The following is a 230,686-nucleotide window of genomic DNA, read 5'->3' on the forward strand; positions in this document are numbered from 1 at the left end:
TGAAGGAATAGGCGTCGTAGATCCGGTCGAGGAGCGGCACGTCGACCTTCGAGAATTCGAGGCAGAGGAAGCGGCCGCCGGGCTTCAGGACCCGGTGCGCCTCGCGAAGCGCCGCATCGATGCGCGGCACGTTCCGGATGCCGAACGCGATGGTGTAGGCGTCGTAGGTCGCGGATTCGAGCGGCAGCTCCTCCGCATTGGCCTCGACGAAATCGATGCGGCCCTCGTAGCGGTGGCCGGCCCGTTCGGCCCCGACCTTGAGCATCTCGCCGTTGATGTCGAGCACGGTCACGCGGGTCTGCGGGCCGCTCTCGTCCAGGATGCGGAAGGCCACGTCGCCGGTGCCGCCGGCCACGTCGAGATGGCGGAACGGCCGGTCGCGGGGCGGGCGCAGGGTGGACACGAGGGCATCCTTCCAGACCCGGTGGAGCCCGGCCGACATGAGATCGTTCATCAGGTCGTAGCGGCTCGCCACGGAGCGGAAGACCTCGTTGACCTTGCCCTGCTTCTCGCCGAGCGGCACGGACTGGAACCCGAAATGGGTGTTCTCGTCGGTCATGACCTTCACCAAATCTCTCGTCACCTCGAGCATCGGACCCGACGGGCCACGACAGAAAAAGCCGGGCCCGGCTTTGCGCACGATGCACCAATGTCGCGATCCATAGCGGAAGCGGGGCGGGATGGCTATGTAAGAGGTCTCAAGAAGCCGAGAGATGGTTGATGCCCGAACTGCCCGAAGTCGAGACCGTTCGCCGCGGTCTGGAGCCCGCCATGGTCGGCGCCCGCTTCACCAGGGTGACCCAGCGCCGGCCCGACCTGCGCTTTCCCTTCCCGGATCGGTTCGCCGAGCGCCTGGAGGGCCAGGAGGTCACGGCCCTGGGCCGGCGGGCCAAGTACCTCCTGGCCGATCTCGCGTCCGGCGAGGTGCTGGTAATGCATCTGGGCATGTCCGGTCGGTTTCTGGTGACCCGGCACGGAGCCACCCGCATGCCGGGGGAATTCCATCACGAGCACGGCGGCCTCGGGGCCCATGACCATGTGGTGTTCCAGTTCTCCAACGGGGCGACCGTCACCTACAACGACGCCCGCCGCTTCGGCTTCATGGACCTGGTGCCCCGCTCCGCGATCGAGACGTCGAAGCACTTCGCCGGCATGGGCATCGAGCCCCTGGGCAACGAGCTCTCGGGCGAGACCATCGCGAGGCTCTTCGCGGGCAAGCGCACGCCCCTGAAGGCCGCCCTCCTCGACCAGCGCCTCATCGCGGGCCTCGGCAACATCTATGTCTGCGAGGCCCTGTTCCGCACCGGGCTCCATCCGGAGGCGGCCGCGGGATCGCTCGCGACCAAGACCGGTCAGCCGACCGACAAGGCGCACCAGCTCGCCGGCGTCATCCGCGACGTGCTGGCCGAGGCCGTGGAAGCCGGCGGTTCGACCCTGCGCGATCATGCGCAGGTGGACGGCTCGCTCGGCTATTTCCAGCACTCTTTCCGGGTCTACGACCGCGAGGGACAGGCCTGCGTGACTCCCTCCTGCACCGGAACGGTGGCCCGGCTCGTGCAGTCCGGCCGCTCGACCTTCTACTGCCCCGAGTGTCAGAAGCGCTGGCGCGCATGAGCGCGCCCACGGCTTTGCCGAAAGGAGGGGGCAGGGCTTATCGGATTTGCTCTTGCCGCATCGACCGGCCTCGCCTACCGGTGTCTCATCCAGCGATGAGGAGACGCCGGCATGGCTTTTGAGACCATTCTCGTTGAGACGCGCGGCAAGGTGGGGCTGATCACCCTCAACCGCCCCCAGGCCCTGAACGCCCTCAATACGGCTCTGCTGAACGAGGTGAACCAGGCTCTCGACGCCTTCGAGGCGGACCCGGCCGTCGGCTGCATCGTCATCACCGGCTCGGAGAAGGCCTTCGCGGCGGGCGCCGATATCAAGGAGATGGCGCAACTCACCTATCCGCACACCTACATGGCCGACTTCTTCTCCGGCTGGGAGAAGGTGTCGGGCCGCCGCAAGCCCATGATCGCCGCAGTCGCGGGCTTCGCGCTGGGCGGCGGCTGCGAGTTCGCCATGATGTGCGATTTCATCATTGCGGCGGACAACGCCAAGTTCGGCCAGCCCGAGATCAAGCTCGGCGTGATGCCGGGCATGGGCGGCACGCAGCGCCTGACCCGGCTCATCGGCAGGGCCAAGGCCATGGAGATGTGCCTGACGGGCCGGACGATGGGCGCCGAGGAGGCCGAGCGGTCCGGGCTCGTCGCCCGCGTGGTGCCGCTGGCCGATCTTCTGAACGAGGCTCTGAAGACCGCCGACACCATCGCGTCCATGTCGCTGCCCATCGCCATGATGACGAAGGAAACCATCAACCGCGCCGACGAGGTGTCGCTGTCCGAGGGCATTCGCTTCGAGCGGCGCCTGTTCCACGCCATGTTCGCGACCGCCGACCAGAAGGAAGGCATGACGGCCTTCGTCGGGAAGCGCGCAGCCGAGTTCAAGAACCAGTAGATCGTGCTCACCATCGGATTCGACGCGATCGCGGCTCTCGCCGCGGTCTCCTTCCTTGCGGGCTTCGTGGATTCCATTGCCGGAGGCGGAGGGCTCATCACCGTGCCGGCTCTTCTGCTCGCGGGCCTCGATCCCGCCCAGGCGATCGCCACCAACAAGGTCCAGGGCTCGGTCGCGGCGGCCTCCGCCACCTATACCTTCGGGCGCAAGGGGCTGATCGAATGGCGCAAGGCCTGGGGGTTCACCCTGGCGGCGTTTCTCAGCAGCATCGCGGGAGCGCTCTGCGTGCAGTTCCTGCCGCGTTCCGTGCTCGAGGGGCTGATCCCGCTGCTGCTGGTCGCGATGGCTGTCTATTTCGCGCTCTCGCGCAAGATGAAGGACGAGGACGCGCAGGCCCGGATGACGGCTCTCGCCTTCGGCCTCACGGCACCGGTCGCCATCGGCTTCTACGACGGGATCTTCGGCCCGGGAGCAGGCTCCTTCTACATGCTCGCCTTCGTGACGCTCCTCGGCTACGGGGTGGTGAAGGCGACCGCTCATACCAAGCTCGTCAATTTCGCCAGCAATTTCGGCAGCCTTCTTCTCTATGCGTCGACGGGCGCGGTGGTCTGGCCGGTCGGCATCGTCATGGCAGGCGCCTCCTTCCTGGGAGCCCAGGCGGGATCGCGGCTCGCCATGCGGCTGGGCTCCCGGATCATCCGCCCGCTCCTGGTCGTGGTGTCGGGCCTCATGGCGCTCAGGCTCCTTCTCGACCCGGCCAATCCCTGGCGCCAGGCCCTGCAGAAGGCCGTCCTGGCGCTTTTTTGACGCGCAAAGGCCCACGGACGTTGACGTTCGCGGGCATCGCGTCTATAAGCCGCCTCACATGAGCCCGCGCGTCCCGCGGGCTCTTCGGTTTCCATGCAATCAACCGATCGCTGCCGGAGTTCTCGATGGGCTCGAGCTTGGCGCATCGGGATTTTAAAGAACGAGGATGGGCCATGGCCAACACCGTGTCCGCCAAGAAGATGACCCGCAAGATCGCGAAGCGCACCGCGATCAACAAGTCGCGTCGCAGCCGGATGCGGACCTTCGTCCGCAAGGTCGAAGAGGCGATCGCCGCCGGCAACCAGACCGAGGCCGTGGCCGCTCTGCGCGCCGCCGAGCCGGAGATGATGCGCGCCGCCCAGAAGGGCATCGTGCACAAGAACACCGCGTCCCGGAAGGTCTCGCGCCTGGCGAGCCGCATCAAGACGCTGAGCGCCTAAGAAGCAGCCTCCACCGCTGACTTCCATCATCGATCAGACCCGGCCTCGCGGCCGGGTTTTTTCGTCTCTGAGCCCCGATTCCGCGGTCAAATTTTATCCACACCGCAGCTTGACTTTATCCCCGCCTGACAGGGTGAAAGCTCCACAGAGCAAATTCAAACTGCACATAAAACATCCAGTGACATCAAGAGCTTAGCAGGCAAAGCATCGCGAAGCATCAGAATCACCTCCCGAGTCGCGGCGAATCGGTTCTGAATCAAGGTTGCGCAAAGACTCTTTTTTCAGGCTCGGGACAGGCTGTGGTGGAACAGTGAATCAGTTGAAGAGTCAGGACTTTAAAGCCCAGATTCAAAAGCTGTGGACGAGGCTGTGAACGCAACAAAGGGCTTGCAGCCCCCCGTGACTCGACTCGGCCGTATTGCACCCCGTCCCGCACCCTGTGTAAGGTCAATTCGCTTCAACGGCTCGCCGTGAAGTCATTCACTCAAAGCTCGAACTAAAGACACCATGTGCGGGGATCAGTCGTTGTTTCATTCTCTCCAGAAGCAAGCGAAGGCTCATCCTTTACCGAGAGGTAAACTTGATAGACCTTGAGTGAAGACGAAGGAGACGGCAGTCAGCGACCGTCTCCACTTAAAAGCGTTCAAATAATCTTTAGTACAATTGGGGGCGCCGCGTTTTGGATAACCTGTGAGGCCTTTGTGCCTCGGTGTTCGAAACGGGTCATGCGTGGGGGTTTCCGACCTTAAAGGAGGCGGAACCTCGTGGAGGAACATTGATGTATCGCAGCGAAGATCACCGCACCTTTGCCGCTCCCAGCGAGAACGGCATGGAGTCCCCGGGCGAGCAGACGGCATCGGATGTGTGGACGCGCGTCAAGCGCCGTCTCCGGGCCGAACTGGGGGAGGATATCTTCGCGAGCTGGTTCGGACGCCTGGAGCTGGATTCGGTGATCGAGGGCTGCGCCTATCTCACCGTTCCCACCCGCTTCCTGAAAAGCTGGATCGAGTCCCACTATGCAGACCGGGTGCTGGCGGTCTACCGCTCCGAGGCCGGCGACGTGGAGCGCGTCTCCATCGGCGTGCGCAACACGCTCGGACGCGATCCCGCGGCCCAGCGCCGGGTCACCGAAGCCCCACGCCCGGCTCCGACCGCCTCCATGGCGATGCCGAGCCTGGCCGGGGAGATCAAATCCCCCTCGGCGGCCGCTCCCCAGGAGGAGCGGGGCGAGAACGGCGACCTCGGCGGGGCTCCGCTCGATTCCCGCCTCACCTTTGAGAGCTTCATCGTCGGCCGCTCCAACGCGCTCGCTCATGCGGCCGCGGACCGGGTGGCGCACGCGCAGAACGGTCAGGCCATCTACAACCCGCTTTATCTTCATGCGGGCGTAGGCCTCGGCAAGACGCATCTCCTCCATGCCATCGGCCATGAGGTGCGGGCGCAGGGCCGCCGCGTCATCTATCTGACGGCCGACCGCTTCATGTACGGCTTCGTCGCCTCCCTGAAGGCGCAGACGTCCCTGGCCTTCAAGGAACGCCTTCGCGGCATTGACCTGCTCATCATCGACGACGTGCAGTTCATCCAAGGAAAGCAGATCCAGCAGGAATTCGGGCACACGCTGAACGCCCTCATCGATGCGGGCCGCCAGATCGTGATCGCCGCCGACCGGCCGCCGGCGGATCTCGAAAACCTCGACGAGCGCGTGCGCTCGCGCCTCGCAGGCGGCCTCGTGGTGGAGGTCAGCGCCCTCGACGAGGCACTGCGCACCTCCATCCTCACCACCCGGGTCGACGCCCTGAAGACAATCCATCCCACCTTCGAGGTGGGCCCGAACGTGATCGCCTACGTGGCCCGCGCCATCACGGCGAACGGACGCGACCTCGAAGGCGCCGTGAACCGCCTGCTCGCCCACGCGACTCTCACCGGCTCCGCCATCACGCTGGAGACCGCCGAGACCGCGATCCGAGACCTGGTGCGCAACCGGGAACCCAAGCGGGTAAAGATCGAGGACATCCAGAAGCTGGTGGCCTCCCGCTACAACGTCTCCCGCTCCGACATCCTCTCGGAGCGCCGCACCGCCGCCGTGGTGCGGCCGCGCCAGATCGCCATGTACCTGTCCAAGGTGCTGACGCTGCGGTCTCTGCCCGAGATCGGCCGCCGCTTCGGAGGGCGCGACCACACCACCGTGCTCCATGCGGTGCGCAAGATCGAGAAGGCCCTGGGCGAAGACCACGCCCTCTCGGACGAGGTCGAGCTCCTCAAGCGGATGCTGCAGGAATAGGCCTTCGGATCCGGCCGCCGCGGGCGGACAGGGCCGGGCATCGCCCGGCCTTGCTTTCTCAGGCGACAAACGCCAACATTGCTGCCCTGCTTGTCCCGTCCGAAGCTCGTCCTTCGCGGGCACGAGCCAAGAATTTCACCGAAACCAGGTGCTAGGTTATGAGAGTTACCGTTGAGCGCGCCGCTCTGCTGAAGGCGCTGGGGCATGTGCACCGCGTCGTCGAGCGCCGCAACACCATTCCGATCCTGTCCAACGTCCTCCTGCGCGCGGACGAGGGATCGCTCCGCCTCAAGGCCACCGACCTCGACATCGAGGTCACGGAGACGATCCCGGCCGAGATCACGGAAGCCGGCTCGACCACGGTGCCGGCCTACATGATCTACGACATCGTGCGCAAGCTCTCCGACGGCGCCCAGGTCTCGCTCGAAATGACCCCCGATATGGGCCAGATGCAGATCCGCTCCGGCCGCTCGCGCTTCATGCTGCAGGCGCTGCCGGAAAGCGATTTTCCGGATCTCGCCGCCGGCGACCTGCCGCACCGCTTCACGCTGGCCGCCGCCGATCTCAAGCGCCTGATCGAGAAGACGCAGTTCGCGATCTCCACCGAGGAGACGCGCTACTATCTCAACGGAATCTATCTCCACACCCTGGATGCGGGCGGCGCCATTGTCATGCGGGCTGTCGCTACGGACGGCCATCGCCTCGCCCGGGTCGAGATCCCGGCCCCTACGGGTTCGGAAGGCATGCCCGGCGTGATCGTGCCCCGCAAGGCCGTGGCCGAGATCGTCAAGCTCGTGGAGGACGGCTCCGAGACCATCACGGTCGAGTTGTCCTCCGCCAAGGTGCGGCTGACCTTCGACGGCGTGGTGCTGACCTCCAAGCTCATCGACGGCACCTTCCCCGACTACCAGCGCGTCATTCCCGCCGGCAACGACAAGGTGCTCGTGGTCGAGCGCGCCGATTTCTCCAAGGCCGTCGACCGCGTCTCCACCATCTCGTCCGAGCGCGGCCGCGCGGTGAAGCTCGCGCTCAACGACGGGCGCCTGACGCTCACGGTCAACAACCCGGATTCGGGCAGCGCCACGGAGGAGATCGAGGTCGATTATGATGCGACCCCGATCGATATCGGCTTCAACGCCCGCTATCTCCTCGATATCACGGCCCAGCTCGACGGCGACACCGCCCTGTTCAAGCTGGCGGATCCCGGCTCGCCGACCATCGTCCAGGACCGGGAAGGCGCATCGGCGCTCTACGTCCTGATGCCGATGCGCGTCTGATCGGCCCATGTCCAATCCGGGGCTGCAAGGCAGAACCCCGGATCGTACACAGGACGAAGCCCCCGTCATCGCCGGCCATGTGCCGGCGATCTCGGACAAGAGGAGCTTGTCCTGCATGCAGCCCGCCATGATCCCGAACCGCTTCGGCGGCGCTTGATCTTTCGCGTCCGCTCCTGAATGAAGGGGGCGCATGTCCTCCTCGCCCGTTGCCGCCTCCCGAATCGCCCGCCTGATCCTCCAGGATTTCCGCACCTATGCGAGCCTGGATCTCACCGTCTCGCGCCCGCTCGTGGCGCTCGTGGGCGAGAATGGTGCCGGAAAGACCAACGTGCTCGAGGCGATCTCGCTCTTCATGCCCGGGCGGGGCCTGCGGCGCGCCGAGCTCGGCGAGATGGCGCGGAACGAGGGGCCGGGCTCGTTCGCCGTTTCCGTGACCCTCGACGCGCCCTATGGCGAGCATCGCCTCGGCACGGGAGTGGAACCTCAGCATGAAGGCTCCCGTGCGTCGCGGGTCTGCCGCATCGACGGCATGCCCGCCTCCTCGCCGACGGCCTTCGCCGAGTATCTGCGCATCGTCTGGCTCACGCCCGACCTCGATGCCCTGTTCCGCGGACCCGCCGGTGACCGTCGGCGCTTCCTCGATCGTCTCGTGCTCGCGGTCGACGCGGAGCACGGGACGCGGGTGAATGCCCTGGAGCGGGCGCTCCGCTCCCGCAACCGGGTGCTCGAGGACAATCCGGACGACCGCCTGTGGCTCGACGCGCTCGAACGCGAGGTGGCGGAACTCGCCATCGCGGTCGTCGCCGCCCGCCGCGAAACCGTGGAGCGGCTGGCGAGCCTCATCCTCGAAACCCGCGAGGAGGAATCCCCTTTCCCCTTCGCCACGATGGGTCTGGAGGGCGAACTCGATGCGCTCGTGGCCACCCTGCCGGCGGTCGATGCCGAGGACCGCTACCGGGCGATCCTGCGGGACCACCGGCACCGCGACCGGGCAGCCGGGCGCACCCTCGTCGGGCCTCAGGCCTCGGATCTGCTCGTGCGCCATGGGCCCAAGGACATTCCGGCCAACACGGCGTCCACGGGCGAGCAGAAGGCGCTGCTGATCGGGCTCGTGCTCGCCCATGCCCGGCTCGTCGCGAGCATGAGCGGAATCGCCCCCTTCGTGCTACTCGACGAGGTCGCGGCCCATCTCGATCCCCGCCGCCGGGCGGGTCTCTACGACGCGCTCGAATCCCTCGGCGGGCAGGTCTGGATGACGGGAGCGGATCCTGGCCTGTTCGCCGGGCTGCAGGGCCGGGCCGATCTGCTGCAGGTGTCAGCCGGCGTGATCGAACCCATCACAACTCCTTGATGGCCTTCGAGGCCGCCTGGCCTTATGCTGGCGGCAACATTGTCTCTCCGGGCGTCACGACCATGGACCTTGCAGGCCTGCTGCTCTTCTCCTCCGCCCTCTTCATCGCTGCCGCGTCGCCGGGCCCCGGGGTCGCGGCCATCGTCGGACGTGTCCTCGGCCGCGGGCCCAAGGAGACCGTGGCCTTCAGCATCGGCGTGGCCCTCGGCGACGTGGTCTGGCTGACCTGCGCGATCCTCGGGCTCGCGGCCCTGGCCCAGGCCTTCCACGAGGTGTTCCTGGTCATCAAATATGCCGGCGCCGCCTATCTGCTCTACATCGCCTACAAGATCTGGACGGCCCCGGCGCTCGCCAAGGACGTTCGGGCGGACAGGCGGGCCGAGCACCCGGCCAAGCTCCTCCTCGGCGGGCTTGCGCTCACCCTGGGCAACCCGAAGACGATCGTCTTCTACCTCGCGCTCCTGCCCACGATCCTCGATCTCACCCGGATCTCGCTGCTGGGCTATGCCGAACTGGTGGCCGCGACCCTGACCGTGCTGGGCGTGGTCTTCGCCGGCTATATCGTGCTCGCCGCCCGGGCCCGGCAGCTCTTCACCACGCCGCGGGCGGTCCGGATCCTCAACCGCACCACGGGCGCCCTGCTGGCCGGGGCGGCGGCCGCCGTTGCGTCACGGTGAAGGTCCCCGCGGCCTGAGGCCATGGACCGCTCCTGAAACGGCCCGATTCGGCGGTTTTTGGTGGATTTTTCCGCCCCGTGACGCGCGCGCGTAGGCCCATGGGGGTGAAATTTCAACCATTCATCCCTAAATAACTGATCTGACGAATCAAAACCCGGGCGCGCCTGCCCCTTTTTCCGCGCGTCTTGAAGGATCCCAAATGGCCGAACCTGCTATCAACGTGAATGCCGACGCCTATGGCGCGGAATCGATCAAGGTGCTCAAGGGCCTTGATGCGGTGCGCAAGCGGCCGGGCATGTATATCGGCGATACCGATGACGGCTCGGGCCTGCACCACATGGTCTACGAGGTGGTGGACAACGCCATCGACGAGGCGCTCGCCGGTCACGCAACGGAAGTCACCGTCACGCTCAATGCGGACGGCTCGGTGACCGTCACCGACAATGGCCGCGGCATCCCCACCGACATCCATCCGGGCGAAGGCGTCTCGGCCGCCGAGGTCATCATGACCCAGCTCCATGCGGGCGGTAAGTTCGACCAGAATTCCTACAAGGTCTCGGGCGGTCTGCACGGGGTGGGCGTGTCGGTGGTGAACGCCCTCTCGACCTCGCTGAAGCTGCGCATCTACCGCAGCGGCAAGGAACACTTCATGGAGTTCCGCCACGGCGACGCGGTGGCGCCGCTCGCCGTCGTGGGCGATGCGCCGAACAAGCGCGGGACGGAAGTGACCTTCACGCCGAGCCCTGAGACCTTCACCATGGTGGAGTTCGATTACGCGACCCTCGAGCACCGCCTGCGCGAGCTGGCCTTCCTCAATTCGGGCGTGCGCATCATCCTCACCGACAAGCGCCATGCGGAGCACAAGCGCGAGGAGCTGATGTACGAGGGCGGCGTCGAGGCCTTCGTGCGCTATCTCGACCGCGCCAAGACCCCGCTGATCCAGCAGCCGGTCATGATCCGCTCCGAGAAGGACGGCATCGGCGTCGAAGTGGCCCTGTGGTGGAACGACTCGTACCACGAGAACGTGCTCTGCTTCACCAACAACATCCCGCAGCGCGATGGCGGCACGCACCTGGCGGGCTTCCGGGCGGCGCTGACGCGCCAGGTGAACGGCTATGCGGAATCCTCCGGCCTCACGAAGAAGGAGAAGGTCTCCCTGACCGGTGACGACTGCCGCGAAGGCCTTACCGCCGTCGTGTCCGTGAAGGTGCCCGATCCCAAATTCTCGTCGCAGACGAAGGACAAGCTCGTCTCGTCCGAGGTGCGCCCTGCCGTCGAGAACGTCATGAACGAGGCGCTCAACAACTGGCTCGAGGAGCACCCGCAAGAGGCCCGCACCCTCGTGGGCAAGGTGGTGGAAGCCGCCGCCGCCCGCGAGGCCGCCCGCAAGGCGCGCGAGCTCACCCGCCGCAAGGGTGCGCTCGACATCGCGTCGCTGCCGGGCAAGCTCGCCGATTGCCAGGAGCGTGATCCGTCCAAGTGCGAATTGCTCCTCGTGGAGGGCGATTCCGCCGGCGGCTCCGCCAAGCAGGGCCGCGACCGCGCCTTCCAGGCGGTTCTTCCCCTGCGCGGCAAGATCCTTAACGTGGAACGTGCGCGCTTCGACAAGATGCTGTCCAGCCAGGAGATCGGCACGCTGATCACCGCCCTCGGCACGGGCATCGGCCGCGAGGAGTTCAACCTCGACAAGCTGCGCTACCATCGCATCATCATCATGACCGATGCGGACGTGGACGGCTCGCACATCCGCACCCTGCTGCTCACGTTCTTCTTCCGGCAGATGCCGGACCTGATCGAGCGCGGACACCTCTACATCGCCCAGCCGCCGCTCTACAAGGCGACCCGCGGCAAGTCCTCGATCTACCTGAAGGACGAGCGCGCCCTGGAAGACTACCTCATCGGCGAAGGCGTCGAGAGCGCCGCGCTGCAGCTCGAAACCGGCGTCTCGTTCCAGGGCGATCAGCTGAAGGGCCTCATCGACGAGGCCCGCCTCGTGCGACAGGTGCTCAACAGCCTGCACACGCGCTACGACCGCAAGGTGGTCGAGCAGGCGGCGATCGCCGGGGCGCTTCGCCCCGATGTGGTGGACGATCCGCAGAAGGGACCTGCCGCTGCGGCCTACATCGCCCAGCGTCTGGACGCGATCTCGGAAGAACTCGAACGCGGCTGGACCGGCGAGGTGCATGAGGGCGGCTATGTGTTCTCCCGCACCGTGCGCGGCGTGAAGCAGACCGCGACCCTCGATCAGGCCCTCATCGCCAGCCAGGAAGCCAAGAAGCTCGACGAGCGCGCCACGACCCTGCAGGACGTCTACGCCAAGCCGGCGAGGCTCGTGCGCAAGAACGACGAGATGCAGATCGACGGCCCGCTCTCGCTGTTCCAGTCGGTGCTGTCCGCCGGCCGCAAGGGCCTGCAGCTCCAGCGCTACAAAGGCCTTGGCGAGATGACCGCCCAGCAGCTCTGGGAGACGACGCTCGACCGCGACGTGCGCTCGCTGCTGCAGGTCAAGGTGAAGGACACCACCGACGCGGACGACCTGTTCGTCAAGCTCATGGGCGACGTGGTCGAGCCGCGTCGCGAGTTCATCCAGGAAAACGCCCTCTCGGTGGCGAACCTGGACGTCTGATCGCGTCCTGTTGTGTTCCGGAAACCAATTAGACCCCAAAAGAAACCAGTTAGGGTTCGTTTGAGAACTGATTAAGCTGGTTTTTGGACCATTAGCCAAATAAGGCGAAGTTTCCAGAAATCTCCCGAAAAGGTCTGGCATCAAGCAAATAGCACGGGATTTGAATTGCCACGGTGCGCCCTCTAAAGGCGCGCCGTTCTGTTATTCAAGGGAAGAGTTAGGCACGGATCTCACCGCGGAGACAGTCGCTCAACAGCGACGGCTTCACACCAATGCGCCTAAACGCTATTACATGTTACTGAGCCGACTTGGGTGCAGTTGAGAGATAAGGCGGTCATGGATGGGGCCGGCTATCCGGCCAAGCTCTGGCACAGTTCAAGATCACCCAAGCCGTCTCAATAATTATGCAGCTTCTCAGGAGGGCTACGAACCTATCGTCGTTCCTAGAGCAACGGCGGTTCTGACAGAGCCAGTGCGATGACACTATCTCTTTGTCCCAGAAGCACTTCCCATCGCGAATCGTTATCCAATGCTGGGCGCGTTGCTCTAGCGACATAGTTGATCCTGCCGACAACCCAATTTTGCGCAGTGCTTTGCACGATTCCCAACAAACTACATTCCACGAATGGATAAAGTAACCGCAATGCGCTAATGCCAATCACTGTGCCGATTACGATTGGGAGCGTATCCTGGCTCATCTCATCCCAAAGACTACAAACTTTGACGACGTGCATACGCACGTGCTGTTTTTGCATGGGCTGCGCGGCAAGATCGAAGAAACTTGGATGACGTCCGGCCGCAACCCGGAGTTATGGGCCACTTGGCTTCAGTCCGACCGAAACGGAGTTGCCGTATGGATGGTCGGATATGATGCGCCAGCAACGAGATGGGGCGGCACCGCAATGCATCTCGCAGATCGGGCCGATAACATCCTCGCCCGTCTCTTGGCCGAACCCGCGCTCCGAGTTGGAAACATTATGTTCGTGGCGCACAGCTTGGGTGGCTTGGTTGTCAAACAAATCCTGCGCAATGCAGAGCGCAGATCCAAGAACGAACCGGATGTTGAGCAATTTCTGCATCGTGTCCGGCGCGTGGCATTCCTTGGTACGCCACACTCCGGAGCGGACTTAGCCGGGGTCGCGAATCTTCTGAAACTGATTGTTCGCCCATCGGCGGCAACCTTAGGCCTAAAGCGCAACGATCCCGCTTTGCGGGACCTTAACCTCTGGTACCGTGCCTACGTGCGCAAAAACGCACTCGATAGTTTAGTTCTTTTCGAGACGAGGCGAATGGGACTCTTTGGCACAGTAGTAAAGGCAGATAGTTCTGATCCTGGCTTGCCAAGCGATCCCATACCTGTCGATTGCGATCACGATGCCCTTACTAGGCCCAAGGATCGTGGGTCCGATGTCTATATACATATCCGAGACTTCGTCTCGCGGCCATTGGCTGGGGAACACCGTGACATGGTGGTGGAGGCGCAGCTTCGTGCACTGACTAATGAGACACGTGTACAAGGCGAGCAATTTGCCAGGTCCCTCGAGACCATGGCTCATGCACTAGGCTCTCAGGCAGAAGCTCTGTCCCGCGCTGGAGCAATAGCGCCGCAGCCAATTGGCATCATTGATACAGAAGCGCAAAAGCGGCTCGAGAGACTGCTTAAATCTCGGTTCTACGGCGAATTTAATTCATCTGAAGAAGCGGATAGGCTTGCTAACGCTGTATTAGGTGGTGAACTGTCCTCCCTCGCTCCAGATCGCAAGGTCGAAATCCTTAGCTGGTGCGCACGTATCCTTGCCTTCAAATCGATGGAGAAGGCCGGAGATTATTTAGAGCACGCCCGCATCCTTGGAAGTTCTGCGCAGCTAAACATAGCTGAGGCTATACTCTTATCCACGATGGACGAGAGTAGAGCCCTTGAGCGCTTGGCTTGCTTCGACATGCCAGAGGCTCGAACCGGCGGGTTGGTTATACTAATAAATAAGCACGGATCAAAAAGGGCCTTGGCATGGCTGGCGGGGGCAAACATCCCAATACGGGACTTGGATTCCGAGGGAAAATTCTTTGTCATCCACAGTCAGCTGGAAAATGAGGATTGGGAAGCTGCGCTGACAGCAGCTAGCACGCTCTCGGACGCAGATTACGAGCGTACACCAATCTTACTGCACGTGGCCGCAAGTGCCCATTTAGTTCAAGCCGTGCCAGAAGAGCTTAGGGCTTTATCTCTCCAACAGTTGCCCTTCGATGCTCGATCGTTTCCACTATCCGCTGAAGTGAACGCACTTGATCGTCGCCGCGAGGCAAGGGATTTATACTCGAAGTCTGCGGAGGCGGCTCGATCCCTAGGATTGGAGTACTTCGCGAAGGGCGCTGAGGATACAGCACTTTGGCTAGGACTGCGCGATCCTGAAATGCAGCTAGCAGCGCGATCAGAGCTCGAGATTAGCATGCGTTCTGTAGCTGACTCACTTCGGCGCCTGCCTCTCGCTTTGCAGTTTGACGTTAAGGTCGATCTTGGTGCGGTCGAACGAGAGATAGATCGCCAGACGATTCTCTCTGCTGGAACATCAATCGATGCAGCCGTCGCTCGTCTCGCCTTGGCTTTTACTCAAAAGAACCCTGCTGGAGTGGCAGACTATATCGCCCATCATCGAGATCAACTAGAGCGTCATATCAGGGGAATCGACCTCTTGGAGGTTGATATGCTCGTACAGTCTGGTCAGAGGCAACGGGCTGAGCAGCGTCTCGACGAACTAACAAGGGCAGGTCTCTCGCACGCGCGAGATACGGCGCTTCGTCGAATAATTGCAGAGTCTACATCTAGCGATCTGGTGGAACAGCGCGAAGCGGAATTCGTACGCTCTGGGTTGATTGGAGATCTAGTCAAACTCGTGGATGCGCTGGAGGAGCGCAAAGATTGGCACCGGCTTAGCGAGTTTGCACAACTACTTTTTGAAAGAACACAGGATCTATCAGACGCAATACGTGTCTCTAGAGCTCTCTACGAAGACGGCCAGTATGATCAGCTAATTGAATTTACTACCCGGCACAACAATCTTATTACTCAGTCTGAGGTGTTGCAAACCTTCCGGTGTTGGTCGTTGTACCAGAGTGGCGCATTAGTCGATGCATATGAACTACTGAAGGACCTTCGTTCTAAGCGTGATGATCCTAGCGATCGCCAGATGTTGGTCAGCATCGCCATTGCGTCAGGGAATTGGGAGGCATTACTCGCCTTCGTCGAAGAGGAGTGGAATCACCGGGAAACTCGGAGTGCAGAGGAACTTGTGCGGGCTGCACAGCTAGCCAAGGCACTGCGATCCTTGCGGCTGAAGGATCTTCTGTACGAGGCCGCTAGGAAGGGAGCAGATGACCCAGCGGTATTAGTTGGATGCTACTCTATCGCCATAGAAGCAGGAGTCGACGAAACAGCTGATATTGCAAGCTGGATCCAAACTGCGGCGAAATTCTCAGGCGAGAATGGACCCGTTCGCCAAGTGTCATTGCGAGATATGCTCGACATGAATCCCGGCTGGGAGAAACACGAACGCGAGACGTGGACAAAACTCGAAGCAGGCGAACTTCCACTGTTCGCGGCAGCGAAACTTCTTAATCGCACTCTCGTAAGCCTCGTCCTCCAGCCAGCTCTGGCAAACCGCATTGAGCCCGATCCGCGCAGGCGATCTCTTATTTATGCAAGGAGCGGAGCAAGGCCTGTCTCCTCCTCTACCGAAGGCAAAGTAGTCGCGATCGATCCGACATCGCTTTTAACATTGGGAGCATTAGAGCTTCTAGATCCGGTCGAGCAACAATTCGACTGTATAGTAATCGCCCACTCGACTCTGGGCTGGCTCTTTGAGGAACAACAGCGAATTGCGTTTCATCAACCCAGCCGAATTCGCGATGCGCAGGAACTAAAGCAATTCATAGGTGATGATGCAATAAGCGTACTCGAGCCGTCAGTTGCCCCAGACGTGGTTTTAGCGAACGATGTCGGAGACGATCTCGCCACGCTCCTAGCCGAAGCCCAAGTGGATAGGGGTGCGGACGCCAGGCAGTGGATCGTGGTTCGACCGGCACCGGTTCACCGTATGGGCTCGCTGATGGAGGAGGAAGCAGATCTCTCTCAATATCGTACCAGCCTTTGCGGCTGTCGCGAGGTTGTGGAGAAGCTACGGTCGACGGGCGCAATAACCGCAGCCGAGGAGCGCAAGGCACTCTCCTATCTTGCGCTCCAGGAAAAACCGTGGCCACACCGGCCCGTCATTGAGGACGGGGCTGTCCTATTAATGGATGATCTTGCCGTCACCTATCTCCAACATCTCGGTCTACTGGGAAAGGTTCGCTCGGCTGGTCTGCGCGCCATAGTTTCGAATAAGATTAACGCAGAAGCAGATCAGCTGATTCGATATGCAGCGAATATAGGTCAAGTAAGCGAGGTACTCGGGAGGCTGAGACGTTGGTTATCCGAGGGGATCAGGAGCGGTAAAGTTCGAGTAGGTCCCCGGCCGCGGGAGGTGGATGGCGACGAAGAGGAAGTTCGGATGCATCCCAGCGTCGGAATAGTCGACCTTATGAAGATCAGTGACTCGGCCATTATCAATGACCGCTATTTCAACCAGCATCCCGTCATAAATGCTGACGTCGGAATGAAGCCTCTGTACTCGGTTGTCGAACTGGTCGAATCCTTGCACCTAACTGGCCGCACAAGCGAAGCAGAACTCTTGGAGCATCGCACTACGATGCGTCGTTTCGGGTTTGTATTCATTCCCGTCGACGCTGGTGAAATTCAAACATATCTCTCTGTCAGTGATGTGGCTGGCGGAAACATAGTTGAGAGTGCGGAACTACGTGCAATCCGCGAGAACATACTACGCGTTAGAATGACAGACACGCTACAAATACCCACAGAATGGGAATGGCTTAACAACACGCTCGACGCTCTTCTGCTAGCAATCAAGTCACAGTGGTGCGAGGGCTCAGACGAGGAAGTATCAAGAGCAAGATCGAATTGGCTTTGGGCCGCCATTGATGCGCGCGGCTGGAGCCATCGAGATCCATCTCCAGATGAAAGCATTGTCACGACAAAATTCCATGGTCAACTCCTGTCGCTATTAGATGCACCTGACAATGTACCACCTCAAGTAAAGGAAGCTTACTGGCAGTGGTTGACGGATGTTGTGCTTTCCCCTTTGAACGAGGAAGAACCACAAGTTTTCGAGCATCTATTAGCTGAACTGAAAGCGCTCATTGATGCCGCAGTTGAAGAGCATGCGCGAGGAGCCGGAGAGAAATGAGAGAGACGTTGTCTCAATCGCAAGTCGCCGAGATCATGTTGTCTCTGGTGCCTCCGCCGGTACAGGCCGCGCTCCTCAACGACTTGGAATTCCTCACACGCTATGGCTTAGCAACAGAGGCAACTGTTACTTTCGGCGGATCTCCGCCATTCTCTCGTTCATTGCTATTCCAAGCAATTAGGGAGGCCTTTGGGGCAGATACATCTAGCTCTAAAATTGCTGCTGAAGATGGCTCAGTTTGGCATCTGTCCGTGCACGATAAGGACGGACAACGAGTGTTGCGATTTTCTGCCGGAGAACACGGTTTCATAGCGTCACAGTTCTGGCCGCTCTCACCATCCCGGGAAGATCGTATGATCGGCTTCAACAGGGAAGCTGAAGCAATTGGGCTCACAGACAGTGCGGCAGAACATTGGCGCGCTAAGCTCTCAAGCAGCGCAGTAAGCGACGATGAATTCGACAAACTGCAATCGGAATTCAACAACACCCCGGTTCGGTCTGTATTGCGCATAGAAGCAGAACTTCGCGCCCGCTCGGTCAATATTAGTTCGTTGGTGCCCATTGAGCTTCGCTACTACGAGCGGTTGGTTGGCGCGTGTGAGCCAGACATGACGTTGAGTGCGTTCGTAGCATCAATGGAAGCGGAACATCTTAGTTCTCTGATGCGCTGGCGCAGAATTGAAGTCCTTAGGTCCGGCTTGCTTTTGTCCTGGCACTCGTCCCTTGTAGGTAAGTTTCCAACCTTCGATCTGGCGGAGGAGGATATCCAGTATCTATATGCGTGGCTCCTACAAAAAGGTGATTTAGTCTCGTGTCTTGGCGCGATTGAATTCAGCCTAGCCCACCTTGATCGTTTTCCACGGATAGAGTCTAAATTGCCAGAACTCATTGATAAACTTTGGCGAGAAGCTGATGATAATGAGAGCGGCCGCTTCAATCTTTTATCGTGTCTATGCTGTTTAGTCTTAGGTGAAATGGCCCGCAGAGGAATCGGGAGGGATCGGCCTCCATTTTGGCGCAGACTAGCGGCATTTGCACAAGCGTCTTTGATCGAGCGAGCTGTTATTGCGACCGGACTAGACATAAGTTCGTTTGCAGAGTGGGCTCTTAAGGCACGAGGCCAAATTTTCTATCTGCAGACGATGGTGGACCTACGAAGAGAGCCCCGCTGGCTGCCCGACTTTATTTCTTCCGACCAACTAAAAGCAGAGTTTCTCGGACGCATCAGCGCTGTAGCCCGTCGCAACGAATTCAAGATCACCGACCCGATGCTACGGGAGCGCCTCTTAGGCGACAGTGGGCTTCAGCGCGACGTACAGTTCCCGTTTTCTTACCTTCCGGGACCGATGGAGGGAGGCACGGAGGCGGTTGCAGAGCTACCGCATGACTTAGTAGAGACGCTGGAACAGCAACTCTCGTCAGATGTTCTGGGACCGAACTCATTTGCTCCGCTTCTGAACTCGACACTGCTGTATCGGATAACGCCGGATCATGCACAGCTGGCGGCGGATGCTCTTCGTCGCGTAAAGTATCAGATAATGCAGATTGGTGATGAACGGACGCTATTCTCGTTGTTGAGTGGGCTCGCAACTGTTGGAGCAGTCACAAGAAGCCAACAGTTAGCTGATGAAGTTCGGGTTCTCGCAAGAGTGATCAGGCGGCGGTCGGGCCCGAAGTTGCCTCGCGACAATGAATTGCGAGTAGCGCTTATAGCGGCTGCGAGCTACTTGGACGCGGGAGAGTGGGCTTGTTTCCTGGGTGATTGGTTGACTGAAATGGCACAGGAACCGTTAACAGCAACTATGGCAACTAGCCTCTACGCCCACATTCGCCATCTTCAGAATATCGAGCCGATACTTCGGAGATCGTGTGCAAAGGCTGACGCGGCTCTGCTAGCCACAGCTAATCAGCTCAATAGCAACATGTAACCCCATCATAGCAGATACGATTCTAACCGAATCGGGTTCGAGGCTGCAGTCCTGATCTCCAGAGCCGCAAACTGTGCGAATAGAACCTAGAGCATCGGACGGTTAAACGGACGCATATCCGGCGGCCTTGAGGTAGTTCCAGCATTCTCGCGGCTCAAACAAATCACAGATGTCCCCGAGCGCCCGCCAGAGTGCGTCGAACGTTCGGGCTTCAGCCTTGCGCAGGTGTGCCTTGATCTTGGAAAAGGCTTGCTCGATCGGGTTCAAATCGGGCGAATAAGCGGGCAGGAACAAGAACCAGGCGCCTCTTTGCTTCAGACACTGCGCCGCCTTGTCGCTCTTGTGAGCGGCCAGATTGTCGAGGATCACCACGTCGCCCTGGTGCAGGGTCGGGGCGAGTTGTGTCTCGATGTAAGCCTCGAACGCCAATCGAGTAATCGGACCATCGATGATCCACGGGGCGCTCAACTCGCTGCACCGCAGCCCGGCCAGAAAGGTATGGGTCTGCCAGTGGCCAAAGGGAGCGCTCATGCGCAGCCGCTGGCCTTTGCCCGAGCGCCCGCGCAGGCGGGCCATCTTGGTGTTGACGTAAGTTTCGTCAAGAAAGATCAAGCGGTGAGGCTCTTGGCACATGCGCGGCTGACGCTGAGCGTGCCAGACCCGGCGCTCCTCACGCACATCGGCGCGCGCGCATTCCGCTGCCATCAGGGCTTTTTTTATAGCTGAAGCCGTGCCGGCACAGAAAGCGCGAGAGCATCGCGGGAGCCGCCACGATCCCGTGCTCGTCCAGCAGCCTTGCGGCGAGCTCGGGCATGGTGATGGCCGGCCTCGCCTCGACCGTCTGGATCAGGAAAGCCCCATAGGGCACCAGCTTGCCGCCACCCGGTGGACGGCCTTGCCGGGCTGGCGCCGGCGAGCCGGTGCTCCGCGTTCGCCGCACGAGCTTGGTGGCGAAACTCTCACTGACGTCAAAGTGCTGGGCTGCCGCCCCGCAGGAATGGCCCGCCTCCACGAAAGCTGCGACCCGCACTCGGAGATCAAGAGAATAGCAGTGACCCATGATCCACCTCCCGTTCAACCAAGTGAATCACAGGTTACATCAGCCCAAAAGCCCCGGAGTCCAATTTCCAGTCCGATGCTCTAGAGTGCGAGGGCAGGGTTATCGACCCATATTGCCGTTGTGGGCTTGAGTAAGCGCTACAGCATCGGACTAAAAGGCGGATCCACAACGCCCCACCTCTCTCCACTAGGCAGAGAGAATCGGGAGGGTCCGACAAATCGTCCGATGCTCTAAAAAGTCACCAGGATGCTCAAAGCCGATGGCACAAGAGCATTCTGATATCAAAAACTACGTAGCTCGCTAAGAGCGTGTAGGCTTGGGTTGAAGTCGATAATAGCTTTAGGTCTCAGCTCGTGAATAAGCACTGCCGTTGTAATATCCCAGGCCTGTACACGCATGTGGGCCAGTTCCCGCAAACTGCCCGCATAGCGGAGTGGTGGCAGATCAACGACTATGGCCCGCCCCTTCATCACAAACATCTGCAGCGGCTCAGCAGAAGTCCTTACGTGCAGCTATATCAGTGTCTGTTCATCCGGCAATAACTGACATCCAGTCTAGTAAGCCGTTACTGGCTTCTCAGTTCTTACGATGAGAACACGCCTGACTCGACCACTCGCCTCGAACTCGGCCTCATCCTCCTCAGTCAGACCGATTAATTCTCTTCCGAGCGGGGAGTGTTCAGCAAGGAAGCCGTTCGGTAGATCGTCGTGGGTAGAGCTCAGGGTGAATGTCGCTGTCTTGTTGTCATCGAGATACCTGATAACGACTCGGTCGCCGACACGGATTCCGTTTGAAGAAGTCGCTAGCTTTTCTGCTTCTTTGAGCTCTGCCGCGATGCGTTCGTGAACCTGTGCTCTGGATTGCTGGTCGACCCTGTCTGCCCCATACCCATCACATTCGGTGCCTGCCGCCGGCGCTGTGATGTGGGTTGTGAACCCCCCACCGCTGACAGTGCCGTCGCTTGGCTCAATTCCATGCCGTTCCAGGGTCGCAAACAGATCGTCCATGCAGCCATCGGGATCGAGCGTGAAACTTGAGGCCCAGCAGCGCCAGAAGCGCCAACCAACCCGCTCCAGAATGCGCTGACGGCGCATGTCATCCGCCCAGCGCTCCGGACCATGGTACTGATCCCCATCACACTCGATGGCTAGGCGCCGTCCGTTTGCTCCCTCGACGACGAGATCGATGCGGTACCCCATAGCTCCCACTTGGGGAGTGACTCGATAGCCGCGTTCCAGCAGACGCCGCAGCACCTCCCGCTCGAAGTTCGACTCACACATTGCCTCAAGGTCACCCGTGGGCGTAGCAGCACCGGCCATCGGGTCACGGAAATGGCGGATCACCCGCGCCTTCAGATCTTCGGGCTTGAGTTCTTCCTCTCGGACTGAGCGGACGAGCACGAGACGATCGCGGGCACGGGATAGCGCCACGTTGAACCGCTGCTCGAACTGGGCTGCCGTCTGAGCCTGCTTGCTGTTGGGATCAGCAATCATGGACAGTAAGACGATATCGCGCTCGTTGCCCTGGAAAGTGGCGCTGTCACCGCAGGCGATGCGGTGGCGCATCATCACATCCTCCCCAAGCTCATCGAGAAGCATGCGGTTGATGAGGGCGGCCTGCTTTGCACCAATCAGCGACACCACGCCGATCGTGCGCCAGCGGTCCTGTGCCTCAATGCGGGCAAGGCTGGGATCGTCAACAATCTTGCGGATCTCACTGACGATGACTTCCGCCTCCCGTGGGTTCTGCTTATCCCCCTTGCGGCGCCCGTCCGGCACGTAGATGTCGACGAGCGGCGGATCGAGCCGTTCATGCGCCGTTGGCACCCGCAACGGCACCAGCGGCTCAGGGTAGAACTGCATCGAGAACCGAATAATCGGCTCGACGCACCGGAAGTGCTCCTTGAGCATGACCAGCTTGTCCGGGAACATGACCTTGGCGAGGTCGTAGAGCGAGGCTCCCGGCAGCAGCAGCGTCTTGAACGGCTGCCCTTTGAGGAAGCCGTGCTCCAAGCGGTCGATCTTCGCATTCTCGATGAAGGCAGCCGTCGGGCTCACCTGCTTGTCGTCACCGACCACGAGGATCTTCTTGCCGCGAAGGAGTGCCGGAACCTCACGGATGTCGGACTGGGAGGCCTCGTCCATGATGACGAGGTCGAACGAGCCAACCTCGCCAGGCAACTGCTCCGCAACGCGCCATGTCGGCATGATCCAGCACGGAATGGCATTATAGCACTGGGCCATGGCGCTGCGGGCGTCGCGGCGGTGCCGGACGGCTCCCTTGCCGGTGCCTTTGCCGGTCTTGCGCAGGGCTGTGGCGAACATCATCAGGGCAGACCGTACCGGCCCGGACATGGACCGACCAAGCTCATAGAAGGTTCGCTCGCGCACCACCCGCTCGAAGGTCTTTCTGATTTCAGCATCAAGGCGGACCCGTTCCTCGGCCAGGCTACGCAGCCGGTTCCGGTCGTCGATCCGCGCCAGATAAGCCGAGGCTGCGGCCCAGTCCCATGCCTCACGCCAGTCGACGGGGATCAAGGCATCCGTATCGCCTTCGACTGGTTCTGTGGCCAGACGACGGCTCCAGAGAGGAGCCCCCGCTTCGCGGATCCGACCTGTCACGGTACGGACAAGCGCCAGATGGTTCTTGTGCTGGTTCAGATCATCGATCTGGCGCCGCAAGGCCCCCCAGAGGCGGGCAATGGTCTCCGTCTCGATATTGGATCGGCCAATTGCCTCGCCTAGGAGGTCGCGGGCCAGTTTTCCGATCTTGCCTGATGCATCCGAGAAGAGCCCTTCGAGCCGGGACACTTCAACGCGCGCGGCGGCGAGCTGTGCAGAGGCCACCGCATTTCGAAGTGCCTCCTCGGCATGTTCCATCCGAGCAGGATCGCGCCAGAGATCCCGAGGCGAGCTCGCCCCAGGTACGACTTGGCCGAAGACCTCCTCGAGCGTGCGCATGGCGCCAGCTCCCTCCACGAGAATGGTATTCAGGAGGCCAACGAGTTGTTCGATCTCTCGCGCCGATCCTGCAGACGGAGCGCCGATCTCCTCGGCCAGCGCCCGCCACCGGACGCTCAGTGAAGTAACTTGCTCCCGCCAGATGAGGTATTGGCGAATGTGATCCCAGTCCTCACGAGCAGCCGGCACGCGCCCTTGCACCTTGATGGCCTGTACGACCGGTCGGAGGGCCTTCTCGCGAAAGGCAAAGAAGCCAAAGACCTCCTCGCCGCTGGCGAGGCGGCCAATCAACGTGGTTGCCTCAGCGGCTGCTGGCTCGAAGGTATCAGGCAGTTCCACCGGCTGGGCCAGGTAGCGCTTGCGCTCCTCGACAATCGGCTTTGCGTCTTCCACGAACCGCAGGAGCAGATCGAGCGCGCCGGCTCCTCGCTCACCAGCAATCGCATGTTGAGCCACCGGCTCAAGCCATGGATTCGCCTTGGCGAACGTCTGAACACGCTGGAGGGTCTCAAGGGCGTCGGCTCCTCGCAGCGCCTGCCCGATGGCACCAACTGAGCCGATGCGGATCGTCAGCAAGCCATCCCGTGCGGCCGCCTCCGCGAAGCGCTCAGACCGGACGAGGTCCTCATGCAGCCGGGCAATGACCTCCCCGTCGGGCAGATCCTCAACCGACGGGAGCACCGCATCCAGGTGCTCGAGTCGGGAACCAAGGGTCACACGGGCCGCTCGAAGGGCGGAGATCTCGTCGTCTGACAGACCAGCATCCTGCGCAGGCTGCTCCGGACGATCCTCGAACCACCTGTATTGCTCTGCCGAGGAGACAATCCGTTTTGCAAGCTCCGCCGGCCGCTCACCAGCCGCGGTCAGGGCGAGTTGCAACAGAGCGAACCTCTCGATCTCCCTGTCGACCTCCTCAAGTCGGGTCCGGAGCCCGACCACGGAGGCTTCCAGGTCACGGATCAGACGCGATTGCTCGCTGGGCTTGATGCTCTCGACCACCGACTGCAGGAGGCGAACGGCCGTCTCGAGCTGCTTAAATCCTTCTCGCTCCGTCGCCGTGATGCTGATCGCGAGATCCCGGACGCCTTCGGGTAGCTGGTTTCGCAGGACCGCAAGGGCGGGCTCACCATGCGACACGACCAGCACCCGCCGGCCCGTGGCCATGTAATGGCAGATGATGTTGGAGATCGTGTGTGTCTTGCCGGTACCGGGCGGGCCCTGGACGACGATGCCATCGGTGCCTTCCAGACGGCGGACGATCTCGATCTGGTCATCATTGAAGGGCTTGGGGAAGAAGAGGTCCATCGCCTCAGGTTGAGGTGCCGCCTCGGCTGTCCCGCCGACGGTCTCGCCGACGCGATTGCCTAGCGGAGTCCAGATATTATCTGGCTGCGCGGTGGATGGCCCCATCACGAGGGTCTGGGCCGGGCCCGGCAACGAGCCATCTTCGGCTGCCTTCTCGACCGACTTCTTCAGGTTCTCGAGGTCGGCCAGGATGAAGCTGTCGGATCGTCTCCGGGCAAACAGAACCCAGCGGTCCGAGACGGTCAGGTGCTCGCCGGCCGACGGCACCGGCTGGTCAGGTGCCAATGCCTGGCGATCGGGCAGATAGGCGCCTTCGGCATCCAGACGGGCCTGACAGGCTCGAAGGATAGGCTCGAATCCCTCGTGCCGATAAGGTGAGACACCCTCATCCGCATCGACGGCTGCGATCGCCCGACGAGACGCGTCCAAGGCCAGGGAAGCCCCTTCGACACCGAGTTCTTCAAACGGGCGCATGTTGACGCTGGCTGTCGCGGCGCGGGGGCGAACTTTGATCTCACCGCCGGCAAGATCATCGATCTCGATTTCCACGAGACGCTCAACCAGAGGCAGGTCGACCTCATTGCCATCCCTCAGCCAGCGGGAGAGGCCCATACCCCAAACAAGTTCGAAGGATTTGTCGCCTCCTCCGAGTTCGGCGAGTTGGGTGACCTCAAACAGTCTCTGATACAACGCCAGCGATCGGCGGACCGGACGTTCCGTCATCGACCAGGGCAACCATTGTTCGGTGATCCACGTCTCGGCGGCGGCTTTGACGTCGGGGCGATCCTCCAGGCGCAGGCGCACATCCCAGCGGGGAATGGTCTCGTCCTTTTTGATGGCTTCCGCCACATCCTCCGGTCGCACGGCTCCAGAGGCCAGAAGGTCATCCCGTTCGGTCTCCGTTACCGTCCGAAGCAGGTAATCCCGGAGTTTCGGCTCGCGCTCGGGATCAGGGGAGATCTCCAGCCAGTCCGCGGCTTGTTCTGGCGGTATGGGAGGATCACTGCGCCGGAGCCGCTCCACGGCCAGCCACACCGGGCCATCCTCGTCCACCAGGTCGTGACGAATCCCAGGTATGGCATGCAGTTCATGCTGATGCAGCACAAAGGACTGCCCGGTTGGAAGGCGGTGCTCGGAGAGGCGCAGGGCTGGCCGCTCATCCAGCCGAACCACTTGCTCGACGTATCCCAGGAGATTGTGAAGGCGCTCAGCGGCAGGTGCGACGGTATCAGGTGCAGACATCATGTTCTTTGGTTTGCTTCGTCCCTAGCCCCTCGAACGAAGCTTTGTTGCTAAGAGACTCATCTGAGCGTCCGGCATCGGTCAAGCCTAAAGTGTTGGTCCCTTAGCGTCACAGTGACCTCGGCGAGACGATAGGACGGACAGAGCTCCTCGCCCGCACTCCCGAGCAGTGACTGTCAGCCTGACGCTTGATAGTCCCGATCGGCGTCCATCGACACTGACAGTATTCAAGATGATAAATTATGATTTCGAGGCTGTGCGTCACTGCCGCAGTGACAATGATCTTAGCGCATCCAGCAGCCACAGAGTCAAAAGCGATTCTCGCAGAGTCAAGGCAGAACTTTTATCTTTCTATCGACTCGCCGCTTCCGGCCTCAAGAATCCTGCGGATTCAGTTTTCCAATGCGAACTGCGTTAACAATCGCTCAATCATTTCAGATTGACTCCACACGCAACATCGAATCAGCCATTTCTTGAAAGGTTGCGAGAAGAGCGGGTGCGCAGGCGCCAGTTCTTTGCGCCACAAAAGCAGCGCTCCCACAGGCCTATCGCCCGATAGGTCGGTGGGAGCCTGACGTGTTGGCGCTCACGAACGTCGATGGCGGGACCAACGTCCTCACTGGAGGCTCCGTCCGCCTAGGCAGTCTACCCCCGAAACTCCCGCAGCCCTCTTCGAACAGGAGAAGCAACCCGTGAACTAAGGCCAGGCAAAGCAAAAGGCCCACGAAGCTGGAAACTTCGAGGGCCTTTGGAGTCCCACCGAGGGGTGGGCGTATGGAAACTTAAGCACCTTCCTTATGCCATCCCGACAAGCTGACTGTCAAGAACATCGGTTCCGGTGAACGCTCCCGCTTTGCCCTCACATTGGAGGGACGCGATGCAGATCGCATCGTCAGGAGGCCGGCGGCTGAGACATGCTGCTCTGGCCGCGAGAAGACTTGTGCTCAAGACCGAGCAAGTTGTGACACGCAAGGAACTCTCGGCTGCCGCTCGGGACGCCGAAAAGGCGCTTAGGCTCAGCGCCACCCAGCGCATAGTACTGGGTCAGCTGGTGGCATGCTGGGGGGAGCAGAAGGCAGACCGGCTTCTGGTGTGGCCGTCCAATGCCCGCTTGGTGGCGACCACTGGCCTATCCGAGCGGGCGATCCGCAACGCTATTCGCACCATGATTGAACTGCGGCTCGTGATCCCAAAGGATTCGCCGAATGGCAAGCGCTATGCCATCCGCGATGAAGCTGGTGCGGTTATTGACGCATTCGGCTTCGACCTGACGCCAGTCCATGCCAGGCGCAAAGAATGGGCGGAGATCGTTGCAGAGCAAAAGCGGCTTAAGGAGTTTCTCAAGCGGAAGTTCGACGAGATCACAATTTGCCGGCGTGCATCCGAAGAAGCCTTGAGTGCCCTTGCCCAGCACTACCCTGGCGTTGATCGGTCGGATCTGGAGCACCGCCTGGTGACTCTGAAGGCCAGAACTCCAAAGAGGTCTGGAACATCCCTCCCTGACGGCTTGGTCGAAGAGTGGAGAGTGGCAAGGCACCTTGCTGAAGAAGCTTTCTACGAGGCAGGCTGTGACGGCACAAAATGCCGGCACATTGAAGCAGAGAACGGGTTTCCTAGTAAAACTTGTGACAATGCTCCTCACGCGCCTGCCCATGACGTAAGCGTTTCATCGAGCTCTTCGCAGATCGCACCAGGATTGGTCGCCGAAGCTTGTCCCGTGGTCTCCTACTATGGGCGTCCAATCAGAGACGCTGCCGATGTTGTTTCGGCTGGCCGCTACCTGCGAGCTTCGTTAGGAGCCCATCTCAGTACCTGGGATGAGGCTGTCGGGACCATTGGTGATTTCAAAGCGGCGATCGCGGTCATCTACGTTCTGCAACTCTACGACGATGATGTTGCGAGCGGGCGATACCGCATCCGTAATGCCGGCGGATACTACCGGTCGGTTGTGCGGATGATCGGGAGAGGAGAAATCGATCTTCAGGTGGTCCTCTTGGCGATGCGAAAACGAAAGCTCGTGTAACGTAACCCATCTTATCTCTGCTCCGAGAAATGCTGACCCGCATTTGCGATGAGGCGCGTGGCGTGTTTCACTGAGGGATAAGGCGCTGTTGATGCGAGGCAGGGTGTTAGCATGGTGGATCCGATCAGGCTAAAATGAGAGGAAGTGGATATGAAATCCTTCTGGACGCTCGAGTAACGCGACAAGCGCGACAGCATGACAATCTACCGCTGCCCGTATTGTGCTGTCGACACAGGTGGCTTCCGGTCTCTCTGGGCCCACATCGTCAAGCGGCACAAGCTTCCGTACGATTTTGATCTCGTGCTGGCCGAGGCTGGGGATCGTTTCATTGTCAAGCGACTACCAAAGCGATCGAAGGAGGCAAGGACGTCCGCCCAGTCCTTGGCGCTGATGCAGTCCAAGGAAGCACCGGCACAGGCCCCTTCTCCGCCAAAGAAGCCGACCGGGGTCAACCGCGCGTTCTACGTGATGCATCGTGGCGACGCTTTAAGGGCTCAAAAGCACACCTGCTTCTACTGTTATTGCCCGCTCCAAGTCGGCGTGGCGACAGCCGATCATCGGATCGCGCAGGCGAAGGGCGGAAAGCACAGCCGAGACAACCTGGCGGCCGCGTGCGTAGACTGCAATGGCTTGAAAGGCGCCCTGAGTGAGGTCGAATTCAAGCGGTTAATCAAGGTTCCGCAGGCGGGCGCCTCTCTGCCGCTCTTACGCGCTTGGTCCCGGCGGAGGACTTGGCTTGCCACCCATCGAGCCACTAGGCGGCTGTCGCGCCTATTTGGACTACACTATGACGGCCCGTCGATCGGACGGAACTAAGTGCGACGGAGCATAGAGTAGGCTTCAAAGCACTGGTGAATTCTCTCATGGTCTTGCTTATCAAAGCGATCAGAATATTTGGCGGCACAACTTGAGCGCCATCTTCTGTACAAGCGCGGCAGCATCGGTGGGGACGCCGACAGTCATTCATCGAAAGAAGGAGCAAGCCTTCGAAAGCTGCGGTGGTTCGTCCTCCAATGTCCAACTGCACCATTCGTAGTGATCTGAACAGCCACAATAGTCAGCAAAGGGTTAGGGGCCGAGATTCCTGATTCTTTCTGAACGTCTGCTCACGTGAGGATTGCTGCCCTTCGGCTACCCCCTAGACCTTGATACTTGCTACTGGTGCTCGTTTCTTAAGCGAGTTACGCCATCCTCCGCTAACCTTCGGTCGAAGAACAGTTGGCGGCATTCAGGTGGACCAATAACCGGCTTAATACCAGCTGCTAAGAGCTTAGGTGCGAGGTGCCGAGGTGACGTTCCAAGGGCCCTCGCCACTTCGACACCGCTCATGTGCTTTGTGCGAAACCGACGCAGTCCTACCGGATCTATACCTCGTCGCGTCCCGTCGGCGAGAACCGGAAGATATCGCCGAGCGACTAAGAAGCGTGCGACTTCATGGTGAATACCGAGCTCCCGAGCAGCTGCCTCCACAGTCAGAGACGTTTCCCTGTCTGTGGCTCGACGTAGATCGGCTGGATAGATCAGAACTCCACTAACCCCAACTGATCCGTCCAAAACGCCAATTGGCGAGATTCTGCCGTCAAGGATGAGACCCAGGGCAACCTCAACGCGGATGCCGACCGAACGGCAGGCGGAAGGCAACGTAGCTGCCCGAGCGGGAATAGAGCAGCGTTGCGGTCCCCCCTGCCGCACACGTGCGACGAAATCGCGAGCCTCATTCAAGGGGAACCGTCCCGCGTCGATCTCATTGGGACCTCCTGCCTTAGCCTTTACCAGCCCGGCGCCTACGATCCTCCTCGTCTGAGTCTTTCCAAGACCTAACAGGCAACGAAGCCCACCCATACCGATAGTGCGCTCGTAAGCCGCCTTGATTTCCGAGACCCGACTGACGCTAAGAGGCGCCGCGACACCCCGCCGAGCCCCCCTCGGCAATAGCCCGGCCCGGTCAAGCGTATGCCTCATTCTCTTATAGCTAATGCCCATAGCTCGCGCCGCGTGGGTGATGTTAATTACGTCGGAGACCCCTTGCTGCCCAAGCAAGCTCTCGCCCTTTGCAACAACCCCGTTTGCAATCGCATGCTGGTGCAAGACTGCCTTGATCTGTGTCCCAAACGTATCGTCAGGGAGAGTTGAAACCCAGTGCTCATAGATCCAGCCGTATGTACCAATCATCCCCCTAGGGGCCTCGCGTGCTCGGGCCTCCGCCACCAACCTGTCGAGAGCCGCCAAGAATGGCGTCTCCCAAGCTAATGCAACCCGCATCCCTTCCATACGAGCGGCTTTGGCTTCCGTCTTCGTCACGACAGGCTTAGGGCCACTCCAAGGCTTCAGAATTGCAAGCCCGAGACGTTCAATACCGCAAATCGCATCCTTTAGGGGAATGTGGTCCAGCAATGGCACTGGTGGGTGGTGAGTTCCTGTCAACCGAGCAACAAGGTACAGGTCATCGGGGCAGTCGCACCTGGTCTCATGATCTTGAGACGAGGCAAGTGAACGTCCACAGGCACAAAGATGAATCGGCTGGCCGCGCCACGCGACCGAACCTCCGCATTCTGAGCAGTTCTCCTCGAGCGGCCCACCGTGTAATGGGCAGTTACCGATCACTTTTACATCCCACCAAAACCGATGAAAGGTGGCCGTATCTATGCGATGTCCAAAATCGACTGCCCATCTCAGATCCTCGTGCAGGCACCTGGGACACCAGCGCCGTCCCCGAGGTGACCAATCACTGAGCCGAACAACCTCGTTTCCGAGTCGCACAGTTCGCGCGGCAGCATCAATTTGCGGCGATACCAGATACAAGGGTTCCGCAGGTAGCCCTGCAATAAAGGCGAGGGTATCCAGATCATGGCCGAGGGCAACACGGTCGAAGGATAGGCTGCGATCGGCCGCAAAACTCCCGATGTCAGCCTCCTCATGCCGCGCTGCAAGTCGAGCGAGGAGGCCATGGCCTGGCTCACCAGCTCTGTAGGGCACGCGCAGCGGAAGTCTGGAGACTACGCACCTCTTCATGCAAAGACCTTAGGCTCTCCCCGGGTACCCTTGAATCGGGTCTCACGCGAGTTTCGGCGTTTAGCTGCTTTGACCATCTCGTCACGTTTGTCCTTCATCACCATCCAGAGTACCTTTAGTTCGGCATTGGTAGCGAGGAAGGGATTGCCTGCAGTTCGTTTCTTTTGCGATTTCTTCGCTCTCGGCTTTGCGTCAAAATCGTCCAAGAGTTCATCATTGTCCTCGTCTTGATCTTCAAAAGCCGCATACACCTCAGCAAGCAGTTCCAGGTCTAATACTTCTTTGCCCTCGTCTATCGCACGCTCAAGTGCCTCGCTTAGATACTTCGACACGAGTCCGATGTGCCCACCAGTTGCGCAGTAAATTCGCTTAGCGACCTCATGGTCAGCGAGATTGGAAGACATCGGCAGCGCTGCCTGCTCCTCGAACTGTGTGAGTACTGCTAAGAACTCGGCGCGCCCTTCAAGAGTAGACCAGTTGTAAGGCCGCAGCTGAACGGGCGCCTGGAGACGGCGCTTGAGTTGTTTGTACTCTCTCAGCTTTAGCAAGCTTGGCAATCCGGAGAGAACAATTTGAACCCGACATCGATTCAGAAGCGATTTGATGAACTCAGAAATGTCCTCTTCAGCGTCCTGCTTCTTACCTTCAACGATGTGATGGGCCTCATCAATCAGCAAAACTTGAACCTGCAACTCTCTGCAGTAGTAACTGATCTTCCGGATAATTTCACTGGTGTCCCAATCGTCTTTGACCTTATAGCTCAGTTCGCCCATTATAGCTGCGACGAATTGGCGACGACCTGGTTGCTGTGGCACCTCGACCATTACAACTGGTCGAATGTCACCATCCTCGGATTCAGCCTCTGCCAACGTCTTCGGCTTATTGTGCTCAAAATAACTTTCAAGCACCGTCGACTTCCCTGATCCCGACTCGCCGACGAGTAGTAGCGCACGAGCTTTCAACTGCGGCTGTCCCGGCGGTCGATAGCGACTCTGCAGCTTGCGGATAGTCCCTTCTGCGTTCTCAAGGGCTTTGTGAGGGATGATACTGTTCTCGAAGGCTACAATGCGGTCCATTGTAGCGTCCGATCCCGCCTCCTGTTCCGTTGACGCGTCTGGGATACTCTCCTTGTTATGCATCACGATAGCGAGGTCCATCATCCAGTTCTCCGTGATTTCATATACGCAAGGCGCTCGGCCAGGAGTGCCTGCATGTCGTCCTCTGTCGCTACATCCGGTGGAGACGCTACTTTCTCAGGCGGGGGCTCTTGGCGAATTTCGGGAAGTTCAGTGGCATCTTGTGTTACAGGCGGCTCATCGTCATTGCTGGCAGCAATTCCAGTCTCACCAGCAACGGGGGTGAAGTATTGTCCGTTGGGAACTCTATACCGACCTACCCGCGTAGCAGTGGTCCCTGCGTTCTCATCCGCGAGAATGGCCTCACTTTCCTCCTTTGCCTTGCGACGCATCGCAAGGAGATCATCTTCATCGATCCTCCGGCCGCCGATTGCCTTTTTCGCCGCCTTGATGTGAACCCCTGACTGATGAATGGTGACCCCGACTGCAAGCTCAGGCCGATCGCATGGGATGTCGATCCAGCGCTTATCCACATGATCTAAGAGAGACACTTCCCCAATGTTGTATGGATCTGCTCGAATCTCATAGCGAGGATTACCGCCACGACGACGGAGATCCGTGAGGTCCTCGTGCCAGTAATACAAACCGAACAACCGAACTCCGTTCTTGGTGATCGGCCGCAGGAATGTAGCTCCAGTCAGGCGACGGATATGCTCGAAATCGGGTACACCACGAACCCCTTCGGGATCAGTCTTCTGATACCATGCCTCCAGTGGCGTGTTCATACTGCCTGGAAGTCCTTTAAGACCCTCATGAGACGTCACGTGGTAGTCGTCAACAATCCATTTGGTGAGCTTCGAACGGAGCTCGTTGAGTGAGATCCGCGCCTTCCCAACTGAATCGTAGTCTTTACGTTTCTGCGTATTCGAGAATGTCTTGCCGTCTTCGTGATTCAGCACCTGTGCATTCATCGTTCCGAAGAAGCGCTCTACCTTTCCCTTCAGCCAGGGTGAGCGGCCTGGCAACTGGATCACAGAAAAGCCCAGTGCTTCCTCGGTCCGCTTGAGACTACGAGAGAGAAATTCGCGTCCATTGTCAGTAAACACTCGCTTGGGTATGCCTTCGCAGGGCCAGTCGTGCTTTAGATCCAGTCCTGTGAGGTCCTTCGGCCAAAAGGCATGTGCTAGACACCGTTGCAGTGATGCGTAGCTTGGAACTTCGAAGGACAAATGGACGCCAAGGATCATGCGCGTCGCTCTATCCAGAGCAACCGTAAGCCACGGGCGGCCAATTGGTCGTCCTGACCGCTCGTCAACGACAATCAGGTCAATCAAGCAATGGTCGATTTCTATTTCATCCAAGGCGTAATCCGGCGAGCGAATACGGCGGAACACGTCGTGCTTTAGCATCGCCTTCCTAAAGCCAATGAGTCCCACATCCTCCTCGAACTTGGTATATTTCCTAACTTTGTATTTGCGGAATCCTGCATAGCTTACATACAAATTGTGGGCCTTGAGCTCCTTTTCTAGTTGTCTGTGGGCAAACCTTAGCGAGTTCTGCTTTTTGTTCTTTTTATCTGGATCGAAGTAAAAGTTGTGAATGTAGAAATCCATTCGCTCATAGATATTAATCTCCCCTCCTTTAAGCCGAGGCGTCCGGTCGCCACGCTTTGAATAGAGCGGGATCAGGATCCTGCGATCCCTGTCGACCTTGACCCACAACGTGTACCAAGTCTCAAGCGTACTTGGGCGAGGCTTCTCGATCTCGGGGCTCCGCGTTTTCTCAGCCCTGATTTCCTCGGGAACTTGGCGACGTTTTTTGTGATCTGCCTCTCGGATCAGCTCGATGTCTCGTGCTTCTTGCTCCCAGCGGGCCTTGTTCTCCGGATACACCTCGTTGCAGGCTCGTTCGTAACAGTCATCGAACGACAGCTTCGTGTCGCGCAACTCGTCGACCCGTCGGCAGTATGCGAGCTTGATGTCTGCAACAAGTTGGTGTTCTGGCTTGTGAGCGTCCCATGCCTTTCGCAGTAACTCTGCGTGTTCAGGGGATAACCCGTATCGGTTCCCAGGATGGTGCTCGAGATGGCGCTTGCACCGAAGGACGCGAATATTGTCATCATCAAAGGTTTTCGTGTCCCCGCCCGTAACGGGTACAAGCCGCCATGCCTTCCCATCGCGCTCGATGACGCGCCAAAGCACTCCAATTCCCTCTTCGTCCTTAATCAGGACATGCTCGCCCTTGTGCCAGTTGAGACGGGTAGCGGTCACCTTGGAAGATCCTTAAATGGAGGCGAACTCGGGGAGTGAATTGTAATGCCCCATTGTCGAATTCAGCGTGTTTGCGAAGTGGGTAGAACGTGCCTGCCGGCATGATATGCTTGGCGGTCACCGGGCGTTGGTTCGGATACAGATCTCGTCCTCTGTCCAGAACTCAAATCGCGCACCGCGCGTGGCACACTCTTGTTCGATCCGCGGTAGCCTTCCGCCGAGATTGGGATCACGTTTCCGCTGCTTCTTCAGTTTCACCTCCCGGTAGACCCGTGTTCCGTCGACCTTGAGAACGAGAAAGTCCGGAGTGTACCGGCGGCAGCGGCCAGCCTCATCGCGCCACCGGAACGTTTCAGGTTGTGCCCAGTACCTCGCGATTTCCAGATCCTTTTCCATGATCACGACAAGATCGCCCTCAAGCAGGCTCTCGAAGGGCACTAGGACGCCGTTCTTCTTTGAGGGGTAATCCCCAGCACAACTCCGGGTGCGCCGACCAGTTAAGATCTTTCGAACCGGGCCTTCAGGATAATCTCCGTATGTCCGCACCGTCTCTGAGGTAGGCTTCTTCTTCGCCAATTGGTTTCTCCACCGAAATTCCTTCAGCGGACCGTTCGTTACTACCCAGCATGCCGACAGGCTCATCCGATCCGATCCTCCCGCTGCGGTAATCAGGCTCGACAAGCGTTTGGTCGTGAGCTTCGCAAGCCGCGGGTTGTATCTCGGCCCAGATCGGAAACCTTTATACCGGGGCGATTGCCGATTATCCATTACAGGACCTGTGATAGCTGTGGGGAGTCTGATTTTTCCCGATAGCTTGTGCCCATCAATGTTTTGGTTTTGGGAACGAAGTGGCAGCCATCCTGGGCTGAGGCGCCAAGCGGTGCCCTTGATGATTTAGCCAGCCTCTGGACCGTTTCTCGGAGTACCCCTTCTTCCAAGATCTGGGTTCCCCGTTTGCCCGCGGCTCCCCCAAGTTTAGTTGTTTAGCAAGTGAGAAGCGCGATATCTGCAGTGCCCGCCACATACTGATCGGCGAGCCTTAGCTTCGGTTGCGGCCGGAGAATAGGGCGGGCCGCCGGATGCCTTACTAACCGAGGCGTCCTGCTCTTCGGTCTCAACTCTTTCCCGGATAGAAGCGACCTGCCTCCTGACATTGCATCTTAGGGGTGGCACGTCCTTTTCGGCAGCAGGAGGTAACTGCTAGGCGGTTTAGCCCGCCTGCAAATTAGTCCCGACTGCCCGCCTTCGACATGTGATCACCAGGAATCGCTTAAGAGGTAGGTAATTTACCGGTTTCCGCCCGATACGTCGTAAGACCTCGAGAATTCGATCATTGAGCGTGTCTTCGGCGGCCTCTAGAGCTGCAGTCTCACCGAATATGGATTTCGGCACCTTCATCAGCAGGCAGACGCCTGCTTACCAGGCCACTCTTTCCTTCGGACCCTACAGCGGCCCGCGCTAAGTTGCTGGGCTGAGTTCCTTCAATGCTCCTTACGGGTCGTACATGGTCAGGTAGCAAGGAGACCCCGCTGCCTGAGAGAGCAGCACCTGTGTTTGGCGATCAGCAAGGCGAAATCTTGGTGCCCCTCAGATGACGAAGTTCGAGGGCGTGAGAACGACCTTGGCGGCGGGCTGCCAAGAATGATCCGGGCAGTCTCCGAAATGGTCGAGTACGGGCAGCACGCGACGGAGGCCGCCTCAAGATGATCTCATCGGGAAAGCCTATCGCTATCGAGCCCTTGCTTGTGTCAATGGCAAGCTCGATTCCCGGCATGAGTCTTCCTACACCAAGGAACATTGGCATTTGAGAGCCTATCGGCTGAACCGCGTTATAGGCGATACCGTTGATCGTGACAGCTCTCTTGGTCACAACACATTGGACATCGCGCTGCACTGCTACACTGTCCGATTTGAGATCTCTGAGCATCAGTATCCTCCTATGATTTCAATTGACCGGACCGGGAGATGGGATCGCTCGTTTAAGCCTCAATGACTAAATTCGATGTAGACTCCGGTAATAGCTTTAGACACTCGGTTGCGAACAACCGTCAGGCAAGGACGTCCGAGGTCCGTTAGTACATCGAGCTGAGTACGGTCGGTGTAGCAGCATGAAGCGACAGCCAGGAACGTCTTGGCTTCTGCCTCTAGGCTAAGTCGGTCTTCTAACCATAGCTTCTTGAGCTCTCCGGCAGCGAAGACGAGAGTGCGATCAGCTATTCTGTCATGGAGGATAAATTTTCCGAGGCGTGGGCTTTTCACGAGATATGGCCGACCGTCGATGCAGATGACTCTCCCAGTCAGCCAGTGAAGCCGTCTTTGGTCTTCAAGGCTCGGCTTGGGAGGGGATAGATCTTGCACTTGGTTTTGCTTAAGAGGCATGATTATTCACTCCTCACAGGTTGCAAACTGAGTTTTGATCACGAACGGTAGCCCTGGAAACTAGGTAATTCGCTCGCGCTGTAACGATCCGGATCGGGGATACGACGCCCCAGCATGGGCCCCGAAAGATTCTCTATTCTGCGTTACCGCTTCGGCCCCGCGGAGCAGCTATTTAACCTTCGCTCAGATCTATGTGAAATCATCCGACCGAGTCTTCTTCTCTGTGTGAGACATTTGCGGTTCCGGAGCAAAAGCAACTCAAACGATGGCTTCGAGCCGTAAGCTCGAGCCGCACGAAGCGCCGTGCGTTGCTCGGATAAGTTCAACCCATGAGCTCCAGGGTACGAGCTTGCTACAATTTCTGCGAAACCATCGGGATGCAGGACTACTGCGGTTCCGAGGTCAGTCGGGTTGATGGCGATATGGACCATTTGTGGATTGTCGGTCCTTCGACCTCGGGCTCCTCGCGAGCAAGTGCGCTCGTAAAGGGCTCGGAGACGAGGCGACTGGTATGTAATTCCAAATACGCACACGCCCTTATGGGTAACAAGCCGTTCATATACAGGCGCAGCTGAGGGCGACGGGGGAGCAACAAAAAATTTGATCATGCCTATCTCCTGGGAGCTCTGGTTTAGGTGCCGATCTGACCGTTTAGGCGAGAAAGCTTGTCGAAGAGAGTTTCAATGCTTCGTTGCAAATGCGGCCCGGGCTTCTGTGATGGCATTTATAATCCGGCCCAACTTGCGCAGTGAGCCCCCATCCCACGTGCGCGCAATCAGATCGAGTTCTGAACTAGTCAGCGGCTCAATCCATCGGAGATCCCACCCCTTATGTTTACACACATCCTCGAGGAGCCTGGGTGCAAGAATAGGCAAGTGTTCGCGTGTGGGTGCTGGGTATTCAACGACTCGAAAGCGGTCGAGAAGCGGGGTCGAGAGCCCTTGAACGGAATTTGCAGTTGCAATGTAGTTTACACACGACAGATTGGCGGATGCACCAAGGTAAGAGTCTGCGTAGGTTGCGGCAGTCTCTGGTTCAAGGAGACCGTGGAGGGCATCGTGAAGGCAGCCGCCAGATCCGCGTCGATGTCCTCCAGCCTTTTCGATTTCATCGAGCACAACGCCGGGATTTGCTATCCGCCGTCGACGGATTAGTTCCAGTGGCACCGACGCCTCGCCAGTGCTCCATCGACGTGGTGTGCCAGCAAAAGAGTTGTCGCTTATGCCGTCGCAAGGATACCGGTGAGCTGGAACACCAAGAACCTCGAATATACGGAGAGAAAAGCGACTTTTCCCAATGCCGGCAGGTCCCAAGAGTAGCACAGGGCTAAACCGAACCGAGGCGCGTCCAACAAGTTCGCTGAGTAGTACGTCAATGGCTTTGCAGGCATTGGGAAACTCTGCAAGGAGCTCTCGGCGCGCGGCGGTGAGGTCAGGCACGGGAACGAGAGGTAGCTCTTTCCCCACGATCTCCTCAAACGACTTAATTGCCTCGCGTCCGGCTTGTGGGTTCTCTATGCCGCTGAGTTCTCTGATAACAAGGCACCGTTCATGCTGGTCTGTACCTCCTGCCGGGGTCGCTTCCGTGCTGATGTAGTTTCCACCTGAACTCTGAGCGAGTTCGATTATCTTGCTTTTGGTCGATTCTCTCTGTTCGAATCCGTCGACTTCAGCGGCAGTCTTTTGCCCTTGGGCAATTTCGTGGGTTAACTTTTCGCCTATCGTAAGCGCCCGAGCGCAGAGATTGTCCCGGCGTGTCAGTCTCGTTTGCGAGCCTACCTGATGGTCAGATGCAACGATAGTCCAACCTATCATTGCGGTGATCATTCGCTCGCGAACCTCGTCTTCGTTGTCTAAGCGCTTGTATGCCCTGTTGGCGGTATAGTGGGCGATTTGTCTTGCCGCGTCGATCGATCCTAGTCCAGCTGCATAGATGCGACATCTCAAAGCTGCATCAGTATCATCGGTGTAACGGTGAAGACCCTGGGTGCTCTCAAGCACGTGAGCAGTCTTCAGAAAAGTATCAGCACTGCACGGGACCGTGAGGGCCTGCAGGGCCTTGATGACTCTGTTCCCGACTTTCGCGGAAAGGGTTACCTCAAGTCGCTCGGCCCAAGCCTTAGCATCGGTAAGGACGTGTCCGGACAAGAATGGCATGCCGCGAAGGAGTTCCGTGGTCGTCGGCAGGTGACGGCCGCTTTGAGCAGCGCGGTTGCGCCGTCGATATTGGCGCTCACGGATAGCTCTAGCTCGCAGCACAAGGTCGTCGTCGAGTTCGAAGTCATCGACTATGTTCATCGGATTCACCTTGTCTGATTGGTATGTCTGGAGTTTTCTTGGCTGGTGGAGGAATGAGCCCGGGCAAGGGCAAGGCGGACGACGGTCTCCGCTGTGAGAACCCCCGTAGCCTCAAGGACGCTAAGCTTCTGGATAATTGGATCGTCCATGCCGGTGAGGACGCTTAGGCGGATGCATATCACTCGATGTGCATCATCGACCGATGACGGGATGTCGAATCTACTGGCGCAGTACTCGACCAACGAATCCACACTTCGTGGCGGCAATGAGAGTTTCTGGATGATTGAATTTGTCAGCTCATGCAGTGATGGCGGGCCGATGTCGGGCCTGGTCTCTGCGACCGGATTAACATGGATCAGCATAGGTGCTCCTCATGGTAGAGACGCAGCAAGTTGGGCCAGGGGAATTGAGTGACCGCGAAGATCGGGTTGTGCAGGATCTTTAGTGTCAGGAGACACGCTTCTCGGTCGCTGATAAATTGGCGTGAGGATATGACGAAACGCTTGGCAAAGTACTCTGCGTGCCCTCAGGTGTAGTTCCGCTGCCTTCTAGCTTTCTTGCATCGACTTCGCTTCTTGCAGCGAAAAGAAGTGCCCATGCCAGCAGCGTTCCAGCCCTGCGGGCAGCCGGTAATGGGTTTCCTTCCAGCAGTGACGCACGTTCGACTCGGCTGAGCGCCGGTATTTGGTAAGGCAAGGTACGATAGAAGACGGATAGACGTTTGCTGATTGCTACATGCTCGACCGCGGTTTGTTGCGTCCAGGCCGCCCTTCCACGGTTTTGGCGCCCGCAGGTCAGTAGCCACATAGGGTCGCGATCTAGAGAATTGTCATCTGGCTTTTTCCGCGGTTCGATCAATTTCCGCAGAAGAGGCCCATTCCGGTCAAAAAATTCATGAGCGGGTGACGATAAAATAGGGATTACTCGGAGATCTATGGCCGTACCGGTGTCAGATTCCACAAATGTATCAAGGGGAATATCGAGTACGATGTGTCGATTTTCAGCGGCGCCCTTACCGTTGTCCAAGAGGGCTGACAGGCTTATAAATTGCTCTATGGAGCCTTCGACGGTGTACAAGGATTGGTGAGCATTTCCTTCTCGCACGCCAATCTGCATACGATCTCGCCCGAGGATGCGGATATACGTTGTAGGCTCCCCGAGCACAGAGAAGCCATGAGCAGATAGTAGGGCAGCTGTATTGATATGATTGTTTTCGCTGGTCCTATAGAAAACGAAAGTACCCATTATTTGGCCCTCCGCCTGCGGGAGGCATTAACCACCACCGCATGTGACCCACATTCATCTTTCTACTGGTGCGCCGCTATTTACTTCCTTCCATGCACCATTGAAGATGCCATTTACGATACATGATGTGTAATGCGAGTCAAACGACATGTCCGGAAATACAGACATAACAAGCTTTATGGGGATAAGCTTGTGATAACTGCTCTCGCTCAAGATCAAAGTATCAGCGGAATTGCGTGTCGAGGCGCGAGAACGATGCTCGGTCTGAGTCAGGAGCAAGTCTGTGCACAAGCCGGTTGCGGCCGCAAACTGCTCAATGATTTTGAGAATGATATTCGGGTCCCGAGCCTAGAGAAGATCCTCGATATCCGGCGTGCACTGGAGCAGAGTGGAGCACAGTTTTTCCTGACGGAGGTTGGGATTGCGGTTGGTGTCCGCGCGGGAAGTGCGTCGGCGAAGTCGGCGCGCGCAAGAGGTTTTTCATCCGCTCAATAACGCGCCGTAGTACTAAGCTGGCCTGGGAAGGTGCTGATGCTCTCGATATGGTGGCACCGCTGCGAAAAGCACCGGGTTCCACTTGATCGCTGATAGCCCACTGGGAGGACTGGCCAAGGTTTGCGGACTCCGCGCAAGCCTTTGTTCTCATAGGCGGGGCAGCACCATACGTTCTATTGTTCTCAACTTTGATCCTGGTTCTGGTCCTCGCACAGGCAACCAAACCAACCGGCTTGCGTGTCCGTCACTGAGGTGTTACCGACATCTCAATAGTTATTGAGATATTGAAATATGGACGAACAGCAGGCTCTTAGTGCTTTTGCGGCGCTCTCACAAGAGACGCGCCTGAAGATTGTACGCCTGCTAGTTCAGGTCGGTCCGGATGGAATGGCGGCCGGTGCGGTCGGCGAAGCGGTCGGCGCGTCCTCTTCCAACCTGAGCTTTCACCTTGGCCATCTTGAGCGTGCTGGACTGGTCCGAGCCCGGCGTGAGTCTCGTTCCATAATTTACAGCGCATCGGTAACTGGTCTCGGCGAACTCATCCGCTTTCTCTTGCAGGACTGCTGCCAAGGGCATCCCGAAATCTGCGCCCTTGTCTTGGATCCACTTACCAACCCTTGTGCATGCGAACCGGAGCCCGCAGAAGGCTGATCGTACCTACAACGTCTTGTTTCTCTGCACAGGCACCACCGCCCGCTCGATCCTGGCCGAAGGCATACTTCGGAAAGACGGCGCCGGTCGCTTCAACGCATACTCGGCAGGGAGCCAACCGAAGGGAACGGTCAATCCGTTCGCCCTGAAGGTGCTCCGCAGTTTCGAATATCCGACCGACGGCTACCGCTCGAAGAGTTGGGACACGTTCACTGGGCCGGATGCGCCCGTGATGGACTTCATCTTCACGGTCTGCGACAGCGCCGCCGGCGAGGCATGTCCGGTGTGGCCTGGCCACCCGGCCTCCGCCCACTGGGGGATCGAGGACCCCGCAGCGGTCCAGGGCACTGACATCGAGAAGGAACGCGCCTTCGTCCAAGCCTTCCGCTACCTGAAGAACCGGAACCTCCTCATCAAACGGTCGCCGTCAGCGGGAACCTTATCCATAAAGAATGCGTGTTCCTGCCCGGAGGTGCGCCTCGCCCCTCTTCCAAACCGCCTTGCAGTGGGACACCTCTGAAAACACTGACGCCTCCGCGGATGTATCACCCAGCAGTGCCCGAAACAGGATCATCGCTCGATCGTCTGCACCCGTGCGGGTCAGACGGATCGCGCCTTTCTCCGGCAGATAAAGCCCGTGAGGTCGGCCCTCCCGGCGGAACAGCATCTCACTGCGACCGAGGTTGCGGGTGATAGCGCTTGTGCGAAGGGCATTGGGATCCAACCCAGAACAGCCGTGGCTGGATCATAGCGGGAGCTCAGTGATGCAGCGAGGCTTGTCCGATTGGATTCGTTGCGCGCCAGGCCCTTGAATAAGCCTCTTGACCTTGCCATCATTGGAAGGATTACACCTCTCCTGAGCTGAGTATTCCAAGGAGACGCTGCGATGGCGACAGCTACTGTAAAGCGCATGAATCAGGTCGGTGAGACCCTCTCCCTGCCCGTCGAGGGCATGACCTGTGCCTCGTGCGTCAGGCGGGTCGAGAAGGTTTTGACGAGCCTGCCGACGGTTGCAGCGGCGAATGTGAATCTCGCCACCGAGCGTGCCGAGGTGACCTTCCGCGGTCCCATGGATGCGGCCGGAGTGGCTCAAGCCATCGAGAAGGCTGGCTATTCCGTGCCTGAGGAAACAACCGAACTCGCCATTGAGGGCATGACCTGCGCCTCGTGCGTGGGCCGCGTCGAGAAGGCGCTCAAGGCGGCACCGGGTGTACTCCAGGCCTCGGTCAACCTGGCGACAGAGAAGGCTACCATCCGCCATCTCGCCAGTGTCGCGACGCCGACCATCCTGGAGCAGGTTGTCCGCAAAGTTGGTTATGAGGCCCGCCGTATCGGCGACGAGCCCGCGACGGACCGGGAGCGGGAACACCGCGAGCGGGAATACAGTGCACTGAAGCGGTCGCTTGCCTTGGCGGCAATCCTGACCCTGCCGGTGTTTGCTCTGGAGATGGGCTCCCACTTCATCCCAGGCATCCACGAGTGGGTCATGGAGACGATTGGGCATCGTGAGAGCTGGTACCTACAGTTCGCACTAACGACCCTTGTCCTGTTCGGACCGGGCCTACGCTTTTTTCAAAAGGGCATCCCTGCCCTGCTTCGCCTGGCGCCTGACATGAACTCGCTCGTGGCTCTGGGGACCACAGCGGCCTATGGATACTCGGTTGTCGCGACCTTCGCCTCCGCGATCCTGCCCGCCGGCACCGTAAACGTCTATTACGAGGCGGCCGCTGTCATCGTCACTCTTATCCTGCTTGGCCGCACGCTCGAGGCGAAGGCCAAGGGTCGGACTTCCGAGGCGATCAAGCGCCTGATGGGGCTACAGGCCAAAACCGCCTACGTCGTTCGCGACGGGAACACGGTCGAGATCCCGCTCGAACAGGTACGCGCCGGGGATCTCGTGCAGGTGCGCCCCGGAGAAAAGGTCCCGGTCGACGGCGAAGTGGTTGAGGGATCATCCTTCGTGGACGAGTCGATGATCACGGGCGAACCCGTTCCCGTGCAGAAGGCTGAAGGAGCCGAGGTAGTCGGCGGCACGATCAACAAGACCGGCAGCTTCACGTTCAAGGCGACCAAGGTCGGGGCCGACACCGTCCTCGCACAGATCATCCGCATGGTCGAACAGGCGCAAGGGTCCAAGCTTCCAATTCAGGCGCTTGTTGACAAGGTGACTGCGTGGTTCGTGCCCGCTGTGATGGCGGCGGCCACCCTCACCTTCCTTGGCTGGTTGGTCCTCGGGCCAGACCCAGCCATGACCTTCGCCCTGGTCAATGCGGTCGCCGTCCTCATCATCGCCTGCCCGTGCGCCATGGGCCTGGCCACCCCGACCTCCATCATGGTCGGCACCGGCCGCGGGGCCGAACTGGGCGTCCTCTTCCGCAAGGGCGAGGCGCTCCAGAGCCTAAAGGGTGTTGGAGTCGTGGCTCTCGACAAAACCGGTACCCTGACCAAGGGCCGTCCGGAGCTCACCGATCTCATTGTTGCCTCCGGCTTCGACGAGGCTGAGGTACTCGGTCTGGTGGCGGCGGTCGAGACCCGCTCCGAACACCCGATCGCGGAGGCGATCGTCGAAGCCGCCAAGCGCCGCGGTCTAAATCTTGCTCCCGTGGATGGCTTCGATGCGGTTCCCGGCTATGGCGTCACGGCGACCGTCCTGGGCCGGAAGGTCGAGGTTGGTGCCGACCGTTACATGGTGAAGCTCGGCTTCGACGTGGCGGCTTTCGCTACATCCGCCGACCGGTTGGGCAGTGAGGGTAAGAGCCCGCTCTATGCGGCCATCGACGGCAGGCTTGCCGCTGTCATCGCGGTCGCCGACCCGATCAAGTCGTCGACGCCCCAGGCTATTGCTGCCCTCCATGCCCTTGGGTTGAAAGTAGCGATGATCACCGGGGATAATCGCCGAACGGCGGAGGCCATCGCTCGCCAAGTCGGCATCGACGAGGTCGTGGCCGAGGTCCTGCCCGACGGCAAGGTCGATGCGGTCAAACGCCTCCGTGAGGGGGGACGCCATGTGGCCTTCGTGGGCGACGGCATCAATGACGCTCCTGCCTTGGCCGAGGCGGATGTCGGCCTTGCGATCGGCACCGGCACAGACATCGCAATCGAAAGTGCGGACGTAGTGCTGATGTCGGGCGACCTGCGGGGCGTCGCCAACGCCATCGCCCTGTCCAAAGCGACAATCCGCAACATCAAGCAGAACCTGTTCTGGGCCTTCGCCTACAACGTGGTGCTGATCCCTGTGGCGGCCGGTGTCCTTTATCCGGTTGACGGAACCTTGCTGTCCCCAATCGTGGCGGCCGCCGCCATGGCGCTCTCGAGCGTGTTCGTCCTCGGCAATGCGCTGCGGCTTCGGGGCTTCCAAGCCCCGGTCGCGGATGCCACCACCCCGTCGACTGCACCCGCTCTCGCGACGAACTGAAACAACTCAGCCCGAATAGAGGGAGTATGACATGAACATCGGACAGGCCGCCGAAGCCTCAGGTGTCTCGGCCAAGATGATCCGTTACTACGAGTCGATCGGGTTGATCCCGAAGACAGTGCGCACCGAAGCGGGATACCGCGTGTATTCAGACAATGACGTCGCCACCCTCGGCTTTATCCGGCGGGCCCGCGACCTTGGCTTCTCCGTCGAGCAGATCGCGGAACTCGTCGCCCTGTGGCGTGACCGTGACCGGGCCAGTACCGACGTGAAGAGAATCGCCCTGGAGCACGTAGAGGTTCTGGAGCGGAAAGCACGCGAGCTGCAGGAGATGGCCGCAACCCTCAAGCATCTCGCGAAGCACTGCCATGGCGACACACGCCCGGAGTGCCCGATCATCGAGGGGCTTCAGACCGGTGGCGGCACAGGCTCGATCGACCTCCACTCGTCTTCCCAGTTCGGAGCCGTCGGTCTCCGTTCCGCACATCGAGACACAGCGCCAAAGAGGGTGCGCAGCTAGCTCAGGGCTTCGCGCCGTTGGGGCCCTTGCCGCCATGCAATCGAAGATTCCGCCCGGCGAGAGCTGAACGAAGACCACGACCTTCAGATACCATCGAAGGTACTGGAGCCATGGATCTAGAGGCGAATGAGGTGAGGAAGTCATAATGATTAATCTCGCCGGGGCGGTGCCATTCCTGGGCACGTTCGGAGCCGCGCCCCTGCCGGATCGCGTGGCCGCCTCTCTGCGCCTTGAAGAGCAGGAAGGGCTGCGCCTCGCCGCCAAGGTCCGCATCGTGCTTCTCGCCGTAGCCTTCGTTTGGCTCGGGCACGACCTATTCCACGTCGGCTGGGCGGCCGTGTTCAACCTCGCGGCGGTGGGAGCGGTCCTCGCCTCCGGCCTGGCCGAGTTCGCAATCCTGAAGCGACACCGCCATCCGCGCGGCATCGCCATGGCATTTGCCCTGCTCGACAGCGTCATCCTCGGGGTCGTCCTGGCCCTGCCCAACCCCTGGCTCGACGGCACGATCCCGGTCACCGTGACCCTCAAGGGCGGCCTGGTGCTCTGGTTCGTGTTCCTGCTGGCCCTGCGCACCTTTGCCCTCGATCCCCTCCTGCTGCTGTGGTCCGGGGTCTGTGCGGTGCTGGGTTGGTCCATTCCCCTCGCCGTTGCCGCCTTCGACCCCGGCATCCGCATCGGCGTCCCAAGCATGTCGGGGAGCCTCGCCGCGAACGCCGTCGAGGCGTTTCGCGATCTCGCCTTCGTGCATATCGGGCAGTGGTACACCGAAGCTCTCGTGCTGCTTCTGGTAGCGGCAGCACTCGCGGCGGCGGTTGAACGCTCACGCCGCCTGGCGCTCACCCGGGCCAGCGCCGAGCGCCGGCAAGCCAACCTCGCGCGCTACTTCTCGCCCCGCGTGGTGGAACGGCTTGCCCGTTCCGACCAGCCATTCGGCGGGGATCGGCGGCAGGAGGTGGCCGTGCTCTTTGCCGACATCAAGGGCTTCACGACACTGTCCGAGCAACTTGCTCCCGAGGAGGTCATGCAGCTCCTGCGCGGGTTCCATGCCCGGATGGAGGAGGTCGTCTTCGCCCATGGCGGCACCCTGGACAAGTTCATCGGCGATGCGCTCCTGGTCACGTTCGGGGTTCCCGATCCCGCTGCCGACGACGCCGTCCGGGCGCTCGCCTGCGCCCAGGCCATGCTGGCTGAGGTCGAACGGTGGAACGACGAGCGTGCGCGGAGTGGCCAGGACGCCATCGGGATCGGCATCGGCCTTCACTACGGCCCGGTCGTCATGGGTGACCTCGGCTCGGAGCGCTCGATGGCGTTCACGGTTGTCGGTGACACGGTCAACACGGCCAGCCGCCTCCAGGGCATCACGCGTGAGCTGGGCTGCGGGGTCGTCGCCAGCGAGGCCTTCATGGCAAGGACCCGCGAGGCGGCAGGCGACCTGTCCGCCATCGATGCCCTTCGGCCCGTCGGCCCCCGCAACCTGAGGGGCCGCAGTGCCCCCATCGAGATCTGGTGCGGGTAGCTGCGCCTCCAAGCGCTGCCATCGCAGTCGGAAGGGCTGCCTGTCCGTGCTCTTCGCCCAGCCTTTCGGCTGACGAAACCGCCGCCGGGTACCTGCGCCATATCCCGTCGGATCCAAGGTCACGGGATAGAGGCGGAAATCGTCCATGGACCACAAGGCCAAGACCTCTGCCTGAGGCACCCCCGGATCGACGCAATTCAGCGAATCTGCGCGATAAGGTAGGATCTGCCATTAGGCAGTTGCCCCCTTTGGGAGGGCCGCTTCATGGAAATCAACGCAATCAGCTCTCGGCATGACTTTGAAGAGGCGCATGCGCTCATCAATGCCATGGGCCAATGGGACGCCGAGCAGTCCCGCAGGTTCGGAGTACCCGATGTTGAATTGATAGAATTCAACTACGGACACACTGTAGAAACCCTGATGGAAAAGTTCAGCCAGCGCGGCGCGGCATTCTTCTTAGCCCGCGTGGACAAAGATGTTGCCGGATGGGTTAGCTATTCGCAGTCAGATGACAGTGTTGCTGAACTACAGAAAATGTACGTCCGCGCCGAGGCGAGAGGCAAAGGCGTTGCGAAGGGCCTGATGACCGCCTGCCTGGATCGAATGCGCGGGGACGGAAACGCTAGTGTGCGATTGGAAACCGTGACGTTTATGACGGACGCCATAGCGCTGTACGAGGCCTTTGGCTTCACGCGAAGGCCCCCTTTTCCGAGCGGTTCCCCTAAGCTTGCAGCCCATCACGATTTTCATGGAGAGGAAGATCTAGGGACCGAATCCTGGGCGAACCGCCTTCCTGCCAGGCGAACGGGATAAGCCTTTCCCATGCTGCCGCGTGCCGTGGCCTGATTACTCCGCAGCCAGCTTGCTCTCCGCCAAATCCGTATCGGCGCCGATCTCCGCGTCAGCCCACCTGGGAAGGCCGCGTCCCTTGGCAATTCCGTAGATTGCCGGGATCACGATCAGGGTCAGCAACGTCGACGAGACCATGCCTCCGATCATCGGCACGGCGATCCGCTGCATGACCTCGGATCCGGTGCCCGTGCTCCACAGGATGGGCAGCAGGCCCGCCATGATCGCGACCACCGTCATCATCTTGGGCCGGACGCGCTCGACCGCGCCGACCATGATTGCCTCGTAGAGATCGGCCCGGGTGAACCGACGCTCTTGGGCTGCCCGCTCGGCCTTCAGGTGCTCCAACGCCTGGTCGAGGTAGATCAGCATGACGACCCCGGTCTCGGCCGCGACGCCGGCGAGCGCAATGAACCCGACGGCCACCGCGACCGAGAGGTTGAACCCGAGCCACCACATCAGCCAGACGCCGCCGACGAGAGCGAAGGGCAGCGACAGCATCACGATCAGGGTTTCGGTGATCCGGCGGAAGTTAAGGTAGAGCAGCAGGAAGATGATCAGGAGCGTCACCGGCACCACGATTTTTAGCCGCGCTTCCGCCCGCTCCAGGTACTCGAACTGCCCGCTCCACTGGACGTACGTCCCGGGCGGCAACTTCACCTCGTTGGTGACCGCCTGCCGGGCCTCGTCGACGTAGCCACCAAGGTCACGGCCGGCGATGTCGACGAAGATGTAGACTGCGAGCTGCCCGTTCTCCGTGCGGATCGAGGTCGCACCCTGCGTGAGCTTGACCTCGGCCACCTCACCGAGCGGCACGGTGCCGCCCGCGGGCAGCGGGACCTGCACCTCGGTCGCGATGGCCCGTGGGTCTGAGCGCAGGTCGCGCGGGTAGCGGATGGTGACGCCGTAGCGCTCGCGGCCTTCGACTGTGGTCGTGATCACCTCGCCGCCCATGGCGGTCGCGATCACGTCCTGAACGTCGCCAATGGTCAGCCCGTAGCGGCCGAGAGCGATCCGGTCGGGCACGACGTCGAGGTAGTAGCCGCCGATCACGCGCTCCGCGTAGGCGCTGGTGGTGCCAGGCACCGCCTTGACCACGGCCTCCACTTGGCGGGCGGCCTTTTCCATCTCGGCGAGGTCGGTCCCGAACACCTTGATGCCCACCGGCGTGCGGATGCCGGTCGAGAGCATGTCGATACGGGCGCGGATCGGCATCGTCCAGGCGTTCGACACGCCAGGAAATTGCAGGGCCTGGTCCATCTCGGCTTTCAGGCTCGCCAGCGTCACGCCCGGCCGCCATTCGCTTTTCGGCTTGAGGTTGATGATCGTCTCGAACATCTCGGTCGGCGCGGGATCGGTCGCCGTCGCGGCCCGTCCCGCCTTGCCGTAGACGGAGGCGACTTCCGGGAAGGACTTGATGATCCGGTCCTGTGTCTGGAGGAGTTCCGCCGCCTTGGTCACCGACAGGCCCGGCAGGGTCGTCGGCATGTACATCAGCGTGCCCTCGTCAAGGTCGGGCATGAACTCGGACCCGAGCTGGCGCGCCGGCCAGACCGTGGCCGCCAGGGCCACGAGGGCGACCAAGATGGTCAGCGTCTTGGCCCTGAGTACACACCAGATCACGGGTCGGTAGATCCAGATCAGCAGGCGGTTGATGGGATTCCGGTGCTCCGGGACGATCCGCCCGCGCACGAAGATCACCATCAGGGCCGGGACCAGCGTCACGGAGAGCAGGGCTGCCGCCGCCATGGCGAACGTCTTGGTGAAGGCGAGCGGGCCGAACAGGCGCCCCTCCTGGCTCTCCAGGGTGAAGATCGGCAGGAACGACACCGTGATGATCAGGAGGCTGAAGAACAGGGCCGGGCCGACCTCGCTCGCTGCCTTGATCAGGATCTCGACCCGCGGCTTGTCCTTGGGCGCCCGTTCCAGGTGCTTGTGGGCGTTCTCGATCATGACGATGGCCGCGTCGATCATCGCCCCGATGGCGATCGCGATGCCACCCAGGCTCATGATGTTGGAGCCGAGCCCCATCAGCCTCATGGCGCCGAACGCCATCAGGATGCCGACGGGGAGCATGAGGATGGCGACGAGCGCGCTTCGCACATGCAGGAGGAACACGATGCACACAAGCGCGACGACAATGCTCTCCTCGACGAGAGTGCCTTTAAGCGTCTTGATAGCCTCGTTGATCAACTGTGAGCGGTCATAGACCGGGACGATCTCGGTACCCTTCGGGAGGCTGGCCGTGATCTCGGACAGTTTGGCCTTGACGCTGTCGATCACGTTGAGGGCGTTGGCCCCGAACCGCTGCAGGACGATGCCGCTGGCGACTTCCCCTTCCCCGTTCAACTCCGTGATGCCACGGCGCTCATCGGGCCCGAGCTCGACCCGGGCGACGTCGCCGACGCGGACGGGAACGCCCGCCTCGGTCTTGAGGACGATGGCCTCGATGTCCTGGATGCTCTTCAGGTAGCCGCGGCCGCGGACCATGAACTCGAACTCGGACAGCTCGACCGTGCGGCCGCCGACGTCCATGTTGCTGGTGCGGATTGCATCCCGGAGCCTCTGGAGCGGGATGCCCTGGGCCCGCAGCCGGCGTGGGTCGACGACCACGTTGTACTGCTTGACGAAGCCGCCGACGCTGGCGACCTCGGCGACGCCCTCCGCCCTGGAGGCGGCATAGCGCACGACCCAATCTTGGAGGGAGCGCAGTTCGGCCAGGGTCATGTCCTTGGCGATGACCGCATACTGGTAGACCCAGCCCACGCCAGTCGCGTCAGGGCCTAGGCTCGGCGTTACGCCCGTCGGCAGGCGGCGGGAGGCGGCGTTCAGGTGTTCCAGCACCCGGCTGCGGGCCCAGTACGGGTCCGTGCCGTCCTCGAAGATCACGTAGACGAAGGATACCCCGAAGAAGGAGAAGCCGCGGACGACCTTGGATTTCGGCACCGTCAGCATCGACGTGGTCAGCGGATAGGTGACTTGGTCCTCAACCACCTGCGGCGCCTGCCCCGGGTAGTCGGTGTAGACGATGACCTGCACGTCCGAGAGATCGGGAATGGCATCGAGCGGCAGGGTGCGAAGCGCGTAGACGCCCGCGGCGACCGCAAACGCTGCGCCGATGAGGACTAGGAGCAGGTTGCGGGCCGACCAGGCGATGAGACGGGCAATCATGGCGTCGCCTCCGGAGTGGCCAGGCCCTGGAGGGCAGTCTTGAGGTTGCTCTCGGCATCGATCAGGAAGTTGGCGGCCACCACCACCTTGTCGCCCTCGGCGATGCCGTCCCGGACCTCGGTGAAGCCGGATCCCCGCACGCCGACCTTGACCTCGCGCGGCTCGAACTTGCCCTCGCCCCTGTCGAGGATCACAATCTGGCGGGTGCCGGTGTCGATCACGGCGCTGTCCGGCACCGCCACGACGGGCGACTGCGACCCGGTCGCGAACTCCACGTCGGCGTACATGGCGGGACGCAGGATACCGTCCGGGTTGGCCAGCTCGATGCGGACGCGGGCCGTGCGGGTCTCCATGGACAGGTGCGGATAAATCCGCGTGACCGTCCCGGTGAACGTGCGGCCGGGGAAGCTGCGGACCCGGACTGTCGCGGACTGCCCCTCCCTGATCCCGGACAGATCGCGCTCGGTGACGTCCGCAAGCACCCAGATTGCCGAATGGTCGACGATGCGGAAGAGCACATCGCCAGGCATGGCCCGCATGCCGTCGCTGACGTTCCGCTCGAAGACGATGCCGTCGCGCGGAGCCGCCCAGGTGATGGTCAGAGGCACCTTGCGGGTGCGCTCGATCTCGTTGATGACCTCGGCCGGAACGGCGAGGTTCTCAAGACGACGCCGGGCCCCTTCGAAACCGACGGCGGTGAGGTATTGCGCCGCCGCGGCAGCGATGTCGGGCGAGTAGAGCCGGAACAGGGGCTGTCCCTTGTGGACGTGGTCGCCTGTCGTGACGTTCTCGACAGCCTCGATGAAGGACTCCGAGCGAATGGACACGACCGAGATCCGGCGTTCATCCTCATCCAGGCTTCCCGGGGCCCGCACCGGCGTGGTCAGGACCCGCCGTTCGACCGGCTCAGACCGAACCCCGGTCCGCTGGAGCTTGCCCGGAGAGACGGTCACCGTCGATGCATCGGTCTCGCCCTCGTAGACCGGGATGTAGTCCATCCCCATCGAGTCCTTCTTCGGGACCGGCGAGGTGTCTGGCAGACCCATCGGGTTGCGGTAGTAGAGCACCCGTTTCTCTCCTGATGGAGGCGCACCCTGAGCGGCCTCCGCAACAGGCGAAGGATCGCCATCGAAGCTGATGTCCTCGCTCGCGTGGACTGGGCGGTAGTCCCGGCCGTCCGCAGCCTGCTTCGGCTCCAATGAATAGAACGGCTTCCCGTCCGGGTCCCGGTAGTAGATCACCGGGCCGGTTGACGCCTTGGTGGGTTTGAAGCGCGGAGCAGCCGCCGGCTGCTCCAGACCCAATTGCGTCTGGACCGTCGACATCAGTGCCCGCATGTCGATGTCCGGCAGCCTAAGGCCGTCCCGGCCTACCCAATAGCCGCCTCCCCCCGCCGCGAGTGCGGCGAGGGTTCCGGCAATCCATGCGGCCCGACTCATTTCGTGGCCTTGAGGACCAGCTTGTTCTCGACGGTGCCCTCCTCGCCCTGGACTTTGGCCCCGAGCGAAAGCTGCCAGCCGCCGGCCATCGTCAGCCTGGTCTTGAACTGATAGACGCCGGGCTCGGTGGACGGTGCCTGCTCGATGGGAGAGTCCATCGTCGGCATGCCGTCCGGGGCCATGTCGATGCGTTTGGCGAAGATCACCGCGTCCGGCACGGGCTGGCCCGAGCGCTTGTCGACGAGGCGGGCCGCGACGACGGCCTCGCCCACCTTCATTTCCTTCCGCACGAGCTGGAATTCATAGTCCTTGGGATCGGCCTTGGCAGGTCCGACGAGAGCAAGGCCAAGCAGCGCGGCCCCGACGGCGCACGAAAGCGTAGACGTCTTCATTGTCTGTGTTCTCCTGAAATCAACGGTGGTCGCGGGATGCGATCCGTCGACCGCGTGGCAAAAGCCACGCGGCATCATCCGGCCCTTGGGCCGGGGTTGATCTCAGGCTTGCGGAGGTCGGGGCGGCGGAAGAGGCAACAGCGTGTCCGGGGCCGCGTCGTTCCCGGGGAGCAGTGCCACGGCGATGCCCAGACGGGCGGACACCTCACCGACGGGCAGGATGCCCTGGACGAGCTTGGCCAAGCACAGGGTCGCGAGCGGACAGGCCTTCTGGCAGTCCGGCATGGCCGGCTTCTCGGGCGGGCAGCAAGGCATGTCCGCCATCGTCATGCCGTCATCCGAGGACGCCATGTCCATCCCGGTGTCCGTCATTGCCACGGGCGCAGCCATCCCTCCGGCCACCGCGGGGGCAGTGAACGGGGCAAGCACGATCCCCACGATCGCGAGGATTGAGAGCAGACGTGTGATGGCGAGCCACGGCTTCATGCAGCGAAAATCTCAGATTTGCGGCGCCAGGGAAAGGGCCCTGCCGACACAAAACCGCGAGACAGGTGGCCGCTGGAGCAGCGTGGCCGACGCTGACCGTCCTGATACCGAAGCCGCAGGCTCCCTGCTCCTCATCGACGCGTCAGCGGGGAACCACGATACGGCATGAGCTGACGGCGTGGAGAAACCACGCGCCTGGGGCATATCATTCTGAGGGTTTGAATAAGGAGAGCGTCCCATGATCCTCCGTCCGTTCCTGCACCATGATCCCATCGGGATCTCCTACCTGTTCGGCTGCGGCGGCCACGCAAGCGGAGCCGTGGTCGATCCCGTCGGCGGCGTCGAACCCTACCTGCGAGCCTCCGAGGAAACCGGGATGCGTATCAAGTTCGTGGTCGACACGCACATCCATGCCGATCATGTCTCTTCAGGCCGCCAGCTCGCGGAGGCCACGGGAGCAGCCTACGTCCTCTCGTCCCAGGTGGACGTGGCGTTTCCCTTTCATGCCGTCCGGGACAACGACGTCCTGCCGCTCGGCAACGTCGTCGTCACCGTTATGCACACGCCGGGGCACACTCCCGAGCACCTGTGCCTGCTGGTCAGCGACCGTACCCGCGCCGACGAGCCTTGGTTCGTGCTGACCGGACACACGCTGATGGTGGGCGATCTCGGACGGACGGAGCTCGCCTCCAGCGCCGAGCAGGGAGCACGCGACCTGTTCCGGAGCATCCAGCGGCTCAAGGACCTGCCAGACTATGTGGAGGTTCTGCCGGGCGCCTTTGCAGGCTCGGTTTGCGGCCGCCGCCTGAGTGGCAAGCCGATGTCGACGATCGGGTTCGAGAAGCGGCACAACGCGGCCTTCCGTATCGCGGACGAGGCCGAGTTCGTCCGGTTCATGACGGCGGAGATCCCGCCCGCACCCCCGGAGGCCGCCCGGCTGCGGGCCCTCAACGCGGGCGCCACCGCCGCGGCGGCCTGAGCCATGGCTGAGGCAACGGCAGTCGGGGCGGCTCCAGCCCCTGTCCGGCTCGGCCTCAGGGAAAACTGGCGCCAGTTCGCGCTGCTGCTCCTGGTGAACGCCTTCGTCGGCGGCATGGTCGGGCTGGAGCGGACGGTCGTGCCGCTCATCGGCTCGGAGGAGTTCAGGCTCGCCTCCACCACGGTGATCGCCTCCTTCATCGCCAGCTTCGGCATCTCCAAGGCAATCACGAACCTGGTTTCCGGGCAGCTCGCGGACGGCTGGGGCCGCAAACGGACCCTGGTGCTCGGCTGGGTCATCGGGTTGCCGGTGCCGTTCCTCATCATCTGGGCGCCGACGTGGGGTTGGATCATCGCCGCCAACGTGCTGCTAGGCATTAGCCAAGGCCTCACCTGGTCAATGGCTGTCATCATGAAGATCGACCTTGTCGGCCCGAGGTCCCGCGGGCTGGCGGTCGGCCTCAACGAGTGCGCCGGATACCTGATGGTTGGCATCACGGCGTTCCTCACGGGCTGGATCGCCGCGGCCTCGGGCATGCTGCGTCCGGACCCGTTCTATCTCGGCATCGGCTACGCGGTCCTCGGCCTCGGTCTCTCGACCCTGGTCGTGCGCGACACGGGTGAGCACGTCCGTCTCGAGGCCGCCGGGCACGCGAAGGCCGAGCCCATTAGGTTCGGAGAGGCCTTCGTACTCACCTCGTTCCGCGACCGGAACCTGTTCGCGGCCTGCCAAGCCGGATTGGTCAACAACCTGAACGATGGTATGAGCTGGGCCATCTTCCCGCTCTTCCTCGCCGCCCGCGGTCTCGGCGTGGAGCCAATCGGCATGCTGAAGGCCGTCTATCCGGGCGTCTGGGGTGTTTTGCAGGTAGTGACAGGGCCGCTCAGCGACCGGATCGGCCGCAAGGGACTGATCGTGGCCGGCATGTGGCTCCAGGCGGCCGCGCTGCTGATGGTTCCCCTGCTGGACGGATTCGGCTGGTGGCTCGTCGCCAGCATCCTGCTCGGGCTGGGCACCGCCATGGTCTACCCAACGCTGCTGGCGGCGATCTCGGACGTGGCGCACCCAACTTGGCGGGCGCGTTCGCTCAGCATCTATCGGTTCTGGCGCGACCTGGGCTACGCAGCGGGTGCCCTGATAGCGGGCATCGTCGGCGACGCCTTCGGCCTGCCCTGGGCTATCGGCGGCGTCGGCGTGATCACCTTTCTCTCCGGAGTGGTGGTCGCCGTCGTGATGAGAGAACGCAGGGGGCCGACAAATACCGTCAAGGGCGGCAATGGCTCCCCGCATAGCGGCCCGCCTGAATGTTCACGGCCAAGACCCTGAAGATGCTAGGCTCCCGTCAGGAAATCAACGATCAGCTTGACATTGAGCGTGATGACGATGGCAGCCACTACCCCGGCAATCCCGGTAAGCCATCGTGGTGCAACGAGCTCTCCCATTTTCCTTCGACTTGCCGTGATCATCACGAGCGGGATGATGGCAAACGGAAGTTGGAGGCTCAGGATGACTTGGCTGAGGATCAGCAGCTTTGTTGACCCGCTGGCCCCATACGCAATGGTGACCAGAGCCGCCGGAACGATCGCGACGGCCCGCGTCACCAATCGCCGGAGCCATGGCGGCAGCCGGATATCGAGGAACCCTTCCATGACGATCTGGCCGGCCATGGTGGCGGTGACGGTCGAGTTCAGCCCGCAGCAGATCAACGCGACGGCGAACAGCGTCGGCGCCATCGCCGAGCCCAGTAGCGGGGACAGCAGCATGTGCGCCTTGTCCAGATCCACGACGCCCGTGTTGCCCGTCCGGTTAAAGGCGGCCGCCGCCAGGATGAGGATCGACGCGTTGATGGTCAGGGCAAACATCAGGGCCAGGGTGCTGTCGATCGTGGCGAATTTCATCGCCTCCCGTTTCTCAGGCAGGCTCTCGCCGAAGGCCCGGGTCTGCACGATGCCGGAGTGCAGGTACAGGTTATGCGGCATCACCGTCGCGCCGATGATCCCGAGCGAGAGATAGAGCATGTCGGGGTTGGAAATGATCTCGGTCGTCGGCGCGAAGCCTCGGACAACCTGTCCCCACTCGGGATTGGCCATGGCAATCTGCACGAGGAAGCAGACGGCGATCACCCCCAGGAGGGTGATGACGAAGGCCTCGATCCACCGGAAGCCCTTGTTCTGGAGGTAAAGGATCAGGAACACGTCAAGGGCGGTGACCAGCACCCCGATCTCGAGCGGAATGCCGAACAGGAGGTTCAGCCCGATGGCTGTGCCGATCACCTCGGCGAGGTCGGTCGCGCAGATCGCGATCTCGGCCAGGGACCAGAGCGGGTAGGAAACCGGACGCGGGTAGGCGTCCCGACAGGCTTGGGCGAGGTCCCTCTCGGTCGCCACCGCCATCCGGGCGCACAGATGCTGGAGGATGATCGCCATGATATTGGACAGCAGGGCGATGACCAGGAGGGCATAGCCGAACTTGGCCCCGCCTGCGAGTGAGGTTGCCCAGTTGCCAGGGTCCATGTAGCCGACGGCCACGAGGTACCCGGGGCCGAGGAACGCCGCGAGCTTCCGCCAGGGGGAGCCATGCGAACGCACGGCGATGCTGCGATGGACGTCGGAGAGTGACGGGGATCCTCGCTCGCGCCGCCAACTCGCCAACGTGCGTCCGGGACCCGTGTCCATGGCCAAGCCCACTCTCGCAATTGCAAACGAATTGCAACTTCAACCCTGCTCCTGTTCGAGGCGATTGGCAAGATGCTCTCGTGATGGTCGAGGGGTACTATGATGGTTGCGGATCCCAGCGGAGCCGGCTTCAGGTTCGGTGGAGTCCCAGTCGGAGTAGCGGACCATGACGAACCGGATTGAAACGCAATGCCGCGCGCATGGGCTGAGATTGACCGGACAGCGTCGCCTGATTGCCCAGGTTCTGGCCACGGCGACGGACCATCCCGATGTCTACGAACTGCATCGCCGGGTCAGCGAACGCGATCCGCACATCAATCTGGCCACCGTGTACCGGACGATGAAACGCCTGGAAAGCGAGGGTATCGTCGAGCGCCAGGCGTTCCGTGGCGGCCGATCCCGATACGAGAGGGTCTCAAAAAGGCATCACGACCATCTGATCGACATCGAGACGGGAGCGGTTGTCGAGTTCAAGAACGCCGAGATCGAACGGTTGCAGGAGCTTGTTGCCCGGGAACTCGGCTACCGGCTCGTCAGCCACCGCCTGGAGCTCTACGCGGTCCCCTTGGCAAACGTCAGCCCTCGAAAGAATCGATGATGTGCAAAGTGGAGGTAGGACCGCTTGCCCAGGCGAATGCCTCCTGCATACCCTTCGGTCTGGGTTCCGTTTGATCCGAACGATCGCCGTACATGCGTCGTGTTCTCAACGGGCGTGATCATTGGGTGGAACGCATCAGAACCCGCCAAGGGAGGGTTTGATGATATCGAGATCGAAGACACTCGTTATGGCTTTCGCAACCTTCGCCGCCTTCGGCATGGCATCAGCAGGCGCCCAGACCGCTCCGGCTGCGGATACTCCGGACGCCCATCTGAAGCTGGCCAAGGACGCCGCCGGCACGGACTTCCTCGGCACGCTCGGCCGGCTCTGCATCCTGCCGGCCACCGGTCCCGGCGCAGATGTCGCCCCCGGTGCGCCGCCGTCCCGTGAGACTTGGTACGCCGACCCGGCGAAGGTGTTTGACAACCTCTATTTCGTCGGCGGCAAGATCCACTCCTCCTGGGCCCTCACCACCAGCGACGGCATCATCCTGATCGACACGATCTATCCCTACAATTCCGAGGAGTTGATCGTCGGCGGCTTGCAGAAGCTTGGACTGGACCCGAAGCAGGTCAAGTACGTGATCATCACCCACGGCCACGGGGATCATGTCGGCGGCGCCAAGATGATGCAGGACCGCTTCGGCTCCCGCATCGTCATGGGCGAGCCTGACTGGAAGTTCGTCGAGAACTCGGTCAACCGCTACGGCCAAGGCGAGACCAGCGTGAAGCCGAAGCGGGACATCGTCGCCCAGGACGGCCAGAAGATCACGTTGGGCGACACGACGGTGACCCTCGTCTTCACCCCAGGTCACACCGAGGGCACGTTCTCGCTGTTCTTCCCGGTCAAGGACAACGGCAAGCCGTTGACGGTGGCTTATTCGGGCGGGACGGCGTTCAACTTCGTCAACACGGTCGAAAACTTCCAGACCTACATCAACTCGCAACGCAAAATGGCCGACATGGCCAAGAGCCTCGGAGCGACGGTGGTGATGTCGAACCATTCCGAGTTCGATAACGCGGTCAACAAGGTCAGGATGATCCCTGGTCGGAAGCCCGGGGAGCCCAGCCCCTTCGAACTCGGCGCGGATGCTGTCAGCCGCTACTTCAAGGTCTCGGAGGAGTGTGCCCGGGTGGCGCAACTGAAGCTGCAACAAGCGTCCAAGTCCAATTAACCTGAAGGCGCGGCGGCTTGCCTACGTCGCCGTGCCGACTTCTGGTGGAGTTGCGGATGCGATCCTCCTTGCGATGATGCGGGTGCCCTGGGATCGGAGGTCGTGTCCTTCATGGCTATCATCCGTTCGGCTACGATCTCTCAATACTTGGCCAAACCTTTGTTAAGAGCCGACCGATTCCGCAAGTCGAAGAAAAGTTCCAATGGAAGTCATGTCCTCATTTAATGCCAGGATTGCATTCCACGCCGAAGCTTGGTTACCCTAGATCTGGTCGGATGGTACATGCGCTGCCTGATTTGCTAGCGCTAATCGGAAGATCCGGGAGGAACCCATGAAACACGGTCTGCTGCCCAGTCTGTTGCTCACCGCCCTGCTCACAACCACGGCGCCCGTCATGGCCCAGACCGCCGGACCGAGCGCCACTCTCGTCGAACGGATCGCAGAGTTGAAGAAGCAGGCCATTCAGGGAGTCGAATCCCGCGCCAAGCTCGCGCAGGAGATGAACGATTCGATCTTCAGCTTCGGCGAACTCGCGTTCCAGGAATTCGAAACCTCGAAGTACATCACGGAGATTCTCGAGAAGAACGGCTTCACCATCCAGCGCAATGTCGCGGGCCTTCCCACCGGATGGGTGGCCAAATGGGGATCGGGAGGTCCCGTGATCGCGCTCGGCAGCGACATAGACTGCATCCCGAAGGCGTCTCAGAAGCCTGGTGTCGCGTACCGCGAGCCCATGATCGAGGGAGCGCCCGGGCACGGAGAGGGTCACAATTCCGGCCAGGCGCTCAACGTGGTGGCGGCGCTTGCGCTGAAGGACATCATGGAGCGCGAGAAGATCCCGGGAACGATCATGCTCTGGCCGGGCGTCGCCGAGGAGCTTCTCGGCGGCAAGGCCTATATGGTCCGCGACGGCGTGTTCAACGGGGTGGATGCGGTGCTCTTCACCCATGTCGGCAACAACCTCCAGACCGCCTGGGGCCAAGCGAACGGCACCGGCATGGTGTCGGTCGAGTACAAGTTCAACGGCGAGTCCGCCCACTCGGCGCAGGCACCGTGGCGCGGTCGCAGCGCCCTCGACGGGGTCGAGCTCATGAACGTCGCGTGGAACATGCGCCGGGAGCATCTGCGACCCGAGCAGCGGTCCCACTACGTGATCCCCGATGGCGGCGACCAGCCGAACGTCGTCCCGTCGGTGGCCAGCGTCTGGTACTTCATCCGCGAGCAGGATTTCGAGAACATCCGCAAGAATTTCGAGATCGCCAACACCATCTCGGAAGCCGCCGCGAAGATGACCGACACCACCGTCACGCGGCAGGTCATCGGCACGGCGGCGCCGCGCCACTTCAACAAGCCGATGGCGGAAGCCGCCTACGCCAACATCCAGCAGGTCGGCATGCCGCAATGGACCGAGGACGAACAGGCCTTTGCCAGAGCGGTGCAGCGCACCGTCAAGGGCAAGGAGGAAGGGCTCGCCACCACGGTGAAGAAACTCGAGCCGCCCGCCGACAAGCCGGAGAGCGGCGGTTCGGACGACATCGGCGACATCTCCTGGACCGTGCCGACGATCACGCTGAACTATCCGGCGAACATCCCGAACCTGCCCGGGCATCACTGGTCGAACGCCATGTCCATGGCGACCCCGATCGCCCACAAGGGAGTCGTCGCCGGTGCGAAGGTGATCGCCATGACGGGCATCGACCTGCTGGCGCAGCCTGAGCTGCTGGCGCAGGCGAAGGGTTACTTCACCAACGAGCAGCAGAAGAACCAGACATACGTCTCGATGATCTCGGCCGAGGACAAGCCCCAGGTGCAGATCAACGCGGACGTCATGGCGCGCTACCGTCCGGAGATGAAGAAGTACTATTACGACCCGTCCAAGCACGCGACCTATCTCGATCAGCTTGGCATCAAGTTCCCGGTGCTGGAGAAGCCGAAGAACTGAAGCCTGTGCTGATGCGCACTACCAACGCTGAAGGGCGGTGCCTCAAGCCACAGCGACCTCCAGGTCCTCACGCGCCTCGCTCGATGCGGAGTAGCGTGAGAACTGGGAGTGGCTAGCTACGCCGTCCTGATCATGAAGCGGGCCGGACCGGGCACGGGTGCCCGGTCCGGTTCATCGTCACTGGGCGCCGGCGACCCCGAGCACGGTGGTGAGAACGATCTTCTTCACTGTGAGATTGCTCTGGGGGGCGGTATCAATTCACTCTTCAAGCGCGTGGAAGCGGTCCGCCTTGCCGGTGCGCGGGATGGTGAGCGCTGGGATGCCGAGGCTCATCGGCATGTTGGAATCGGTCGAAGCGCATTCGTAGGCAGGTGGGATTCCATTTGCCTGGAAGGCGGCCATCGCGATCTGCACGATGTCCCGATTTGCGTCCGTCTGGCCAGCTGGTCGGTCACCGATGAGCTTGATGTCGGCGGTGATCGTCCATTCCTTGGTGGAATGGGCGAAGTTCTCCGTCTCCAGGGACTGGTGTCCAAGTCCAATTGACATGACGGGGTGGTTCGCTCAGGCCGTGCCGCCTACGGCTTGAGCGAGCGATAGATCACCCGCACGAAATCTGCATTCTGCTCCTCGTTCGCCCCGATCTTGTGACTGATATCCGCGAAGGGCTTGGCCGCGACCGCCGCATCGAGACTTTTGCCCTCCGCGATCAGTGTCGCGACGCGTTCCTGTGCCGTCACCAGCATGTCGCGGTAGGATGCCATCCCCGCCCGATCGGTCAGCGGTCCATGGCCTGGGACAACCTTGGTGTCATTATTGGCCAGCGCGAGAAAGGCGTCGGTTGCCGCAATCATGCCCTTGATGTTGCCGCCGTTGGCGAAGTCGATGTTGGGATAACGGTTGCCTAACGTCACGATGTCCCCTGTTGCCAGGACATTCGCGTCGGGGAAGTACACATAGGTATCGCCATCGGTGTGGGCGTTGGCGAAGTTCTTCAGCACCGCCTCCCGTCCGCCGGACTGCAGCGTCATCTCCGTTGCGTAGGTCTTGCTCGGGATTGCGCCCGCTGGTGCCGGCGGCGTCTTGGCTCCGGTCAGGCCATTGGTGGTTCCGGCGCTCAGGCGCTTGGCAACGTTCTCGTGTGCCGTCACAACGGCGCCGTCCTTGGCGAAGCCTTCGTTGCCGCCCGTATGATCGCCATGGTAATGCGTGTTGACGAGGTAGCGGATCGGCTCCTTCGACACGGCTGCGACCACCGCCTGGATCTTGTCATGCAAGGGCGCGAACTGACCGTCGACCATGATGATGCCGTTGTCCCCGGCCGCAATGGTAACGTTGCCGCCTGCGCCTGCGAGCATGTAGGTCCGGTGGCCAAGATCGGTGGTCCTGATCTCGACCTTGGAATAGTCCGTCTGGGCGGCCGCCGGCCCAGAGGCGAGCAGCAGCAATCCAAGAAGCGGGGCGAACGGTGTGAGTTTGCTCATGATCGTCTCCGGATGGATTGAACAGTCCTGATCACATGGGCGGCCTGACGCCATTCTTCTCCAGGGTGACGCGGCTCGCCGAGACGGATCCGTCGGGCTTTCTCTGCCCGAAGATGAAGACCGCCGCACCCGGCTTGACGAGGCTCGGGTCGCCGGGCACGAAGGCGACCACTGGCGCGTCGGGTGGAACGGTGATCTCCGCCTCCTGGCCCTTGTAGGTCACCCGCAACACTTGGCCCTGCGAGGCGGCCGCGACCCCGGCGACCGTGGCGTTCGTCATCAGGCTGTCGGGGGCCAGATCCCAGGCAAACTGCCCCTCGCCGGCCCCGGGGGGCAGAAAATGGACCTCAAGGGCTCGTAGCTTCCCGTCAGGCCCTCGGACGGAGGTCGAGGCGATAGAGTCGCCGGGCTTGATGTCGGAGAGGCTGCGCTTCTCCACCCCGGAAATGGCGAAGTTCGGGGCCAAGGCGACGGGGACCTCCTGTCCCGCCTGGGTCTTGACCACCAGGGTCTGGCCCTCGAGCTTCTCGACTGTCCCGCGAATGCGGGTGGGTGTTCCGTCGGGCGCTTGAGCCAGGGCCGGGAGCGTCGCTAGAGCGAGGAATGCTCCAATCAGGGATAATCGCATGGGTACCCTCCGGGGCTGTCAGATTCCCACACGGTCGCTGCACAGCGTCTTCCGTCAACGGCGCAAAAGGCGTGGCACGAGGACTGCACGCATTCGTGATCCAACAAGGGCGGCCTGAACCGATGCTGCGGTGGGTCTCCCAATGACCACAAGTCGGTCCTGCAGCGATAGCCGTCGTTGGCAGGCGAACACCTTGACCGCCCCCAGGACTGCCATACTGTTAAGGGGGTAACTCCAAGGGACAGCCGGTCCCCGCGGTGTTGCTCACTTTCCCGGCGTTCCGACGGACTTCAGAGGTTGGCGGAGCGTCCGAAGCCATCCCCCTCAGAAGGTCCTCATTAATCCATGCTTCCAAAACAACGCCGCCTACAGTCCGCCCTTCTCGCCGCGGCCCTCGCCATTGCCGCTGGCCCTTCGCTGGCCGAGCCGGTCACAGCCATTCAGGACCTCGCCCAGCAGGAGCAGCAGCCGCTGCTGGATACCCTGCGTGATCTGGTTTCCATCGAATCGGGCAGCAAGGATCTGGAAGGTTTGGCCAAGATCGCTGACCTGATTTCCAGCCGCCTGAAGCAGCTCGGCGGCAAGGTCGAGCTGATCCAGCCGGCTGACATCTACCGCATGGATGATACGCCCGAGAAGGTTGGCGCCATGGTGAAGGCCGAGTTCCAGGGCACCGGCAAAGCCAAGATCATGCTCATTGCCCACATGGATACTGTGTACCTGCGTGGCATGCTCAAGGAGCAGCCGTTCCGCATCGATGGGGACAAGGCCTATGGCCTGGGCATTGCCGACGACAAGCACGGCATCGCCACCATCCTGCACACCATTGCGTTGCTGCAGAAGCTCGGCTTCAAGGACTACGGTACCCTCACGGTATTGATCAACGGTGACGAGGAAATCAGCTCCCCTGGCGGGCGCAGCACCATCACCCAGGTCGCCTCCGACCAGGATGTCGTCCTGTCGTTTGAGGGCGGCGGCACCGACGGCAGCGTGCGCCTTGCCACCAGCGGCATCGGGGCAGCGTACCTGACCGTGCAAGGCAAATCCTCGCACGCCGGCGCCCGGCCCGAGGGCGGCGTCAACGCGCTTTACGAACTCTCGCACCAGCTGCTGCAGTTGAAGGACCTGTCGCAGAATGACCGTGGGCTGAAGCTCAACTGGACCGTTTCGCAGGCTGGCACCAACCGCAACGTGATCCCGGCGGAGGCGACGGCGCAGGCTGATGCCCGGGCGCTGAAGGTCTCCGATTTCGACCAGCTCCAGGCCACGCTGCAGGAGCGGATCAAGAACCAGTTGCTGCCCGACGCCAAGGTGCAGCTCAAGTTTGAGGTGCGCCGGCCGCCGCTGGAAGCCACTGACGCCTCCCGCAAGCTGTCCGGACACGCCAAGTCCATCTACGAGGAGATCGGCGTGCCGATGAAGGTGCTGGAGGCTCCCAACGGAGGCGGCACCGATGCGGCCTTCGCGGCGCTGAAGACGAAGGGTGCGGTTGTCGAGGGCTTTGGTCTGAGCGGCTTCGGCTCCCACTCCAATGACGCCGAGTACGTGCAAATCGGCAGCATTGCCCCACGCCTGTACCTGACCACACGGCTGATCATGGACGTCTCACAGGACAAGGTGAAGTAAGGGATTTCCTGACGCGCCATGACGAGTACCGCCATGGCGCGTTCCCAGTCCTGCCAATGAAGGGTGGGAACGAAAGCAGACCACCGTCCGTTAACTCTTGTTTAACTCTGCCTTGAATCCGCCATTCCCGCCGTGTCATGAAGATGAACACTTCCTTAACGGCACGTTGGCGGGGCAATGCGGCACTCTCTTCTTGGGCTTCTGAACGTTCGGCCCTTTTCCCAGAACACGCTCCGCCTTGCCACCGTATCTCTGTCTTTCACCGTCATCGCTGCCGCTGTTCAGGCGCAACCCGTGGCAGCCCCACCAACCTCATCACAATCCGTCGCGAAGGTTGGCACCGCCAAGCCGATCGCCGCCTGGACCCGCTTCTGCCAGCAGAGGCCCGAGGAATGCGCCGTCGACATTTCCGAGCCGGCCACCATCGCTCTCACCCCGCGGGCCTGGAAGACCATCGTCCAGGTCAACCGTCAGGTGAACGGTGCGATCAAGGCCAAGACAGATCAGGACCACTGGGGTGTCGAGGACCGCTGGGACTTCGCAGAGGATGGCTACGGCGATTGCGAGGACTACCAACTCGTCAAACGTAAGCGCTTGGTCGAAGCCGGTTTTCCCCGTCGGGCGCTGCGGATGACCGTGGTCATCGACGATGAAGGCGCCGGGCACGCCGTGATGATGGTCCGCACCGACCGCGGCGACTTCGTGCTTGATAACAAGAAGAACGCGGTCCTGCCCTGGCACCAGACCGGCTACACCTACGTCAAGCGTGAGGGCGATACCGGCTCGACCTGGGCCTCGCTCGGCGGGGCGTTTGTCTCACCGACCGTCACGGCGGGCCGCTAACGCCTCTTTCCAGTCAGGCACCGCAGAAGCCAGGGTAGGTTGATCGGCCCTGCCCTGCCGTGCCAGCTCTATTGATACGCTCTCTGTGACGCATACGACGTGCTGGCCGGGGATCCCTGCCGCGGGCTTCCATTGGCATTCAGGAGGATTTCGCGCGGCCCGGCCGCTAAGGCTTCCGGGCGGCTGACATCCCCGAAGCGGTTTCGGGCACTGGCGTCTACCGCCAGTGAGCCATCCTCACCAGCCACACCGCCCGACAGGGTTTCGCGGAAGACCCGGTTCTGACCACCGTCGGCGTAGACCAGCCTGACCGGCTGCACGCCCTGGGCAACTAACGCGGCCACCTGCTGCTCATCCCTCTGCTGCTTCTGAGCCACCGCGGCCGCCGCAGATGGATCGCCCGCATCGAAGACATAGCGCCCGCTGCCGACCCCGACCTGCGGCTCCTCGCGGGTGACCTCGAAGGTGTCGTTGCCTTCCTTCAGGTTCCTCCAGAACGCGATGTTCGGGTCGAGGCGGTGCTTGGCCAGGTTCTCGGCGGTCATCCGGAACGGATACGACTGGAACTGGAAGCCACGTTGACCACCGGCAAAAGCCTCCCGAGCGATGGCATAGATCTCTGCAATGCTCTCATCCGTCATGGCAAAGCAGCCGGCGGACGAGCACGAGCCATGGACCATCAGCAGGCTGCCCGTGCGGCCCATCTGCTGGTCATAGGCATTCGGGAAGCCGGTGTCGAAGGACAGGTGATAGTTCGAGTTCGGGTTCATCTGCCCGGGGCTGATCGTGTAGAAGCCCTCCGGCGCCTGGCGGTCACCCGTCTGGATCTTGGGGCCGAGCTGGCCCGACCAGCGGCAGATAGGATAGGTCTTGAGCAAGGCGTACTTGCCGTTCGAGCCCCGCTTCCAGACCTCCATCTCCGATTCCTTCTTGAAGGCCCGGATCAGGATGGGATCGTTCTTGGACATACTCTTGCTGTCCATCAGCGCCACGGTGGACTGCGGAATGGGCACAAGATGGCGCGTGGACCGGGTGTCACCCTGACAGGCAGCGAGCGCGAGCACGAGGCCCACAACCAATGCGATACGCTTCATGAGGGGGACCCCGCGTTTCTGATCTGCCCGGATGGAGAGGCCGGACAGTCCCTGATTTTCGTTACAATTTCCTTCGTTGTTGGCTTTGAGGCTCCTGGGTGCGCTCCAAGCCAACCCGCAGGAGCTTGCCCTCAAGTCCGGCGGGATTAAGGCATCGGGCGCGCCTTCACCGTGATCCACAGCGTTGGTTCGACCGAGACAAGCCTAGTGATGGAAGGCACGCGAACCTGACAGATGCGCCAGGCCGCACGGTCAGACTTCCCAAGCACACGGGAGCCGTGTTGAGCGCTCGTCCATCGCCCGATATGGGTTACCGATCCGCTGGCCAACGCGTGTGGAGTTCGTCAAGCACGAAGACATGAGCATGGCTCAAGGTACGCCCTTGGATACGCCCATCGTGTACGTGTTGGTGATCCGGTGCGAGATTATCATGAGTGTGGGCAAGGACCTCTGGATCCCTCCTCGGCCAAAGGCGCACGGCAGACACAGTTGCCAGCATGGCAAGGCCGCCGAGCAGCAAGAAGGTGCTCGGCAAGCCGATTGTCGCTCCGAGCCATCCGGCCAATGGATAGTTGATCAACCAGCACATGTGAGTGAACGAAAACTGCGCTGCGAAAACAGTTGCACGGTCATGGTCGCCGGATGAACGGCGGATGAGCCGTCCCGCCGGGGTCTGGATCAGACCGTAACCCATCCCAAGGACGAGCATAATGGGCAGGATCAGAGTGAAACTTTCAATAAAGCCCGCTGCCAGCATCCCCAGGATGATGAAGCCCGCGCCAATCAGCATGGCTTTTCGATCTGCGACAACTTCCAGCAGATACGGGACACACAACGCGGCGATCATTGACCCTGCACCGTATGTGGCGAGGGCCAGGGCGGTCGCAGTTTGGGTCAGCCCCATGTTCGCCTGGACAAGGACCACGGTGTTGACGATGATCATCGCGCTGCCACACGAGGCAACAAAGGAAAAGGCAAGCAGTCCTCTCAGCCTCGGTGTCCCGATATAGATACGCATTCCTGTAAGGGTTCTTTTTGCGATCCTGTCCTGCAGGATGATCCGGCGCGCTGGGAGGATCGTTACGGCAATGAACGCTGCCGACGCCAAGAAGCCAAGCACGGTCCCAGCGAAGAGCTCATGAAAGCTAAAGAAGGTGAGCAGCAATGCCGCGATCACCGGGCTGACGACGCTTTCCAAATCATAGGTCAACTGTGTCAGCGACAGCGCACGCGTGTAGTCTCGCTCATCCGGCAGAACATCCGGAATGGTGGCTCGCATTGTCGGCGTGAAGCCAGCGGACGCCGCCTGGAGCACGAAGATCAGGCAGTAGATCTGCCAGACCTCCGTCACGAAGGGAAATGCGACCATGACGGCGGCCCTCAGCAGGTCGAGCCCGACGAGAATGCTCTTGCGCGAGAAGCGCTCGGCCAATGCTGCTGCGATGGGAGCGAGGCTGACGCTGGCGATCATCTTGATGGCGAGCGCTGTTCCTAAAACAGACCCGGCTTGGGCGCCCGCGATGTCGTACGCCATTAGGCTCAGCGCAACCGTGGCAAGACCTGTTCCGAGCACCGCCACGAGCTGCGCAATGAAGAGGGAGCGAAAGGTTTTGTTCGCGAGGATCGAGAGCATGAGGGCGAGTATTCCTCGATATGGGTTTCAGGCATAGGGCATAGGCACTGGACGGTGGGTGCTGCGCAGTCTGACAGTTGATGAGCGGCTGCGGTCTCGCTTCGAAGCGCCAGGCATGTTCGACCGGCCGCGATCCCGCGTCCAATTGCCTTGGATTCCGCCGGCGCAGGTAGATGTCATGCTGACGTGACCCGTTCCAGGCATCGTCTCGATGTCTCTCCTCAATAGCCCCGCCGGCGGTCAATCACGCCCTCCATCGGAAGTCCCGAGCGGTGCCGCTCGATGAGCCGGCAGACACGCTGGGCGGCCGCTTGGGGGAGGGTTGTGCTCGCGATATGCGGAGTGACGATGACCTGTGGGTGCCTAAGGAGAGGATGGTCCGCCGCGGGAGGCTCGTCCTGCAGGACGTCCAGGATGGCGCAATCGATCCGCCCGCTCGCGAGAGCGGCGATCAGGTCATCTTCGATGAGATGTCCCCCGCGGCCCACATTGAGCAGCCTCGCGCCCATGGGGAGTTGCTCGAAGGTAGCGCGGCATAGAATTCCCCGCGTCTCGTCCGTGAGAGGCAGCAAGCAGATGAGGATGTCGCAGCCGGACAGGAAAGCCCCAAGTTCCTTGAGGCCGGCAAAGGTCTGCATCCCATCGATGGTCTTGGGTGACGCGCTCCAGCCCCGCAGCGGAAAGCCGAAGGTCTGCAGAGCCTCCGCCACCGCGTGTCCGAGGATCCCAAGCCCCATGATGCCGACCCGGCGTTCCACCGCCCGATGCAGAGAGCGGTGGCTCCAGCGCCCCGCCTGTTGATCGGCGACGAAGTGCGGAAGGTCCCTGTGCAGAGCCAAGACTCCCAAGGTCGCATACTCAACCATGCCGCGCGTTAGATCAGGGTCGAGCATGCGCACGACCTTCACGTGCGGGGGGATCGCATCCAAGTTGAGTTGGTCGATCCCAGCTCCGATGCTGAAGAGAACCTTCAGATTTGGCAGCGCGCTTTCAAGGTCCGGAGGGGGAACCCAGGCGACGAGGTACTCGACCTCTTCCGCTATCCCGATCTCCGGCCAAATGCGGAACGAAGCCTCGGGAAGCTGTGACTGGAACATCTCGTGCCAGACTGCGCCTCTGACAGGATCCGACTTGTAGGCGACCGCGATGGGTCGCAACGCGTCCCGACCGCCGAGCGAGGGCCGAGGCTCGCCAATCCGCTGTATCTCGCTTGCAATCGTTCCGGTGCTCTGGCTCATCATGCTGCTTTCTGCTGGGCGAAGTGCCCGATCCGACCGGCATCGGCCGGAATGCTCCTGCGGCCCGTGTCAATGAGTTCGGTTATCACGACGTCCACCGCTGGCCTGGAAGCCTGTGCCGCAGAAGCCGGATGCGTAAAACAGTCCGGGTATCTTCTCGCTCGAACCCATGATGGGCAGATCGTCCGGCAAATAGCTCTCAATGCCGCTCCACACCGGATGATCCGCACAGCCACGATCCCGGGCAGCAACCGTCGCAGTTGGGGCGCCTGGTGGAGGGTGTTCTCAGGGCCCACATGGGCCCGACAGGCCTCGAGATCGACCGGCCCACGATTGCCGCCGCCGAACACGATGGGGCCGCAGGTGACCTGGCGCAGATAGACCGTCTCCAGAGCCAGGGGAGAACTCACACCCAAGACGGGCGCGATCCGGTACGGGAGCGGCTCCGTGACGACCGTTTGCGGGCCACGGGCCATGAGAGGTATGGGCTCGCCGAAGCGGGACGACATGGCTCTTGCCCAGGCGCCGGCGGTCACCCAGAGGGTATGTCCATCCAGCGCCGTTTGGCGGACGCCATCCATCTCGATGGGGCGCCGATCCCGCTCGGCAACCCGGACAATACGCGCGGGCATAGCACCTCTCATAACAACGATGACGAAAGGTTACGGAAAGTCGGTCGAGATTCTCCGCCTCTGTCGAGCCCTTAGCGTGGCGATTATTGCGGAGATGCCCGAACAGGCAGCAGTTTCTGCCGCGATACCGCGTTGCTCCTGGCCCTCGCCGGGCAGCCTTCCCAGTCGATTTGCTCATCCTGCCCGCCCCCGGGAAGCAGAATGCGCTGTTGCCGCCGCGCTGGCGAATATCTTTTGCCGAATGCCCATGCCACCTCCGTAACATCTGCTTCGCGCTCGGGCTTACGGTTGAGGCTGCAACAACGAAGGGGCAGGTTCATCCATGGCGCGCATCGTCATCATTGGTGCAGGGATCGTTGGACTATCGGTGGCTCGTGCCGCCCTGAAGAAGGGCCATGAGGCCATCATCCTGGAACAGGGTCCTGTCCCGAATCCTCAGGCCGCCTCCTTCGACCTGCATCGGATGATCCGGTACCAGTATGGGTCTGCCGAGGGCTATACCCGCATGGTCACGAGCGCCTTCGACGCGTGGGACCGGCTCTGGGACGACCTAGGTGCCGATCACTTCGAGAATACCGGGAGCATCGCCGTCTCGCTGGCGCCCAACGACTATGCGGAAAAATCCCTAAAAACGTTCCAGGCCATCGGCCTCGATCACGCGGTCTTGGACCGCGAGGGTGTGGAGCGCCTGTGTCCGCACCTGACCCTGCCGGAGGGCGCTTGGGGCGTCGTCGCCGCGCGCGGCGGGCCCCTCTTCGCCAGCCGGATCGTCACCGACCTCGCGCAATGGGTGGTGGATCACGGAGCCGAGATCGAGGCGAACTGCAAGGTGGTCCGCGTCGACCCTGAAAACGGCATCGCCGAGCGGGCAGACGGTACGACGGTGGAGGGCGATCTCCTCGTCATCGCCGCGGGAGCCTGGCTTCCCGGCTTGCTGCCGGACCGCTACGGGGAGAACGCAGTCTACCGCCAGGGACTCTGCTATGTTGAGCCGCCGGCCCGCTACAAGGAATCGTGGCGCAACGCCCCCGCCATTGCCTCCTTGGGTGATCATACAGGCTACACCCTGCCCGATCGCCGCGGCGCCGGCCTGAAGATCGGCTACAGCGCTCATCGCAGGCTCGCGCGGCCGGAGCAGACCGGTTTCGACTCGGATCTCGAGGCCGAGAGCGCGGCAATCCTGGGGGCATTCAAGCCCTATTTCAACGAACCGGACGGTTACCGGCCTACGCGGATCCAGGTGGGCTTTTACGTCCTCGACCCCTCGCGCCGTTTCAAGCTCGACCAACTCGGGCGAGGCCTCGTGGTGACGAACTGCGATGGCCAGATGTTCAAGTTCGGCCCGCTTCTGGGCGAGCGCATCGTCGGCATGTTCGACGGGGCCGAATCCGCTGCAGACCTCTCCCGCTGGGCCGCCGGCCACTGAACTCCGCAATAGGACAACCGCCATGCTCGACTTCGATCCGAATACCGTTTCCATTCCCAACGGTCACTTCATCGACGGGGCGCTCGTCACCGATCGCGGCGACACGCTGCCGGTCCGTCGTCCATCCGACAACCATATCTATGCGGACCTGCCGATCGCGTCCGTCGAGACGGTGGATCGCGCGGTGTCGTCCGCGCAGCGCGCCTTCGAGATATCGGACTGGGCCTCCGGCGCCCCGCGCAACCGGGCCCGCATCATGCGGCGCTGGGCGGACCTTATGGAGGCCAACGGGGGGGAGTTGGCCAAGCTCGAGGCGTTGGGTTCCACACGGCCGATCAAGGACGTGCTCGCGGTCGACCTCCCCTATGGTGCGGACTGCCTCCGGTTCTTTGCTGAATGGGCGGACAAGCTCGGGGGCGACGTGGCGGCCACCCGCTCCGATCATCTGGGCCTGATGATTGCCGAACCCTACGGCGTTGTCGCCTGCATCGCACCCTGGAACTTCCCCATCACGCAAGCTCTCACCAAAATCGGCCCGGCTCTTGCGGCGGGCAATGCCGTGGTCCTCAAACCCTCCGAAATGACGCCGTTCTCGGCCGTGCGTCTGGCTGAGCTGGCCATTGAGGCGGGCATGCCGCCGGGCATTCTCAACGTCGTCCACGGCACCGGCGCCGTGACGGGCGACGCCATGTGCCGTCACCCGCTGGTCGGCAAGATCTCCTTCACCGGCTCCACGCGTACCGGAGCCGCCATCATGGCGGCCAGTGCCGAGAGCGGTGTCAAACCCCTCACCTTGGAGCTGGGTGGCAAGAGTCCGCAGCTCGTCTATGCCGACGTGCCCGATCTCGGCCGGGTGGCGCGCGCCATCTCCAATTCCATTCTTGGCAATGCCGGGCAGGTTTGCGTGGCGGGCTCACGGCTGATCGTGCAGCGTAAGGTGCAGGACCAGCTCCTCGACCGGCTCATCACGCTGGCCAAGGATGTACACCCCGGACCGACCTGGCGCGCGGACACATCTTTCGCTCCGATCATTTCCACACCTCAGCTCGACCGCATCGACGGCATCGTCCGGCGGACCGTGGCGGAGGGTGCCGAAGCGGTCATCGGCGGACGGCGGGTGATGTCGATCCAGGACGGTGCCTTTTACGAGCCCACCATTCTCACCGGCGTCTCGTCTCAGATGGAAGCGGCGCGCGAGGAGGTGTTCGGTCCTGTCCTAACGGTCCAGAGCTTCGACGACGAGGAAGAGGGGCTGACCCTGGCCGATCACCCGGTGTATGGCCTCGCGGCCGGAGTCTACACAGGCGATGTGAGCAAGGCTCTGCGCGCGGTGCGGAGCATCAAGGCCGGCACGGTCTGGGTGAACCGCTACGGACGCACTGCGGACTACATCATTCCAACGGGCGGCTACAAGAGTTCCGGCATCGGCAAGGATCTGGGCCGCCAGGCGGTCGAGGCCAACATGCGGCTCAAGAGCGCCCTCATCGACTTCGCCGCGTGATGTCATGAGCGAGACAGACCATTCCATTCACCGACCAATCGGTGTCGTCACGCTGAAAGCCGCACCAGCAATCCGTGCTGCAGAGGCCGCATCAATCGGCATGATGTTCCTCCGGACACGGCACAAAGCGCAACGCTTGCTTCTTGGACGATCCTACAGTTCACGAGGTGCCGTTGAACGTGCCGCTTCCGAGGCCTCGGCGTGCAGCGATCGCTGCAGGGTTCCACGAAAGCGTCCGTCCACTGGCGAGTGCCACACCAACTGATCCATTCCACGCCGCCAGGAACAAACAGAGGCTGATCCTCATGACCACACTCAGGCCAAAGTACATCTCGTTCGACTGCCACGGCACGCTCATCTACTTCGAGATGGCTCCGGTGGCCCGGAAGGTCTATGCGGACCGGGTGAGCGCCGACAAGTTGGACGCCTTTACCCGTGACTTTTCCGCCTACCGGCTGGACGAAGTTCTTGGGGCATGGAAGCCCTATTCCGAGGTGGTGCGTAACTCGATTGCCCGGACTTGCAAGCTCTGGAATATCGAATTCCGGGAAAGCGATGCTGAATTCATCTACAACTCGGTCCCCACGTGGGGTCCTCATCCGGACGTGCCTTTAGCGCTCGCTCAGGTCGCCAAGCACTTTCCCCTGGTCATCCTCTCGAACGCCGACAACAGCCAGATCCGCTCGAATGTGGAGAAGCTCGGAGCGCCGTTCCATGCGGTGTTCACGGCCGAGGATGCGCAATCCTATAAGCCGCGCATGCGCGGCTTCGAATACATGATGGACAAACTGGGCTGTGGCCCGGAAGACCTGCTGCATGTCTCGTCGAGCTTCCGCTACGACCTCATGACGGCACACGATCTGCACATCACGAACAAGGTGTGGGTGAACCGCGGGCACGAGCCGCCGAATCCATACTACGGCTACCATGAGATTAAGGACATCTCCGGATTGCCGGGCCTGCTCGGCCTCTAGGAAGCGTAGCCGGCTTTGAAGCCACACAAAGCGGAGCTTTGCTCATGCAAGGGGCGAGATTGGTTTCTCGCCCTGCTTAAACGCTGCGGATTGTGATACATCATATCTCACTGCTGACAGCCGACAGCGTCGATCTGCATAGATTTTCTGCAAAGCTGAGCCGAAGAAATAAGCAATTGTCGATTTTATGATTGTTGACAATCATACAACTAGGTTCATCATAAAGGCATGGATGGTATCCGCAGCGCTCCTCGGTCTCTTCGACTAGCCAACGATGGCACAGGCCGATCTTCAGAAAGCCGGATCATGAAACTTGCATCATATTGGCTCGAAACAGCGCCTCCCTTCACCGGCGAGACCTCAGGCCCCCTCGCCGGCCGGGCTGACGTTGCGGTCATCGGGGCAGGCTTCACCGGGCTCTCGGCAGCCCTCGCGCTCGCGAAGAACGGTGCCGACGTCGTTCTGATCGAAGCAAGCCGCGTCGGCGCCGGCGCTTCAGGGCGCAATGGAGGACAGTGCAACAACGGTCTCGCGGCCGATTTCCGCAGCACCGTCGAGCGGCTTGGGCTCGCCCAGGCCCGAACGCTCTATCGCGCCTACGACGCAGCGGTCGACACGGTCGAGCGGCTTGTCAATGAGGAAGGAATTGATTGCGACTTCGGCCGAACAGGCAAGATCAAGTTGGCCGCCAAGCCGGAGCATTATGAAAAGCTGGCCCGCACCCACGACGTGCTTGTCCGGGAAGTGGATCCGGACACCAAGCTGGTGCCGGCCTCGGCGATGCGCTCGGAGGTCGGCACCGACCGCTATCACGGTGGCCTCGTGTTCGGCAAAAGCGCCAGCATGCATATGGGAAAGTTCGTGCATGGCTTGGCCAGCGCAGCCGCGCGGCACGGCGTGCGCATCTACGAGAACGCCCCCGTCACGAAACTAAATCGCGTCCATGGCTACGAGCATGAGGTCGTCACAGGCCGTGGCACGGTTCGGGCCTCCCAAGTTCTGCTCGCCACCGGCACCTCGACGGTTGGCCCCTTCTTTCATTACCGCCGGCGCATCGTTCCCATCGGCAGCTTCATCATCGTGACCGAGCCGCTGCCGATCGAAACCGTCAACGCTCTCATGCCGACCCGGCGGATGGCAACCGACTCGAAGAACGTCGGCTCCTACTTCCGCATCACGCCGGACAATCGCCTGCTGTTCGGAGGACGGGCCCGCTTCGCCATGTCGAACCCGCTCTCGGACGCCAAGAGCGGCAAGATCCTCGAGCGGACCATGCACACCGTGTTCCCTAGCCTGCGCGACGCGCGCATCGATTACTGCTGGGGCGGCCTCGTGGACATGACCGCCGATCGCCTGCCGCGTGCCGGCGAGCACGACGGCGTGTTCTATTCGATGGGCTACAGCGGCCACGGTACCCAGATGTCCACGCATATGGGTGTCGTGATGGGTGAGGTCATGAGCGGCAGGCCTGAAGCCAACATCTGGCGTGACATGGACTGGCCTGCCATCCCCGGGCATTTCGGCCCGCCCTGGTTCCTGCCCTTCGTGGGAGCCTACTACCGCTTGCAAGACATCCTGCACTGAGGCGAACGGGGAGAGGACAAGACCATGTGGATGATAGCCCTGCAACGCTTCCTGATCCTCTGCCTGACGTTGGTGGTTATTTCGCTTCTGGCCTTCCTGGTCCCATACATGAGCGGGGGCGATCCGGTGCGCACGATCGTGCAATCGCGGGTGGGCGACATGGCCATCGATCCGGCCTCTGTCGAAACGATGCGGGTCCACCTCGGGCTTGATCGGCCGCTTTACGTTCAGTACCTGGGCTGGCTGTGGAGCGCGATCCACGGGGATTTCGGCTACTCGTTCGTCAGCCGTTCTCCTGTCGGTCCCGAGGTGGCACGCGCCCTAGTGGTCTCGTTCACCCTGGCCATGAGCGCGCTGGGCATCGCGCTCGCTGTTGCGCTGCCGCTCGGAACGCTGAGTGCCATGTGGCCCGGCAAAACAATTGATACCGTGGCGACCTTTGTCACCCAGACCTTCGTGGCGGTGCCCGAGTACTGGTTCGCGCCGATGGCGGTTTTGGTCTTTTCCCTTTACCTCGGCATTTTGCCATCCGCCGGTTGGGATGGACCCGCCTCGTTGGTCCTCCCGGCTCTCGTGCTCAGCCTGCGTCCGCTGGCCTACTTCACCCGGGTGAGCCGGGCGGCCATGATAGACGTGCTGCAGGCTCCCTACATCACGGCCGCGCGCAGCCGCGGCCTGAACATGAACCAGACGGTCGTCCATCATGGCATCCGTAACGGAGCGATGCCGGTCGTGACCCTCTTTGCCCTGTGGCTCGCAGGCCTGCTGGGTGGCTCCGTTGTGGTCGAAGTGATCTTCGCCATTCCGGGCATGGGCCGGCTGATCTACGAAGCCGTCGTCAACAACGACGTACCGGTGCTTCAAGGCAGCTTCGTCTGCATCGTCGCACTGTCAGTCCTGATCAACACGCTCGCCGATGCTCTCTACATCCTGCTGAACCCAGCCGTGCGGATCCGCCATGTCCATTAATCACCTTGCCCCCTCGGCCCCAACGATCCTCGAGCCGGCTCGGTCAACCGAACCGTCAAGCGTGGCGCAGGCCATCCGCTTTATCCGCCAACGGCATTGGTCGTTCGCTGTTGGATCGCTGCTGTTCCTGACCATCGCCGTGCTTCTGATCATCTCGCCCTGGATTATCCCGCATGATCCCTCAGCACAGAGCTTGTTGCGCCGCTTGGCCGGGCCAAGCGTCCAGCACTGGCTGGGCACTGACCATCTCGGACGCGATCTGCTGAGCCGACTGCTGATTGGCGGGCGCTTCTCCGTCGTGATCGCTGCGGTCACGCTCATCCTGGGCGCGGTGATTGGCACCCTCCTCGGCGTCATCAGCGCCCGCACCGGTGGGCTCACCGACGAGATCATCATGCGCGTCGTCGACCTGCTGATCTCGTTCCCCGACGTGATCGTCGCAATCTTCATGATTGCCATCTTCGGCCCCGGCTACGGCACGCTCATCGCCTCGCTCACGATTGTCGGCTGGACACCGTTTGCACGTATGGCCCGAGGCTTGACCCTTGAGATCAACTCACGCGAGTACATCAAGGCGGCAGAGGTTCTCGGCTGCACGAAGACCTTCATCATCTTCCGCCACGTCATCCCCAACGCGATCCGCCCCATCGCGGCCATCAGCTTCCTGCGCTTCGGCCATAAGCTGATCACGGTCGGCGGCCTGTCATTCCTTGGTCTCGGCGTGCAGCCGCCGAATGCGGACTGGGCCCTCATGCTGGCAGAGTCGCAGCCCTTCGTGGAGCGTGCGCCACTGTTAGTCTTCGCCCCGGGTCTTGCGATCTTCCTGACCGCGCTCAGCGTGACCTGGATCGGCCAGGGGCTGGAGATGAAGGGACGCAACGCATCCAAGGCGGCCCAGTAATGCTTTTCAGGGCCGTAACCATGAAAGATGAAACCATGAAAGCTGACAGCAAGGGCATCAAGCGCCTGCCGCGGGTAACCCTGTCCGGCCGCATCGCGGAGGAGATCCGCGAAGCGGTTCTGTCGGGGGCGTTCCCGCTGGGATCTCAGCTGAACGAGATGGAACTCGCCGAGAAGTTCGGCGTCAGCCGCGGTCCGGTCCGGGAGGCGATGCAGCGCCTTATCCAGGAGGGGCTCCTTCACAGCGAGCCGCACCGCGGTGTGTTCGTGCCTGAGCTCACCGATACCGACCTATCGGACGTCTACTACGTGCGCGAGGCGATCGAGGGTGCGGCCGTCCAAAGGATCATGGCCCGTCAGGACCGAAAGGATATCCATCTCGCTCTGATGAAGATCGCCAAGCAGATGGAGAAGACGGTGGCCCAGGGGAGCTGGATGCAGGTGGCTGACATCGATCTGGCTTTCCACCGTGAACTCGTCGAGTCTGCTGGAAGCTTCCGCCTGTCGCGGATGTACGCGACGGTCCAGGCGGAGACGAAGCTGTGCATGCACATGCTCATGGGCGGCTACCGGAGCAGCAAGGCTTTGGTCGAGGAGCACGAGCTTCTGGCGAACCTCATCGCGGGCGATGACGTCGCCGCAACATTGCGGGAGCTCTCCCGTCACTTTGGAGATCCCATTCGCATCCTGCGCAAAGCAAATGCGGTCAGGCAAGGATCCGAGGCCGCCTGACGGACCCGCCGCCCGGAAGCAAGCCAGAGGAGGCTTTCGTGATTATGGAAAAGAGCACATCGGCCGCCAAGGCTAGTCCTCATCCAGGCGAACCGTTGCTGGAGATCAGCAACCTTCGGGTGTCGGTGCCCGACGCGCCGAACGTCAAGCCGATCATCGACGGGATCAGCCTGCACATCAACGCCGGCGAAGTCGTCGCGTTGGTGGGCGAGTCGGGATCTGGCAAAAGCATGACCGCGCTCTCGCTGATGCAGCTCCTCCCCACAGGCCTCACAACGACCGCCGGCACAATTAAGTTCGACGGCGAAGACATTCTCACGATGTCTCAGCGGCAGTTGAACCATCTCCGTGGCGGCCGGATCGCGATGCTGTTCCAGCAGCCCCAGGCAATGCTCGATCCGACCTCGCGCGTCGGAACGCAGGTCGCCGAGCCCATCAGAGTCCATCGCCATGTGGATCGCACCACGGCCCGCGCACGGGTGTTGGAGCTCTTGGGTGAGGTCGGCATTCCCGATCCCGGCGCCCGCGTAGACTGCTTCTCTTACGAGTTGTCAGGCGGCATGGCTCAGCGCGTCATGATCGCTGCCGCTCTGAGCGCCAATCCCGATCTTCTGATCGCGGATGAACCGACGACCGCGCTTGACGTCACCGTTCAGGCCCAAATCCTCAAGCTCCTGGACGACGAGCGGCGCAAGCGTAAGCTGGCAGTCCTACTCATCACTCACGACCTCTCGATCGTGTCCGCCTTGGCCGATCGGGTCGCGGTTATGTACGCCGGGCGGATTGTCGAGGAAGGCCCAACCCAGCAGATTTTGAAGTCTCCTCAGCACCCCTACACGAAGGCGCTGATTCAGTGCTCCCTCTTGAAGGCGGACAGCGAGGGCAACCTCTTCTCAATTCCAGGCGGCGCGGCCCAGGCGCGCGACCTCGAGAAGGGGTGCCGGTTCCTTCCCCGGTGCGGCACTGCCGCGGCAGGCAATCTTCACGAGCAGTGCACCCATCTCGAGCCGGCACTCGATTCCTACAACGATTGCTGCAAGGCCCGGTGCTGGGCCGTCAAACCCAATCGCGCCCATTCCGACGTCCATGAGGAACGCAGGCCATGACCTTGTATGATCCCATCGAGCGCAATCTTTCGCGAGACAAGGGGACCGACCAGAGCGAGCCCTTCGTCGTGGTGCAGGATCTGGTCAAGCATTATCCGGTTCCCGGCTTTCCGCGAGGCCGTTCCGTCAAGTCGGTCGACGGCGTCTCCTTCACGATCAAGGAAGGCGAAATTCTCGGCCTCGTCGGGGAGTCCGGCTGCGGCAAAAGCACGATCGCGCGGGTGCTCATGCGTTTGACGCCAGCGACCAGTGGTGTCGCCAGGGTGGACGCCCGCAATGTCCTCGCGATGAAGGGCGAAGAGTTGCGGCGCATGCGGCGCACCATGCAACTCGTGTTCCAGGATCCGTTTGCAGCCCTCGACCCTCGCATGAAGATCGGCGAGAGCATGGAGGTTCCTCTGGCGCAGCACGGCATCGGCCATGCACGGGAGCGCCGGGACCTCGTCCTGCGGATGCTGAGCGACGTGGGCCTGGATGCCTCGTTCTACGACCGCTATCCGAAGCAGTGCTCCGGCGGCCAGTTGCAGCGGGTCGTGATCGGCCGGGCCCTCCTGCTCAAGCCGTGGTTCCTGGTGTGTGACGAGCCAACCTCGGCGCTCGACGCTTCCATGCGAACGCAGATCCTCAACCTACTGACAGATCTGAAACGGCGCTTCTCCCTGACGATGCTGATGATTTCGCACGACCTGCGGGTCATGCGCTATATGTGCGACCGCATCGCGGTGATGTATCTCGGTCAGATCGTCGAAATCGCGGACCGGGACGAACTCTTCGAGAACCCCCGGCATCCCTACACACGGGCGTTGATCGCCTCCTCCATGCTGGAGGAAAGCGGGCTTAACTCATCGGCCGGGCTCCTGAAGGGCGAGGCGCCGAGCCCGCTTCATCCTCCGTCCGGATGCCGCTTTCACACCCGATGCATCTACGCGCGGGAAGCCTGCTCGCACAACGTTCAGGAGTTCATCCAGGCAAGCCAGGATCACCACGTGCGATGCCAGTTCTGGGATCAACTGGAAGAAGGGGCCACGGCGGCCTCGTCGGCGGACGGGGCGGGCTTGGAAGCGCCACCGGCACTCCGGCCGCAGGCCGCGCACGTCGCTGCTTGAGGCTGGGCGGCTGAGGAACTGCCCGGCAACCGCAGCGACAGAGGGGCTAAGGGAAAGGCATTTACGGGGCCGCGTAGGCTCTGACGAAGCGCCGTCCAGCATAACAGTCCAGCGAAGGCGTATCCCGCAGCATGTTACGCTAAGCAACGAAAGCTTCTGCAGAATTTCTTGACCTTACCATTTGGCAAGGTGGCTCGATGAAGGCAGACAGTATGGTTGCGAGAGATAAGCTTCCAAAAAGCGCCACAACAGATTGGCGGTCCAGCGAGGCTGGAAGCTTCGAGACCATGCTCGTGCTCACACCTGTGAATGCACTGCATTCACAGAAATGACGGAAGGAACGAGAACATGCGTATCAATGCGTTGGCAGTCACTTTGGCAGCAGCACTCTCGGGTCCGGCGCTCGCACAGAACGCCGGTGGGAGCACCATTCGCGTCGTCGATGCCTGGCAGGTCAGGACCGGTTGGGACATGGCGTCCGATGACGCCTATCTTGGAAGCCGCGCCGGCTGCTACGAAAGCCTGACCCGCGTCGACTTCGATCTCAAGCTTCAGCCATCGCTGGCGACCTCCTGGACCCAGACCTCCCCGACCACCTGGGAGTTCACGCTCCGCGACAACGTGAAATTCCAGGACGGCGAGCCCCTCAATGCGGCCAACACCGCCAACGCGCTGAATAACCTTCTCAAGGCCGCCACGCCGGCTCGCGCCTTCTCGCCGAAGATGATCAAGTCGGTCGAGGCGGTCGGCGACAAGGTGGTGAGGATCACCACCAACGAACCTTCCGCGCTTCTGCCGCTGCAGCTCGCAAGCCCGGCCACCACAATCCTCTCGCCTGGGGCGTACAAGGATGGCAAGATCAACCCGATCAATGCCTGCACGGGTCCTTTCACGATCACGCAGGTCGACCCCACGCAGCGCATGACCGTCAAGCGCAATGAGAGCTATTGGGGCAACAAGCCCGTGCTGGCCGGCGCCGAGATTCGCTTCATCACTGACGCGAACAGCCGCGCGACCCAAGTTCGTTCGGGTGAAACGGACGTCGCGCGCATGATTCCCCCACTGGTGGCCACGACGCTCAAGAAGTCGTCGAATATCAAGCTCGAGCAGGTCAATGCGCCGCGCACGACCATGCTCTTGCTGAACAACAAGAAGGCTCCCTTCGACAACATCAAGGTCCGCCAGGCCGTCCAAGCGGCAATCGACACGGCGGGACTCGCTGCCGCAGTCTATGAGGGGCTGGTTCAGCCTGCCACCGGTCCGTTTCCGCCCACGGACCCGTGGGGGCCCAAGGACCAGAAGCCCACCTACGACCTTGCGAAGGCCAAGGGCCTGCTGGCCGAGGCAGGCGTGAAGCCTGAGTCGCTGAAGGTCAATCTGCTCGCCTATTCGTCTAAGGTGGAGTTCAAGGACGTGGCGGCCGTGATCCAGGAACAGCTGAAGTCCATCGGCATTCAGGTCGATGTGAAGGTCGCGGAATACAACGCCATCGAGCCTGACATGCTGGCGGGGAACTACGACATGGCCCTCATGTCCCGCGGTTATCTGACCGACGCGGCGGAGCCGGCGAGCTACCTCAACGCCGACTACACCTGCGGCGGCGGCTTCAACATCTCGCATTATTGCAACCCAGAGATGGATGCGAAGATCAAGGCGATCTATCAGACGGTCGAACCGGAGAAGCGTATGCCGATGTATCAGGAGATCGCCAAGAAGGTGCAGGCCGATGCGCTCACGGTCTTCCTCGTTCATGAGACGCTCTACGATGCGTACTCGGCGAAGGTGAAGAACTATCGGCCGCACCCGCTGAACTATATCACGTTGACTCCCGCGCTTGCCATCAACTGATCGGCGGGTGCGTCCCGCCGAACGGCAGGCGGTGTTCACGGGAGCACTGCCTGTCCTCGCATCGACCCGTCCCCGCCAAGCGTTGCCGCGCCTGATCGCCTCATCCGCAAGCACCTGGGCCAAACCAAGATACCGCGCGGGTTCTGGCGCGTCTGACCCCACCGACCAGCGGCGTCGCCACGGTAAACGCCCGTAACGTGTCGGCGGTGAAAGGCGAAGAGCTCCGGCTCAGCGCGCTGTTTGCCCCTCGCCTGTTCAGCACACGGACAAGACCTCCTCCAAGCTGGACACGGCTCCCCGGTGCGCTGCCCGTTTTAGGAATACTTGGACGAGTCAGAGCAACCTGATCCATCGGTCGTCAATGCCAACAGGCAGCCGGTTGCACGAACAAAGCCTGAGTAAGCGGCACCCAGAGCAACGAGTTGGCGAGGACGGACTCGATTTGTGGTCCGCCGATCGAGTGTTTTGGTTCTTTGACAGCACCACATTTCAGCATAACTGTCTTACAACCCAGCCTCCAGCAGCATTTTCAACTGAATTATCAAGACGATAGTGAAGACACTTGACCTTCCCAAGGGGGAAGGTCGCTCAATAAGGCGGTTCGCATCGTCGGGAGAGATAGGAGTTCTGCGAAAAGAACCTGTCATCCGGTCCGCCCCCGTGTCCGCGCAGATGCTGACCTGCGGCGGGAGCCCCGGCGAACAGACGGTCCGATCAACACGGACGCGCTAGAACGTTGAAGCGATGCGGTTCACTCACGCCGGACGATGCCTCTGGGCATCTGCCGCGACCACAGAAGGAACGGGGAACATGCGCACTCATACTCTAGCGTTCGCAGTCTTTGCGGCAACGCTCGCAACATCAGCCTCCGCTCAGGCGGCGGGCTCCAACACCATTCGAATGGTCGATTGGTGGAGTCCCAAAACAGGCTGGGAGATGGCCTCGGACGACGCCTTCGTCGGCAGTCGCTCGGGCTGCTACGAGAGCCTTGCGCGGGTCGGCTTCGACAATACCCTTCAGCCGTCCCTCGCCACATCGTGGACCCAGACCGCGCCGACCACCTGGGAGTTTACCCTTCGGGACAACGTGAAGTTCCAGGACGGACTGCCCCTGAATGCGGAGAGTGCGGCCAACGCGCTCAACAATCTCCTGAAGGCGACCATGCCGGCGCGCGCCTTTTCGCCCAAGGTGATCAAGTCGGTCGAGGCCGTCGGCGACAAGGTCGTCAAGATCACCACTCTTGAGCCTTCCGTGCTTCTGCCCCTGCAGATGGCAAGCCCCGCCACGTCAATCCTGTCGCCGTCCGCCTACAAGGACGGAAAGATCAACCCAATTAACGCCTGCACGGGGCCGTTCATCATCACCGAGGTGGACCCAACCCGCGCGACCGTCAAACGCAACGAGAACTACTGGGGTGGGAAGCCTACTCTGGACGGTGCAGAAATCCGCTTCATCTCAGATGCGAACACCCGTGCTACCCAGATACGGACTGGTGAGACGGATATCTCCCGCCTGATCCCGCCAGGCATCGTGAGCAAGCTGAAGAGCACACCAGGCGTAAAGCTCGAGGCGGTTAATGCCCCTCGGACGACCATGTTGTTGATGAACAACAAGAAGGCCCCCTTCGATAACATCAAGGTGCGCCAAGCGATTCAGGCTGCCATCGACAACGCCGCTCTCGCCGCGGCGGTGTACGAAGGTGCGGTGCAGCCGGCCGTGGGACCGTTCGTCCCCACCGATCCGTGGGCGCCGAAAGACTTGAAGCCGGCCTATGACGTCAAGAAGGCCAAGGCGCTCCTCGAGGAGGCTGGGGTGAAGCCTGGTACCCTCAAGGTCAATCTCCTCGCCTACTCGAACAAGACGGAGTTGAAGGACGTGGCGGCGGTCATCCAGGAGATGCTCAAGAATATTGGCATCCAGGTTGACATCAAGGTGGCGGAATACAACGCCATCGAGCCCGACATGCTGTCCGGCAACTATGACATGGGCCTGATGTCCCGTGGCTATCTGACCGATGCGGCCGAGCCGGCGAGCTATCTGAACGCCGACTACAAATGCAAGGGCGCTTTCAACATCTCGCAATACTGCACCCCGGAAATGGACGCAAAGCTCGCGGCGATTTACGCAACGCCTGAGCCGGAAAAGCGGCTGTCGATGTATGGTGACATCGCTAAGAAGGTTCAGTCGGAGGCGCTGACGGTCTTCCTCATTCACGAAACCTCATACGACGCGTATTCGGCTAAGGTGAAGAACTTCAAGTCGCATCCGCTCAACTTCTATGTGCTCACCCCGACTCTCTCGCTCAACTGATCGAGCACGATAACAGCCCGGCAGCACTCTCTGATGCTGCCGGACCTTCTAATCTCGAACCAGCGCCCGCGCTCGCGGGCGGATTTACATCGCTCCACATTCCTGAGTCGCACCGCCATGCATCCCACCTATACTGACCTTCGCGCGTCGGCGCCCAAAGCCCCCACGACGATCGCCCGGAATGACCCCATCGACAGAGCTGATTCTTTCGCTCCCTTCCGTCAGGACCTCGCCGTCGACGACCCGAATCTCGGCGTGGGCTGGTGCTTGCTTCCGGCAGGCGAAGGGGTCTCCTATGATGTCCCGCAGCACGAGTTGCTGGTCGTGCTCGACGGCGAGATCAGTATCGAGGGTAAGGAGAGCGGCGGGAGTCTACGGGCCGGTAGCAGTCTGGTTGTGCCAAAGGGTGCATCTTTCCGCTGGAGCGTAGCGGACCAAGCGAAACTCGTCTTCATGCGCTATCTCGCCGAGGATGCGCATGAGGGTGCCGATCTGATCTTCGTTGATCCCGACCTCCCGCTCTCGCCGTCCGGGAGCCCGGCGGCGGAGCTTCTCTTGAGCGAGACTCCGTCTTGCCGCAACAACACGCTCTATGCGACCCCGACGCGCCACTGGAGCGCGGGAGTTTGGGATTCGACGCCCTACCACCGGGCGCCGATGGTCTATGCACATTACGAACTGATGCACATCCTTGAGGGCAGCGTTCGCATCACGGATGACCGGGGGCGGGCAACCACGTTCGGCCAGGATTCCATTTTCCTCGTCCCGAAAGGCGCGAAGTGCAGCTGGCTCAGTGAGGAGCATGTCCGCAAAGTCTGGGGCATTCTCAGGATTCCGTCATAGCGTCGAGACCTCCAATGAAATCTTATAAGATCGCGCTCATTCCGGGTGATGGAATCGGCACTGAAGTCCTCGATTGCGGCTGGCGCGTCCTAGCTGCGGCGTCCGAAAGGTTTGGCTTTCGACTGGAGAGCCAAACCTTCCCCTGGTCCTGCGATTATTATCTCCAGCACGGCCGTATGATGCCGGATGACGGCATTGAGCAGTTGCGGGCGTTCGACTCGATCTATCTCGGTGCGGTTGGCTGGCCCGCCCGGGTGCCGGACTCGGTTTCGCTGCACGGATTGCTCCTGCCAATCCGCAAGGCCTTCGATCTGTACGTCAATTCCCGCCCGCACCGTCTTCTCGACGGCGTAGAAGGCCCCCTGCGCGCAGGATCCTTCGACATCTTGTGTATCCGCGAGAACACGGAAGGCGAATACAGCGGCGCCGGGGGTCGCGTTCATGTGGGAACTGCGAGCGAGGTGGCGGTGGAGACATCGGTGTTCACGCGCCGCGGCGTGGAACGCATCATCCGGTACGGCTTCGAGATGGCGCGCACCCGCAGGAGACGCCTCGCATCGGTCACCAAGTCCAACGCTCAGAAGCACTCGATGGTGTTCTGGGACGAGATCACCGACGCCCTCGCTGCAGAGTACCCAGACGTGGAGGTCACGCGCTATCACGTGGACGCGATTGCGGCGCGGTTCGTTACCCATCCGTCGACCCTCGACGTCGTCGTCGCCTCCAACCTGTTCGGCGACATCCTTACGGATATCGGAGCCGCCATTCAGGGCGGCCTGGGTTTTGCGGCGTCGGCCAACATCAATCCCGAAGGAGGCGTCCCCTCGATGTTCGAGCCAGTGCATGGTTCGGCGCCCGACATTGCTGGGCGCGGGATTGCCAATCCCCTGGCCACGATCTGGGCCGGCGCTCTCATGCTCGAGCACCTCGGAGAGGCCACCGCCGCGCAAGCCGTCGTGAGGGCGATTGAGGATGTAACCCGCCAGGGGCGGGTGCGCACCCCTGATCTTGGGGGCCAAGCCACCACGGAGGAGGTCGCGCAGGCCGTCGTTGTCGCCCTGACGGCCTAACGCTACGATGCCTGCAAGGGCCACAGGCCGCATCGAGCGGACTCGATGCGGCCTGTCGTATGTGGTCTACTTTGCTGCCGTCGCGGTCATTTCAATCAGGGTGCCCTTTCCCAAATTCGATACGCCGACGGTCGCACGCGTGGGAAAGTTCTCGGGTTCCAACCAGGTCTTCCAGGCAAGATCCATTTCCGGTTTTTGATCGAAGTCGGTGATGAAGATCGTGACGGATAGAAGATGTGACTTGTCCGATCCAGCCTCGGCCAGAAATCGGTCGAACTTGGCGAGAATCTGCTCCGTCTGCCCACGCATGCCGACGGACACATCATCCGCCGTCGTCCCTGCGATGAACACGAGGCCGTCTTTCTCGACGACGCGGTGCATGATGGGTGTTTGAATGTGCCGATTGATCATTTTCTATTCTTGAGTTCGAGGGTGACTTGCCGAAACCGGCTTCTCGACGAAACCGGCCACTGCCTTGATCGCGCTGTCCGATTGGGGCAGGGCCGCGAGTTCCTTGAGCGCCACGGGTTTGATGGGCGTCCTCACGTTGTAGTAGCCCACCTCTCCCGGCGCGACGCCGCGCTCCTGCGCGATGATCTCGGTGACGGTGAGACCGCACAGACGGCCTTGGCACGGCCCCATGCCGCACCGGAGGTAGGCCTTCATCTGATTGGGGCCGCGCACGCCGAGGGGCATCGTCGCCCTGATCGCACCAGCCGTGACTTCTTCGCAGCGGCAGACGATCGTCTCGGGGCGAGTCGGTATGCGGAAATCGTCACCAGGCCGGAACAGCTCATCAAGGAATAGCCGCCCACGAAGCGCCATTCGAAGTCTGGCGCGGACGGGCGCTGCGCGTTTGTCTCGCTCCGCCTCGCTCAATCGGCCCAAGCGCCAGGCTGCCGCCATGCCAGCTAGGGCGCCATGCAAGGCAGAGCCTTCCGCCCCGATGATCCCACCGGCGTCGCCTGCGATAGCAATGTCCGGCACTGAAGTCTGGCACCATTCATCGATGGTGGGCGTGAACGTCGCCTGGCGATCATTCCATCCAGAAGCGCAGCCTGAGGCCAAGGACAGGTTGAGGTTGGGAACGATGCCCTGGTGCAACAGCAGCAGATCCGCCGGCAGGCGCTCGGTTCCTCCACGATAGGTCACCACCACCTCCGACAGACGGCCGTCGCCAGCGGCCTCGAGTGCCATGACGTTGCGGATTACGCGGGTATAGCGATGAACCTGTGCGAGCAGCCTCGCGCCCTTCAGCCCATAGGCGGACCGGGCAAAATCGAAGGAATGGGCCAAAGCCCGCCTCCTGTTGCCGTTCGGGGTGGTATCGACCACCGCGTTCACCGAGGCGCCCGCGCCGATCAACTGGGCGGCGAGAAGATACAGAAGCGGGCCCGTGCCTGCGATAACGGTGCGTCCGCTTGGCACCAATCCGGCCGTCTTTAACGCGATCTGCGCGGAGCCCGCGGTCATGATGCCGGGCAGCGTCCAGCCCGGGATCGGAAAAGGCCGCTCCAGCGCGCCGGTCGCGAGGATGGCCCGGCGAACCCGGATCAGGCGCGCGGCTCCCGCGAGGGAAACGCCCACCTCCAGGCCCGAGGCCTCTCCCACTTCTGGCTCGTAGGGTGCAATGCTCCACACGCTCGCCCGCGCGGCGTAGCAGGCGGATGTTGCCAGAAACCGGGTGATGATCGCCTCGCCTGCGGCGTAGTCCTTGCCCAAGCGCGCCTTGGTGGCAGCGCTTGCCTCCGTGATGCCGCGGTAAATCTGGCCGCCGGGACTTCCGTTCTCGTCGCAGAGAAGGACACTCAGGCCGCACTCCGCGGCGACGGCGGCCGCGCTGAGCCCGGCAGGGCCGGCTCCGACGACTAGCAGATCATAGGTCTCCTGCAAGTCGGACGCGGTGTTCACGTGGTGCACGCTCATGCGGAGATCCCCGTCGGGTAAGTGGCGGCTCCGTGCTGCGTCTCCACCCGCATCCCCTCCTCGATCGTTGTGAGGCATGCCTGTCGGTTGCCGCGCCCATCGATCGTCACGAGGCACTCGAAGCAAACCCCCATCATGCAATAGGGGCCGCGGTCGGCCCCCGAGACCGGCGTCGTGCGGAACCGCGTGACACCTGCCGCGAGAAGGGCGGCCGCGACGGTGTCGCCCTTGGAAGCCATGAGGGGTGTCCCGTCGAACGTGAAGGTGACGAGATCACCCTTGTGATCAGGCAGCCGCCGAAACATCGAACCGCTCCGAGGAGAACGTGGCCAAGCTCGCGGGGATTTCGCCTTGGGCGATGTGTCCCGCGATGGTGAAGGCATGGTTGGCGGCGAGGGTGACACCGGAATGGCAGGCCACCGCGAAGGCTCCCGGGCAGCTGCGGGACTGCTCGTAGATCGGAAACCCATCAGGCGTGATGATCCGGAACGCCGCCCAGATCCGCACCACATTGAGCTCCCCGATGATCGGGAACATGCGCATGGCGCGGTCAGCCAACACGGCCGTAACGGGAGCCCGCGGCCGCTGGTGGTCCATCGTGGCTTCCTTGCTCTCCCCGATGATCACGCCGCCCTCGTCCACCTGCCGGATGTTGCCCACCGGATGGTGCAGGAACGGCACCGTCTTTTCCGTCACGATGATCTGGCCACGGCTCGGCACCAGCGGCACGTTGAGGCCGACCATCGGCGCGAGACGGGTATTGCCGATGCCGGCGGCGAGCACGATCCGTCCCGCCGACATCGTGCCCCAGGGCCCCTCCACGGTGAAGGCGCCGCCCTGATGGCTGATCCGCTCGACATGATGTTCAGGCAGATAGGCGGCTCCCATCCTGTGCAGCGCCGCGTGAAACGCGCGATACAGGCGCAAGGGATTGGCATGGCCGTCAAGTGGGCTGTAGATCGAGCCCGCCACGGTGGGGCCAATCGCCGGCAGGCGGGCTTTCGTCTCGCGATGGTTCAGGATCTCGTACGGATACCGGGCAATGTTCGGCTGGCTTTGCAGGGCGTTCATGGCATCGATGCCACGTTGCAACTCCAATTCGGTGAGGCGGATAGAAAAGCCCCCAGGCTGACTAAAGCCTGGATCGATTCCCGTCTCCCGCTTCAGCTCGTCGGAGAGACGCGGCCAAAGCGCCGCTGAGGCTTGGGTCCAGTTCGAATATTCCGGCTTGCCCAGGCCTTTGCCCTGTACCCAAACAAGACCGAAATTGGCCCGAGCGGCGCGGAAGGCGGTGTCGCCCTCGTCGAGCACCGCGACGCGCAACCCCAAGCGGGCGAGCCCCCAGGCGATGGAGGCGCCCAGAAGACCCCCGCCGACGATCAAAACGTCCCTGTCGGTCATTCGCTCGCCCTCCTTAAGTGCCATGGCCCATTGTGTTCCCATCGCGCCCGCATTCCGTCAATTTTCATTTGCTTCTGCATGCATGCGCGAATGTGATGGCCGGCAATTTCGCTCCTAGGACCGCCACCGGCGGGCGTGGGCTGCGAACTCGGCTTGGAAGGTGCTGGCGAGAGCCGAGGCGGGGCGCTGCTGCGAGCGGAGCGAGATGAAGCCCGCCTCAATCCGTGTGGTGAAGGGCCGCGCGACCAGCCCGCGCCCGAGAAACTCCTCGGCTGCGTACGGACTGACGATGCTGAGCCCCGCCCCCTCGCTCACCAGCAGGCAGGCGATCTGCGCGAGCGTCGCCTCGGCGACGATGCGATGGGCGACGTCGGCGAGAGCCGCATCGATACGCGACCGGAACAGCGTTCTCGTCGAGACGCTAATCAGGGCCTCGCCGGCAAGATCGGCGGGCGCAACAGTCCCCTGTGCTGCAAGTCTGTGATGCTCAGGCATGATCACGACCGCCGCCGCCTCGAAGCTCTCAATGTCGAGAAGCGGCTGCTCGATCGGCTTGTCCGCATATCCGAGATCCACCTGGCCTGCCGTCACGGCTTCAACGACGAGGTGGGATGGCAGGCCGACGAGAGAGACATGCACGTTCGGCCTGTTGCGCATGAACGCGGCGACGAAGCGAGGCAGCGCGCCGCTCATCAGAACGGGCATGGCAGCGATGCGTAGCGATCCGGCCTGGTTTGCTTTGATCGCCTTGGCCGTGTCGGCAATTCGCGAAAGGCCAACAAAGGATCGTTCGACCTCCGCAAAGAGCGTGACCGCATCGGGCGTGGGGATGACCTGATATCCACGCCTCTCGAAGAGCCGCAGGGCAAGATGGGCCTCGAAATCCCGGATGAGGCGACTGACGGCGGATTGAGTGATGTAGAGCATGTCAGCCGCGGCCGTCATACTCCCGGTGAGCATGACCGCACGGAATGCCTCGACCTGGCGTGATTGAATGGTCGTCCTGTTGTTCATGAACATTGCACCCGGTCATGGCATGATCGCGTCTTGGCAATTGCTGAATCTGCTGAAGCGACGTCGATTTCCTCGTGTTTCTACTGTCATGCGATCAAATTAAGAATTCTCTTTCGCCCGACCTCGTTAGCATGGGCAGACCTCGAGGAGCGGAAACGAAATGGATATCACTCACACTCCCCTATTCCGAACCCAGGCCTATGTCGGCGGACAGTGGATCTCAGCAAAATCAGGCCGCACGGTCCCCGTCGACGATCCGGCCACAGGAGAGATCATCGGGCATGTTCCCGACCTCTCCGGCGCCGACACCCGCGATGCCATCCACGCTGCCGAGGAGGCCTTACACCGTTGGCGGGCAGCGAGCGCGGCGGAGAGAGCCGATCTGCTGTTGCGCTGGAATCAGCTCATTCTGGACAATGTCGAGGAGCTGGCCGCCATCATGACCCTGGAACAGGGCAAGCCCATTTCCGAGGCGCGCGGCGAGATCCTGTACGGCGCCAGCTTCGTGCGCTGGTTTGCCGAGGAGGCACGCCGCGTCTATGGCGAAACCATCCCGGCTCCCACAGCCGACCGCCGCATCATCATGCTCAAGCAGCCGGTGGGCGTGTGCGCCGCGATCACGCCGTGGAACTTCCCCAATGCAATGATCACCCGCAAGTGCGCGCCTGCCCTGGCGGCGGGTTGCAGCATCATCGTGAAGCCGTCGGAACTCACACCCTTCTCGGCCCTGGCTCTTGCTGCCCTGGCCGAGCGGGCAGGCATTCCGGCGGGCGTCTTCAACGTGGTCACCGGTATGCCGCAGGAGATCGGCGCGGAGCTGACGGGTAATCCGATGGTGCGCAAGATCTCTTTCACGGGATCAACCAAAGTCGGTCGACTGCTGATGGAGCAGGCCGCGCACAACATCCAGCGCGTGAGCCTCGAACTCGGCGGCAATGCCGCCTTCATCGTGTTCGAAGACGCCAATTTGGACGCGGCCGTGGCCGGCCTGATGGCAAGCAAGTTCAGGAACGGTGGGCAGACCTGCGTCTGCGCAAACCGGGTTCTCGTTCATGCGAAGATCTATGATTCCTTTGCCGGGCGCGTCAGCGAAGCAGTCAAGGCGCTTCGGGTCGGAAACGGCCAAAGCGGCGATTCCACGATTGGTCCGCTGATCAACGCCGCGGCGGTGACCAAGGTTCGGGAGCATGTCGCGGATGCACTCGACAAGGGAGCGCGCGCCGTGGTCGGCGGCAGGGGTCATCCGCTCGGCGGCCGGTTCTTCGAACCCACAGTCCTCACGGACGCCGGATGGAACATGAGACTGGCGCAGGAGGAAACCTTCGGGCCTGTTGCGCCGCTGTTCCGCTTCGAAACGGAGGACGAGGCGATCCGCATGGCCAACAACACGCCCTATGGCCTCGCCTCCTACTTCTACACCAACGATCTCAACCGCTCCTGGCGTGTTGCCGAACGCATCGAGGTGGGCATGGTGGGCCTCAACACGGGCTCCGTGTCGATGGAGGTCGCCCCGTTCGGAGGAATCAAGCAGTCCGGCATTGGCCGCGAAGGATCCCACCTTGGGATCGAGGAATATCTGGCTACCAAGACCTTCCATATCGGCGGCATCGCATAGGCCGCCGCGCCTTCGGAAGGCCCAGAAACGAAGCGGGAGGCTGATACCGGATCAGCCTCCCACTCGTTGGGTCCATTACCGTCTGAGAAGCCGGCTCTGAGAGCCGAACCTGCAGTGCCGGATTAGCGGCTCTCCAGCACGATCTGATGCAGGCTCTTCCATGCCGCGCCACCGGCGTAATCCTGATAGGTTCCCCGAGCGAGACCAAGTTCCGAGAGCTCACGGCAGTTGAGGCTGCGCAGCTCGCGAGCCGCCTTCCAACGCTTGGCTGCGGAGTGGATCCTGCCGAGGATGACCGAGAGAAACATGACGTCTGCTGCCTTTGGTAACGCTGAATGACCCGTGACCGATCCTGTGGGAACACCGATGAGGCGTTCGGATCTGCCGACCAGGAACGAACAATTTCTGGGCCTTCATGTACTTGCTGCAGTGCAAAAAAGAAGCGCTTAGGATGCGGCTTGCTTATGCAAGCAGCACATGGCTTGAACAATTTAGGCACTGGCACGAAAGCCGCCCATATTTTCAGCAGATCGGGACCCGGGATAACAAGGGGTCTATGCGCATTTTACTGGCGCGTTTAGACAGGACTTACCAGCCCGCCTCGTAAGCGGAGGATCCATCTCAGGGCGGATGCACGGCCTGCATACTGGGAGAAGACGCATCGTCCCAATTGTCGTCGGCACTGGGAACCGATCGCTGACGCGGCCGAATATGACCGATTTGGTCGCTGGGTTCACCTGCTACAACGGTATGCAGGGGTCCGCCGGGATAGTTCATATCAAGCGCAGCAGAGGACAACAGGTCGCTGTATGGAGTAACATTACAAGTGCCGTGCGTCCGGCGTGCGATGATCGGTTCAGCTTCCAGCCTGACATTACCGTGCGGGGGCTTGCCGACAGGTTCTCAGTCTCGACTGGAAGGGACCACCCGAGGCGGTTCCTGTCGTCTGAAAGCAGCGTCAGGCGCGTCAGTGAGAATGGTTGCAGGTCGACACGGCCTTGGTGCGCTTAGCCTCCTTCTTGTCGCCAGGCCCGAATGCTGCGATGTCGTCGAGGATCGGACAGTCCGGCCGGCCATCTCCGTGGCAGCTGCCCGCCAGATGCCGAAGCGTCCGGCACATGGACTGCAGAGATTCGATCTTGGCTTCCAGATCCTTCACATGCTTGAGCGCGAAGGACTTCACGTCGGCGCTTGCGCGCTCCCTGTCGCGCCAGAGGGCTAGGAGCTCTGCCGTTTCCTCTATGGAGAAGCCTAGACCCCGCGACCGCCGGATGAACCGCAGGGTATGGACATCCTCATCGCTGTAGACCCTGTAGCCGCTCTCCGTCCGCGTCGCGGCACGGATGAGCCCGATCCTCTCGTAATACCGGACCATCTTGGCCGATACGCCAGAGGCTTGTGCTGCTTCACCGATGTTCATCGCATATACTCGTGATCAGACGTTAGGAGGGTTCTAGAATGCTTGCCTTCTCGGCCGCTGTGAAGAAGGCGTCGGCATGGCAGTGCTCATGGGAGAGCCCTTGGTGCACGAGGATTTCCGTGACACCGTCGACCAGTTGCGGCGAGCCGGCGAGGTAAGCTTGCCATCCTCGGAGATCTGCCAGATCCGTCGCGAGAATCCGGCGCAGGCGCTCCCGGTTTCCGCCTTCGCCCTTGTTGGCAACGACCGGCGTGTAGGCGATGTTCGGGTTGTTCTCCGTAAGGGCTTGGATCTGCTCCTCGCGGTAGAGGTCGTCCGTTGACCGGGCTGCGAAATAGAGGTGAATCGGTTGGGTCAGCTTGAGGGCGGCGGCAGCGCCGAGGATGGATAGGATCGGTGCCAACCCCGACCCGCCGGCGACCGCAACAATGGGTCTCGTTTGACGAGGACGCAGGTGAGCGGTTCCAATGGGGCCGCGCAAGAAGACTGAGTCTCCTACCTTCAAGCCTTGGGCCACATAACTGCTCGCCGAGCCATCCGGAACGTGCCGCACATGGAACTCGAGCGTGTCCGAGCCCGGCTGGTTGGCCATGGAGTAATGTCGCGGGGGACAGTTGGCGAAGGTAAGCTCAGCATATTGTCCTGCAGAGAACTGAAGCGGAGCCTCTGCGTCGAGACGGATTTGCACGACTGTGATGTCTGGCGCAGCGCGTTCGAGATGGACCACCTGCCCCGCCTCTTGGCGCAGAGGATGATTGGCCGTGTCGCTCCCGAGCCACGCAACGGTGCAGTTGGACCGAGGTCGGGACCGGCAGGCCAGAATGAATCCCGATTGCTTGTCCTTTTCCGTCAGGGAAAATGGTGTGTGCGGAAGGTGGTCGACCTCTCCCTCGATGAGACGTGACTTGCAACTTCCGCACCGGCCCACTTGGCATCCGTAGGGATAAGCTACGCCAGCGGCTACGGCTGCCTGGATGATCGTCGTGTCCTCGGCAACCTCGAACGAGGAGGAGGTGTTTGCGACAGTGACCGTGAAACTCATGACGCCTGTCCTCTTACTCGGCTGGCACGGCGCGCAAGACGGTCTGCCGCTCCTCTCCAGTCTTCACTGGCGGGGAGAAGGCGCGCAAGCGGAGGGCGTTGCTGAGTACGCTTACGCTGGAGAGCGCCATGGCAAGGCCCGCCACCATCGGAGAGAGCAGAATACCGAAAGTGGGATAGAGGGCTCCTGCGGCGACCGGGATTAGCACAGCGTTGTAAGCGAAGGCCCAGAATAGGTTCTGTCCGATGTTACGGATCGTCGCTTGCGAGAGCGCAATGGCGTTGGGCACGTTACGCAGATCGCCCGACATGAGCACCACATCCGCACTCTCGATGGCAATGTCAGTCCCTGTGCCGATAGCAAGGCCGACATCGGCCTGTGCGAGCGCAGGTGCATCGTTGATGCCATCACCCACAAAAGCCACCGCGGCTCCGCCGCTCTGCAGGTTCTTGACCACATCAGCCTTGCCGGTGGGGAGAACCTCGGCGACCACTTCGTCTACGCCAAGGGTCCTCGCGATGGCCTCGGCCGTGCGCCGGTTGTCGCCGGTGATCATAACAATGCGCAGACCGAGATCCCGGAGCGCTTCCAGAGCCGCCGGTGTGGTTTCCTTGACGGGGTCAGCCACTGCAATGATTGCCGCAAGACGCCCATCCACGGCGGCGTAGAGAGGCGACTTACCCTGTTCGGCCAGACGCTCCGCCGCTGCGGAAAAGATGCTGAGGTCGTGCCCGCGCTGAGCCATAAGCCGGTCCGCGCCGACTGCCACCTCACGTTCGCCGACTTTGGCTACGACGCCAAAGCCTGGCTTGCCCTCGAAGGCGTTGGGCTCAACGAGATTATGCCCACGACGGCGTGCCTCGGCGACGATCGCCTCCGCGATCGGATGCTCGGAGCGGGTCTCTACGGAGGCAACGAGGGTTAGGACTTCAGCTTCAGTGAAGCCGGGAGCCATCTGAAGGTCGGTGAGTTCTGGGCGGCCCTTAGTGAGCGTTCCGGTCTTGTCGAGGGCGATCACTTTAGTATTGCGCAGGGCCTGAAGAGCCTCGCCTCGGCGGAACAAGATGCCGAGCTCCGCCGCCTTACCAGTCCCCACCATGATTGAGGTTGGCGTCGCCAAGCCCATCGCGCACGGGCAGGCGATGATCAGCACCGCCACCGCGTTGACGAGCGCGAAGCTGAGTGCCGGTTCCGGACCAAAGGCGAGCCAGACCAGGAAGGTGATGATGGCGAGCCCAATCACCACCGGAACGAACCACATCGTCACTTTGTCGACGATGGCTTGGATCGGCAACTTTGCGCCTTGCGCCGCTTCAACGGTGCGCACGATCTGCGCCAGCACTGTATCGCTGCCCACTTTCGCTGCGCGAAACTGGAATGCGCCCGTCTTGTTGACCGTGCCACCGACAACGCTCGCGCCGGTATTCTTCTGAGCCGGAATCGGCTCGCCGGTAATCATGGACTCGTCCACGAAGGAAGAGCCGGAGATCACTTCGCCATCCACGGGCACGCGCTCACCCGGGCGAACCACGACGATGTCGCCCACGCGAACGACTTCGACCGGAACGTCCTGCTCCCGGCCGTCCTTGATCACTCGCGCAGTCTTGGCCTGGAGGTTCATGAGACGCCGAATCGCGTCGCCGGTCCGGCCTTTCGCACGCGCCTCAAAGAAGCGTCCGAGCAAGATCAGCGTGACGATCACCGCTCCCGCTTCGTAATAGGTATAATCCATGCCGATCGGCAGGACGGAGGGTGCGAATGTGGAGACCACGGAGTAGCCGTAGGCTGTGCTTGTTCCCAGCATGACCAGGGAGTTCATGTCCGGGGCGCCGCGACGCAGCGCAGGCCAGCCCTTCATATAGAAGATGCGTCCGGGACCGAATTGGACGAGTGTCGCAAAGACGAAGCAGATCAGCTTGATATTGTCTTCGCGGATGTGAGCCGCCAGGAAATGGTGCAGGTCTTCAAACAGATGCATGCCCATTTCGAAGACAAGCAGCGGGATGGTGGCGATGGCGGCAATGATGAGAGAGCGCTGCAACCGCTTCATCTCGGCGTTGCGGGCTTCCTTCTCCCGGTCACTTTGAGCGGCATCGGTGCGTACTTGCTCGGCGGGATAACCGGCCTTGTCGGCGGCTGCGATTACAGCAGCCAGCACATCGGCGCCTCCTGCATACCGGACATGTGCCCGCTCCGTAGCCAGATTGACTGATGCTCCCAGCACCCCCGGCACGGCGTTCAGGGCGCGCTCGACACGCCCCACGCAGGATGCGCAGCTCATTCCGTGGACGGATAGATCTGCGTCCTCCTCACGTGGTTCGTAACCTGCGTTCCGGATGGCGTTCAAGATTGCTTCCGGCCCCGTGCCTCGCGCCGTAGTCACTTGTGCCCGCTCGGTGGCCAGATTGACCGCAACGCTTTGCACGCCCTCCACGGCGCGGATGGCTTTTTCCACACGTCCCACGCACGAGGCACAGGTCATGCCCGAAATGGGAATGCCGAGCGTTTGCGAGCTTGGGGCACTGAGGGATGACAGCTTGTCCGCCACGGGCATAATCCTTTGATCACGAGACGGACACATCCATAAAGCTTCCCACCGGGGGAAGGTCAAGCGCCGATGGCAGAAATTCGGCGCACCGAAATTTTCAGCCTGCAACGCCGAAAAAAGCGCTTGACCTTCCCACGTGGGAAACCTGCAGTGTGCCGACATCACCCTTGCAAAGGAGTAGTCCCATGTGCAGCAGCCACCAGCATTCCAACGACCAAGTTTCCACGGCCGCGACCGGCGCCGGCCTGTCCGTCCGGGTTGAAGACATGACCTGCGGCCACTGCGCTGGCACGATCAAGAGCGCTATTGAGAGCTCGATCCCGGGTTCCAAGGTGACTGCTGATCCAGAGGCCCGCCTCGTCTCCGTCGAGGGCACTGGCGATCTGGCTCAGATCAGCAACATCATTACGGTTGCCGGCTACACCCCGACCCCGGCTCACGCCTGATTACCCTACCCCAACGCTCCGCGTATCAGGTGGCAGATCCCCCTGATTGTGCGGAGCGATGTGGTCCTCTGAGACCCAAGCGGGTCACTTGCTGCAGGCTTTGGCCTGCAGCTTTTTTATGCCTGTGGCCGAACCTTGCCGACTCCGTCCCCATGATCGCAGTGGCTGTGTTCGGCCAGCACCTCCATGACTCGGCAATCCGCGATCCGCTCTCCGCTGCAGCTTGCCACGATGCGCTCCAACTCGTCCGCCAACTGGGTCAGCCGGGCGATTTTGGACCGAACCAACAGGAGCTGTTGGCGCGCGATCTCGTCCACCTGCTCGCAGGGTGCAGTAGGATTTTCGCTCAATGAGATGAGCTGCCGAATCGCCTCGACAGCCAAGCCAAGTTCTCGCGCATGGAGGATGAATCTCAGGCGCTCGATATGCTTGGAAAGATAGCGGCGCTGGTTGCCCTGCGTGCGCTCAGGTTCAGGCAGCAGGCCGATGCCTTCATAGAAACGGATGGTTTCCACCTTGCATTCGGTCACCGACGAGACATGGCCGATTGAAAAAGTTCGCTCCGGCATGAAATTCCCTCTTGAACCTGAAGTTACTAGAGGAATTAGGTTGGGCATCCGATGTCAACCCGCAACCTATCGCATTCATGAGGAATCGGATGAAAGCCCCTCACGATCACGCCGCCCACAAGCATGATCATGCCCACGGCGCGTGCTGCGGCCATGATCACCACGAGCATCATGACCACCACGGCCACGCCCATCATAAGGAGCATGCTGCTCTCGCCGAGGCTTCAGCGATGTGGAAGGTCGCGGGAATGGATTGCGGCAGCTGCGCGGCGACAATCCGCACCGCAATCGAGCGTCTGCCGGGTGTCTCCGGGATTTCCTTGTCGGTCACGAATGAGACGTTGACGCTGGTCCTCGACGAGACGAAGACCAAAGCCGCCGAGATCGAGACGCGTGTGTCCAAGCTTGGCTATATTCCGAGCCGCGTGCAGGTCAAGAAGACGGCTCCGCCCCCTCTGACCCATGCCGCCCACGGCCACGATCACCACGACCATTCGGCGTGCGGCCACGATCATCACGCGCATAGCCACCATAATAATCACGGGCATCACAAGCACGATCATGCCCGTCACGACCACGGCCACCATCATCATGGCCATGACCATGGGGCGTGCGGGCACGACCACCATACCGCACATGAGCATGTTCACGATGAGCTGCCCTCTGCGGATTCGCAGGTCTGGAAGGTCGGCGGCATGGATTGCGGCAGCTGCGCCGCCACGATCCGCACTGCCCTGGAGCGTCTGCCGGGCGTCTCCGGCCTCAAGGTCTCCATTACCAACGAAACCTTGTCCCTCGTGCTCGACCAGACCCAAACGAAAGGCGCCGACATCGAGAGCCAGATCCGAAATTTAGGCTACCAGCCAAGCCTCCTGCGCGCCGGCTCGACTCCAGCCGGATCCATCGCTCCGAAGGATAAGGAAAAGCCTGCTCCACGCTGGTGGCAAACTCCAAAGGCCCAAGTAGCCGCGACCTCGGGTCTGCTGGTTGTGCTGGCCTATGTTGCAAGCGTGGTGGTGCCGCAGGCATCCTATTGGGTCTTCATTCTCGCGACCGTCGTCGCCGCCGCCCCCGTTGCCAAGCGCGCCCTCATGGCGGCCATGGCTGGCGCTCCCTTCACAATCCAGATGCTGCTGACCATCGCTGCCATTGGCGCTCTGTTCATCGGCGCGGCGGAAGAGGCCGCTATCGTCGTGTTCCTCTTTGCCGTCGGCGAAGTGCTTGAAGGCGTTGCCGCCAACAAGGCCCGAGCTGGCATCAAAGCGCTTGGCGCTCTCGTGCCCAAGACCGCTGTGGTCGAAGATGCGGGTCATTTGCGCGAGGTCTCCGCGGAGGCCCTGCGGATTGGGCAGATTGTCCTGGTGCGGCCGGGCGATCGGGTGCCGGCGGACGGCAAGGTGATCGACGGCATCTCGAGCGTGGACGAATCGCCGATTACCGGCGAGTCGGTTCCGAAGCTCAAGGAGCCGGGCGCCGAGATCTTCTCCGGCTCGATCAATCACGACGCGGCGATTCGCGTGCGGGTGGAGCGCACGGCGCAGGACAACATGATCTCGCGCATCATCGCTCTTGTTGAAGAGGCTCAGGAAGCGAAAGCGCCCACCGAGCGGTTCATCGACAAGTTCTCCCGGATCTACATGCCTTTCATCGTCGGGCTCTCCGCCCTCATAGCCATAGCCCCTCCCCTGCTTCTCGATGGCGACTGGGCGACGTGGATCTATAGGGGGCTTACTCTGTTGCTGATCGGCTGCCCCTGCGCCCTCGTCATTTCGGTGCCGGCCGCGATCGCATCGAGCCTCTCGACTGCGGCTCGCCACGGCCTGCTCGTGAAGGGCGGCGCCGTCGTGGAAAGCCTTGCCAAGGCCCAAGTCGTGGCCTTTGACAAGACGGGCACCCTGACCCTGGGCCGCCCGTTCGTGACGGACGTAGTGCCTGTGGGCTCCACGGAAACCCAAGTTCTCGCCCTTGCGGGAGCCATCGAGCGCGAGTCCAGCCACCCCCTCGCCCAAGCCGTCACGGCACGGGCTGAGAAGGACGGGATCTTGCTCGTCGACGCCGCCAATGTCCGCGCCCTGCCGGGCCGAGGCATGGAGGGCTCCGTCGGAACCGAAACCGTCTTCATCGGAGCGCCGCGCTTTGCAGCCGAGCGCGCCGCCGTTGATGATGCCTTGGCCCGACGCATCTCCGACCTGGAACAGCAGGGCAAGACCGTCGCAGCCGTCGTGAAGGGGCGCGCAATCACCGGCCTTCTTGCCTTCCGTGACGAACCTCGTGCCGATGCACAGAAAGGCCTGGCTGAACTCAAGGGCCTTGGCGTCGACGTTCTCATGTTGACGGGCGACAACATCCGCACGGGTCAGGCTATCGGCCGCACCCTTGGCGTGACCGTCCAGGCCGAGATGATGCCCAGCGACAAGTCCGAGACGGTCCGCAAGATCGCGCAGAGCCGGCATGTTGTGATGGTGGGCGACGGCATCAATGATGCTCCTGCCCTTGCGGCCGCTCACGTTGGCGTCGCCATGGGCTCCGGGACCGATGTGGCTCTGGAGGCTGCGGATGCCGCGTTGTTGCGGAACCGTGTCACCGACATTGCTACCCTCGTTCGCCTCTCCCGGGCCACGATGGCCAATATCCGCCAGAATATTGGCATCGCTCTGGGTCTGAAGACGATCTTCCTGGTGACGACCGTGACCGGGACAACCGGGCTCTGGATGGCGATCGTGGCCGATACAGGTGGAACGGTTCTCGTCACCTTGAACGCTCTGCGCCTCCTCGGCTTCTTTGGCACATGGCGGGAGAAAACTCCCGCCGAGCCGCCGCAGGTGCAGGTAGCGCTCAAGACGGCTTGATCCTTGGTTGCGCGAAGATCTTGGTCCCAGCGCATGCGCTGGGCTCCACAACGAGGCGACCGCTCCTCCTGAAACACAGTCCAAGGAGTTGAGGCTTGCCGCGCCGGGCTAGCGGGCCGCAGCAGGTCACTGATTCAATCCCCGGTCCGCCCTGAGGCCTTTATGAGGCCATCGCCCCGCCCACCGACTGACTTTCAAGGCGCGAGTACTGGCAGAATATGCGGCGGCCCCGGTGCGGCGACACGAAATATGCTTTTGTCGCGTGAACTCCGGAAGAATGTTTTTCAGCCGTTTCGTATCATCTGGGGAGCCACCCTCATGTGGAGAAAGGCCCTGGATATATGGCGAACCTAATCTATCGCGCCCTTGGACCCGCAGACCTGGAAGACGCCCACGCGCTGTCCAAAGCTGTCGGGTGGCCGCACAGGCTGGAAGACTGGAAGTTCGTCATGCAACTCGGATCCGGCATCGGCGCCATCGAGGACGGTCGTCTGCGCGGGACCGGGTGCTGGTGGCCCCAGGGTGACTCATTCGCGACCGTGGGGATGATCATCGTTTCGCCCGAACTGCAGGGTCGCGGCATCGGCCGTGTTCTCATGGACCGGGCCTTGACCGATGCAGGCGAGCGGTCGCTCGTCCTCATCGCAACGCAGGCGGGCCTGCCGCTTTATGAGAAGCTGGGCTTTGAAGCGGTCGGCACCGTGCGCCAGCATCAGATTGCCGGAAGCAAGCCGCAGGACGTCTCGCTTCCCGCAGGGTCCCGGCTGCGGCCACTGGCCAAAGACGACCGTCCCGCTCTCCAACGGCTCGATGCCCGCGCGACAGGGATGGATCGAACGGCTGCCCTTGATGCCCTCATGGAAAGTGCTGTGGGCTTGGTGCTGGAGCGGGACGGACAGGTAGAAGGCTTCTCCTTCTTCCGGCGCTTTGGCCGCGGCTACGTCATTGGCCCGACGATCGCGACGGGAACTGACGACGCCAAGGCGTTGATCGGCTCCTTCCTGAACGAACACCGTACGGAGTTCCTGCGAGTGGATGTCCCGGTGGAGACCGGCCTCTCCGAATGGCTTTCCGAGCAGGGCCTGCCGAAGGTCGACGAGGTCGTCACCATGGTGCGGGGACACAAGCCTCATCGTGAGAAAAACGGGCCACGCGCATTTTCCCTCATCAACCAGGCGCTCGGCTGATCCCATCAAGCGTCATTCCAGCAGAGGTCAGATCCCATGCTCAGCAACTCTCTTGTCGAACTCGATCGTCAGCATCTCATCCACCCTGTCGCGCCCTACCGGGCGCATGAGGCGCGCGGCGTAACCGTCATTGCGTCCGGCGAAGGCGCCTACGTGCGCGATGCCGCCGGTAACCGGCTGCTCGACGGCTTCGCAGGCCTGTGGTGCGTGAATGCCGGCTACGGCCAGCCGACCATCATCGAGGCCATCAACCGTCAGCTCCAGGAGCTTCAATACGCAACCGGCTATTTCCACTTCGGCGCAGAAACCCCGATCCGGCTTGCCGCGCGACTGGCGGAGTTGGCACCAGGCGATCTTAACCGCGTCTATTTCACTCTTGGCGGATCAGACGCCATCGACACCACGATCCGGTTCATTCGGTACTACTTCAACGCGCTCGGCAAACCGGAGAAGAAGCAGTTCATCACCCTTGAGCAGGGCTATCACGGCTCATCGTCGACCGGCTCTGGATTGACCGCGCTTCCGCTGTTCCATGCCGGCTTCGACGTTCCGCTCGCCTGGCAGCACCGCATCCCTTCGCCATATCCCTACCGCAATCCGGTCGGAAGCGACGGCCCGACCATCATCGCGGCGTCACTGGAAGTCCTCAAGGCGAAGGTCGCCGAGCTCGGAGGCCCCGAGAAGGTGGCCGCCTTCTACTGCGAGCCGATCCAGGGTTCGGGGGGCGTGATCGTTCCGCCCGAAGGGTGGGTCAAGGCCATGCGAGATCTTTGCGCCGAGCTCGACATCCTCTTCGTCGCCGACGAGGTGATCACCGGCTTCGGGCGAACCGGCCCTATCTTCGCCTGCGAGCACGAGGGCATCGTGCCGGATCTGATGACCATGGCCAAGGGTCTTACCTCAGGCTATTTGCCCATGGGCGCGGTGATGATGCGGGAGTCCGTCTATTCGGTCATTGCGGATGCCTCGGCTCGGAGCGGCATGGCAGTCGGCCATGGATTTACTTATTCCGGCCACCCGGTGAGCGCTGCTGCCGGGCTCGCGGCAATTGCGCTTTACACGGAAGGCGGACTGATGGAGCAGGGCCGCCGGTCTGGAGAGGCGCTCATCGCCGGGTTGAAGGCTCTTGAGGACCACCCGCTTGTCGGCGAAGCCAGAGGGCGCGGCATGCTTGCGGCCCTGGAGATCGTCAGCAACAAGAACACGAAGGCCAAGTTCGATCCGTCGGTCAAAGTTGGCGAGAAGCTGTTCGAAACGGCCTATGCCAACGGTCTGATCGTTCGCGCCTTCGGCGATGGCACCCTGGGCTTTGCGCCTCCGCTCTGCTGCTCGCAGGACGACATCGCCCTCCTCTTGGAGCGGACGAGAAAGACTTTGGATGACCTCCTTGGCGTCAGCGAGATCCGCAAGGCGGCAGCCTGAAGCGCTGGAGGAATAGGATCCTATCAGAATATGGCACCAGTTCGGGTCTCGTCCCTTTGACGAGACCCGGAACCCCGGCTAAAAACGGGTTCCCTCTCTGGCGTGCCGTAACTGAAAGGTATCTGGATGCCTCCGTCGCATGGTCTCGACCGTATCGATATCAAGATCTTGGCGGAGTTGCAGAAAAACGGGCGGATCACCAATGTGGAACTCGCCGAAGCTGTTCATCTTTCGCCGAGCCCATGCCTCATGCGGGTGAAGCGTTTGCAGCAAGCGGGGTTTATCACCGGCTATCATGCCCAGCTCAACCTCGCGAAGCTCGGTGGCGCCTTGATGGTCTTCACGGAGGTCACGCTTAAGGATCACCGTCATACCGACTTCAGCACCTTCGAGGCAGCCATTCAACGCGTCGATGAGATCGTTGAATGCCATCTTGTGAGCGGTGGCTACGACTACATGTTGAAATTCGTCACCCGGGGTGTCGTGCACTATCAGGAAATTGTCGAGCGGCTTCTGGAGATGAATATCGGGATCGAGAAGTACTTCAGCTATGTCGTCATCAAGTCACCGTTCATCAAGCAATACTATCCACTTTCATCGCTCGTCAGCGCCGAGGAATAGTTGGCCTTCCGTGCGGGAGCCGAATACTCGGGAAGCACTCTGGTCCCAACGTGGTCGCTCCTGCCCTTCACCGCGGCCCTGGGAGCACCATCTGCCCTGGGCGCCGGTGATTTCTGGCGCTCCTTCACGGCGACTTGGTATTGCCGAGGGTCTCCAAGGGGCCCCTGCACAGGATCAAATGGGCCTCAGCAGGAACGCACTTCTCGCTCCACGTGCTGGCAGAAGCATATCCTACCGTTCATAGCCGACACTTCAGCATCGTTTGCCGCACGAACACACTACGCTGAGGCAACCCCGCACAACGGCGCGTCGCGCTGGAGGACGTCTGGATGAATGCGAAGGAAATACTCGCGCAACTTGTCGCCATCCCATCCGTCGTCGGAACCGCCAACGGTACGATCGTCGACTTTATTCGAGGTTGGCTTGCCGAGCGCAATGTCTCATCCACCATCATCGCCGGTCCCGAGGGCGATCGCTTCAATCTTTTTGCCACGATAGGCGATGCTTCCGTTGCTGGCGGCTATGTTCTTTCAGGGCACACCGATGTGGTACCCGCACAGGAAGCGACGTGGACGAGCAATCCATTTGTTCTCATCCAGGAAGGCGAGCAGCTGACAGGACGAGGGGCCGTAGACATGAAGGGCTTCGTGTCCTGCATGCTGGCTGCGGTACCCATATTCCTGGAAAAGCGCCTGAACAAGCCACTCCATCTTGCATTCTCTTATGATGAAGAGGCTGGGTGCCGCGGCATGCCGCACCTGATTGAGCGACTGCCATCGCTGTGCGCTCCGCCGGCCGGCTGCATCGTCGGCGAACCCACGAGCATGCGAACGGTGCTGCGGCACAAGGGAAAAATGGCTGCCCGCCTTTCTCTTACTGGGCGACCCGGGCACTCCTCCAGACCCGAGCTTGGATTGAATGCAATCCATGGCATGGCCGACATCATCGCCTGCATTCGAGACGAGGCCGTGCGTCACACAAAGGAAGGGCCGTTCAACCCTATGTTTGAGCCTCCTTGCTCGACGCTGCAGGCGGGGGTCATTTCCGGCGGGGCAGCGGTCAATGTCATTCCAGCGCATTGCGAATTGGACATGGAGATCCGGGCTATCCCGGGTGTCGATCCGATGTCTCTGTTCGCGCCGGTCGAGCGAGCGGCCAGTCGCTTGGTTACCGAGGGTGGCTACCAGGTGGAGACAACGATCCTGTCGAGCTACCCGGGCCTCGATTTGCGCGACGATGATCCACTCGTAGGACTGGCGGAAAGCATCAGCGGCAAGCCCAATGCGGGAGCCGTCAGCTTTGGGACGGAGGCCGGGCTCTACCAGCAGGCCGGCATCCCCGCGGTCGTGTGTGGTCCCGGGGATATTGCCAGGGCGCACCGGGCTAATGAATTTATCCTGGAAAGCGAGTTGGCCGAGTGTCAGACGGCTCTTGAGAGACTTGCAGACCGCTTGTGTTGACCCGGTCTCGAGCCAGGAGGCTATCGAATTGGCTTTATCGGTTGCCCGTTGGAGGACCGGAAGAAGTCGACTGTCGCCGTCGCGACGATCCGTAAAGCGGCTCCGCACGCACTCGCGAACCATGCCCGAAATGGCGGCAAGGATACCTTCGCAGCATTGGATCTCAGGATAAGTAAGGTCATGTCTCCTCTCGTTCACAGAATCCCCAGCGACGAAAAGCTCCCCGAGATGGTTGATGTCGTCGTGATCGGCGGGGGCATCATCGGCGCTGCCGCAGCATATTTCCTTTCGAAGCGGAGGCTCACCGTCGCGCTCGTCGAGAAAGGTTGGATTGGTGGCGAGCAGTCCAGCCGGAATTGGGGATGGTGCCGCCAGCAGAACCGGGATCCCCGGGAACTTCCGCTCGCCATGAGAGGCATGCAACTCTGGGATCGACTGGGGGAGGAAATTGGTCAGGATCTGGGCTTCCGCCGCAGTGGCCTCGTCTACGCCACGACGTCGTCCGAGAACATGGCGCAATGGGAACGTTGGAGAACGATCGCACGTCAGTTCGGTGTCGACACCAGGATGCTGAGTGCCGCCGAGGCCAAGGCCATGACACCGGGTAGCACGGCAGATTGGATCGGAGGCGTCTATTCCCCCACCGATGGGAAGGCTGAACCGTCCCGCGCAGCCCCTATCCTGGCGCAGGGGGCCCGCGGCAACGGAGCGGTCATCTTCCAGGACTGCGCGGCGCGCGGGTTGGACCTCACCAACGGCAAGGTCACCGGCGTCATCACCGAGAAAGGGCTGATCCGGACGAATGCGGTTCTTTGCGCTGGAGGCGCATGGGCCTCGATGTTCTGCCGGCGACATGGAGTCGACCTGCCGCAGGCGGGTGTTCGCACGACAATCCTCCGGACCAAGCCAACGAAGGACATTGCTCAGGGCGGCCTCTACACGCCCGAGGTCGCGTTCACCCGGCGCTTGGATGGCGGGTACGCGATCGCGATCAGCGGTCGGGGGACGCTCGAGGTCACACCGCAGGGGATCCGCTATGGCCTGCAGTTCATCCCAATGTTCCGCAAACACGTGAAAGCGCTGCATTTCGGTATCGGGCGGTCCTTCTTCGAGGGACCCGAGGCAGTCGCCCGCTGGAGCTTCGATCAGGTCTCACCCTTCGAACGCATCCGCGTGCTGGATCCCGCGCCAGACAAAAAGATGGCGCATTTGACTCTGGCCCGTGCGAAAGCACTCTATCCAGCTCTCGCCGACGTAGAGGTCGCCGAAACGTGGGGCGCTTGGATCGACAGCACCCCTGATGCCACTCCCGTGATATCGCAGATCTCGTCACTGCCGGGGTTCTTCGTTGCTGCTGGCTTCAGTGGGCACGGCTTTGGATTGGGTCCGGCCGCAGGTCACCTCGCCGCCGATCTCATCTCCGGCGATACGCCGCTCGTCGATCCTCAGCCGTTTCGTTATTCCCGTTTCCGTGACAAGTCGGATCTCGGTCCTCCTGGCGGCCTGTAAAGTCCGTCCTGAGAATTTGTGGCTTTTGCGGGAGCGCCAGTGATACTGGCGCATTGGTGACCAGCAAGAGCTCCAGGCTGCCAAGTCCGAGCCAGCGATCCAGGCACGTGTCGAGATAGGCATTCCACGGGCGTTCTCATTGCCATCGTGAACACGGCAGGTCTGCGTATGCCGTTGGGCCCGGACGGCGCGTACGGGGTGGCCTCAGAGATGGGTTGACAGCTGCAGCGGTCCGCTGACGGCATCGGCCAAAATCGATGGAACTCGTTAACTGATGGCCACCACCGAAACGTGCCAGCCTGCCGCTTGACCTTCCAATGGTGACAGAGTGCATAAGGCTAAGGGAGAATCTGTCTCGAGCGGAGCCCACCCTTGACCTGCGCTCCACTCCTCTCGGGTCATATGGGGATGAACTATGACCGCCCGCCATTCACTTGAAGCGAAGACCCTGGCGGCTCTCAAGGCAGCCTTTGCGGAAGATCGCCTTGACGTCGCCGAACACCTTGTCCGTGCGCTCGAGGTTCTCGAGGGCGAGCCGCGTCCCGGCTCGGCGCTCGGACAGGCCTATGCGATGATTGCGGGATCGCAACGAGAGCGACGGCGCCCGCGACGGACATCCTAAAGGTCAGGCACGCTCGCGGCCCAGGATCATCACGAGGGCGCAGGAGCAGAATCACGCCCAGACAGGGGGGAGCACAACACTAAGGTGATGTGCGCTAGTGGTTGAATTCTAACGGTTGGTACAATGGCCGGACTCTTCGCTTGCGAGCCTCTCCTGAATGGCAGGACCTCAGAGCCCGAACAGCCTCTCGAAGAAGTTCTTTTGACGCCTGGGGCGCCGCTGGGGTTGGCTCCTGCCGCTTTCGCCGGCATTGGCGTAGCGCGGATCCTGTCCGGCGCCACCCACGCCCGGCAGGCCCACCGGCTTCTGATCCTTAAGAGCGATCTTCATGAAATTGTGCCAGACGTCGGTTGGCAGGTTGCCGCCAGACACGCCCTTGGTGGGCGAGCTGTCGTCGTTGCCGAGCCAGACACCGGCAACCAGATTGCCGGTGAAGCCCACAAACCACGCGTCCCTGTAGTCGTTGGTGGTGCCGGTCTTGCCCGCCATGGGCCAGCCGGGGATCTGCGCTTTCTTGGCCGTGCCGATGACGAAGACATTGTGCATCATCGCGTTCATCATGGCATTGATGCTTGGGTCGATGATGCGGCCCAGACCGCCCGATGCCGGGCGGTTGAAGAGGAGCTCGCCATCCGCAGTCTTCACTTCGGTGATCACATGAGGCGCAACCCCGACGCCCCCGTTGGCGAAGGCTGCATAGGCGCCCACGAGCTCCAGAGGTGTCACCTCGGAGGTGCCGAGTGCGATCGTGGGGTCGGCTTGGAGTGGCGAGGCGATGCCGAGGCGCTGAGCCGTTTGCACGACGGCCTTGGGCCCGACCTCCATGTTCAGCTTCACCGCCACGGTGTTGAGGGAGAGCGCGAGAGCATTGCGTAAGGTGATCGGCCCGCGATAGCCCCGGTCATAATTCTCGGGCTTCCAGCCGTTGATGTTGACCGGCGAATCCGTGCGCACGGTGTCGGGGGTAAGCCCCCGCTCGAGGGCCGTCAGATAAACAAAGGGCTTGAAGGACGAGCCCGGCTGGCGGCGGGCGGAGGTCGCCCGGTTGAACTGGCTTGCTTCGTAGTCGCGGCCGCCCACGAGAGCTGTGACAGCCCCGTCCGGCCGCATGGCCACGAAGGCGCCCTGGCTCACATTGAATTTCTGGCCCCTAGCGTTGAGTTCATCCACCAGCACCCGTTCGGCCGCCGCCTGGATGGGCGGCTCGAGGGTGGTCGTGACCACGATATCGGAGTCGATGGTGCCGATGACGTCATCGAGCACGTCCATCACGTAGTCAGCGGCGTAGTTGGCGGAACCGGCTCCTTTGGGACGCACAGGCTCGGCCGGCGCGCCGAGCGCCGTCTTAGTCAAGTCCGGCGTGATGAAGCCGAGTTCCTCCATGGCCGCGATCACCAGCTCCGCGCGGGCCTGCGCGGCCTCGGGGTTGCGGTTGGGGGCGAGGCGCGAGGGCGACTGGACGAGGCCCGCCAGTGTGGCGGCTTCGGACAGCGACACCTCGCGGGCCGACTTGCCATAATAGCGCTGGGCGGCCGCCTCGACCCCGTAGGCGCCGGCGCCGAAATAGACACGGTTCAGATAAAGTTCGAGGATCTGGTCCTTGGTGAACTTGTGTTCCAGCCAGAGCGCCAGGATGGCCTCCTGGATCTTGCGCGAGGCGGTGCGCTCCGGGGTGAGAAAGAGGTTCTTGGCGAGCTGCTGCGTGAGGGTCGAGCCGCCCTGGAGGCCTCCGTCGCGGGCCAGATTACGGTGGGCTGCGCGGCCGAGACCCATCGGGTCGATGCCCCAATGGTCGTAGAAGCGCCGGTCCTCAATGGCCACGAAGGCTTTCGGCAGATAGGGTGGGAGCTCCTCCAGGGAGATCTCGCGGCCGCCCGTTTCGCCGCGGTTGGCAAGAAACGAGCCGTCGCTCGCCAGGATGGCGATGTTCGGCGGGCGCTTGGGTACCTTGAGCTGATCGATCGGAGGTAGCTGCGAGGCGTAGTAGGTGACGACGCCGCCCAAGCCGATGACGCCACACAGGCAGAGCACGAGCCCGGCATAAACCACCTTGCTGAAGAACGAGCGGCCCGCGCGCTGGGCCTTCTTGGGAGGGCGAGGCTCGTCATCGCCGGTTTGAGGGGCCTGCCTGCGTGCCACGGCCTCGCCCTCCCGATCCTCAGATGTCGGACGAGAATTCAGCTCCTGCGCTTCCGTGCCCGGCGCATCGATAACCGGCTCGTGCCAGTCACATCCGTTCGCCACGTGTGATCAACCCCCATTCATGCCGCCGCTGCAATCCGGCGCTTCTGCCACAGGGTCTTGGCACAACCAAGACCCTGAGTGGGCATGCATGTCACTCCTCGAGAGCCCACGCGTGACGGCGCTTCATTGTCGGGAGGATGCCAGCGGCTATGCTTGAACGCTCAGATCACTTGGGGCGCCGCGGTGCTGAGACGAGCGCTCGACTACGGCAAGCGAGCACGCCTTGTCTAATATAAGCCATAGGTCAAGTTGAGCCATTCCGGTGGCAAAGCGGCCGGGCCGCTGTGCTCACCGCGCGAGTTCGAACTGCCCCGGTGGGCGTGGCCTTTAATTGGTCCGAAGGCAAGTACGGACACTATTCCAGTATCAAGTGTAGGTTTTAGCCACTAACACCAAGAGGACTGGCGGATCAGAGGCACACCTTTTGACCTCACGCGCGGGCGACTTCGTCGACAATTGGCGGGCCAATAGTCCTCCATTGCGGCTAAGCTGATGGTGCCAGGATGGCAGTGGCCACGAGCATCGCGCTGTTGCCGGCCTCAAGCTGAACCAGCATGAACCGTCAATGAAATACTATGACACTACGGGTTGCGATAAGCTTGGCTACCGTTTGCCGCAGGCTGGGTGAGAACCTCGCATCTTGGCACTTGACCTTGCCACCGTGGGAACCCTTAAGCACATCCAAATCCTTGCAGCGCTGAGTTTCCTATGTCCCTCTGCCCCTCCGCCATCGACTGGATTTCGCCTTACCCCGTAGCCGGCTCCAGCTTGTCGAATCCGAACTTTCGTGACACATATCCAGTCCTGAGGACCCGGAGTTTTTCTTCCTTGCGGCTGATGGGCACCATCATTGTTGCGCTGCTTGCGATCACCATGGCGATTTTCCCGATCTCCGTGCCGCAGGCCGTTGCGCATGCCGCGCATCAACACGCTATGGGGGGTGGGACCGGGCATAAGCATGGCGTTTCCGAGAGGGAACATCAGCATCCGGACCTGCAGGCATCTCATGATGCCGCTGTCGTGGGCTTCTCAGGCAGTCATGATCCGAACACCCAGGATTGCACAGGCGTAGGCTGTTGCAGCATGGGGGCATGCCACGCCTTCCAAGACACTGCCCCTCCAAGCCTCTTCTCCCCCGCTGCTTCCGAGATCTCCATCGCTTTGACGCGCGATGAGCAGGTCGAGGAAGTTATCGTTGGCGGCCTCGACCGCCCGCCACGAACCGTCTGATTCAGGCGCGGGCGGCTAACGCCCGCACGAACCGGCGTGCCCGCTCCCCGAGAGCTGGCGACGACCATCCTGAAGCTCGAACCGGTCTCCCTTCCCAAAACGCGATCCGAATGCCAGGCCTGCTGTGACGGTTGGATTTTTCGTCCACCGTCACGAGACCAGATTCAGACCCGCACTGTGGAGGTCCGCCCGGAGAAGGCCCGTGATGAAGCTCATTTCCCTTGTAGCGCTCGGTCTCAGCCTAGCTGCCTGCGTCCCTACCCAACATCCTTCCCACCTCGTGTCGGCCGCGGACTCTGCCGTCGGCACCCGGCCTCCGGCCTACTCCTCCGTCACCGCGGGCGTGCGCGCCTATGACGTCGTTGACCCACTCGACTGGCGGGAGCTCAACCGGCGTGTCGCACCAGGGGCCAACCCAGAGCGCGACGACTCGAACGACGCCGCCCGACGAGGGCGGTGAGCATGGTCAGGAACAAGGACACAACAACCGCCTTGGGGGCGGCGCGGCAATGTCCGCGCAAGGAAGGCAACACAATGGATCAACAAGAGCGCAGGACGATATCAGTGCCACGTCTGGGGCTGCTCGGTGGTGTCACCTTGACCATGCTGCTGGGCGGCTGCGTCTCCTTTTCGGCAGACGGTGGACTGTCGACAGCGCAGACGGTCGCATACACCGAGTTGGGCAAGGACGTGGTCAAAGTCACCAACGAGGCTGAGGCCCTGGGCATCCAGCAGCGGGCGGAGGAACTGCTGCGTCGTCCGCTTACCCCCGACAGCGCGGTTCAGATTGCACTGCTGAAAAATCGGGGACTTCAGGCGGATTTCAATGAGCTCGGAGTCTCGGAGGCCGAGTATATCCAAGCGACTCTGCCACCAAATCCGACCGTCTCCCTGGCGCGCCTCGGCGGCAGCCTTGAGCTGGAGATCGAGCGCCAGATCGTCGTGGGCCTGTTTGAGCTCGCCACCTTGCCGGCTCGGGCCGCCATCGCCGAGCAGCGTTTCCGCGCCGCGCAGTTCCGCACCGCCGAGGCTGTGCTCCGGCTGGCAGCCGAGACCCGCCGGGAATACTACCGGGCCATCGCGGCCAACCAGCAGGTCGCTTTCATGCAGCAAGCCCTTGGGACGGCGGAAACGGCATCCGAGCTGGCCAAGCAACTCGGTGAGAGCGGTTCGCTGAACAAGCTGGAGCAAGCGCGGGAACACGCCTTCTACCAGGAATTGGGAGCCCAGCTCGCCCGGGCACGGATTGAGCAGAAGGTGGCCCGCGAGCGCCTGATCCGGCAGCTCGGCCTCTGGGGGCGGGACATCGACTTCCGCTTGCCGAGCTCTCTGCCGCCCCTGCCCGCCCGGATCGCCTCGGCCCAGGACATCGAACGCCGGGCGCTCGAACGGAGGGTCGACCTCCAGGCGTTGCGACATGACCTGAACGCGGTAGCCGGTCAGTACGGCCTGACCAACGCCACCCGCTTCGTGACCGATGTCGAGCTCGCCGGCCTCTCCAGCTACGAGCGGTCGACGTCGGCGTTCACCGAGGACGGTCAGACCGTGCTCGAGAGCGAGAGGATCAAGCGGCGTGGCTTGGAGGTCGAGTTCACGATCCCGATCTTCGACTTCGGCGCGGTCGGCGTCCGCAACGCGCAAGAGACCTACATGGCCGCCGCCAACCGCTTGGCGGAGCGGGCCGTCAACGTCCGCTCGGAGGCGCGCGAGTCCTACCTGCGCTACCGCGGCAACTACGACCTCGCCCGTCATTATCAGAGCCGCGTCCTGCCGTTGCAGAAGAAGATCCAGGACGAGGCCCTGCTCCAGTACAGCGGCATGCTCGTCGACGTGAGCCAGCTCATCCTCGATGCCCGCGCCCGCATCCTCAGCAATGTGGACGCCATCAACGCCCGCCGCGACTTCTGGATCGCCGCCACGGACCTCAAGGCCGCTCTGATCGGCGGTGGGGTCGGTGGCGGCGAAGGCGGCGGAGAAACCACTGCAGCAGCGGCCGGCGGCGGAGCCGGTGGCGGCGGACACTGACAAGGGAGAGATCCAATGACCGACCTATCGCGCAGGAACTTCCTCGGCGCCGGAGGCCTGGCCCTCGCCGGTGCCTCGATGATCAGTGGCCGCGCACAGGCCGCGAGCCTGCCCGAGGCTCCCACCATGGCGGAAGCCACGATGCAGCCGCCGCTCTATCCGAAGAGCGGCCCGGACTACCAGCCTGTTGTGACCCTGAACGGCTGGACCCTGCCCTGGCGCCAGAACGGAGACTGGAAGGAGTTCCATCTCGTCGCCGAGCCCGTGGTGCGCGAGCTTGCACCCGGCATGAAGGCGCATCTGTGGGGCTACAACGGGCAGTCGCCGGGGCCGACCATCGAGGCGGTCCAAGGCGACAAGGTGCGCATCTTCGTGACCAACAGGCTTCCGGAGAACACGGCGGTGCACTGGCACGGCCAGCTCCTGCCCAACGGCATGGACGGCGTCGGCGGCCTGACCCAGCCGCACATCCCGCCCGGCAAGACCTTCGTGTACGAGTTCATCTGCCAGAAGTCGGGCACCTTCATGTACCACCCGCATTCGGACGAGATGGTGCAGATGGCCATGGGCATGATGGGCTTCTTCGTCGTGCATCCGCGCGATCCGGCCGAGCGCCGCGTCGACCGCGACTTCGTGTTCCTGCTCAACGCCTTCGACATTGAGGCCGGAAGCTACGTGCCGAAGGTCAACACGATGACAGACTTCAATCTGTGGTGCTGGAACAGCCGCGTGTTCCCCGGCATCGACCCGCTCGTGGTGCGCCAGGGCGACAAGGTCCGAATCCGGTTCGGCAACCTGACGATGACGAACCATCCGATCCACATGCACGGCTACGACTTCAAGGTGACCGGCACGGACGGCGGCTGGGTGCCGGAGACGGCGCAGTGGCCGGAGGTCTCCGTCGACGTCGCAGTGGGGCAGATGCGGGCGTTCGAGTTCGTCGCGGATGCACCAGGCGATTGGGCGATCCACTGCCACAAGTCGCACCACACCATGAACGCCATGGGCCACGACGTGAAGACCTACATCGGCGTGAACATGAAGAAGACCGCTGCGGCCATCAAGAAGGTCGCCCCGGGCTACATGCCGATGGGCGGAAGCGGCATGGGCGAGATGGGCTCGATGGAGATGCCGCTGCCCGACAACACGCTGCCGATGATGACGGGATTCGCCCAGTTCGGCCCTGTCGAGATGGGCGGCATGTTCTCGGTCGTGAAGGTTCGGCCAGGCCTAGCCGCCGACAATTACAAGGATCCGGGTTGGTACAAGCACCCAGAGGGGACCGTCGCCTACGAGTGGACGGGCGAGCAGCTCGCCGAACCCGCTCGCGCGACATCGCCCGACAGTGGCGTGAAAGCCACCGAGTTTAAGGCCATTGATCCCCGAAAGAGGCCGGTCCGCACGGCGACTGGCCACGAAAACCACTGATCTAGACCAGAACCATTGCACAAGGAGCAATCAATGACAGTTCGTTCAATCACCCTCGCAGGGGCACTCGGTGCATTCATCCTGTCAGCCGGACTGGCGCTCGCCGGTCCCGGCGAGCCCGGCCACAGCCACCGGACCTTCGCGGCCGGCGAGCCGGGCGATCCGAAGAAGCCCGTGGCCAAGACCATCGAGGTCACCATGAAGGAGACCGACGACGCCAAGATGCTGTTCGAGCCCAACCAGGTCGAGATCAAGCGCGGTGAGCAGGTGAAGTTCGTGCTCAAGAACGCCGGCAAGACCGATCACGAGTTCATGCTCGACAGCATCCAGAACAACGCCAAGCACAAGATCGCCATGGAGAAGAACCCGGACATGGAGCACGACGACCCGAACGGGAAGCGCCTTGCTCCGAACGGCTCCAACGAGGTTGTTTGGCGCTTCACCAAGCCAGGCACCTTCGAGTTCGCCTGCCTGATCCCGGGCCATTACGAGTCCGGCATGCACGGCACCGTCGTCGTCAAGTGACGGTGTAATCTCCCCCACGATCCAAAAAGGAGTTTGTTATGAAGCGCATTACCATCAGCCTGATCGCCGCCCTGAGCCTCTCCGGTGCTGCCCTCGCGCAGAGCCTGCCCACGGTCTCCGGCACGGTCGAGAAGGTCGACACCGCAGCGGGCAAGATCACTATCGAGCATGGCGCGATTCCGAACCTCAACATGGATGGCATGACCATGGTGTTTCGCGCGCAGGATCCTGCGCTGCTCAAGGACGTGAAGGCTGGCGACAAAGTGCAGTTCACCGCCGACCGCGTGAACGGCCAGATCTCCGTCACCTCAATCAAGAAGGGCTCGTAAGGGCCCTCGCCGCCCCGCAGCACGCGTCCGAGACGCACCGCTCTGTGGGGCGGCTATCCCAATTCAAGAAAGAGACCGCCATGAAACGCCCGACCGCCACTTTCACCACCATCGGAGCTATCCTGGCTACCGTTGCGATCGGCCCGGACTGGATTGCGCAGGCACAGCCGGCCAAAGGAGCGCCGGCAGCCTACGAGCGCGTCCGCGAGGTCATGGACGAGCGCTTCAAGGACATGAAGCTCGCAGGCGATCCCGACAAGGATTTTGCTGCGCTTCTGATTGCTCATCATGAAGACCTTATTTTCCTCGCCAGAACTCAGCTGGAGCACGGTGCGGACGAACAACTGCGCCAAGTTGCGCAAAAGCTTCTGGATGAGCAGCAGAAGCAGATCAACGAACTGAAGGAGTGGCAGGTTCGCAACCGCCAGGCGGATTACCGCGCCAAGGCGGACCAGCCGCCGCATGGATCGGGGCCGCTGGATCAGCGGGCGATCGCCGCGGCTCCTCAGGTGCAGGCCACAGCACCTTCACAACCTGCGGCTCAGCCCGCGCCGGCGAACCTCCCCACCGTTTCCGGCACGGTCGAGAAGGTCGATACAGGCGCCGGCAAGATCACGCTCGATCACGGCCCGATCCCGAACCTCAACATGGACGCCATGACGATGGTATTCAGCACCCAAGATCCTGCCCTCCTCCAAGGCGTGAAGGAAGGCGACAAGGTGCGGTTCCAGGCCGACCGGGTGAACGGGCAGATCTCTGTCGTAACGATCGACACGGGCCGAGCCCAGGCGGCCGCGGTCCAGCCAGCGGCCGCCGTGAACCTGCCGATGGTGTCCGGCACTATTGAGAAGGTGGACACCGGCGCCGGGAAGATCACCATCGACCATGGGCCGATCCCGAACCTGAACATGGATGCGATGACGATGGTGTTCCGGGCGCAGGACCCGGCGGTGCTCAAGGGCGTGAAGGCCGGCGACCGGGTCCGGTTCCAGGCCGATCGCGTGAACGGCCAGATCAGCGTCGTCAGGATCCAGAAGGGCAAGTGACCGCCGTCCGCGGTCGCGCGTTGCCCTGGATCAATGCCGCAATGCGCGGCCGCGCGTAATCCGGTGAGTGGAGCGGATTGACCTTCCCACGATGGCAAGGGCGAGAATCCGTCTCAGCGTACCAGGCGAGGTGAGCCATGACCGACAACCGTACCGTCGACCGCCACTCCCACGGTGGGCATCATCATGCTCCCCATGCCCATGGCGACCATGCCGGGCACCATCATCACCATGAGCCTGCGGGAGATGCCGGGAAGGTGACGGATCCGGTCTGCGGGATGATGGTCGACCCGCACGAAACCAAGCACCGGGCCCAATACCACGGCAAGCCGTATTACTTCTGCTCCCCGGGCTGCCAGTCGAAGTTCATGGCCGAGCCCGCCAAGTACGTTGAGGCGGCAGCCGACCGGACGGCGGAGTCCGTCCCCGAGGGCACGATCTACACCTGCCCGATGCATCCCCAGATCCGCCAGGTCGGACCCGGCTCCTGCCCGATCTGCGGCATGGCGCTCGAGCCCGTTCTGGCGACGGCGGAGACGGGGCCGAGCCACGAGCTCGTCGACATGAAGCGCCGCTTCCGGATTGGGCTCGCCCTGACAGTGCCGGTATTCGCGCTGGAGATGGGCGGCCATCTCATCGGGCTCGATCATGTCATTCCGCGCAACGTCTCCAACTGGATCCAGCTTGCGCTCGCGAGCCCGGTGGTGCTCTGGGCGGGATGGCCGTTCTTCGAGCGCGGCTGGCAGTCGCTGAGGAACCGCAGCCTCAACATGTTCACGCTGATCGCCATGGGCACGGGGGTGGCCTGGCTCTACAGTGTGATCGCGACGCTGGCGCCCGGCATCTTCCCGGCGGCTTTCCGCGGCCACGACGGCTCGGTGGCGGTCTACTTCGAGGCGGCGGCCGTCATCACGGTCCTCGTCCTGCTCGGGCAGGTTCTCGAGCTGCGCGCCCGGGAGAGCACGAGCGGCGCTATCCGCGCCCTGCTCGACCTCGCCCCCAAGACCGCGCGCCTGATCCGGGACGACGGCACCGAGGAGGAGGTCCAGCTCGACAGCGTGCAGGCGGGCGACCGCCTGCGGGTCCGCCCGGGAGAGAAGGTCCCGGTCGACGGGGCCGTGCTCGAGGGGCGCAGCGCGGTCGACGAATCCATGGTGACGGGCGAGTCGATGTCCGTGACCAAGGAGGTCGGCGCTCAGGTGATCGGCGGCACCATGAACCAGTCCGGTGGCCTCATCATCGAGGCGCGCAAGGTCGGCCGTGACACGATGCTGTCGCAGATCGTCCAGCTCGTGGCCGAGGCCCAGCGCAGCCGCGCCCCGATCCAGCGCCTGGCGGATCAGGTCTCGGGCTACTTCGTGCCCGCCGTGATCGGGGTGGCGGTGCTGGCCTTCCTCGCTTGGGCGATCTGGGGACCGGAACCGCGCCTTGCCTTCGGGCTCGTGGCAGCGGTCTCGGTGCTGATCATCGCTTGCCCGTGCGCGCTTGGGCTTGCGACGCCGATGTCAATCATGGTCGGCGTGGGCCGCGGCGCCCAGGCCGGGGTGCTGATCAAGAACGCCGAGGCGCTCGAGCACATGGAGAAGGTCGACACCCTCGTGGTCGACAAGACGGGAACCCTCACCGAGGGCAAGCCTGCGGTGACGTCCATTGTCCCGGCACCGGGCTTCGTCGGGGCCGATGTCCTGCGCCTGTCGGCCAGCGTCGAGCGGGCGAGCGAACATCCGCTCGCGGTGGCCATCGTAGCAGCCGCGGAGGAACAAGGCATCGCCACCGGGCCCGTCACCGAATTCGACTCGCCCACGGGCAAGGGCGCGCTTGGCACCGTGGAAGGCAAGCGCATTGTCCTTGGCAACAAGGCGTTCCTAGCCGAGCACGGCATCGACGTCGCTCCGCTGGCGGAGCAGGCCGACAGATTGCGTGAGGACGGTGCCACCGCGATCTTCGCGGGCATCGACGGCAAGGTGGCAGGAGCCATTGCCATCGCGGATCCGGTGAAGGCCTCGACCCCAGAGGCGCTCGCGGGCCTGAAGGAAGAAGGCGTGCGGGTCGTGATGCTCACCGGCGACAACTGGACGACCGCCAAGGCCGTTGCCCGCCGTCTCGGGATCGAGGAGGTCGAGGCCGAGGTGCTGCCGGACCAGAAGAGCGCCGTCGTCCAACGCTACAAGGCGGCCGGGCGGGTCGTTGCCATGGCGGGTGACGGCGTGAACGATGCCCCGGCACTGGCGGCAGCGGATGTCGGTATCGCGATGGGCACGGGCACCGACGTCGCCATGGAGAGTGCGGGCGTGACCCTGCTCAAGGGTGACCTGACCGGGATCGTGCGGGCGCGGCGGCTGTCGCGGGCCACGATGGGCAACATCCGCCAGAACCTGTTCTTCGCCTTCATCTACAACGCGCTCGGCGTCCCCGTGGCGGCGGGCTTGCTCTACCCGTTCTTCGGCATCCTGCTGTCGCCGATCATCGCGGCCGCCGCGATGGCGCTGTCCTCGGTGAGCGTGATCGGCAACGCGATCCGGCTACGTGCCGTCCGGTTATGAGACTTCGTGCGGACCGCTGCGCCGGTGCGGGCGTGCCGCCTCCTGTCGACGCGGATCCTACCGCCCCGCGTACGGCGCTGTGAGGCAGCGCACACGCACGTCGCAGCGGGCACGATGCTGTGAGGCAGCGCACACGCATGTCGGAGCGCCCAAGGCATGCTTGGCTTGGCCGGTCCAATTCCGGCCCGGCCACCGAAGGGAGACATTCCATGAGTGAGCGCAACCATCGTGCACGCTCGTCCGGCAAGACTGCCCCCCAGTCCGATGACCATGGCGATCATCTGACCATGGATCACTTTCCCACCCGCGACGAGGTGGCCAAAGCCGAGGCGGTCAAAGCCGAACACGAGCCGCACGAGCACGGCCCGCATCCGATGTTCGACCACTTCCCGACCCGGGACGAGTTGCGCGACGCCGAGGCGCATTTCGGCATCGAGCATATGCCGGACCTTGAGACGGCATGGCTGCGGGTCGAGCGGCACCTGAACGAGACTGGACTTGAACTCCGTAAGTCCGATTTGCTGACGCAGCTCACGCCAAAATTCTCGGACGCCCTGATTGGTGACAGGCTCCAGCTCAAGCCTTGGATCATCGCGCTCCTCAAGGCCCTGTTCAGGAGCAGGGCCGATCATCGGACGCTGAGCTCGGCGCAGCGGCAGCAATTCAACGATGCCATTCAACAGGTTCATGCGGATGGGAGCTATCAGGCCCTTGCCGCCGTGCATGCCGACATGAGCCACAACATGCATTCGAGCATGGGGGCCGTCGGCAAGCAGCGCTTCCTGCCATGGCACAGGGTCTATCTCCTGATGATGGAAAACCTGCTGCGCTCCAAGAAGCCGGGACTGACGATCCCCTATTGGAACTACGCGGTCGATAAGGCGCGCCCCGATTGGGTCTGGCGTCCGCCGTCAGTGACGCGGCCGGCCCCCGGCGCGAGCGGATGGCTTCCGGACACCGCGGGCGTGAACGCCATTCTCTCCAATTCCGGGTACACGTCCTTCACCGAGGATCTCGAGTTCGACGCCCACAATCAGGTGCACAACTGGTGTGGCGGAACCCTCAGGAGCCCGCCGACGGCGTCGCAGGATCCGATCTTCTGGCTGCTCCATGCGAACGTCGATCGCATCTGGGACCTGTGGCAACTGAACCATGGCGGCACGCCGTCGCTCGTCGGCACTGATGCGATCATGGATCCATGGACGCAGACTGCCAGCGATGCCAATGACGTGATCAAGCTCGGGTATTCCTACAAGTAACCCAGCATCTCGGGAGGCCCGGACAACGGGCCTCCCGAGGGTCTCATTTGAGCGAGATCAAGGCGTGTTTCCCCGAAACGTTCGAGATTGACCTCGCCTGATCGGGAGGCCTCGCCATGACCACCACATCGAACGTGTCTTCGACGCCGATCAAAAGCTGGCGGACGCTTTTGGTCGGAACCCCCGTGGGCTGGTTCGTTTCGCTCGTCCTAGCAGCCCTCGGGATCTATCTCTTCGCGGCCCACACGGGCCACATCCTGACGGCCCTGCCCTACCTGCTGCTGTTGGCCTGCCCGCTGATGCACCTGTTCATGCATGGACGCCATGGCCACCATCACGGAAAGCGTGAGTGACCATCGCCAAGCCTGCCCGGCTTCGGCTGGCCGAGCTCACGTCAGGCGTGGGTGCGGTCGTCCTCGGCATCGGGCTTGGGGTGCTGGCCGCCAGCCATATCGGCGCCTTCGGCCTTCCGCTCCTGCTTATCGGATTGGTGATCCACGCCTGGGGCATGTTCGACAAGCACCGCCTGGAGCGCCACGTTGACATCGCCAAGGTCTGGTGGGAGCCTGTGGCTTACTGGATCTGCTGGGGCCTCCTCGCCGTGCTCGCGATCGGTCTCGCAGGACGCTTATCCGGCATCGTCTGATCAGCCCGTCAGCGTTCCGGTCACGGGCCGTGCGCCTTTGCCTTTGTCACCGGAACAACAGCCGGAGGCCAGCAAACAGGAGAATAGCGGCAAGCATGTGCCGGGTGCCCCGGTCGGAGATCCATCGCAATCCGATAGCCGAGCCGATCACCGAACCCACCAATGCACCAACACTGTAGAGAGCCGTGCCCGGTGCCGGAGCCTGCCCTGCGATCCAGACGCCTCCGAAGCCCAGCAGGGAGTTGAAAAGGATGAACGGGGCCGACAGGTAGGCCGCCCTTTTGGGCGAAGTCCAGCCCAAGGCGATGAGAAGAGGGGCAAGGAATACACCCCCGCCGATCCCGCTGACTCCGGAGAGAAAGCCCGCACCAGCGCCTCCGATGCCGATGCGCCATGCAGGGGGCTGACGATCCGCACCGTTGTCGACGCTGCGCTTCAACACCATGAGTGCGGCAGCGATGACCAGTAGGGAGCCGGTGACGAGGAAATACGGCTTGCCCTCTAGCACCACCAGACCACCAAGGAAGGCGGCCGGCAGCGACGTTGCCGCAATGTGGGCGAAGAAGGACCAATCAATCAGATCCTTCTGGTGAAGGCGCCAGGTTGCGTAACTGGCCGCGACGACGTTCAGGAGCAGGGCCGTGGGGCGCATCTCCGAGGACGGGAATCCGGCAAAGGCCATCACCGCAACGAACGCGGTGCCGCCAGCCTGCCCTACCGTGGCATATAGAAGAGAAACGGCCGCGATGACCACAGTCAGTATCAGCATGCCGTTCCTTTTGAATGGCGGATTTGCACCTGCCGGCGCAGGCAGGGCAGAAGGATACCTGATGGATCTGAGAAGTATCCCATGAATGCCATGAACGCTTCCGATTGGATGCCTGCCGAAGCATATCGATTGGCACGACCGCTCAAGCTGCCCCCCGGAGAGACTCTCTTCCGCCGTGGTGACGAGCCGAAAGGCCTGTTCCTTGTGGAAAGCGGAGAAATCCGTCTGATCCGGGTCGACGCCGGTGGACGCGAGATCATCCTTTTCCGGGCTTACGCCGGGGACCTGCTTGCGGAGGCCTCCCTGTTCTCTGACGTCTATCACTGTGACGCCACGGCGGCGGCTCCGTCGGTGGTGCGGCTGTTCCCGAAGGCGGCCCTGCTTGAGGCCTTCGGCCGTGATCCGGCAGCGGCCCGAGGTTTCATGGCCATGCTGGCCCGACAGGTGATGTCGCTTCGGACCCGGCTGGAAAACCGTAATCTCAGGACTGCACGAGACCGCGTCCTGCACCACATTGCCCTTCACGCGGAGGACGGCTCCGTCGTGATTGCCGGCAACCTCAAGGCCATGGCCGCGGAGCTCGGCCTGTCTCACGAAAGCCTCTACCGCACCCTCGCCGCCCTGGAGGCAGAGGGAGCCATTGCCAGGACCCAACACGAGATACGGCTTCTTTCGGATGCTGTATGATCGCGATCATATGAGCCCGCTGTCAGGAGCAGTATGCCGGACCGGTTCCATCCGCAGGAGCCTTCCATGGCCGCCACCCGCCTCGCCGCCGTCGCTCTGTTTCTTGCCTCCACACCCGCACTTGCGCAGCACCAGCATCCCCAGGCTCATGCCACACCCTACGCCGGGTTCGAAAAGCGGGACATCAAGACTTTGTCAGAGCAGCAGATCGCTGACCTGAGGGCCGGACGTGGCATGGGTCTCGCGTTGGCGGCGGAGTTGAACGGATACCCCGGCCCCGTCCACGTCCTGGAATTGGCGGACCGGTTAGGGCTCGATGATCCACAGCGGATGCGAATCCGGGAGCTCACCGACGCTATGAAGGCCGAGACGATCCCGCTTGGAGGCCGCCTCATCGATCAGGAGATCGAACTCGACGGCTTGTTCGCCACACGCCAAGCGACGCCGTTTAACCTGACCGCGGCGACCGATGCCATTGGCCGGACACATGGGTTGCTGAGGGCGGCGCACCTGAAATACCACCTGACGACCGCGGCGCTGCTCACCGCGGAGCAGATCCGGCAGTACAACCAATTGCGGGGCTATGGCGCTTCGGGCCATGCCGATTGATCGCGCCTGACCGGATCAGGCCATCCTGGCCGGACGAAGGAATAAGGCCCCCGCCATGGTTCGGCGAGGGCCGTGATACTCTATTGAGAGCCCTCTTTCTTGGCGTTCTTCTGCAGCCAGATTTTCATCTCGGTGATTTCCTGCCCCTGCTCCTTGATCGTCTTCTCAGCCATCTTCTTGGCTTCGGCGTTGTCGCCGGTCTTGAGGACCACGTTGGCCATGTCGATGGCACCCTGGTGGTGAGCGATCATCCCGCAGATGAAGGCGACGTCGGAGTCCTTGATCATGTGGGCGGCCATCATCGGGCCGTGCATCTTCATCATAGCCTGCATGTAGCCCTTCTGGGCGTCGTTCATGTTGGCCATCATGCCCTGCATGCTCTGCATCATGCCGGACATGTCCATGCCCTGCATGTTCTGCATGTTTTGCATCTGCCCGCTGGCCTGAACCGCGGTCCGGCACTCTTCCGGTAGGCTCTCGGCCGACATGGCCATCTGGCCGCCCGAGGGGTGCTGCATCTGTTGCTGCGGCTGGGTCTGCTGGGCAAGCGCACCAAAGGTGCTGGCGGAAACGAAGGTAGCCGCAAAAGCAATCATTCGGGTGGTCATGTTGGTATCCTTTCGTTGGTGTTCGGAGGGTGAGGAGGCTCAGGCCGCCATCTTGCGGCAGCTCTCGGCACAGCGGCGGCACTGGTCGACGCATTCCTGCATGTCGCCCACCTGCTCGCAGGACTTGGCGCACTCCTCGCAGATCTCGGCGCACTCGCGGCAGGTGTGCTTGTGGTGGGGTGTGCCGATCAGCATGAAGTGGGCCGAGGTCCGGCAGATCTCGGCACAGGCCATCATGAGGCGGAAGTGGCCGGGCTCGACGTGCTTTCCGCCCTGTTCGAGGCAGTGGGTCATCGCCATGCCGAGGCAGGTCTGGTAGCAGCGCAGGCATTCGTCGATGCAGGACTGCATCTCTTTCGACATCTGGTGCATGGTGTTCTCCTAAATTCCAGGCGCGGGGAGTTGTCGGCCCGCAAGGGCGCGGCGCCTGACGCGCCGGCGAGCCAGGTCGCATGACGGGCGTAAGCGCACGCCGAGGCGTGTCGGTTCCACCTCCGGTTCAGGCAAGCTTGGGCGGACGGTCGAGGCCCGAGGCGGCGATGGGAACCGCTTCCAAATCACGCGGGATCGGGATGGAGACCCACGGCAAAGGAATGGGTGCCAAGCTGGCGAAGCCCGGCACGACGGCCATGATGCACCCTGGGTGACAGCAGGACTGACCCATGGCGTGGTGCTTAGAGGTGGCCCCTTGATGGTGGTCCCGCTCGGCCTGAACCGTCTGCCCAGCTTGCTTCTGATGGACCGTCATTTCCACGGGCGAGGCCGCTGCCTGGGCTGCTGCATACACGGGTGCGCTCGCGAGGCCGAGAGCGACCGTCACGACCAGCAAACAGCGAAGCATGAGGCGAATGCAGGCCACGGCAGGATCCTTGAGGTCATGGCGTCCAACATTTGGCCGGATGATCTGTTCCCGCAGCCGACCCATACGTCATGGGCCAGTTCGTGCAATTGACCGCTTGACCTTGCCACCGTGGGAAGGTGCAGGGTGCATTCATGATCCCTCTGAACCGGAGATTTGAACCATGTGCGGATGCAGCACTCACCAGGCCCAAGCCACCCAGACGATCGAGCGTGATCCGAATGCCCTGACCCTGCGGGTCGAGGACATGACCTGCGGCCACTGCGCCGCCACGATCAAGAAGGCGATTGAGACCAGCCTGCCCGGCACGAGCGTCGACGCCGATCCGGCCTCCAAATTTGTTTCAGTCCGCGGCAGCACCGATTTGAGCTCCATCAAGGCCCTCGTGACCGAGGCCGGCTACACTCCGACTGCAGCTTAAGGAGACCCTCATGCTTGACCGCCGCCGCTTCCTGACAGTCCTCGGAGCCTCTGGCGCCGCCCTCGTGACGGGACAGGCTTTCGCACAAGCCACCCTGCCGAAGGTCGTCGTCACCAAGGACCCGAACTGCGGCTGCTGCGGCGGCTGGGTCGAGCACATGAAGGCCGCCGGCTTCCCGGTTGAGGTGGTCACCACGCCCCAGGTCAATCGGGTCAAGGTCCGCCTCAGCGTGCCGGACAACCTCGCCTCCTGCCACACGGCCGAGGTGGGCGGCTATGTCATCGAAGGCCACGTGCCGGCGGACGCGGTCAAGCGCCTGCTGGTCGAGAAGCCGCAGGCGAAGGGACTAGCCGTGCCCGGCATGCCAGTCGGCTCGCCGGGCATGGAGGTGGCTGGGGTCGAGAACGATACGTACGAGGTCGTCCTGTTCGGGCCGTCCGGCCAAGCCACGTTTGCCCGCTACCAGGGCACGCGCCCCGTCTGACCGAGCGTTCCCCGGCCCGGTTCGCCAGGATTGGGTCGGAACCGGCGCGGGACGTGACCTGCATCAATGCCCTCCAGCCCAGGCCAGGGGGTGAGCCATCGTTGGAGTGTTCCTAATGGCGGCGTTGCGAGCCATTTTGTGCGTGATCGGCCTTCTAATGGTCGTGATCGCTCCCGCCACGGGCCGGCCGGGCCACGCCACCCATGCAGTCACATCGGTGGTCGGCACTCCTTGCGCACACGACACGGCCGATCATGCGCCCGCCGCGGCATGCCCTCGGGGAATGGCGGCGTGCCCGAACCACTGCCCGCAGGTGCCGCAGGCCACCTTTGCCCTCGGCCCGCTTGCGGTGACATCCCGTCCCCCCTTCGTCCGCGACATCGCCGGCCGGGACCAGGACGGGCCGACGCGCCATCTGCCGCCACCCAAGCTCCTCTCCTGATCGCCATCACCCTCAATCCCTGTGCGAACGGAGAAGACAGATGTCCCTGCGCATGAACCGCCGCAGCTTCCTTTCGATGACTGCTTTCGCCTCTTTGGCGGCCACCCCGGTCGGCCGCACCCTGGCCCAGACGCCGGGCGCCCCCTCTGCCCTCAAGCCGCTTCGGATTGTGAAGCGCACTATCGAGGTCAACCGCCGGTCCGCCAGCGTGTATGGCCTGCTCGGCCCCGACGGCAGACCAGGCCTGACCTTCACCGAAGGCGAGGAGTTCCGAGTCCGGCTCGTAAACGAGTCCGGCGAGCCCACCACGGTGCACTGGCATGGCCTGACCCCGCCCTGGGCCGCAGACGGCGTGGCCGATGCGCCCCTGCCGCTGATCGGCGTCGGCGAAACCCGGGAGTACGGTTTCCCGGTGGGCTCGGCCGGAACCCACTGGATGCACGCCCACACCCTGCAGGAGCAGGCCCTGCTCGCGGCGCCCTTGATCGTCCGCGACCGCCGGCCAGCGGACGAGCAGGAGGTCGTCGTGCTGCTACATGACTTCTCGTTCACACCGGCCGAGGAGTTGCTTGCGCGGCTCACCGGAGGATCCGGCCACGTCGGCATGAACCACGGTGCCATGGGCCATGGTGTCATGAGCCCCATGCCCGCCATGTCGGAACACGCCGGGCAGGGGGCGCCGGTGTCTGGCCACGCGGGCCACGGGGTTCCGGCGATGGCAATGGATGTGAACGACGTCGAGTATGACGCCTACCTCGCCAATGACCGCACCCTCGACGACCCGGAGGTCGTGCGGCTCGATAAGGGCGGGCGCGTGCGGGTACGCATCATCAACGGCGCCACCGCGACGGGCTTCACCATCGACACCGGACGCGTCGAGGCACGGCTCGTGGCCGTCGACGGGCAGCCCGTCGTTCCAGTCCCAGGCCGCCTTTTCCCCGTGACCATGGGGCAGAGGATCGACCTTGTCCTGGAGATGCCGAAGGACGACCAAAGCGTGCCGATCCTTGCACTGCGCGAAAACGCGCCGGAACGGACTGGGATCATCCTGGCCACCGCTGGTGCCCAAGTCGGAAAGCTCGCCACCACCGGCGCGGGCAAGGGCCCTCTCCTGGATCTCGCCGTGGAGCGGCACCTCCGCGCCGCGGCACCCCTGGCCCCCCGTGCCGCGAACCGCACAATCACCACCGAGCTGCAGGGCACCATGGAAGGTTATGCTTGGAGCCAGAGCGGCTTTGACAGGCCCGCGCCTGTCCGCAAGGGCGAGCGGGTGGCAATCACCATGCGCAACACCAGCATGATGGCCCACCCGATGCATCTGCATGGGCACCGCTTCCAGGTCATTGGCATTGACGGCACGCAGATCGCAGGAGCGGTCCGTGACACGGTCCTGGTGACGCCAGGAAGTACGGTGACCGTGGCTTTCGAGGCCGACAACGCGGGCACGTTTGCCTTCCACTGCCATCATCTCTACCACATGGCGGCAGGCATGATGGGTTTCATCACCTATGATGGTATTTCCGGGTGATAGACGCACGAGGAGGGGCGTTTTCCGACGCCCCTCTGCTTTTGCACCGTCATCGTTTGCATCGGTTCCACCAGCCCGAAGTTGAGAACCATCAGTGTTGACCGCCTAGACGCCAAAGCGATCCGCCCCGAACCAGACCTTCCTTTCCTCAGACACGGTGCTCATGGCATGCCCGAGGCGAGACGAACAAGCACATGCCAAGGTCGCCCCGCCTGCAGCAACTGCCGAAAGGCACCCCTTCTTCGGTGTAAAATTCCGAATGTGACTGCCTGCTCAGGCGCATTCTGTGGCGGATGTGTCGGATACTGACAGCCAACGAACTGTCATCATCTCAGGTCCTATTCCGTGTCGCCCTCAATCTTGCGCATTCCGAGTGACGAGAAGCTTCCCGCAGCCGCCGATGTGGTCATCATTGGCGGCGGTATTGTCGGTGCGACCGCCGCGTATTTCCTCGCCCGGCGCGGCCACTCGGTGGCCCTTTTGGAAAAAGGCTACATTGGCTGCGAACAGTCGAGCCGGAACTGGGGCTGGTGCCGACAGCAGAATCGCGACGCGCGCGAACTGCCGCTCTCCGGCATTGCCCTGCGGCTCTGGGATGAACTCACGACCGAGATCGGCCGAGATCTTGGTTTCCGCCGCTGCGGCCTCATCTACGCCACCGATGATCCGAAGCAACTCGGTGAATGGGAGAAATGGCGCGAGACGGCGCGCCGGTTCGGGGTCAATACGAAGATGCTGAGCCCGGCAGAGGCGACGACCGCACTGCCGGCTACCGGGCGGCGGTGGCTCGGGGGCGTTCACTCGTTGGAGGACGGTAAGGCAGAACCAGGACTTGCCGCACCGACGATCGCCGAAGGCGCGCGCGCCCATGGTGCCACAATCCACCAGAACTGCGCCGCACGCGGCCTCGACATCACCCATGGCGCGGTGACCGGCGTGGTCACAGAGAAGGGGCTCATCCGGGCCAACGCGGTCCTGTGCGCCGCTGGCGCTTGGGCGTCCGCCTTCTGCCGTCGTCACAAGATTTCCTTTCCTCAGGCGAGTGTGTGCCAGAGTACACTGCGCACCCGTCCGGCCCCGAACGTGGGCGAGGCAATCTATACGCCGGACTGCGTGCTCACGCGCCGCATTGATGGCAGTTATACTCTGGCCATCAGCGGAAAGGCGGTGCTGGAGATCACCCCACAGAGCATCCGCTACGCGCGCTCCTTCATGCCCATGTTCGTCAAGCGCCTGAAGGCCGTAGAGATCGGCGTCGGCAAGTCCTTGTTCGAAGGGCCGGAAGCGCTGGGCAGATGGCGCCTGGACGAACCGTCGCCCTTCGAGCGGATCCGTGTCCTCGACCCCTCACCCAAGTCTCGGGCCATCGCCACAACCCTGGAGCGCGTCAAAAAGCTCGTCCCTGCCCTGGCCAGCGTCGAGGTGGCAGAGAGCTGGGGCGCCTATGTGGACTCCACTCCTGACGCGGTGCCGGTCATCTCCTCCGTGGAAGGGATCCAAGGCTTTTTCCTCGCTGCAGGGTGTTCGGGCCATGGCTTCGGTATCGGACCGGGGATCGGGCATTTGGCTGCCGACCTGGTCGCCAACGAAACTCCTTGTGTTGATCCCACTCCCTTCCGCCTCTCGCGCCTGTTGGATGGCTCGAAGGTGGAGGTCGGGTCGATCTGATTTGCCGCTGCGAAGGAGCAGAGCATGAGTTTACCCGCCATCGAGCGTCAGGGCACCGGCCAACGGACGACACCGCGGCCGGTTGCCGGCCCCGATGTTGCGGAAGAGGCGTGGCATCGGGTCCGGGCGGCCTATCCGCCCCAGCAGCCGTTGCTGAACCTGAACAATGCAGCCGTCAGCCCGCCGCCACTCGTCGTCCAGCAGGCGGTCATCGACGCCTATCTGCTCATCGGCCAGAATCCCGACGTCAACATGTGGAGCAAGCTGGATGCGGCACTCCCCGACATCAAGAAGCAGCTCGCTGAATTGGTCGACTGTGCGCCGCATGAAATCGCCCTGAACCGCAATTCGTCGGAGGGCCTGTCCACGGCCATTTTTGGTATACCACTCACGCCTGGCGACCAGGTGCTGTTGTCACCGTGGGATTACCCCAGCGTGCGCGCGGGCTGGCTCCAGCGGCAGCAGCGGGACGGCATTGAGGCGGTGACCTGCCGCTTCGATCTTATGGCCAGCGACGACGACATCGTTGCTGCCTTCGAAGCGGCGATTACGCCGCGCACCCGCGTCATGCAGCTAACCCACATGTTCCACTGGAACGGGCGGGTTTTGCCCGTCAAACAACTGTGCGCTTTGGCCCGCGCACATGACATCGTCACGGTCGTCGATGGTGCCCAGACCTTCGCGCAAATGCCTGTCAGCTTTCGTGAACTCGGTTGCGATTTCTTCGTCGCAAGCCTGCACAAGTGGTTGGGCGCACCGGTCGGCAACGGTATGCTGATCGTCAAGGAAGCTCACATCGACCGCACTTGGCCGCTGCTCGCGCCCTTCGACCAGCCGCCGATTGGGATCGACAAATTCGATCACTGGAACCTCGGCACCTACAATTCAGCGATACAGGCCGGGATCGCGCCGGCGATCCAGCTCCACAGAGAGATCGGGGTTCGTACCATTCACGCACGGTTGCAGGAGCTGACCCGCTACTGGATAAGCCTCGCTCACGACATCCCCGGTTTCCGGCTGCATACACCGTTGGACACCGATGACCTCGGCGCCGTAAGCCTGTTTTCCATCGACCACGTGGACTCCAAAGCCCTTGAGCGAGAGCTGCGAGAGAAGCACCAGGTTCATGTCAAATACCGCGAGGTCGACCACGTGGAGGGGCTCCGCGTCTCGCCTCACGTCTACATGCTGAGAGCTGACCTCGATACTTTCGTGACAGCGCTAAGGAATGCAGTAAAACACGTCGACCGCTGAGGCGAGGCAGACCTGCGGACAATAGGTACGATCATGCTGGACGACACATTTCTCCTTGATGCCTTCACCGTACAACTCCGCGACATCATGGATGCGGATCTCGATGCGCTCCATGTGCTGTCCTTGAGCGTCGGCTGGCCCCATCGGCCCGAGGACTGGGAGTTGCTGCGCGAGGTGGGACAAGGCGTCGTGGCGCTAGACCCTATCGGCCGGGTGTATGGGTCGGCCATGTGGTTCCCGTTCGGCGATGATTTCGCCACTGTCGGCATGGTTATCACCCCGCCTCGGTTACAGGCCAACGGCGGCGGACTATGGCTGATGCGCCATGTCCTGGCACGCACCCAAGGACGCTCGATCGGCCTTCACGCCACGCAGGCCGCGCACCGGCTTTATCTGTCGCTCGGCTTTGTGGACGAAAGGATCGTCCACCAGTGCCAGGGGGAGGCGATGATGCCCCCAGACGTGGCGCCTCCCACCAATGCCGAGGTGAGAGATCTGCAACCTTCCGACTTTGCCGCTCTCTGCGAGCTGGACCGGCGGGCCAGGGGCGCCGACCGGGCTAACCTCCTTGCTTCGTTGGTGACGCGGTCACGCGGCACCGTGCTCTTCCGCGAAGGAAACCTGGAGGCGGTCGCGCTATGCCGCCCCTTCGGACGCGGATCCGTGGTGGGACCGGTCATCGCGGCGACGGATGAGGACGCGATCGCGGCGGTTCGTCCTCTGGTGGCGGCTCACGCGGGAACCTTCCTGCGCATCGACACGGGACACACGGAAGGCGAATTTGCCCACTTTGTCTCTCAATGCGGCCTACCGGTCTACGACAGCGTGACCCAAATGTCGCTTGGGCGCCCATGGACACCTCCGGCGGCGCGGGCACCCGCTGTCTATGCCCTGGCGAGCCATACCACTGGCTGAACGACGAAAAATCTCGGAGATCCTGTGATGCCGACAAGTCCCATGCTCCTCGAGACCGATCGCGGCTCTATGCGCGTCGAGCACGACCTGCTGGGTGATCTGGCGGTTCCTGCTGACGCCTATTACGGCGTGCAGACGGCCCGCGCCTTGGACAATTTCCAGATCACCGGCACACCGCTATCCCATTTCCCGAACTTCGTTCACGCGCTGGCGATGGTGAAGAAGGCAGCCGCTCGCGCTAACCGCAAGCTCGGCCTTCTCCCGGAACGACTGGAAGATGCGATCTCGGCGGCCTGCGACGAGGTGATCGCCGGACGATGGCATGATCAGTTCGTCGTTGACATGATCCAGGGTGGTGCCGGCACCTCGACCAACATGAACGCCAACGAGGTGATCGCCAATCGCGCCCTGGAGCTCATGGGATACGAGAAGGGGCAGTACGAACACCTTCACCCCAACAACCATGTTAACCTGTCGCAATCCACCAACGACGTCTATCCCACCGCCATCAGGCTGGGTCTCCTCTTGAGCTACGGCGACCTCACGCATGCCATGGAAAATCTCTGCGCCGCCCTACGCGCCAAGAGCGAAGAGTTCGCGCACATCATCAAGATGGGACGAACCCAGCTGCAAGATGCCGTTCCCATGACGCTCGGCCAAGAATTTCGGGCCTTCGCGACCACTATGAGTGAGGACATCGAGCGCACTCACGAGCTGGTGAGACTGTTGCGAGAGGTCAATCTAGGAGCGACCGCCATCGGCACCGGCATCAACACGGATCCGCGCTACGCGGCACTCGTGGTTTCCGAACTCTCCGAGATCAGCGGCGAGGCCCTGGTGCTGGCGGCTGACCTCATCGAGGCCACCTCGGATACCGGCGCCTTCGTCACCTTTTCGGGCGTCCTGAAGCGCATCGCGGTGAAGGTGTCCAAGATCTGCAACGATCTGCGCCTCCTCTCCAGTGGCCCGCGTGCGGGATTGGGGGAAATCAATCTTCCGCCTGTCCAACCGGGTTCGTCCATCATGCCTGGCAAGGTTAACCCGGTGATTCCGGAGGTGGTCAATCAGGTGGCTTATCAGGTCATTGGCAACGATCTGACGGTAACCTTTGCGGCTGAAGCCGGGCAGTTGCAGCTCAATGCTTTCGAGCCGGTGATCGCTCTCAACATTCTTCAGTCCATGCGCATCATGACACGTGCCATGACGGCGCTGGCTGAGCGCTGCATCAAGGGCATCACCGCCAACGAGGATCATTGCCGCAAGATGGTCACCCACAGCATCGGCCTCGTGACCGCGCTGAACCCGGTCATTGGTTATGAGAACGCGACCCGCATCGCGCAGAAGGCGCAGGCCACGGGCCGCGGTGTTGCCGACCTCGTGCTGGAGGAGGGTCTGCTCAGTTTGGTCGAACTCAATGACATTCTGCGACCGGAAAACATGACCCGGCCACGCAGGATCGTCACCCTCCCATCGAACTGAAGGAAAACAGCCATGCTCGTCGGCGTTCCGAAGGAAATCAAAGCTCACGAATACCGTGTCGGGCTCACCCCCAGCGCAGTGCGGGAATATGTGGCACACGGGCATAACGTGTTGGTGGAGACCGACGCGGGCGCCGGTATCGGCGCCAGCGACGATGCTTATCGCACGGCGGGAGCGGAAATCGCAGCAGACGCGGCGGAAGTGTTTGCCAAGTCTACGATGATCATCAAGGTCAAGGAGCCGCAGCCGTCCGAATGGGTGCAGCTGCGCGAGGGGCAGACTCTTTTCACTTACCTGCATCTCGCGCCTGATCCGGAGCAAACCAAAGGCCTGCTCGCCTCCGGCTGCACGGCAGTGGCCTATGAAACGGTGGTAGACGCGAAGGGTGGCTTGCCGCTCCTCGCTCCCATGAGCGAGGTGGCCGGCCGGCTCTCCATCGAAGCAGCGGCACTGGCACTACGGCGCTACAATGGCGGGCGCGGGCTCCTTCTGGGCGGTGTGCCGGGGGTACCGCCGGCCCGCGTGCTGGTGCTGGGCGGTGGCGTGGTGGGGACTCAGGCCGCGCGTATGGCAGTGGGGCTGGGTGCCGAAGTAACTATTCTCGATCGCGCCATTCCCCGGCTGCGCCAGCTCGATGATCTGTTCGCAGGGCGCGTGCGCACGCGATATTCCACCCTGGCAGCTATCGAAGAGGAGATTGCGGGGGCAGACGTGGTGATTGGGGCGGTTCTCGTGCCCGGTGCCAGCGCACCGAAATTGGTGAGCCGAGCCATGCTTTCACGCATGAAGCCGCGCGCGGTGCTCGTGGACGTCGCGATCGATCAGGGCGGCTGCTTCGAGACCTCCCGCCCCACGACTCACGAGAGTCCCACCTTCGAGGTGGATGGGGTGATTCATTACTGCGTCGCCAACATGCCTGGCGCAGTGCCTGTGACGTCGAGCGAAGCGTTGAACAACGCCACGCTGCCTTACGGCCTCGCGCTGGCGGATCGGGGCTTCGAGGCAGTGTTTGAGACGCCTGGGCTCCTGGAGGGGCTCAATGTGCATGCCGGACAGCTCACCTACAAAGCCGTCGCGGAGAGCCTCGGCCTTCCCTGGACCGATCTAAGGAGCCTGCGCTGATGGCGGCTGCATTGCAAACCCGGGATCGGAACAAGCGCTGATCACGTTGACACACCAGGGCAAGGTTTGCCGATCTAGGAGAAGAGGGTGTGGTCGCAACCGCACGAACGAGCCCAGGCTCCGGACCGAACGGAATAACTTCCGCGAAACCTGCCTCGTAAACCCTGCTCTGACGAATGGGTGGACATCATGTCCAACTCCCTTGACCCATTCGTCCCGAGATCTGATCGAGAGCAGTTCATTCTTGACCGGCGTGAGCCGGCAGGTCAGCCGCAGTTAATCGAGCAGTTTTACGAGCAATGGAACTTAAGCGAGCACCTCTGCGGGTTCGCCCTATCAAGGGTGAGCCTGCCTACAGCTTGTTCGGTCGTCTAACAGCACGAAACCATTACGACAGCTGTCGTGCGTTCGCCAGAGATCATGGCTTGAAATACAACAAAGGCATTCTCTACGGCAGGATGCTTGATGATTTATCGGTTGTATCAGGAGTTGATGTAGCAACATTGCGGGATGCGACCGTTGTTTATCAACACAGCAAGATTCAAATTTGTGGACAAGAGCTTGATGCAAAGGATTGGTCATCCTCCAAGAGGCGCATCTGTCCTGATTGTCTGGGCCAAGACTTTCGCTCAGCCTCAAAGAGCCGAGGGCCGATCACACTGCAACCGCATCGGAGAACTTGGTGGGACGTCACTATAGTTGAACATTGCCCAATTCACCTCGTGAAGCTTTTAGGTGATTGTCCCCGCTGCACGAAGCCACTCTCATATGATGCTCCTCTGCCTTGGCAGTGTACATGTGGCTTCGATCTTTCGAGACACAGGACCCCACGAATGAAGGCAGATGACTGTGTGTCTGATCGCTATATTGTTGGGCGTCTTGGGGGGTGCGCTCCGTTACCCGTGTTCGCATTGGATAGGCTGCCACTATATGCGGCGGCGTCGGCTCTGCAGCAGATTGGAAGAGCCGCTTTGTATGGAAGAGAATACTATGCCGTTAGTTCGGCAAAACATGGTGGCGTTGAAGTCCGCAAAACTGGTTTGAGGATACTTAGATCATGGCCTGGGGCTTTCGACGATCTTCTCGATAAACTTGTGGCACAGCGAGATGTCTCAAAGCGGGGGGCAAGAGTTGCAATGACCGCAATGTATGGCGATCTGTATCGCTGGCTCTACGCAAGCCAAATTCCTGAATTCGATCTTTTTCGCAATGCTTTTAAAAGTCATGCAGCACAAAGGGTAACTTGGAACAATTCTTTGACGGCTTTTGGAGGCACGCTAGAGACCCACACCACTACACTTGGAACAATTATAGACCATTGTGGCTCACCCTTTGTGAAAACGTATCTCTTCGCAATGCATCTCGGCTACATAGATGCGAGCCAACCAATTATGAGAGCTCATCCAGTTCCGAGGAGTGCGTTGGACAAAATCCAAGCAATGCTTCAAGACGAAATTTATAGACTGGATGCAGCAAGTTATCTCGGCATAGACACCTATAGGCTGAAGAAGCTGTGCGACCGTCGTATGATTGAAGTAATCTCGTTAAAGGCCCAAGGCAGTAGGTTGAATGTACTTTTGCGGTCAAATTTAGATGGGTTTTTGGATAAACTTTCCAGAGACGCCCCTGATGTCGAGGAACCTCCGGAAGCCGCAAAAACAATCCTTAAGGCGGCAAAAAAATTAAACCTAGATTCTCTCGAACTTATTCAATTGATTTTTGATGGCAAAATTCAAGTTATCGCTAGACAACGTTCGCTCCGAGGACTTTTATCGCTGTTTGTCGATTTAGAGGATGTTCTTAAATTACGGCAGGCCGCCCCAAATCTTTACACTTTGAAGCATGCGGCGAAACAATTCGGGCAAACCTACGATGCCATGCAACTGCTAACCAGTGAGGGAGCGATCCCAAGCATTCCTAATCCTAGTACGAGACAACACAGTCGCCTTGTGACACGTGAGGATTGCCAAAAGTTTTTCCAGGAGTACGCCTCTGTGGGGGAACTCGCAGCACGTTCCGGACAGTCGCCAAACACATTAGTCCGGGTTCTTACCCAGATGGCCGTTGAACCACGTTCAATCGGTAGTCGCAGCAAACTATTTTATGCCCGCTCATCCGCAGAAATCGCGCTATCGAAGTGGGACTGGACTGTTGATCTGCAAGCTCGAAGGCTGAAGTCTCAGAGGCTAAAAGCAGAAGAGAGATTAAGAGCTAAATCTCACTTAGATCGGATTGAAATCCCGAGCAAAATTCGCTTGATGAGCCGGGACCAAGCGAAAATTTTCTTACAATCTCATTTCCAGTATAGATTTGTACATATTCCGTGCGCCGACACTGGGGGCCTGCAGATCAAAGCGATACTGAAGTCCAAAGATGGGATACACAGGGTCGCCTATGAAGTATTCATGAACTCCAGGCTGCTCCCTTCCGAAAGAGCCATCCAACTTCTGTACCTGATCCATGCATCTGCGGGAAAGATGAGCATTCGGCAAATGCTCGGCACCGTAGGTGGATGTCAAAAGGCAGCCAGCGCGCTTTACCGTTACATTTTGAACGATGTTGGCCTTGAAGCTGCAAGCAACATCATTGCCTCGATTATAGTTGATCCCACGGTATTGCCCACTGCTGGCGATCCAATGATAGAACCCCAGGAAACGACACGTGCGGCTTGTTTGTGGTCAAGTGAGCCGCAATAGCTCAGAGCTGGCAGCAAATCACGCCGAGGGATTTGCTGAGGTTGTGGCGTTCTCGAGTACTAAGAGCCATAATGAGGCCTCGGTATCGAAGTCTATGCAATTGGTTCCAATTGGGACCTAAAGTCAGTCTAAATGGTTTCCGATGCAGCATAAATGGTTTCCGAAAGATCGCTCATTTGGCTAAAAATAAGGAAAGTGCAAAAGCCTAATTGGTTTCCGGAACATGTTGTCCCCGGGTACTGAAGTCTGACTCTAACCCGGGGGTATCATGACTCGAGTCGGCGAGAAGCCTGACTCTTCGGCCCGTACAGCCTTAGGTTGTGCATGGACTGGCAAGACCAGGCGCATCCGCCAAGGATTGGACATGGCCCGCCTTCCTGACGGAGGCGGGCCATTTTCCGTCCAGGGGCACCGGCCGTGCCGATCCCGGCATCGAGTCCTGCGGCGGATGCGGGTCGCTCGCCACGCACCGTGCTCACGAATCCTGCGGTTCCGCGGCGTCGAACCGCCGGAATCGGCACTTCCGTGCGTCGGGCACCAGGTCCCAACGCCAGTTCACGTAACCCTTTCCGAACTCCCATTGAAGGGATTCATAGGTGTAGACAGAAGGTTCATCCTGCCGCTTCTCCCTTCCGGTCGGGAAGCCGGGCGGCGAAGACTTCTTTGGCCGCAAACAGCCCGTTGAGCGCCGCAGGAAAGCCGGCATAAACCGCCATCTGTATGATGGTTTCGGTGATCTCCTCCTTCGTCAGCCCGACATTCAGCCCCGCCTCGATATGGACTTTCAGTTGCGGGGTCGCGTTTCCCATCGCGGTCAGCGCCGCGATGGTCGCGATCTCACGGGCGCGCAGATCGAGCCCGGGGCGGCTGTAAATATCGCCAAACGAGAACTCGAACACGTAGTTGGCGAAGTCGGGGGCAATGTCAGCCAGGGCGGCAATGACCTTGTGGCCGGCTTCGCCGTCGATTTCAGCGAGCGCCCGCTTGCCGCGTTCCAGCCGGCTTTCGCGGGCGTTCGGGGATTGGTGCGTCATAGTCCTTCATCCTCTGTTCCTTGCCGGCATATCCGGCGATCTTGGTGTCGAGGACGAGAAGGCAGGCTTGCAGTTTGGCCACATGCGCACGGACACGCTCACGGTGCTGTTCGAGCAACGCGCTGCGCTCCGCTTCCGTGTCGACGCCGCGCTCCCGCAAGGCCGCGTAACGCAGCATTTCCCGTATAGGCATCCCGGTCGTCTTGAGACGATCGAGAAATTCTATCCAGGTCAGGATTGATGCGTCGTAGTCACGTTGGCCCGATCGGTCCCTGTCAGCATGGGGCAACAGCCCGATCCGCTCATAGTAACGGATCGTGTGGGCAGACAGTCCCGAACGCTTCGCCAACTCGCCAATCTTCATCAACGCCCTTCTTTCGTCACGACGCACGGAAAGCTACGGGTTAGAGTACGCTCTAAGTCAAGAGGCCTTGTCCCCTTGTCGTGTCGCGGACATGCCAAGTTTCGCGACGACATCGGCGCCGCTGCTTTCTGAGCGAAAACTTATCGCAAATGTCAGGTGAAAGAGTCGGCCCTACGCGACGATTCGGTAAAGTCGGTGGCCGCCTCATCCTGCTCCTTCAAGGGAAGGCGGCAGATCTCGTACCACCTGCCGAGGGAGCGGTTCAGGTCGAGCGAGGAGAAAGCGGTTACCTTGAGGGCATCGCTCATGCAGGTCTCCATCGCCTGTGCCGTTTCTGCACAGAGCAGTAACTGCGCTGGGGTGGCTCTTGACGGCCAGGCGGCCCGCGGTGGCTGTGGCCGAACTCAGGCGGAGCGATCCGCCTCCTGCTCGAAGGTGACGGCCACGTCCGCATTGGCGGATAGGCGCACCCTGTCGCCCTCAATGTCTGCCACAAGGGCCAGCGGAACGGTATGATGGTGCCCCTTGTGGGAGCCCTCGCCGCTGTCCTTCCGTGTTAGCTTGATGTGGTCGCCCTCGACCCGATCGACCGTTCCGACGTGGACGCCGTCAGCGCCGATCACCTCCATGTGCTCCCGAATCCTGCTGACATCGGTCATGGCTTTCTCCCGTAGATGACGGGAGCACAACGCATGATGACGGATTTGGATGCCGCCGCAAGCTCGTCGCCCGACAGCCTTCACCTGCTCCAGGCGCGAAATTCCCTGACCCCACAGGTCCTCCTGGCGATCATGCTCTACCATGTGTGCCGCGCGCAGATCCTGGGGGTAGACCTCACCCCTGCGGACCAGGACGCGGAGCCTGTCTTTGATGTCTGGATCGGGTCAGACATTCGCATTCAGGACCCCTCACTGAACGTCTGCTCTCGAGCGCCAAAGGAAACAAAGCGCCTACGTCTCAGGCGTGCCAGTTGTGGCCCTTCTGTCCCTTTCTATGCCTCATGCATTTAGAGAAAGTCTGCGCTATTATGCGAGCGTAGTCGACCTGCGGATAAAGTAGCGCTCGTCACTTGCTCGACAAGGCGCGCATGAGAACCGCGCCACTGCTCTCCGGGCCGAACAGCACTCGCCGGCAACCGCAGCGCGTGCTGGACTACCAGATGGGCCAGTCGACCTTCAGCATCCGGAGGAGCAACGATCATGGCGGAAGACCAGCACGAGGCGTTGATCCGCGCCTACATCGACGAGGTCTTCAACGGGCACCGTCTGGACGCCCTGGACAAGTACTGGGACGATGATCTGACGTCACACTGGCTGGGAATGGAGACGATCTACGGCCTGCCAGCCTGGCGCGCAGCGATGGAGGGCTTCTTCGCCGCATTTCCGAATGCTGCCTACACCCTGGACGACATGTTCTTTGCTGGTGACCGAGGCGTCTGGCGTGGCCACTGGCAAGCGACCCAGCAGGGCGAATGGCAGGGGATCGCCGCGTCCGGCCGCAACGTGACGTGGACCGTCATCATCATTGGCCACTTCGTCGGGGGCAAGCTGAAAGAGGACTGGGTCGAGTTGGACCGGCTCGGCCTCTTCCAGCAGCTCGGATGCGTTCCAACCGGTTCGTAGGGTCTGTCGCAACGGCAGATCACAGCCTCGGCACAAAAGGGCCTTGCATTGCAACGGGGGATCAGACGACAGCCAGGGTGAGCCGAGAACATCCGCATCTCTTTGGAAATCCCCGGTATTCCTGCTTGAGGAGACATCCTGCCAACCAGGATGAATTGTGGGACAATAGAGGAACGCATCCTGGGAGGCTGTCATGGCCGAGTATGTCTGGCGCCACGATCTGAAGGGCGAAGCGGAGCGACTGAGATTGATGTCGGACTTGCTTGACCCATCGAGCCGATTTCATCTGTCCGAGACAGGCGTCGGCATCGGTTGGCGTTGTCTGGAGATCGGTGCCGGCAACGGCTCGCTCTCGCAGTGGCTCGCGCAGCGCGTCGGTCCGACGGGGCACGTCATCGCCAGCGACATTCGTACCGACCTGATGCAAGGAATTGCAGCCAGCAATTTGGAAGTCCGCAAGTTTGATGTCGTGAACGACGAGCCATCGGATGCCCCCTATGACCTCATCGCAATTCGAGCCCTCCTGCACCATCTTCCCGAGCGCCGCGCCGTGGTGAGCAAGGTTGTCCGCTGGCTTAAGCCGGGTGGTTATCTTTTCGTGCAGGAGCCCGACTTCTACCCCACGTGGACCGTCGAGCCCCTCTCCCAGAAACGCTTCTGGGAGCAATTCATTCAGTGGGCAGCAGCCCACCAGATCGACTACTACGTTGGTCGCAGCATCCCCGCATGGCTGCAAGCAGAGGGGTTGATCGATATCTCCTCCGAAGGGCATGCCATTCTCTACAATGGTGGTTCGCCATTCGCGGAATGGTGGGATTACGGAATCCGCGAAGTCGCAGATAAGTTGAAAGCGGAGAGCGGAATATCCCAGGCAACACTCGACGAGTTCTATGACCTCTCCCGCGATCCAGATTACTGGACGACAACGATCGCATTCACGGCAACCACTGCACAGCGCCGAACGGGATCTTGACTGAGATCAGACTCGGATCAGACATTCGCATTCAGGACCCCTCGCTGAACGTCAGCTCTCGAGCGCCAAAGCAGACAAAGCGCCTATGTCTCAGGAGTGCCGATTTTGTTGAAAAACTCCCGAGCGGTGCTAAGTCGGTCTACTAATAGGGCCCGCCTGACAGATCAGGCCCAACATCCTGTAGGCCAATCGGCCGAAATACGGCAGTTGCGGACTTTTTCAACAGTATCTGCCAGCAGCGGACGATCCCTTTTGACCCGACAGCAGATGTTGGGAGCATCAGGGCATGAGCATGCGTCTGTCCACGCTTGGCCGAGCTGGCCAAGCGTGGACGAGTCCCTGTGATCAGACGGTCGGGACGGTGCCTCCGTCGATGACAAATTCTGCACCGTGGATCGCGGCGGCGCGGTCCGAGGCTAGGTAGGCGATGACGTCGGCGACCTCGAAGGGTTCGGCGCCGCGACCTATGGAGATGCCGCCAAGGCCGGCCAGTACGAGTTGGCGCGCGTCCTCGATAGTGCCACCGTTGGCGGCTTGGATGCGTTTGAGAAATACATCGGTCCCCTCGGTCATGATCCAGCCGGGAGAGACGACGTTGACCCTCACGCCCTTGGGACCCAGCTCCTTGGAGATGGACTTGCTGTAAGTCCGGAGCGCGGCCTTGGCGCCAGCGTAGGCGGTGGTTGCGTCGGGAAGCGGCAGGACCGACTGGATGGAGGTGACGTGCACCACCGCGCCGCTGCCCCGCTCGATCATCTGCGGAATCAGGAGCCGGTCGAGGCGGACTGTGGCCAGGAGGTTCAAGTTGAGCTCGGACAGCCAATGATCGTCGGTCAAGGCGACGAAGCCGCCACCGGGTGTGGACGAGCCGCCGATCACGTGGGCGAGGATGTCGACTCCGCCAAGACGCTCAAGCGCGGCCTTGGCCAGCAATTCCCCGCCCTCAGCCGTCGTCAGGTCCACTTGGACGAACTCGACGCCGTCGATGGGATCCAGGCTTCCGCGGGCGGCGGTGATCACCCGGGCGCCGCCGGCGAGGAAGCGGTCGACGGTGGCGCGGCCCAGGCCCTTGGTGCCGCCGCTGATGAGCACGCGCTTTCCCGCGAACTCGGTCGGATCAGCCTTGATGGTCATGCTGTGATCTCCAAGACCTTAATGGCGTCGTTGTCCAGGGTGAAGCGGTAGGTGAAGCGGATCGGGCTGCCCTTGAAGTCGCCATTGGCAAGGCCTTCGACCACGACCGGACCGTTCTCGTGGCGAACGGCATCCGGCGTAAAGATCGCCTTGACCGGGATCACCGCTTCTTCGAACAAGGCCCGCATTCCGGCGTAGCCCTCGTGACGGCCTCCATCAGCGAAAAGGACCGCGTCGCGCGTGAAGGGGCTCAACATTCCGTCTACATCGAGACGGGCGTTCGCGGCCACATACGCGGCAATCGGGGATGGAAGTTCGATTGTCATTGTTCTTCTCCTGCTTGCCCCGGTTGCGGCCGGGGCGGCTGCAACTGCGGGTGTCAGCGAAAATAGCGATGGACAGCTGGCGCGATAATCAGGACAATTTGGAACGTTGCATCACGAAAATGGGGACAATCATGCAGAGCAGCCTGACAGAATTGGACGCCGTTCTCATGGTTGCTCGTCGGGGGAGATTCCGGGCCGCGGCGCTTGAGCTCGGCGTCTCAACCACCGCGCTCAGCAATGCGGTGGGAAAGCTGGAGCGCACGCTCGGCGTACGGCTCTTCAACCGGACGACGCGAAGTGTCTCCTTGACGGAGGCAGGTCAGCGGTTCGTCGCGCAAGTCGCTCCTGCCGTGCAGGACATTCATGAGGCGATGGAGGTTGCGCGCTCTCAACAGGCCACCCCTTCAGGCACGCTGCGCATCAACGCCTTTCCAACAGCGGCGCGGGAGATCTTTTCTTCGCTGGTCCTACCCTTCCTACGCGTACATCCTCAGGTTCACGTCGACATCGTCACAGAAGGTCGCCTGGTGGACATTGTAGCGGGCGGCTTCGACCTCGGCGTTCGTAGCGCCGACCTCGTGCCGGCGGACATGATCGCACTCCCCTTGGGGGATGTGCGGCGCAATGTTGTGGTGGCCACACCGAGCTATCTGAAAGCGCACGGGACGCCTATGGTCCCGCAGGACCTCGCGGAGCATTCCTGTCTCCGCGTGCGGCTCCCCAATGGCGCGATTCACCGCTGGCCGTTCGAGAAGGACGGAAAATCGGTCCATATCGACGTCCAGGGCGCCATAACTCTCGACGAGGCGAGCCTCGCGCGCACCGCAGTCCTCGCTTCCTTCGGCCTCGCCCTGGTCATGGAGTCCGACGTAAGAGACGACATCGAGGCGGGCCGCCTTGTCCGCGTGCTTGAGGATTGGACGCCCACGCTCTCGCCCTTGAGCCTCTACTATCCGAGCCGACGCAACCCGACCGCCGCGTTCAAGGCTTTCGTCGACTTCGCGCGGCGGCAAAGCGGAGCCAGCGGTACCCTGAGGCCGCCCTAACCGTTACGCTGATTGATTCCAGACCCTAGTGTTCGCTGCTCAAGACAGCCAGCAAAGGTCCAGATCGGGTCAAAAGTGAGCCAAGAGCCGATCTACGGGAAGTCCGCTTCCCACAGGAGAAGAGACATTCGCCCTTAAGACAGGTGAAACGCCCTTTGAGTCGAACTTTACTGTTAAACGGATCCTCATAGAGTCAGTCTTCTCTGAAAGTAGCGTCAGACTTTTAGCGTCGCGCCCTCAGGAGAATGGGCTGAATCTGAGTCAAACATTTCGTTTTCCGAACATCCTGTTGGACCGTTAAGCAAGTCGGGCGACGCAGAAAAGCAAACTGCGTCGCCCGACTTGGTTTGATCCCTGAATCTCAATCAGCCCTCACCAGCGCACCGTGCGAAAAAGTGGACCCGGATTTTCGCCCTCAATGGTGCGCCGCTCAAAGGCTTGAGCATCGGATCCAATCTCGAAAGTGCATTCCACTTTCGGGTCCGATGCTCCTTTCCTTAAGCGGCGCATCGTTCGGGGCGGACCCGGCGGGCCACGCTAGTGACCCGAAGGGCCGCTGACGCGGCCCGCTGGGTCCGTCCGATGCGCTAGGCCGCCAAGGCTTCGACGGTGCAGATGACGCCGGTGGAGACGAAGGCGATCTCGACCTTGCCGTCGAGGTCCTGGGCCAGGGCACGCTCGAGCAGCCGCGAGCCGAACCCGCGGCGCGACGGTGGATGGACGAGCGGTCCCCCACGTTCCTCCCAGCGGATCGAGATCCTGTCGCCGCCTCCTGAACGCCTTTCGGAAGCCCATGTGATCGAGACCGACCCGGCCTCGTTCGACAAGGCACCGTACTTCACCGCGTTGGTGGCCAATTCCTGGAACGCCATGGCGAGCGCCAGCGCCGTCTGGGCCGAGACACGGACATCCGGTCCCTCCCCATGCACGCGATCCTCCGCCGGGCTGCTGAACGGTTCGACCGCCTGGGCAATGACCGTGCCGAGATCCGCGCCCTCCCAGTTCTCACGGGTCAGCAGGTCGTGGGCACGGGCGAGAGCCGCCAGCCGACTGTCGAAGACATGCCGGACCTGCTCCGGGACGCCGGCCGTGCGCAGGGTCTGGGACGCAATGAACTGTACGGTGGCCAGCGTGTTCTTCACGCGATGGTTCAACTCGTGGAGCAGCAGTCGCTGATGCTCTTCGGCTCGGTCGCGCTCCGCCTGCCGGGCGGCGACCTCGTCCATCAGTCCATCGACGGCGGCCCCGACCGACTCGATCTCACCGGCATCGGCGGCCATGCCGCTGCGAGCCTCCCGGTCGCCTGCGCGCCAGGCTTGGATCGTTCTCACCAGCCGGACCACCGGCTTCGTGACGAAGCGGCGCCCGAACAACCAGGCTGCGCCAAGAGCGGCCACGGCCCCGGCGATGGTGAGGGCGATGCCGCGTCGGGCCGATTGATCGATGGCCCGGAATGCCTCGTCGACCGAGAGGCCAGCACTGATGTAGAGTCCGGTCGGCGTCGCCGCAGGCGGAATGTAGCCGATGACCCGCCGGGTGCCGTCCTGGCTCAGCACCTCCTCGGTGCCGGGGACGGACGCCTGCACCAGCCTCTGGAACGGCTCGGGAATGTGCGTGCCGATGAACCGTTCGGGCAACGGCTCGCGGGCGATGATGACGCCATTGCGGTCGGCGATGGTGAGCGCACTGCCGCGGGCGAAGTCCCGCTGCCGCAGCCGCGCGCCGAGCCAGTCCAGGTCGAGGCCCGCCGCGACGACGCCCACCGTCTTGCCGTCTCCGCTCCGGACCGGTAGGGCGAGCGGCAGCCCCCGGCGACCCGAGATGCGGCTGACCGTGTACTCGCCGACGACGAAACCGCCCGTGGCGAGCGCCTGCTTGAAGTAGGGCCGGTCGTCGAGCGGCCGGCTCTGGCCTATGCCTTCGGTTCGGCACCTGACGGTGCCTTGGAGATCGATGACGGTGATTGTGGTCAGGTGCGGGGACTCCGCCTGTACGTCGTCCAGGTAGGCTCGGCACAGCGCGGGATCGAAGGAGCGTACTGCCGGGGCACGGGCAACTGCCAGCAGCAGCCCATGGATGCCCTCGATGACGCCCTGCATTTCGAGCGCGGCAAGCTGACCGAAGCGCAGGGCGAGCGCCTGCACCTCGGCCTCGCGGCTGCGGCGCAGAGAGACTTCGTTGTAGAGCAGGATGGCCAGCGCGGGCAGGAGGGCCAGCGCCGTTAGGATGAAGAGCCGCGCGCGCAGGGACAACCTCGGCCACGCCATCGCCACCGTCGGTCCTCCTCGAAGATCCCGTGCCTGTTATGCATTCGGGTGCCTGCCCCTTGCGGGTGCCTGCCCCTTGATCATAGCGCAGCTTGTCGACGGGTCGATGACTTATGTTAAGGCCCGAACGATGTCCTTCGCCCCGGTATGGCCGCGACGCGATCAGGCAGAGTGCCGTCTCATGGGTGAGAGCTGTCCGCTTCAGGCGCTCGCACCTCCAGCCTGTCTCCGCCTGCCCGCCGATTCAATCGGGATCGTCATGGTACAGCACACACCTTCCGGCTCGAACCGCGCCGCGAGCTCGCCCCCGAGCTCGTGCGTGATGGCCTGCCGCAACAGGCGCGAGCCGAAACCCGGGCTCGGCTGGGCTGGCAGGGAGGGGCCTCCCAGCTCGCACCCGTCGATGATCAGGAGCCCGTCCCCCTGCTCTCCCGAGACCTGCCAATCAACCTGCACATGACCGGTATCCGACGAAAGGGCCCCATACCGTCGGCGTCGGTCGTGAGCCCATGGAACCCCATGCCGAGGACGACGGCCCGTGAGGGCCGCCACACCCCGAGCCGGCATCCTTCGGGGATCGGAAACCATCGATCCGGCCGGCTGTCGAAAACGGCCTGCCTTAGCCAATGCAGATGAGTTGGCTGTGGACCCGATTCCTAACCGAGACCGAGCTCCTTGAGGATTGCCGTGATACGGGCCTGCTCTTCCTTGATGAAGGCGCCGAAGGGTGCGGAGGGCATGTAAAGATCAACCCATTCCCGTTCCTGAAGCAGCTTCTTCCAGGACGGGCTCTGCACCAGCTTGGCAACGGCTGCTTCAAGCGCTTGCTTGTCCTCGGCACTGACATGGGGGGAAGCCATCAGACCGCGCCAGTTGACCAGCGTCGCGTCAACGCCCTGCTCCCGGAAGGTCGGGATGTCGATGCCGGGCAGACGTTCCGGCGACGAGATGCCGATCGGCCTGAGCTTGCCGGCCTTGAACTGACCAGCGACCTCGTTGAGGCCACCGGTTGCAACGGTGATCTTGCCGTTCATCACCAGCGGCAGCATCTCGCCACCGGTCCCGACCGGAATATAGTTCATCTTCTTGACGTCACCACCGGAGGCTTTCACGACCAGGCCGCACAGGACGTGGTCGGGAGAGCCATGCGCGAAGCCGCCCCAGGTGACCGAGCCCGGGTCCTGCTTGAACTTGTTGACCAGGTCCGTGACGCTCTTGATGGGCGATTCAGCAGCAACGAACAGTGGCTGATACTCGCCCTGAAGGCGGGCGATAGGAGTAACCTGCTCCAAGGTGACCGGGGACTTGTTGATCACCGGTGCGCCCACGAGACCGAAGCCCGCGACCATCAGCGATGGGTCCCGCTCCTTGGAGTTGATGACCTGGGCCAGACCGATCGTGCCGCCAGCGCCCGGCACGTTCTGGACTTGGACGCTCGTGGCGAGCTTTTCGCTCATCAGGACTTCCTGTACCGCGCGGGCGAGCTGATCGTATCCTCCTCCCGGGCCCGCGGGAGCGACGATCTTGACGCTCGTGAGCTGCTGCGCCCATGCCGGCAAGGCAGGCAGAAGGCTGGCCGAGGCGGCGGCCAAGAGGGCTTTGTTGAAACTGCGACGATCCAAGGACATTTCCTGTCTCCCCTATGAACTCTCTCCGCCATGGAGGAGCTAAAATCGTGTTGCGTTGCAGGTGCATGCTGTTGGGAACGGCTCGAACCGCGCGGCTTTCGGACCCGGGTAACGGATCTGGTGCGCACGGGCAGGTGCCGCGACGCCCGTCCGAGCATCGGTCGGGTCGCATGCGAGTGCCGGGAGGAGGCGCATCCTCATCGTTTCGTCCCGTTACAATATTGTTCTTACGTTCGGTGTGGCCCGAGCTTCTTGGGTACCGTAGGGTCGGAACCTGTCATTCACCTGTCATCCGAGGTGACGGAAGGCATGCGCATCTTTCTGGTTGAGGATACCCGCGACGTCGGGGAGGCGATTGTCGAGCACTTCGCCCGGATCGGTCACGTGGTGGATTGGGAAACCGACGGGGAAGCAGCCGCAGTCACGCTCGACGATACAATATACGATCTGATCATCCTGGACGTGATGCTGCCGGGCCAGAGCGGATTCTCGATCCTGCACCGCCTTCGAGCGACGGGAAGTACAGCCCCGGTCCTGATGCTCACTGCCCGGTCCGAGGTCGAGGACCGCGTCAGCGCTCTCGACATCGGTGCCGACGACTACCTGGTGAAGCCTTTCGACTTTCGTGAACTGGAAGCCAGGGCCCGAGCGCTGCTGCGCCGCCGGCATGGCGAAGCCACGGACCTGCTGGAATGCGGTGACATCTGCATCGACAGGTCGGCCCGCGCCGTGCGGGTCGGCCAGCGCGAGGTGCATCTGACCCGCCGTGAGGTGACCCTGCTCGAGATCCTGGCCTCCCGTCCCGGCCGGGTCTTCAGCAAGGAGGATCTGCTGGACCAGGTCTTCGGCTTCGACGAGGAAGCCCCGTCCTTCAATGCCGTCGAGCTGTACATCGGCCGCCTGCGCAAGAAGCTCCATGGCGCACGCGCCGAGATCGTGACGGTCCGGGGCTTCGGCTATCAGATGGTTCCTCATGGCCCGTCGTGAACCGTCCCTGTTCACCCGCCTGATCGTCCTCATCTCGCTGGTGTTGATGGCGGGGGCCGCCGCCCTGACAACGGCAGCCTGGTACTACGCCCGTGCGGCCGCAAACGACGCCTATGACCGTTTGTTGGTGGGGGCCGCCTACCAGATGGCGGAAGCACTCACCGTACAGGGCGGAACGCTGACCGTCGAACTGCCGGTATCGGCCTTCGAGTTGCTGGCGAATTCGGAGCGTGACCGGATCTTCTACAAGATCGTCGATCCTGACGGCGGTACGTTGACCGGCTACCCCGATCTTGCGACGCCGGAGAGCGATGCCCCCGCGATGGCCGTTCCCGAAGCCCAGGACGGACGGTTCAAGGGGGTTGATGTCCGCGTGACGAAGGTCGGCCGCTTCTTCTCCGACCCTTCCGTTCAGGGACGGGTTGATGTGGTCGTGGCCCAGACCACAGAGGCGCGAACGGCTTTGGCCCGGGAGCTGACCTTGCGTGCGGTCGCGCTCATCATCGTCATGAGCGTCCTGGCCCTCGGCGGTGCGGTCTTTGCGATCCGGTACGCTCTCAGACCCATCGGGCGCGTGGGAGCAGCGCTTCGGGACCGGGATCCCCATGACGTAACGCTGATCACCGTCAGCACGCCCCGTGAGCTGCGCCCATTCGTGTCCGCCACGAACGAATTCATCACGCGGCTGAAGGACCGGATGGATCTCATGCAGCAGTTCATCGCCGACGCCGCGCACCAGATCCGCACTCCCCTGACGGCCCTGAAGGCGCAGCTTCAGCTTCTGTCGCGCCACCCGATGGAGCCTCAGGGATTGCAACACCTCACACGTGTGCAGGAGCGTGTCGACCAGTTGTCCCGGCTTGCAGGCCAGTTGCTCAGCCATGCCATGGTCAACCATCGTGCGGGAGCCGTACCGTTGGAGACGGTCGATGTGGTCGAGGTCGTCCGGCGTGCCATCCGGGAGGCAGTGCCGGAAACGCTCGACCGCGACGTCCTGACCTCCCTGGAATTGCCTCCGGTTCCGGTGACGATTGAAGGAGATGCCATCAGTCTCAAGGAAGCCGTGAAGAACGTGGTCGACAATTCGGTTCGCCACGGCGCCCCGACGCAGCTCACGCTTCGCGTGCGCCAGGAATCCCAGACCGTGAACATCGAGGTGGAGGATGATGGCCCCGGCATCCCACCGGAGCTGTGGCCGCAGGTGACAAAGAGGTTCGGCGCGCCTTCGCCGGGGGGAACCGGGCTCGGGCTGTCGATTGCCGCGGACGTGCTGGCTGCACATGGCGGATGCCTGACGTTCCGCCATGCCGACAGGAACGGCTTTACCGTCATCATGAGCCTGCCGAGCAGGACTGGACCCAAGTCATGAACCGCCAGAAGAGATGGCCGCGTCGACCTATCCTATTGATCCTTTGTCTGTTCTGGACGGCGGTCCAACCTCTGGCCGGCCTTGCTCAAGGTATTCCCACCCCGACATTCCCGGCCTTGCAAGGCGAGCAGGAGGTCTTGTCGATCCACGCGGCGACCGACCGTCCGGCCATGGAGCCGCTGATCCGCGACTTCCAGATCCTGAACCCCAACACCCGGATCGAGTTCGTGGAATACGTCACGAACGATCTCTTCGCCGCAGCGTTCAAGGCCTGTCAGGACGGCCGGGCCTTGGGCGACGTGCTGCTGTCCTCGGGCGTCGACCAACTGGTGAAGCTCGCCAACGACGGCTGCGCAGGCAGCGTCCGTTCGCCGGAAACCCAGACGATCCCGCGCTGGGCCAATTGGCGCGACGAGGTGTTCGGCTTTACCTTCGAGCCGGTGGTGTTCGTCTACAATCGGGACAGGGTCCCGGCCGAGGATGTCCCGAAAACACATCTCGAGATCGCCGACCTTCTGCGGTTGAAGCCCGAGACTTACCAGGGCCGGGTCGGGACCTATGACATTCGTCAGTCGGGAATCGGCTATCTGCTGGCCTTCAACGACTCGCAGCAGACGACCACCACCTATGGCCGGCTTCTCGAAAGCCTGGGACGCGCCCACACGGTCGTACGCTGCTGCACGGGCGAAATCCTCGATGAGATCGAGGCAGGCCGCATTCTCATCGGCTACAACATGCTGGCGTCCTATGCCTACGCCCGTGTCCGTGCCGGCGCCAGGCTCGGACTGGTCATGCCCTCAGATTATACCCTTGTGCTCAGCCGGGGAGCCATGATCCCTGCTGGCGCAGGCAAGGCCGCCGCGGGGACCCGTTTCATCAATTACCTCCTGTCAGGGCGGGGCCAGACACTGGCACAACAAGAGGCCTTCTTCTTTGGGTTTGCGGGAGAGGCTCCTGCCGGGGTCGAGGGCGCAGCATCGATCGTGCGCGCAGGCATCGCCCGTCCGATCGCGATCGGCCCGGCGCTGCTCGCGGTTCAGGACGACGAAAGGCGCAGACGGTTCATTGCCGACTGGAGCCGCTCGCTTATCGATATGACGGCACGGTGAGCCGCCGTCCTCCTGGAACATGTGGTCGGACCTTGCGACGTGAGCGGTCAGGCCTTCGCGTGTTGCCCATCGACCTTGCGCGTGCCGCCATGCAGTCGCCGGTTTCCCCAGCTCCGCAGAGCCCGTTGTGCGATGCGAGTGATCTTCCATGCCCCTTCGGCCTTGCCGAATTGGAACTCGTAGGCTCCGCATGAATGGTAGAAGTCCTCACCCTCCTCCTTGAACTCGCGGTCGAACCTCAGGATCAGGTAATTGCAGCGTCCCCGCACGCCCTCCGGCTCGCGCGACAGCAGCAGGTTGGAGAAGCTGTGATGCTTGGCAAGGGTGTCAACCGCATCGCGTCGGCGCTGCACAAACTCGGCGCCACTCATGGTGCCGGGCGGCTCGCGGCCCGAGGAGGCGTAGTCGATGAACACCTCGTGCGCCAAGCAGGTCTCCATGGCCGCCCAATCGCGCTCATCGAAGGCGAGGAAGAATCGGCAGAGGACATCGTTGATAGCGATGTGGTCGAGTGGATCCAAGGCTTGCATGACAATCGTCCTCTGTGGGGAACGGGAGCGGCAGATATGGGCATGATGGGTGCAGGCGGTGCGTGCCAGTGCCATGAAAAGCCGTTCCGGGGAAGAAGTGCCTCGGACTCCGCAATGGGTCAAGCTCGGTAGGGCGGCGGACCTGAATGAAGGTCCACTCCTCCCAGCGGTGCGGAAGTGCCGCCAAGATCAGCCCCGTGCCAGGAGCGGCTCTTCCCGGGTTCCTCTTTATGTCCCGGAAAGACGCTCTTGGCGCATTCTCGCTTCTAAAGCAGCGCTTCGCCCCGGAACACCGGGATGCAACTGCCGCCGACCCGCGAGTGACAGCCATCCTCGGCGCGCCACGACGTCACCCTGAGCAAGCTCGGCCGTCCCATCTCGACGCCCTGTGTCATGGTGAAGGCGGCCGTGTCGCCGCCATCGAGCGAGAGCAGCAGAGCGCCGAGCGTGGCGCTGGCGCTGCCCGTCGCCGGGTCCTCCCAGGTACCGGCGAGCGGCGCGAACATCCGTGCTCGGATCATGTTGCCATCACGCGCATAGAGGAACAGCGACAAGCGTCCGGCCAGTTCGCCATGCAGCCGCACGAGCTTGCGGAAAGCGGCGAGATCAGGCATCGCTCGGGCAAGAGCTTCCGGCCCGACCTGCGTCAGCACAAATGTGACGCCGACGGAGGCCTGCACCGGCTTGTGGGCTGCTGTAACGATATCCGCGACGGAAAGCCCCGCGCAGGCGGCGATCCCGTCGATCGGCAACTCCAGGCCGAGGGACAGGGCCTGCGGCGCCGCGATCACCGCTCCTGTCACCGCTCCGGCCGCATCGCGCTCCACGGCGATTTCCACGAGGCCAGCCTTCTGCTCGAACCGGAGCACGCCGTCACGGTCGCGGCCATGGCGCGCCAGCACAAAAGCCGTGCCGACATTGGGATGGCCAGCAAAGGGCATCTCGGCCGTGCGATGGAAGATGCGCACACGGGCATCCTGTGCCGGATCGTCGGCTGGCAGGACGAACGTGGTCTCGCTGTAGTTCATCTCCGCCGCGAGCGCCTGCATCTGTGCGTCGGACAGCCCCTGCGCATCGGTGAAGACAGCCAGCGGATTTCCGCCAAAGGGACGGTCGGTGAAGACGTCGACAGTCTCGTATGGAAAGCGAGGCATGGCAGGCTCCGAAAGCCAATTGGGCTCAGGCGTATCTTACCAGCCAAGCCGTCTGAGAACCAATTCAGCGACGCAATGTGACCGATCATCATTGCTGATTGTCGGAGCTGGCCTGATCGGCTTTCTGTCCTTGGCATCGCAACGCCTCGAACCACCGGACGTTCGCCCCATGGGTCTGCTCGAGCGCACCGTCCGAAAAAGTGGACGCGGTTTTTCGCGTCGAACGGTGCGCCAGCCAAGAGAGGAGCATCGGACAATCGGGATCACCGGGACCAGCCCAGTGATGACGTGGAAGGAGGTGTGAGGCGGTGCGAACACCCTCCCCACGTCATGGCCGGCCTTGTGCCGGCCATCCCGATCGGAAGAGCGCGGCGCCTCTCGCATCGGGATCACCGGGACAAGCCCGGTGATGACGGGGTGGTGGCTCGGCCGGGCGACCAAGACAGGGTCCCGAGAGGTGCGCCGTTCAAAGGCTTGAGCATCGGAATCGATCCCGAAAGTGGGTCCACTTTTCACTGGCGTGGCCCTTCGGGTCGCTGACGCGGCCCTCTGGATCACGTCCGATGCTCTAGGTCAAACTGGGGCGTTCAGCATGGCCTGAGATAGGTCAGCTCACCCTATGATTGCGGAATTTCGGCTTGCGTCAGCCCCTTACCCCAGGAGCTGTCGCTCCTTCCCACTCCGTTGTCGGGAGCGAATGCATGGAGCCTGATAACGCAATTGAGTTCCGAGACATGGCTCCGTGACATGACACAACAGGCAGGTCTGGGCTAAGGTGCCCCTCCACAGGGAGCCCTCTGACGTGCCGACCGACCTTGAGGCGGATCTTGCCGCGATCGACCGCATCCAAGCCGTCCCGACCATTCTGGAAGTCGTCTGCCGCACCACCGGCATGGGCTTCGCGGCCGTGGCCCGGGTGAGCGAGGACCGCTGGATCGCCTGTGCCGTGCGCGACGACATCCAGTTCGGCCTCCAGCCCGGCGGGGAACTCAAGCTCGAGACTACGATCTGTCATGAGATCCGGCAGGCGAGGACAGAGGTGGTCATCGACCATGTGGCGGAGGATCCGACCTACTGCCGCCATCACACCCCGGCGATGTACGGCTTCCAGAGCTATATCTCGATGCCGATCGTCCTTGCGGACGGCTCCTTCTTCGGCACCCTGTGCGCCATTGATCCCCGCCCGGCACGGCTGAACAATCCCGAGACCATCGGCATGTTCAGGCTGTTCGCCGAACTGATCGGTTTTCACCTGAGTGCCGGCGAGCGCCTGGCCACGAGCGAGGCGGATCTTCTGGATGAGCGCAAGACCGCCGAGCTGCGGGAGCAGTTCATCGCAGTGCTGGGCCATGACCTGCGCAATCCGCTCGCTTCGATCGACGCCGGAGCGAAGATGCTTCGGAGAGAGCCCCTGAGCCCGAAGGGAAGCACCGTCGTCGGCCTGATTCAGAGCAGCGTCGGGCGCATGGCTGAGCTGATCGACAATGTGCTCGACTTCGCCCACGGCCGCCTGGGAAGCGGGTTGAAGCTGGATCGGGACGCCCACGTGCCGCTGGGAGAGGTGCTGGAACAGGTTGTCGATGAGCTGCGGGCGGCCTGGCCCGAGCGGCGCATCAACACGCAGTTGGCTGTGACCAAGACCGTGAGCTGTGATCGGGCCCGCATGGCGCAATTGCTGTCGAACCTGGTGGCGAACGCCCTGACCCATGGCGCGCGCGAAGAACCGATTCTGGTTCGTGCCGCAACCCTGGACGGCAGCTTTGAGCTGTCGGTCGCCAACCAAGGGGAGCCAATTCCTCCCGCGACCTTGAAGCGCCTGTTTCAGCCCTTCTTCCGCGTTGCGGCGCGCCCGAGCCAGCAGGGGCTGGGGTTGGGCCTCTATATTGCCTGCGAGATTGCCCGCGCTCATGGTGGCTCACTCGATGTGACCTCCGATCAGAACGAGACGCGCTTCACCTTCAAGATGCCGCTCGTCCAAGCGTTCTGAGGAACTCGTCCGGCTAGAGCATCGGCCCCGAAAGTGGAATGCACTTTCGGGATCGATTCCGATGCTCGAGCCTTTGAGCGGCGCACCGCTCGGGCCCCTGTCTTGGTCGCCCGGCCGAGCCACCACCCCGTCATCACCGGGCTTGTCCCGGTGATCCCGATTGTCCGATGCTCCTCTCTTGGCTGGCGCACCGTTCGACGCGAAAAACCGCGTCCACTTTTTCGGACGGTGCGCTCGTGTCCAGAACACCTGTTTTGCAACTCGTGACGCGAGGCACGCACTCAGTCCGCTGACGGCGAGGCCTCTCGGCCGGGTTGGATCAGATAGAGGGTCATGGAATGCGGAGGATGGTGCCACACGTTCCGGACGCAAGGGAAGTCCGACACTTCCTGCCATGAGATTGCCTGACTCGACATGTCAGCTCACGCTAAAGCATCGGACCCAAAAGTGGACTTGCCCTTTTGGGATCCATCCGATGCTTTCTTCTTGAATGAGAGCATCGGTCAGAACGGACCCAGCGGGCCGCGCCAGCGAAAACCGGGGCCACTTTTCCGTCCGATGCTCTAGAACGATCATAACGGTACGGCCGGGGACATGCGGGCACTACTTCTCAGGCAGGCGAACGCCCGACCATGTCTTGGTCGCTGGTTTCATGCCGCAGCCTTGGTTATGGTTCTACTGGTCGGCGCCGAAGCGAGCGCTCAGATGGCCAACACGCCGCCCCGATCCGGCTTCCTCGCGATCAGGCGCCATGCCGTCATGCCGGTGCCGGGCTGGATCCGCTTCTGCCGGCACAGGCCGGACGAGTGCGCGGTCGGTTCTTCGGAACCGGCGACGATCGCCCTCACGCCACAGGGCTGGGAGGCGCTCACTCGCATCAACCGCCAGGTGAATGCCGGCATCCGGCCGATCACCGATCAGGAGCACTGGGGTGTGGCGGATCGCTGGGACCTTGCCGAGGATGGATATGGCGATTGCGAGGATTTCCAACTCGTCAAGCGCAAGCGGCTCGTTGCAGCCGGGCTCCCCCGGCGGGCCCTGCGCATGACGGCTGTGATCGACCGGGACGGTGCACCCCATTCGGTTCTGATGGCTCGCACCGATCAAGGCGACTTCATCCTCGACAACAAGCGTGACGCCGTCCTGCCGTGGCGACAGACCGGCTACGTCTTCCTGCAGCGTGAAGGCGGCACCGGGTCGACCTGGGTTTCCCTTGGCGCAGCCCCCGCGTTACCTGTCAGAACCGCTGGCCGCTGACGCCGCAAACTCTCCCACGCTGCTCGGCGGCAGCCGCCGCCGGGCGCATCGGAGGAACAGGCCGCAGTGTCAGTATCCCGCCACGACCGACCCGCGGGCTCGTCCTCCTGCCGTGCGGCAGGAACATCCCGTCCCAACGGGAGCCGAGTTAGTCAGGGCACAGGTCCGAACTGTCGTCGCACAATAGCCCCCGACGGCTGACGAGACGGGCGTCTGGTTCGTGGAGTACGGGGAATTGGAGTAAGGATAATTGTAGTACGGGTACGTGGCCGCCGCTCCGATCACCGCGCCTGTCGCCAACCCCCAGCCCCAACCGCCGTAGTAATTCCCGTAGTATGGATAATTGCCACCGTAGTAGGGGTACCGCCCGCGGTAGTAGGGATATCGCCCACCGTAGTTCGGATAGCGTCCGCGCCAATCTCCCCGGTTGCCGAAGCGGTTGTCGAAGCGCCCCGGATTGTTGATTGCCGCCTGGCGGAAATCGCCGCGCCCGGGCCGGGCTGCGACCGCAGAGCCGCGGAAGCTCCTGCCCATTCCAACCCGAGAACCGCCCATGCCGCCGCGCGGAATGTACATTCTGGAGCTGCCGCCAAAGCCACCGCCGCGAAAGCTGCCACCCCCCCGAAAGCCACCGCCGCCGCCGAACCCTCCTCCCCCGATGCGGGCGCCGCCGCCGCGGCCGCCACGCTGCGCATCGGCCACATCCGGGATCAGGAGAGTGCTTGCCGCGAGAACACCCAGAGCCAGGAAAAGCTTGTTCATCGACATCCTCCCGTGCGGGAATGGGATCTAGATCAACTCGACACAAAGTAGATGGTTGCGGAGAGAGTTCCTCTGGTCCGCGCCGGCATCATGTCGGAGAGGGTTTGATGCTATACGCAAGGGTGCCCCGGCGGCCGAACGTCCCTCCCGGGATGGGCCGGGCGGATCGAAGAGGAGCCTGAGATCAAGGATCATTTGTTGCAGAGTTTCCAGACGAACTCAGCTATAGTCTCCTGCCGAGGATGACCCATCTCCGGGAGGCCCTCATGATGACGATGCCTGCAATCATGGCGGACGAGCTCGGAAGGCGCATCGCGAGCGATTTCCGCCGCCTGTTCGGGTCGGCCCATCAGGACAAGGCCGAGCGGCTTGACAGTGCGGCCCGGATGGCCCTGGAATGCATCGGCAAGAGCGATGCCCTCTATCACAACGTCGAACACACCTTCCTCGTCACTCTCGTCGGGAGGGACATCCTCCACGGCCGCATGCTGACCGAACGCCTGGAGCCGGACGACTACTCGCATCTCATCGTCGCCTGCCTGCTGCACGACATCGGCTATGTCCGGGGCATTCTGAAGGGTGATGGCAACGATCGGTTTGTGATCGACGCGAGCGGGACGACGGTGACCCTCCCGCGCGGGGCATCGGATGCGGCACTTGCCCCGTATCATGTCGAGCGCTCCAAGCTTTTCGTCCTGGATCGTCTGACGGGCTCGCCCCTGCTCGACTCCGAAAGAGTGGCCCGGGCCATCGAACTCACACGCTTCCCGACACCGGATGCAACCGCTGACAGGCAGGAAGACCGGGAGGGGCGGCTCGTCCAAGCCGCAGATCTGATCGGACAGCTTGGCGATCCCCTCTACCTGAAGAAAGCCAATGCCCTGTTCCATGAATTCGAGGAAATCGGGGTCAATTGCCAACTCGGCTATGCCTCGCCGGCCGACCTGGTGGAGCGCTTTCCTGATTTCTACTGGAACAGCGTCTCACCGCACCTGAACCATGCCATCACTTACCTCAATGTGACGGCGGAAGGCCGGCAGTGGATCGCCAATCTGCACAGCCACGTGTTCTGCGCCCAGCACGCCTTCGCGCTCATGGGTCCGCAGCGTTGAGATCACGCTTCCAGGCTGAGGTTCAAAGCGGCCCTCCGACATGATGGCCACACCGTTACTCGATTTCCGGCCGCTACCCTGTCAAACTTTCTTGGAACGGAAGGGTCGTGCTGTCTCAAAATGCCAAATCGCCGTCACGTCTGGTCAAGCGACGCTCGGCATTGTCTGTATGCTGGCTGCGATCGGTGTCCGCAACGAAGCGGGAATTGTTCATTCTCCAATTCCCGTGCGTCCAACTCTGCGGACCTGTGGGTCCATCACTCCGGGAACGCGGTGCGTGACATGAAGCGTCAGGAATCTCTGAAGCACGAGAGAGCCGATATCGGGGCGGCGATGACCGCCGGCATTCGAGAGAGGATGAAGCGGAAGGATTTCGAGAGCGAACTGAGAAAGCTGCAGGTCGAACTCGTGCGTCTGCAGACCTGGGTCAAGGCGACGGGTGCCAGGATCATCGTGATCTTCGAGGGCCGAGACACCGCCGGCAAGGGCGGCGTGATCAGCCGGATCACGCAACGGGTGAGCCCGCGGGTGTTTCGGCACATCGCCCTGCCGGCGCCGACCGAGCGCGAGAAGAGCCAGCTCTACATCCAGCGCTATGTGGCGCACTTCCCCGCCGCCGGCGAGATCGTGCTCTTCGATCGCTCTTGGTACAATCGAGCCGGAGTCGAGCGCGTCATGGGCTTCTGCACCGATGACGAGTATGAGCGCTTCATGCGCCTCGTGCCATCATTCGAGCAGGAGATCGTCGATAACGGCATTATCCTGCTCAAGTACTTTCTCGACGTCAGCCAGGACGAGCAGCGCCGCCGCTTCGCCGACCGGATCGACGATCCGATGAAGCACTGGAAGCTCAGCCCGATGGACACCGAATCGGTGCGCCGCTGGTGGGATTACACGCTGGCCTATCAGGCCATGCTGCGCGCCACGGCCACTCCTGCCAATCCTTGGTTCATTGTCCCGTCCGACGACAAGCGCCGCGCCCGGCTCAACCTGATCAGCCATCTGCTGGGACAAATCCCGTACAAGAAGGTCAAGGTCGAACTGCCGAAGGTGCCCAAGGCGGAACCGAGGCCAAAAGGGATCGAGGACCGGCTGCCGACATCCCACATCGTCCCGGCCCGGTATTGAGCGCCATGACGGCATAGCCCGGAGCGTGGTCATGGCCGGCACGCACCCTGTCGATCCGCTTCCGCCCTATCGGATGGAGGCTGCGACTGCGCCGCCTGCACGCGGGACCGAAGCAACGGCTGGTCAGGAGTCCCGCAGCCCAGGCCATCAGGAAGGTTCGTCGGTCGCTCGCGGGATCGGCCATGAGGCCGGATGGCTGCGCTGGCTGCCCGGGCTCAGCACCCTCCTCCGGTACGAAATCGCATGGTTGGGCCATGATGTCGTGGCCGGGCTGGTGCTCGCGACGATGCTTGTCCCCGTCGGGATCGCCTATGCCGTGGCTTCCGGACTGCCGGGCATCTGCGGCCTCTACGCCACCATTGTGCCCCTGTTGGTCTATGCCGTGTTCGGGCCAAGCCGCATCTTCGTCCTCGGCCCGGACTCGGCCCTCGCGGCGGTCATCCTGGGCGTCGTGTTGCCGCTGTCCGGCGGAGATCCGCAGCGTGCCGTCGCCCTGGGCGGGATGATGGCCCTCGTGTCGGGGATGATCCTGGTCCTGGCCGGACTGGGACGCCTGGGCTTCGTGACGGAGCTTCTGTCGAAGCCGATCCGCTACGGCTACATGAATGGCATCGCCTTGACGGTCCTGATCAGTCAGCTCCCCAAGCTCCTCGGCGTCTCGGTCGAGAGCACGGGACCATTGCGCGAACTATGGACCATCGGCGGAGCAATCCTGTCCGGCAGGATGAACGGGGCAGCCCTGGCGATCGGCCTGGGAACGCTGGCGACCATCCTGCTGCTGCGGGGAAGCCGACGCGTGCCCGGGATCCTGGTCGCCGTCGTCGGTGCTGCCGCCCTCGTGGGCATGTTCGACCTCGCGGAGCGCCACAACGTGTCGATCCTCGGCTCGTTGCCTGAGGGTTTGCCACGCTTCACTGTCCCCTGGATCGGGATCGGAGACATCGTTCCTGTGCTCATCGGAGGATGCGCCGTCGCCATGGTGTCGTTCGCCGACACCAGCGTGCTCTCCCGGGCGTACGCCGCAAGGACGCGCACCCTGGTCGATCCCAACCAGGAGATGGTGGGGCTCGGGGCCGCCAATCTCGCCACCGGGTTCTTCCAGGGCTTTCCGATCAGCAGCAGCAGCTCGCGCACGCCTGTGGCTGAAGCCGCCGGGGCCCGCACCCAGCTGACCGGCATCGTCGGCGCGCTTGCCATCTGCCTGCTGCTGCTGGTGGCGCCCGATCTTCTGCGCAACCTCCCGACATCCGCCCTGGCTGCCGTCGTCATCGCGTCGGCCATCGGGCTGTTCGAGGTGGCCGATCTCAGGCGGATCTACCGCATCCAGCGTTGGGAGTTCTGGCTGTCGATCGCCTGCTTCGCGGGCGTCGCGGCGTTCGGCGCCATTCCGGGGATTGGTCTCGCGATCGTGATCGCCATCATCGAGTTCCTCTGGGACGGGTGGCGCCCCTATTCCGCCGTGCTGGGACGTCCGACCGGCGTTGAGGGCTATCATGACGTCACGCGCTATCCGGAGGCCCGCCGGATCCCGGGCCTCGTCCTGTTCCGCTGGGATGCGCCCCTGTTCTTCGCCAATGCGGAGCTGTTCCGCGAGCGCGTTCTCGCCGCCGTGACAGAATCGCCAACCCCGGTGCGCTGCGTGGTGGTCGCGGCAGCTCCGGTCACGAGCGTCGACGTGACGGCGGCCGATGCCTTGACCGAACTCGATGAGGCTTTGCTGGCGCAGGGTATCGAGCTCCGGTTCGCGGAACTGAAGGACCCCGTCAAGGACAAGCTGCGGCGGTTCGGGTTGTTCGACCGGTTCGGCGAGGCGCGGTTCTCGCCCACGATCGACGCGGCCGTGTCGCGATATCAGGAAGCGACCTGACGTGTCCTGAGACTGCCTAAAGCATCGGATGGATCCCAAAAGTGGACTTACACTTTTGGGATCCATCCGATGCTTTCTTCTTGAATGAGAGCATCGGTCAGAACGGAAAACCGGGTCCACTTTTCCGTCCGATGCTCTAGAGCATCGGACGTGACCCAGAGGGCCGCGTCAGCGAGGGTGCATCGTTGAGTGCGGACCCGGAGGGCCACGAGCGTGGCCCGCTTTCGTCCGCAGAATGCGCTCGGCGGTGGTCCGATCGAGGTCACCGGGACGAGCCCGGCGATGATACCCTCCCCACGTCATGGCCGGCCAGTCATGACCCACCTCTCGCCGGCCATCTCGATCGGAAGGGCTCGGCGTTCCAGACAAGCGGGATCACCGGGACAAGCCCGGTGATGACGTGGAGAAGGTGGTCAGGGCCGGTGACAACACCCTCCCACGTCATGGCCGGCCTTGTGCCGGCCATCCCGATTGTCTGAAGCGCGGCGCCTCTCGTATCGGGATCACCGGGACGAGCCCGGTGATGACGTGGAGAAGGTGGCACCCTCCCGCCGCCGTCGAAACCTCCCGTGTCATGGCCGACCGTTCATCACCCGCCTCGTGCCGGCCATCCCGATCGTCCGATGCTCCCATCCGGCGCATCGCTCGGGACGGCCCCAGGGCCGCACGATGCGCCAGCGAGCGACGTCACTGGCGAAACCGCTTGGTCAGCCGGTGCATCCGACGGCCGAAGGCCGCAGAGAACGGGAGGCTGAAGATCAGTTCGTCCGCCGCGTTCGCGACCTCGATCGTGTAATCGCATGGATGCCGGCCGCGCATCGCGAAGACGCCCCTGATGTCGCGAGCGGCGCAGACCGCCTCACGATAGGCGGTCTGCGCGTCGGGAAAATCGAGCCCGAGCTCGTCGCGGCTCAGTCCCTCGCGTGCGCCCCTGACGTGGAAGAAGAAGCGAGGCATGGCACTCATCCGGTTCTCGCAGCATGGGGAAGCATCCGATCATGATCTGCCCTTGGACCACGTGCTTGTCCGGTTGGGACAACCGCTTGTCATTTCGTGACCCTGGCCTTCCGGATCCTCGCGTGTCGGAGCGGCTCCAGCAAGCGGCTTGGTTCAAGGCTCGGGGGCTGTCCAAAGGCCACGAGTGGGACGCCGTTTTGATGATCTGTCCGGCTTTGCTCCTGTCTCAAACTGCTAACGGGGAGTCCCAAGCCGTCAAGCAGATTGCGATCCAGCCCTTAGGCTGACGGACGTGAGCATCATCAGGAGACCAAGATGCAGAAGGGAATCATCCGCCTCGCCGCGGCCTTGTTCATTGGTGTCGCGCCCGCAGCCTATGCTCAGCAAGCCTCCTCAGGGCCAGCCGGCATGCCGGATAACGGACGGCTGAGCCAAGCCGATTTCAAGATGCTGACCGATATTCGGGTGAGCGTGATCAAGGCCGCGCTGCAACTCACCCCGGAGCAGGAGAAACTCTGGCCCGCCGTGGAGGAGGCCATCCGCGCCAGGGCCGAGACACGCTATCGCCGGCTGGCCGCCCTGGGGGAGCGCCTGGACCAGCCACGAGACATCGATCCGGTGCAACTCTATCGCCAGCGTGCCGATGTCCTGACGGACCGTGCGGCGGGCCTGAGGAAGCTCGCCGATGCCTGGCAGCCGCTCTACCAGAGCCTCACGCCGGACCAGAAGTCGCGGCTGCGCCTTGTGACGGTCCACGCCCTTGAAGGACTCCGGACCGCCATGGACAACCGCCGCATGGAGGCGGACGACGAAGAGGAGATCGATCTCTGGGTTTTCCCTCACTAGAGCCTCGGACGTGAAAAGTGGACCCAGGTTTGGGTCCGATGCTCTAGGCCACCTCGGGAAGGCACGTCCGCACCCGTCGATCTCACCCCTTAGGGAGGCGTGAAGGTTTGAGAGGATCGGTCCGCTACCCGGGCCGGCCATCGCTTCGCCAGGCGGTCGGCGTCTGGCCCGACCAGCGGCGGAAGGCACGGGTGAAGGCGCTGGCCTCTGAATAACCGAGCGCCGCCGCAATCTCGCCAAGTGGCACATCGGTGTTCACCAACAACTGTCGGGCAATCTCGAAGCGGATCTCGTTGGCAATGGTCCGGTATCCCGATCCGCTGTCCCTCAGGCGCCGGCTCAAGGTGCGCCGGTGCATCGCCAACAGATCGGCCATGTCGCTGGCGGAGCAGCGCCGTTTCATGATCCGCGTGCGCAGCAAGCGACGGATGTCATCCGGGAACTCGGATGTCGCATTGCCTCGCAGACGCCTGATCTGCTCCTCCAGCATGGCGCGGAGCAGAGGATCGGCCCCCGCTACCTTGCGCTTCAGGTCCGTGGTCGGAAACACCAGGGTGGCGCCCTCCTGATTGAACCGGACGGGCGCCCGGAAATGGCGCCGGTAGGATCCGATATCGGCGGGAGCCGTGCGCGGCATAAGCACTTCCGTCGGGCGCCAGTCAGCGCCGCACAGGGTGCGCATCGCATTGACCGATACCGCCAGGGCGGCCTCGGTGATGTGTTCTGCGCTCGCACCGTCGGGCTGGTACGCCGCATAGGTGAGCATGGCCACGTCATCGGCCATGGTCAGCGAGGCGACCACCACCCTGTCCTGGACGCTCAGATTGGACACGAGCGAATTCAGGGCCGCCCCCACGGTCTCCGAATGCTGCATCAGTCGTCCGATCAGGTCCAGGGACAGGATCGTGGCCCGCTGGCCCACGAGCAGCCCGAAATGCGGGCAGCGGGTTCGCGCCACGCACAGGGTGTAGAGCCGGGCCAGCGCCGTGAACGCGACGACGCTCGTACCGTCCTGGAAAAGCCGAGGGTCGAGCCCGGCCTCGTGGATCAGCGGATCGGGATCAATCCCGAAATCGCACAGGGTGGGGGCAATTTCCTTGCTGACTCCCAGATGGATGGACCCGGGCGCAAGCGTGCGCCGGGACATCGCATGAGCCGTCGCGGGAATCTGGATCGGCTGTCCCGGATCACGACCACCATCGTGCGAGGTTCGTCCGCCGTCATCCATCGTCATGCCCTCGTCAGGTTTCGAGCACCGGTCTCAGGACCCTGCGGCGGACGTCGTCGGCTGGCGCGTCCCGCATCCGGATCGGACAAGGAATGATCCCTGGCCGGGTCGGCGGCCCGCTTCAGGCTCATGCCGTGTCCATGATCGCGTAAAGAAAGATCCGCAGGCTCCACGCGGGACTCCTCATCGAGGGCAGACGTCCCAGAAGCCTTGGGTGCGTTGAGAGTTGGTGTAGTACCAGCAATAGCCGGCGGCAGGCGCCGGTGACGTGGCATAGGCCGTTGCAGCCGCAGCCGTCACGAAGCCGAGGGCCGCGCCCGCGGCCACCGCCGCGCCGGGTCGCCACCAATAGGACGGCGGCCTGTACCACCCCCCGGCCGGCACCGGCGGCCGATAACCGGGACGAGCCGCGACGTTGCCCGCCGGGCCCCGCGCCACGGCGCCGCCATACGCACCGCGGGCCGCCACTCCCCCCTGGGGCCCACGGGCCACCGCTCCACGCGGGCCGCGCGCCACGGCTCCGCCCCGCGGACCGCGGGCCGCCGCCCGCGCGTATTCCAAATCTCGTTTCTGAACGATGTCGAGCAGCCTGGACGGCAGCTCGGCCCGTGAGCCGAGCGACCACGGAGCCGTTGCCCCGGCGGGCGCCGATGCGAAAGCCGGAAGGCTGATGAGGAGAGCCAGTCCGATCGATCCAAGAGTGAGTTGTCCTGAGCACCTGCTGTGCATGCGCCACTCCCGTGAATGCCCGACGAGGAGCAAGGAGCGGTCCCGTCGCAAGCGGCACAAGGGTCCGCGGAGGATGTCATCCGTGCTCGGTCTGGGACCAGCATCCTATCGACGCGCTTTCCGTGCTTGACACTTCCGGACAGGCGCTTTGCAGTTTGGGACACGCGACGCATGCAACCGCGTCGGCGATCGACCCGTCTCCGGCCGATGTGTTTGCCGGAGATGGATCATCTGCAACGCCGGTGCCAGACCCTCGCGCACGAGTCGAAGCCCACGGCCCGATCGCCGTCATCGGATGGGAGGCGCATAGAGCACGCCGCCCATGCTCCAGAGTTGGTTCAGGCCGCGCGGGATGCCGAGCCGCGAGTTCACCCCGAGATTGCGCTCGTAGATTTCGGCGTAGTTGCCCGCCGCCGTGACGGCATGCAGCGCCCATGCATCGTCCAGCCCCAGCATGCGGCCGAAACCTCCTTCCTGGCCGGCGAAACGGCGCACATCCGGCTTCTGCGAGGCTTTCGCCTCGGCGGCATTCAGAGACGAGATGCCGAGCTCCTCCGCATTCACGAGGGCGAAGTTGACCCACTTCACCAGCGTAAACCAGGCGAAGTCGTCGGCTCGCGTCACAGGCCCCAGCGGCTCCTTCGAGACGACATCCGGGAGGATCATGGCGGCGGCGGGCCGGGAGAGTTTCAGGCGCTCGGCATAGAGCGCCGATTGATCCCGCGTCAGAACATTGCACTGGCCGGCCTGAAAGGCCGCGAGAGCCTCCGCGGCGCTCGCAAATGCGCGCTCGTCATAGGTCATCGCGTTCGCGCGAAAGAAGTCGGCCAGGTTGAGTTGGCTCGTCGTGCCGCTCTCCACGCACACCGTGGCGCGGTCGAGTTCCAACGCCGAGGAGACGTTGAGGTCCCGCATCACCATGAAGCCCTGGCCGTCATGATAGGTGATGCCCGCGAAGGCCAGGCCGAGGCCCGCCTCCCGCTCCAGGGTCCAGGTCGAGTTCCGCGACAGCAGGTCGACCCGTCCCGCGCGCAGGGCCTCGAACCGCTCGCTGGCGGACAACGGCACGAAGGCAACCTTCGATCTGTCGTCGAAAATAGCCCCCGCGACCGACCGGCAGAAGTCGACGTCGAAGCCGGACCAGTCACCCTGCTCGTTCCGTTCCGAGAACCCGAACAACCCTTCGCTGACGCCGCATTGCAGGACGCCGCGTTGCTTGACCGTCTCGAGCGTTCCGGCAGTTCCGGAGGCCGCAGAGGCACAGGTGAGAGCGACAGCCATGCCGGCCATGGCGTAGAGTTTGACCGCGTTCAACATGATTTTTGATCTCCGTCGGATGATGCGTTCCGCTCCCGGATCAGCATGTCCGGGAGACTTGGAGGTCACAGGCTGGGTCCCTGGCGGACCACGACCTTGGTGCCGAGCGGCACGCGGGCATAGAGGTCGATCACGTCGCCGTTGGCGAGCCGGAAGCAGCCCGACGAGATGGCATGGCCGATCGTCTCCGGCTGGTTGGTGCCGTGGATGCGGAAGACCGTCGAGCCGAGATAGAGGGCGCGGGCTCCCATCGGATTGCCGGGGCCGCCGGCCATGAAGCGCGGGAGATAGGGCTGACGGGCGATCATCTCCGGCGGCGGGCGCCAGTCGGGCCATTCGGCCTTGCGGCTGACGCGAACCAGACCGGACCACTGGAAACCCTCGCGGCCGACGCCGATGCCATAGCGGAGAGCGCGATTGTTGCCCTGGACCAGATAGGCGAACCGTTCCGACGTATGGATGACGAGGGTCCCGGGCGCCTCGTTCGACCGGAAGAACACGACCTGTCGGGCATAGGGCCCATCGGCGATGACGACCTCTTCCGTGGATATGCGCCCCGGCTCGTCGCCGATCTCCAGCGTCTCCTGGATGACGGGCTTCGGCGGCGCCTGCGCATCCGCTGCATCGGGCAGACAAACCGCCAAGGAAAGCCCGAACACCAGCGCAAGCGCCGTACTCACCTGGACGATTCGGTCATCGCGTGTCCGCATCTTCTCCTCCGGGGATAAGGCCTCGACCCTCAGGCTCCGCACCGCACATACACGAAGGTTCCGTACCGCCGGTTCGCGTCCGGATCGACGAAGCGCATGGTCATGAGGCTGCTCGTGCTCGAGAGGATCTCGCGATCCTGCGGATCGCCCGGCGGGGCCTCGAATCCGAGATAGGTCCGGCCGGCGGCGTCGCCTTTGAGGCGCAGTTCGTAGAGCTTCGGATCGTCCGCGACATGCATCATCACGCCGTCGGTCGGGCCCTTCGCAATGGTGTAGGGCTGGCTACACTGGGCTCTCGCCTCTCGCTCCGTCCGGGGACGGTCCTTGTCGGTGTGGTATGACGCGATGCCCCACCGCCCGATCAGACGTTCGCGGGGAATGGAGGCCGAGGCCTCGACGGCAACAGGGGAAGGAGCCTCGCCCGACGCGACCGTGCAGCCCGCCACCACGAGCGACGCGATCGTCGCGACAGCGAACCCGGGAAGGGCGATCAGACGAGGCCGCGTTGCCGCCGAGAGACAGGCCGGCGACAAAGCCCTCTTCCGATGATCGATCGTCCCTGCATCGTTAGCGCTGAACAGCGGCACGTTCGGCTCCTGTCCTTGTAGCCTGACATGTTATCTCGCGGCCGCGATGTCCGCGGCCGGAGGATCGGGTTCTCCGTCCACGCGCCTCGGCAGGCGCTATGGCATCTCCTTCGTGAGATGCCGGCTTTCCCATGCCACGCCTGATGCCTGTGCCGACCGGAGGGGAAGACCCTATGTGGGCTCGCACCGCTGCGCTTGACACTTCGAGACGTTCGCTTAGCCATTTGGGACAGAAGGCGCAGCGCGACCGTGGCTTCCGGTCGGCCCGAAGTCGGCTCAGGGAGCACTGTCCAGCAGCAGCCATCGTCTGGCAGAAGGCCGCGGGGCGGAAGCAACTGACCGTAGGCGCATGCCGCACAGACCTGCAGGGACGTGTTCCGGGCGTCATGGATCCCGGCCGTGCCCAACACCGCCACTCCGTAAACGACACGATGCGACAGGCGGACCTTTGCTCACGCCCATAGCACCTTCGGCGCGGACCCGGCCCTCTGGGTCCGTCCGATGCGCTAGGGCTTCCTATGTATTGCGATCCAGTTCGGCCTCGATCTCTGCTGCGAGATCCCGAACAAGCTCCCGGTACTCGGCGCAGCGTGCCGTCCTCACCGGAGAGCCTGAGCGCTCCCAGTGCGCCAGGGCCGCCTGCGCGGCGGCGAAATCCTCGCAGATGGACATGAAGCCGTCGTCCTTTCGGGCCAGTTCCTCGATGGCATGTCCACGGTCCGGAAAGCGGGCGATGGTGGCCTGGACGGCGTGATGCATCATGGTGCAACCCCGTTGCCGGGTTCGGGCGGCACGGATGCGCCGCCCCACAGTCCCAGCATCGCCCCATACCCCACGCGCGGGGAGTATGTTACTGTAGGTTACGGAACGTGGCGTCTCGTGCGCCCGCGGATAACGGACCGATTCATGCTCGGCGGAGGCGACGGCACTGTCGGTGCCTCGCCGCAGGCGCAGTCGCCGCCCGCGGCGGAGGACGTGCGCGCCCAGCTCGAAGTCCTCCTGGCCAGCCCTGACCTCGACGCTTCGGCGCGGGTGCGCCGGTTCCTGCGCTATGTCGTCGAGGAGACGCTCGCCGGCCGCGCCCAGCGCATCAAGGCCTATGCCATCGGCACCGAGGTGTTCGAGCGCAACGCGGATTTCGATGCCCAGAGCGATCCCGTCGTGCGCATCGAGGCCGGACGACTGCGCCGGGCGCTGGAGCGCTACTATCTCTCGGTCGGCGCCCTGGACCCGGTGGTCATCACCATCCCGAAAGGGGGCTATGTCCCGCACTTCGCCTCGCGCACGGCGCCGGTTGCGGGCGCGGATCCTGGCCCGGCCTCCCTGGCGCCCGTCCCTCCGGCGGATCCGCCGCCACGGCGCCGGGTCCCTTGGCCCGCGACGGTCGCCTGCCTCGCGTTCCTTGGCGGGCTTCTCCTGTGGGTCCCGTGGCGTGACGGCGCGTCCCGCACGCCACAGGCATCGGCACCTTTTCCGCCCGGCGGGCCTACCCTGGTCGTGCTGCCGCTCGAGGCCCTGGGCGAGCCGGCGGCGAAGTCTTATGCGGATGGCCTGACCGAGGAGGTCCTGAGCCAGTTCGCCCGCTTCAAGGAAATCACGGTTATCGGGCGGGAGACGTCGCGCAGCATCCTGCCGGGAACCGATATGGCCCGCATCCGCCGCGATCTCGGCGTCCGCTACGTGTTCGAGGGCAGTGTCCGGGCGGCGGCGCACCGCTTGCGGATTACAGGCCGGCTCATCGATGCACAGACCAGCGCCGTCCTGTGGTCACAGACCTACGACGAGGACTTGCAGGTCCGTGATCCTTTCACGATCCAGGACGACATCGCCCGCAGGGTCGCAACCGCCGTGGCGCAGCCCTACGGCATCATCCAACGGGCCGACGGGACTCGGACGGGATCCCACCCGCCCGGAGACCTCGAAGCCTATGCGTGCACGCTCAGGTTCTACGATTACCGGGCCGCGCTGACAGAGGAGAGCCATGGGGCGATCCGAACCTGCCTGGAGCGGGCCGTTGCAGCCCATCCCGATTATGCGACCGCCTGGGCGATGCTGTCCGTTCTCTACCTCGACGAGGACCGGTTCGGGTTCAATCCGAGGGTTGGGGCAAGCCCCCCGATCCAGCGCTCGCTCGAAGCCGCCCGACGGGCGATCCGCCTCGATCCGGAGAACGTGCGGGCGCTGCAATCCCTGATGATGGCGCTGTTCTTCGCCCGGCAGCCGGCCGAGGCGCTGGAGGTGGGCGAGCGGGCGGTGGCGCTGAACCCGAACGACACCGAGCTGCTCGGCGCGTTCGGGACCTGTCTCGGCCAGGCGGGTGCCTGGCAGCGCGGCGCCGAGTTGATCGAGCAGGCGCTTGCCCGCAACCCGGGCCATTCCGGCTACTACAGCGGGGTTCTGGCGGTCTATGCCTACATGCAGCGCGACTACGTCCGCGCCGAGGGCCTGATCCGGCAGTCGGCCCTGGAGAAATTCCCGCTCTATCATTTCGTCGCCGCCGTCATCTACGCCCAGCTCGGCAAGGCGCCGGAGACCGCCGAGGCGCGGGATGCGTTCCTGCGCATGCGCCCGACCATCTTCGAGCACTGGGACGACGAGATGGCCAAGCGGAACTACCGGCCGGAGGACGCGGCCCATTTCGCCGAGGGCGCGCGCAAGGCCGGCTTCCCGGTGCCGACGCGGACGGCCGCGGAAACGGCCCTTCAGGCATCGACATCGCCGCACTGACCCTCGCCACCACCACGTAAACTACACGATGCTACAGGCGCGAATCCCCGGCCGTTGCTAGCGTCCAGACAGTGGGGATGGCGATTCCGACGAGTTCACCCACGGGTCCCGCCGGGCGGGGAGCCGCGGGTCAGGATCGTCCGCCATGCCGGGAAAAGTGTCGCGCCGTTCCCAGAACCCAGATGCAACGGAGACTTGTCATGACGATGAAGCTGACCCGCCGACAGGCGACGATCGGGGCCTTGAGCCTGCTCGCCGGCACCACCGTGAGCACCGTCAGCGAGGCCCATCTGGGCGAGCTGCTGGGCCTCGACGAAGGCCTCGAGGACTTCTGGCTGGCCACCGACGCCTACATCTACGGCTATCCGCTGGTCACCATGGAGATGACACGCCGGGTCATCACCAACGTGGCCGCCCCCGAAGGTACCCGGGCCCCGATGGGCCAGGTCATCAAGCTCAGGCACTATCCGGATGCCTCCTTCCGCGACGTGACCGCACCCAACGCCGACACGCTCTATACGACCGCGTTCTTCGACGTCGGCAAGGAGCCCTGGGTGTTGAGCCTTCCGGACATGAAGGACCGCTACTTCCTCATGCCGATGCTGGACGGCTGGACGAACGTGTTCCAGGTTCCCGGCAAGCGCACCACGGGGACCGGCGCCCAGACCTATGCCATCACCGGACCCGGCTGGAGCGGCACGCTGCCGGCGGGCGTCAAGGACTACAAGTCTCCCACCAACATCGTCTGGCTGCTCGGCCGCATCTACTGCACCGGCACGCCGGAGGACTATGCCGAGGTGCATGCGCTTCAGGACCAGGTCAAGCTGGTGCCGCTCAGCGCCTACGGCAAGCCGTATACGCCGCCTGCCGGCAAGGTCGATCCCTCGATCGACATGAAGACCGCCGTGCGCGACCAGGTGAACCGCATGGACGCGGTGGCGTACTTCACCCTTCTGGCGGAACTGATGAAGACCAACCCGCCGTCGGCGGCGGATGCCCCTGCGCTTGCGAAGTTCGCCCGGATCGGGCTCGTACCCGGCCAAGCCTTCGATGCGGGCAAGCTGCGGGCCGACTTCGCCCGGCGCATCCCGGACATCGCCAACGACCGGATCATGATCCAGTTCAAGATCAACAAGGACGTCCACGACATCGACGGCTGGGGCTTCACCACGAAGACCGGAATCTACGGCACCGACTACCTGATGCGGGCCCTCGTCACGGCAATCGGCCTCGGCGCCAACCGCCCGCAGGACGCGGTCTATCCGACCTCGCAGAAGGACGGCGATGGCCAATCCTATGACGGGGCCAACAAGTACGTGATGCGCATTGCCAAGGGTCAGTTGCCCCCGGTCGAAGGCTTCTGGTCGCTGACCATGTATGACGGTGCCTACTTCTTCGTGCCCAACCCGATCAACCGCTACTCGATCAGCGCGCGCCAGGACCTGAAGGCCAATCCGGACGGCTCGGTCGACCTCTACATCCAGAAAGACTCGCCCGGAGCGGACAAGGAGTCGAACTGGCTGCCCGCCCCGGCCGGCAAGTTCATCCTGATGCTGCGCATGTACTGGCCGAACGAGAGCAATCCGTCGATCATCGACGGCACGTGGACGATCCCGCCGGTCAGGAAGGTGAGCGATCGGGCCTAGCGCATCGGACGGAAAAGTGGACCCGGTTTTCCGTCTCTTCCGATGCGCCGGTCAAGAGAGGGAGCCTCGGAGCGGAATTCACGCTTCAAACCCACAGGAGGGACCGATGTCGAGACGCCTGCTCGCAATCTCTGCTCTCGTCCTGACGGCGACGGCAGCCGCAGCCCAGGTCGGGCCGCCCACGTCGCAGCGGACGTGCTCGGCCAACCGCCAACTCGTGCTGAAGGACGGCGCGGTCGTTCTCGACACCAGTCCCTCCACCTACGCCCGCTTCGTCAGGAGCAGCGCGGAATGTCTCGTCGATCAGTTCCCCGAGCCTGCGTGGGTTCCGAGTTCCAACAACCCGCAATGCTTCATCGGCTACCGGTGCAAGGACGGGTCGGACGATTTCTGACTGCCTGAGACCGGCGGGTCCGTTCTGACATGCCACCCGCCGGTCGAAGGCGGGCAAGCCCCATCACGCGTTCTCATCGCCGCCGGCACTTTGGTGTGCCGGCGGCTGAAGTAAGGGAGTCCGCGCCATGTTCAGCAGGCACTGGGACGAGGGCAAGAACAACTTTGCCGTTGATCCGCCCAACGCCACCGTGTCCGTCCTGGGCGGCGACGGCTCGAAGGTGAGCGACGCCGTGGTGACCCTGAAGGCGCCCAAGCTCGAGGGCGGCAACCTCACCTTCGACGTGGCGGTGCTGGAGGGCAACTTGGACGGCGCGAGCGGGCCGGCGGCCCTGTTCATCGACGATTTTGGCCGCTACTGGCACGCCCCTGCCTATCATGGCGCCTGGTACGGGCGGTCGGGGGTCTCCAATTATAGTGCGGCCTATGCGGCCGAGAACTCGGCCGTGATCCCGAATGTGTGCGGCTACTACCCGTACTCGCCCTGCGGCAACGAGTGAGGGTCCTTGCGGCGGAAGGATCCGGCAAGCCAAGGATCCGGCAAGACATGGAACCCGGCAAGACATGGAGCCCGGCTCAGCATACCAGGCCGTCCGGCTCCAGCGGCGCCTCCGTCACGCCGATAACCGTCACAGCGCGACAGCATGGTGTGCACGGCTGGACAGCGGACGGAGAGTAGGCTCAGCATGAGCGGCACAAGAGGATTCTGTCCCATGAGCTCTCGACCTTCGACGAGGCTTGCCGCCGCCCTGCTGGTGACCCGCCTCGGACCAGCCTCCGCCCGCGCCGGGCCATGTGCGTCCGACGCGGCGGCCTGTTCAAGGGTGCCGGAGGCAGCTCGCACGGTGTCGGGCCGCTGATGCAGGCACGTCGCGATCACAGCCTGCGAGATGCCTGCGACGCGACGGCGCTCCGACGACCCCGCCGGGGTTCCCATTTCCGTCCGAAGAGGTGAGGCCATGCCGTCGCGCCGTCACCCCAAGGTGAGAAGCGGCCTGCTGCTGGGCCTGACCCTTCTCGGGCTCTACGGTCTTCTCGCCTACGTGGCCCTGCCATCGGCGTGGTCCCATTACGAGCACCAGCGCGGCCTCGAGGGTCAGCCCATGCTGACCCACACGGCGCAGGGCATCCCCGGTGATCCCCTGAATGTGGGCCTCGTCGGCTCGCAGGAGGATATCGTGCGAGCCATGCACAGTGCCGGCTGGCATCCGGCCGACCCGATCACCTTCCGGACCAGCCTTGCGATCATCGGCAGCGTGGTCCTCGACCGGCCGGATCCGGATGCCCCGGTCAGCCCCCTGTTCTACGAGGGACGACGGGAGGATCTCGCGTTCGAGAAGCCGGTGGGCTCGAGCGCCGACCGTCGGCACCATGTCCGGCTCTGGAAGGTTCTGGCGCGCGGGCAGGAAGGCCGGCCGGTCTGGCTCGGTTCGGCGACCTTCGACCGCGGCGTGGGCTTGAGCCGATACACGGGCCAGGTCACCCATCACATCGATCCGGACATCGATGCGGAGCGTGACGGATTAATCTCCGATCTCGTGCAGGCCGGCATGGTCGAGGTGCGTTATCAGGTGTCGGGAATCGGGCCGACGCTGAGCGGACGGAACGGCGAAGGAGACCGCTACTCCACCGATGGGGAGATCTGGATGGCCGTCCTCGTTGCCGCCGGGCAAAGGCGCTCGCAGCCACCCGAAACCTTGCCCAGCCCGGCGCTCGTTGCGGCGAAGGATGCGATCTGGAACGCCGTCATGGGCTCATCGCCGCAGCCGTGAAGCGACCTCGCCTACCCTCGCAGGGTGCTCGACATCCCGGCCGCCACCTCTTGAGGGAAGAAGATCGCTGGCCCGCCTGGTGACGCCAGCTCCGAGCGCATCGTGCGAAAAACCGGACCCGGTTTTTCGCGTCGAACGATGCGCCGCTTAAGGGGTTGAGCATCGGACGTGAAAAGTGGGAACCGGCTTTTCGTGAAAAGATGCCCCAAACAATAGCTCAAGCATCGGGCGTGAGTGCGACGACACGTCCGATGCTTGAGCGCGAAGCAAGGCGTGACGCGGCGCATTCGTGTCGCGCTCCTTGGTATGCGGCTGCTGCTCGCCGGCGCACCGTTCGAACCGTTGGAGGCATCCCGCCGCGATGAGGTCCGCCGCACTGCGACCATCTCGGCCTTCCAACCCGAATGCCTGGCCCTGCAAGCGGGCCTCACAGACCGCGAGGAGCGGGTCGTCAACGAAACGGTCTTCGGAACCGGCAGGGCTCGACGGCTCGGACATGCAGGCATGCTTCACGTCTCTCGTCCTCACGCGAGTCTGGCCAGTCTGGGCCCGCTATCGGGGCGCGACGCCGGCCGTCAGCCATCTCGCCGCGCGATGCCAGGGCCATAACCGTCGTTCAGCGGGCGCACTCCACGGGAACCCGATAGGTGCCGTCAACGAGGATCGTGCGGCAGGGCACCCCGTTGATGATCTGAACCTCGTTCGGCGCGGCATAGGGGAAAATCGCATTGGGCGTGCCGGAGATCGGGCGACCCGCAAGGATGCGCCCGCCTCCCTCCTCGACCCGGATGCTCCCCGTTGAACTCGGTTCGAACGTCCCGGCCGCGACCCGACCGGCGCATTCCACCGGGACGCGCACGTTGCTGCCCTGTACGAGGACCGTCCGGCACGGCACGCCGTTGATGATCTGGACCTCGTTCGGAGTCGCGTAGGGGAAGAGCGAGGTGGGCGTGCCCTGAATGGGATTGGGCTGCGACTGGGCAAAAGCAAACCCGGCGCAAGCTGTCAACGCCGCACCGACGAGCATGGTCAGAATCTTCATGGAAACCTCCTCTCCGCAGGATGGCGAAGCATGTCACATGGCATGGGGCACGGATGGAGCGCTGCGGATGCATCCGTGTCGCGCGGTCTCACTCCCAAGACGAGAGGATCGCCTGACCCGACCTGTCGATCCCGCGGGCGCGCCTGCGCGTGCGATGGGACGGCCGTGCACGCGACAGCGGCAAAAGGAGCGCAAGCGATGTGCAGTGCATACGCTGTCCTCCCCGATACGAACCGATCGGTGTCAGGGACCATCCCGGGCTCCAGGAGGTCTCGGGTTGTCCTTGGCTGCTTCACTCTCTGGCGACGAGACTACCCGATCCCGACGCCGTTGCTTGACCATCGGAGCCATCGGCTTGACATCACGGGACACGCGCCGCCTTTATTCCACCCTCAGAGAGTCCAGGCCCGGCCGGGCAGACCAGGCAAGCCTGCTCCCATGCCCGAACCCATGGCCAAGCTCATCATCCGACACATTTCGTGATTGGTTCGGTTCCGTTCATCTCAGGTAGTCTACAAGACATGGAAATTTGTGAAGGGTCCGAGCAACCTTTCAGGCTCCGTCACGCGTTGATTCGTGGATGGGGCCGCAACAGCCAAGGTCGCGGCTGAGGTGCCGGCACGAAAGGGAACCATGACACGCTGGTGGCGACATACCCTTCTTGCGGTGGCTGGCCTTGCTGTTGCCCTTCCCGTTCGCATTCAGCTGGATCTTGGCCATGGGCCCAGCCTGTCCATCCTGGACGAGGCTGCGCTTGCCAAGGACAACGGCGGGAACGGAAACGGCGGGGGGAATGGCAACGGAGGCGGAAACGGGGGAGGCCAGGGTAACGGCGGCGGCAACGCAGGCGGCGGGAATAACGGCGGAGGCAAATCCGATGGCGGTCGGGGCGGAGGTCCCGGCAACGGCAACGGCGGCAATCAGGGAAATGCCGGAGGCAATGGTAATGGCAATACCGGCGCCAACGGAAACGGCGGCGGACGGAGCGGCGGCAATGCCGGCGCCAGGGCAGGAAGCGCGAATGACAACAGCGGCAAAGGCAATTCGAACGCGGGCGGTCTTGGTGGCGGCGTAGGCGGCGGCAGGAGCAACGGCAACGACAGCAACGGCAACGACAGCAAGGGCAATGCCAATGGCGCCGGCAACGGCAGCAAGGGCAATGCCAGCGGGAACGGGAACGCCGGCATCAACAATGGAACCGGTGCGGCTTCGGCGAGCCGTGCGGGAACCGGCAACGCCGGCGCGCCGCACCCTGGAAGCGCGACGGGCGGCACAGGCTCTCGGGTCGCCGACAAGGCCCGGACGAGCGCCGGCCAAGCCTCGGCCGGCCAGAGCAAGGCCCGCGCATCGGCATCGCGGGATCACGGTCCGGCCAAGTCCGCATCCAAGTCCGCATCCAAGTCCCCATCCAAGTCCGCATCCAAGTCCACGGCCGAGTCCACGGCCAGATCCGCGGCAAAGGCCGCGGCGCGCAAGCCGGCGGCCCGCATGGTGGCGCCCGTCCAAACCCCGCTGCCGGCAGCCCTTCCTGTCGCCGAAGAAATCGACCGGCGCCCGAAGCCGCGGCAATCCACGCGCTCGATCGTGGCGTCGGGCCTGTCGCCCGAGAACCTGGGCCGGTTGACAGCTCAGGGCTTCCGCATCGAGGCCAGGACCCAGGGCAGCATCACCGCTCAGGTGGTCAGGCTGCGGGCCCCGGCGGGTCTGTCGGTCGCCGAGGCCCGGCGATTGGTCCGTCTCGCCGATGCGAAGGCCTCGGTGGATTTCGACCAGTTCTACTACCTCGACGAGCACACGCCCGCCTGCGCGGGCCCCGAGTGTCTGGTCCAGCCTCCCGTGGATTGGACATCGCTCGTGAAATGGTCGGATGCCGAGACGCCTCAGTGCGGCCCCGCTCCCCTCATCGGGCTGATCGATACCGGGGTCAATGTGGAGCACCCGGCCCTGAAGGGGCAGGCGGTCGAGGTCATCGCCCAGCCGGAGCGCCATGCGGCCGCGTCGCTGCAGGATCACGGCACGGCGGTCGCGGCCCTTCTCGTCGGACGGCCGGCAAGCCGGACGCCGGGTCTCCTGCCGCAGGCGCGGATCATGGCGGTCGATGCCTTCTACCGGGATGGCGGCACGGCCGACCGGACCGACGTCATGACGCTCGTGGCCGCGATCGAGGCCCTGGCGGAGCGTGGGGTCCGGGTGATGAACATGAGCCTGTCGGGACCGGCCAACGAGGTTCTGCAAAAGGCCGTTGCGGCCGCCCAGGCCAAGGGCATCGTGTTCGTGGCCGCGGCCGGCAACAACGGTCCCGGGGCCGAGCCGTCCTACCCGGCGGCCTATCCGGGCGTCATCGCGGTGACGGCCATCGACCACGACCTCAATGTGTACCGGCGCGCCACCCGCGGGCCCTATGTCGACCTGTCCGCACCCGGGGTGAACGTGTGGACGGCCTCGGCGGAGGGCAACGGCCTGCTGAGGACGGGAACCTCCTATGCGGTTCCGTTCGTCTCCGCTGCCGCAAGCCTGGTGCTCGCATCGAGTCCCACCCTGGACGTCAGGGAGGTCCAGTCGCGCCTCGAGCAGAACACGCGCGACCTCGGCCAGCCCGGGCGCGATCCCGTTTTCGGCTTCGGCCTCATCCAGATGGCGGGGCTGTGCGAACCGCCGGAAGCCTCTCCGGCCATTGCCGCGGCACCGGCGCAGTCCTCCGACGCGTCGGCTCAGGGTGCGTTCGTGGACCAGCCGTGATCGGCCGGCGCCCGTCCGACGGGCCGGCGCTCGCGCGGGCCGTGCCCAACGGCCAGGCGCGGCCGGTGCGGATGCCCGGCGCGGGCCGGGATCGCGGTGCGCACCGCCTGCTGGAGCAGCCGCAGCTCCTCCTGCAGGGCCGCCAGACGCGCGAGCAGCTCGGCATCGCTGAGCGGCCCGGCCGGCTGCTCCTCGCACCGCCCAACCGCCCGGATCTTGCGCAGCAGGGCCGGACCGATCGCCGGGGTGGACAGCCAGCGCGCATCCGGGATCGCCGCCACCTCCCCGAGGCTCGGGCAGCGGCCGGCGAACTCGCCGCAGATCACCGATTGCAGCCGGGGGGAGAAATGGCTCAGGGGAAAGAGTTCGTCCCGCGACATGGGCTTTGATCCTCGGGCTTTGATCCTCGGGCTTTGATCCTGGGGCTTCGATCCTGGGGCTTCGATCTTCTCGCTTCGATCCTGGCGTTCGGGTCCGGGTTCGACCGGAGCCCTATCGCAGAAGCCGATCGTGTCTGCTCCGGGGCTGAATCAAGGCCAAGCCTGGGCATTGCCCGAACCTATCCTTTTGGACCCGCGACCTCACGGGTCCGTCCGATGCGCTAGCCCAGGCGGGCACGAATGACCATCACCCCTGCCAGGGTCAGAGCCGCGAAGGCGGCTCCCGCCAGAAACGTGCCCTGGGGTCCGACGCTGTCCCAGAGCGCTCCGGCAAGGACGCTCGCCAGCAGCAGCGCCACCCCGGTGACCAGGTTGAACATGCCAAAGGCCGTGCCGCGCAGTTCCGCCGGGGCCGCTTCCGCCACCAGGGTGGCGAGCAGGCCCTGGGTGAACCCCATATGCAGCCCCCAGAGCGCAACGCCGACCACCAGAGGCCCCAGCCCGGACGCGAAGGCCAGGACCAGATCGGCCGCCACCAGCATCAGCAGCCCGACGACCAGGAGCGTCACGCGGTCCATGCGGTCGGCCAGCACCCCGACCGGATAGGCCGATAGGGAATAGGCCACGCCCATGATGACCAGCACGAGGGGAACGAACGCCACCGGCAAGCCCACCGACTGGGCCCGGAGCAGCAAAAAGGCTTCGCTGAACCGCGCCAGGGTGAACACGGCGGCCACCGCCACCACCCACCAGTACATGGCGCCCAGCCGGCGAAGCTCGCTCCGGCTCAAGGGCATGCGCACCCGGCGCAGCCCTGGCGGGCGCTCCGGCTCCCTGACCCCGATCAGCAGCACGGCCACGGCCAGAACGGCCGGCACGACGGCGATCCAGAACACCGTCTGGAAATGATCGGCTGTCAGCCACATCAGCCCGATGGCCAGCAATGGCCCCGTGAAGGCCCCGATGGTGTCGAGGGACTGGCGCAGCCCGAAGCTCGCCCCGCGCAGGTGCGGCGGCGCGATGTCGGCCACCAGGGCGTCGCGCGGCGCGCCGCGGATGCCCTTGCCGATCCGGTCGAGGAAGCGCGCCGCGACGAGGCCGTCGATCCCGGACGCCATCGGGAAGATCGGTTTGGTGAGCGCCCCGAGCCCGTAGCCGAGAACCGCCAGGAGCTTGCGCCGGCCGAGCCAGTCGCTGAGGGCGCCGGAGAAGATCTTGGTGATGGAGGCGGTGGATTCGGCAATGCCCTCGATGATCCCGACCGCGAGCGCCGAGGCGCCGAGCACGGACACCATGTAGACAGGCAGCAGGGCGTGGATCATCTCGGACGAGATGTCCATCAGCATCGACACGAAGCCGAGAACCCAGACGCCTGTCGGAATCCCCTGGCGGTTCACGCGGTGAGAGCCCTCGTCCACTGTCGTTCCCATGTGCCCCTGCCTATGCGCTCCTGCCGGTTCGAGCTGAGCGTTTCACAGAGGCTGTTAGGAAGTCTGCCGTCGCCTGTCCAGATGCGCCCTACGGGTGCGCCGGGCGTTCGAACGCTCGGCCGCAGCCCTTCCGCCGCATCCTGGCCCGAGACCGGGACGAAACGGTCGGACCTCAGGTCGAGCCCTTCGCCGGTCTGCGGGGCCGCCTGGTCTTGGCCGGGGCTTCGGATGCGGCCTCAAGGGCCTCGACCGCTGCGACGGGGGGCGCCTCCTCGACCGTCGCGTCCGAGCGGTCCGATGCGGCGTCGGATGACCGGCCCTCGGCCTGGAGGGCCCGTTCTGCCTCCAGCCAATGGTCCTCGGGATTGCCGCTCCGGCCCTGGCGCTCCCAGATCTCGTAGGCTCTCGTGCGAATCCTCTCCTCGCGATGATCCATGCTTGGCCTCCTGGGGCAGTGGCTTCGAGACTGTCGAATGTGGGACGCCGCCTCCCGGCGACAACGGCCCTTGACTTGCGCAATGCTGCCGCGCCCCTGCATGGGCCTTGCGGATGTACGCGATCCGGCATGCCGCCTCAGGCGACGCCGTCAGCCTCGACCCCTCTCAGGAAACGGGAGATCACACCGGCCAGGAGCCTCTCGTCCTCCCGATGGGGCACGTGCCCGGCTCCGGGAAGGATGCAGGCCGTGCCGCGCCCGGCCGCGATACGGCGGGGATGTTCGGCGGATCCGTACTCGTCGCGCTCCCCGTGAACGGCCAGCACCGGGCAGCGGACCCCTGCCAGGGCCTCGTTCAGGGACCAATGGGCGAAATCGGGCGACAGCCAGGTGCCGATCCAGGCCTCGACGGCCCAGAGGGCCTTGTCGCCGTGGTATCGCGCCAGGCGCGCACGATGGGCCGGATCCTGGAAGTCGCGCTGCGCGACGCGGATGCCCGCGAGGGTTCTGTCCTCGACGAAGGCCTGGGCGGCGACCGTGACGAGCGCGCGGCAGCGGGCGGGAAAGCGGGCGGCCGTCTCGACGGCCATGCCGCCCCCGACGCTGTGGCCGCAGGCGATGAAGTCCTGCACGTCGAGCTGCTCGCACACCCGTGGGACGACGTGCTGCGCCTCCCGGGCGACGAAATCGAACGGCAGCCGCCCCGGATAGGGATCTGACCGGCCGAAGCCGAGACGGTCATAGGCGATCACCCGCCGGCCGGTCGCGGCCGCGAGAGCCTTCGGGAAACTGCGCCACAGCTCGACGCAGCCGAGGGAATCGTGCAGCAGCAGGATCGGCGCGTGCGTCGCAGGAGCCTCCGGCGTCCAGATCCTGGCGAAGAGGCTGCCCCCGTCGACCGGAATCCGGGTGTCCTGCTCGTTGATCGTGACCGGCGGGCTATCGGGCATGGCGGCGTTCGGCCTTGTCTCGTTCGGGGACGGCTTACCGCGCCCGACGACATGCGGCAACGCCCGGACGGAGCGGCGCCCGCGCCCCCTATGCGTTGTCACCGTGAATGGCCGCGATCACCGCATCCGTGACCTGACGGGTCGTGGCCTGGCCGCCGAGATCCGGCGTATGCAGCGAGGGATCGGCCGTCGCCCGCTCGATCGCCCGCATGAGGCGCTCGGCGGCCGGCTTCTCGCCGAGATGCTCCAGCATCATGGTGGCCGTCCAGAACGTGCCGACCGGATTGGCGATGCCCTTGCCGGTGATGTCGAAGGCGGAGCCGTGGATGGGCTCGAACATCGACGGGAAATTCCTCTCCGGGTTGAGGTTCGCCGTGGGCGCGATGCCGAGGGAGCCGGCGAGCGCCGCAGCCAGATCCGACAGAATGTCCGCATGCAGGTTGGTGGCCACGATGGTGTCGAGACTCTGGGGCTTGAGGGTCATGCGCATGGTCATGGCGTCGACCAGCATCTTGTCCCAGGTCACGTCCGGGAAGTCCCGCGCCACCTCGGCGGCGATCTCGTCCCACATGACCATGCCGTGGCGCTGGGCGTTCGATTTCGTCACCACCGTCAGGAGCTTGCGCGGCCGCGACTGCGCGAGCCTGAAGGCATAGCGCATGATGCGGGTGACGCCGGCCCGGGTGAAGATCGACACCTCCGTGGCCACCTCCTCCGGCAGCCCCCGGTGCGAGCGGCCGCCCTGGCCGGCGTACTCGCCCTCGGAGTTCTCGCGCACGATCACCCAGTCGAGATCCCTCGCGGCCACGTTGCGCAGAGGCCCTTCGATCCCCGGAAGGATGCGTGTCGGGCGCACGTTCGCGTATTGATCGAACGGCTGGCAGATCGCCAGGCGCAGGCCCCACAGGGTGACGTGATCGGGAACGTCCGGCGCGCCCACGGCGCCGAAATAGATCGCATCGAAGCCTTTGAGCGTCTCGCGGCCGTTCTCCGGCATCATGACGCCATGAGCCTTGTAGTAGTCCGAGCCCCAGTCGAAGGTCTCGACATCGAGCCGGAAGCTCCCGTCGCGGGCCGCGAGGGCGTGAAGGACCTCGACGCCGGCCGCGATGACTTCCTTGCCGATTCCATCGCCCGGGATGGCGGCGATCTTGTAGCTGTTCATGATGGCACCTGGTGTTGTCGGCCGCCGGACGGGCGGCGGCCGAGGATCGTGTCGGGTTCGATTAGCCGAGCGCCTCGGCCACGGCCTTGCCGGTGGTCTCGGTTCCGGCATTCCCGCCGAGATCGCGGGTGCGCAGGGTCCGCTCGCTCAGGACGTCCTCGATGGCCTGGACGATGGCGGCGGCCGCTTCGGTTTCGCCGAGATGCTCCAGCATCATGGCGCCGGCCCAGATCTGGCCGATGGGGTTGGCGACACCCTGCCCGGCGATGTCGGGTGCCGAGCCGTGGACCGGCTCGAAGAGCGACGGGAAGTCGCTGTTCGGATTGATGTTGCCCGAGGGCGCGATGCCGATGGTGCCCGTGCAGGCGGGCCCGAGATCGGACAGGATGTCGCCGAACAGGTTCGACGCGACGACCACGTCGAACCAGTCGGGATGCAGCACGAAATGGGCGGTCAGGATGTCGATGTGGTACTTGTCCCAGGTCACGTCCGGATAGCGCTTGGCCATCTCCTCCACGCGCTCGTCCCAGTAGGGCATGGTGATCGAGATACCGTTCGACTTGGTGGCCGAGGTCAGGTGCTTCTTGGGCCGCTTCTGCGCGAGGTCGAAGGCGAATTGCAGCACACGGTTGACGCCGATGCGCGTCATCACGGTTTCCTGGATGACGACCTCGCGGTCGGTGCCGGGAAACATCTTGCCGCCGATGGACGAATACTCGCCCTCGGTGTTCTCGCGCACCACCCAGAAGTCGATGTCGCCGGGCTTGCGGTTGGCGAGCGGTGTCGGCACGCCCGGCATCAGCCGCACGGGCCGCAGGTTGATGTACTGGTCGAACTCGCGCCGGAACTGCAGCAGCGACCCCCAGAGCGAGACGTGGTCCGGGATCTTCTCCGGCCAGCCGACCGCTCCGAAGAAGATGGCATCATGCGAGCCGATCTGCTCCTTCCAGTCCTCGGGCAGCATGCGGCCGTGCCTGGCGTAGTAGTCGTAGGACGAGAAGTCGAAATGATCGAGTTGCAGGTCGAAGCCGAATTTCTTGGCCGCGGCCTCCAGGACGCGCACGCCCTCGGGGGTGGTTTCCTTGCCGATGCCGTCGCCGGGAATGACGGCGAGCCGATAGCGCTTCTTGTGATCCGATGCCATGTGAAAATCCGTGTGAAGATCCGTTCGTCTGTCATGAAGGCCTGGGGCGGTCGTGGACCCGTCCGGCACGCGCATCCGCCCCCGGGTGTTACTGTCCCGTAACGCCCGAGGCCTTGATGACGGGAACCCATTTGTCAATCTCGGCGCTGACGAGCTTGGCGAGCGCCTCCGGCGTCTGGCCCGCCTCGTCAGGGAGTTCGGCGCCGAGGTCGAGCAGGCGCTTGCGCGTGGTCTCGTCCTGGAGGGCGGCCCTGGCGGCGGCGTTCAGCCTCGTGACGATCTCCTTGGGCGTTCCCTTGGGGGCGAAGAGCGCGTTCCATCCGGTCGCCTGGAATTGCGGCAGCCCCTGTTCGGCCGATGTCGGCACGTCCGGGATGACCGGGAGGCGGTTGGGAACCGCGACCACGAGGCCGTTCGCCTCCTTCGCCTGCACAGTCGGCACGATGGCAACCGTCTGATCGCAGACGTAATCGACCTGGCCGCCGAGCAGTGCGTTCAGGGCCGGGCCCGAGCCGCGGAAGGGCACGTGCTGCGGCTTGACGCCGAGCAGGGATTCCAGGAACAGACAGGTCAGATGCGAGGTCGACCCGACGCCGCCCGAACCGTAGTTCATCTTGGGCGCGTTCGCCTTCAGATAGGCGATGAATTCCTTGAAGTCCTTGACCGGCAGGTCCTTCTTGGCGACCACGAGCATCGGTGTGGCGGCCGAGTTCATGATCGGCTCGAAATCAGTGCGCGGATCGTAGGCCAGCTTGGGATAGAGGCCGACGCTCGCCGCCTGCGTGCCGAGATTGCCCATCAGGATCGTGTACCCGTCCGGTTCGGCCTTCGATACGCGGGTCACGCCGACGGTGCCTCCTGCGCCGGTGACGTTCTCGACCACGAGCTGCTGGCCGAGCGTGCGACCCATGTGGTCGGCCATGAGGCGGGCCACCACGTCGGTCGTGCCGCCGGCGGAAAACGGAACCACCAGGGTGATCGGCCGTGTCGGGTAGGTTCCCTGCGCCTGTGCGGCTGTCGCGACGAAGCCCAAGGCGAGTGCGGCGGTCAAGAGAGCTTTCTTCATCGTCGTGTCCTTCCCTCAAGGATTTTTGGGCGACAGCGGGCGCGTCTCGCCGCCCTTGGTCCGAGATTTATGCATCTCGTGGCCCTGTCCATCTGCCCCTGAATGCCCCTGCCTCACACGAGCGTGGTTGGCTTCCTCGGTTGCGTTTAAGCTTCCATGGAAGTTGGCATGCAAGAACAGTGATCGCGACATGGCCTGTTTGTCAAGCATCCATTCATTCTTGTATGGAAGAGCGCAGGGACGCATGTTGAGGCGGGAGGCCCCATGGCGAGCAAGGTGAAGCAGGTGCGGACGGCCGCGACCGTGAGGAAGCCGTCGCTGGTGGAGGACGCCTACAGGGCGCTCAAGGACGCGATCCGCGACAACGTCTTCCCGCCCGGCTACCAGGGCTCCGAGCAGGAGATCGCCCTGCGGCTCGGCATGAGCCGGACCCCAGTGCACGAGGCCATCATCCGCCTGCAGGAGGACGGCCTCGTCCGCGTGCTCTCCAAGCGGGGCGTGCAGGTCTGTCCGCTCTCCCCGGACGACATTCGGGAGATCTACGACGTGGTCATCGCCATCGAGGCCCGCGCGGCGGAGCTTCTCGCCGCTCTGCCCCTCGAGGCTCGGAGCCAGGTCGCCAAGGAGCTCGAGGAGGCGACCGCGCGCATGGAACAGGCCCTTCGCAGGGACGATCTTCATGCCTGGGCGACGGCCGACGACCAGTTTCACCGCCTTCTTGTGGAGCGGTGCGGCAACAGCCGCATTCTCCGGATCGCCCAGACCATCACCGACCAGGCCCATCGGGCCCGGATGCTCACCCTCAGGCTCCGGTCGAAGCCGACCGGATCGGCCGCCGCCCACAGGGCCATGGCCGAGGCGATCCGGACGGGCCAAGTGGCCGAGGCCCATCACCAGGCCCGCCAGCACCGGATCGACGCCCGGGACGAGCTTCTCCCGCTGATCGCGAGCGTCGGCATCAAGCACCTGTGAGGCGCGCGACGAGGATCATTCGGCCAGTTCGCGCATGACCTTGATCAGGTCCGACTTGCCCTCGAACCCGATGCCGGGCAGCTCCGGCATGACGATGTGGCCGTTCTCCACCCGCACGCTGTCCGGGAAGCCGCCATAGGGCTGGAACAGGTCCGGATAGCTCTCGTTGCCGCCGAGCCCGAGACCGGCCGCGATGTTGAGCGACATCTGGTGACCGCCGTGCGGAATGCACCGGGACGGCGACCAGCCGAACTGCTCGAGCGCGTCGAGGGTGCGCAGATACTCCACCAGCCCATAGGACAGGGCGCAGTCGAACTGAAGCCAGTCGCGGTCCGGCCGCATGCCGCCGTAGCGCAGGAGATTGCGGGCGTCCTGATGGGAGAACAGGTTCTCGCCGGTCGCCATGGGGCCGGGATAGAACTCGGACAGCGCCGCCTGGAGCGCGTAGTCGAGGGGATCTCCGGCCTCCTCGTACCAGAACAGCGGGTAGTGGCGCAGCATCTTGGCGTAGGCGATCGCGGTCTCGAGATCGAAGCGTCCGTTCGCATCGACCGCGAGCTGCGCCTGGGATCCGATCTCAGCGAGCACGGCCTCGATCCGGCGCTGGTCCTCGGCGATCGAGGCACCGCCGATCTTCATCTTCACGACGTTGTAGCCGCGGTCGAGATAGCTGCGCATCTCGGCCCGCAGGGCACCGTCGTCCTTGCCCGGATAATAGTAGCCGCCGGCGGCATAGACGAAAACCCGCGGATCGGCCTCGCGGCCCTTGCGCTCGGCCAGCAGGCGGAAGAGCGGCTTGCCGGCGATCTTGGCGGTGGCGTCCCAGATCGCCATGTCGAGGGTGCCGACCGCCACCGAGCGCTCGCCGTGCCCGCCGGGCTTCTCGTTCTTCATCATCGTGGCCCAGATCTTGTGAGGATCCAGGTTGTCGCCGCTCTCGTCGCGCAGGCTCTCAGGAGCAGCCTCGAGGATCCGGTCGCGGAAGCGCTCGCGGATGAGGCCGCCCTGGCCGTAGCGGCCGTTCGAGTTGAAGCCGTAGCCGACGACGCGGCGGCCGTCGCGCACCACGTCGGTCACCACGGCGACAAGGCTCGTCGTCATCTTGGTGAAGTCGATATAGGCGTTACGGATCGGCGAGGCGATCGGCTGGGTGATTTCGCGGACGTCGATGATGCGCATGGACAACCTTCTCGCGTTTGGAGGATGCGGATTGGCGGTCTTCATACGCCTGGACAGGCCCGGCGGGCCAATGCCAAGATCGGTTCGCGTTATGCGTGATCGGCATCGACATGGACCTGACCTGGCTCGAGGATTTCCTGGCTCTGGCGGAGCAGAAGAACTTTTCGCGGGCCGCCGAGGCCCGCAACGTGTCGCAGCCGGCCTTCAGCCGTCGCATTCGTGCGCTCGAGGATTGGATCGGCACGCCCCTGTTCATGCGGGCGACCCAGGGGGCAAGCCTGACGCGGGCCGGGCTCCACTTCCGCCCCCTGGCCGAGGATCTGATGCGCAATCTGCATCGCGCGAGACGCGAGACGCGTTCCGCGGGCGAGCGCGAGACGGGATCGCTGGCGATTGCCGCGACGCACGCCCTGTCCTTCACCTTCTTCCCGGGCTGGATCCGCCGGCACATGCAGGTCGAGGCGCTCGGCACGCTCAACCTGATCTCGGACAGCCTGGAGGCCTGCGAGCAGATCATGCTCGGCGGCGAGGTGCATTTCCTGCTCTGCCACGCCCATGCGGATGCGCCGACGCGCTTCGACGCCAGCCGCTTCGAGAGCATCCGCGCAGGCGAGGATCTCCTGGTCCCGGTCTGCGCGCCCGATGCGGACGGCGGGCCCCTCTGGCCCCTTCCAGGCAGGACCGGGAGGCGGGCGCGGCTCCTCGCCTACAGCTCCGCGTCCGGGCTCGGCCGCATCCTGGCGGCGCATCCGGTCGGGAGCGCCGAAGCGGCGGGGCTCGAAAGGGCTTTCACCTCGCATCTGGCCGCCACCCTGATGACCATGGCCCGCGAGGGACACGGCGTCGCCTGGCTCCCGCTCGGGCTCGCCGAGGAGGATCTGGCGCGTCAGCGGCTGGTGCGGGCCGGACCCGAGCGGTTCGACATCCCGGTCGAGATCCGTCTGTTCCGGTCGCCCGACTGCCGCAACCACGCCGCGGACGAACTGTGGAGGCGTATTCTCGAACAGCCGAGCGGCCCGATGTGACCGGTCGTGAAGAGGCGATGCGCGCGAGGGACAGGTTTTCAGCCGTAGACCCGCCAGTCCTGCGCCGGCGCCACGTCGAACGGCAGGTCCTGGTCCTCGCTCGCGAGCGCCCGGATCTTGTCCTCGACCAGGTCGGCCAGGACGCTTCTCGGAGTGGCGGCTCGCACTTCGCTGACGGCCTCCCGGATCTGCTTCAGATCCCGGGGCGACAGCCTCGCCTCTCCTGAACCCTTGAGTTCCTGATTCGACGTCATGGACGATCCTCCGGCAGGGCCGACATGGCAATGAACGGGTACCCTTGCGGAGATCAGCCTAGGCGTGGCCGTTTGCTCGACGCATTGCGGGAAAATGACAATTCCGTAATGCGGCCGGCCGGGCTGTTCGGGAGCCGGGTCCGGGTGCCCGTGCCGGGGATCGGGTCTTCGTTCGCCTCAGGCGGCAGGCGTCAGATCGCCGAGAAGCGTCGGGATCAGCTCCGAGACCGTGGGGTGGATCGGCACCGCCCATTGCAGGGTCGGGTAGTCGGCGCCGGCATTCATCATGTCGAGGATGCCGTGGATCGCCTCGTCGCCGCCGGTTCCGAGAATGGCCGCGCCGAGGATCCTCTTCGTGTCGGCGTCGGCGACGATCTTCATGAAGCCTTTGGTCTCGTCCTTCTCGACCGCGCGACCGACCCGGGTCATGGGACGCTTGGATACGAGGAGCGGGCGGCCGGTCCTGCGCGCCTCCGTTTCCGTCATGCCGACCCGGCCGAGGGGCGGATCGATGTAGAGCGCATAGCCCAGGAGCCGGTCGCTCACCCGCCGCGAGGCCCCGTCGAGCAGATTGGCCGCGACGATCTCGTAATCGTTGTAGGCCGTGTGGGTGAACGCCCCGCGGCCGTTGCAGTCGCCGAGCGCCCAGATGCCGGGAACGCTGGTCGCCAGCGTGTCGTCGACGACGATCGTGCCGCGCGCATCGACGGCGACTCCCGCCCGGTCGAGGCCGAGATCGTCCGTGTTGGGCCGGCGCCCGACGGCGAGCAGCACGTGCGAGCCGATCACGACCGGCTCGCCGGACGTGCAGTCGACATCGACCGCCACGCCGTCCGCATGGGGCTTGAACCCGATGCAGCTAGCGTTGGTGCGCACCGTGATCCCCTCGCCGGTCAGAATGTCCCGGATGGCCTCCGACACGTCTTCGTCCTCGCGGGCGATCAGCCGCGGCCCCCTCTCGACAATGGTCACCTGCGCGCCGAACCGCCGGTACATCTGGGCGAATTCGAGCCCGATATAGCTGCCGCCCACCACCACGAGATGGCGCGGAAGCGTCTCGAGCTTCAGGATCGACGTGTTGGTGAGATAGGAGACCGTGTCGACGCCCGGCATGTCGGGAATGCTCGCGCGGCCGCCCACGTTGAGGAAGATGCGCGACGCCTGCAGGAGCCGGTCGCCCACGCGGATCGTATCGGGGCCCTCGAAACGCGCGTGACCTTCGATCACGGTGAGTCCGTCCATGCCGCGCAGCCAGGTTTCGATATTCGTGCGGGCATTCGTCGAGACCGTGTCGGCCCGGGCCCTGACGCGCTTCATGTCGATGGCGATGGGGCTTGCGATGGACACGCCGAATTCGGCACCGCGGCGGGCGAGATGCGCCGCATAGGCGCTCGCCACCAGGGTCTTGGTCGGCATGCACCCGGTATTGACGCAGGTGCCGCCGAACAGCTTGCGCTCGATGATGGCGACCTTCATGCCGGCTTTGGCCAGTCGTCCCGCAAGCGACGGCCCGGCCTGGCCGGCGCCGACCACGATGGCATCGAACGATTCGGTCATGGTATCGCTCCTACGATCAGGACCGCTCCGAGGATCGCGACGGCATCCTCGATGAGGGCGGCGGGACGATCCCTGCCGAAGGCGGCCGCAAGGCGCGCCCGGCCTTCCGCCCCTCCGAGGGTGCCGATGATCCCGCCCACGGCTCCCGCCACGAACCCGCCGAGGAAGGAGCCGCCCTGCGCGGCGATCGCCGCGCCGCACAGGCCGCCGACGATGATCCGGGTCGCGAAGGGAAGCGGGGTCTTGCGGCTCGGCGTGGTGGGAAGCTGGTCGCCGATCAGCTCGCCGATGGCGAGAACCGTCATGATCCACGGCGTGTAGCGGTAGCCCAGGAAGGCCAGCCAGGTCCCCTCGAGGTTGAGGAGGCCGAGGGAAGCCGCCCAGCTGACGGCAGCGGGAGCCGTCATGGCCCGCAGGCCGGCGATCACGCCGATCAGGAGCGCCAACACGTAAACGACCATCGCTGTCCCCTGCACTTTGCTCAAGCTTGCCCGCGGACGAGGCCTTTTTCAATCCCGGGCGGACAGCGCCTGCGACGGGCGCGGCCTCGTCCGTGGCGGCTAAAGCATCGGACGTGAAAAGTGGACTTGCACTTTTGGGATCCATCCGATGCTCTAAAGCAGGTCAGCGCGCGAGCGGCAGAAGAGCCCTCACGCGGGAATCGCGCAGCCAGAGGCCGGCCCAGAGCGCAATCCCGAGATAGACGCCGAACAGCGTATGGCTGAACAGCGGGCTGCCGATGCGCAGATGGGTGGCCACGGCGCCGCCGAGATAGGCGGTGATCAGGACCGCGCCCAGGACAGAGGTGCGCGGATGGGCGTGGAGCACGGCGGAGGCGAGGAGCACGACGCCGAGCGCGCGCCAGAGAGCGGGATCGGCCGGCCAGCCGAGCGGGATCACCGTGTCGATCACCACCTGAAGCGGCACCAGCTTGATCGCTCCGTCGAAGAGCAGGAACAGGATGACGAGCCCGCTCAGGGCTCGCCCGGTCCAGATCGCCGCACCGATTCGGGTGCTGGTGGATGCCGCCGGCGTGTCGGACATCGCGGTCATGGGGTCTCTCCTTCCCGATGGCTCAGGCCAATGCCGGGGCGCTCATGGCCTCCTGGGCCGCCGCGAGATCCATCCACATCACTTCCCAGATGTGACCGTCCGGATCCTCGAAGCTGCGGCCATACATGAAGCCGTAATCCTGCTTGGGCGCGGGATCGGCCCGGCCGCCGGCGGCCGCAGCCTTGGCGAGCGTTCCGTCGACCTGGTCGCGGCTGTCGGCCGACAGGCAGATCAGCACTTCGGAGGTTTCCCGGGCGTCGGCGATCCTCTTGGGCGTAAACTGGCGGAACTTGTCGTGGGTCAGGAGCATCGCATGGATCGTCTCCGAGAAGACCATGCAGGCGGCGGTGTGATCGGTGAACTGCTCGTTCTTCACGGCGCCCAGAGCCTCGTAGAACGCAATGGACTTGGACAGGTCGGCAACGGGCAGGTTCACGAAGATCATTTTGGGCATCGATCTCTCCCTCAAGCTTGTGGTTTGACAGTCATTCCATGGAAAGTTATAAATAGCAACTATGAAGTTAGAAAAAATAACCGAGCCTGTGAACAGCCGCCCCCGGCGCCGTTACGACGACGCCTGTGCGACCGCCCATGCCCTCGATCTGGTGGGGGAGCGCTGGGCTCTGCTGGTGATGCGGGAGCTGATGCTGGGGCCGAAGCGCTTCGGGGACCTGCGCGAGAGCCTGCCCGGCATCAGCGCCAACGTCCTCACCCAGCGCCTGGAGGGACTGGAAGCGTCCGGCATCCTCGTGCGACGCCGGCTGCCTCCGCCCGCGGCCGTGCAGGTCTACGAGCTGACGGAATGGGGCTACGAGAGCGAGCCAATCTTTCAGGCCCTCGGCCGCTGGGCCGCGCGCTCTCCGTCGCACGATCCCACCCTGCCGTTCAGCACGGCATCGCTGGTGCTGTCCATGAGGACCATGTTCGATGCCGGGCGGGCCGGCGGCCTGGACGCCCGGATCGGCCTTCGCGTCGGCGAGGAGACCTTCCTGGCCCGCCTGGCGGAGGGCCGCTTCGCGATCACCCACGGCTCCCTCGACGAAGCCGACGTGATCCTGTCGGGAATTCCGCCGGTCCTGGCCGGCGCGATCTATGGCGGCCAGACGCTGGAAGCCCTCGAACAAGTCGGCGCGCTCCAGGTCGAAGGCGACCGCGCCCTCGCCGATCGTTTCGTGAGCCTGTTCCCGCTCCCGACGAAGGCGTCGAGGCCCGCCTGAGGGATGTCGGGCGGGCGATGGCCGTCCTATCGCAGGGTCTCGTCGAACAAGGTGGTGAGCCGTTTCCAGTGCCGCTCGGCCCCGCCTTCGTCATAGACGCTGTGGTCGGACACCGCCCAGCCATGGGCCATGCCGACATAGTTCTCGATGATGTGGTCGATCTCCGCCCGGCGCAAAGCCTCGGCCAGCAGGGCCGATTGCTCCGGCGGGAAGCTGCCGTCGACCCCCGCGCTGCCCACATAGACGCGCCCCGTAATCGTCGCCACATGACGGTGCGGGCTGTCGGGCGCATCGCTGGCCAGCCGTCCGCCGTGGAAGCTCGCGGCGGCGGCGATGCGGTCGGGATAGGCGGCGGCCGCATGGAGAGCACGGCTCCCGCCCATGCAATAGCCGACCGTGCCGATCCGGCCTGTCGCCCCGGCCTCCGTCAGGGCATCGATGAACGCCGCCGAATCGCGCCGGGTCATGTCCTGGCTCGTGCCCTCGATCATGTTCCGCAGGGCGCTGCGGGAAGGCTCTTCGGAAAAGGCCGTCCTGGCATCGAAGGGGCCGTAATCGCCGAAGCGGTAGAAGAGGTCGGGAACGAGAACCGCATAGCCCTCAGCGGCGAGACGCTCGGCCATGGCGTCGAGGGCGGGACGGGGTCCGAAGGCATCCATGTAGAGAATGACGCCCGCGGCGGTCGGATGGTCCGGGCGGAACAGCCCGGCCCGGGCGGTTCCGTCTTCCGTTCGAATCGAAATATCCTGCTTGGCCAAGATCCTCTCCTCGTGTCTACGCCGCCTGTCGGAACCCTCGCCGGAAGCGGGCGTTTCCTGGCCTCTCCTATGAGGGCAGAGGCGCGTCCTTTCAAATGCGGTCACGCCTGCCGGGGTGCCAGGGCATCGATGATGACTCCTTCGCCAGATTGCGGTCGCCGAGCGGTTGGAGAGCGCGACAGGGACAAGAGCTTGTCCCCTCTGGACGCCGCGCCGGAGGGCACCGGCCGCTTCCGCTATCTCGCGCTCGGCCCGCAGAAGGAAGCCGCCTCCGCAGAACGGGGAGCTGCGGCGAACACCTGAAGGATCAGGGGCCTCCGGCCAGCGATCCCACCACCGCCATGGTCAACTCGTCGAGATTGACGCGACCTTCGACGGTGATCGTCTCGGCGTCGCTGGACGTGACGCGCAGCCCCTGCTCGCCGGCCTCGGATTGGCGCTTCAGCTCGGCCACGATGGCGTCCCGCACCTGATCCTCGATATTCATCGCATCTGTCCTTTCGCCATGGCGATTCCTGCTGACGAACGTCGGGACGGATGACGCTGTTCCACGCCTGCGCTTCCACGTGGCGTTCACAACTTCCTCAGGCTCGCCTTCAGGGCGCTGAACGCCTGCGCGTCCATGGTGCCGCGCTCGTTGTTGCAGGCCGAGCAGGCCAGCACGACATTGTCCCGATTGAGCGGACCGCCGAAGGATTTGGGAATTACGTGGTCCAGGGTCGCGAGATCGGGCGCACGCTTCACGCCCGGGCCCGGGCGCCGCGCGGGGATGCCGCAATACACGCAGCGGCCCGCGTCGCGGGCGAAGACGTCGTCGAAGAGCCTGATGCGTTGCGCTGTCTTCATGGCGATGGAATCGGCGTTCCTTTCGGGCGGTCTTTTCGTGTGGAACCGGAGGGGAAGCGGGGTGGTTGCTCCTGCAATCGAAGGAGCAACCACCATGGTAGACACCCGCCGCAGGAACCGGAACCCATTCAATGACGACGACGGCTACGGCGACATGCCGCCGCGCGGTGCCGTCGGCTTCCGCGGCGAAGGTCGTGAATATCCGGGCGGCTACGGCGGCGACGCCGACGAGTTTGCCGGCGGCGTGATCGACGACGGGCGGGGCGGACCTCCGGACGACGAAGGGTTCGATCCCGGCTACGGCCGCGGCCGTTCCGGACTTGGCGCCTTCGGCTCACGTGATCCGAATGATGCCGAGGCGCGATCAGGTCGCGACGACGCGCCCTCCTCCGGGGCCCATCGCGGGCGCGGACCCAAGGGATACAAGCGTTCCGACGAGCGCATTCACGAGGATGTCTGCGAACGCCTGACCGCGGACCCCTTCATCGATGCCTCGGACGTCGAGGTTCTGGTGAAGGACGGCGAGATCACCCTCAACGGCACCGTCTCCAGCCGCGGCGTCAAGCGGCGCGCGGAAGATCTTGCGGAGCTGGCCTCAGGGGCTCTCCACGTTCAGAACAACCTGCGCGTGCAAGGGGCCTGAAGAGGGGCTTGAGGTCTTCGGGCCACGATCTGCCGTCCGAATCGTCACGGAACCTCGGGCGGCGGCATCGGATGAGTGATCGGCTTGTCCGATGCCGGCGGCTGCTCCGGCAGAGGTGAAGGAGCGCCGGGCGGCATGGGCGGTACAGGGGTCTCGGGCGGGATCGGCATGCTCGGCACCGGCTCGGTCGGGGGCGGCTTGGGATAGAATTCATCCGGCTGCGGATGAGAGCTGGCGCTGGTCACCTCGAAGGGTCTCCCTTGCAACATCCTGTCCCGTGTTCAACCGTCCAGTTGCGCGAAAGTTCTCCGACGGCGGCGCTCCGGTCGCCGTGACCCATCGTCATCAAGACGAAACCATAGGTGCAATCCCAGGCTTGACCTTACGTCCGTTTGAGGCCACCACGGCAGGGTGGAATCTCGGATTGGAAAAGCCATGCGCGTAGTCCCCTCCCTCGCCTTCCTGACGGCCGTCGTGGCGGGTTCGAGCATGGCTCAGGCGGCGGATCTGCTGTTCTCGCAGGAGCCCATTCAGGCCTCCTCGGGGTGGATCGTCACCGTGAAGGGCAACCTGCGGGTCGGCCCCTCCTATCCCGGTTCGGACGAGTTCAGCTTCATCGGCTATCCGTCCTTGAGCGTCCGCCGGGCAGGCACGGTCGAGCGCTTCAGTGCTCCCGACGACGGCCTGAGCTTCTCGTTCCTGGAAGAGTCGGCCTTCCGGATCGGCGTCGTTGGCCGCTTCGTGGGCGGACGCTATCTGCAGGACAACCGCGAGCTCTTCGGCCTGGAGAAGATCGACTGGGCGGTGGAGCCCGGCGTGTTCGTGGAATATTGGCCGCTCGAGTTCCTGCGCGCCCGCGCCGAGATCCGGCGCGGCTTCGGGGGTCACGAGGGATTCGTGGCCGATTTCGGCCTCGACGCGGTGCAGCGCTTCGGGGCGTTCACGGTCTCGATCGGTCCTCGCCTCGCTCTCGGCGACTCCGAATTCACCCGCACCTATTTCGGCGTGACGCCCGTCGAGGCGGCACTGAACGGCCAGGTCACGCCCTATCGGCCGTCCGGCGGCATCACGTCGGTGGGCGCGACGGGCGCGATCAGCTACGACTGGTCGCAGCAATGGTCGACCACCGCGTTCGTCACCTACAAGCGTCTGGTCGGGGACGCGGCCGACAGCCCGATCGTCAAGAGCTTCGGCTCGGAGAACCAGTGGGGCTTCGGCCTGACCGCGTCCTATTCCTTCAGCTACGCGCCTTAACGACGTCGCCTGTCCCAAAAACGAAAGAGCCGCCTCGCGAGGGCGGCTCTTTTATCCGGTGAGGAAGTGTGTCGCTCAGGCCGCGAGGCCGACGGCGCCCGCCGTTTCGCCGCGATAGATGCAGCCTTCCGTGGAGCCGGGCATGCCGCGCCGGAGCTCGACTTCTTCGAGGTTCGGGAAGCGCGCCTTCACCAGTCTCCAGATATACGTGGTGACGTTCTCCAGGGACGCGATGCCGATCTCGGTGTTGAGATCGAGGTTGCCGTGATCGAGGCCCGAGCCGTGTTCGCCCTTGATCTCCTTGATGTAGTTCTCGACGTCGTAGAGATTGACCGGCCAGCCATAGACCTCGTCGACCGGACCGCCGAAAGTGAGCTTGACGATGAAGGTATGCCCGTGAAGTCCGGAATAGGGCGCCACCGAATGCGCGGCCTCGAACGTAAATTCGCAATATGTCTTCATCCACCCTGCTCCCGGTCTGTCTCGATTCCGGCCCACTGGCCTGGCGCTTGGACAAGTGACCTTGCGTAACATAGATGGTCCGGGTCGGCAAAGATCGGGGAGGTATTTTCTCTTATCGGTCCCCGGGCCGGCGACGCGCGATGCGAGCCTGCGGCAGGCTCCTCAGCCTTCGCGCCAGAACCGGTGAAGCCCGGCGATGTCGCCGCCGCACAGGAACGGGATGGCTTCCCTGATCCGTTCGAGCGGCCAGTCCCACCAGGCCATCTCCAGCAACATGGCGATCTCATCGTCGCAGAAGCGCTTCCTGGTCATCCGGGCGGGGTTGCCGACCACGATGGCATAAGGCTCGACGTCCCGGGTGACGACCGCCCGACTTCCCACGATGGCGCCGTGGCCGATCCGGACCCCCGGCATGATCATGGCCTCCGCTCCGATCCAGACGTCGCTTCCGACCACCGTGTCGCCGGCCGGCAGGAACGGGTCCTGCGGCGCGCCGAAGGCTTCGTCGCCGTTCATGTAGAAGAACGGAAAGGTCGAGATCCAGTCGCGACGATGCCCCTGGTTCCCATGCATCATGAAGGTCGCGCCGGTGGCGATCGAGCAGAAGCTGCCGATGATCAGCTTGTCGACTTCAGGCTCGTCGGGCTGCAGGTAGAGGGCGCAATCGTCGAAGGAATGCCCATGGTAATATCCGGAGTAATAGCTGTAGCGCCCGACGACGATGTGCGGATTGGTGACCTGCTCCGATAGGGGAATTCCTTGCAACGGCCTCTGGAAGAAATTCGTCATGCTGCCCCTCGTTCAACGCAAGGGTAGCACAAGGGAGCTAGCGCATCGTGCGGAAAAGTGGATCCGGTTTTCACTCGCGTGGCCGCTGGGTCCGCGCCGGACGATGCGCCGCTTCAAGAGTTGAGCATCGGACGAACATCCCGGCTGCCGGGCCGGGCGTCTCTCAGGCGACCTGGACCTTGTGCTTGAGGCCCTCCAGGGTGTGGACGAGCTCCCGCGCCGGCTTCGGGCGTCCGAAGTAATAGCCCTGCGCGTCGGTGCAGCCGGCGGCCTGGACCTGCCGCAGCTGGTCCTCCGTCTCAATGCCCTCGGCCACGGTCGGCATGCCCAGGCTGGCGCCCAGGTTGGCCACGGATTGCACGATGGCGAGGCAGTCCGCCCGCTGGGACATCTCCCGCACGAAGGACTGGTCGATCTTGATCTTGTCGAAGGGAAAGCTGCGCAGGTAGCTCAGGGATGAATAGCCGGTCCCGAAATCGTCCATGGCGATGCGGACGCCGAGCCGGCGCAGCTGATGAAGCGTGGAGACGGTCATCTCATTGTCCTGGAGCAGCACCGATTCGGTGATCTCCAGTTCCAGCCGCTTGGGAGCCAGCCCCGATACGGCCAGGGCCCGGCTGACGCTCTGCACGAGTCCCCGGTTCCTGAACTGGATCGGCGAGAGATTGACCGCGACATGAACGTCGCTCGGCCATGTCGCGGCCTCCTTGCAAGCCTCCTCCATGATCCAGTCGCCGAGGGGCAGGATGAGGCCGGTCTCCTCGATGACCGGGATGAACTCCGCCGGCGGAACGAGACCGCGCTCGGGATGGTGCCAACGCAGGAGCGCTTCAAAGCCGCCGATCTCGTTCCTCTGGATGTTGATCTGCGGCTGATAGAACAGCTCGAACTCGCCGTTGCCGACAGCCTTGCGCAGATCGACCTCCAGGGCACGGCGGGCCTGAAGCTGCTCGTCCATGTCCGGCTCGAAGAAGCGGAACGTCCCGCGGCCATCGGCCTTGGCGTGGTAGAGGGCCATGTCGGCGTGCTTCAGAATCTGGCTCGGCGTCATGTTCTTCTGCGCCAGGGCAATGCCGATGCTGGTGCCGATGAACAGTTCCTGGCCATTCACGCGGAAGGGCGCGCGCAGGGCCTCGACGATGCGCGCCGCGAGGGCGGCGCTTTCCTCCGGCCGGCGGATTCCGGTCTGGAGGATGGCGAACTCGTCGCCGCCGAACCGGGAGATCAGGCTTCGGACCTGACCTTCGCTCGCGGGAATGCAGGCGCGGAGGCGGTCCGCCACGGCTTTGAGGAGGTCGTCGCCCGTCTCGTGACCGAACGAATCGTTCACGTCCTTGAAATGATCCAGGTCGAGATAGGCCACCGAGACCGTGCGTCCGTTCGACTTCAAGCGCGTGAGGGCGTGCTCCAGCTCGTTGCGGAGAACCACGCGATTCGGAAGGCCCGTGAGCGCATCCTGATGGGCCAGGACATGCAGTTCCTCGTGGGCCCGCCCGAGCAGACGGTTGTGCTTGTCGAGCAGAAAGATCAGGACGACGCCGACGAGGATCAGGCTTGCCGCGATGCCGGAGAAGGCCCAATGCAGCCGGATCAGTTCCTGCTGATCCTTCTGAACGGTTTCCGAGCCATAGATGAGAACGGTCGAGGCGATTTGAGACAGGGTGCCGTCGAACGGTCGCAGTCCCTCGATCACCTTCTGGACATTGCCGGGCTGCTCCAGGTTCTGGATCAGCGGCTCCATGGCGTCGAGGGTGCTCTGCATGCGCCCGAGACTGGCCTGATGCTCGGGATCGCGCCGGAGCAGGGCGTGGAAGTCACCCTCGTTCAACATCTTCACCCTGCCGGCGAGAATATCGTAGCGCAGGGAGACCTCATCCTTGTCGACCCCGCTCCCGGGCCGGTCGAACTCCGAGAGGCGGTGCTCCAGTCGAACGAATTCGGTGGAGGCCTGACTGGCCTCCCAGGCAGGGTTGTAAACCGAGATCTGCTGCAAGGCACCCTGGCGTTGAACGACCAGCACCGAGATATAGATGCCGGCGATCAGGAAGCCGCCGATGACGATCGCGATAACCGTTTTGAAGGTGCGCAGAGACAAGTGCTGGGGCCTCCGAGGCCTGCCGACGGCCGCTACTTCACTTCGATCTTGGCAACCTGCCAAGCCGAGCGGGCGTAGTACGTCTGGCTCTTGAGCTCCGGATTGCTGTCATAGGGATAGACGATGAAAAGCGGGCCCTTGTCCCGTACGGACATGTACTCGCCATCGCGCTTGAGGGCGAGAATCACGTTGAACTTGGCAAAATCCGCCGTCGGAATCTCAGTGGCGTAATCGTTCAGCGCGACGACCGAGACGCGCTCGCCCTTCGCCTCCACCTGCTTCATCAGCTTGTCGAGGGACACGCCCTCGAACTTGACCTTGCCGTCATACCAGGGCGTCGTCGTCTCGATGGTGACGAGGCCGAGGGATTCCAGCATGGCCCGGTCGAACTGCGCCGTATTGTCCTTGTTGGTGACGCCGATCTTTCCCGTAATCGTGAGGATCGGCCGCTCCTTGGGAGTTGCGAGCGACGCGGCATACGCCGCACCGATGATTCCCACGAACGCAACGAGCGTCCCCAGCAGGCCCGTTCTCATCTTGGCGCCAAGCATGCAGATCCCCCTACGGAAATTAATGTAAGCGATAGAAACACATAAAATTGATCGAAGTGTTACACAACTCAACCTCGGAAGTAAAAGCGGCGAATGCGCCGGTGTTATTTTGTAATGGTTATCTGAACGTAGCGGCAGGAGATGATTCGCCGTGCCGACAAAGAAAAACCGCCCCGCATGGTCGTGCGAGGCGGCTTGAGGACGGCCGTCCTATTCGACGTGAGGGCAGAGCTCGCCTAGAGCGGCTTCAGGCCTGCCTCGATCTGCGCCCGGCGCGGCTCCAGGAAGGGCGGCAGGGCCAGGCTCTCACCCAGCTTGTCCATGGGCTCGTCCGTGGCGAAGCCCGGACCGTCCGTGGCGATTTCGAACAGGATCCCGTTCGGCTCCCGGAAGTAGAGACTCCGGAAGTAATAGCGATCGACCGGACCGCTGGAGGGTGCCCTGAGGGATTGCAGCCGCTCCCAGCACTCCTGATAGGTCTGCTCATTGGGCGTCCGGAAGGCGACGTGGTGCACGCCCCCCGCCCCCGGACGGGCCGGGGACAGACCGGGCTCCACCGCGACGTGCAGCTCTGCGGCCGGACCGCCCTGGCCCATCTCGAACACATGGACCGGCGTGTCGCCGACCCGGTATTCCCGCGCGGCGCGCATGTCCATGGCCTCGGTCAGCACGCGGGCCGTCCGGTCGAGCTTCGGCACGCTGATCCGGATGGGGCCGAGGCCCCGGATCTGGTACTCGACCGGCACCGGGCTCTGCTCCCAGGGATGGACCTCGCCCTGCCCGCCGTCGTCGACGAGGCTGAGGCGCTGGCCCTCGAAATCCTCGAAATCGACCGTGAGGCGCCCGTCACGCTCCGCAATCGCCTCGCTGCGGATGTCGAGGCTTTTGAAGCGATCCCGCCACCATTGCAGCGCCTTCTCGCCGTTCACGCGCAGGGCCGTCTGCGAGATGCTGTGCGTGCCGCGCCGCTCGCGCTCGACGGGCCAGTCGAAGAACGTGATGTCCGTGCCGGGTGAGGCCTTCCCGTCCGCGTAGAACAGATGATAGGCGCTCACGTCATCCTGGTTCACCGTCTTCTTCACGAGGCGCATTCCCAAAGCCTGCGTATAGAAGGCGTGGTTGCGGGGCGCGTCTGCCGTGACGGCGGTCAAATGGTGAATTCCCGTCAGTTGCATGGTGCTTTCTCCATCGAAGTTGCGATGAAGATAGACCCGCCGGAATGGCCTTGCGAGCCTCCGGGACGCCAAGGTGTTCTTGCCGAAATGCAAGAACACCCCGGCGGATGGCCGAGATGCTTGCAGAAATCGCGATATCGATCGGTCAGGCGGCTTTCGCCCGCAGATCGTCCGGAGTGACGTCCTCCGGGATCGGACAGCGATAATCCCGTCCGCCGGTGCGCTCCTTCAGCTCCGCCTTGGCGCGAAGAACGAGGTCCGGATTGCGCAGGCAGTCCGCGGCCGTGGCCGCCATGGCCTTGGCGGCCAGCACCATGCCCTTATGGGCGGCCGGCAGGTTGCCCTGGGTGACGAGCTGCCACGTGTGGAACGGGGTGCCGATAGCGAAGCAGGCCGTATGGCATTGAACCGTCGGGACGATCCAGCTCACGTCGCCCACGTCGGTGGTGCCCATCATGACCTCCTCGCGGACCGGCATGGCGAGCACGCCATCGTGCAGGATCTTGGTCCTGAGCGAGAGATCGTGCGGCTTGACGCTCGCCAGGATCTCCTCGTCGGTGAGCGCCGCCTTCTGGAGCTTCTCGGCGAACGCGTAGTCGGCCGCGTCGAAGCCGGGCGGTCCGAGGCGGCGCATGTTCTCGTACATGGCCTCCTGGAGCGCCTTGTTGGGCACGACGTTGGAGGTGGCGTCCGTGATCTGAACCGAGACGGCGGTTTCCGTCATCAGGGCGGCGCCTTCCGCGATCTTCTTCACGCGCTCGAACAGCCGCTCGGCATCGGGCAGATGGGGCGAGCGCACGAGGTAGAGCGTTTCCGCGAAGGCCTGCACTACGTTGGGCGCGTCGCCTCCGGTGTTGGTGGTGGCGTAATGCACGCGGGCGTCGGACGGCATGTGCTCGCGCATGTAGTTCACCCCCACGTTCATCAGCTCGACCGCATCGAGCGCGGACCGGCCCACATGGGGCGCTGCGGCCGCGTGCGCGGCGCGCCCTCTGAAGCGGAAATAGGCCTGGATGCAGGCGAGCGACGATGCGGTCTGCACCTCGTTCACCACGCTCGGGTGCCAGCAGAAGGCGGCGTCGAGATCGTCGAACAGGCCCGCGCGGGCCATGAAGGTCTTGCCCGAGCCGCTCTCCTCCGCCGGGCAGCCGTAATACCGCACGGTCCCGGCGATTCCTTCCGCCTGAAGCGCATCCTTGAGGGCGACCGCAGCCAGGGCGGAACCGGCCCCCAGCAGGTTGTGGCCGCAGCCGTGGCCCGGCGTCCCCGCCACCGTCGGAGCATGGTCGAGACGCCCGGATTCCTGCGCGAGATCCGGCAGGGCATCGAACTCGCCCAGAATCCCGACCACGGGTCCGCCGCTTCCGAATTCAGCCATGAAGGCGGTCGCCATGCCGCCGACATTCGTCGTGATGCGGAAGCCCTCGCGCTCCAGAAGCGCAATCTGCTCGCCGACGGCGCGGTGTTCCTCGAAGGCGAGTTCGGGGGCGGCCCAGATGCGGTCGCTCAGATCGCAATAGTCTTCGGCCTTGGCGTCCACATGACGGGCGATCGCCTCAAGGCTCAGTCGGTCGTTGTGCATAACGTTATGGTGTCTCATGGGTGAAGAGTGGGCGAACACTATGGGCGAATGCCCGGACGGAAAAGAGCGGAGCTCCGCATTGCAGGCGAGACAAAACCGCATGCGTCCCGCACATGCTCGAGGCGCGGCCTGCGGACGCTCGTCCACGTGGGACATGGATGGGACATGGGTTGCGGGCGCCCGGTTCAGACCGCCTCGTCCGGCACGCCCCGGCGCGGCGCGAGGAACCCGCCGGATTGGCGCGACCAGAGGCCCGCATAGAGGCCGCCGTTCTCCAGAAGCTCCTCGTGCGTCCCTTCTTCGACGATCCGGGCGTCGTCCATCACGATCAGGCGATCCATCAGCTGCAGGGTCGAGAGACGATGCGCGATCGCGATCACCGTCTTGCCCTCCATGAGGGTGGACAGCGATTCCTGGATCGCCGCCTCCACTTCCGAGTCCAGGGCCGAGGTCGCCTCGTCCAGGATCAGGATCGGCGCATCCTTGAGGATCACCCGGGCGATGGCGATGCGCTGGCGCTGGCCGCCGGAGAGCTTGACGCCGCGCTCGCCCACATGCGCGTCGAAGCCGCGCCGTCCGCGCCCATCAACGAGACGCTCGATGAACGCGGCCGCATGGGCCTGACGGGCCGCCGCATGCATGGCCTCATCGCTCGCCGCGGGCCGCCCGTAGAGGATGTTCTCCCGGATGGAGCGATGCAGCAGGGACGTGTCCTGCGTGACCACCGAGATCTGGCCGCGCAGGCTTTCCTCCTGGATGTCGGCGATGTCCTGGCCGTCGATCAGAATGCGGCCCTCCTGCGGTTGGAAGAAGCGCAGGAGCAAGTTGACCAGGGTCGTCTTGCCGACGCCGGACCGGCCGACGAGGCCGATCTTCTCGCCGGGACGGATGGTGAGCCGCAGCCGGTCGATGACCGTGTCGCCGTCGCCGTAGGAAAAGCTGACGTGATCGAAGCGGATCTCGCCGCGGGCCACGACCAGGGGCTTGGCCGTGGGCCTGTCCTGCATGGTGAGCGGGCGCGAGATCGTCTTCATGCCCTCCTGCACGGTGCCGACATTCTCGAAGATCCCCATGACCTCGAAGGCGACCCAGCCGGACATGGAGACGATCTGGGTGGAGAGCAGCAGGGCCGTGGTCATGGTGCCGGCATCGATGCGGTTGTCGCTGAAGAGCCACACGGCCACGGCGCCGGTGGAGACCAGGAAGACCGCGTTCAGGACGGTGAGCCCGGCCACGTAGAGGGTGTTGATGCGCTGCTGGCTCATGAAGGAGTCGTTGAGCCGGCGGTAGCCCTCGCTGATGTAGTCGTCCTCGTCCTTGCGACGCCCGAACAGCTTCACCGTCATGATGTTGGTGAAGCTGTCCACCACTTTGCCGGTAACGGCCGAGCGTGCCTCGCTGGACGCGCGCGAGCGCTTCTGGATCCGCGGCAGCGACACGGCGAGCAGGGTCGCGTAGAGGAGGAACCATCCGGTCATCGGCAGGGCGAGGCGCCAGTCCTGCGTGCCGAGGAGCCCGATGGAGGCGGCTCCGAAGATCAGGATCTGCCAGACGGCCCGGGCCACCGACAGGACGGTCTCGCGCAGGGGCCGCCCGGTCTGCAGCACCCGGTTGGCGATGCGGCCGGCGAAATCCTCCTGGAAGAACCCCAGGGGCTGGCGCACCACATGCCAGTAGTTCTGCCAGTGCACCATGGTTGTGAAGGAGACCGCCAGCGAGTGGTTGACGAGCAGCCGGAACAGGATCGTCCCGAGCGGACGCACCAGGAGAATGATGGCCCCCATGGCGGCCAGCAGCCCCCCCGCCTCGTGAAAGATGCCTTCGGGCGAGGTGTGCGAGAGCGCATTGACCAGGCGGCCGATGAGCCAGGGGATCAGGGCTTCGACGACGGCCAGCACGAAGCCCAGCGCGAACAGCGCGATGAACAGCCCCTTGGCCTGCGCGATGAAGTGCCAGTAGAAGCCCCAGAGGTTGTCCGGAGGCGGCTCCTCCGGGGGCTTTCTGGTGAAGTCGATCCGGGTCTCGAAGTAGCGGAACATCGGCGCGTCTCTGGTCTCCGGCCCGAATCAGCCGGGCGGGGCGCAATGATGCAACACTCTTTGTCGCGAGGGTGACAATCGCGCGAAGTTGATGACCCGCTCGACGGCCGGGACGCCCCGACGGATTGTCCGGCGGAGCGCCGCTCGCACGGGTGGCGAGACCACGCGACGAGGCAGCGTTCGTCAGGAGGCGACCGATCGGGTTCATTGTTGCAGGTGGGATGAGCGCCATCCCGTCATTGATCCGTCCCGGCATTGACGGCCGTGTCGGTGATCGGATCATGAAACCGTTTTCAAGGGGGCGATGTGGCTGTATTCTGGGCGCTGGAGAACCGCCATGGTCGAGCTTGCGCCGGGCTCAGTCATTCTGTGGGATACCCTCAAGTTGTCGGCCGAGCCGTTGCGAGGGCGCTGCGATATTTTGGTCGTGGCCCGGGTGAAGGTCCAGACGAGCGGACGAAAAGACTTCGACGAGTATCGCATCAATTTCGAGCTGAACAGACATCACGGCCTCGTGTCCCATGACACCGAAGTCCTATCGCCGGCCGCTGGAGCCGATGAGCCGCTCTGGCGATATTCGGGACGTCGCGACCTTGTCGTGGCGGTCAAGAACCGCTTTCTCACCACGCAGCTGTACTCGCACGTTGCCGGCCAGCTGGGCTGGACCCCTGAGCCGCGCGTGGATTTGGTGCGGGCGCCCCTGGACCCTTGATCCGCGAACGGGTGAGCCGTCTGCGTCCCCTCGGCGTCCATGACGGCAGGAACTACCCCACGGCAAACAGATCGCGCGTCTCGGGCGCGGGCGGCTCCTCGAAGGCGTTCGGATCGCCCGGACCGGTCTCCCAGCCGAGATCGGGAAGCGCGATGATGCGCAGGCCCCGCGGGTCGTTGCGGGTCACGACGATGTTGCGGCTTTCCATATAGGCGATGAGGCGCCGGGCGCGGCCGGGCGAGCGGCTGCCGCAGGCCCGCGCGATCTCGCCGTCCGGCGGGCAGGCCGAGCCTTCCATGGCGGCCCGGGCGATGAGCAGGAAGACGCCCTGGATGTCCTCGGCGAGGTCCGCCGCGACGGCGACCGCGCGGTCCCATTCGGAGCCTTCGGCCGTCGCCGTATCGACGCCCGCGCGGGCGACCGCCAGACGGCGGCGGAAGGCATTGAGGTTCAGCGGCTCGCCGGAGACCCGGCGGATGCGGCAGCGGACGAGGAAGTCCTGGTAGAGCACGGCCACCGACCGGAAGGCGGCCTCCGGATCGTCGAGGATTTCGCGCAGGATCGCATCGAGGGCGGCCTCGCGCTCGGCCTTGGACTGCTCGGTTTCCTCGGGCTGCGCCTCGGGCGCTGCGGCGGGCCGGGTGCGGGCGAGCTGGGCCAGAAGATCGTTGGTGGACGGCGCCGGAGGCGGCGGTGGCGCGCGGCGGGGCATGGCCGGACGGGCGATCACCTCATCCTGGCCGGCCTTGAAGATGAGATCACGGGCCTCTTCCTTGGGCTGCTCCGGAAGCGGCATGAGCTTGAAAGTGCCGCTGCGGGTCGAGGTTTCGACGGTGCCGATGCGGATCGGCAGGGGACGGCGCGACAGGGCCGGGCCGAGAGCCACGAAATGGCCGCGCTCGAGGTCGCGGAACATCTCGGCCTGGCGGCGCTCCATGCCCAGGAGATCGGCCGCGCGGGCCATGTCGATGTCGAGGAAGGTGCGGCCCATGAGGAAGTTCGAGGCCTCCGCGGCCACATTCTTGGCGAGCTTGGCGAGGCGCTGGGTCGCGATGATTCCGGCCAGCCCGCGCTTGCGGCCGCGGCACATGAGGTTGGTCATGGCCCCGAGCGACACCTTCCGGGCCTCGTCCGAGACGTCGCCTGCGGCCGCGGGCGCGAAGAGCTGCGCCTCGTCCACCACCACGAGCATCGGATACCAGTAGTCGCGCTCCGCATCGAAGAGGCCGCCGAGGAAGGCCGCCGCGCAGCGCATCTGGGCCTCGGCGTCGAGGCCCTCCAGGCTCAGCACCACGGAGACCCGGTGCTGGCGCACGCGGGCGGCGATGCGCTGCAAGTCGCCCTCGCTGCGGGACGCATCGACCACCACGTGGCCGAACCTGTCCGCGAGCGTGACGAAATCGCCCTCCGGGTCGATGATGGCCTGCTGGACGAGACTGGCGCTCTGCTCGAGGAGGCGTCGCAGGAGATGCGACTTGCCGGACCCGGAATTGCCCTGGACGAGCAGACGCGTCGCCAGAAGCTCCTCGAGATCGAGCAGTGCCGATTGTCCACCCGGTGCGGAAGACGCCACGCCCATGTCGATGCCGACCTTCATCAGCCTCCCTCTTGCCGTCCAAGAAACGATCCGGTTCGGTCCTAACACGGCAAGGCTTAAGGAAGTGCCCGGTCGCGATCAGTCCTCCACAGGCGAAATACGCTGTCCCCGGGCATGACGCCGCAGGTTTGCACGAAACATGTCCGCCCCGGACCATTGACCCGCACGATGTCCGCGGACGTCGATGCGGAAGAGGGTCGATGAACGTCGCGCCTCCCGTCCTTCATGCCGCTCCGGCTGTCGTCGGAGAACAGGGAAGCCCACCGCGGATCCTTGAGGCTGCCGCCGGCCGGTCCGCCATTCAGAAGGTCGATCCCGACGGCCCCATGCTTCCGCCGGCCGGGGCGGCGCGGGCCGATACGGTCGTTGTGACGGCCGGAACGGTCCTGCTGCTGATTCTGGCCGTCGCGTTCTCTGGACCTGTTCCCCCGGCGGCGGTGATCGTCTCAAGCATCGGACGCAAAAGTGGGAACCGCTTTTGCGTGGAAAGATGCTCCCAAATAAAAGCTTAAAGCATCGGGCGTGAGTTCGGTGGCACGTCTGTTGCTTGGGCCGGTGCGGGCGAGTGGGCCCGGCACCGGCGCCGTCCTGCATTCCTCAGCGCCACGCGGATCGCCCCCGACGGAGCGTGACTCGACACCAGGGGGTTCTCCCGGTATAATGACTGTCCAGTCAGTCATTTCATGGTTGGGCAGATTGTGAGCGCTGGGCGAGGATCGAAACGGAAGGCCCCGGCCAGGAGCGAGGGCGAGCGTCAGGCCAAGCTCCAGGCGATCCTGGACGCGGCGCTCGACGTCTTTCTCGAGAAGGGCTTCGCCGATGCCCGCCTCGACGACGTCGCCTCCAGGGCCGGGGTCGCCAAAGGCACCCTTTATCTCTATGTGCCTTCCAAGCAGGCCCTGTTCGAGGCCATGGTGCGCTCCGGCATCGGCGGCCCGGTCGGGGCTATCGAGCAGACGATCCCCGATCCTCACGTCTCGGCGGAGGATCAGCTGCGGGCGCTGTTCCATTTCCTGAGGACGGAGATCCTCGGCACGCGCCGGCGCGACATCGTCCGCCTGCTCCTGATGGAAGCAAGCCGCTTTCCCGAACTCGCGGAGGTCTATCATCGGGAGGTGATCGCCCGGGGCTTACGGATCCTGCGCAGCATCGCCGAACGGGGTGTCGCCCGGGGCGAGTTCCGCTCCGACGAGATCGTGCGCTTCCCCCAATTGGCGATTGCCCCGGCGCTCGTCGCCCTGCTTTGGACCAGCCTGTTCCAGCGCCTCGATCCCATCGACATCGAGGCGATGCTGGAGGCGCATCTGACGCTCCTGATGAGGGCGCTGAAAGGGCATCCCTCATGAAGACCGTGCGGCTTGTCTTTCTGGTCGTGCTGCTTCTCGCCGGGGGAGCCGCCGCCTGGTTCTTCTGGCCACGCCCGGACGACACAATCCGATTCCAGGGTTATGTGGAAGGCTATCTCGTGTTCATGGCCCCCGAGGAGGGCGGGCGCATCGAGGAGCTGAAGGTCGATTCCGGCGACCACGTCGGCGAGGGCGCGCTGCTCTTCAGGCTCGACGCATCGGTGCAGGCCGCGCAGCGCGACGAGGCCGATGCGAAGCTGCAGCAGGCGCGCGCGCAGCTCGCCAACCTGCGGGCGGCCCTCCAGCGTCCCGAAGAGATCGCCGTTCTCGAGGCCCAGGAAGCGCGCGCGCAGGCGCAGCTCGGCCTGTCGCAGGCGGAACTCGACCGGCAGAAGGCCCTGTTCGAGCGCGGCATCGCCGCAAAGGCGCAGTACGATCAGGCGCGAACGGCCTTCGAACGCGACAAGGCCGCCCTCGCCGAAGTGCAGCGGCTGATCCAGGCCGGGCAGATTGCCGGGCGGTCGGCGGAGATCGCCGCCGCCGAGGCGGCCGTGCAGGCGAACGAGGCGGCCCTGATGCAGACCGAGACCCGGCTTGCCAAGCGCCAGGTGAAGGCGCCGTCCGACGCCCAGGTGCAGGACGTCTATTTCCGCGCGGGAGAGACGGTGAGTGCGGGCCAGCCGGTGCTCGCCCTCCTGCCGCCCGCCAACCGGCGCATCCGCTTCTACGTGCCGGAGCCCCGGCTCGCGACGGTGGCCCTGGGCCAGATGGTCGGCCTGTCGTGCGACAGCTGCAAGGATGGGCTCCAGGCCCGTGTCAGCTTCATCTCCGGCGAGGCCGAGTTCACCCCGCCGGTGATCTTCAGCGAGCAGGAGCGGGCGAAGCTCGTGTTCCGCGTCGAGGCGCGTCCGCTCGACGGCGCCGACCTGCCCATCGGCCTGCCAGTCACCGTCACGCCCGCTGGGCCGGAGCCGCAACCATGACCATGGATGTCGCAGCGCCCCGTCGTCCGGCAGCCGCCGATCCCGAGATCGTCATCGACGTGGAGGGGCTCACCAAGTCGTTCGGTGGACGGCCCGTGGTGAAGAACCTGTCCATGCAGGTTCGGCGCGGGCTGATCTACGGCTTTCTCGGTCCCAACGGCAGCGGCAAGACCACGACGATCCGCATGCTGTGCGGGCTGCTGACGCCCGACAGCGGACACGGCACCTGCCTGGGCTACGACATCCTCACGCAATCGGCCGAGATCAAGCGCCACGTGGGCTACATGACGCAGAAGTTCTCACTCTATACGGACCTGTCGATCCGCGAGAACCTCGAATTCGTCGCCAGGGTCTACAATCTCGCCGATCCGCGACAGGCGGCGCGCGATGCCATCCGGCGTCTCGGCCTCGAGAACCGCGCCGAGCAGCTCGCGGGCGAATTGTCCGGCGGCTGGAAGCAGCGTCTCGCGCTCGGCGCCTGCATCCTGCCAGAGCCGCAGCTTCTTCTCCTCGACGAACCGACCGCCGGGGTCGACCCGAAGGCGCGGCGGGATTTCTGGGACGAGATCCATGCGCTCGCCCACGAGGGCATGACCGTGCTCGTCTCGACCCATTACATGGACGAGGCCGAGCGCTGCCACGAGATCGCCTACATCGCCTACGGGGAACTGCTCACGCAGGGCACCGTCGCCGAGGTCGTGGCGAACGCGCATCTGGCGACCTACACGGTCACCGGACCCGGTCTCGCGGACCTCGCCGAGCGGCTCAGGTCTCTCGACGGCGTCGACATGGTGGCGCCCTTCGGCATGGCCCTGCACGTGAGCGGGCGCGACGGCGCGAGGCTCGACGCCGCGACGCGGGAGCTGCGCGAGCACGGGCCGCAGCACTGGGAGCCCGGGGAGGCGACGCTCGAGGACGTGTTCATCGATCTGATGAGCCGGTCGAAGGACAATTTCGGATGAGCGCCGGGATCAGCGACGTCGACCGGCGCACGCGGGGTTTCAGGGCCTCGCTGATGCGCTTCGGCGCCGCCTTCATCAAGGAGCTGATCCAGCTCCGGCGCGACCGCATCACCTTCGCGATGATGATCATGATCCCGCTTCTGCAACTCACCCTGTTCGGCTACGCGATCAACACCAGCCCCAGGCATCTGCCCACCGCCGTTCTCGTGCAGGACGACAGCGCCTTCGCCCGGTCGTTCGTCGCGGCGATGCGCGCGACCGACTATTTCGACATCTCGACGGCGGCCGCGAGCGAGGAAGAGCTCGACCGCCTGATCCTCTCCGGCAAGGTGCTCTTCGGCGTGCAGATCCCGGCGCATTTCGGGCGCGACCTGATGCGCGGTGAGCGGCCCGCGCTCCTGGTCGTGGCGGATGCCGCCGACCCGACGGCGACCGGCAGCGCCATCGCGGCCCTGCAGGGGCTCTCGTCCCAGGTGTTCTCCCGCGAGCTCACCGGTCCGGCGGCGAGCCTCGCGCCGCGGCCGCTGCCTTACGAACTGCGCGTGCATCAGCGCTACAACCCGGCGGGCGAGACGCGCCTCAACATCGTGCCGGGCCTCATGGGGCTGATCCTGACCCTCACCATGCTGATCTTCACGGCGCTCTCGGTGACCCGCGAGATCGAGCGCGGCACCATGGAGAGCCTGCTCGCCATGCCGATCCGCCCGGTCGAGATCATGCTTGGCAAGATCGCCCCCTATCTGCTGGTCGGCGGCGTGCAGATGACCATCATCCTGGTCGCCGCAAGGCTCCTGTTCGACATCCCGGTGATCGGCAGCCTGTGGCTCCTCGTCGGTCTGACGCTTCTCTTCATCCTGGCCAATCTCTCGATCGGCTACACCTTCTCGACCATCGCCCAGAACCAGCTCCAGGCGATGCAGATGTCGTTCTTCTTCTTCCTGCCGAACATCCTCCTGTCCGGCTTCATGTTCCCGTTCAAGGGCATGCCGGGCTGGGCGCAGGCGGTCGGCGAGATCCTGCCGCTGACCCATTACCTGCGCATCGTGCGGGGAATCATGCTCAAGGGCGCGACCTTCACGGATCTGCAGACCGACGTGCTGGCGCTCGCGGTCTTCACCCTGTTCGCCATGGGCGTGGCGGTGGCGCGCTTCCGCCAGACCCTCGATTGAGGATCAGTCGGCCACCACCGCCTCGGCGGCCTTGATGGCGTTGCCGCGCAGGGGCCGCTCCTCGAGGGCGAGCAGGAAGGCGAGCGACAGGCCGAAGCCCACGATGGCCGCGATGAAGACCCAGCTGAACACGTTCGCCAGATCGACGCCCGACTGCGCGGCAACCGCGCTCAGGCTCTCGAAGCTCGAGGCCCCGCTCAGGCCCGCCCCGCCGAGCACGATGGCGCCGAAGATCGCCACGATGAAGGCACCGCCGAGGGACCGGAAGAAATTGGCCGTGCCCGTCGCGGTTCCCATCTGGTGCGGAGCCACCGCGTTCTGTGTCGTCACCATGGTGACGGGCAGCACCGTGCCCAGACCGATGCTGATGACGGCCAGAATGATCTCGACCGTGACGAGCGACAAGGACTGACCGTAGGCCGCGAGGATGCCCGTCGTTCCCATGGCGACCAGAAGGCCCGCCGTGGGAAGCCGCTTGTAGTGCTTCACCTTTGCCATTGTGCGGCCGGAGAGCGTGGCGCCGACCACCGTTCCGGCCATGAGGGGAATCAGCGCGAGACCGGACTGGCTCGCCGAGATGCCGCGCACGGCCTCGAAATAGACCGGCAGGTAGATCGTGAGACCGATATAGGTGCCCATGCCGAAGCAGGCGGCGAGCACCGCCATGCGCACCACCGGATTATGCAGCACGCCCGGCGGGATCAGCGGCTCGGGCGCCAGCTTCATGCGCAGGGCGAACAGAATCCACAGCACGAGGGAGCCCAGGATCAGCCCCAGGATGGGCGCGGAGCCCCAGGGGTAACGGATCCCGCCCCAGCTCAGAGCCAGAAGCAGCACGACGGTGGCCGCCACGAGGAGAACGGCGCCGAGCAGATCGAGCTGGTGCGGGCGCTCGAACCGGGGCAGCCGCCTCAGGCTGCGATAGGCGATCGCAAAGGCGATGAGCCCCAGGGGCAGGTTGATCCAGAAGATCATCGACCAGTGCAGCTTCTCGGCGATGAAGCCACCGAGCACGGGCCCGAGAAGGCTCGAGGTCATGAAGACGCTGGCGAAATAAACCTGATAGCGGCCGCGTTCCTTCGGCGGCACGATGTCGGCGATGATGGTCTGCGCCAGCGCGATGAGCCCGCCCCCGCCGATGCCCTGCAGGCCCCGGGCCAGGATGAGAATCGTCATGGTGGGGGCGAGCGCGCACGCGATGGACCCGATGACGAAGATCACGATGCCCGTCAGCATGATGCCGCGCCGGCCGTAGGAATCGCTGAGCTTGCCGTAGAGCGGCGTCACCGCGGTCGAGGTCAGGAGATAGACCGTCACGATCCAGGACAGATGTTCCAGGTCGCCCAGCTCGCGGCCGATGGTGGGAAGCGCCGTGGCGATGATGGTCTGGTCGAGGGCTGCCAGGAACATGGCCAGGATGACGCCCGCGATGATGGTGCGGATCTCGGCATGGCTCAGAGCCGTGCCCGGGCCGCCGTGAGGCTGTGCTGTGGGGGATTGGTCCATGGTTTCCATCGTGTTCCGGCAGGCCCATGTAAGGGACGAACCACGGCTGTGTCGAACCCGGGATTGCAGGGCTGGTATGCGTCGGGGTTAAAGATTGAGCTAAGCATCAGGCCCGTCCACAGGTTCCATCCGTTATCGACATGGCTCCAGGTCGTTGGATCTGGTCCTGACCTGCGATGTTTCTCTAGTGTTCTCGCCATGGCATCGCGCACCCGATTCTCCCTCGCCCAGGCCCGGCGCATCGCGCTCGCCGCGCAGGGCTTTCACGAAGGCCGTCCCCCGGCGGCGGCCAAGCGGCACCTGAGCCGCGTGCTGCAGCGCTCGCACCTGCTCCAGATCGATTCGGTCAACGTGCTGGTGCGCGCCCATTACATGCCGCTGTTCTCGCGGATCGGCGCCTATGACCGGGGGCTTCTCGAGAAGACCGCCTACCACCCCAGGCGGCGCGAGGCCTTCGAATATTGGGGCCACGAGGCCTCCCTGATCCGGCTCGAGCTCCAGCCCTTGTTCCGCTGGCGCATGGAGCGCGCGGCGCGCGGCGAGGGCATCTATGGTGGGCTCGCCCGGTTCGGACGGGAAAAGCGCGCCTTTATCGAGGAGGTCCGCCGCGAGATCGAAACCCGCGGCCCCATCGGGGCGGGAGAGCTGTCCATCGGGGGCAAGGGCCAGGGCTCCTGGTGGGGCTGGAGCGACGGCAAGCGGGCGCTCGAATGGCTGTTCTGGGCAGGCCTGGTCACGACGGCCGCGCGCCGCGGCTTCGAGCGCCTCTACGACCTGCCGGAGCGGGTGTTGCCCGGCGAGATCCTGAACGCCCCGACGCCCTCGCCCGAGGAGGCGCAGCGCGAGCTGCTCCGGCTCTCCATCCGGTCGCTCGGCATCGCGTCCGAGCGCTGTTTGCGCGACTACTTCCGCCTGGAGCCGCAGGACGCCAAGGCCCGCATTCCGGAACTGGTCGAGGCCGGGGATCTCGTTCCCGTCACGGTCGAGGGCTGGACCGGGCCGGTCTATCTCGACCCGCAGGCCAGACACCCACGCCGGGTCGAGGCCCGGGCTCTCGTGTCGCCCTTCGATCCGATCGTCTGGGAGCGGACGCGGACCGAGCGCCTGTTCGATTTCCGCTACCGGATCGAGATCTACACCCCGGCGGAGAAGCGCGAATTCGGCTATTACTGCCTGCCCTTCGTGCTCGGCGAACGAATCGTGGCCCGGGTCGACCTCAAGGCGGACCGGGCGGCCGGCAACCTCATCGTGCATTCGATCCATCCGGAACCCGGCCTGCGCCCCGAAGAGATCGCACCGGCCCTCGGAGACGAGCTTCGCCTCATGGCCACCTGGCTCAACCTCGGCAGCATCACCGCCCCGCCGGCCTGGCGGAAGCCGCTGGAGGTGTGAACGAAAGTCCCGTGCCCGTCACCGGGCTTGCTTCGGGGATGTCGATGCGGGAGGCGCCGCTCCTGTTCGACCGGATGATCCGGCCCGCCCCCTCGACGTCATCACCGGCTTCGACATCCTTCACGTCATGGCCGGCCCTGTGCCGGCCATGACGTCGCGGAACCGTGCCGGCTCCCGCCCCTGCGACGCCCCGCGAACGCGCCCCTCGCAGGAACCGATCTGGGCCATGAGAGAGCTTGGCTCGATCCTGCTACAAAGAACAAATTGGGAGCAAACACACATCGCCCCACCCTCCACGTCATGGCCGGGCTCGTCCCGGCCATCCCGATCCGAAAAGCGCCGCGCCTCGAGCCATCGGGATCAGCGGCACAAGGCCGGTGATGACGTGGAGGGGAGACAGAACGTGCGGAGGGCAGCCATGACGTGGAGGGATCGGGTCTCCAGTACGCCTTTCCGGTTGACCCCGCACACTTGAAGCTTGTTGCCGGAGCCGGGCGCAGCCGGTTCCGGGGTCTAGAAGCCTTTCCTAAGCGGTCGGCATCGACCGCAACGATGTCTCCCCGGCCTTGCGGTCGGGAGGTGTTGACGCATGTCCAAACCGAACCCGCCCCTCGTTCACGCGGAGAAGCTCGATGGACGTCAACGAGCACGAATGGTCGCGCTGATTGCATCATTTCGGAGAACCTTGCGGCAATCCCCGCCTATGACGGTGCGGTGTTTCTTCGAGCGCAAGCGATGTTTGTCATCGGGACATTTCGTGCTCTATCCGCGAGGAGCAACGAAAACGGCGTCCATGTCCCTCTTCCGATCACCCCTCCTCCCCGGCCTGATCGCCCTCGTCGGAGCCCTGAGCCTGATCTCCCTGGCCATCGGGCCGGCGCCGATCGCCGTCCCGGCGGTGCTGAAGGCCCTCGTGTCGGACCAGGGCGCGGCCGGCATCGTGGTGCGCGAGATCCGCCTGCCGCGCACGGCCTTGGCCGGGCTGGTCGGCTGGATCCTCGGCCTGTCGGGGGCGGGCCTGCAGGGGCTGCTGCGCAACCCGCTCGCCGACACGGCGGTGTTCGGCGCCCCGCAGGCGGCGGCCTTCGGGGCCGTGCTGGTGATCTATTCCGGGCTCGTCGGCAGCCTGTCCTGGGCCCTGCCCTTCGCGGCGATCGCGGGCGCCCTCCTGTCCGTCGGCCTCGTCGTGGCGGTGGCGGGACGGGGCGCCACCATCGTGGTGCTGGTCCTGGCGGGGCTCGCCGTCGGATCCCTTGCCGGGGCGGGCACGTCGCTCGCCATCAGCCTCTCGCCCAATCCCTTCGCGGTCACCGAGATCGTCTTCTGGCTCCTGGGCTCCTTCGAGGACCGGTCGATGGTCCACGTGCTCCTGGCCGCCCCTTTCATCGTCCTGGCCTCGGGTCTGATCCTGTCGGCGGCGCCCGGCCTGCGGGCGCTCGCGCTGGGCGAGGAGACGGCGCGCAGCCTCGGGATCGGCGTGCCGCTCCTGCGGGGTCTCATCGTGGCTGGCGCGGCCGTCGGCACGGGCGCCTCGGTGGCGGTGGCCGGCTCCATCGGGTTCGTCGGCCTGGTCGTGCCCCATCTCGTGCGTCCCTTCGTGAGCTACGATCCGGCGCGCACCCTCGTTCCGGCGGGCCTCGCCGGCGCAGCCCTGCTTCTCGCCGCCGACATCGCCGTACGCCTCGTTCCCTCGGCGGCCGAGGTGAAGATCGGCGTGCTCACGGCGCTGCTCGGCGTGCCGTTCTTCCTCTGGGTGATCGCCCGGCGGAAGGCCGATCTGGTGGAGACACCCGCATGAGGCGGCTCGAGGCCCGCTCCCTGTCGGTCGATCTGGCGACCCGCCGTGCCCTCGACCGGATCGACCTGTCTCCGGCGCCGGGACGCCTCACGGTGATCGTCGGGCCCAACGGCGCCGGCAAGACAACCCTGCTGCGGGCCCTCGCCGGGCTGACGGAGCCGGCCGGGGGCGATGTGGCGCTCGACGGCGTTCCCCTCGCGCGGATGCGCGCCTCCGACCGGGCCCGCGCGATCGCCTATCTGCCTCAGGGCGGTTTCGTGGCCTGGCCCCTGCCGGTGGCGGGCGTCGTGGCGCTCGGCCGCCTGCCCCATGGGGAGAAGCCCGACCGGTTGTCGCAGGCCGGCCGGGAGGCGGTCGCATCGGCGCTCCGGGCGGTCGGATTGCAGGGCTTCGCGGACAGGCCCGCCACGGCCCTGTCCGGCGGCGAGCGGGCCCGCGTGCTTCTGGCCCGCGCTCTCGCGACGCAGGCGCCGGTTCTGCTGGTCGACGAGCCCGTCGCGGCCCTCGATCCGCGCCACCAGCTCGTGGTTCTCGAGGTCCTGAAAGCCCATGCCCGGACCGGCGCGACGGTGGTCGCCATCATGCACGACCTGACGCTCGCGGCCCGCTTCGCCGACGATATCCTGCTGCTCCACCAGGGGAAAGCCGAGGCCTTCGGGCCGCCCGAAGCGGTTCTGACCGGCGCGCGGCTCGCAGCGGTCTTCGCCGTCCGGGCGCAGGTCCTGGCGCAGGCGGGCGGTCTCCTGGTGGTGGCGGAGAGCCCGCTTCCGGGCCCTTGAGACCGGCCGATTTGTCCCTGTCGTCGGTGACTGTCTTACATTGACAAAGGGGTGAGCCCATCCGATACCCCGAGACGATCGCATCGTGCGGAAAAGTGGATCGGTTTTTCCGCGCAATGCGCTGCTTCGAGAAAGGGAGCATCGGATGGATCCCAAACGGGCAAGTCCACTTTTGGGTCCGATGCTCGGGGGTATGGCGGGGCTATGAATCGGCAGGGTCTCAAGAAGACGCTTATCATCGTGCACGATCTCGTGATGACGGGCATCGCCGTCCTCGCGACCTTTTACGTGCGCTTCGAAGGCCCGCTCCTGTCCGACCGGCTGGTCCATCTGCCGCTGTTCCTGCCGCCCTTCATCGCCTTCGCGGGCGTGGTCTACGGGTTTTCCCAGCTCTACCGGTCCAAGTGGCGTTTCGCGTCCCTGCCGGATCTCTTCAACATCTTCCGGGCTGCGACCATCCTGGCCGTGACCCTGCTGATGGTCGACTACATCCTGGTCTCGCCGCAGCTGCGGGGCACCTTCTTCTTCGGCAAGGTCACGATCGCCCTCTACTGGCTGATTCAGATGTTCCTGCTGGGCGGCCCGCGTCTGGCCTTCCGCTATCTGAAATATGCCCGCTCGCGCCACACCCTCGAGCGGGATTCCAGCACCCCGACCCTGCTGCTCGGGCGCGGCAGCGACGCCGAGGTGGTCCTGCGCGCCATCGAGGCCGGCACCGTCAAGAAGACCCAGCCCAAAGGCATCCTGTCCTGGCGCACGGACGATCTCGGCCAATCCATGCGCGGCGTGCCTGTTCTCGGCACGTTCTCAGATCTCGACCAGGTGATCCAGGATTTCCAGGAGCGGGGGACACCCATCCGCCGCCTGCTGGCGACCCCGAGCGCCCTGACGCCCGAGGCCAACCCGGACATGCTGCTCGCCCGCGCCCGCCGCCTCGGCCTGCCGCTGGTGCGGGTCACAAGCCTGGGCGAGGGCATGCGCGATGCCGAGCTCGCTCCGCTCGAGATCGAGGATCTGCTCCTGCGTCCGACCGTGCAGATCGACCGCAGGCGGCTCGAACATTTCATCCGGGGCAAGCGCGTGCTGGTGACCGGAGGCGGCGGGTCCATCGGGTCGGAGATCTGCACCCGCGTCGTCGCCTTCGGGGCGAGCGACCTCCTGGTCCTCGAGAGCTCCGAGCCGTCCCTGCACCACATCCTGGAGAACCCGACGCTGCTCTCGAGCGACACCCGTGTGGACGGCGTCATCGCCGACGTGCGCGACCGGGACCGGGTGCGCGAGGTGATGAACGCGTTCAAGCCCGAGGTGGTCTTCCACGCGGCGGCCCTCAAGCACGTTCCTTACCTCGAGAAGAACTGGACGGAAGGCATCAAGACGAACGTGTTCGGCTCCGTGAACGTGGCTGACGCGGCCGTGGAGGCCGGGGCCGACACCATCGTGATGATCTCCACCGACAAGGCCATCGATCCGGTCTCCATGCTCGGCGCCACCAAGCGTTTCGCCGAGATGTACGGGCAGGCGCTCGACGCCGAATTCATGGGCCGCAACGGCGCCACCCGGATCATCGCGGTCCGGTTCGGCAACGTGCTGGGCTCGGTCGGGTCGGTGGTGCCGAAATTCAAGGCGCAGATCGCCCGCGGCGGCCCGATCACGGTCACCCATCCCGACATGGTGCGCTACTTCATGACCACCCGCGAGGCCGCCGACCTGGTGCTCACCTCGGCGTCCCACGCGGAGGAGAGCCGGGCGCTGACGGAGCGCACCAACGGGGATGAGCGCGCCTCGGTCTATGTGCTCAAGATGGGCCAGCCCGTGCGGATCTACGACCTGGCCGAACGCATGATCCGGCTCGCCGGCTACGAGCCGGGCGAGGATATCGAGATCGCCGTCACGGGAACGCGCCCGGGCGAGAGGCTGCACGAGATCCTCTTCGCCCGCGAGGAGCCGCGCACGGAAATCGGCATCGACGGCGTCATGGCGGCCAAGCCCATCTTCGCCGACCGCGACCGGGTCGACCAATGGCTGCAGATCCTCGGCCGCGCCCTCGCGAACGGCGATCGCGCCCTGGCCGAGCATGTGTTCGAGGAAGCGATTCCGGAGTTCAAGCGCCGGAAGCCGGCGCCCCCTCCCGCCGCGCCAGCTCCGCAAGCGCGTCTCGCGTCGAACTGACCGGCTGCCATCCCAGGTCCCTCAGGGCCTGCGGGCTCGCGACCAGCGAGCCTGCCAGACGCTCGTAGGCCTCGCGCCGGCCGGCCAGGGCGGCGGCTCCCCTGAGCAGGAAGGACGGCACCGGGACCAATCCGGGCCCGCGGCCCAGCCCCTTGCGCAGAGCCGTGACCATCTCGGGGATCGTGACCGGCTCCGGATCGGCCACGATGAAAGGACGCCTCAGGGGACCGGGCGCGCCGACGACCGTGTCCACGGCGGCCGCCAGGTTGTCGAGGGACAGGAGCGAGCGCCGGGCGGTCAATCCGCCGAGCGGCAGGGGCCAGGGCGATCGCGCCAGGCTCAGGAGAGCCGCCATGTTGCCCTTCATGCCGGGCCCGTAGACGAGCACGGGACGAAGGGCCGCCCAGTCGAGACCGAGGGCGGCAAGGCCCCGCTCCGCCTCGAGCTTCGAACGGCCATAGGGGTCGGTGGGCTGCGGTTCCCGGTCTTCGGTGACCATCCCGTCGGCCACGGGACCGGTCTGGGCGCGGATCGACGACAGGAACACGAAGCGCTTCACCCCGGCCCGCTCGGCCGCCTGGGCGAGCCGGACGGTCGCGTCCGTGTTGATCGTCCGGTAATCGTCCTCCGGCCGCCCGGACATGGCATGCGCCAGGCCGGCCGAATGGATCACGATGTCCACGTCGCGCAGGGCGGCCGCCATGTTGTGCGGGGAGGCGATGTCGCCGATGACCGCGCTCGAGGCGCCGGCCGGCACCTCGGACGGACGGCGCAGCAGAACCCGCACCCGGTACCCCCGCCTGGGCAGCTCGTTCAGGAGATGTCGTCCGATGAAACCCGTGGCGCCGGTCAGGGCAATCAGGGGTGCATTCATCGGGAAACCTCCAGTCCGGGTCGAGAGAAACGCCTGAGAACCAGGCCCACGAGAACGACCCCGAGGGCGAGCGCCACGACCTGCATGGCGCCCGAGGGCCAGACAAGGGTCATAGCGGCGAGAGCGGCCAGGACAAGGTTGAGGCCGAACACATGGGCGTCGACCGCGAGGACCGGGACGCCGTTGTCGGTGGCCTTCTGATAGAAATGGCTGCGATGCGCTTCCCAGACCTTCTCGCCCCGGGCGAGGCGGCGCAGCAGGGTGATGGTCGCATCCATCAGGTAGTAGAGCGGCAGCAGGATCGCGGCCGCGAGCCCGCCGGTTCCGGCGAGTTGCAGCAGCATCCAGCCGACGAGAAGCCCGATCGACAGGGACCCCACATCCCCCAGGAACAGCCTGGCGACGGGCCTGTTGAAGGGGGCGAAGCCGACGAGCGCCCCGCACAAGGCCGCGGCGAGGACCGCGATCCACAGCGGCATGATGCCGACGAGGCCCAGGCCCGCCACGAAGCCCGTGATCGGAACCATCTCGGCCACGGTGATCCAGTCCAGCCCGTCCATGAAATTGACGAGATTGACGAACCACACGCCGCCCACGATGAGGAGAACCCGCTCCGCAGCCAGGGGAACGGGCTCGGGCAGGAGCCTCGTCCCGAATGCGAGAACGACCGCGGTCACGACGACGAACTGCATGACGAGCCGGATCCAGGCCGGCAGCGGCCGGATGTCGTCGGCCGTGCCCAGGACCGCGAAGGCGATCGCCGCGGCCCCGACGACCGACAAGGACGCGACGGGCAGCACGAGCCAGATCGCCGAGCAGCCTGCAACGGCCAGCGTCGCGGCCAGGACCGCGATCCCTCCTCCTTGCGGCGTCGGCGTCTTGTGGCTCGAGCGCGCATTCGGTCGCGCCAGGGCGTAGCGGACGAGCAGGGGCTTCAGGACGAGGATGAGAAGGGCCGAGAGAAGCGCCGACGAGAGCAGAGCGAATACGACGATCATCTCAGGCCTTGTGATAGTCCCGGTACCATCCGACGAAGCGCCTGATGCCCTCCTTCAGGGACGTCGAGGGCGCGAAGCCCACGTCGCGGCGCAGGTCCGTCACGTCGGCGCGGGTCTCCAGCACGTCGCCCGGCGGCAGCGGCACGTCGACCCGGTTCGCCTTCCTGCCCAGGGCCTCCTCGATCAGGGCCACGAGATCGTTCACCTCTTCGGGATTGTCGTTGCCGATGTTGTAGATCCGGTGCGGGGCCGGGCTGATGGCCGGGTCGGGACGCTCGGCGTTCCAGGCCGGATCGGGCGCGGGGACCCGGTCCACCAGTCGGACGACCCCTTCCACGATGTCGTCCACGTAGGTGAAGTCGCGCCAGACCTTGCCGGCATTCGCGACCTCGATCCCGCGGCCCTCGGCGATGGCGTGGGTGAACTTGTAGACCGCCATGTCGGGCCGGCCCCAGGGTCCGTAGACCGTGAAGAAGCGCAGGCCCGTCGCGGGCAGGCCGAACAGGGACGCATAGGAATGCGCCATCATCTCGTTCGCCTTCTTGGTGGCCGCGTAGAGGCTGATCGGATGGTCGGTGCCGTCGTGCTCGGAGAAGGGCAGCTTGCGGTTCGCCCCGTAGACCGAGCTCGACGACGCATAGACGAGGTGCTGGATCCCGCCATGCCGGCAGGCTTCCAGCATGTTCATGAAGCCCATCAGGTTCGACGCGGCATAGGGCTGGGGATCGACGAAGCGCACCCCGGGCTGCGCTGCGAGGTGGATCACTTTCTCGAAGCGGTGATGCTGAAACAGATCGCGGGTCGCCTGCACGTCGGACAGGTCCAGGCGCTCGCCCAGGAAGGTGTTGTGCGGCGTCAGCTTTCCGAAGCGTGCCTCCTTCAGGCCCACGTCGTAATAGGGCGTGAAGCTGTCGACGCCGACCACCTGATGGCCATCGGCCAGAAGCCGCTGCACCACGTGAAAACCGATGAAGCCGGCCGCACCGGTGACGAGGATGGGAGCTGACATGAAAGGCCTGTCTGATGAACGGGCAGGCACCTTAGCGCATCGTGCGGAAAAGTGGACCCGGTTTTCACTAGCGTGGCCCTGCAGGTCACTGACGTGGCCCTTCGGGTCCGCCTGTTCCGATGCGCCGGTCAAGAGAGGGAGCCTCGGACCCAAAAGTGGTGTCCACTTTTCACTGGCGTGGCCCTTCGGGTCGCTGACGCGGCCCTCTGGGTCACGTCCGAGGCTCTAGACGATTTTTGCGCAAAGGGGAGACCCGTTCACACCCGATGCCCCGTCCTGGCCGCCGCATCGTCGGAGGCTGCCGTGCTGCATCATAGCCATGACGGGGATGACACCCTCCGCACGTCATGGCCGGGCCTGTCCCGGCCATCCCGGTTCGGAGGAGCGCGGCGCTTCAACCCATCGGGATCACCGGCACGAGGCCGGTGATGACGTGGCGGGGGGCCATCGCAGTGGCACGATCCGTCTCACGAGCCATCCCAAGATCCTTCCCAAGATCCTTCCCAAGATCCTTCCCAAGATTCTTCCCCCGCCCCTCCCCACGTCATGGCCGGCCTCGTGCCGGCCATCCCAATCGGAAACGCGCGGCGCTCCAACCTATCGGGATCACCGGGCAAGCCCGGTGATGACGGGGGGTGGCGCGGGCTGCTCGTCTACAGGGTGTCCCAGGACGACCGGGGCCGCTGGATGGTCGACTGGCGCGGGCGCACGCCGGAGCTGATCGGGCGCGGCACCGTCGTGCAGGGCGTGGTCCGGCGGCCTCAGGCGTAAGGGTCGTTCGGCGCGCTCATCATCTGGGCCGGCGCACCGTTCGGGCGTTCGATCCCGCGCGATCATTCTGAGGCGCGGAATCCCTGAGGCGGGGGGTGGTCAGCCGCCGCCGGCCTGCGCCAGGGCGGGTTCGGAGCAGTTCATGTCCATGTTGTCTTCCACGGGCTCGAAGATGAAGGACTGGCGCTCGCGGGCCATGAAGGCCGTCGGCATGACGGCCTGCATCTCGACTTCGGCGGCTTTCAGGAAGCCGTCGTCGTGGCCGGGATAGAGATGGAAGATCGCCAGGGATTTCACGCCGGCGCTCTGTGCGAGCTCCACGCCCTTCTGCCACGTGGAATGGCCCCAGCCGCGGCAATAGGAATACTCGGCGTCGGAGAACATGCCGTCGAAGATCATCAGGTCGGCGTCGCGCACGAAATGCCGGAGGCCTGGGTCGGGCCAGACGTCGCTGTGCTCCACGTCGCTGATGTAGCAGACGCTGCGGCCCCGATGGCTGATGCGAAAGCCCGTGGCGCCGCCGGGATGGTTGAGCAGGTGGGTCTCGATCCGCGCGCCGTCGTCCAGGGTGAGGGGCTCGCCCGCTTTGAAGCCGTGGTGTTCGAAGCGGGCCGGAAGCTGGCCGAGGCGGACGGGAAACAGCGGCGGGGCGAAGATCCGGTTCAGAGGCTCCATGGCGCTCTCGCCCTCGAGATTGCCGCAATAGGTGCGGATCACCCGCTCCTTGGCGAGAAGAGCGGGCTTGAAGAAGGGCAGGCCGCTGATGTGATCGAGATGGAGGTGGCTGAGAAGGATGTCGATCTTGTCCGGGGCGGAGGGGCCGAGTTCGCTGCCGAAGGCGGACAGACCGGTTCCCGCATCGAGGATGAACAGGCGCTCGCCGCAGCGGACCTCGATACAGGGGGTGTGCGAACCGAACTCGACGAATTGCGGACCGGAGGCGCAGGTGGAGCCGCGTATGCCCCAGAACCGGACCCGCAACGCGTCAGAGGATGCAACACGCCTTATCATTTCAGGATCATGGCCAATCGAAAACCCTGCTTATGTGCGCTGGCGCACATCGATAAGCTGCCCACGAGCGGGTCGGCAGGTCAAGGTAAATATTGTATCACGCACTCAGCGCCTCCAGGGATCTGGTGCGGCGATCCATGACCGGCTCGCCCCGCTCGAAATGGATAACCGCGTCGAAGGGCGGTTGATCCATGGCCGGCGAGATCGCCGGCGTCACGAGGATCAGCCCCCGTCCCACGAGGGCGCGGCGCAGGGACGCGACGAGCCGGTCGGCGGCCGGTCCCGGCAGACCGTCGAGCGCCCGCTGCACCACCAGGATGCTCGGGCGGCGCACGAGGCCGCGCACGAGGTCGATGGCGGCCGCCTCGCTCAGGGTGAGATCGTCGCCCTGCGGGTCGATCGGCGTGTCGAGCCCGATGCGCGACACCTCCCCGTCGAGGCCCCTCTGGGTCAGGACGCGGCGCGTGACCTCCTGGACCGACGCGAGCGCGCCGGCCTGATCGGCCGCGATGCGCCCGAAGAGCAGGTTGTCCTGGATGCTGGCCGCCGCGCAGAACCGCTCCTCGTCGTAGAACTCGATCGCGGATTTCAGGCTCACCGGCAGCATGCGGGCGAAATCGGCCCGGGCCACGAGGATCTGCGCCTCCAGGCCGGCCTCGAGCAGTCCCAGGCGATGCCGGCTCTCGTTGTAGCGCAGGGCGAGACCGATCAGGCGCTCCCGGTCCCGGGAGGTCTGGTCGCTGCGCCGCTGCTCGTTCCTCCGGTCGACAAGATCCTGGAAATACGGGCGGTCCGCCGCCGAGAAGAACGAGAAGCGCTCGAAGAGGGGGGACCCGTCCGGGATGTCGGAGAAGATCTCGATCATGCTCGTGGCGATGGAGAGCCCCATCCGGGCGAGCGGCTTGGTGAGCTCGTTGGCCTCCAGGATCGCTCGCACGAAGGGGTGGCTCGCCAAGCGATCCTCCTGGAACGAATCCCCGATGGGCTTTCCGAATAGGAGGTTCTCGCCGATCGTGGCATAGCGGTTGTAGCGGGTGGCGCTGAAGGGGTCGACAAAGCGGTCGAGCTGCTCGGCGGCGAGCGCCGCCTGCACGGCGCGGCGCGCATCCACGATGGCGGCGGCGAATGTCGGCTCCCGGTCCGGATCGATGGTTCCGGACAGGCCGCGGGCATGCGTCAGACGGTCCAGGCCGGCCACCGCGATGGCCTCGGACAGGCGGTGGTCGAGCTCGCCCGCCGGCGCAGCGGCGCCGTAGAGCAGGTTGTCCTTGAGGCTGCCGTCGATCAGCACGGTGCCGCCCGCGAAGGCGATGCGCCGGCTGCGCTCCACCGGATCGGCGGCGGACAGGTCGATGCCGCCATAGGTCAGGCGGCCCATGGATGGCGGGATCTGGCCGCTCATGAGGGCCGCCAGGAGCCGCGGGCCCGCATCCCCGTCGCCCACCAGGGCCACATGGGACGGGAAGGCGAGGTTCAGGTTGACCGAGGTCACCCGCGCCCCGCTCGCCGGGTCATAGGCCGAGACGCCCTGGGCCACGAGGGCGCCGCTGTCGGGGAGGCCGGCCTTGCCCTTCAGGGCGGCGCGCAGCTTCAGCGGCCCGAGCCCCCGACCCAGATCGATGAGAAGCGCCCTCGCCCTCAAGGCGAGCCGGTGCCACTGGACCACCTCCCGGGTGCCGTAGGCGGCGAGCGCCGCCGCGAGCACGCTGGCCGCCACCGTCCCGGCCGACACGGGACGACCCTGCGAGAACCAGGCTCCCAGGGTCAGGACCGACAGGGGGGCGATCATGAGCACGGCCGCGGAGCCCGCCTCCGCGAGGGCGAGGCGGTATTCCCGCTTCATCACCGGCCGATGGCTCGCGACCAGCGCCTCCCGCACCCGGTTGCGCTCGTAGGGGGCCGTGCCGTGCGCCCGCAGGGCCGGAATGCGGTGCTCCAGCTCCGCGAACACGCCCTCGGCCTCATCGCCCTCCTGGTGCCGGGCGGCGGTGGCGTCGAAGCGCAGGAGGGAGCGGCGGGCGCTCACCACCGCGCCCAGGACCAACACCAGCGCCAGGGCGGCCCCGAGACGCCAATCCATGACGAACACGTACGCGCAGGCGAGCCCGATCATCCCGCCGAGCTTCACCGGCATGAGCAGGCTGGATCCCAGCACGCCGCTCTCCCGCGCGAGGCCCCGGCCGGCGAGGGCCGTCACCACGGCGATCTCGTCGTGGGAGGCCGTGGGCACCTTCAGGATGACGTCGAGGGCGGCCGATTGGGTCCTGGTCAGCATCCTGAGCCCGATGCCGACCACCAGCCATTCGAGCCCGACCAGGATCAGGCCGAGGAGAAGGGGGATCATCAGGATCCCGACGATCGACGCCAGGGCGAAGGCTTCGGGGCTCAGCACGACGCCCGGGACCAGCACGATCGGCTCGGGCCAGAGGGCCGCCGGCGGACTCAGGGCGATCCGCAGGAAGGTGGCCGGCGCATGCCAGCCGCCCGATCCCCCGGTGGCCCGGTCCACGACGAGGCGCACGAGATCGAAGCCGAGAAGGATCAGAAGGCCGGCCAGAGCCAGAAGGCTCAATCCGACGAGATGGCGACCAGGAGATGTTTTCCACGCCAGGCGCAGCGGGTCGCGCTCCACGACAAGTCCCAAGGACAACTCCAACAGGCGATCAGTTTCGGTGACGGTGGGAGACCCTAGAGCATTTTCTCGGCGAATGGGATCTGCCTCGTGGTCAAAAAGTGCGCTCCGGCACAAAACGGCCGGATGCCCGGCCGGGGCCGGTCCCGTGCCGGCCGTCGCTCCGCTCAAACTCTGCCGCCACGACCCCTCGCCGCGCCGCGCTTCCACGCTATGTCACCTCCCTTGCTCCTCTGCCTTGCTGCCTTTCACGGAGGATCGGTGAGCCTGTCCATGACGTCCCTCCTGCCGCTCGATCCGGTGTTCCAGCTCGTTCTCGAGGTGCCGACCCGCACCCCGAGCCCGGACCTGCCGCGCCGCCTGACGGGGCTGTTCAAGGAGCTGGCCCTGGCGGAGCCGGACCGTCCGGTCGAGGACATCGAGGATCAGATCTGGGCCCTGTGGGGATCCCACGAGGACCGGCTCGCCGAGGAGACCCTGATGGCCGCCATCGAGGCCATGGGGTCGGGATCGCTCAAGACCGCCCGGCCCCTGCTCGATCATCTGGTCGCCCGGCATCCGGGCTGGGCGGAGGCCTGGAACAAGCGGGCGACGCTCGCCTCCATCGAGAAGCGCGACGCGGACAGCCTGCTCGACATCGCCCAGACCCTGCGGCTCGAGCCGCGCCACTTCGGGGCCATCGCGGGCTTCGGCAACATCTGCCTGCGCAACGGCCATCTCAACGAGGCCCGGGCGGCGTTCCAGATCGCGCTTGCCATCAACCCGCACATGGACGACCTGCGCGACATGCTCGAGAACCTGTCGCCGCATCACCTGATGCTGCACTAGGATCGGGCCTCACAGGATCGGAAGGGCCGGGACAGGCCTGGCCATGACGGAGCGGGTTGTCGTTCCCGCGATATGGACGCGACCGTCACCCCAGTTCGAAGGTCGAGATCCCGTAGATGCGCGGCAGGGGCAGGTCCGGGGTTTCGCCGCGATACATCCGGGCCGTCTCGAACACGGCCGAGAGGCCATGGCGCGCGGCGAGCCGGTGGGCGGCCGCGTTCGGCTCGGGCAGGTCGAGGAACACCGCATCGCCCTTCGCTTCCGATGCGAGCGCCCGGAACAGCAGGTCGGCCTCATGCTCGCCGTCGGCGAACAGGGGGCCGATCTTGAAGCCGCTGCGACAGGCCCGGACGACCCCGTAACCCTCGACGCCCCCGTCCCTCACGAGAGCGACGGCCTTGCGGGCCTCCGGCCTGAGCCAGCAGCGCAGGAAGGTGTCGCGCGGTGCCGGAAAGAACGGTCGGTCGTAGGCGAGAACGGCATCGACGATTTCAGGCTTCACCGGCCGCAGGCCTGCGTCCCGGGTCGCTTCGAGGTGCGGGATGCCCCCGAAACGGATGTTGCGATGGGCCAGGGCGAAGCCGGACCGCCGGTAATTGTCCTGCTGGGCCACCACCCCGTCGAGGCCCACAAGGCGGTTCGCGAGACGATCCAGGCCGGCCTGCCACAGACGGTGGCCGAAGCCCTGGCCGCGTCGGTCGGGCCGGACGATGTACAGACCGAGAAAGCCGAACGCGCCGCCGTAGCGGACCACCGAGATGGAGGCGACCGGCTCGGTGCCGAGACTGCCGACCAGGAATCCTCCCGGATCGGCCGCGTGAAAGCATTCCGCGTCCCCGAGGCCGGGGTTCCAGCCCTCGGCGGCCGCCCAGTCGATCGCCAGGTCCAGGTCCGGGCGCGTCATCACGCGGATCGTCCAGTCGTCGGAAGGTTCGCCTGCCATGGCCGGCCTCGTGACTCGGGTGAGGGCGCTCGCCGCCAGTCTATCGGAGACGCGCGGCGCCGTTGAGTCCCGGGCAAGTGAGTCCCGGGCAAGTGAGTCCCGGACAAGCGCGACAACGGGGCCGTTGCAGGCCGGCCGCGGGGGCGTACCCTGGGCTTCATGTCCGATTCGCCCGCCCTTGTTTCCCGCCCCATCGTCCTGCCCACGGACGGCCGCCAATCCACCATCGCCCTCGGAGTCCAGCGCGGCGTGCGCCGCCTGTTCGCGCAGCTCGGCCACGTGAGCCTGCCGGAATTCACCCTCGCCAACGGCCGGCGCGCCGATCTCATCGCGCTTGCCCCCGACGGCGCGCTCACCATCGTGGAGATCAAGTCGAGCGTGGCCGATTTCCGGGCCGACCGGAAATGGCCCGATTACGAGGATTTCTGCGACCGGTTCTATTTCGCCGTGCCCGAGACCGTGCCCTTCGACATCCTGCCGGAGGATCGCGGCCTGATCGTCGCCGACAGCTTCGGGGCGGCGATCGTCCGGGAGGCCTCGCATCATCCGCTCGCGGGCGCCCGCCGCAAGGCCGTGACCCTGCGCTTCGCCCATTCGGCCGCCGCGCTGCTGCATGCCCTCGCCGATCCGGACCGGGTCGCGGACGGACGCCTCTGACCCGCCGCGGGTTCGCGCCACGCGTTTCCTGTGCAAGTCCGTCTTGACGGCGGTTGCGGGACCGGCCGCCTGGCGTCACTCTCCCGCCCATGACCGGATCCGCCGGTCGCGGGGGCGATCATGGAACAGGCCATCCGGCTTCTGCTCAGCAACTTCACGCTCACCCTCTTCGCCGTCGGGCTGGTCGCATCGCTCATCGCCCTGCTGCGCCGCCCGCGACCCTGGACCCGGACGACAATCGTCGAGGCGCTCCTGTCCTGGTTCCTGTTCTTCTCGCTCGGCGTGAGCTTCCTCTACAACTTCGTCATGCATGTCTTCTTCTCGGAGATGGCCGCTGCCTTCATCGGCTGGCAGACCAGCCCGTTCCAGAAGGAGGTGGGCTTTGCCAGCCTCGGCTTCTCCGTGGTTGGATTCATGGCGTTCAAGGGCGGTCGCGGCCTGCGCCTCGCCGCTCTCGCGGGCCCGGCCTGTTTCCTGTGGGGGGCGGCGGCCGGCCACGTGCAGCAGATGGTGCAGGCGCACAATTTCGCCCCGGGCAATGCGGGCGCGATCTTCTACACGGATGTCCTGCTGCCGGTCTTCGGGCTCGTTCTGCTCCGGATGCGGTACCGTGAGGATCCGCACCCCCTCGCCCAGGAGCCGTCAGGCGCGTTCTCGCGCTGAGCCCGGCAGAGAGCCGGGCGAGGGCCTGGCGTTCGGGGTGTCAGCGCGGGGCGCGCTTGGCGAGGATGCGCTGCAGGGTCCGGCGGTGCATGTTGAGGCGGCGCGCGGTTTCCGAGACGTTGCGGCCGCAGAGCTCGTAGACGCGCTGGATGTGCTCCCAGCGCACCCGGTCGGCCGACATGGGGTTTTCCGGCGGCAGGGCGCGTTCGCCCGGCTGCGCCATGAGCGCGGCGTGGATCTCGTCCGCATCGGCGGGCTTGGCCAGATAGTCGAAGGCGCCCATCTTCACCGCCGTCACGGCCGTGGCGATGTTGCCGTAGCCGGTGAGGATCACGCCGCGGGCGTCGGGACGGCGGCTTTTCAGACGCTCGATCACATCCAGCCCGTTGCCGTCGCCGAGGCGCATGTCGATCACCGCGAAGGCCGGCGGTTCGCTTTCGATGGCCGCGAGGCCGTCCGTCACGCTTTCGGCCACGCGAACCTGATAGCCGCGGCCTTCCATGGCGCGGGCGAGACGGGTCGAGAACGGCCGGTCGTCGTCGACGATCAAGAGGCTCTTGTCGGCGCGATCTTCGAACGCGGCAGGCGCATCGGCCATCAGAACATCTCCTTGCATGTTGGGCTTTAACTCCCTCATGAGCGAGCCTGTCCGGCTCCTTTCTCATATGGGAATCCTTCCCCTAGCCTTGGAGAGACAGCGTGGACTCTCCCTGCGGCGAAATTGCCGCACCTCGTTCAAACGCATGACGGGGCCAAACGATCCGTGCGATGGCCCCCGAGGCCGGCGGCGCGGCGTTCGTCAGGGTCAGTTCCGCCCCCGAGCGCTCGATGAGGGTCTTGGCGATGAACAGGCCGAGCCCCAGGCCGCCGCCCTCCTCGCTGTCCTCCGTCCGCTCGGCGGCACTGCGGGTGGTCACGTAGGGCTCGCCCACCCTGAGCAGGATATCGGGCGCGTAGCCCGGGCCGTCGTCCCGGATCTCGATGAAAACCTCGTGAGGGGACCAGAACGCCTCGATGGTCACCCGGCTTTCGGCGAAGTCCGTGGCGTTGTCGAGGATGTTGGACAGGCCGTAGACGACCCCCGGATTGCGCCGCCCCATGGGTTCCGGCCCCTCGCCCCGCGTCTCGACCTGCACGTCGAACCCCACGGCGCGCTGCGGCTCGACGATCTCCTCCACCAGATGGCTCAGGGAGATGGTCTCGAGAAATTCCGATTCCTCCTCCTGGCCCATGGAGGTGAGCTTGGTCAGGATGGTGCGGCAGCGCTCCACCTGCTCCTGCAGGAGCCGCAGGTCCTCGCCCACCGGCCCGTCCTTGGGCATGGCGTGGCTCAGCTCCTTGGTCACCAGGGCGATGGTGGCCAGGGGGGTTCCGAGTTCGTGGGCCGCCGCGGCCGCGAGGCCGTCGAGCTGGGACAGGTGCTGCTCCCGCGCGAGGACGAGCTCCGTGGCGGCGAGCGCCTGGGCGAGCTGCCGGGCCTCCTCGGCGACGCGCCAGGCATAGATGCCCGTGAAGGCCGTGCCGAGCACGATCGCCGTCCAGATCCCGGTAACGTAGAGGAATGGCAGCGTGAAGCTCTGCGCCGGAGACCAGGGCAGAGGCTTGTGGGCGAGCACCAGCAGCGTCGCGCAGCCGATGGCCAGGAGGCCGAGGCCGAGGGTCCGCTCCGGGGTGAGCGCCGTGGCCGAGATGAGCACGGGCGCCAGGAACAGCATGGCGAAGGGGTTTTCCAGCCCGCCGGTCAGATAGAGGAGCCCCGCCAGCTGCAGGATGTCGAAGGCGAGGAGCGCCGTGGCGATGGTGTCGCTGAGCCGGTGGCTCGCCGGGTATTGGATCCGCAGGAGCAGGTTGACCCAGACCGAGGCGCTGATGACCAGGAAGCAGAGGGCGAAGGGCAGAGGGAAGCCGAGCCCGAACCGGACCCCGGCGACGGCGGCCGCCTGACCCGCGATGGCGAGCCAGCGCAGGCGAACGAGGGTGTCGAGGCGCAGGTGCCGGGCGTGGTGGGTCAGGCTCTTCTGGTCGATCTTGGACATCACCGAACAGAATAGGGTGGCCTCAACGTTCGCCAAGCATCCGGCCTTGGACTATCGTCCTATCGACGACTTCGGCGGCGGTCTGAAACCAAAGTATGTAGTTCGTTTTCGCAGTGGAGGAGCTAGTCTGTTGCAATAATCTGAAGGAACTTTAATCTTAAAATTACGGTTGAGGATAAAGCCTACCGCGTGATGCGAGAACCAGGCACCCGGCCCTTGGGGACAGTTAGATGAATTTTTCCTATGTATGGTACGATACCGCGCATTGGCTTTTGAGTCCGGCTCGCGCAGCTTCCGATATCACCAAGCACTTTTTCGACAATCCCGACAATCCCCTCACGAACACGCCCTACGGCCGGACCGTTTCGGCGGCCTGCGAGTTGTTCGAGCGCACCACCCGGCGCTATGGCAAGCCCACCTTCGACCTGCCTACGACGGTGATCGGCAACGAGGAGGTGGGGGTCACCGAACGGATCGTCTGGGAGCGCCCCTTCTGCCGCGTCATTGCCTTCGAGCGGGATCACGCCCGGGCCGAGGACCAGCCGAAGCTCCTGATCGTGGCCCCCATGTCGGGCCATTACGCTACGCTTTTGCGCGGCACGGTCGAAACCTTCCTGCCGACCCACCGGGTCATGATCACCGACTGGGCCGACGCCAGCATGGTGCCCCTGGCCGAGGGCCGGTTCGATCTCGACGACTACATCGACTATCTCAAGGCCATGTTCCGGGACCTCGGCCCGAACTTGAGCGTGATGGCCGTGTGCCAGCCGGCCGTGCCCGTCATCGCGGCGGTCGCCCGCCTCGAGGCCGAGAACGACCCTCTCGTTCCGCGCTCCATGATCCTCATGGGCGGGCCCATCGACACCCGCCGCTCGCCCACCGCCGTGAACCGGCTGGCCGAGGAGCGCGGCATCGACTGGTTCCGCCAGCACTGCATCACCAAGGTGCCGCCGTCCCACCCGGGCTTCTGGCGCGACGTCTATCCGGGCTTCCTGCAGCTGTCCGGCTTCATGGCCATGAACATCGACCGGCATCTCACGGCCCATTACGAGATGTTCAACCATCTCGTGGAGGGCGACGGCGATTCGGCCGAGAAGCACCGGGACTTCTAC

Annotated in this window: 198 protein-coding genes and 1 pseudogene (2 of these 199 running past the window's edge); 108 read left to right on the plus strand and 91 right to left on the minus strand. The window is 63.8% G+C overall.

What is annotated here, in order from left to right; all coding sequences use genetic code 11:
* Positions 1–559, minus strand: partial view of a bifunctional demethylmenaquinone methyltransferase/2-methoxy-6-polyprenyl-1,4-benzoquinol methylase UbiE gene (gene ubiE / locus OCW50_RS07950; protein ID WP_262297070.1) — the 5' portion only. The gene continues 191 nt to the left of window position 1, outside the view; only the first 559 of its 750 coding nucleotides appear in the window; its start codon is at positions 557–559; its stop codon lies beyond the left edge, outside the window.
* 161 nt (positions 560–720) lie between these two features.
* Between ubiE and mutM the strand changes: the two genes are divergently transcribed.
* From mutM to OCW50_RS08005, 11 genes are all read left to right on the plus strand, one after another.
* Positions 721–1,614 (plus strand): bifunctional DNA-formamidopyrimidine glycosylase/DNA-(apurinic or apyrimidinic site) lyase, encoded by an 894-nt coding sequence (gene mutM / locus OCW50_RS07955; protein ID WP_262297071.1) that lies wholly within the window; start codon positions 721–723, stop codon positions 1,612–1,614.
* A 111-nt stretch (positions 1,615–1,725) separates the two neighbouring features.
* Positions 1,726–2,499: an enoyl-CoA hydratase gene (locus OCW50_RS07960; protein WP_262297072.1), complete on the plus strand. Its 774-nt coding sequence runs from the start codon at positions 1,726–1,728 to the stop codon at positions 2,497–2,499.
* A 3-nt stretch (positions 2,500–2,502) separates the two neighbouring features.
* Positions 2,503–3,306, plus strand: coding sequence for a TSUP family transporter (locus tag OCW50_RS07965; RefSeq protein WP_262271392.1), 804 nt, complete (start codon positions 2,503–2,505; stop codon positions 3,304–3,306).
* 173 nt (positions 3,307–3,479) lie between these two features.
* Positions 3,480–3,746 carry a 30S ribosomal protein S20 gene (rpsT, locus tag OCW50_RS07970; protein WP_114947025.1) on the plus strand — a complete coding sequence of 89 codons (267 nt, stop codon included), beginning with the start codon at positions 3,480–3,482 and terminating at the stop codon, positions 3,744–3,746.
* Between the two features lie 829 nt (positions 3,747–4,575).
* Complete coding sequence (dnaA, locus tag OCW50_RS07975) at positions 4,576–6,027, plus strand: chromosomal replication initiator protein DnaA (protein WP_262271400.1); 1,452 nt, start codon at positions 4,576–4,578, stop codon at positions 6,025–6,027.
* Positions 6,028–6,185: 158 nt separating this feature from the next.
* Positions 6,186–7,304, plus strand: coding sequence for a DNA polymerase III subunit beta (dnaN, locus tag OCW50_RS07980; RefSeq protein ID WP_262297073.1), 1,119 nt, complete (start codon positions 6,186–6,188; stop codon positions 7,302–7,304).
* 190 nt (positions 7,305–7,494) lie between these two features.
* A complete protein-coding gene (gene recF / locus OCW50_RS07985) occupies positions 7,495–8,655 on the plus strand; it encodes a DNA replication/repair protein RecF (protein WP_262297074.1) in 1,161 nt (386 codons plus the stop codon).
* A complete protein-coding gene (locus OCW50_RS07990) occupies positions 8,655–9,332 on the plus strand; it encodes a LysE family translocator (RefSeq protein ID WP_315974405.1) in 678 nt (225 codons plus the stop codon). Before recF ends, OCW50_RS07990 begins: the two co-directional genes overlap by 1 nt.
* A 199-nt stretch (positions 9,333–9,531) precedes the next feature.
* The gene (gene gyrB / locus OCW50_RS07995; RefSeq protein WP_262271395.1) at positions 9,532–11,958 is read left to right on the plus strand and encodes a DNA topoisomerase (ATP-hydrolyzing) subunit B; all 2,427 of its coding nucleotides are present in this window, start codon (positions 9,532–9,534) and stop codon (positions 11,956–11,958) included.
* Positions 11,959–12,698: 740 nt separating this feature from the next.
* Positions 12,699–17,255 carry an esterase/lipase family protein gene (locus tag OCW50_RS08000; protein WP_262297075.1) on the plus strand — a complete coding sequence of 1,519 codons (4,557 nt, stop codon included), beginning with the start codon at positions 12,699–12,701 and terminating at the stop codon, positions 17,253–17,255.
* A complete protein-coding gene (locus OCW50_RS08005; RefSeq protein WP_262297076.1) occupies positions 17,252–19,183 on the plus strand; it encodes a hypothetical protein in 1,932 nt (643 codons plus the stop codon). Before OCW50_RS08000 ends, OCW50_RS08005 begins: the two co-directional genes overlap by 4 nt.
* A gap of 102 nt (positions 19,184–19,285) precedes the next feature.
* Here the strand turns inward: OCW50_RS08005 and OCW50_RS08010 are convergent.
* A protein-coding gene (locus OCW50_RS08010) for an IS630 family transposase (RefSeq protein WP_262297077.1) occupies positions 19,286–20,243 on the minus strand; the annotation gives its coding sequence in 2 pieces (ribosomal slippage) (positions 19,286–19,861 and positions 19,863–20,243; 957 coding nt in all).
* A 554-nt stretch (positions 20,244–20,797) separates the two neighbouring features.
* A complete protein-coding gene (locus tag OCW50_RS08015) occupies positions 20,798–25,750 on the minus strand; it encodes a PDDEXK-like endonuclease domain-containing protein (RefSeq protein ID WP_262297078.1) in 4,953 nt (1,650 codons plus the stop codon).
* A gap of 877 nt (positions 25,751–26,627) precedes the next feature.
* Between OCW50_RS08015 and repC the strand changes: the two genes are divergently transcribed.
* Positions 26,628–27,773: a plasmid replication protein RepC gene (gene repC / locus OCW50_RS08020; RefSeq protein WP_262297079.1), complete on the plus strand. Its 1,146-nt coding sequence runs from the start codon at positions 26,628–26,630 to the stop codon at positions 27,771–27,773.
* Between the two features lie 468 nt (positions 27,774–28,241).
* Positions 28,242–28,589 (plus strand): HNH endonuclease, encoded by a 348-nt coding sequence (locus OCW50_RS33340; RefSeq protein WP_373371350.1) that lies wholly within the window; start codon positions 28,242–28,244, stop codon positions 28,587–28,589.
* Between the two features lie 339 nt (positions 28,590–28,928).
* Here the strand turns inward: OCW50_RS33340 and OCW50_RS33345 are convergent, their stop codons facing one another.
* The 7 genes from OCW50_RS33345 to OCW50_RS08045 form a co-directional block, all read right to left on the minus strand.
* On the minus strand, positions 28,929–30,785 hold the full coding sequence (locus OCW50_RS33345) for a TniQ family protein (protein WP_373371332.1): 1,857 nt from the start codon (positions 30,783–30,785) through the stop codon (positions 28,929–28,931).
* Entirely contained in the window at positions 30,782–31,945 is a 1,164-nt protein-coding gene (locus OCW50_RS08025) for a TniB family NTP-binding protein (protein WP_262297080.1), read from the minus strand. Before OCW50_RS08025 ends, OCW50_RS33345 begins: the two co-directional genes overlap by 4 nt.
* Positions 31,942–34,131, minus strand: a complete 2,190-nt coding sequence (locus OCW50_RS08030; protein ID WP_262297081.1) for a TnsB C-terminal domain-containing protein — start codon at positions 34,129–34,131, stop codon at positions 31,942–31,944. Before OCW50_RS08030 ends, OCW50_RS08025 begins: the two co-directional genes overlap by 4 nt.
* Before the next feature lie 117 nt (positions 34,132–34,248).
* Complete coding sequence (locus OCW50_RS08035; protein ID WP_262297082.1) at positions 34,249–34,707, minus strand: TnsA endonuclease N-terminal domain-containing protein; 459 nt, start codon at positions 34,705–34,707, stop codon at positions 34,249–34,251.
* 1,946 nt (positions 34,708–36,653) lie between these two features.
* Positions 36,654–37,118, minus strand: coding sequence for a Mu transposase C-terminal domain-containing protein (locus tag OCW50_RS33350; RefSeq protein WP_373371333.1), 465 nt, complete (start codon positions 37,116–37,118; stop codon positions 36,654–36,656).
* Positions 37,119–37,190: 72 nt separating this feature from the next.
* Positions 37,191–38,807: an AAA family ATPase gene (locus tag OCW50_RS08040; protein ID WP_262297083.1), complete on the minus strand. Its 1,617-nt coding sequence runs from the start codon at positions 38,805–38,807 to the stop codon at positions 37,191–37,193.
* A 447-nt stretch (positions 38,808–39,254) separates the two neighbouring features.
* A complete protein-coding gene (locus OCW50_RS08045; protein WP_262297084.1) occupies positions 39,255–40,052 on the minus strand; it encodes a hypothetical protein in 798 nt (265 codons plus the stop codon).
* A 132-nt stretch (positions 40,053–40,184) separates the two neighbouring features.
* Here OCW50_RS08045 and OCW50_RS33355 point away from each other — a divergent pair, with 132 nt between their 5' ends.
* From OCW50_RS33355 to OCW50_RS08075, 7 genes are all read left to right on the plus strand, one after another.
* The gene (locus OCW50_RS33355; RefSeq protein WP_373371334.1) at positions 40,185–40,547 is read left to right on the plus strand and encodes a helix-turn-helix domain-containing protein; all 363 of its coding nucleotides are present in this window, start codon (positions 40,185–40,187) and stop codon (positions 40,545–40,547) included.
* A gap of 291 nt (positions 40,548–40,838) precedes the next feature.
* The gene (locus OCW50_RS08050; protein WP_262297085.1) at positions 40,839–41,198 is read left to right on the plus strand and encodes an ArsR/SmtB family transcription factor; all 360 of its coding nucleotides are present in this window, start codon (positions 40,839–40,841) and stop codon (positions 41,196–41,198) included.
* Complete coding sequence (locus tag OCW50_RS08055; protein ID WP_262297317.1) at positions 41,149–41,718, plus strand: arsenate reductase ArsC; 570 nt, start codon at positions 41,149–41,151, stop codon at positions 41,716–41,718. The genes OCW50_RS08050 and OCW50_RS08055 overlap by 50 nt, the downstream gene beginning before the upstream one ends.
* A gap of 432 nt (positions 41,719–42,150) precedes the next feature.
* Positions 42,151–44,613, plus strand: a complete 2,463-nt coding sequence (locus tag OCW50_RS08060) for a heavy metal translocating P-type ATPase (RefSeq protein ID WP_444547390.1) — start codon at positions 42,151–42,153, stop codon at positions 44,611–44,613.
* A 31-nt stretch (positions 44,614–44,644) separates the two neighbouring features.
* The gene (cueR, locus tag OCW50_RS08065; RefSeq protein WP_262297087.1) at positions 44,645–45,133 is read left to right on the plus strand and encodes a Cu(I)-responsive transcriptional regulator; all 489 of its coding nucleotides are present in this window, start codon (positions 44,645–44,647) and stop codon (positions 45,131–45,133) included.
* 145 nt (positions 45,134–45,278) lie between these two features.
* Positions 45,279–46,649, plus strand: coding sequence for an adenylate/guanylate cyclase domain-containing protein (locus OCW50_RS08070; protein WP_262297088.1), 1,371 nt, complete (start codon positions 45,279–45,281; stop codon positions 46,647–46,649).
* A 264-nt stretch (positions 46,650–46,913) separates the two neighbouring features.
* Positions 46,914–47,462, plus strand: coding sequence for a GNAT family N-acetyltransferase (locus OCW50_RS08075; RefSeq protein ID WP_262297089.1), 549 nt, complete (start codon positions 46,914–46,916; stop codon positions 47,460–47,462).
* Between the two features lie 33 nt (positions 47,463–47,495).
* Here the strand turns inward: OCW50_RS08075 and OCW50_RS08080 are convergent, their stop codons facing one another.
* The 4 genes from OCW50_RS08080 to OCW50_RS08095 all read right to left on the minus strand — a co-directional run bounded on the left by OCW50_RS08080 (position 47,496) and on the right by OCW50_RS08095 (position 52,986).
* A complete protein-coding gene (locus OCW50_RS08080) occupies positions 47,496–50,669 on the minus strand; it encodes an efflux RND transporter permease subunit (RefSeq protein WP_262297090.1) in 3,174 nt (1,057 codons plus the stop codon).
* A complete protein-coding gene (locus OCW50_RS08085) occupies positions 50,666–52,108 on the minus strand; it encodes an efflux RND transporter periplasmic adaptor subunit (RefSeq protein ID WP_262297091.1) in 1,443 nt (480 codons plus the stop codon). Before OCW50_RS08085 ends, OCW50_RS08080 begins: the two co-directional genes overlap by 4 nt.
* Positions 52,105–52,500, minus strand: a complete 396-nt coding sequence (locus OCW50_RS08090) for a FixH family protein (protein WP_262297092.1) — start codon at positions 52,498–52,500, stop codon at positions 52,105–52,107. The genes OCW50_RS08085 and OCW50_RS08090 overlap by 4 nt, the downstream gene beginning before the upstream one ends.
* Positions 52,501–52,602: 102 nt before the next feature.
* Positions 52,603–52,986 (minus strand): hypothetical protein, encoded by a 384-nt coding sequence (locus OCW50_RS08095; RefSeq protein ID WP_262297093.1) that lies wholly within the window; start codon positions 52,984–52,986, stop codon positions 52,603–52,605.
* 238 nt (positions 52,987–53,224) lie between these two features.
* Between OCW50_RS08095 and OCW50_RS08100 the strand changes: the two genes are divergently transcribed.
* A complete protein-coding gene (locus OCW50_RS08100; RefSeq protein WP_262297094.1) occupies positions 53,225–53,965 on the plus strand; it encodes an MBL fold metallo-hydrolase in 741 nt (246 codons plus the stop codon).
* Between the two features lie 3 nt (positions 53,966–53,968).
* The gene (locus OCW50_RS08105) at positions 53,969–55,291 is read left to right on the plus strand and encodes an MFS transporter (RefSeq protein ID WP_262297095.1); all 1,323 of its coding nucleotides are present in this window, start codon (positions 53,969–53,971) and stop codon (positions 55,289–55,291) included.
* A gap of 5 nt (positions 55,292–55,296) precedes the next feature.
* Here OCW50_RS08105 and OCW50_RS08110 read toward each other — a convergent pair whose 3' ends face one another.
* A complete protein-coding gene (locus OCW50_RS08110) occupies positions 55,297–56,640 on the minus strand; it encodes an Nramp family divalent metal transporter (protein ID WP_262297096.1) in 1,344 nt (447 codons plus the stop codon).
* 166 nt (positions 56,641–56,806) lie between these two features.
* Here OCW50_RS08110 and OCW50_RS08115 point away from each other — a divergent pair, with 166 nt between their 5' ends.
* From OCW50_RS08115 to OCW50_RS08125, 3 genes are all read left to right on the plus strand, one after another.
* Positions 56,807–57,238 (plus strand): Fur family transcriptional regulator, encoded by a 432-nt coding sequence (locus OCW50_RS08115; RefSeq protein ID WP_262297097.1) that lies wholly within the window; start codon positions 56,807–56,809, stop codon positions 57,236–57,238.
* A gap of 187 nt (positions 57,239–57,425) precedes the next feature.
* Positions 57,426–58,412: an MBL fold metallo-hydrolase gene (locus OCW50_RS08120; protein WP_262297098.1), complete on the plus strand. Its 987-nt coding sequence runs from the start codon at positions 57,426–57,428 to the stop codon at positions 58,410–58,412.
* Between the two features lie 331 nt (positions 58,413–58,743).
* Complete coding sequence (locus OCW50_RS08125) at positions 58,744–60,354, plus strand: amidohydrolase (protein ID WP_262297099.1); 1,611 nt, start codon at positions 58,744–58,746, stop codon at positions 60,352–60,354.
* A gap of 258 nt (positions 60,355–60,612) precedes the next feature.
* Here OCW50_RS08125 and OCW50_RS08130 read toward each other — a convergent pair whose 3' ends face one another.
* Genes OCW50_RS08130 through OCW50_RS08140 form a run of 3 tightly spaced genes read right to left on the minus strand, consistent with a single transcriptional unit; the run spans position 60,613 to position 62,466 of the window.
* On the minus strand, positions 60,613–60,903 hold the full coding sequence (locus tag OCW50_RS08130; RefSeq protein ID WP_262297100.1) for a zinc-binding metallopeptidase family protein: 291 nt from the start codon (positions 60,901–60,903) through the stop codon (positions 60,613–60,615).
* Between the two features lie 29 nt (positions 60,904–60,932).
* Positions 60,933–61,838 (minus strand): MBL fold metallo-hydrolase, encoded by a 906-nt coding sequence (locus tag OCW50_RS08135; RefSeq protein WP_262297101.1) that lies wholly within the window; start codon positions 61,836–61,838, stop codon positions 60,933–60,935.
* 31 nt (positions 61,839–61,869) lie between these two features.
* A complete protein-coding gene (locus OCW50_RS08140; RefSeq protein ID WP_262297102.1) occupies positions 61,870–62,466 on the minus strand; it encodes a hypothetical protein in 597 nt (198 codons plus the stop codon).
* Between the two features lie 345 nt (positions 62,467–62,811).
* On the opposite strand from OCW50_RS08140, the gene OCW50_RS08145 reads away from it, so the two are divergent.
* Both OCW50_RS08145 and OCW50_RS08150 read left to right on the plus strand, forming a co-directional pair.
* On the plus strand, positions 62,812–64,092 hold the full coding sequence (locus OCW50_RS08145; protein ID WP_262297103.1) for a M20/M25/M40 family metallo-hydrolase: 1,281 nt from the start codon (positions 62,812–62,814) through the stop codon (positions 64,090–64,092).
* A gap of 177 nt (positions 64,093–64,269) precedes the next feature.
* Entirely contained in the window at positions 64,270–64,935 is a 666-nt protein-coding gene (locus tag OCW50_RS08150) for a transglutaminase-like cysteine peptidase (RefSeq protein ID WP_262297104.1), read from the plus strand.
* 68 nt (positions 64,936–65,003) lie between these two features.
* On the opposite strand, the gene OCW50_RS08155 is transcribed toward OCW50_RS08150, so the two are convergent.
* From OCW50_RS08155 to OCW50_RS08170, 4 genes are all read right to left on the minus strand, one after another.
* Entirely contained in the window at positions 65,004–66,029 is a 1,026-nt protein-coding gene (locus tag OCW50_RS08155; RefSeq protein ID WP_262297105.1) for a L,D-transpeptidase family protein, read from the minus strand.
* Positions 66,030–66,339: 310 nt separating this feature from the next.
* Positions 66,340–67,662, minus strand: coding sequence for an MFS transporter (locus tag OCW50_RS08160; RefSeq protein WP_262297106.1), 1,323 nt, complete (start codon positions 67,660–67,662; stop codon positions 66,340–66,342).
* 221 nt (positions 67,663–67,883) lie between these two features.
* Positions 67,884–68,903: a 2-hydroxyacid dehydrogenase gene (locus tag OCW50_RS08165; RefSeq protein ID WP_262297107.1), complete on the minus strand. Its 1,020-nt coding sequence runs from the start codon at positions 68,901–68,903 to the stop codon at positions 67,884–67,886.
* Positions 68,900–69,532, minus strand: a complete 633-nt coding sequence (locus OCW50_RS08170) for an FAD-binding oxidoreductase/lyase (RefSeq protein WP_262297108.1) — start codon at positions 69,530–69,532, stop codon at positions 68,900–68,902. The genes OCW50_RS08165 and OCW50_RS08170 overlap by 4 nt, the downstream gene beginning before the upstream one ends.
* A 322-nt stretch (positions 69,533–69,854) precedes the next feature.
* Here OCW50_RS08170 and OCW50_RS08175 point away from each other — a divergent pair, with 322 nt between their 5' ends.
* From OCW50_RS08175 to OCW50_RS08235, 13 genes are all read left to right on the plus strand, one after another.
* Positions 69,855–70,958 carry an NAD(P)/FAD-dependent oxidoreductase gene (locus tag OCW50_RS08175; protein WP_262297109.1) on the plus strand — a complete coding sequence of 368 codons (1,104 nt, stop codon included), beginning with the start codon at positions 69,855–69,857 and terminating at the stop codon, positions 70,956–70,958.
* 22 nt (positions 70,959–70,980) lie between these two features.
* Positions 70,981–72,459, plus strand: coding sequence for an aldehyde dehydrogenase family protein (locus OCW50_RS08180; protein ID WP_262297110.1), 1,479 nt, complete (start codon positions 70,981–70,983; stop codon positions 72,457–72,459).
* 305 nt (positions 72,460–72,764) lie between these two features.
* Positions 72,765–73,433, plus strand: a complete 669-nt coding sequence (locus OCW50_RS08185) for a haloacid dehalogenase type II (RefSeq protein ID WP_262297111.1) — start codon at positions 72,765–72,767, stop codon at positions 73,431–73,433.
* 306 nt (positions 73,434–73,739) lie between these two features.
* Positions 73,740–75,017: an NAD(P)/FAD-dependent oxidoreductase gene (locus OCW50_RS08190; protein ID WP_262297112.1), complete on the plus strand. Its 1,278-nt coding sequence runs from the start codon at positions 73,740–73,742 to the stop codon at positions 75,015–75,017.
* Between the two features lie 24 nt (positions 75,018–75,041).
* Positions 75,042–75,986 (plus strand): ABC transporter permease, encoded by a 945-nt coding sequence (locus tag OCW50_RS08195; RefSeq protein WP_262297113.1) that lies wholly within the window; start codon positions 75,042–75,044, stop codon positions 75,984–75,986.
* Entirely contained in the window at positions 75,976–76,887 is a 912-nt protein-coding gene (locus OCW50_RS08200; protein ID WP_262297114.1) for an ABC transporter permease, read from the plus strand. Before OCW50_RS08195 ends, OCW50_RS08200 begins: the two co-directional genes overlap by 11 nt.
* A gap of 35 nt (positions 76,888–76,922) precedes the next feature.
* Positions 76,923–77,618 (plus strand): GntR family transcriptional regulator, encoded by a 696-nt coding sequence (locus OCW50_RS08205; protein WP_262297115.1) that lies wholly within the window; start codon positions 76,923–76,925, stop codon positions 77,616–77,618.
* A gap of 38 nt (positions 77,619–77,656) precedes the next feature.
* Complete coding sequence (locus OCW50_RS08210) at positions 77,657–78,724, plus strand: ABC transporter ATP-binding protein (protein ID WP_373371336.1); 1,068 nt, start codon at positions 77,657–77,659, stop codon at positions 78,722–78,724.
* The gene (locus OCW50_RS08215; RefSeq protein ID WP_262297117.1) at positions 78,721–79,830 is read left to right on the plus strand and encodes an ABC transporter ATP-binding protein; all 1,110 of its coding nucleotides are present in this window, start codon (positions 78,721–78,723) and stop codon (positions 79,828–79,830) included. The genes OCW50_RS08210 and OCW50_RS08215 overlap by 4 nt, the downstream gene beginning before the upstream one ends.
* Before the next feature lie 348 nt (positions 79,831–80,178).
* A complete protein-coding gene (locus OCW50_RS08220) occupies positions 80,179–81,678 on the plus strand; it encodes an ABC transporter substrate-binding protein (protein ID WP_262297118.1) in 1,500 nt (499 codons plus the stop codon).
* An 810-nt stretch (positions 81,679–82,488) separates the two neighbouring features.
* On the plus strand, positions 82,489–83,988 hold the full coding sequence (locus OCW50_RS08225; protein WP_373371337.1) for an ABC transporter substrate-binding protein: 1,500 nt from the start codon (positions 82,489–82,491) through the stop codon (positions 83,986–83,988).
* Positions 83,989–84,021: 33 nt separating this feature from the next.
* On the plus strand, positions 84,022–84,831 hold the full coding sequence (locus tag OCW50_RS08230; RefSeq protein ID WP_262297119.1) for a cupin domain-containing protein: 810 nt from the start codon (positions 84,022–84,024) through the stop codon (positions 84,829–84,831).
* Between the two features lie 14 nt (positions 84,832–84,845).
* Complete coding sequence (locus OCW50_RS08235) at positions 84,846–85,901, plus strand: tartrate dehydrogenase (protein WP_262297120.1); 1,056 nt, start codon at positions 84,846–84,848, stop codon at positions 85,899–85,901.
* Between the two features lie 66 nt (positions 85,902–85,967).
* Here the strand turns inward: OCW50_RS08235 and OCW50_RS08240 are convergent, their stop codons facing one another.
* From OCW50_RS08240 to OCW50_RS08260, 5 genes are all read right to left on the minus strand, one after another.
* Entirely contained in the window at positions 85,968–86,312 is a 345-nt protein-coding gene (locus OCW50_RS08240; RefSeq protein WP_262297121.1) for a RidA family protein, read from the minus strand.
* 3 nt (positions 86,313–86,315) lie between these two features.
* Entirely contained in the window at positions 86,316–87,827 is a 1,512-nt protein-coding gene (locus tag OCW50_RS08245; protein WP_315974406.1) for an FAD-dependent oxidoreductase, read from the minus strand.
* Positions 87,824–88,132 (minus strand): (2Fe-2S)-binding protein, encoded by a 309-nt coding sequence (locus OCW50_RS08250; RefSeq protein WP_262297122.1) that lies wholly within the window; start codon positions 88,130–88,132, stop codon positions 87,824–87,826. Before OCW50_RS08250 ends, OCW50_RS08245 begins: the two co-directional genes overlap by 4 nt.
* Positions 88,113–89,228 (minus strand): NAD(P)/FAD-dependent oxidoreductase, encoded by a 1,116-nt coding sequence (locus OCW50_RS08255; protein WP_262297123.1) that lies wholly within the window; start codon positions 89,226–89,228, stop codon positions 88,113–88,115. Before OCW50_RS08255 ends, OCW50_RS08250 begins: the two co-directional genes overlap by 20 nt.
* A 114-nt stretch (positions 89,229–89,342) precedes the next feature.
* A complete protein-coding gene (locus OCW50_RS08260) occupies positions 89,343–90,242 on the minus strand; it encodes a LysR substrate-binding domain-containing protein (protein ID WP_262297124.1) in 900 nt (299 codons plus the stop codon).
* A 160-nt stretch (positions 90,243–90,402) separates the two neighbouring features.
* Here OCW50_RS08260 and OCW50_RS08265 point away from each other — a divergent pair, with 160 nt between their 5' ends.
* Positions 90,403–91,857, plus strand: coding sequence for an NAD-dependent succinate-semialdehyde dehydrogenase (locus OCW50_RS08265; RefSeq protein WP_262297125.1), 1,455 nt, complete (start codon positions 90,403–90,405; stop codon positions 91,855–91,857).
* A gap of 122 nt (positions 91,858–91,979) precedes the next feature.
* Here OCW50_RS08265 and OCW50_RS08270 read toward each other — a convergent pair whose 3' ends face one another.
* From OCW50_RS08270 to OCW50_RS08285, 4 genes are all read right to left on the minus strand, one after another.
* Positions 91,980–92,165, minus strand: coding sequence for a hypothetical protein (locus OCW50_RS08270; protein WP_262297126.1), 186 nt, complete (start codon positions 92,163–92,165; stop codon positions 91,980–91,982).
* Between the two features lie 659 nt (positions 92,166–92,824).
* On the minus strand, positions 92,825–93,277 hold the full coding sequence (gene cueR / locus OCW50_RS08275) for a Cu(I)-responsive transcriptional regulator (protein WP_262297127.1): 453 nt from the start codon (positions 93,275–93,277) through the stop codon (positions 92,825–92,827).
* 22 nt (positions 93,278–93,299) lie between these two features.
* Positions 93,300–94,319 carry a 2Fe-2S iron-sulfur cluster-binding protein gene (locus tag OCW50_RS08280; protein ID WP_262297128.1) on the minus strand — a complete coding sequence of 340 codons (1,020 nt, stop codon included), beginning with the start codon at positions 94,317–94,319 and terminating at the stop codon, positions 93,300–93,302.
* Between the two features lie 13 nt (positions 94,320–94,332).
* The gene (locus tag OCW50_RS08285) at positions 94,333–96,801 is read right to left on the minus strand and encodes a heavy metal translocating P-type ATPase (protein ID WP_444547391.1); all 2,469 of its coding nucleotides are present in this window, start codon (positions 96,799–96,801) and stop codon (positions 94,333–94,335) included.
* Positions 96,802–97,052: 251 nt separating this feature from the next.
* On the opposite strand from OCW50_RS08285, the gene OCW50_RS08290 reads away from it, so the two are divergent.
* Complete coding sequence (locus OCW50_RS08290) at positions 97,053–97,313, plus strand: heavy-metal-associated domain-containing protein (RefSeq protein ID WP_262297130.1); 261 nt, start codon at positions 97,053–97,055, stop codon at positions 97,311–97,313.
* A 116-nt stretch (positions 97,314–97,429) separates the two neighbouring features.
* Here OCW50_RS08290 and OCW50_RS08295 read toward each other — a convergent pair whose 3' ends face one another.
* Positions 97,430–97,882 carry a MerR family transcriptional regulator gene (locus OCW50_RS08295; RefSeq protein WP_262297131.1) on the minus strand — a complete coding sequence of 151 codons (453 nt, stop codon included), beginning with the start codon at positions 97,880–97,882 and terminating at the stop codon, positions 97,430–97,432.
* A 230-nt stretch (positions 97,883–98,112) separates the two neighbouring features.
* Between OCW50_RS08295 and OCW50_RS08300 the strand changes: the two genes are divergently transcribed.
* The 6 genes from OCW50_RS08300 to OCW50_RS08325 all read left to right on the plus strand — a co-directional run bounded on the left by OCW50_RS08300 (position 98,113) and on the right by OCW50_RS08325 (position 106,930).
* Positions 98,113–100,731: a heavy metal translocating P-type ATPase gene (locus OCW50_RS08300; protein WP_262297320.1), complete on the plus strand. Its 2,619-nt coding sequence runs from the start codon at positions 98,113–98,115 to the stop codon at positions 100,729–100,731.
* A gap of 341 nt (positions 100,732–101,072) precedes the next feature.
* Positions 101,073–101,918 carry a GNAT family N-acetyltransferase gene (locus OCW50_RS08305; protein WP_373371339.1) on the plus strand — a complete coding sequence of 282 codons (846 nt, stop codon included), beginning with the start codon at positions 101,073–101,075 and terminating at the stop codon, positions 101,916–101,918.
* A gap of 36 nt (positions 101,919–101,954) precedes the next feature.
* The gene (locus tag OCW50_RS08310; RefSeq protein WP_262297133.1) at positions 101,955–103,340 is read left to right on the plus strand and encodes an aminotransferase class III-fold pyridoxal phosphate-dependent enzyme; all 1,386 of its coding nucleotides are present in this window, start codon (positions 101,955–101,957) and stop codon (positions 103,338–103,340) included.
* 126 nt (positions 103,341–103,466) lie between these two features.
* Entirely contained in the window at positions 103,467–103,961 is a 495-nt protein-coding gene (locus OCW50_RS08315) for an Lrp/AsnC family transcriptional regulator (RefSeq protein ID WP_262297134.1), read from the plus strand.
* 329 nt (positions 103,962–104,290) lie between these two features.
* Positions 104,291–105,421 carry an acetylornithine deacetylase gene (gene argE / locus OCW50_RS08320; RefSeq protein WP_262297135.1) on the plus strand — a complete coding sequence of 377 codons (1,131 nt, stop codon included), beginning with the start codon at positions 104,291–104,293 and terminating at the stop codon, positions 105,419–105,421.
* A gap of 180 nt (positions 105,422–105,601) precedes the next feature.
* Positions 105,602–106,930 carry an NAD(P)/FAD-dependent oxidoreductase gene (locus OCW50_RS08325; protein ID WP_262297136.1) on the plus strand — a complete coding sequence of 443 codons (1,329 nt, stop codon included), beginning with the start codon at positions 105,602–105,604 and terminating at the stop codon, positions 106,928–106,930.
* Between the two features lie 430 nt (positions 106,931–107,360).
* On the opposite strand, the gene OCW50_RS08330 is transcribed toward OCW50_RS08325, so the two are convergent.
* Both OCW50_RS08330 and OCW50_RS08335 read right to left on the minus strand, forming a co-directional pair.
* Positions 107,361–107,519, minus strand: a complete 159-nt coding sequence (locus OCW50_RS08330) for a hypothetical protein (protein ID WP_262297137.1) — start codon at positions 107,517–107,519, stop codon at positions 107,361–107,363.
* Positions 107,520–107,720: 201 nt separating this feature from the next.
* Positions 107,721–109,796: a transglycosylase domain-containing protein gene (locus OCW50_RS08335; protein ID WP_373371340.1), complete on the minus strand. Its 2,076-nt coding sequence runs from the start codon at positions 109,794–109,796 to the stop codon at positions 107,721–107,723.
* Positions 109,797–110,624: 828 nt separating this feature from the next.
* Between OCW50_RS08335 and OCW50_RS08340 the strand changes: the two genes are divergently transcribed.
* The 10 genes from OCW50_RS08340 (at position 110,625) to OCW50_RS08395 (ending at position 120,827) form a co-directional block, all read left to right on the plus strand.
* Positions 110,625–111,026, plus strand: coding sequence for a hypothetical protein (locus tag OCW50_RS08340; protein WP_262297139.1), 402 nt, complete (start codon positions 110,625–110,627; stop codon positions 111,024–111,026).
* Positions 111,027–111,560: 534 nt separating this feature from the next.
* Entirely contained in the window at positions 111,561–113,051 is a 1,491-nt protein-coding gene (locus tag OCW50_RS08345) for a TolC family protein (protein WP_315974407.1), read from the plus strand.
* 15 nt (positions 113,052–113,066) lie between these two features.
* Complete coding sequence (locus tag OCW50_RS08350; protein WP_262297140.1) at positions 113,067–114,479, plus strand: multicopper oxidase family protein; 1,413 nt, start codon at positions 113,067–113,069, stop codon at positions 114,477–114,479.
* 33 nt (positions 114,480–114,512) lie between these two features.
* Complete coding sequence (locus OCW50_RS08355; RefSeq protein ID WP_262297141.1) at positions 114,513–115,004, plus strand: cupredoxin domain-containing protein; 492 nt, start codon at positions 114,513–114,515, stop codon at positions 115,002–115,004.
* A gap of 38 nt (positions 115,005–115,042) precedes the next feature.
* Positions 115,043–115,333 carry a copper-binding protein gene (locus OCW50_RS08360; RefSeq protein WP_262297142.1) on the plus strand — a complete coding sequence of 97 codons (291 nt, stop codon included), beginning with the start codon at positions 115,043–115,045 and terminating at the stop codon, positions 115,331–115,333.
* Positions 115,334–115,413: 80 nt separating this feature from the next.
* Positions 115,414–116,379 (plus strand): copper-binding protein, encoded by a 966-nt coding sequence (locus OCW50_RS33360; RefSeq protein ID WP_373371341.1) that lies wholly within the window; start codon positions 115,414–115,416, stop codon positions 116,377–116,379.
* Positions 116,380–116,516: 137 nt separating this feature from the next.
* A complete protein-coding gene (locus OCW50_RS08380) occupies positions 116,517–118,922 on the plus strand; it encodes a heavy metal translocating P-type ATPase (RefSeq protein ID WP_262297143.1) in 2,406 nt (801 codons plus the stop codon).
* Positions 118,923–119,131: 209 nt separating this feature from the next.
* Complete coding sequence (locus OCW50_RS08385; RefSeq protein WP_262297144.1) at positions 119,132–120,181, plus strand: tyrosinase family protein; 1,050 nt, start codon at positions 119,132–119,134, stop codon at positions 120,179–120,181.
* Positions 120,182–120,297: 116 nt separating this feature from the next.
* Positions 120,298–120,534 (plus strand): DUF2933 domain-containing protein, encoded by a 237-nt coding sequence (locus OCW50_RS08390; RefSeq protein ID WP_262297145.1) that lies wholly within the window; start codon positions 120,298–120,300, stop codon positions 120,532–120,534.
* Positions 120,531–120,827, plus strand: coding sequence for a hypothetical protein (locus tag OCW50_RS08395; RefSeq protein ID WP_262297146.1), 297 nt, complete (start codon positions 120,531–120,533; stop codon positions 120,825–120,827). The genes OCW50_RS08390 and OCW50_RS08395 overlap by 4 nt, the downstream gene beginning before the upstream one ends.
* A 46-nt stretch (positions 120,828–120,873) precedes the next feature.
* Here OCW50_RS08395 and OCW50_RS08400 read toward each other — a convergent pair whose 3' ends face one another.
* Positions 120,874–121,596, minus strand: coding sequence for a sulfite exporter TauE/SafE family protein (locus OCW50_RS08400; RefSeq protein ID WP_262297147.1), 723 nt, complete (start codon positions 121,594–121,596; stop codon positions 120,874–120,876).
* A 129-nt stretch (positions 121,597–121,725) separates the two neighbouring features.
* On the opposite strand from OCW50_RS08400, the gene OCW50_RS08405 reads away from it, so the two are divergent.
* Both OCW50_RS08405 and OCW50_RS08410 read left to right on the plus strand, forming a co-directional pair.
* A complete protein-coding gene (locus OCW50_RS08405) occupies positions 121,726–122,283 on the plus strand; it encodes a Crp/Fnr family transcriptional regulator (protein WP_262297148.1) in 558 nt (185 codons plus the stop codon).
* A gap of 66 nt (positions 122,284–122,349) precedes the next feature.
* Positions 122,350–122,892: a Spy/CpxP family protein refolding chaperone gene (locus OCW50_RS08410; protein WP_262297149.1), complete on the plus strand. Its 543-nt coding sequence runs from the start codon at positions 122,350–122,352 to the stop codon at positions 122,890–122,892.
* 80 nt (positions 122,893–122,972) lie between these two features.
* On the opposite strand, the gene copM is transcribed toward OCW50_RS08410, so the two are convergent.
* The 3 genes from copM to OCW50_RS08425 form a co-directional block, all read right to left on the minus strand.
* The gene (copM, locus tag OCW50_RS08415; protein WP_262297150.1) at positions 122,973–123,500 is read right to left on the minus strand and encodes a CopM family metallochaperone; all 528 of its coding nucleotides are present in this window, start codon (positions 123,498–123,500) and stop codon (positions 122,973–122,975) included.
* Positions 123,501–123,539: 39 nt separating this feature from the next.
* A complete protein-coding gene (locus tag OCW50_RS08420) occupies positions 123,540–123,872 on the minus strand; it encodes a four-helix bundle copper-binding protein (protein ID WP_262297151.1) in 333 nt (110 codons plus the stop codon).
* A 127-nt stretch (positions 123,873–123,999) separates the two neighbouring features.
* Entirely contained in the window at positions 124,000–124,341 is a 342-nt protein-coding gene (locus OCW50_RS08425) for a hypothetical protein (protein WP_262297152.1), read from the minus strand.
* A gap of 181 nt (positions 124,342–124,522) precedes the next feature.
* On the opposite strand from OCW50_RS08425, the gene OCW50_RS08430 reads away from it, so the two are divergent.
* The 10 genes and pseudogenes from OCW50_RS08430 (at position 124,523) to OCW50_RS08470 (ending at position 136,368) form a co-directional block, all read left to right on the plus strand.
* Positions 124,523–124,780 carry a heavy-metal-associated domain-containing protein gene (locus tag OCW50_RS08430; RefSeq protein WP_262297153.1) on the plus strand — a complete coding sequence of 86 codons (258 nt, stop codon included), beginning with the start codon at positions 124,523–124,525 and terminating at the stop codon, positions 124,778–124,780.
* A 10-nt stretch (positions 124,781–124,790) separates the two neighbouring features.
* Positions 124,791–125,264, plus strand: coding sequence for a DUF411 domain-containing protein (locus OCW50_RS08435; protein WP_262297154.1), 474 nt, complete (start codon positions 124,791–124,793; stop codon positions 125,262–125,264).
* A gap of 494 nt (positions 125,265–125,758) precedes the next feature.
* Positions 125,759–127,234 carry a multicopper oxidase family protein gene (locus OCW50_RS08440; RefSeq protein WP_373371351.1) on the plus strand — a complete coding sequence of 492 codons (1,476 nt, stop codon included), beginning with the start codon at positions 125,759–125,761 and terminating at the stop codon, positions 127,232–127,234.
* Between the two features lie 345 nt (positions 127,235–127,579).
* Complete coding sequence (locus OCW50_RS08445; RefSeq protein WP_262297156.1) at positions 127,580–128,902, plus strand: NAD(P)/FAD-dependent oxidoreductase; 1,323 nt, start codon at positions 127,580–127,582, stop codon at positions 128,900–128,902.
* Positions 128,903–128,926: 24 nt separating this feature from the next.
* A complete protein-coding gene (locus OCW50_RS08450) occupies positions 128,927–130,156 on the plus strand; it encodes an aminotransferase class V-fold PLP-dependent enzyme (RefSeq protein ID WP_262297157.1) in 1,230 nt (409 codons plus the stop codon).
* Positions 130,157–130,189: 33 nt separating this feature from the next.
* Positions 130,190–131,071, plus strand: a complete 882-nt coding sequence (locus OCW50_RS08455; RefSeq protein ID WP_262297158.1) for a GNAT family N-acetyltransferase — start codon at positions 130,190–130,192, stop codon at positions 131,069–131,071.
* Between the two features lie 42 nt (positions 131,072–131,113).
* On the plus strand, positions 131,114–132,550 hold the full coding sequence (gene aspA / locus OCW50_RS08460) for an aspartate ammonia-lyase (protein WP_262297159.1): 1,437 nt from the start codon (positions 131,114–131,116) through the stop codon (positions 132,548–132,550).
* Positions 132,551–132,562: 12 nt separating this feature from the next.
* Positions 132,563–133,672 carry an alanine dehydrogenase gene (gene ald / locus OCW50_RS08465; protein WP_262297160.1) on the plus strand — a complete coding sequence of 370 codons (1,110 nt, stop codon included), beginning with the start codon at positions 132,563–132,565 and terminating at the stop codon, positions 133,670–133,672.
* 299 nt (positions 133,673–133,971) lie between these two features.
* Positions 133,972–134,391 (plus strand): annotated as a pseudogene (locus OCW50_RS33365) (TniQ family protein); the annotation flags it as partial.
* A 114-nt stretch (positions 134,392–134,505) separates the two neighbouring features.
* The gene (locus tag OCW50_RS08470) at positions 134,506–136,368 is read left to right on the plus strand and encodes a hypothetical protein (RefSeq protein ID WP_262297161.1); all 1,863 of its coding nucleotides are present in this window, start codon (positions 134,506–134,508) and stop codon (positions 136,366–136,368) included.
* Between the two features lie 611 nt (positions 136,369–136,979).
* Here the strand turns inward: OCW50_RS08470 and OCW50_RS08475 are convergent.
* The 4 genes from OCW50_RS08475 to OCW50_RS08490 form a co-directional block, all read right to left on the minus strand.
* A complete protein-coding gene (locus tag OCW50_RS08475; RefSeq protein ID WP_262297162.1) occupies positions 136,980–137,402 on the minus strand; it encodes a carboxymuconolactone decarboxylase family protein in 423 nt (140 codons plus the stop codon).
* Entirely contained in the window at positions 137,338–137,766 is a 429-nt protein-coding gene (locus OCW50_RS08480) for a MerR family transcriptional regulator (RefSeq protein ID WP_262297163.1), read from the minus strand. The genes OCW50_RS08475 and OCW50_RS08480 overlap by 65 nt, the downstream gene beginning before the upstream one ends.
* A gap of 152 nt (positions 137,767–137,918) precedes the next feature.
* On the minus strand, positions 137,919–138,074 hold the full coding sequence (locus tag OCW50_RS08485; protein ID WP_262297164.1) for a lipocalin/fatty-acid binding family protein: 156 nt from the start codon (positions 138,072–138,074) through the stop codon (positions 137,919–137,921).
* A 96-nt stretch (positions 138,075–138,170) separates the two neighbouring features.
* The gene (locus tag OCW50_RS08490) at positions 138,171–138,425 is read right to left on the minus strand and encodes a DUF2171 domain-containing protein (protein ID WP_009488682.1); all 255 of its coding nucleotides are present in this window, start codon (positions 138,423–138,425) and stop codon (positions 138,171–138,173) included.
* 540 nt (positions 138,426–138,965) lie between these two features.
* Here OCW50_RS08490 and OCW50_RS08495 point away from each other — a divergent pair.
* Both OCW50_RS08495 and OCW50_RS08500 read left to right on the plus strand, forming a co-directional pair.
* Positions 138,966–139,388: an ester cyclase gene (locus OCW50_RS08495; protein ID WP_262297165.1), complete on the plus strand. Its 423-nt coding sequence runs from the start codon at positions 138,966–138,968 to the stop codon at positions 139,386–139,388.
* Positions 139,389–139,581: 193 nt separating this feature from the next.
* A complete protein-coding gene (locus OCW50_RS08500; protein WP_262297166.1) occupies positions 139,582–140,361 on the plus strand; it encodes a class I SAM-dependent methyltransferase in 780 nt (259 codons plus the stop codon).
* Positions 140,362–140,706: 345 nt separating this feature from the next.
* Here OCW50_RS08500 and OCW50_RS08505 read toward each other — a convergent pair whose 3' ends face one another.
* A complete protein-coding gene (locus OCW50_RS08505; protein WP_262297167.1) occupies positions 140,707–141,495 on the minus strand; it encodes an SDR family oxidoreductase in 789 nt (262 codons plus the stop codon).
* On the minus strand, positions 141,492–141,821 hold the full coding sequence (locus tag OCW50_RS08510) for a nuclear transport factor 2 family protein (RefSeq protein WP_262297168.1): 330 nt from the start codon (positions 141,819–141,821) through the stop codon (positions 141,492–141,494). Before OCW50_RS08510 ends, OCW50_RS08505 begins: the two co-directional genes overlap by 4 nt.
* A 131-nt stretch (positions 141,822–141,952) precedes the next feature.
* On the opposite strand from OCW50_RS08510, the gene OCW50_RS08515 reads away from it, so the two are divergent.
* Positions 141,953–142,867, plus strand: a complete 915-nt coding sequence (locus OCW50_RS08515) for a LysR family transcriptional regulator (RefSeq protein ID WP_262297323.1) — start codon at positions 141,953–141,955, stop codon at positions 142,865–142,867.
* Positions 142,868–143,454: 587 nt separating this feature from the next.
* On the opposite strand, the gene OCW50_RS08520 is transcribed toward OCW50_RS08515, so the two are convergent.
* The 3 genes from OCW50_RS08520 to OCW50_RS08530 all read right to left on the minus strand — a co-directional run bounded on the left by OCW50_RS08520 (position 143,455) and on the right by OCW50_RS08530 (position 146,762).
* Positions 143,455–145,134 carry a sensor histidine kinase gene (locus OCW50_RS08520; protein WP_262297324.1) on the minus strand — a complete coding sequence of 560 codons (1,680 nt, stop codon included), beginning with the start codon at positions 145,132–145,134 and terminating at the stop codon, positions 143,455–143,457.
* 201 nt (positions 145,135–145,335) lie between these two features.
* Complete coding sequence (locus OCW50_RS08525; RefSeq protein WP_262272326.1) at positions 145,336–145,590, minus strand: hypothetical protein; 255 nt, start codon at positions 145,588–145,590, stop codon at positions 145,336–145,338.
* A gap of 200 nt (positions 145,591–145,790) precedes the next feature.
* Complete coding sequence (locus OCW50_RS08530; protein WP_262272325.1) at positions 145,791–146,762, minus strand: Bug family tripartite tricarboxylate transporter substrate binding protein; 972 nt, start codon at positions 146,760–146,762, stop codon at positions 145,791–145,793.
* Positions 146,763–147,071: 309 nt separating this feature from the next.
* On the opposite strand from OCW50_RS08530, the gene OCW50_RS08535 reads away from it, so the two are divergent.
* The 3 genes from OCW50_RS08535 (at position 147,072) to OCW50_RS08545 (ending at position 150,227) form a co-directional block, all read left to right on the plus strand.
* Complete coding sequence (locus OCW50_RS08535) at positions 147,072–147,749, plus strand: response regulator transcription factor (protein ID WP_262297169.1); 678 nt, start codon at positions 147,072–147,074, stop codon at positions 147,747–147,749.
* Positions 147,736–149,118, plus strand: a complete 1,383-nt coding sequence (locus tag OCW50_RS08540) for a sensor histidine kinase (protein ID WP_262297170.1) — start codon at positions 147,736–147,738, stop codon at positions 149,116–149,118. Before OCW50_RS08535 ends, OCW50_RS08540 begins: the two co-directional genes overlap by 14 nt.
* A gap of 137 nt (positions 149,119–149,255) precedes the next feature.
* Positions 149,256–150,227, plus strand: a complete 972-nt coding sequence (locus tag OCW50_RS08545) for an ABC transporter substrate-binding protein (RefSeq protein WP_262272322.1) — start codon at positions 149,256–149,258, stop codon at positions 150,225–150,227.
* A gap of 47 nt (positions 150,228–150,274) precedes the next feature.
* On the opposite strand, the gene OCW50_RS08550 is transcribed toward OCW50_RS08545, so the two are convergent.
* A complete protein-coding gene (locus tag OCW50_RS08550; RefSeq protein WP_262297171.1) occupies positions 150,275–150,757 on the minus strand; it encodes a nuclear transport factor 2 family protein in 483 nt (160 codons plus the stop codon).
* Between the two features lie 266 nt (positions 150,758–151,023).
* Entirely contained in the window at positions 151,024–151,911 is an 888-nt protein-coding gene (locus OCW50_RS08555; RefSeq protein ID WP_262272320.1) for a PhzF family phenazine biosynthesis protein, read from the minus strand.
* 802 nt (positions 151,912–152,713) lie between these two features.
* Between OCW50_RS08555 and OCW50_RS08560 the strand changes: the two genes are divergently transcribed.
* Together OCW50_RS08560 and OCW50_RS08565 are read left to right on the plus strand one after the other, a co-directional pair.
* On the plus strand, positions 152,714–153,898 hold the full coding sequence (locus OCW50_RS08560; protein WP_262297172.1) for a GAF domain-containing sensor histidine kinase: 1,185 nt from the start codon (positions 152,714–152,716) through the stop codon (positions 153,896–153,898).
* A 594-nt stretch (positions 153,899–154,492) separates the two neighbouring features.
* A complete protein-coding gene (locus tag OCW50_RS08565; protein WP_373371343.1) occupies positions 154,493–155,155 on the plus strand; it encodes a transglutaminase-like cysteine peptidase in 663 nt (220 codons plus the stop codon).
* A gap of 69 nt (positions 155,156–155,224) precedes the next feature.
* Here the strand turns inward: OCW50_RS08565 and OCW50_RS08570 are convergent, their stop codons facing one another.
* Positions 155,225–155,917 (minus strand): hypothetical protein, encoded by a 693-nt coding sequence (locus OCW50_RS08570; protein ID WP_262272317.1) that lies wholly within the window; start codon positions 155,915–155,917, stop codon positions 155,225–155,227.
* Between the two features lie 266 nt (positions 155,918–156,183).
* On the opposite strand from OCW50_RS08570, the gene OCW50_RS08575 reads away from it, so the two are divergent.
* The 3 genes from OCW50_RS08575 (at position 156,184) to OCW50_RS08585 (ending at position 160,024) form a co-directional block, all read left to right on the plus strand.
* Positions 156,184–157,029 (plus strand): HD domain-containing protein, encoded by an 846-nt coding sequence (locus tag OCW50_RS08575; protein ID WP_262272316.1) that lies wholly within the window; start codon positions 156,184–156,186, stop codon positions 157,027–157,029.
* Positions 157,030–157,362: 333 nt separating this feature from the next.
* Positions 157,363–158,157, plus strand: coding sequence for a polyphosphate kinase 2 (gene ppk2 / locus OCW50_RS08580; RefSeq protein WP_262297325.1), 795 nt, complete (start codon positions 157,363–157,365; stop codon positions 158,155–158,157).
* A gap of 31 nt (positions 158,158–158,188) precedes the next feature.
* Positions 158,189–160,024 (plus strand): SulP family inorganic anion transporter, encoded by a 1,836-nt coding sequence (locus tag OCW50_RS08585; RefSeq protein ID WP_262297174.1) that lies wholly within the window; start codon positions 158,189–158,191, stop codon positions 160,022–160,024.
* Between the two features lie 687 nt (positions 160,025–160,711).
* Here OCW50_RS08585 and OCW50_RS08590 read toward each other — a convergent pair.
* The gene (locus OCW50_RS08590) at positions 160,712–160,981 is read right to left on the minus strand and encodes a DUF6894 family protein (protein WP_262297175.1); all 270 of its coding nucleotides are present in this window, start codon (positions 160,979–160,981) and stop codon (positions 160,712–160,714) included.
* A gap of 315 nt (positions 160,982–161,296) precedes the next feature.
* Here OCW50_RS08590 and OCW50_RS08595 point away from each other — a divergent pair, with 315 nt between their 5' ends.
* Positions 161,297–161,827, plus strand: coding sequence for a Spy/CpxP family protein refolding chaperone (locus OCW50_RS08595; protein WP_262297176.1), 531 nt, complete (start codon positions 161,297–161,299; stop codon positions 161,825–161,827).
* A 124-nt stretch (positions 161,828–161,951) separates the two neighbouring features.
* Here the strand turns inward: OCW50_RS08595 and OCW50_RS08600 are convergent, their stop codons facing one another.
* From OCW50_RS08600 to OCW50_RS08625, 6 genes are all read right to left on the minus strand, one after another.
* Positions 161,952–163,061, minus strand: coding sequence for an AraC family transcriptional regulator (locus tag OCW50_RS08600; protein ID WP_262297177.1), 1,110 nt, complete (start codon positions 163,059–163,061; stop codon positions 161,952–161,954).
* A 177-nt stretch (positions 163,062–163,238) separates the two neighbouring features.
* Complete coding sequence (locus OCW50_RS08605) at positions 163,239–163,784, minus strand: hypothetical protein (protein WP_262297178.1); 546 nt, start codon at positions 163,782–163,784, stop codon at positions 163,239–163,241.
* Between the two features lie 288 nt (positions 163,785–164,072).
* Positions 164,073–165,074, minus strand: a complete 1,002-nt coding sequence (locus OCW50_RS08610; protein WP_262297326.1) for an amino acid ABC transporter substrate-binding protein — start codon at positions 165,072–165,074, stop codon at positions 164,073–164,075.
* A gap of 92 nt (positions 165,075–165,166) precedes the next feature.
* A complete protein-coding gene (locus OCW50_RS08615; protein WP_262297179.1) occupies positions 165,167–165,811 on the minus strand; it encodes a L,D-transpeptidase in 645 nt (214 codons plus the stop codon).
* Positions 165,812–165,840: 29 nt separating this feature from the next.
* Positions 165,841–166,398 carry a hypothetical protein gene (locus OCW50_RS08620; protein ID WP_262297180.1) on the minus strand — a complete coding sequence of 186 codons (558 nt, stop codon included), beginning with the start codon at positions 166,396–166,398 and terminating at the stop codon, positions 165,841–165,843.
* A gap of 516 nt (positions 166,399–166,914) precedes the next feature.
* Entirely contained in the window at positions 166,915–167,160 is a 246-nt protein-coding gene (locus OCW50_RS08625; RefSeq protein ID WP_315974408.1) for a hypothetical protein, read from the minus strand.
* Positions 167,161–167,304: 144 nt separating this feature from the next.
* On the opposite strand from OCW50_RS08625, the gene OCW50_RS08630 reads away from it, so the two are divergent.
* The 6 genes from OCW50_RS08630 to OCW50_RS08655 all read left to right on the plus strand — a co-directional run bounded on the left by OCW50_RS08630 (position 167,305) and on the right by OCW50_RS08655 (position 172,936).
* Positions 167,305–169,125 carry a tetratricopeptide repeat protein gene (locus tag OCW50_RS08630; RefSeq protein WP_262297181.1) on the plus strand — a complete coding sequence of 607 codons (1,821 nt, stop codon included), beginning with the start codon at positions 167,305–167,307 and terminating at the stop codon, positions 169,123–169,125.
* Positions 169,126–169,331: 206 nt separating this feature from the next.
* A complete protein-coding gene (locus OCW50_RS08635; protein ID WP_262297327.1) occupies positions 169,332–170,771 on the plus strand; it encodes a DUF1254 domain-containing protein in 1,440 nt (479 codons plus the stop codon).
* Positions 170,772–170,877: 106 nt separating this feature from the next.
* The gene (locus OCW50_RS08640; protein ID WP_262272307.1) at positions 170,878–171,165 is read left to right on the plus strand and encodes a hypothetical protein; all 288 of its coding nucleotides are present in this window, start codon (positions 170,878–170,880) and stop codon (positions 171,163–171,165) included.
* A gap of 127 nt (positions 171,166–171,292) precedes the next feature.
* On the plus strand, positions 171,293–171,664 hold the full coding sequence (locus OCW50_RS08645) for a hypothetical protein (RefSeq protein ID WP_373371344.1): 372 nt from the start codon (positions 171,293–171,295) through the stop codon (positions 171,662–171,664).
* A 213-nt stretch (positions 171,665–171,877) separates the two neighbouring features.
* Complete coding sequence (locus OCW50_RS08650; protein WP_262297182.1) at positions 171,878–172,024, plus strand: hypothetical protein; 147 nt, start codon at positions 171,878–171,880, stop codon at positions 172,022–172,024.
* A 99-nt stretch (positions 172,025–172,123) separates the two neighbouring features.
* Positions 172,124–172,936 carry an LssY C-terminal domain-containing protein gene (locus OCW50_RS08655; protein ID WP_262297183.1) on the plus strand — a complete coding sequence of 271 codons (813 nt, stop codon included), beginning with the start codon at positions 172,124–172,126 and terminating at the stop codon, positions 172,934–172,936.
* A 616-nt stretch (positions 172,937–173,552) separates the two neighbouring features.
* Here OCW50_RS08655 and OCW50_RS08660 read toward each other — a convergent pair.
* On the minus strand, positions 173,553–173,978 hold the full coding sequence (locus tag OCW50_RS08660; RefSeq protein WP_262297184.1) for a hypothetical protein: 426 nt from the start codon (positions 173,976–173,978) through the stop codon (positions 173,553–173,555).
* 633 nt (positions 173,979–174,611) lie between these two features.
* Here OCW50_RS08660 and OCW50_RS08665 point away from each other — a divergent pair.
* The gene (locus OCW50_RS08665) at positions 174,612–176,717 is read left to right on the plus strand and encodes a S8 family serine peptidase (protein WP_262297185.1); all 2,106 of its coding nucleotides are present in this window, start codon (positions 174,612–174,614) and stop codon (positions 176,715–176,717) included.
* On the opposite strand, the gene OCW50_RS08670 is transcribed toward OCW50_RS08665, so the two are convergent.
* The 7 genes from OCW50_RS08670 to OCW50_RS08700 all read right to left on the minus strand — a co-directional run bounded on the left by OCW50_RS08670 (position 176,690) and on the right by OCW50_RS08700 (position 183,288).
* Positions 176,690–177,097 (minus strand): hypothetical protein, encoded by a 408-nt coding sequence (locus tag OCW50_RS08670; RefSeq protein WP_262297186.1) that lies wholly within the window; start codon positions 177,095–177,097, stop codon positions 176,690–176,692. The genes OCW50_RS08665 and OCW50_RS08670 overlap by 28 nt on opposite strands.
* A 221-nt stretch (positions 177,098–177,318) precedes the next feature.
* Positions 177,319–178,527, minus strand: a complete 1,209-nt coding sequence (locus OCW50_RS08675) for an MFS transporter (RefSeq protein ID WP_262297187.1) — start codon at positions 178,525–178,527, stop codon at positions 177,319–177,321.
* 172 nt (positions 178,528–178,699) lie between these two features.
* Positions 178,700–178,963, minus strand: a complete 264-nt coding sequence (locus tag OCW50_RS08680; protein ID WP_262297188.1) for a DUF2934 domain-containing protein — start codon at positions 178,961–178,963, stop codon at positions 178,700–178,702.
* Positions 178,964–179,100: 137 nt separating this feature from the next.
* Complete coding sequence (locus OCW50_RS08685) at positions 179,101–179,913, minus strand: alpha/beta fold hydrolase (RefSeq protein WP_262297189.1); 813 nt, start codon at positions 179,911–179,913, stop codon at positions 179,101–179,103.
* Positions 179,914–180,001: 88 nt separating this feature from the next.
* A complete protein-coding gene (locus tag OCW50_RS08690) occupies positions 180,002–181,078 on the minus strand; it encodes a tartrate dehydrogenase (protein ID WP_262269070.1) in 1,077 nt (358 codons plus the stop codon).
* A gap of 61 nt (positions 181,079–181,139) precedes the next feature.
* Positions 181,140–182,222, minus strand: coding sequence for a tartrate dehydrogenase (locus OCW50_RS08695; RefSeq protein ID WP_262297190.1), 1,083 nt, complete (start codon positions 182,220–182,222; stop codon positions 181,140–181,142).
* Positions 182,223–182,310: 88 nt separating this feature from the next.
* Positions 182,311–183,288 (minus strand): tripartite tricarboxylate transporter substrate-binding protein, encoded by a 978-nt coding sequence (locus OCW50_RS08700; protein WP_262297191.1) that lies wholly within the window; start codon positions 183,286–183,288, stop codon positions 182,311–182,313.
* 264 nt (positions 183,289–183,552) lie between these two features.
* Here OCW50_RS08700 and OCW50_RS08705 point away from each other — a divergent pair, with 264 nt between their 5' ends.
* Positions 183,553–184,260: a GntR family transcriptional regulator gene (locus tag OCW50_RS08705; RefSeq protein ID WP_262297192.1), complete on the plus strand. Its 708-nt coding sequence runs from the start codon at positions 183,553–183,555 to the stop codon at positions 184,258–184,260.
* A gap of 15 nt (positions 184,261–184,275) precedes the next feature.
* Here the strand turns inward: OCW50_RS08705 and OCW50_RS08710 are convergent, their stop codons facing one another.
* Entirely contained in the window at positions 184,276–185,445 is a 1,170-nt protein-coding gene (locus OCW50_RS08710) for a mandelate racemase/muconate lactonizing enzyme family protein (protein ID WP_262269066.1), read from the minus strand.
* A gap of 104 nt (positions 185,446–185,549) precedes the next feature.
* Between OCW50_RS08710 and OCW50_RS08715 the strand changes: the two genes are divergently transcribed.
* Positions 185,550–186,464 carry a LysR family transcriptional regulator gene (locus OCW50_RS08715; RefSeq protein ID WP_262297328.1) on the plus strand — a complete coding sequence of 305 codons (915 nt, stop codon included), beginning with the start codon at positions 185,550–185,552 and terminating at the stop codon, positions 186,462–186,464.
* A gap of 38 nt (positions 186,465–186,502) precedes the next feature.
* Here the strand turns inward: OCW50_RS08715 and OCW50_RS08720 are convergent, their stop codons facing one another.
* From OCW50_RS08720 to OCW50_RS08740, 5 genes are all read right to left on the minus strand, one after another.
* Complete coding sequence (locus OCW50_RS08720; protein WP_262297193.1) at positions 186,503–186,718, minus strand: hypothetical protein; 216 nt, start codon at positions 186,716–186,718, stop codon at positions 186,503–186,505.
* Between the two features lie 177 nt (positions 186,719–186,895).
* Positions 186,896–188,275, minus strand: a complete 1,380-nt coding sequence (locus OCW50_RS08725; RefSeq protein ID WP_262297194.1) for an FAD-containing oxidoreductase — start codon at positions 188,273–188,275, stop codon at positions 186,896–186,898.
* Entirely contained in the window at positions 188,272–188,736 is a 465-nt protein-coding gene (locus OCW50_RS08730; RefSeq protein ID WP_262297195.1) for a DUF4126 domain-containing protein, read from the minus strand. Before OCW50_RS08730 ends, OCW50_RS08725 begins: the two co-directional genes overlap by 4 nt.
* A 163-nt stretch (positions 188,737–188,899) precedes the next feature.
* On the minus strand, positions 188,900–189,328 hold the full coding sequence (locus OCW50_RS08735) for a DoxX family protein (protein ID WP_373371345.1): 429 nt from the start codon (positions 189,326–189,328) through the stop codon (positions 188,900–188,902).
* A gap of 22 nt (positions 189,329–189,350) precedes the next feature.
* Complete coding sequence (locus OCW50_RS08740) at positions 189,351–189,782, minus strand: VOC family protein (protein WP_262297196.1); 432 nt, start codon at positions 189,780–189,782, stop codon at positions 189,351–189,353.
* A gap of 61 nt (positions 189,783–189,843) precedes the next feature.
* On the opposite strand from OCW50_RS08740, the gene OCW50_RS08745 reads away from it, so the two are divergent.
* A complete protein-coding gene (locus tag OCW50_RS08745) occupies positions 189,844–190,545 on the plus strand; it encodes a winged helix-turn-helix transcriptional regulator (RefSeq protein WP_262269061.1) in 702 nt (233 codons plus the stop codon).
* A gap of 26 nt (positions 190,546–190,571) precedes the next feature.
* Here OCW50_RS08745 and OCW50_RS08750 read toward each other — a convergent pair whose 3' ends face one another.
* The 3 genes from OCW50_RS08750 to OCW50_RS08760 form a co-directional block, all read right to left on the minus strand.
* The gene (locus OCW50_RS08750; protein ID WP_262269060.1) at positions 190,572–191,303 is read right to left on the minus strand and encodes a dienelactone hydrolase family protein; all 732 of its coding nucleotides are present in this window, start codon (positions 191,301–191,303) and stop codon (positions 190,572–190,574) included.
* Positions 191,304–191,610: 307 nt separating this feature from the next.
* Positions 191,611–191,790 carry a hypothetical protein gene (locus OCW50_RS08755; protein WP_262269059.1) on the minus strand — a complete coding sequence of 60 codons (180 nt, stop codon included), beginning with the start codon at positions 191,788–191,790 and terminating at the stop codon, positions 191,611–191,613.
* Between the two features lie 86 nt (positions 191,791–191,876).
* Positions 191,877–192,149: an HNH endonuclease gene (locus OCW50_RS08760; RefSeq protein WP_262297197.1), complete on the minus strand. Its 273-nt coding sequence runs from the start codon at positions 192,147–192,149 to the stop codon at positions 191,877–191,879.
* A gap of 94 nt (positions 192,150–192,243) precedes the next feature.
* Here OCW50_RS08760 and OCW50_RS08765 point away from each other — a divergent pair, with 94 nt between their 5' ends.
* Both OCW50_RS08765 and OCW50_RS08770 read left to right on the plus strand, forming a co-directional pair.
* The gene (locus OCW50_RS08765) at positions 192,244–192,792 is read left to right on the plus strand and encodes a BON domain-containing protein (RefSeq protein WP_262269057.1); all 549 of its coding nucleotides are present in this window, start codon (positions 192,244–192,246) and stop codon (positions 192,790–192,792) included.
* 435 nt (positions 192,793–193,227) lie between these two features.
* Positions 193,228–194,046, plus strand: coding sequence for a MipA/OmpV family protein (locus OCW50_RS08770; RefSeq protein WP_262297198.1), 819 nt, complete (start codon positions 193,228–193,230; stop codon positions 194,044–194,046).
* A 75-nt stretch (positions 194,047–194,121) separates the two neighbouring features.
* On the opposite strand, the gene OCW50_RS08775 is transcribed toward OCW50_RS08770, so the two are convergent.
* The 7 genes from OCW50_RS08775 to OCW50_RS08805 all read right to left on the minus strand — a co-directional run bounded on the left by OCW50_RS08775 (position 194,122) and on the right by OCW50_RS08805 (position 202,739).
* A complete protein-coding gene (locus OCW50_RS08775) occupies positions 194,122–194,508 on the minus strand; it encodes a 6-carboxytetrahydropterin synthase (protein WP_173945993.1) in 387 nt (128 codons plus the stop codon).
* Positions 194,509–194,670: 162 nt separating this feature from the next.
* A complete protein-coding gene (catB, locus tag OCW50_RS08780) occupies positions 194,671–195,297 on the minus strand; it encodes a type B chloramphenicol O-acetyltransferase (protein WP_262269054.1) in 627 nt (208 codons plus the stop codon).
* A 163-nt stretch (positions 195,298–195,460) separates the two neighbouring features.
* Entirely contained in the window at positions 195,461–197,392 is a 1,932-nt protein-coding gene (locus OCW50_RS08785) for a putative bifunctional diguanylate cyclase/phosphodiesterase (RefSeq protein WP_262269053.1), read from the minus strand.
* A 32-nt stretch (positions 197,393–197,424) separates the two neighbouring features.
* Complete coding sequence (locus OCW50_RS08790) at positions 197,425–197,943, minus strand: putative pterin-binding protein (protein WP_262297199.1); 519 nt, start codon at positions 197,941–197,943, stop codon at positions 197,425–197,427.
* Positions 197,944–198,179: 236 nt separating this feature from the next.
* On the minus strand, positions 198,180–199,118 hold the full coding sequence (locus OCW50_RS08795) for a ring-cleaving dioxygenase (protein WP_262269051.1): 939 nt from the start codon (positions 199,116–199,118) through the stop codon (positions 198,180–198,182).
* 145 nt (positions 199,119–199,263) lie between these two features.
* Positions 199,264–200,700 (minus strand): M20 family metallopeptidase, encoded by a 1,437-nt coding sequence (locus tag OCW50_RS08800; protein WP_262297200.1) that lies wholly within the window; start codon positions 200,698–200,700, stop codon positions 199,264–199,266.
* A 185-nt stretch (positions 200,701–200,885) separates the two neighbouring features.
* The gene (locus tag OCW50_RS08805; protein WP_262297201.1) at positions 200,886–202,739 is read right to left on the minus strand and encodes an ABC transporter ATP-binding protein; all 1,854 of its coding nucleotides are present in this window, start codon (positions 202,737–202,739) and stop codon (positions 200,886–200,888) included.
* 337 nt (positions 202,740–203,076) lie between these two features.
* Between OCW50_RS08805 and OCW50_RS08810 the strand changes: the two genes are divergently transcribed.
* Complete coding sequence (locus OCW50_RS08810) at positions 203,077–203,451, plus strand: hypothetical protein (protein WP_262297202.1); 375 nt, start codon at positions 203,077–203,079, stop codon at positions 203,449–203,451.
* 52 nt (positions 203,452–203,503) lie between these two features.
* Here OCW50_RS08810 and OCW50_RS08815 read toward each other — a convergent pair whose 3' ends face one another.
* Entirely contained in the window at positions 203,504–205,048 is a 1,545-nt protein-coding gene (locus tag OCW50_RS08815; protein WP_262297203.1) for a helicase HerA domain-containing protein, read from the minus strand.
* Positions 205,049–205,731: 683 nt separating this feature from the next.
* On the opposite strand from OCW50_RS08815, the gene OCW50_RS08820 reads away from it, so the two are divergent.
* From OCW50_RS08820 to OCW50_RS08835, 4 genes are read left to right on the plus strand one after another with little or no spacing between them, the layout of a single operon-like run.
* Positions 205,732–206,394 (plus strand): TetR/AcrR family transcriptional regulator, encoded by a 663-nt coding sequence (locus tag OCW50_RS08820; protein WP_262297204.1) that lies wholly within the window; start codon positions 205,732–205,734, stop codon positions 206,392–206,394.
* The gene (locus tag OCW50_RS08825) at positions 206,391–207,377 is read left to right on the plus strand and encodes an HlyD family secretion protein (RefSeq protein WP_262297205.1); all 987 of its coding nucleotides are present in this window, start codon (positions 206,391–206,393) and stop codon (positions 207,375–207,377) included. The genes OCW50_RS08820 and OCW50_RS08825 overlap by 4 nt, the downstream gene beginning before the upstream one ends.
* Positions 207,374–208,339: an ABC transporter ATP-binding protein gene (locus OCW50_RS08830; protein ID WP_262269043.1), complete on the plus strand. Its 966-nt coding sequence runs from the start codon at positions 207,374–207,376 to the stop codon at positions 208,337–208,339. Before OCW50_RS08825 ends, OCW50_RS08830 begins: the two co-directional genes overlap by 4 nt.
* Positions 208,336–209,508 carry an ABC transporter permease gene (locus tag OCW50_RS08835; protein ID WP_373371346.1) on the plus strand — a complete coding sequence of 391 codons (1,173 nt, stop codon included), beginning with the start codon at positions 208,336–208,338 and terminating at the stop codon, positions 209,506–209,508. The genes OCW50_RS08830 and OCW50_RS08835 overlap by 4 nt, the downstream gene beginning before the upstream one ends.
* Before the next feature lie 3 nt (positions 209,509–209,511).
* On the opposite strand, the gene OCW50_RS08840 is transcribed toward OCW50_RS08835, so the two are convergent.
* On the minus strand, positions 209,512–211,023 hold the full coding sequence (locus OCW50_RS08840; RefSeq protein ID WP_262297206.1) for an MDR family MFS transporter: 1,512 nt from the start codon (positions 211,021–211,023) through the stop codon (positions 209,512–209,514).
* 189 nt (positions 211,024–211,212) lie between these two features.
* Here OCW50_RS08840 and OCW50_RS08845 point away from each other — a divergent pair, with 189 nt between their 5' ends.
* From OCW50_RS08845 to OCW50_RS08860, 4 genes are all read left to right on the plus strand, one after another.
* The gene (locus OCW50_RS08845) at positions 211,213–212,406 is read left to right on the plus strand and encodes a winged helix-turn-helix domain-containing protein (protein ID WP_262297207.1); all 1,194 of its coding nucleotides are present in this window, start codon (positions 211,213–211,215) and stop codon (positions 212,404–212,406) included.
* 793 nt (positions 212,407–213,199) lie between these two features.
* The gene (locus OCW50_RS08850) at positions 213,200–214,204 is read left to right on the plus strand and encodes a FecCD family ABC transporter permease (protein ID WP_262297208.1); all 1,005 of its coding nucleotides are present in this window, start codon (positions 213,200–213,202) and stop codon (positions 214,202–214,204) included.
* Positions 214,201–214,983, plus strand: coding sequence for an ABC transporter ATP-binding protein (locus OCW50_RS08855; RefSeq protein ID WP_262297209.1), 783 nt, complete (start codon positions 214,201–214,203; stop codon positions 214,981–214,983). Before OCW50_RS08850 ends, OCW50_RS08855 begins: the two co-directional genes overlap by 4 nt.
* A 204-nt stretch (positions 214,984–215,187) precedes the next feature.
* Complete coding sequence (locus tag OCW50_RS08860; RefSeq protein ID WP_262297210.1) at positions 215,188–217,152, plus strand: nucleoside-diphosphate sugar epimerase/dehydratase; 1,965 nt, start codon at positions 215,188–215,190, stop codon at positions 217,150–217,152.
* Here the strand turns inward: OCW50_RS08860 and OCW50_RS08865 are convergent.
* The 3 genes from OCW50_RS08865 to OCW50_RS08875 are packed head-to-tail and all read right to left on the minus strand — an operon-like array spanning position 217,085 to position 220,033.
* Complete coding sequence (locus tag OCW50_RS08865) at positions 217,085–218,026, minus strand: NAD-dependent epimerase/dehydratase family protein (RefSeq protein WP_262297211.1); 942 nt, start codon at positions 218,024–218,026, stop codon at positions 217,085–217,087. The two genes, OCW50_RS08860 and OCW50_RS08865, sit on opposite strands and share 68 nt — an antisense overlap.
* Entirely contained in the window at positions 218,023–219,024 is a 1,002-nt protein-coding gene (locus tag OCW50_RS08870) for an MraY family glycosyltransferase (RefSeq protein ID WP_262297212.1), read from the minus strand. The genes OCW50_RS08865 and OCW50_RS08870 overlap by 4 nt, the downstream gene beginning before the upstream one ends.
* Before the next feature lies 1 nt (position 219,025).
* Entirely contained in the window at positions 219,026–220,033 is a 1,008-nt protein-coding gene (locus tag OCW50_RS08875; protein ID WP_262297213.1) for an NAD-dependent epimerase, read from the minus strand.
* A 558-nt stretch (positions 220,034–220,591) separates the two neighbouring features.
* Here OCW50_RS08875 and OCW50_RS08880 point away from each other — a divergent pair.
* Positions 220,592–220,804 (plus strand): hypothetical protein, encoded by a 213-nt coding sequence (locus OCW50_RS08880; protein WP_262297214.1) that lies wholly within the window; start codon positions 220,592–220,594, stop codon positions 220,802–220,804.
* A 99-nt stretch (positions 220,805–220,903) separates the two neighbouring features.
* On the opposite strand, the gene OCW50_RS08885 is transcribed toward OCW50_RS08880, so the two are convergent.
* Positions 220,904–221,815 carry an MBL fold metallo-hydrolase gene (locus OCW50_RS08885; RefSeq protein ID WP_262297215.1) on the minus strand — a complete coding sequence of 304 codons (912 nt, stop codon included), beginning with the start codon at positions 221,813–221,815 and terminating at the stop codon, positions 220,904–220,906.
* Between the two features lie 97 nt (positions 221,816–221,912).
* Entirely contained in the window at positions 221,913–224,459 is a 2,547-nt protein-coding gene (locus OCW50_RS08890; protein ID WP_262297216.1) for an ABC transporter ATP-binding protein, read from the minus strand.
* A gap of 261 nt (positions 224,460–224,720) precedes the next feature.
* On the opposite strand from OCW50_RS08890, the gene OCW50_RS08895 reads away from it, so the two are divergent.
* Positions 224,721–225,275: a hypothetical protein gene (locus OCW50_RS08895; RefSeq protein ID WP_262269030.1), complete on the plus strand. Its 555-nt coding sequence runs from the start codon at positions 224,721–224,723 to the stop codon at positions 225,273–225,275.
* Between the two features lie 85 nt (positions 225,276–225,360).
* On the opposite strand, the gene OCW50_RS08900 is transcribed toward OCW50_RS08895, so the two are convergent.
* The gene (locus tag OCW50_RS08900) at positions 225,361–226,218 is read right to left on the minus strand and encodes a GNAT family N-acetyltransferase (RefSeq protein WP_262297217.1); all 858 of its coding nucleotides are present in this window, start codon (positions 226,216–226,218) and stop codon (positions 225,361–225,363) included.
* A gap of 159 nt (positions 226,219–226,377) precedes the next feature.
* Between OCW50_RS08900 and OCW50_RS08905 the strand changes: the two genes are divergently transcribed.
* Together OCW50_RS08905 and OCW50_RS08910 are read left to right on the plus strand one after the other, a co-directional pair.
* Positions 226,378–226,875, plus strand: coding sequence for an MmcB family DNA repair protein (locus tag OCW50_RS08905; protein ID WP_262297218.1), 498 nt, complete (start codon positions 226,378–226,380; stop codon positions 226,873–226,875).
* Between the two features lie 120 nt (positions 226,876–226,995).
* Positions 226,996–227,538, plus strand: coding sequence for a DUF6790 family protein (locus tag OCW50_RS08910; protein WP_262297219.1), 543 nt, complete (start codon positions 226,996–226,998; stop codon positions 227,536–227,538).
* 40 nt (positions 227,539–227,578) lie between these two features.
* On the opposite strand, the gene OCW50_RS08915 is transcribed toward OCW50_RS08910, so the two are convergent.
* Entirely contained in the window at positions 227,579–228,136 is a 558-nt protein-coding gene (locus tag OCW50_RS08915) for an ActR/PrrA/RegA family redox response regulator transcription factor (protein ID WP_009490768.1), read from the minus strand.
* Positions 228,137–228,218: 82 nt separating this feature from the next.
* Positions 228,219–229,574: an ActS/PrrB/RegB family redox-sensitive histidine kinase gene (locus OCW50_RS08920; protein ID WP_262269075.1), complete on the minus strand. Its 1,356-nt coding sequence runs from the start codon at positions 229,572–229,574 to the stop codon at positions 228,219–228,221.
* Between the two features lie 230 nt (positions 229,575–229,804).
* Here OCW50_RS08920 and OCW50_RS08925 point away from each other — a divergent pair, with 230 nt between their 5' ends.
* Positions 229,805–230,686, plus strand: partial view of a polyhydroxyalkanoate depolymerase gene (locus OCW50_RS08925; protein WP_262269026.1) — the 5' portion only. Its footprint extends 381 nt past the window's final position; 882 of the gene's 1,263 nt are visible here — the first part of the coding sequence; it begins with the start codon at positions 229,805–229,807; its stop codon lies beyond the right edge, outside the window.

It is taken from the genome of Microvirga sesbaniae (genome assembly GCF_025460805.1).
Classification (GTDB): Bacteria; Pseudomonadota; Alphaproteobacteria; order Rhizobiales; family Beijerinckiaceae; genus Microvirga; species Microvirga sesbaniae.

Coding starts and splice junctions, on each gene's coding strand:
- OCW50_RS08135 (WP_262297101.1), bottom strand. CDS start 61,838: ATGAGCAAACTCACACCGTTCGCCCCGCTTCTTGGATTGCTGCTGCTC.
- OCW50_RS08845 (WP_262297207.1), top strand. CDS start 211,213: ATGGCATCGCGCACCCGATTCTCCCTCGCCCAGGCCCGGCGCATCGCG.
- OCW50_RS08140 (WP_262297102.1), bottom strand. CDS start 62,466: ATGCGATTATCCCTGATTGGAGCATTCCTCGCTCTAGCGACGCTCCCG.
- OCW50_RS08885 (WP_262297215.1), bottom strand. CDS start 221,815: ATGATAAGGCGTGTTGCATCCTCTGACGCGTTGCGGGTCCGGTTCTGG.
- OCW50_RS08345 (WP_315974407.1), top strand. CDS start 111,561: ATGGATCAACAAGAGCGCAGGACGATATCAGTGCCACGTCTGGGGCTG.
- OCW50_RS08430 (WP_262297153.1), top strand. CDS start 124,523: ATGTGCGGATGCAGCACTCACCAGGCCCAAGCCACCCAGACGATCGAG.
- OCW50_RS08200 (WP_262297114.1), top strand. CDS start 75,976: ATGTCCATTAATCACCTTGCCCCCTCGGCCCCAACGATCCTCGAGCCG.
- OCW50_RS08730 (WP_262297195.1), bottom strand. CDS start 188,736: ATGGTCGTTTACGTGTTGGCGCTCCTGATCGGCGTGATCGCCGGCCTG.
- OCW50_RS08100 (WP_262297094.1), top strand. CDS start 53,225: ATGATCCTCCGTCCGTTCCTGCACCATGATCCCATCGGGATCTCCTAC.
- OCW50_RS08390 (WP_262297145.1), top strand. CDS start 120,298: ATGACCACCACATCGAACGTGTCTTCGACGCCGATCAAAAGCTGGCGG.
- OCW50_RS33355 (WP_373371334.1), top strand. CDS start 40,185: ATGCGAGTCAAACGACATGTCCGGAAATACAGACATAACAAGCTTTAT.
- OCW50_RS08695 (WP_262297190.1), bottom strand. CDS start 182,222: ATGGCATCGGATCACAAGAAGCGCTATCGGCTCGCCGTCATTCCCGGC.
- OCW50_RS08660 (WP_262297184.1), bottom strand. CDS start 173,978: ATGAAGATTCTGACCATGCTCGTCGGTGCGGCGTTGACAGCTTGCGCC.
- OCW50_RS08290 (WP_262297130.1), top strand. CDS start 97,053: ATGTGCAGCAGCCACCAGCATTCCAACGACCAAGTTTCCACGGCCGCG.
- OCW50_RS08070 (WP_262297088.1), top strand. CDS start 45,279: ATGATTAATCTCGCCGGGGCGGTGCCATTCCTGGGCACGTTCGGAGCC.
- OCW50_RS08410 (WP_262297149.1), top strand. CDS start 122,350: ATGGCCGCCACCCGCCTCGCCGCCGTCGCTCTGTTTCTTGCCTCCACA.
- OCW50_RS08220 (WP_262297118.1), top strand. CDS start 80,179: ATGCGTATCAATGCGTTGGCAGTCACTTTGGCAGCAGCACTCTCGGGT.
- OCW50_RS08865 (WP_262297211.1), bottom strand. CDS start 218,026: ATGAATGCACCCCTGATTGCCCTGACCGGCGCCACGGGTTTCATCGGA.
- OCW50_RS08655 (WP_262297183.1), top strand. CDS start 172,124: ATGCCGTCGCGCCGTCACCCCAAGGTGAGAAGCGGCCTGCTGCTGGGC.
- OCW50_RS08325 (WP_262297136.1), top strand. CDS start 105,602: ATGTCTCCTCTCGTTCACAGAATCCCCAGCGACGAAAAGCTCCCCGAG.
- OCW50_RS08565 (WP_373371343.1), top strand. CDS start 154,493: ATGCGGGCACTACTTCTCAGGCAGGCGAACGCCCGACCATGTCTTGGT.
- OCW50_RS08640 (WP_262272307.1), top strand. CDS start 170,878: ATGTCGAGACGCCTGCTCGCAATCTCTGCTCTCGTCCTGACGGCGACG.
- repC (WP_262297079.1), top strand. CDS start 26,628: ATGCAGATCGCATCGTCAGGAGGCCGGCGGCTGAGACATGCTGCTCTG.
- OCW50_RS08495 (WP_262297165.1), top strand. CDS start 138,966: ATGGCGGAAGACCAGCACGAGGCGTTGATCCGCGCCTACATCGACGAG.
- OCW50_RS08770 (WP_262297198.1), top strand. CDS start 193,228: ATGCGCGTAGTCCCCTCCCTCGCCTTCCTGACGGCCGTCGTGGCGGGT.
- OCW50_RS08585 (WP_262297174.1), top strand. CDS start 158,189: ATGGCCGGCACGCACCCTGTCGATCCGCTTCCGCCCTATCGGATGGAG.
- OCW50_RS08830 (WP_262269043.1), top strand. CDS start 207,374: ATGACCATGGATGTCGCAGCGCCCCGTCGTCCGGCAGCCGCCGATCCC.
- OCW50_RS08235 (WP_262297120.1), top strand. CDS start 84,846: ATGAAATCTTATAAGATCGCGCTCATTCCGGGTGATGGAATCGGCACT.
- cueR (WP_262297087.1), top strand. CDS start 44,645: ATGAACATCGGACAGGCCGCCGAAGCCTCAGGTGTCTCGGCCAAGATG.
- OCW50_RS08175 (WP_262297109.1), top strand. CDS start 69,855: ATGGCGCGCATCGTCATCATTGGTGCAGGGATCGTTGGACTATCGGTG.
- OCW50_RS08550 (WP_262297171.1), bottom strand. CDS start 150,757: ATGCAAGCCTTGGATCCACTCGACCACATCGCTATCAACGATGTCCTC.
- OCW50_RS08875 (WP_262297213.1), bottom strand. CDS start 220,033: ATGTCAGCTCCCATCCTCGTCACCGGTGCGGCCGGCTTCATCGGTTTT.
- OCW50_RS08850 (WP_262297208.1), top strand. CDS start 213,200: ATGTCCCTCTTCCGATCACCCCTCCTCCCCGGCCTGATCGCCCTCGTC.
- OCW50_RS08060 (WP_444547390.1), top strand. CDS start 42,151: ATGACCTGTGCCTCGTGCGTCAGGCGGGTCGAGAAGGTTTTGACGAGC.
- OCW50_RS08400 (WP_262297147.1), bottom strand. CDS start 121,596: ATGCTGATACTGACTGTGGTCATCGCGGCCGTTTCTCTTCTATATGCC.
- OCW50_RS08360 (WP_262297142.1), top strand. CDS start 115,043: ATGAAGCGCATTACCATCAGCCTGATCGCCGCCCTGAGCCTCTCCGGT.
- OCW50_RS08735 (WP_373371345.1), bottom strand. CDS start 189,328: ATGACCGCGATGTCCGACACGCCGGCGGCATCCACCAGCACCCGAATC.
- rpsT (WP_114947025.1), top strand. CDS start 3,480: ATGGCCAACACCGTGTCCGCCAAGAAGATGACCCGCAAGATCGCGAAG.
- OCW50_RS08715 (WP_262297328.1), top strand. CDS start 185,550: ATGGACCTGACCTGGCTCGAGGATTTCCTGGCTCTGGCGGAGCAGAAG.
- OCW50_RS08255 (WP_262297123.1), bottom strand. CDS start 89,228: ATGACCGACAGGGACGTTTTGATCGTCGGCGGGGGTCTTCTGGGCGCC.
- OCW50_RS08125 (WP_262297099.1), top strand. CDS start 58,744: ATGAAACACGGTCTGCTGCCCAGTCTGTTGCTCACCGCCCTGCTCACA.
- OCW50_RS08015 (WP_262297078.1), bottom strand. CDS start 25,750: ATGTCTGCACCTGATACCGTCGCACCTGCCGCTGAGCGCCTTCACAAT.
- OCW50_RS08045 (WP_262297084.1), bottom strand. CDS start 40,052: ATGGGTACTTTCGTTTTCTATAGGACCAGCGAAAACAATCATATCAAT.
- OCW50_RS08860 (WP_262297210.1), top strand. CDS start 215,188: ATGAATCGGCAGGGTCTCAAGAAGACGCTTATCATCGTGCACGATCTC.
- OCW50_RS08825 (WP_262297205.1), top strand. CDS start 206,391: ATGAAGACCGTGCGGCTTGTCTTTCTGGTCGTGCTGCTTCTCGCCGGG.
- dnaN (WP_262297073.1), top strand. CDS start 6,186: ATGAGAGTTACCGTTGAGCGCGCCGCTCTGCTGAAGGCGCTGGGGCAT.
- OCW50_RS08350 (WP_262297140.1), top strand. CDS start 113,067: ATGACCGACCTATCGCGCAGGAACTTCCTCGGCGCCGGAGGCCTGGCC.
- OCW50_RS08305 (WP_373371339.1), top strand. CDS start 101,073: ATGGCGAACCTAATCTATCGCGCCCTTGGACCCGCAGACCTGGAAGAC.
- OCW50_RS08910 (WP_262297219.1), top strand. CDS start 226,996: ATGGAACAGGCCATCCGGCTTCTGCTCAGCAACTTCACGCTCACCCTC.
- OCW50_RS08775 (WP_173945993.1), bottom strand. CDS start 194,508: ATGAAGACATATTGCGAATTTACGTTCGAGGCCGCGCATTCGGTGGCG.
- OCW50_RS08810 (WP_262297202.1), top strand. CDS start 203,077: ATGGTCGAGCTTGCGCCGGGCTCAGTCATTCTGTGGGATACCCTCAAG.
- OCW50_RS08435 (WP_262297154.1), top strand. CDS start 124,791: ATGCTTGACCGCCGCCGCTTCCTGACAGTCCTCGGAGCCTCTGGCGCC.
- OCW50_RS08575 (WP_262272316.1), top strand. CDS start 156,184: ATGATGACGATGCCTGCAATCATGGCGGACGAGCTCGGAAGGCGCATC.
- OCW50_RS08725 (WP_262297194.1), bottom strand. CDS start 188,275: ATGACCGAATCGTTCGATGCCATCGTGGTCGGCGCCGGCCAGGCCGGG.
- ald (WP_262297160.1), top strand. CDS start 132,563: ATGCTCGTCGGCGTTCCGAAGGAAATCAAAGCTCACGAATACCGTGTC.
- OCW50_RS08815 (WP_262297203.1), bottom strand. CDS start 205,048: ATGAAGGTCGGCATCGACATGGGCGTGGCGTCTTCCGCACCGGGTGGA.
- OCW50_RS08025 (WP_262297080.1), bottom strand. CDS start 31,945: ATGATGGACCTCGCTATCGTGATGCATAACAAGGAGAGTATCCCAGAC.
- OCW50_RS08920 (WP_262269075.1), bottom strand. CDS start 229,574: ATGTCCAAGATCGACCAGAAGAGCCTGACCCACCACGCCCGGCACCTG.
- OCW50_RS08150 (WP_262297104.1), top strand. CDS start 64,270: ATGCGGCACTCTCTTCTTGGGCTTCTGAACGTTCGGCCCTTTTCCCAG.
- OCW50_RS08540 (WP_262297170.1), top strand. CDS start 147,736: ATGGCCCGTCGTGAACCGTCCCTGTTCACCCGCCTGATCGTCCTCATC.
- OCW50_RS08180 (WP_262297110.1), top strand. CDS start 70,981: ATGCTCGACTTCGATCCGAATACCGTTTCCATTCCCAACGGTCACTTC.
- OCW50_RS08250 (WP_262297122.1), bottom strand. CDS start 88,132: ATGTTTCGGCGGCTGCCTGATCACAAGGGTGATCTCGTCACCTTCACG.
- OCW50_RS08225 (WP_373371337.1), top strand. CDS start 82,489: ATGCGCACTCATACTCTAGCGTTCGCAGTCTTTGCGGCAACGCTCGCA.
- OCW50_RS08595 (WP_262297176.1), top strand. CDS start 161,297: ATGCAGAAGGGAATCATCCGCCTCGCCGCGGCCTTGTTCATTGGTGTC.
- OCW50_RS08755 (WP_262269059.1), bottom strand. CDS start 191,790: ATGAATATCGAGGATCAGGTGCGGGACGCCATCGTGGCCGAGCTGAAG.
- OCW50_RS08090 (WP_262297092.1), bottom strand. CDS start 52,500: ATGAAGACGTCTACGCTTTCGTGCGCCGTCGGGGCCGCGCTGCTTGGC.
- OCW50_RS08385 (WP_262297144.1), top strand. CDS start 119,132: ATGAGTGAGCGCAACCATCGTGCACGCTCGTCCGGCAAGACTGCCCCC.
- OCW50_RS08105 (WP_262297095.1), top strand. CDS start 53,969: ATGGCTGAGGCAACGGCAGTCGGGGCGGCTCCAGCCCCTGTCCGGCTC.
- OCW50_RS08485 (WP_262297164.1), bottom strand. CDS start 138,074: ATGAGCGATGCCCTCAAGGTAACCGCTTTCTCCTCGCTCGACCTGAAC.
- OCW50_RS08280 (WP_262297128.1), bottom strand. CDS start 94,319: ATGAGTTTCACGGTCACTGTCGCAAACACCTCCTCCTCGTTCGAGGTT.
- OCW50_RS08285 (WP_444547391.1), bottom strand. CDS start 96,801: ATGACCTGTGCCTCGTGCGTGGGACGTGTGGAAAAAGCCATCCGCGCC.
- cueR (WP_262297127.1), bottom strand. CDS start 93,277: ATGAACATCGGTGAAGCAGCACAAGCCTCTGGCGTATCGGCCAAGATG.
- OCW50_RS08110 (WP_262297096.1), bottom strand. CDS start 56,640: ATGGACACGGGTCCCGGACGCACGTTGGCGAGTTGGCGGCGCGAGCGA.
- OCW50_RS08625 (WP_315974408.1), bottom strand. CDS start 167,160: ATGATGCATCACGCCGTCCAGGCCACCATCGCCCGCTTTCCGGACCGT.
- OCW50_RS08355 (WP_262297141.1), top strand. CDS start 114,513: ATGACAGTTCGTTCAATCACCCTCGCAGGGGCACTCGGTGCATTCATC.
- OCW50_RS08835 (WP_373371346.1), top strand. CDS start 208,336: ATGAGCGCCGGGATCAGCGACGTCGACCGGCGCACGCGGGGTTTCAGG.
- OCW50_RS08440 (WP_373371351.1), top strand. CDS start 125,759: ATGAACCGCCGCAGCTTCCTTTCGATGACTGCTTTCGCCTCTTTGGCG.
- OCW50_RS08470 (WP_262297161.1), top strand. CDS start 134,506: ATGAAGGCAGATGACTGTGTGTCTGATCGCTATATTGTTGGGCGTCTT.
- OCW50_RS08685 (WP_262297189.1), bottom strand. CDS start 179,913: ATGCCCGATAGCCCGCCGGTCACGATCAACGAGCAGGACACCCGGATT.
- OCW50_RS08670 (WP_262297186.1), bottom strand. CDS start 177,097: ATGTCGCGGGACGAACTCTTTCCCCTGAGCCATTTCTCCCCCCGGCTG.
- OCW50_RS08915 (WP_009490768.1), bottom strand. CDS start 228,136: ATGGCCGATGCGCCTGCCGCGTTCGAAGATCGCGCCGACAAGAGCCTC.
- mutM (WP_262297071.1), top strand. CDS start 721: ATGCCCGAACTGCCCGAAGTCGAGACCGTTCGCCGCGGTCTGGAGCCC.
- OCW50_RS08590 (WP_262297175.1), bottom strand. CDS start 160,981: ATGCCTCGCTTCTTCTTCCACGTCAGGGGCGCACGCGAGGGACTGAGC.
- OCW50_RS08095 (WP_262297093.1), bottom strand. CDS start 52,986: ATGAAGCCGTGGCTCGCCATCACACGTCTGCTCTCAATCCTCGCGATC.
- OCW50_RS08295 (WP_262297131.1), bottom strand. CDS start 97,882: ATGCCGGAGCGAACTTTTTCAATCGGCCATGTCTCGTCGGTGACCGAA.
- OCW50_RS08490 (WP_009488682.1), bottom strand. CDS start 138,425: ATGACCGATGTCAGCAGGATTCGGGAGCACATGGAGGTGATCGGCGCT.
- recF (WP_262297074.1), top strand. CDS start 7,495: ATGTCCTCCTCGCCCGTTGCCGCCTCCCGAATCGCCCGCCTGATCCTC.
- OCW50_RS08645 (WP_373371344.1), top strand. CDS start 171,293: ATGTTCAGCAGGCACTGGGACGAGGGCAAGAACAACTTTGCCGTTGAT.
- OCW50_RS08720 (WP_262297193.1), bottom strand. CDS start 186,718: ATGACGTCGAATCAGGAACTCAAGGGTTCAGGAGAGGCGAGGCTGTCG.
- catB (WP_262269054.1), bottom strand. CDS start 195,297: ATGACGAATTTCTTCCAGAGGCCGTTGCAAGGAATTCCCCTATCGGAG.
- OCW50_RS08085 (WP_262297091.1), bottom strand. CDS start 52,108: ATGAGTCGGGCCGCATGGATTGCCGGAACCCTCGCCGCACTCGCGGCG.
- OCW50_RS08820 (WP_262297204.1), top strand. CDS start 205,732: ATGGTTGGGCAGATTGTGAGCGCTGGGCGAGGATCGAAACGGAAGGCC.
- OCW50_RS08610 (WP_262297326.1), bottom strand. CDS start 165,074: ATGGCCGGCATGGCTGTCGCTCTCACCTGTGCCTCTGCGGCCTCCGGA.
- OCW50_RS08705 (WP_262297192.1), top strand. CDS start 183,553: ATGGCGAGCAAGGTGAAGCAGGTGCGGACGGCCGCGACCGTGAGGAAG.
- OCW50_RS08650 (WP_262297182.1), top strand. CDS start 171,878: ATGAGCTCTCGACCTTCGACGAGGCTTGCCGCCGCCCTGCTGGTGACC.
- OCW50_RS08195 (WP_262297113.1), top strand. CDS start 75,042: ATGTGGATGATAGCCCTGCAACGCTTCCTGATCCTCTGCCTGACGTTG.
- OCW50_RS08535 (WP_262297169.1), top strand. CDS start 147,072: ATGCGCATCTTTCTGGTTGAGGATACCCGCGACGTCGGGGAGGCGATT.
- OCW50_RS33350 (WP_373371333.1), bottom strand. CDS start 37,118: ATGATCAAATTTTTTGTTGCTCCCCCGTCGCCCTCAGCTGCGCCTGTA.
- OCW50_RS08450 (WP_262297157.1), top strand. CDS start 128,927: ATGAGTTTACCCGCCATCGAGCGTCAGGGCACCGGCCAACGGACGACA.
- copM (WP_262297150.1), bottom strand. CDS start 123,500: ATGACCACCCGAATGATTGCTTTTGCGGCTACCTTCGTTTCCGCCAGC.
- dnaA (WP_262271400.1), top strand. CDS start 4,576: ATGGAGTCCCCGGGCGAGCAGACGGCATCGGATGTGTGGACGCGCGTC.
- OCW50_RS08005 (WP_262297076.1), top strand. CDS start 17,252: ATGAGAGAGACGTTGTCTCAATCGCAAGTCGCCGAGATCATGTTGTCT.
- OCW50_RS08120 (WP_262297098.1), top strand. CDS start 57,426: ATGGCTTTCGCAACCTTCGCCGCCTTCGGCATGGCATCAGCAGGCGCC.
- OCW50_RS08145 (WP_262297103.1), top strand. CDS start 62,812: ATGCTTCCAAAACAACGCCGCCTACAGTCCGCCCTTCTCGCCGCGGCC.
- OCW50_RS08260 (WP_262297124.1), bottom strand. CDS start 90,242: ATGAACAACAGGACGACCATTCAATCACGCCAGGTCGAGGCATTCCGT.
- OCW50_RS33360 (WP_373371341.1), top strand. CDS start 115,414: ATGAAACGCCCGACCGCCACTTTCACCACCATCGGAGCTATCCTGGCT.
- OCW50_RS08690 (WP_262269070.1), bottom strand. CDS start 181,078: ATGAACAGCTACAAGATCGCCGCCATCCCGGGCGATGGAATCGGCAAG.
- OCW50_RS08230 (WP_262297119.1), top strand. CDS start 84,022: ATGCTGCCGGACCTTCTAATCTCGAACCAGCGCCCGCGCTCGCGGGCG.
- OCW50_RS08075 (WP_262297089.1), top strand. CDS start 46,914: ATGGAAATCAACGCAATCAGCTCTCGGCATGACTTTGAAGAGGCGCAT.
- OCW50_RS08455 (WP_262297158.1), top strand. CDS start 130,190: ATGCTGGACGACACATTTCTCCTTGATGCCTTCACCGTACAACTCCGC.
- OCW50_RS08160 (WP_262297106.1), bottom strand. CDS start 67,662: ATGCTCTCGATCCTCGCGAACAAAACCTTTCGCTCCCTCTTCATTGCG.
- OCW50_RS08870 (WP_262297212.1), bottom strand. CDS start 219,024: ATGATCGTCGTATTCGCTCTGCTCTCGTCGGCGCTTCTCTCGGCCCTT.
- OCW50_RS08630 (WP_262297181.1), top strand. CDS start 167,305: ATGCTCGGCGGAGGCGACGGCACTGTCGGTGCCTCGCCGCAGGCGCAG.
- OCW50_RS08050 (WP_262297085.1), top strand. CDS start 40,839: ATGGACGAACAGCAGGCTCTTAGTGCTTTTGCGGCGCTCTCACAAGAG.
- OCW50_RS08760 (WP_262297197.1), bottom strand. CDS start 192,149: ATGAAGACAGCGCAACGCATCAGGCTCTTCGACGACGTCTTCGCCCGC.
- ppk2 (WP_262297325.1), top strand. CDS start 157,363: ATGACCGCCGGCATTCGAGAGAGGATGAAGCGGAAGGATTTCGAGAGC.
- OCW50_RS08800 (WP_262297200.1), bottom strand. CDS start 200,700: ATGCACAACGACCGACTGAGCCTTGAGGCGATCGCCCGTCATGTGGAC.
- OCW50_RS08555 (WP_262272320.1), bottom strand. CDS start 151,911: ATGCCTCGCTTTCCATACGAGACTGTCGACGTCTTCACCGACCGTCCC.
- OCW50_RS08505 (WP_262297167.1), bottom strand. CDS start 141,495: ATGACCATCAAGGCTGATCCGACCGAGTTCGCGGGAAAGCGCGTGCTC.
- OCW50_RS08615 (WP_262297179.1), bottom strand. CDS start 165,811: ATGCGGACACGCGATGACCGAATCGTCCAGGTGAGTACGGCGCTTGCG.
- OCW50_RS08300 (WP_262297320.1), top strand. CDS start 98,113: ATGTGGAAGGTCGCGGGAATGGATTGCGGCAGCTGCGCGGCGACAATC.
- OCW50_RS08530 (WP_262272325.1), bottom strand. CDS start 146,762: ATGTCCTTGGATCGTCGCAGTTTCAACAAAGCCCTCTTGGCCGCCGCC.
- OCW50_RS08080 (WP_262297090.1), bottom strand. CDS start 50,669: ATGATTGCCCGTCTCATCGCCTGGTCGGCCCGCAACCTGCTCCTAGTC.
- OCW50_RS08310 (WP_262297133.1), top strand. CDS start 101,955: ATGCTCAGCAACTCTCTTGTCGAACTCGATCGTCAGCATCTCATCCAC.
- OCW50_RS08480 (WP_262297163.1), bottom strand. CDS start 137,766: ATGAAGATTGGCGAGTTGGCGAAGCGTTCGGGACTGTCTGCCCACACG.
- OCW50_RS08570 (WP_262272317.1), bottom strand. CDS start 155,917: ATGAACAAGCTTTTCCTGGCTCTGGGTGTTCTCGCGGCAAGCACTCTC.
- OCW50_RS08790 (WP_262297199.1), bottom strand. CDS start 197,943: ATGCTTGGCGCCAAGATGAGAACGGGCCTGCTGGGGACGCTCGTTGCG.
- OCW50_RS08895 (WP_262269030.1), top strand. CDS start 224,721: ATGACGTCCCTCCTGCCGCTCGATCCGGTGTTCCAGCTCGTTCTCGAG.
- OCW50_RS08380 (WP_262297143.1), top strand. CDS start 116,517: ATGACCGACAACCGTACCGTCGACCGCCACTCCCACGGTGGGCATCAT.
- OCW50_RS08420 (WP_262297151.1), bottom strand. CDS start 123,872: ATGCACCAGATGTCGAAAGAGATGCAGTCCTGCATCGACGAATGCCTG.
- OCW50_RS08740 (WP_262297196.1), bottom strand. CDS start 189,782: ATGCCCAAAATGATCTTCGTGAACCTGCCCGTTGCCGACCTGTCCAAG.
- OCW50_RS33340 (WP_373371350.1), top strand. CDS start 28,242: ATGCATCGTGGCGACGCTTTAAGGGCTCAAAAGCACACCTGCTTCTAC.
- OCW50_RS07960 (WP_262297072.1), top strand. CDS start 1,726: ATGGCTTTTGAGACCATTCTCGTTGAGACGCGCGGCAAGGTGGGGCTG.
- OCW50_RS08805 (WP_262297201.1), bottom strand. CDS start 202,739: ATGTTCCGCTACTTCGAGACCCGGATCGACTTCACCAGAAAGCCCCCG.
- OCW50_RS08130 (WP_262297100.1), bottom strand. CDS start 60,903: ATGTCAATTGGACTTGGACACCAGTCCCTGGAGACGGAGAACTTCGCC.
- gyrB (WP_262271395.1), top strand. CDS start 9,532: ATGGCCGAACCTGCTATCAACGTGAATGCCGACGCCTATGGCGCGGAA.
- OCW50_RS08675 (WP_262297187.1), bottom strand. CDS start 178,527: ATGGGAACGACAGTGGACGAGGGCTCTCACCGCGTGAACCGCCAGGGG.
- OCW50_RS08515 (WP_262297323.1), top strand. CDS start 141,953: ATGCAGAGCAGCCTGACAGAATTGGACGCCGTTCTCATGGTTGCTCGT.
- argE (WP_262297135.1), top strand. CDS start 104,291: ATGAATGCGAAGGAAATACTCGCGCAACTTGTCGCCATCCCATCCGTC.
- OCW50_RS08155 (WP_262297105.1), bottom strand. CDS start 66,029: ATGAAGCGTATCGCATTGGTTGTGGGCCTCGTGCTCGCGCTCGCTGCC.
- OCW50_RS08170 (WP_262297108.1), bottom strand. CDS start 69,532: ATGCCCGCGCGTATTGTCCGGGTTGCCGAGCGGGATCGGCGCCCCATC.
- OCW50_RS08245 (WP_315974406.1), bottom strand. CDS start 87,827: ATGAGCGTGCACCACGTGAACACCGCGTCCGACTTGCAGGAGACCTAT.
- OCW50_RS08600 (WP_262297177.1), bottom strand. CDS start 163,061: ATGACGATGGATGACGGCGGACGAACCTCGCACGATGGTGGTCGTGAT.
- OCW50_RS07990 (WP_315974405.1), top strand. CDS start 8,655: ATGGCCTTCGAGGCCGCCTGGCCTTATGCTGGCGGCAACATTGTCTCT.
- OCW50_RS08115 (WP_262297097.1), top strand. CDS start 56,807: ATGACGAACCGGATTGAAACGCAATGCCGCGCGCATGGGCTGAGATTG.
- OCW50_RS08795 (WP_262269051.1), bottom strand. CDS start 199,118: ATGCAACTGACGGGAATTCACCATTTGACCGCCGTCACGGCAGACGCG.
- OCW50_RS08425 (WP_262297152.1), bottom strand. CDS start 124,341: ATGCTTCGCTGTTTGCTGGTCGTGACGGTCGCTCTCGGCCTCGCGAGC.
- OCW50_RS08040 (WP_262297083.1), bottom strand. CDS start 38,807: ATGAACATAGTCGATGACTTCGAACTCGACGACGACCTTGTGCTGCGA.
- OCW50_RS08900 (WP_262297217.1), bottom strand. CDS start 226,218: ATGGCAGGCGAACCTTCCGACGACTGGACGATCCGCGTGATGACGCGC.
- OCW50_RS08680 (WP_262297188.1), bottom strand. CDS start 178,963: ATGGATCATCGCGAGGAGAGGATTCGCACGAGAGCCTACGAGATCTGG.
- OCW50_RS08510 (WP_262297168.1), bottom strand. CDS start 141,821: ATGACAATCGAACTTCCATCCCCGATTGCCGCGTATGTGGCCGCGAAC.
- OCW50_RS08475 (WP_262297162.1), bottom strand. CDS start 137,402: ATGACGCACCAATCCCCGAACGCCCGCGAAAGCCGGCTGGAACGCGGC.
- OCW50_RS08700 (WP_262297191.1), bottom strand. CDS start 183,288: ATGAAGAAAGCTCTCTTGACCGCCGCACTCGCCTTGGGCTTCGTCGCG.
- OCW50_RS08840 (WP_262297206.1), bottom strand. CDS start 211,023: ATGGAAACCATGGACCAATCCCCCACAGCACAGCCTCACGGCGGCCCG.
- OCW50_RS08855 (WP_262297209.1), top strand. CDS start 214,201: ATGAGGCGGCTCGAGGCCCGCTCCCTGTCGGTCGATCTGGCGACCCGC.
- OCW50_RS08265 (WP_262297125.1), top strand. CDS start 90,403: ATGGATATCACTCACACTCCCCTATTCCGAACCCAGGCCTATGTCGGC.
- OCW50_RS08215 (WP_262297117.1), top strand. CDS start 78,721: ATGACCTTGTATGATCCCATCGAGCGCAATCTTTCGCGAGACAAGGGG.
- OCW50_RS08635 (WP_262297327.1), top strand. CDS start 169,332: ATGAAGCTGACCCGCCGACAGGCGACGATCGGGGCCTTGAGCCTGCTC.
- OCW50_RS08905 (WP_262297218.1), top strand. CDS start 226,378: ATGTCCGATTCGCCCGCCCTTGTTTCCCGCCCCATCGTCCTGCCCACG.
- OCW50_RS08165 (WP_262297107.1), bottom strand. CDS start 68,903: ATGATGAGCCAGAGCACCGGAACGATTGCAAGCGAGATACAGCGGATT.
- OCW50_RS08765 (WP_262269057.1), top strand. CDS start 192,244: ATGGTAGACACCCGCCGCAGGAACCGGAACCCATTCAATGACGACGAC.
- OCW50_RS08315 (WP_262297134.1), top strand. CDS start 103,467: ATGCCTCCGTCGCATGGTCTCGACCGTATCGATATCAAGATCTTGGCG.
- OCW50_RS33345 (WP_373371332.1), bottom strand. CDS start 30,785: ATGAAGAGGTGCGTAGTCTCCAGACTTCCGCTGCGCGTGCCCTACAGA.
- OCW50_RS08190 (WP_262297112.1), top strand. CDS start 73,740: ATGAAACTTGCATCATATTGGCTCGAAACAGCGCCTCCCTTCACCGGC.
- OCW50_RS08605 (WP_262297178.1), bottom strand. CDS start 163,784: ATGCACAGCAGGTGCTCAGGACAACTCACTCTTGGATCGATCGGACTG.
- OCW50_RS08205 (WP_262297115.1), top strand. CDS start 76,923: ATGAAAGCTGACAGCAAGGGCATCAAGCGCCTGCCGCGGGTAACCCTG.
- OCW50_RS08665 (WP_262297185.1), top strand. CDS start 174,612: ATGACACGCTGGTGGCGACATACCCTTCTTGCGGTGGCTGGCCTTGCT.
- OCW50_RS08500 (WP_262297166.1), top strand. CDS start 139,582: ATGGCCGAGTATGTCTGGCGCCACGATCTGAAGGGCGAAGCGGAGCGA.
- OCW50_RS08745 (WP_262269061.1), top strand. CDS start 189,844: ATGAAGTTAGAAAAAATAACCGAGCCTGTGAACAGCCGCCCCCGGCGC.
- OCW50_RS08520 (WP_262297324.1), bottom strand. CDS start 145,134: ATGGCGTGGCCGAGGTTGTCCCTGCGCGCGCGGCTCTTCATCCTAACG.
- OCW50_RS08185 (WP_262297111.1), top strand. CDS start 72,765: ATGACCACACTCAGGCCAAAGTACATCTCGTTCGACTGCCACGGCACG.
- aspA (WP_262297159.1), top strand. CDS start 131,114: ATGCTCCTCGAGACCGATCGCGGCTCTATGCGCGTCGAGCACGACCTG.
- OCW50_RS08270 (WP_262297126.1), bottom strand. CDS start 92,165: ATGTTTCTCTCGGTCATCCTCGGCAGGATCCACTCCGCAGCCAAGCGT.
- OCW50_RS08240 (WP_262297121.1), bottom strand. CDS start 86,312: ATGATCAATCGGCACATTCAAACACCCATCATGCACCGCGTCGTCGAG.